Below are 230,686 nucleotides of genomic sequence, written 5' to 3' on the forward strand. Positions count from 1 at the left end.
GGGAAATAGAAAGAATTACTAATGGGGTTTGTATAGCTAGTGATGCCGCCTATGAATTTGATTATTTTAAAGGTTATCCTCCATTAGTTAATCACGAAAAAGAGGCTAAACTGGTTGTTGAAGCAAGTCAATCCATTGAGGAAATACATACGGTGGATAAGAATGTCAAACCATTTATGGCCGGTGAAGATTTTGCATATTACACAATGAAAAAACCAGGCGCATTTTTCTTTACCGGGGCACAAAAACAGGCGAATCCATACCCACATCACCATCCTAAATTTGATTTTGATGAGCGAGCAATGCCTATTGCAGCTAAAACACTTATTGGTGCGTACTTTGTATATCAAAATACAAGGGAAAGCTGCTCTCAAGAAAATGAGATGATGCGTAAATAATGCTATGGAAATACACTACGTATTATAAACAAAAAACGAAAAGTAGCCTAAAAAGAAGGGGAAGTCTCCCCTCTTTTTTTAGGCAAGTTTTGCTTTAACATAACCATGGATAAAGACTACACTAAATAAGATTCCTCCTACTAATGCAAGTATAAATCCTAAGTATTCTTGAGTAAGCACAAATAGTAATGCAAAAATTGCGGTTTGAAAAAAGCTTAACTGATATAGGATTTTTATCATGGATTGTTTTCTATCTCTTTGTTCAATCGGATAGAGGTCCAACCACATATTGGTACGATGATGATGGTATAATGCCATCATTTGAAACACACTTAAATAGATAAACAAGATGCTAAATACTACCTTTATCCACATGTTTGGAACCAAATAGATAAAAAGCCCACCCATGACTATTAATCGAAAATACATACCAATGTATTCCCCGCTACGAACAAAGGTAATACGATATAAATAATCGTAACTGTACTTTTTCTGATGAGGAATTCCTCTAGTAACCAAATTGACTAGCCATTGCCGTTTTTTTACACGAGCTTTTAAGTGGGGTACGTCTGCAAACATGTTAGCAAAACGATAAAAAGCTTGTAATCGATGTTGATCCTTTTCAATAAGAAGATCCCAATTAACTCCCACATATTTTTTGGAAACGGAATAATCGTAAAAGAAAATGAACACAAATAATAACGCGATAATTCCAGCAAACAGCACATCTCCTCTTACTAAGAAATAAAAAAAGGCAATGTTTAATAAAGAACGAGCAAGAATATCCATTTTTCGACTTTTTTTATCTCTAACCTTAAGCATCCACCAATTTGCAATAAGATTCCCTAATTTTAGAATGAGTAATAAGAGAAGTGTCAGTAAATATGTACTTCCAGACCTTTCCTCATACATAGAAAAATATAATGGACCTAATGCTGCTGCAAGTAAAAAAATTAAATATAGCTGTATAACAAAACTATAAGTAATGGAATGACGGAAATAAGCACCCATACGATCTTCTGCTACGATGATAAAAACGAGGTCTGGTTCCTTTAATAGAGTTCTTACAGGACTGTAACTAGCTACTAAACCGAACAAAAGACCAATAATAATAGCAGTCGGGAAGTGATCAGGCAATTGTTTTAACCATTGCTGGTAATACACTGCCAATGTGGATATTAAAAAGAAAATCACAATAAGCATGTGTCCATTTAAGATATAACGCAAATACCTCCCTAATTCTTTCATATGGGCAGATAAGCGTTGCTTATAAAAGGAATGAGAATCAAACATGGCTATCTTCCTTTGTTAGCTGTACATATAAATCATCTAATGTAGCATTAGACATATTAAAGGACTCGCGTAATTCGTCCAATGTCCCCATTACTCGTATTGTTCCTTCATGTAAAATCACAAAACGATCACAGTAGCGCTCAGCTGTTGCTAAAATGTGGGTGGACATTAAAACGCCAGAACCATTATTTTTCATTTCATTCATTAACTGCAAATATGATTGAATACCTAAAGGATCTAGTCCAACAAAAGGCTCGTCCACAATATATAAAGGTGGTTCAATTAAAAATGCACACATGATCATTACTTTTTGACGCATTCCTTTAGAAAAATGGACAGGAAACCAATTTAATTTTTTCTCTAAACGAAACTCTTTTAATAGTGGTGGAAGTCTTTTTTCAAAAACGTTTTCATCTATTCCATAAGCCATTGCAGTCAATCGTAAATGCTCATAAAGTGTGAGTTCATCATAGAGTATCGGCATTTCAGGGATATAGGCCATTTGATTGCGATAGGTTGTCGGATTTTCTTTAAATGTTTTTCCATTCACTTTAATCGTACCTTTTTTTGGTTGCATCAAACCTATAACATGCTTGATGGTTGTACTCTTCCCCGCCCCGTTTAAACCTATTAACCCAACAATTTCTTTGGGCCGAACGTCAAAAGAAATACCATGTAACACATTTTTATGAGTATATCCTCCATAAAGATTATCTATATGTAGCAATGAATCCAAGTCTATTCCTCCTCTACACTACCTTTGATTTTATCATTTTTACCTATCATTTCCAAAATAAACTGTCAGTCAAATATCGACAACTAGTAAATCATTTGCGTAACAGTATGTAGGCACCAATTCCGTAAAATATGGTATAAGAACCTAAAATACAGTTCATAATAGGTAGTGAAGAAACGGGGTGCAACAAACACTCTAGCGTGTGAATCACAAATGAGGTGTTAGTGATCGAGTTACTAATGTAATTTCGTGTTATTAATTAAACACAAATGAGGTGTTAGTGAACGATAACTAATCTAACGTTTTGTGAACCAATACCACACAAATGAGGTGTTCGTGTTGGCGTTCTAATGACTGAAAACCCTTTTGCCAGAACCCATCTCATCCCTGAGATGCTGACAAAAAGGTTTTTGTAAACAGAAGTTAAATTCAATTTAACGTAGTTTACGGTCCCCACTCATTAGTCTTACCACCTCGTTTCTTCATATGGAATAGACCCTTTCGCTTGGGAGGCGAATAGGGTTTATTCTTTTTTCTACATCATCCTTCCTTTTACTTAAAAATTATTGTATATGAACGTAATATCCGGTCCATAATACGTAGTGAAGAAACGGGGTGCAACAAACACTCTAACGTGTGAATCACAAATGAGGTGTTAGTGATCGAGTTACTAATGTAATTTCGTGTTATTAATTAAACACAAATGAGGTGTTAGTGAACGATAACTAATCTTATGTTTTGTGAACCAATACCACACAAATGAGGTGTTCGTGTTGGCGTTCTAATGACTGAAAACCCTTTTGCCAGAACCCATCTCACCCCTGAGATGCTGACAAAAAGGTTTTTGTAAACAAAAGTTAAATTCGATTTAACGTAAGTTTACAGGTCCCCGATCATTAGTTTTACCGACCTCGTTTCTTCATACAGAATAGACCCATTCGCTCGGAAGGCGGATAGGGTCTATTCTTCTGTTACAACAAATATTAAACTAATTACTTTACTTTCGGCCCTTAACCTATATAGAATAATGTTAATCAGACAAAGGAGTGTGTTAATTTATGGGTCATGAAGATTGCATTTTTTGTAAAATTATCAATGGTGACCTTCCTTCAGCAAAAGTTTACGAAGATGATTACGTGTATGCATTTTTGGATATTTCCCAGGTTACAAAGGGACATACACTAGTTATTCCAAAAACGCATACTAAAAACATCTTTGAAACACCAGCAGAAGTTTCAAAGGAGCTATTTGAACGAATTCCTAAAGTTGCTAACGCCATTAAAGAGGCCTATAACCCCCTCGGTATGAACTTATTGAATAATAACGGGGCAGACGCTGAACAATCCGTATTCCACTTACATATTCACTTAATTCCACGTTACGGTGAAGGTGATGGATATTCGCCAAATTGGACGACTCATACAGATGATTATACACCTGATAAACTACAAGAGATTGCTGCCGAGATTAATCAAAACATTAAATAATGTGTCATAACGGGGGAGTCTCCAATCTATTCAGCATATCAGAAATCAGAAGAGACTGAAATTTAAAATTAGGACTTTTTATTCAATGAAAATTCTGTTATAATATCAGTACATTCCGCAGCTGACAAATAGTGTACAGTTGGGAATAAATAGAAAAGAAAAGCAGAGACGAGGAGAGTTAAAAATGAATATTCGTATTTTAATTACGTTGTCCTTATTTGTAGGAATCGGTACCGTATTGCATGCGGTTGTACCAGGTTTTGTATTTGGAGTAAAACCAGATATGCTATTATCCATGATGTTTCTAGGTATTTTCTTATTTCCAAAAGCAAAATATGTTTTACTACTTGCACTAGTATCCGGAATAATATCAGCACTAACTACTCAAGCACCTGGAGGACAAATTGCTAACTTGATTGACAAATCCATTACTGCATTTGTTATTCTAGCATTGTTCTTACTCTTACAAAATAAAGTGAAGAATACGATTAATGCACCAGCACTAACTTTTATAGGGACACTAATTAGCGGATCTATTTTTGCAACGGTTGTAGCATTAATCGCTGGATTAGGCGAAGGTGGATTTATCGTGTTGTTTACAACGGCCATCTTACCAGCAGCACTAGTTAATACAGTCATTATGGTAGTTGTTTTTCCAATCGTTCAATCCATTATGAAACGAACAAAATTTGCTACAGCTATATAGGATTCAATTTATAGAAAAAAGATCCTCTGGCATAACCTGTCAGAGGTTTTTTACGCTAGACATATCAATAGTTTTTAACGTGTATACTCCTATACTTATTTACACACGATTGCTAGTAGTAAGGTGGAAGGAAATGGTATAATAAAATAGTTAGGAAAGGAGCGAATATACATGTCTAGAGCAAAATCACTTGTATTTGGGCTTATTGTTGGTGGAGCTGTCAGTGCTTCTGTTGCATTATTAACTACACCATCATCAGGGAGAGAGTTACGCAATCGAGTAAAAGATCAAAGTGTTGATTTACGAGAACTGTTTTATCATTTAAAAGAAGATGGATTACGTCTTAAAAATCAACTTACTGAAACCTCTAAGGAAAGTGCAGTCCTTATTAAAGATTTGACACAAGATATTAAACAGTCTGTTGAGGATTGGAAACAAACCGTTGAACCTCATCAAGAAAACATCCACACCTATCTCGAGCAAATTGAAAGCAGTTTAAAAGATTTAGAAGAAAAAGTTAAAAAACAAAATCAAGAAACAACTTAAGACAAAAGCTTTCTCATAACGAGAAAGCTTTTTGTATTCATAACTATTATTTTTTTCGATGCTCTCTCCATTTGTAATAATTTCAAATGCGACAGCAACACCTACCTAATGTTTTAACTTTTGCAGTTTCCCAAGACAAAAAAAGCTGATATAAAACATATCAGCTTTTATTAAAGTTCTATTTTATTATTTGATACCTTCTGTCCATTCAGCAACTTTATCTGGATTTGCTTCCACCCAGTCAGCAGCTGCATCAGCTGGATCCGCACCGTCTTGGATAGCTACCATTACTTCTTCCATATCAGCTGTTTCCCAATAGAAATTATCCAATACTTGGTATGCTTCTGGAGCATCTTCTTCTAATCCTTCACGAACCATTGTTTTAATCACTTCTGCTTCACCATACGTTCCTTTAGGATCTTCTAAATATTTAAGGTCATACTTACCAAATTTCCAGTGAGGAGACCAACCAGTTACAACAATTTCCTCTTCATTCTCATAAGCTTGACCTAAGGCTGTTGCCATCGCACCACTTGAAGAAGTTTTTAATTCCCAATCAGCTAAGTTTTCATATTCTTCTAAAGCTCGTTCAGTAGCAGCAACAACACCTGCACCAGGCTCAATACCTGTGATCGTTTGATCTGCTTCGTCCGTCAAATCAGCAATGGAATCTACATCCATGTATGATGGAACAACCATTCCAATTTTAGCACCTTCTAGGTTCGGTCCAAGATCAACCATTTGATCACCATATTCCTCGTATTGAGCAGCGTGTGTTCCTGGCATCCATGCAGCTACCATACCATCTACTTCCCCACTAGCTACTGCTTCCCACATAACCGCATTATCAAGTGGAGTTAATTCAACATCATAACCTAAGTCTTCCAGTACTTTTCCAATAACATTAGTCGATGCGATTTCTGTATCCCATTCTACATAAGTTAGTTCAAGTTCTTGACCGTCAATGGATGCTGATTCCTCTGTACCTTCCTCAGAACCTGTATCCGTTTCTTCTTCGGCAGCTCCACAGCCTGCTGCAAATAATGATAATGAAAGTCCGGCAGCAATACCAAGACGTTTCCAACCTAATTTAGCCATAACTAAATAACTCCCCTTCTTAAAATATTTCTTTTTATATGAGAACTTTTCCTAAAGAAAAGATACCATCACATTTAGTCTTCCTTCTTCTTATTCATATTTTGTGTAATACGGTCAATTATAATTGCTAATATAACAATACCAAGTCCTGCTACAAAACCTGTACCAACCTGTGCACGTTGTAATGAGGATAGTACTTCCCTACCTAGACCAGGTGCCCCAATCATGGATGCTATAACAACCATCGATAGTGCTAACATGACCGTCTGGTTTATACCTGCCATAATGGTTGATTTGGCCATCGGTAATTCAACTTTAAATAATTTTTGAGTTCCGGTACTACCGAAAGCATCTGCCGCTTCAACTAATTCTTCGGATACTTGTCGTATACCTAGGTTTGTAAAGCGGACTGTAGGTGGTGTTGCAAAGATTAACGAAGCAAACACACCTGGTACCATACCAATACCGAAAAACGCAACTGCCGGGATTAAATAAACGAATGCTGGCATCGTCTGCATAAAGTCCAATATCGGAGTAATGATTGCATTTGCAATTTTACTTTTCGACATTAATATACCAATCGGTACACCAATAATTACACATAATATACTTGCAAGTAACACTAACGTAACAGTGTTCATTAAGTCTTCCCAATGTCCTTGATTATAAATTAACCAAAGGCCGACAATAGAAAATGCAGGAAGTCCAAATCTTTTGCCTGAAACAAAGAAGGCAATTAGCGCGACAGCAATGATAAATATAACTGGAGGTATATTTATCAATACCTCTTCCGCAACAAATTCCATAAAATTGCCAAAATGGGTATTTATCGGATCAAATAGGAATGAAAAAATATCTGTTATTTTATCTGTAAACCACTCTGTCCCTTCAGCTATCGGGATCTCAGGAACAAAGTCTAATACGGTATTAAGCATTTTCTATGTTCACCTCACTCTCACCAGCAAGTGCTGCAATTACGGAGCCACGAACAATGATACCTACTAATTTTCCATCTTCTACAACCGTTACTGGTACTGATGAGTCATAAATAATGGTGAAAATATCATTCAATGCCGTATCTTTCTCGACAATTGGCATGTCTTTCTGAATAATATCATCTAGATTTTTAATTTCCTTTTTATGTGCCTCTGAAGCATCTTCAGCGGTGATATATCCTTTTAGGTTTCTTTTGCTATCGATAACGAAAATACTAGAAAGTCCTTCTTCACGCATGCGCTCTAATGCTACACGTGGTCCATGTTTTTCAATATTAATTGTTTCTGGACGTTTCATAATATGCTGAGCTGTTAATACTTTGGAGACATCAACATCCTCCACAAATTTCTCAACATAATCATTTGCTGGGTTGACCAATATTTCCTCCGGTGTACCAATTTGAACAATGGATCCATCTTTCATTAAGGCAATTCGATCCCCTAAACGTAATGCTTCATCTAAATCGTGGGTAATAAATAAAATTGTTTTTTGCATAGATGTTTGTAAATCCATTAATTCATCCTGCATTTCTTTTCGAATTAATGGGTCAAGGGCAGAAAAGGCTTCATCCATTAGTAAAACCTTTGGATCATTAGCAAGTGCTCGCGCAAGTCCCACTCGTTGCTGCATCCCACCTGATAGCTGTCCTGGTAATTGATGGATATAACCACCTAGTCCTACTAATTCAAGAGCTTCTTTAGCCTTTTTTTGACGTTCCTCTTTTGGAACATTTTGTACTTCTAGACCGTATTCTGCATTTTCTAGAATTGTTCGATGTGGAAACAAACCAAATTTCTGAAACACCATACTTAATTTTTCTCGTCGAACATTTCTCAAAGCAGATTTATCCATTTTAGATAAATCTTCTCCGTCTATTAAGATTGTGCCTGAAGTTGGCTCGATTAACCTATTAATTAACCGAACTAATGTAGATTTACCACTTCCTGATAAACCCATTATAACGAAAATTTCACCGGGTTCCACGGAGAATGAGGCTTGATTTACCCCTACCGTACTACCAGTTTCCTTTAATATTTCTTCTTTAGACTTTCCTTCATCTAAACGTTTTAAAGCTTGCTTTACATTTTTACCAAATACCTTAGTTAGTTTTTCTACTTCAATAATTGGCACATCTTTCACCTCTTTCCTTACAATTTAGATTGAACTTTCACAAATAAAATATGACTTACATGTTTTACCAAAGTTAAAGATGATCACCAAAAACAATTTCGAAACAGTAATTCGCTACTTTAATACTATATACCTAATTGTTCATTTTACACAAACATTAAATACCGTTATTTAAGTATATATTTTACGTACAGTTTAAACTGTACGTAAAATACGACATTTTTCCTTTAAATTCCTTAAAAATACTTAAAAATACTATGCAATGATACATTTTTCAATATCTGCTAATTGTTGTAGGGTTAATAGAGAGGGGAATGGTTGAATTTATGAGTATAACAGAAAATGAAAAAATCATGCAAAATATCATGATTGAATTCACGAAGACAGTGGAAATGTTCGGATTAAATCCGATGGAATCACGTTTATTTTCTTATTTATATCTTTCCGGGAATGCACTTACACTAGATGACATGGGGGAAGCTTTAGGAAAAAGTAAAACATCTATGAGTACAAATATTCGTAGTCTACTAGATTTAAATTTAGTTACACGCGTCTGGAAAAAAGGTGTACGAAAGGACTTATATAAAGCGAACTCACCTCTATATAAAAGCTTCATGGATTTTTATCTGAAAAAGTGGAAGGACGCTATGATTTATCAAAAAAGGTCACTTGAGGACATTCAACATCAGTTAGATGAGGGACCAATACAGCATTATCCATCAACCGAACTGCTACATACGGCAGAAAGGTTGAGGGAGATCATTGATTTCCATAAGGAATTGGAGGCATTATTTCAGCGCATTAATAAGGAATAGGGTTACTTTCTCCGATATTTGGACCAATCATTAATGATTCTGGTAAACTCAGACATTAAAGAAGGATAATATCCTTCTTTTTTTAATGCCAAGATTGTCTCATCGGGGTCTAACTTTTCATTAAGCATTCCTGCAAATTGAATAAGTAATGAAGTAAAATCAATAAGGCCTTCTTCTTTTTGTTGCTTATATGTTAAATTAAGGTCACTAAGAAATTCCATTAATTCTTCGTATTCTTCTTCTGTCATATTTTTTTCAATGATCATCTTAATAAATGGATACTGATCGATGTCTATAATTTTAGAAATTAATCGGATATGAAATGAAGAAGAATGATCCATCCTTATATTCTTCAACGCTAAAGACCCCCATTATTCTCTTTAATGTCCTGATATTTATGCTAAAAGTATGTATTCAAAAACCTCTTTAATTAAATCTTCTTCATGAATATATAAAATTCCTGCATGTCCATATTTCCCTACCGTACATAATTACATATTCCCTACTCATCCCCACCAAAAAGGGTTGGTTTTTCCTCCATTTTTGATGTGAGGGTATTACTGCCCCTTAACCTTTGATATAAATAAAATGTAAATCATATTTCACAATAAATAAATGAAAAACCTATTGATTTTTTATCCAAAACGTACTATTATTTCTGAAGTGTTATGGAGACGTGTAAACTATAAAAGCATGGGAGTGAATAAGCATGAACTGCTGGAAAACAATAAAACTAAGAAAAGAAATTGGATTGAATCGTATTATTCTCACATCTTTTTTTCTAAGCATACTAACTTTCATTATATTTTACGTTCCTTTTTCCATATATCATGGTCCCAATCGTTCCCATGAAGCAGGGTTTATACCATTTGTAATTTCCCTTTGCTTTTTACCGACGATACATTCCTTTATCCATATTTTACCATTAATCATGATGAAAAAAAGAGTTAAAATAAACTATAAACTAAAAATGAAATATGTACCTATTTTCACTTATTATACAAAATCGCATATGAATAAAAATATTCTCATTATTGTTCTTTTATCACCAACGGTATTCATAACAATGCCTGGGATGATAACTACTTATTTATATGCGGAATATTATCTGTATTCATTACTATTTACTTGTATTCATGTCGGTGTATCGTATATTGATTTTTGGTATCTAGTTCAAATTAAACGTGCACCTAAAAAGGCATTTATCCAAAATGCTAATGATGGATTAGATATTCTACTAAAAGCAAACTAACGAATCTGGACAGATCCCAGATTCGTTTTTTTATTTTGACTTGCTCCTGAAAGTTTGTTGCTAGACAAAATAAATAGTATATACAGTCGTTTATTTAATCAGGTTTTATGTAAATAATGCTTCGAAAACTAAAGAATCAGCATAAAAGCTATTTATTTTGTCAAAGCTTTCTCATTATAAATGTGGCATAATTAAGTGAATTTCACGGTAATTCTGGCTCTCACTATTATTTAGGTATACAAATGTGTTATATTTATCTTTGTAAAAAGAAGTTTGTACAGATTAGGAGTGTTTTTAAATGAAAAAATTTGCTGCTGCCCTAGCTTTATCTGCTAGTGTATTAACATTAACAGCTTGTAATTCAGAACCAGAAGTAGTGGTTGAAACTAGCGCTGGGGACGTTACAAAAGAGGAATTTTACGAAGAACTCAAAAACCGATACGGTGAAGGTGTCCTTCAAGAATTGGTAACCGTTAAGGTATTAGAAGATAAATACGAGGTAACTGAAGAAGATATTGATAAGGAAATTGAAAATATGAAGGAAATGTATGGTGATTCCTTTGATATGCTTGTTCAACAACAATTTGGTGGTGAAGAAGCACTTCGTAACATAATCAACATTTCTTTACTGCAGGAACAAGCAGCTTCTGAGGATATTGAGATTTCAGAAGAAGAAATCAAGGAACGTTATGAACGTCAAAAAGTTGAGATTGATGCACAGCATATTTTAGTAAAAGATGAAGAAACAGCCAAAGAAGTAAAACAAAAATTAGATGAAGGGGAAGACTTTGCAGATTTAGCTGCCGAATACTCAACAGATGGATCTGCACAAAACGGCGGTAATTTAGGTTATTTCTCTGCTGGCCAAATGGTACCTGCATTTGAAGATGCTGCTTATAGCATGGAACCTGGTGAAATTAGTGATCCGGTTGAATCAGAATTTGGATATCACATTATTAAGGTAAATGATGTGCGTGATGTTGAAAAAGAAATTGGCGAATACGAGGATGTAAAAGAGGATATTCGTCGTCAGCTTGTATCAGAAAAGGTTGACCAAGCTGCTTTACAAGAGAAAGTCAACACTATGATTCAAGATGCTGATGTGAACGTAAAAATAGATGAATTCAAGGATTTATTTAAAGAACAAGAACAAAAACAAGGTCAAAAGCAAGAGCAAGATCAAGAGCAAAATGAAAAATAGATTATATATAAAACGAGGTTGCCAATTAGACAACCTCGTTTTATTTTATGAAGATTGTTCTCTTCTTTTTTCTCTTTCTTCTTTTTCCTTTTGCATACGATCAATAAAAACCTTTCCTTCCCGCTCTGCATATTGTTGCTCTAATCTTTTCTCTGCAACCATTGCCCGAAATGACATATAGCCACTAAAGAAAATAAGTAAAATAACAGCCACAACCCACCATGGTACACCAGCTATCATGACTTAGCCTCCCTTGTCCACTACTATCTATCCAAATATATATGAGCATTGGACAAGAAATATTACTCCATAATATCGCTTTACCATCAAAACATAAGTAATCAGACTTAAATTAAGATACAATGTTCATAAAGAAAGATTCTACATAGAAAAATTGGCGAAAGCTAAGTTTTTCATATATATTACGGCAGGTTAAAACTTTAATCCAATGCCAATTCTTTCCTATTGGAGTGATTATATGACAAATACACAGTTCTATTTTTATAAGCAAGTACCAATAACCTATAACCTTTCCGAGGACGAAAGAGAAAAAATTTTACAACAGTTCCCTGTACCAGAACTTCCACAAGGAGATGAACAATTTAACTTAGAAAATGAAACACAAGGCAATCGAATACATGTACGTCTCCTTGTTAATGATTATCAGGTACAACTCACTAAAACAAACAAACAATTTTTGAAAATACGTTTTAGTAATAATGCAGGAATTATTAATGCTAAAGTCTGGGATAATCAAGGTGCAGTAGATCGACTTCTACCGGAATTAGAAAAGCATACTGTTTTTGATGTTTCTGGCAGAGTGGATGAATTTAATGGATTTAAGTCATTAACTGTAGATCAGCTAATCCCTTGTGAAGAAGATATCAATCCATTTTCTCTCTTGCCATATACCAAGCAGGATTTAGAATGGATTACCATTGAACTTTTTTCTTACCTATCTGAACTAGAGCAGCCATATCGTGACATCAGTTTTAGTGCCATGACTCGTTTTTGGAATCAATTCCGAATCCGTCCAGCAGCTATGGGATATCATCACAATTATCTAGGTGGATTATTAAAACATACTGTTGGGTTAATGCGTTTTGCAAGATATGTACTTAAATTTCAGGAAGATCCTTTTAAAGCTACCATGAAACTAATTCATATTGTAGAAAAAGCACACAAAAATGAATTGTGGGCACAAATTCAAAATGATGAAAACTCACAACCACTTGTTTGGAAAGACACAATCGATCATCTATATAAAATGTTTTATGGAATGATGCAGTACAAGGATACTACGCCTAACTATGATTTAATCATGACTAGTATTCTATTTCACGATATTGGTAAAATACTAGAATATGATCATGCAGGGAAAACTTTTGAAGCTTTTCAATTTCTATTCCCAACTGCGACAGAACTAAATTTCGAACACCGAAAACAAGCAGGAATTACAATGGATGAACTCGGCGTTATGGTCGGCCATATTCCATATGGTGTCTTATTCCTCACTAAAGTCATTGAAGCTGAAAATATTCAACTATCCTTGGAAATCATTCATCTAATGTCTCATTGTATTTTATGTCATCATGGTTTACCAGAATGGGGTTCTGCCGTTAGGTCTCCACAAACGATTGAAGGTTATATTATTCATATTGTGGACTACTTGGATAGTAGATACGAAAACACAGAAAGAATAAAATGATAAAAAAACTGGAAGGATGATCTTCCAGTTTTTTTATCCATATTATTATACAGACCATGTATCAAACATCATATGCAAACAAAGGGAGAAATTCCTCGGATTTAATCTTCAATCTCTAATTCTAATATATCTTCTGTAACGGCATCTATTGTCATTTCCACTTTGCCATCTTTTGTTTTAAGTTCAATATCATATTCATAACGATTATCGTCTTCATCCAATTCTATTTTCATTACCTTACCACTAAATTTATCTATCGCGATTTCCTTTGCCTCTTCTACTGAAATGATATTTTCTAATGCTTTGTTTTCTTCATGATTATCGTTATCATCAGAATCTACTTTTAATACCTCCCCAGTAAATGCTTCGATGTACATTTCATAATCCGCATCCCTGTTTTCAATTTCTACTTCATAATAAGAATACCCATCTTCATTTTCTAAATCGATACTATCGATATGGCCATCTTGTTCGGATAAAGCAATTTCCTTCGCCTTTTCCACTGAAAGAAAATATTTCGATGCCACATCTTTTGTTTTCACCGCTTCTTCCGATTTCATAGCCTCGTCTTTCATAATCACCTCATTATTACCATTCATAGATGCTCCAACTATTGTAGTACCACCCAATATAATTCCTGCTGAAACGATTCCAGTTATTAACATTTTTTTCATGTTTCTTCCTCCTTTTCATTTCTATATTTATACTATATCCATAGAAGTTTATAGAAAGGTGAGAGTAAGATTAAAATTTGATGAGAACGTAATATACATTTTTTACCTGAAGATAAATCGCCTTTCCCTTTTATGAACGAACATCTAATCCTGTTGCTTCCTGGACCACATCTACCTATTTATCTATAGCTAATGATAAAAATAGATGAGTACGAAAAGAATTTATTAAACTCGAGCTTATTCGTATATTGATGTCATCTAAATATGTAGGAATCACAATAGCTAAGGAAATCAATTTTACAGTAAACGTAAGAAAGTATACTGTCATAAACTAAAAATCAAACAATTAATAATGAAAATAATCCAAAAAAATGGTTCCAATCATCAAACAACGATGATTGGAACCATTTTTAAATTATTTTTAGGCTAGTTATTTCCTTGTTTATTTCCCTTTTCTAGGTATGTAATTAAATATCTCTCCAGATTCAACAACTCTAATGAATTCCATCAACCACAAGTAATAATCTTTGGCATCTTTTAGTTTTTCCAAATCATGTTCCAATTTTTCCCTTAATGCCATGTCTGCGGTTTCATTATACATCTTTTCTAAGATTTCTATCGTTTCGTCCGCCTCTTCAATATTGGTTTCAGTCTGTTTTCTCCAACGAATACCAAATAGAGAGGTAAAGGATTTATACCAATCTTCTTCAGATTGATATAGATCCTTTCTCACTCCTTTCCTAAATGTAGACTCCACCATTTTCATATCTGCTAACGCACGTACACCTGTAGACATACTTGTTTTACTCATTGATAAGGCATCACGCATATCATCTAAGGTCATTGGCTGATCATTAAAATACAAAACACCATATAGCCTACCTATGGAAGGTGTTATCCCGTACAAGTTCATATTTTTAGCAATGACTTGGATAAACTTTTCAATTGTTTCTTCATGTTTTTCCCAGTTTTTAATATCCCTATCTTCCGCCAATGAACGTCGCCTCCACCTACATAGAATTTGAAAATATTGTATCATTAATTGCTTATTTATGCGAATTCAGGTTTAAAGGTTCATGACCCAAGGTAAAATGCAAACTTTTGTGATCTTCTTTTCTTTCAACACCTTCCTTTCCTTTACATAAAAAAACACTGCTTCAGCAGTAATTCAACCTTACACCAGTTACAACATTTATTATTTCAACTGTTCCTGGGCTTGTGATAATCGCAATACATTCATAGAATCAACTGCATTTGTGACCTGATCCTTACACGTAAAAAGAATTACCTGCTGTCGTGTAGATATTTCTTCCATAATTTCTACCATTCGGGTAGTACGTATAGAGTCGAAATGAATAAAGGCATCATCTACAATAAATGGCAAACGATGATGTTCACTCATTGCTTCACTAATTGCTAATCTTAGCGAAATATATAATTGGTCTATAGTTCCTTTTGAAAGTTCATGAACCATATAGCGGACTCCATTTTCCGACTCAACTTGAAAATATTCTTTTTCAGCCGGGGCATATACACGGCTATATTTGTTACCGGTTAATTTACAAAAATATGTAGATGTCTTATCTACTACCCGCGATAAGTAGTTTTCTCTATAAGCACGTTTTGTTTTCAATAAGACCTCTTTTGCTGTTTTTAATACCGCCCATTCCTCCGCTAATTTATTTAGTTCATCTTGTTCCATTTCAAATTGATGCAAACTAGTAGAGTAGGAGTTCGACGATTCCAACAGGGAAAGGGATGCATGGCTATCTGCAAGTTGTTGATTCACTATGTCTAGTTCATTTTCCTTCTGCTGAATGTCTCTTTTTACCACATCAATTTCCCACTCTAGCGTCTTTTCATCTAATTCTTTTTCTATTAATTTCCTCCATTCCCCTTTAGGCAAAATTCTTTCCAACTGTAAAATTGTCCTTTCTAATGCTTCTTTCCATTCCCTTTCCTCTTCTTGACATTTTGCTTTTAAGTAGTATTCTTCTTCATTTGTTACATTTGCAATATGAAATAATCCTTTCATTTCATTTTCATACGCCCTAATTTTTTGGATTACTTCTTCCCGAGAATTGTGATTATCCGTTAATTCCTCAGTATATTGATACAAAGTTCTTTCTAACTCCTGTTGCTTCTTAACTTGGCTTTCCAATAATTCCAATTGTGCTTCAATTTGTTCTGGTACATCCCAACCCCTTTCTTTAAAGAATTGATTCAATTCCGTCTGGTAATGACCTATTTGTTGATGTAAATGTTCAACATTATGGATTACCTCAGAAATTTCTTGATGAAGCTCCAAAAGGTATTTAATTGCATGAAATAATTCCTGCCAATAAGTGATATCGACATTTCTTAAAAATGGATAGTTTTTCCTTTGTATTTCTACTTGTTCATGTAGTTTTTCCTTTTTTACGGCAATAGCTTTTGCACGATCATTATTATGTAATCGAATCTTATCATTATCCTTTAACCGTTCCTCAAGATTACTTAGTTCCGATAATAGTTGATTCTGATACGCAAGTTGTTCCTCTATTTTAGAGATTTCACTCTTTGAAACTATCCGCTCTGCATGAGAACCACTTTCCATACCAATCATGTGATCCATTTCTTTCAGGTGATATTTACCCCACATCCACTGTCCAAAACCGATAACTAAAATAATAACCATTAAATCGAAGAACAGAGAATTATCGGAAAAAATTGCAAGTCCTCCTGCTGCTGCAGCAATTAACATGGAGATAATTAGGAAAACAGTCATTTGTTTTTCCTTTTTTAATCGTTTTTCTCTCCATCCTTTTCGCTGAAGATTTGCCTCCGAATGTAGTTTCTCCAACAAGTATTGTTCTTGATGGTTGGATATTTCTGAGCGAAGCATCTGTACTTCATTTTCTGGCAATAATTGTTCTTCAAGTTCTTGTATCTCATTAAATATATAGTTTCTAGCTTGTTTTAACTGATTTTCTTCTGTCTTTATTTCTTCCCATTCCCTTTTTAGCTGATCCGATTTTTCTTTTAATTGTACCCATAATTTTTCTAAATGAAATGGAAATGACATTTGAGCTAAATGTTCCCTTTTTAACCCTACATTCAAGCGATTTATTTCCGATTCTAATTTGGCCTGTTTTTGGTTTAACGTCGCTTCTACCCGATCCAATTCGTTCTTATATTCTGTATACCGTAGTTTTAATTTTAAAAGTGCTTCTGCTTTTTCGTAAACAGGGCTTTCCATTTGCTGTTCTTTAATCTGTAGTATTTTTTGTTCATATTTTTCTTGATTTTCATTTAAAATAGCTAACTCACTTTTAAAGGGAATAAAGGACTGCTTCAGTTCCTCTAATCGATTCACACCGTTTTCTGGAAAAGTAGAGTCAACTTCATAATTATTTAAACGAGATTGATACATTTCATAATCTTGAAGGAATGGCAGTGCTTGTAGCTGCTTTTCAAGTTCTATCAAATGTTTTTTGTCTTTGGTTAAACTATCCTTTAAATTATTTAATTTGGAATCTAACGCTTCCTCTTCCTCTTTTTTTATGCGGTATGTTCCCTCATTTGCCTTAAACTCCTGCAATGAGGAAAAATGTTTATCTAGCTTTTCCAACTGTTGATTGATTACTGGTTTTCTCCCATAAGGTTTAAATAAATCCCCTAGACGTTGATCTAATTTTTTTTCCACTGCATGTATCTCTGTAGAACCGGATAGGCCAATTCCTAGGAGTATCTCGCCCAAATCCTCTTCCTTCATTTTCGTAATCGTATGTAAATCTAGTGCAGAAAACGAATAGATGGATTGATAGGATTCTATGGTCATACCTTTTAGGCGTTCTTTTAACCAAGATTCATCGTGCTCTGCGCCATCTGGAGTAAAACAACGTGCATTGCCATTCCGAATGGTATCCAAACGTTCAATTATAAAATCACCATCAACATCAGAAATCATTAACCTTCCACCAATCTGTGCTCCTGTTTTAGGTCGATAAAATTCTCGCTGTTTCGGTGGCATTCCAAATAACATGAAGAGGATAAATTGGTGAATGGTAGATTTTCCAGATTCATTTTCTCCATAGATACAAATACTATCTGAAAAATCTATCTCATCGTCAACCCACTTACCAAAACCATAGATAATAGCCCTGCTTAATTTCACTGGATTCCCCCCTTTAGTAAATCAGTTAATATCATTTCTTTTGCTTTTCGTTTGATTCGCTCCTCATCTTCTGGTGTCAATTGCTTCAAATATTTCCTTGCTTGCTTATGATGGTACAATTCCTGTGTAAATTCTTGTATAGTAGCATTATCCAATTGTCTAATCAACTCACCTGCAAAATGGTTACCTTTTTTTAATTCGGCATCGATGGACTTTCCATTTACCTCAACGGTAACACGAAATATGTATTTCCAGATTGGTTCAAATGTTTTTGTTTCATTAATTAACTCTATTAAGTCTGCCACTAGTTTTTCTTGCTCCCACTCTTTTAAAATAGAGTGGTTACTTGTTAAATAAAGGTCAATTAACTGCTTCTCATTTTCTTGTTCCTCTAGTGCTTCTTGAATAATTACCTCCACCTGATGCAAATTATCACATTCTGAAACATCCACTCTTAATCGGGAAATCATAAAAGAGTGTAAAGGAACAAACAACATCGATGTATGATTTTCCCTTAAAACGACATGGTAACAACCTTTTGGTCCGATTTCTTTTCGATTTCTTCCTTGTATATTTCCCGGATAAACAATTGGTGGATTTTCTTTCATGACTTCCCGTTTATGTATATGTCCCAATGCCCAGTAATGGAATGGCTCCCTCTCTAGGTCAGACAATTGAAATGGTGCATACACATCATGCTCTGTATTGCTACGAATGCTGCCGTGCAATGTTGCAATATGAAATGGTATCTCGGGATCTGTTACTCGATATTCTTTTGCTTTTTCTTCCAATACAGCACGATTTTCATAACTAAATCCATAAATATTTGCTAGCGATAGATTATCTTTCATAAATGTAAAATGTGATACATTTTCATCAGGAAAAATATAAACATTTTCTGGATATGTTACAGGAAGAATGTTTCCATTTATATAATCATGGTTTCCATATGAAAGATACACATTTATCCCTTGACGTCCTAATTCTTCAAATGCTCGTCGCAGCCGTATTTGTCCCTTCAAACTCTGCTTTTCATTGTCAAATAAGTCTCCAACCATAAGAACAAAATCTACTTCTTTTTGTATAGCTACTGTAACCAATTTATCCAATGCCAAAAACGTGCTCTCCCGTATTTCTTCAAAAATATGTTCTGGAGTATGTGCAAGCCCTTTAAATGGACTGTCTAAATGTAAGTCCGCTACGTGGATAAAGGATACTTCCTTTGTCATAATGACACCTACTTTTCACCTATTTGTTCGTATTACCCCAATTCTAGCAAATCTATAAACAGAATGCACGTTCTGTTATAAATTTTTCTATAGTAAAAAGAAAAGACCACAGGAGGACTTTTTTGGTAAATTCTACTTTACATATTTATGCATTTATTTTTCAAACAATTTGATTTATAGTAATTTTTAGAATACAATATTAAGTACTTATTAAAAGGAATATAGTTTACGAAAACAGCCGAATAAAAAAGATAAATCTATATTCTAAGGGAGGGGATTATCATGCCAAATTATGTATTAACGGTTTTTGATAAAAGTGGAAAAAAATTGATGGATGAAACATTTTCCGCTGATAATAATGAAGAAGCAAAAACAATAGGACAAAAACTACTAGACGAAAAAGGGTATAGTGAACATACACACCGTTGTGTGTCACCACAAGCAAAATTAGTATTATTCCACCGATAAAAACAAAAGCGACTTCACCATTAGGAAGTCGCCTTTATATGTAAGTATTTTTCTAATTTAGTTATTGTCTATTATCCGGATCGCCATATAATTCCTCTAATGGCTGCGTAATAATTTGACTAATATCATTAATTACTAAGTTTAAGCGTTGTTCCTCTTCCATTAACCTAGAAATTTCAGTATGTTGCTGAACTTGTTCAACAATAGAACGAGCTTTTTCAACCTCTTCTTCTGTAATATCTAAACCTTGCATTTGTTTCTCTTGTAATTGCATTTGTGTATCACGGAAACTGTCAAACATTTCTTTTGCTTGAGGATTATTCATTACTGCCTCATATGCAGATTTTAAGTTTTGGAACTCTTCACTTTCTCGTATTGCTTTCTCTAAATCGTATGCACTGTCATGAATATTGGCCACAACGTTACCTCCTTGATTTCTACTCTAGTCCACTATAACAGACGAGGATATTAATGTATACTAAAAAATGAAATGGATTTCATTTACACACAAAATGTGTATATAAGATGAAAAAGAGATTCATCGGTATAACCTGGTAAATAGATATGGAATGAATGAGAAGGTGTTTAACAATTGGCAAAATTACTATTAGAGAACATCAAAAAAGTCTATAACAAAAATGTTATCGCAGTTGATAAATTTAACCTACATATACAAGAAGGAGAGTTCATTGTATTAGTCGGACCTTCAGGATGCGGAAAATCTACTACATTACGGATGATCGCAGGACTGGAGGAAATTACCGATGGTGAATTATATATTGATGATGTAAGAATGAATCATGTTTCTGCTAAAGATCGTGACATTGCAATGGTTTTTCAAAATTATGCTTTATACCCTCATATGACTGTCTATGATAACCTCGCTTTTGGATTAAGACTAAGAAAAATAAGTCAGCATCAAATAGATCTACAGGTCCAACAAACCGCTGCCATCCTAAATATAGAATCACTTTTGAACCGAAAGCCCAAAGCTCTTTCTGGTGGACAACGTCAGCGTGTCGCTCTTGGTCGAGCCATTGTTCGAAATCCAAGGGTATATTTAATGGATGAGCCATTATCTAATTTAGATGCCAAATTACGCATTCAAATGCGTGCTGAAATTCAAAAACTACATGAACGTCTTCAAACAACCACTATTTACGTTACCCATGATCAAACAGAAGCGATGACCATGGCATCAAGGCTTGTAGTAATGAAAGACGGGGTTATTCAGCAAATCGGAAAACCAAAAGATGTTTATGATTATCCGGAGAATATCTTTGTTGCGGGATTTATTGGTTCTCCTTCCATGAACTTCATGAAGGGCAAAATTATGAATAATTTTTTCCAAACAAATCATGACCTCATAGAACTTCCTAGACCCATTATTCATTCCTTACATGAAAAAGGATATGGCAATAAGGAAGTTATTTTGGGTATACGCCCTGAAGATATCGTACAAAATATAGCGTCAACTGGTAATTCATACTCCACTACTATCAATAAAGTAGAATTATTGGGGGGATTTTCCAACATTTATTTTAAATTGGGGGACCAAGAATTTATTGCTATCATGGATTCTGCATTAAATAAAAGAGCTGGAGATAACATTAAATTAACCTTCAATATGGGTAAACTACATTTTTTTGATTCCAATACAAAATCACGTATTAAAATGAAATAAGGTTTCTTTTGAAAAATAGACTAAATCAGAGGGAAGCCTTTTAAGACTTCCCTCATATCCATCATTTATTTTATTGTTGTGTGCCATTTAATTGTTGTTGTGCTGTTCTTACTAATCGTTTTGTGATTTCCCCACCTACAGAACCGTTAGCACGAGAAGTTGTGTCTGCTCCTAAGTTCACACCGAATTCAGAAGCAATTTCTATTTTCATTTGATCTAGTGCTTGTGCCACTCCAGGAACTAGTAATTGATTGGAATTGTTACTATTATTATTTGCCATCATTTATTACCTCCTCTTTGTGGTATATTTCTATTGTTTATCGATACTCTCCATTTTATAAGCCTATTTCATAGGAAAATATTTCACCTATGGATAATTTTTCAATTAAGAATAAGTATTTTTTCTTACAAAACAATGTATTAAATACGAAAAAGTAGGCTACTCTTATAACGTATAATAAAAAGAGGGAAGTCCTATAAGACCTCCCTTGTAACCATCATTTATTTTATTGTTGTGTGCCATTTAATTGTTGTTGTGCTGTTCTTACTAATCGTTTTGTAATTTCTCCACCTACAGAACCGTTAGCACGGGAAGTTGTGTCTGCTCCTAAATTCACACCAAATTCAGATGCGATTTCTACCTTCATTTGATCTAGTGCTTGTGCTACACCAGGGACTAGTAATTGGTTGGAATTGTTACTATTATTGTTTGCCATTATTTATTACCTCCTTTTGTGGTGTATTCCTATTGTCTGTCGATATCGGAAATCCTATAACAAAATTTCATTTGTAAAATATATCATTTTTGGATATACTTTCTAATTACTTTTAATCAATAATGAGTCACTGAACAATGTACCATATTAAAAAGAGAGAAGCCTTTTGAGCTCCCCTCTTATCCATAGATTATATTATTGTTGTGTGCCGTTTAATTGTTGTTGCGCAGTACGTACTAATCGTTTTGTGATTTCCCCACCTACAGAACCGTTAGCACGAGAAGTTGTGTCTGCTCCTAAGTTTACACCAAATTCAGATGCGATTTCTACTTTCATTTGGTCTAAAGCTTGAGATACGCCAGGAACTAGCAATTGGTTTGAATTGTTGCTGTTGTTATTTGCCATGTTGTTTCACCTCCTTGTTGTGTTGTACTTCTATTGTCTGTTGATATCGTAAAACTTATAACAAAATTCTACTGGTAAAATGTAGATGTTGTCCCAATTCTTCCTAATTACAATGAAAACCCCGTCACACTAACGTGTAACGAGGTTTTTTGTTTTTTTATTTTAAGATTAAATGATCGCTTATTTCGGATAGGTCATTTCTTCCGGTTTCACATATTCATCAAATTCCTCAGCAGTTAGTAGACCTAATTCAACTGCTGTTTCTTTTAATGTCGAGTTATCAGCAAATGCTTTTTTCGCTATTTTCGCTGCATTTTCGTATCCGATATGTGGATTTAATGCTGTAACAAGCATTAATGAATCATTTAAGTTTTTCTCAATTTGCTCTTGATTAGGCTCAATACCCTTCGCACAGCGCTCATCAAAGGATAGGATACTATCCGCTAGTAATTGACAAGATTGTAGGAAGTTATAAGCAATAACTGGTTTAAATACGTTTAATTCAAAGTTACCTTGACTTGCCGCAAATCCAATTGTCGCATCATTCCCCATTACCTGAGCAGCAACCATTGTTACAGCTTCACTTTGAGTTGGGTTCACTTTACCTGGCATGATAGAACTTCCCGGTTCATTTGCTGGTATGGTAATTTCTCCAATTCCGCAACGTGGACCGCTTGCTAACCAACGAACATCATTAGCAATTTTCATTAAATCTGCTGCTAGTCCTTTTAAAGCACCATGAGCATAAACGGATTCATCATGACTCGTTAATGAATGAAATTTATTTGGCGCAGATACAAACTCTTTTCCAGTAAATTCACTAATTGCTTCACATACACGTTCAGAGAATTCCGGATGTGCATTTAATCCCGTCCCAACAGCGGTTCCACCAATTGCCAATTCTTTTACATGGTGTACACTTTCCTTAATCATTGTTTCTGATTTTTCTAGCATACGATGCCAGCCACTAATTTCTTGCCCTAAGGTTAATGGTGTCGCATCTTGGAGGTGAGTACGTCCGATTTTTACAATATCAGAAAACGCATCCATTTTTGTTTTTAATGTATTCTTCAACGTTTCCACTGAAGGTAAAACATAATCCTCTAATTTTAATACAAAAGCAATGTGCATAGCTGTTGGATATGTATCATTAGAGCTTTGAGATTTATTCACATCATCATTAGGATGAAGCTTTAAATCACTATTTTGTTCCTCCAAATATTGATTACCAACATAAGCAATTACTTCGTTCACATTCATATTAGACTGTGTACCACTACCTGTTTGCCATACAACAAGTGGAAAATGTTCATCTACTTTTCCTTCAATGATTTGATCCGCAGCAAATGCAATAGCTTCTGCTTTTTTGTTTTCTAGTAGCCCTAAATCACTATTTGCTTTAGCAGCGCTTTTCTTTAAAATAGCAAAAGCTTTGACAACTTCTTGTGGCATCAGTTCTTCGCCGATTGGAAAGTTTTGCTTACTTCTTTGAGTTTGTGCCCCCCAGTATTTATCTGCAGGTACATTGATTTCCCCTAATGTATCTCTTTCTACACGAAATTCCATCCTGATTTCCTCCCTATGTCATCATATTTACTCCTATATTGTAACAAATTTCATAAATAATAGAATACAAAATACTTATTCAAGAGGAAAATTCCTAAAAGAGATTGTTTTATAAAGTGAATCTTCAATCAGTCGGGGGGTCTTTCTTCCCACCCGAAACGATTCGTTTTACCTCCATTTTTGAGGTAGGGCTATGTTTGCCCCTTAACCTGCGATAAAAATAATTATTAAAATACCCAGTTTTGTTCAATTTAATTTCACCATTTCTCTTCGTATTTCCTATATAATAGATAGTAAAATAAAAAATAGGGCGGAAAACGGATTATAAATAATCTTGATAAGTACTTAGATTATTTTTTAATAAAGCAAGGGGGATTTCATTGTGCCTAATGTATGGACACATATACTTTTTTGCGAGGAAGTCGTGGATGCAGTAAATCAACCATTTCTAACAACTGAAAATGAATCCTTTTTAAAACTAGGTGCTCAAGGACCGGATCCTTTTTACTATATCAATTTTTGGCCTTGGAAAAAAAATAAAGCTTTAGCCGATGCAGGGAAAGTTATGCATACGGAAAAATGCGGAAACTTCCTCATGGACTTACTTACAGAGGCCAAAACCAAGAAGAGGTCTGTACAAGCATTCGTTGTAGGTTTTTTAACTCATCATATTTTAGACAGAAATACACATCCTTACATCCATTATCATGCTGGATATGAAGGTAGGAATCATCAAAAGTTAGAAGTCACTATTGATACTTTGATGATGGAAAAGTATCATCATATTAAAACATGGAAAACACAAGTATATAAAGAAATTGATATTGGTAGAAATTTAAATACTGAAATCCTAGAATTATTACACAAAACGATGAACAAACATTATCCAAGACTAAAAAGTACTACATATTACATTAATAAAGCATATAAAGATATGATGCTTGCTTTAAAGCTTTTATCTGATCCATATGGATGGAAACACATTGTTTTAAACTCCTTCGTTACACCATATTCACATCAACCTATTAAGGATGAGAAAGATTATTTAAATTTAAATCATCGAACATGGTATCATTCCGCAACGAAGGAATCTTCAAATTTAAGCTTTATTGACTTATACAATCAAAGTCGTATAGAGGCCATTGAAATATTAACCGAGCTTGGTCACTTTTGGGAAAATAATCATAACGAGGTATATGCCAAACAAAGGCTTGAAGAATTGATTGGCAATATTTCCTATGATACTGGCAAGCCACTATCCATTCATACCCAAAACCAATATTGTGATCCTATTGTTTAACATGTTTGTTTTGTGGTATAGAATGTATGCCATTTGGGGCGGGAAGACGAATCATCATTAATTCCCGCCTTTTTTTATTTTCCATGCCATTTAGTTCGTATTTCATTTTACAATGGAAGGAAAATGCGAAGGAACAGAATTTATTTATTAAATCTTAGCTTCCTGAATCCCTTTTTCAATATCCACATAGCGTAAAATAACCATTCCTGCGACGAAAAATACGATAAGGGATAATATACCGAACCTCCCATTTCCAGTCACTTGTCCAATAAACGCAAATGCAAATGGACCCATTACTGCTGCAAATTTGGATGATATGCCATAAAAACCAAAGAACTCAGCTTGTTTATTATCCGGTACCATACTACCAAAAATAGACCTACTTATTGCTTGTGCTCCACCTTGAACCATCCCTACACAAATAGCTAATATGAAAAAGTGAAGAGCAGAACTCATATAGTAGCCGATGATAACGATACCTAAATACGTAAATAACGTCACATAAAGGGCTTTTTTAGCAGTTATCTTTGTCGCTAACCACCCAAAGCAAAAAGTAAAAGGTATTCCTACAAATTGAGTAATAAGTAAAGCAACGATTAAATCATTACTATTAATTCCGATTGAACTTCCATATACCGTTGCCATCCTAATAATTGTTGAAATTCCATCATTATATAACCAGAATGCAAATAAAAAAATCATTAATTGTTTATAACGTCTTATATCTTTTATAGTATTTTTAATTCTTATAAAGCCAATTATTGCGTATGGTTTATCTCTTTTACCAACATTCTTTTTTTCTTCTTTTACATTTTTGATTAAAGGGATAGAAAAGATAAACCACCATAATCCAACTGTAACAAATGAAATTTGGGTTGCTATGGTTGTGCTAGCAATTCCAAACCATCCTGGATTTAAGATCAATACTATATTTATGAGAAGTAAAATTCCTCCACCGATATAACCGTAGGCAAACCCGCTAGATGACACTTTATCCATTTCATTTCTATCAGCGATTTCTGGTAAAATTGAATCATAAAAAACATTAGCACCGGAAAATCCGATTGAGCCAACAATAAATAAAACCGATGCCAATAAATAGTCACCCTCACCGACAAAAGCTAAAAAAATACTTGCAATGATTCCCATAAATGCAAAAAACTGAAGAAATTTCTTCTTTGCTGAAGTGAAATCACTAATTGCACCTAATAATGGAGCCAATACCGCAACAATTAATACGGCTATCGATTGTGAATAGCCCCAATAGCTTGTTGCTGTCGTCTCATCCAATCCTGCTGCCGCAACGGTAGAATAATACACGGGGAAAACGGCAGCCATGATGATGGTAGCAAATGCTGAATTCCCAAAATCATACAACATCCAGCTTCGTTGTATTTTCTTTTTCTCTTTATTGTTCAATCCTTCACCCCCATTCCACCATAGAGTATATCAAAAGCACCTGTTACTATTATGTATATTTAAAATTTTTTACAGAAAGTATAAAAACAATAAAATAAGCCTAAAATCTATAAAAGCTCCACCCATTAACAGGCGGAGCTTCATCTAAAATTTATGATTCCCATACATATTCTTGATAGCTTTGACTATAAGTAATAAAATCCTCTTTATTACCTTTTTCCAAAGAATAGTGGATATTATCTAATAATTTTTGTTTATTCCAATTAAAGCATATTTCATCTAAAATTAATTGAGCTTGGAAACTGAATTCATAAGGGATTTCTTTTCTTGCATAAAATGCTGTACCTTCATAACGACAAAAACGATAAACTACTTTATGTTTTTTCATATGAGATTTCCCCCTTTAGTTCCTTTTAACCATTATCCTAAATTTTCAAAAAAAACGCAACTCATTTGAACCTAAAATACTCTATGATTTTTATAAAGTTTTATAAACATTTACCCTTTTACGTTTTTCTAGACCTTATGATTTTTATTTGATAGACTATGATAGCTATACAGTTACTTTGCTATGATTGGGAAACTGGAGGATATTCAATGGATTATTCGGATAACTTGAAACAGGGTGAAAAAGGGGCTTGGATTAGCATTGTCTCCTATATTTCTTTATCCATAATCAAGCTTTTCATCGCCCATTATGGAAATTCGGATGCACTACATGCGGACGGACTTAATAATGTAACAGACGTCATTGCTTCAGTTGCCGTCTTGGTTGGGTTAAAGTTATCAAGAAAACCTCCTGATAAGGATCATCCTTATGGGCATTATCGTGTTGAGACAATCGCATCCTTATTTGCTGCATTTGTCATGATGTATATTGGTATACAGGTTATTTTAGATACCCTACAAAAGATAATGAATGCAGAAGCTTCCGAGCCTCCTGAGCTATTAACAGCTTGGACTGCGTTAGGTGCAGCAATTATTATGTTTTTTGTGTACCGTTACAATGTTAAACTAGCAAGAAAAATTGAAAGTAGTTCATTAAATGCTGCTGCACAAGATAATAAATCCGATGCTCTCGTAAGTATTGGCGCTTTCGTAGGTATAATCGGTGCACAATTTGGTCTATTTTGGTTAGATCCTTTAGCCGCCTTTATTGTAGGTATAATCATTTGTAAGACGGCATGGGATATCTTTAGAGATGCTACATTAACACTGACAGATGGATTTGAGGAATCTAAGCTATTAGAAATTAAATCAAGCATTGGAAAAGTTGATGAAGTGAAAAAGGTTGTTGACGTAAAAGGACGCGTACATGGGAACCAAGCCCTCCTTGAAGTAACTATTCTAGTAGACCCGCATTTGAATGTAGAACAAAGCCATCGGATTACAGAAAACATAGAGAAATATTTATATAACAAATATAGGATTAATCATGCACACATTCATATAGAGCCATTTAAAGATTAAAGTCTACAAAAAAGACAGCGAGCGTAATCATAAAAACTTTCGTTAGCTGTCTTTTTATTTTTTAAAGCAGGTTTCAGGTCTTAAGAGGATTATTTGTCTTCATAAGCACTATAAAGTGATTCTTCCACCAGTGAGGATTTTCTTTCTTCCCCACCTAAAATGATTCCTCCATTTTTGAGGTGGGGTATTACTGCCTCCTAACCTTCGATAAAAAAATCCCTAGGAAAATTTATTTACTAGTTATTATCCTTACTCTAAAAAACTCACAACGTCATCAGGTATACTGTAATAATTGCTCCAATTACGACTAAGACAACATTTAAACCGAATAACGCGAGTAAAATAGCGACAATTCCACCAATCAGCCCAACAATAGGTTGGTCTGGTACGACTGATAAAATTCCTGGGAAAATAAGTGCCCCTAATGCTGCATAGGGAATAGCGTTTAACCACCGATGCACCCAGGGCCAAAGCGGTAGCTTATCGACGACAAATGCAGGGATAATTCTCGGGATCATTGTTACTAAAGACATTCCTATTATAATAAGTAAAATGGTCATTTTTCATTCTCCTTCAACAAATAAACTCCTCCGAATCCTCCAAGAATAGTGCCGACAACAATTGCCCATCCTGAACTCAACCCAATCTGAACACATAAAAAATTAATTAACATTGCGACAACAGCAATTAATGCTACTTTTACATTTTTCTTTACGGACGGTATAAGTAATCCAATAAACATAGCATATAATGCAATTCCCATGCTTTGGCTCAATCTTTCTGGAATCACCTCGCCTAATACTCCACCCAACAAGGATCCTATTACCCATGAAAGATATGCTACTATAGTAATTCCTACATAATAATAGGCACCATTTTTTTGTTTTGCTTCACCACTGTGAATGGAAGAAACTGCAAACGTTTCATCCGTTAGACCAGAGGCAAGTGGTAACTTAAATTTAAAGGCAACCCCTCTTAATTGATTCATAAACGAAAGACTCATAACAAAATGACGAAAGTTCAATACAAAGGTTGCGATGACAATTTCCACTACACCTGCTCCAAGTGCAATCATATTTGCCCCCATAAATTGGGATGCACCAGCAAAAACTAGTATACTCATTAGGGTGAGTTCCCATATTGAAAGTCCTGCTTGTCTTGCAAGTACACCATATGTAAGTGCAACCGGGATATATCCAAGCATAATAGGAACACCAGTAATGATTCCTCGTTTAAACATATGTATACGCTGCGATTCATATTGCTCTAGCACCGGTTTTAGCCCCGCTCCAGTTCCCATATTATTCTCCCCTCTAACATTTTTTAAATTGCAATAATTATAACGGATATTCATATGTTTTAGAAGATATATTCTTTGGAAAAATCATCTATTGACAAAACATGAACGATAAATGTATATTCAATACTATCATACAATTACATAATATAAATCCAAGAATGAACAGTAGATTATATTCAAGCAGCAATTAGAGACAAAGTGATTGGTGAAAACTTTGGCAGTATATAATTGAAATACACATTCTATAGAAAAGCGGAACCAGACGGTTAGTAACATCCGCTTTATATGCAGGGATTATAACAATACAAGTGGATGGAAGTCATACTTTTATCAATCAGGGTGGTACCGCGGAGTGAAGCTTCGTCCCTTTTGGGGATGGGCTTTTTTTATTTATCTAGAAGTCGTACGTACCATATCTTCTAAGAAAAAACATCGGGGAGGTTCTTTTTATGTTTCCAATTCAACCAAAACATCTTCCATCATGGATGGAATCATTCTTCTTTTTTCTATTCATTATTAGTCTCATTAGTTTTTTTATTATCGTGATAGGAACGAAGCCACATATCCCCATTCTGATAGGGATTTTCTTACTTATTGCGTTTGGATTCCTCAAGAAGATCTCTTATAAGGATTTGGAAGAAGCAATGGTTGCTGGTGCAAAATCTGGTATGGGAGCAATTTTCTTATTTTTCCTTATTGGTATTTTAATTAGTAGTTGGATGATTAGTGGGACGATTCCCGCTTTGATTCATACAGGTTTCTTCTTAATAGGAGAATCATGGTTTTTTGCAATTGTTTTTGCTGTAACAGCAATTATTGGAGTGTCTCTGGGGAGTTCCTTGACCACTACCGCCACAATCGGTGTAGCTTTTATTGGAATGGCAAATGCCATGGACATATCATTAGCGATTACAGCTGGAGCAATCGTGTCCGGTGCCTTTTTTGGAGATAAAATGTCACCTTTATCAGATACAACAAACCTTTCTTCTACTATTGTTGGAGTGGACTTATTTGATCATATTAAACATATTAGTTTAACTACTGTACCAGCTTTTCTTCTCTCATTTATTATTTTTGTACTATTATCACCAGAAAAAACAGCTAATATGGCCAATATCCAAAATTACCAAGAAGCATTGGTTTCCTCCAATCTTATTTACTGGACATCCTGGATACCTCTAATCATTCTTATTTTCTGTACCGTTTTTCGGGTTCCAGCATTTATTGCCTTAACGATTAGTAGTTTAGTTGCAACATTCTTGGCATGGTTCATTAACTCCTTTACCTGGTCAGAAATCTGGTCTATTTGGTTTAATGGCTATACCGGTACAACGGGATTTGAACCTGTGAATGAACTACTGACGAAAGGTGGCATAAACAGTATGCTATTTACGATATCCTTAGTTATCTTAGCATTAAGCTTTGGTGGATTGTTGTTTGTAACTGGAATTATTCCAAGTTTACTTGGAGCTATTCAGGATAAAGTTAAGAGCATTCGAGCAACCATTGTTTCTACAGCTATTACCGCTATAGGGGTAAATGTTTCCATTGGGGAGCAGTATTTATCCATTTTATTAACTGGAGAAACTTTTAAGGGAATGTATCAAAAAGCAGGACTTTCCAAAAAGGCATTATCGAGAACATTAGAAGATGCTGGAACTGTTATCAATCCACTAGTCCCTTGGAGTGTTTGTGGTGTATTTATTGCTGATGTCCTTGGGGTTTCAGTATTAGCATATCTGCCATTTGCTTTCTTTTGCCTGCTTAGCCCAATTATAACTATTTTATTTGGCGGAAAATCCATTGGAGCAAAACAAAAATAATAAGACAAAAAAACGGCTTCACTAGCACTTACCGTGGAGAAAAAGACAAATCACATAACTAATAGCATACAATTATATTTAAATGCAAAGAGACTGGGACATTAGTATTTTCTCGGCAATATTCGAACATGATTAATGCATAAAACTACCTTGAAACATTGTTCGTTTTGGAGTTAAGCACTCAAGCTATGTCCCAGCACCTTTGTGATTTGAATTACGTCCTATGTTTATTGTTTCTTTTTGTTATCATTAATGCGGAGGATAACTTTCTCGATTCTAAAGTCTCCTACTTCTATAACTTCAAAATGAAAGTTTTTATAGTTTATAACTGGACGTTCTTCTTTGGTAGGTATATATCCAATTTGATCAATAAGAAATCCACTTACTGTGTCAAAGTCATCTGAAGGAAATTCTGTATCCAATGCATCTTCAAGCTTCCAAAGGTTAAATGTTCCGTCAATTTCATATTCGTTTGGTTTAATTTGTTTCATTTCTTCTTCATTCACTTCAGATTTAATGCTTTCACTAAAAATTTCTCCAACGATTTCTTCGATTACATCCTCAATAGTAACTAGCCCCTCCGTTCCACCATATTCATCTAAAACAATAGCAATATGAATGTTTTTTTGCTGCATATTCGTGAGTAATACATCGATACTAAACGTTTCCAAAACAAAATGCGGTTCACGAATAATATCTTTTAAATGAAAGGATTGTCGTTCATTTTTTATATAATGAAACATGTCTTTTACATGAAGGATACCAACAATGTTGTCCATATCACCTTCAAATACAGGGAACCTAGTATATCCAAATTCATTAACCATATTTAATGTCTCATCTAAACTAGCATCAATGGACAGGACTGACATATCTGTTCGATGTGTAATAATATCTGTTACATCTTTATCATTAAATTCAAATATGTTATTAATCATTAATTTCTCCGTATCCTTAATGTTTCCACGTTCTTCACCAATATCAATCATCATTCTAATTTCATCTTCAGTCGCTTCTTCATTCTGTGCATTTGGATCCACTCCAAACAAACGAACTACCGTGTTGGTAGAAAATGTTAGTAATTTAACGATTGGTAATGTTAATTTAAATAATAGTGTTAATGGTTTGACGGCAATATTAGCGATAAATTCAGCTTTCTGCAATGCAATCTGTTTTGGAACAAGTTCTCCAAACACTAATGTAAAATAGGATAAAGTGATGGTAATCACAATAACTGAGATGGTTTTCAACACATCAAGGGAAAGAGGAACCCCTAACTCATAGACGGCATTAGCAAGTGGTCCCGCAAAGAAGTCAGCAGCAAAAGCACTTGCTAAAAAACCGGCCAATGTTATACCAATTTGAATAGTACTTAAAAACCGACTGGGCTCTGATATCAAGTTATACAGCATTATCGCTTTTTTATCCCCGGTATCGGCCATTTTTTTAATTTTATTATCGTTGAGTCCGATTAATGCAATTTCAGATGCTGCAAAAAATGCATTAAGTATAATCAGGATGATTAGTATTAATATAGCAACTGTCAAAAATATTCCCTCCAAAATGGCTTCGCTAATATGAGGCTGGGATATAATTAATGTATGTAACTCAAAAGACGAACAATACACGGATTAAGTAGGCTCCTTTAAAAAAGGAAACCACTTTTTCTGCGTGTGTTTCGCTGTTAAAACGTTCCTATTCCTACGAGATACGAAGCCTAAGTGACACGTAGTGCAACGAAGGCTAAGAACGCCACGTCCTGGGACTGCGGTTACTCACCCATCGAAAACCTTTTTTGGTAACGCTTTCTCGGCCAACATCATAATCCTAAGTTGGTTCTACAGCCGCCCTATGCTGCGTAAAGTATATTTCCGAGACGGCTTTTCGCACCAACTTAGTTTTGTTTTGAAAAAATACTTTTGCCTCTGCCCCATCTTCTGTTATTTATAGTTTACCAAAATAATGAAATTATTTACGTTAGGAGGATTTATGGTGCATAAGTTAACTGCTAGCGGACCCTTCTAAAAAAGATTAGTCCATAGTAACACCCAAGCAAATTAATAGACCTATACTCAAAACAGTAAAGGTCTTGCTAAAACGATATCCTTGCAAGCAGAATCGGGAGTAAATACACTTCAAAATGAGATTCTACTGTACGGCTACTTCCCTTCAGGAGAATATTTATATATTAACTTACGTATAACCTGTCAACATCCAATTCGACAATTATTTTTATTCACTAAAGTAATAATTAATCTGGTAAAACCACTGGACAAAATCAATCATTTATTTAAAACAGCCGCTAATTTTTCTAGCCCCTCTAGTAGTCTTGGGGATGGTCGGCAGAAGAGGGACTCCTCTAACACATGAATGTTACCTTCTTGTATGGCCTTCATATTTTCCTTCCAGCCTGGGCGTTTTATCACTAATTCTGGATTCATCTTTTCTTCTTTTACCCCTACCCATACCATACATATATGATCCGGATTACGAGTTTTCACATCCTCCCAATCCGTTCGAAAGCTTGCAACCTCTTCAGATGCAAAGATGTTTTCTCCACCTGCTAGTTCGCTTATTTCCGTTAACCAATTGAGTCCTCCTGGTGTAAAAATAGGTTTTGGCCACCATTCCCAATATAAAGTTGGTTTATTGTTTATTCCTTGCGATTGTTGTCGATAATTTTTTACTTTAGATCGAAATTCGTCTGATTTAATTTGTCCTAGCTCTCTAAATCCAATTGCCTCCCCAACGATTTGAATATCATCAGCAATCTCTTCTAGTGAATTAGGATTTAAAACAATGTAAGGCAAATTCCTTTCTTTTAGTGCTTCGATATTCTTCTCCATCCCCGGAACACTTAACGAAGCAATAACGAGGTCTGGATTTAAATCTGCCACCTTATCCATATCAATGGATAAATCAGGTCCAACTCTAGGTAAATCTTTTACAGATAACGGCCAATCTGAATAGTTATCAACGCCAACTAATAAATCTGTTTTCCCTAAGTAACCAAGAACCTCCGTATTACTAGGACAAATTGAAACAACTCTCAAAAAACCTCTCTCCCCTCATATATGTAAATAATTGTAATTAAACTGTCTTATATGCTTAATTTTAAAATGCAAAATAACTTCACACGAAATTTGGAGCTTTCTACTGCAACGTGATTATATACATTACCCCTATTTAAAAATAACTAATTTTCAGTCGTCTATTACTATAATAAAGCTCTTAGAATTAACCCTAATTTGAATTTCTAAGAGCTTTGATTTTATTATTCTTTGTCTTGGTCAGTTATTATATGTGGGCCATCCTTGGTAATCACAAGGGTATGTTCATACTGAGCAGAACGTCCTTGGTCAACCGTTCTAGCTGTCCAGTTATTAGAGTCCATTTTACTTTGCCATGCTCCCTCATTAATCATCGGTTCAATCGTAATGACCATTCCCTCTTTCAAGCGTAACCCTTTATTGGGTAATCCAAAGTGGGGAATATGTGGATCTTCATGAAGGGTTGGTCCAATTCCATGTCCTGTAAAGTCACGAACAACAGAAAAGCCTTCTCCTTCTGCATAAGTCTGGATAGCATGACCAATATCCCCAATACGATTACCTACTTTAGCTTGCTCAATCCCCTTATAAAGGGATTCTTTAGTTACTTCCATTAATCGTTTCCCTTTTTCATCTACATTTCCTACAGCATAGGTCCAAGCAGAATCCGCGAGTCCGCCATCTAAATTTACGACCATATCAATGGTGACTATATCCCCATCCTGCAATTTCTCTTCACGTGGGAAACCATGGCAGATTTCATCATTAATCGAAGCACAAATAGCATAAGGATAGCCACTATATCCTTTCTGCTCTGGAGTTGCTCCATGCTTCACTAAAAAATCTTCCACAAATGAATCTATTTCCAATGTTGTTATACCTGGTTTGATCATTTTTGCAATTTCTTTGTGGGTTTGGACAAGCAGATCACCTGCTGCCTGCATTTTTTCAATCTCACGTTTACTTTTTCTAGTAATCAATAGCCTCTTCCTTTCTCTAGCTAAAAATGAATATTCTATATACAATACAGGTAATTATCTCGTAAAATAGTATTAACCTTATAAATTTTATCATATTCCATTCCATCCTGCAGTGCAATTGTTTTAAAGGGGAACGACAATCTTTAAAGGAGGTTTACAATGATTAACATACAGAATGTGTCTAAATTTTATTCGAACAAACGAGTTATCGATAACCTAAATCTTTCTATTCCAAAAGGGAAAATTATTGGTTTTATTGGGCCTAATGGTGCAGGTAAATCAACGACCATAAAAATGATGACCGGTATCCTCCCTATTGATGAAGGTAGCATAACACTAAATGGTTATGACATAGAGAAACAGCCAATAGAAGCCAAAAGATGTTTTGGACTTGTTCCAGATCGCCCTGATATGTTCCTGAGGCTAAAAGGAATCGAGTATCTAAACTTTATTGGGGATATCTTTAACATTCCATCTGAAATACGACAGGAACGCATTGAAAAAATAACGAAACAATTTTCCATATATGAAGCTTTACATGACTATATTCAAACCTATTCACATGGGATGAGGCAAAAAATTATTGTAACAGGTGTATTACTTCACGACCCTCCCATTTGGATATTGGATGAGCCGCTAACAGGACTTGACCCCAAATCATCATTTATTTTAAAAGAAATGATGCGCGAAAATAAACAAAGAGGTAACACTGTTTTCTTTTCCAGTCATGGTTTAGAGGTAGTTGAACAATTAGTAGATGAGATAGCTATCATTAACCATGGGGAATTATTATTTTACGGAAGTTTAAAAGAATTAAGTGAACAATACCCATCCTATGACTCTTTGGAAAAAGTATTTTTGGAGTTGACAAACGATGCTTAAAACAATGCTACTAGCTAAAACGATGTTAAAAATGCAATATCGGAACCCAGATCGTAAGGCTTCTCATACCATATTGTATATTATTGCCTTCTTATTCTTATTACCAATACTTATTATATACATGGATGTCTTACGTAGCCTAGTATACAGCCTATATACAACCTTTGAACCAATGGGGCAAGAATCAATTGTCTTGGGGTTGTTATTTTTAAGCTTACATTTTCTATTATTCTTTATAAGCATTATCACTGTCTTAGGTACATTTTATTTTGCAGAGGACATGGAATCATTTATTCCATTTCCTTTCCAGCCTTATCAACTATTAGTAAGTAAAGCGGTAAATCCTTTTATCTATCTTTATATCACAACAGGTGCTTTATACATACCCTTTTTCTATTTCTATGGGAACATAAGTGAAGCATCCTTCCTGTTTTATGTATATGGATGTATTAGTCTCCTATTTCTACCCATTGTTCCTTTTTCACTTGCTGCAGTGCTTGTTATGTTTATCATGCGATTTGTCAATATCGCTAAAAATAAAGACCGGTCAAAACTGATAGCTGGGATTTCAAGCTTTTTATTTATTATTGGGATAAATGTGTTTGTACGCATAAATACAGATAATGAAGCTATGATGGAAAACACGCTATCATTCGTTCAAGAACAAGATGGTTTATTAATGTGGTTGACGGGATTCTACCCACCTGCATATTTGAATACAAAAGTTCTTACTGAGGCCAGCTCCTGGGTAGGAATTCTCACCCTATTATTATACGTAATGGTTTGCTTCATAGCCTTCGCACTGTTTATTTGGCTTGGTCAACTACTTTATCTAAAAGGGGCATTAGGTATAAATACTGGCAATAAAAAATCAGTTTCAAATAAAAATATGAGTAAGAACCTGAAGCTAAAACCAATTTGGTTCACTTACATGAAAAAAGAATTACGAATTATATTTCGAACACCAACGTTTCTTATGCAATGTGTTATTCAAAGTTTATTTGGGCCGTTTTTTATCATGATTATTTTTATGCTTGATTTTGGTAGTACTTCCCTGTTTAGTTTATCGGAAAGTTTTACCGATAAACAAATTTTGCTTATTTTATTTCTTGCAACTATATTTAGTGTTGGAGCAAACCCAACATCCTATACTTCTATATCACGGGAAGGTAAAAATTGGTCAAGTAATTTATTTTTACCGCTACATCCAAGACAAATATTAACAAGTAAAATAGCTGTGTCCACTATTATTGACTTTCTGACAATAGGAATTTTAGCTATTATCATTATCTACCTAAATGTCTCTTTAGAAATTATTTTACTATGGTTGTTTCTCAGTATCACTGGTAGCTGGTATACAAGTACACTCGGTGTTTATTTGGATTTTATAGAACCCAAGTTAAACTGGACAGATGAACAGGAACTATTTAGAATGCGTTTGATAGGATTTCTGTCTCTTATATTTACTGCAGGAGTTTTCGGTATGATTGGTCTTATTCTCTGGAACATTCATTTCATTCAAGAAATCTATCTCCTTGCAGTAATATTGATACTCTGTATAGGAATAGCAACAGGTATTGTACAGGGCTTACTAGAAAGAAAGCAAAGAGAGAAGCATCAGCAGTATATTTAAGGGTGTTTTGTAAAGGATTGTTGTTATGCACAAAATAGATAGAATGCGGTAGTAATGTTGTTTACGTTGATTTCCGCTCCGGGTAGAGCGGTTATGCACGAAAATAGCGGAGGAAATATACGGAGACTCCAGTGGGAGCAGAGGCCTAGGTGAAACCCCGGAGTGCGTAGCACGAGGAGGGCTCAGCAGCCGCCCACGGAAAGCGCAGTGTATTTCCGCAGCGGTATTTTTGCTCAAATGACAGCTTATTGCACATCATCTTTCTACTGCGACACAAAATATATACCAAAACAGCCTAATTAAAAAAATGCAGTGGAGCTCTCCACTGCATTTTCCTTATTTACTAATATCCTCCATAACCGCCTGTGTATGCAGTACCAATGATAATTAATAAAATAAATAGTACGACTAACAGTGCAAAACCTGAGCCGTAACCTACTCCACCTTCTTTACCCATAACCTTCCCCCTCCTTATTTCAAGCTAATTTACTATATTCAAAAAGCTGGAAAATGGGAGGGTATTTACCTAAGTTTTTATAGAAAGTGTTTAAAAAGAAAGATAAAAAGAACGATCGGCTAAGGTCTACGCCCCGGGACTGCGATTACTCGTCCCACCGAAAACATTTGTAAAGAGCGCCGACACTAGCACATCCTTTGCGTCGAAAGTTCGGTGCGGCATAGCTTTGAGCACTGGAATGTACATGAATAGTACATGAGACGCGGAAAAGTAAGCCAACGAGTTTCCACAGGATATGGTGACTTCGGAGTCGTCACAGAACGTACGTTACTTAGTCGAAGGTCCCTTGATACGGGTGTCAATTTTTACCTGACTTTTTGAATAACCTCTTATAGATAATTTTTCACGTTATAGACCTTACCGTTACCAACATCCTCATCATTTAAAATATCAATCAACACACTTGCAACAGTTTTTGGTGGGTTTAGCTGACTGTTTTCTTTCAGATCTTGATAACGTTCTACATCGGAAAATTGCTCCTTCGTACTGGAACGAATGGTTTCCTGCATTTCTGTATCCATAACACCTGGATTAAAGGCAATAACCTTATTGCCTGTCTCTAACTCCTCTTGTTCCAATGCAACTGTTTTAGTATACATATTCATACTAGCTTTCGTAGAACAGTATGCACTCCATCCATAAATTGGACGCTCAGCTGCTCCTGAAGTAACCATTACAGCAATGGCGGGAACATCCATAGCATTTGCCTCATTTAAAAATAAGTTCGTTAACAACATAGGTGCAACCATGTTAATCTGAACATGACGAACAAGATCCTCGCTTTTTATATTCATCGCTTGATTAATTGGTTTAACTGCTGCAGCATTATTCACTAAAAAAACATTCGTTAATTCCTTTTCCGAGGCAATAAAATCCTTCATATTGTTAAACGTATTTTGTACTTCATTTGGGTCACTTAAATCGCAACGAAAATGTTTATAAAGCTGATTATTTTTTTCAGCAATAACTGGTAATTGATGGTTTTCACTTCTAGAAATACCTATAACACTCACACCTGATTCTAAAAACAATGTTGCAATTCCTTCACCAAGTCCCTTAGATTCACCTGTTACAATGGCGAATTTTGTCATTTCAAAAACTCCTTTTTTAGTTCTCACGTACCTTTTCCCAGTAATATACTAAAGTTTCCATCCCCTTATCAAAACTATCTAGTGGGAAACTTTCATTTGGTGAATGAAGACGGTCATCTGGCGTACCAAATCCTAATAAGACGATAGGTATATCATAAATTGCTTCTATCCACTCTACTACTGGTATCGATCCACCCATTCGTATGAATACCGTTTCTTTTCCAAATGCTTTTGTATAGCTTTCTGCAGCCTTTGTAATTAGTGGATGATTCGGTTCAACTTTATAGGCTTTTGCAGATAATTTTTCTTTCTTCACTTTAACTGTTACGCCTTTTGGAGCAACCTTCTGCACATGTTTTTCAAGTAATGCTTGAATTTTTTCCGGATCCTGACCAGGAACCAATCGACAAGTAATCTTTGCTGTTGCCGATGATGGAATAATTGTCTTTGTACCTTCTCCTTGATAACCACCATACATTCCATTGATTTCAAAGGTTGGTCTTGCCATAGTATGTTCCTGTGCCGTATATCCCTTCTCGGAAACGGTTTCTGGAATTCCAGTTGACGTTACATAGTCTTCACTAGGAACGTCTGCCATTCGTTTCCGTTCCTCTTTTGTTAAAGGTTCAACATCATCATAAAAGCCATCTACAGTAATGACTTCATCAATATTCTTCATAGAGGCCAAAATATGATTTAATGCCATAATTGGATTTCGAACAGCACCACCATACATTCCAGAATGTAAATCATGATCCGGTCCTGTTACAGTTATTTCAATTCCCGTAAAGCCTTTTAATCCATACAAAATAGTTGGCTGGTTTTTGGCCACCATTCCAGAATCAGAAATAACAGCAAAATCTGCTTGGAATTGTTCTTTTTTTGATTGTAATCTCTCATATAAGTTTTCGCTACCTATTTCTTCTTCTCCCTCAATACATACTTTAATGTTGAGAGGAAGTTTTCCTTCTGTTTTCATATAGGCTTCGAATACAGCAAGATGCATAAACACCTGTCCCTTATCATCACTGGATCCACGTGCATATAATCTTCCATCCCTAATCTCTGGTTTAAATGGATCACTATCCCATTGATCAATAGGGTCAACAGGTTGTACATCATAATGACCATAAAAAAGAACAGTTGGAGCCTCAAGTCCAGCCCCATTATATTCCGCATAAACGATAGGATGTCCGGCTGTATCCTGCTTCTCTACATTTTCAAATTGAATATCTTTTAAATATGTAACAAGAAAATCTGCTGCGTTATGGATATCCTCCTTATAAGCACTATCTGTACTAACACTTGGTATCGATAAAAAATCACTCAGTTTTGATACTAATCTCTCGCGATGTTCTTGTAAATATGCTAAAGCCTTCTCACTCATATCATTACCTCCAAATTCAATATCCAAAGTTATTTTAGCATAATACATGTAGAATCCTAAATAAATCGGAAAAACAAGAGTCTAGTTAGAAAAATACAACACCGTTGACATTCAAAACATCAACTGAAATAAACTTGTATTTTAAAAAAAGCGAGTGGCCCACTAAGAGTCACTCGCCTTGATTTTATCGATTTTGAGGGAAAATACGCTCAATCATGTTACCAAATTGATCAAAGAATCCTTCAACCGGCTCACCACGGTCTACATCATCTACATAGTTATTTGCTAAATCGAAGAAATCCGGATTGGTCGATATATATACATTATCAATATCATTATCCACAGATTTTACAATATCAGAAATCTTGCCTTTAACGTCATCCGATAATCGATCATCAAATCTGTTCTGATTGTTCCTCTCCGGATTTCGATTATTGTCATCATTTCTGTCTGTATCGAGTTCAGCAGCAACATAGGCATTATTATTCGTTGTTAAAACATAAACATTGTCAATTTCCTTCACTCGATCAGAAATGCGATCAGCTGCCTCTTCCGCTACATGATATCGGTTTTCATTACGATTGTCACGAACATGATTGGTATTATTATTATTGGTATCTGCATCGTTATCCATGCGATTATAAAAATTATTGTTCGTACGGTTCAAATCATCATTGGTTCGGTTATTAATATCTCGAAAATCACGGTTCTGTAGTCGATCAGCATCTCGTTCCATCGTGTAGTTACGGACATTCGTCATACCGTCTCCAGTATTCGTACCATAACGAGGATGATCAATACGATCAGCATTATTCGGGCTTGCCCCTTCATTTGCTCCTTGACAACCTGCCAATGCCAAGGATACGATAACTGCTCCAGTGATAAGTTGTTTCTTCAATTAATTAACCTCCTTTTAATTTGAACCTGCACATAGTATGTTTCATTAGATTTTAATTATGTCACTAGCCCTAAACCTAATTATGGTAAACACACCATTAAAGTTTTACACATGTAATAGTAAAAATGGGGACAATATAAAAGAACCCTTGAATGATTGATTAAGGAGGGGGAAAATGGTTCCAGATTATGACAAAGCACTATACTATACGCTTTGGGGACAATGGGATGATTTACTTGTTTTAATGGTTCGCACCAATGATGATTTACTTTCCAAGAAAATTCAACAATTTTTACATTCCTATAATTATTCACTGGACCAAAGAAAAATCATGGAGTCCCATGATAACCTTCTATATTATATCGACCATGCAATGAAACAAACTCCTGCATTTACCATGAATATTTAGAGGTAATAAAAAAAGGAAAAGTAGCTATTTTGCTGCTTTTCCTTTTTTATTGAGCATACCCACGGTGATTTCCGTTCGAGTTTCCATTATTGCCCTGATTGCCTGGCTTTTCGTTGCCATTATTACCTTTTCCATGATTGCCATGGTTGCCATTATTATGTGATTTTCCATGATTATGCTTCTTGTTTCTTTCATTAAGATTGCCGTTATTACTTTTATTCTTCCCATTCGAATTCAATTCCCCATTCTTTTTCTTTAGTTCGCTGGGATGTTTTTTTTCTTTTACTTTATTTGGTTCATTCGAATGACTTTTTCTCTTTTTTAGCTCACCTGAATTTCTTTCATCCTTATCCGTATCCGTATCTTTATTTTTTACTGTATTGGTAGAAGATTCATCGTTTGTCTTCTGCTTTTCTTGAATAGCTGAAATATTATCTGGTTCTGGTCTATCTATTTCCTCTTCATTTGTAGTATCATCATGATTCTCTACCTCAACTTTTTCCACATTTTTATCGACTTTTTCCGGTTTTAATTTTTTATCATCATTTTTTATAACTTCCTCTTCATTATCTATAATTTCTTCATCATTATCTTTTGTTTCTTCCTCTTTATTATAAAAGGCATGAATAATCTTTAATTCATTATCATCAAAGGCATGATATTCTTTGTTATGATTGGATTGATCACTCGTTACCGCCGAAACCATTAATTTATTCATCGATGTATTTTTTTCCAATGCCAATTTGCGAATATTATTTGGCACATAGAATGCTGCTATGTTCCAATCCGGTTCACTAGTTTGAAAAAGTTTTTCCATCTCTTGTATGACTTTCTTATCTTCGGCTAACTTTTCATCACTGGTAAAGCTAAAGCCTACAAGGACATTCTTATCCCTATTAATTAGTTCAAATTCTTCGCTTTGTTCCAAAACTTGTTGAATAACGATTTCCACTTTTTCACCTTGATAATCTCTAAGCTGTTCAATTATAACTTTTGCATCATCATTTAATGGCTGGATATCCCGGACCAAACAGTTTTTATCAATTTCGATTTCAACACTTGGGTTAATATCTACTGTCACATAAGCATATGCTTCCTTTGTACCTGGAATAAAGTAAAAAGGAAGCATTAATAAAATACATATACAAGCAAGTGTTATCATGCGAGGCACTATATGTTTTCCCTTCATGGGAAAGTGGGGAGTTTTCTTTTTCTCTTTTAGTGGTTCAAAGACAACCTCTTCCCCTATTTGCCTATCGTCCGTTACATATCCTTTAACAAACTCTCCATCCTTGGTTAAAAAAATAGTATAGTTCCGATGCTTTTCAAGTATGATTCCCTTTTTCACTGACCCACACCCTTAAGATAGTCCTTTAAATAAATAAACTCCTCACTCAGTACAATAAAAATAGCTAATATAAATTTTCGATTACGTTCTAACGTTTTTTTACTCACGTCTACCTTGTTAGCAAGATGCTTCATAGGGATTTTCTTCTTCTTAAAAACATATTCCCTTAGATTCTCTTCTTCATACAATACTCTCGCAACTCTTACCGCAGAATCACGGGCATCCCTATGTTTGGGAGAAACTTTTGTAAGCTCTTCAAAGCTTAATTTAAATTCTGACAGTTTCTGTTTGAAATCGAAAATTTCTTCGGTTAGTTTTAAAACATCCTGTCTTTCCCTATATTTTTCTTTTGCTATCCGTATCTCCATTGGATTTTCCATTTGAACATCATCATAGGTTTCATCTAATGATACTGCCTTGATTCCTCTTTGGTTTGCTCTGATATAATCAATAATTTTACGTTTAATCACTAGCTTCGCAAAAGGTAAAAATGAACTTCCCTTTTCCGGAGAGTAAGAGTTGATAGCCTCATTAAACGCGGATAATCCAATACTGAACTCATCATCTGTTCTAGGATTAATATATCGTTTACAAACCTCGGAGACACATTTTGCTATAAAAGGTTGGTAGGTTCGAAGTAAATGGTTAAGAACACTTATGTCGCCATTTTGTGCTGAGATAATCATTTCCTCTAGTGGTTTATCTTCTAACGAATTGATCATTCTATTAAATCCACCTGATCTATTATAGTTTTCGATTGATGACTCATCTTTTTGGGTGCAGTTTTAAATCTATTATTTTTTTTATATCTGTAAAATATTACTAACATGATGATTTCACCATCTTTGATTAGACTTTTTTCGTCATAATATATACTTTTTCAGCATAGTTCTATCATAACGCAACCTACTAAACTGTGGCTATCTCAATTGCATTACATTTTCTTTAAATAACTATTACTATATTTTTTTAATCCGTCATTTTTTTACATACTTGAAATATAAATCAATTGGTACAAATAACCCTACCTTCCCATGCTGGTCATGGTTTAAAGTTGCGAAGATTACACCAATAACATTGCCTTGTTCATTTATTATGGGGCTACCACTATTTCCGCGATAAACAGGTGCTTCAATCATGATAACCTGCTCTTCCCAGCCATCCAATTTAGTGGGTCCTATTATATTACCTTCATTTGCTATTCCATTAAATCGTAATGGATTTCCTATAAATTGAATCGCCTGATCCTGTTCAAATGCCGGACTTTCAGCCAAAGTTAAATGTGGTAGTTCCTCTCCATCGACTTGTAATACTGCTAAGTCAATAGATGGCTCAGATTTAACTACCTCTGCTTCAAATAAACCATGGTCAGGAAATGCAACGGTAAGGTTTCTTTTATCTTCAATAACATGATGATTGGTCAAAATGGCTCCATCACTAGAAATAGCAAAACCTGTCCCTTTACTATTTTCAGTCTCGACAACAACCACAGCTTGCTTATACGCTTGGATATCTTCATCTAACGTTAAGCTTGCCGATGTCTTTAAAAATTCAATTGCTGGTATGGAGTAGGTTTGTGGAATAAGTGCTAATACATTTATCACCATTGCAACTGCAATAATCCAAAAAATCCATTTCGGGAAAGGGCGTCTTGTAGGATTATTCTTGCGTTGCTCAGCCCTTTCGATAGCTTTTTTCTTTTCCTCTTGAACTAATTCATACAGTTCCTCTTCATCAAATTCTTCATATAAATCTTCATCAATAACATCTGGTTTATTATGCTCTCTTTTATCCATGCGTCACCTCATAAAAAAGGTTCTAAACAGTCACTTTCACTTTTCGTATATTTTGTTCCATTAATTGATTAATGTTCCGTCTATTCTTTTTCTTTTATTGTACCACGATTTAGGTTATTATAATGGAAGTTACAAACACACATAATTGTGTAAATATGATTACAAAACGTAAAGCTTCCGAATAGAATAGTTGCTTACGAAGCAAATTCTTTTAACACAACATATTTTTTATAACAGTGAGAATTCACTGAACTACTACAATTCAGTAAATTTATCTTAAAAAAACAAATTGACATATTGATAAGTTAGTCGCACAATAAGGTTAATATCTGAAAAATGGAACATGGATTGGAGTTGATTTAATGCATTTGGATGAAATGCTAGAATTTAACAAGCTGTTTGTAGAAAACAAAGAGTATGAAGCCTACAAAACAGATAAATATCCAAACAAACGTATGGTAGTATTTACCTGTATGGAATCTCGTCTGGTTGAGTTACTACATAGAGCACTTAATATTCAAAATGGTGATGTGAAAATGGTAAAAAATGCTGGTGCCATTATTCGTAAACCATTTGATAGCATCATGAAAAGTATATTGGTAGCCATTTACTCTTTAAAGGCTGAAGAAGTCATCGTTATCGGACACCATGATTGTGGAATGTCACAAGTTGATATTGATGCATTGACGGAAAACATGACTAATCGAGGGATAGACCAGGAAACCATAGACACATTAAAACATTCTGGAATCGACTTTCATGACGAATTCCATGGCTTTGAAACGGTAGAAGAATCTGTATCTCAAAGTGTTGACATTATTCGTAATCATCCGCTTTTACCAAAAGATATCAAGGTCCATGGACTGGTAATAGATCCTGGGACAGGAAAAGTGGATATTGTTACGAGAGATAAATAAACAAATATCATTAGAACAATAAAAGATTTACTAAAAAACGCTTGGATAAATAAAATCCAGGCGTTTTTTACCTAATTTTAATCATTTAGGTCACCCATTCGTTCCATATTACATGATAAAACAGTTAAAATATTGCACCTCACAAGGAATAGACAAGTTAATTATTCTGCAGCGCAACTAGTTTCATTTCATTCTTATCTATATACAATTTCTTTACAACCACGTTAGATGGCATGAAAGGATATTCTTGGATAACTTTTACCATATCTTGCATTTTAGCGTCTTGATTCCCTATTAACCAATTGATTAAACTCTTTCTTTTGTCATCCGCCATGTGAGTTGAATGAGTTGCCTCTATTTTCTCTTGTAATTCCTTATTAACCTTTTCACGTGTAAAACTATTACTATCCTCAACAATGTAAATAGTATCGATATTTTCTTGATAAACAGCAAACAATATATCTCTCATGAAGTCACCAAACGGCTGTAACATTTCCGCTTGATACCGTTGTAGAATGATGGCCTTTTCCAAATTAAAATGTTTCATTTCCCGTTCAATCAAATCTTTCATTTTGGGGTTCATTCCAGTTATAAATAATATCTTTTTTGACTTATTTGTATTCAACCATATCACCTCTTGTATGAATTAACGATGTAAAGTAGTTAGGATAACTTACTTTGTAGGTCCTCCGTTAACTTAAATATCATCATTCTCTCCCCTGAGTTTGTACTAATATCCGTATAAAAACTAGATACTTCCATTCCGGTAATGGTTAGTATCATTTCCTTTAATTGATCGACACCTGATTCTACGAGACTATTTCGATACCTTTTTATAGATAGCAACCCATCTTTATTGTCACATAATGAATGTTCAGCGGGAGTTAATATTCCTTTTAACGTGACAATAATTAGATCTCGTAATATATCCGATTTAACAGCAATCGATCCACGACCTAGAAAATTTTTCTCCCAATGTGTTAATGATTTACTAATTTCGGCTTCCAGGGCTCCTTTCGATTTACCCTTATCCATCAACTATCCCTTCTTTCATCTATTTTTTATTTAGTTGCTCAAAAATTTATTTTTAGGCAATTTTCCCAGAGATTGTTATTTGTTTAAAAAATATATAGAATGCATGAACCTCACACGCAATCGCCCTCAGTGGGAGTCTTAAGACCAACTTTCCCATTTTCCATTCGGGTCAAGGGAAGCTAGGCGAATCCATTCATTTTGTACTTTTTGATAAAATAAAGGATTTTCATCTAACAAACGTACGATATATGATCGTGGTGATTGAATCATTACTAACAAACGTATTGGTTCATGATAAGCTTCTGTATCAGATTGCATCACTGATTGCCATGGTAGACCGGTTAATAAATCACTTCCATTCCCTTGCATTACTCCTATTCCACCTGTTATAGTCTGCGTTGTTTTATTACCACTACCATAATAATGAGGAACTACAGTGGAAGCATAGTATTGGAGGTTAATCCATTGTGCAACTGTTACGGGGCCCTGAATAATGCTAGACAATATATCACCATTTCTATCTTGCTCCCAATTATAATTCTGAAGAAAGACTCTTCCATCCAAATTACAATTTTTTGTAAGCTCCCGTTTCCCGATGATAAAAGCGGCATTCCTTGCCAATCCCCATTCCGGCCGCACCTCACTCCAATCTGCACTTCGCCGCTTAGCCTCCGAGTTTTTATTTGATAACGACATATCTACCTTTGGTAATTTAGGGACACGTTCAGCACTCGCTTCATCACTAACTACCGGCAAAATGGTTTGGATCTGTTCAAAAGATTCTTTTGCACTCTCCGAAAGATCCGGAACGTAAAGCCAACGTAATTCATCCATGGATGTAATATGCTCTGCAGCAACAAACACCGTTTCGTTTGGGACCTGAATATCAAGATCTTTTAACCCCTCCCTAACTTGCGGAAGATTACATAAAGATGCCAAAACCCTTGCATTAAATTCACTTGAGGCACCTCCACAAGCACCACAGTCTAATGATGATGCATATGGATTATTGACACTACGACTGCCATGTCCACATATTACTACGAGGGGAGCAAAGTTATCTGTTAGTCCCATCGTTTTTAAAGCTTGATAAACATATGACACACGCTCTTCTTTCGTAAATCCAATAGGTAATTCCTCACTCTCCTTCATCGGATTATCTATGTGATTAAGTGTGAGCTTAACGTTAGGCTTACGTAAACCCTTTTCTTTAAACGTTCGCATGGCATTGTCAGTATAATTTGGCATAAAACTTTGTGCTAGTGTTTTTAACGTTAACCAAGGACCACTAATTTCAGGTAACATCAAGCTGGAAAGTAAATCTTGCTTCAGTACTTTAAAACTAGAACTTGGTAAACCAATAGCTTCTTTCCGTACGGTATATTGATTTAACTCAGAGTCCGCTATCGTTTCCTTTACCCTTACCTTGGGTTTATTCATAACCGGTAACGATTCATGAGTATGGTGACTTCCTAGTTCACAAGTTTCTATTGGTAAACCAAAAAATCCAGCTGTTCCAAATGTCTCAAAAGGTCCTGCTTTCTCCAATTCACGTCGAAAAGGCTCAGATCGTACATCAATACAAAATACAAATTGCGCTGAAATAGCCCTATCATTGTAACCCTTTTTATATTTAGATAATACCTTCTCTTTTAAATGCTTTTCATACGTTTTTTCCCACGCTTGGAGCCAAAGATTGCGTTGAACAATTAGATCAAACCTATTTGCTAATACTAACCTATCTTCTTGTTCCGAGGAAGATAGCTGTGACCATTCGTTTATTGGCATATTACCCCAATGTAGCCATGAAAGGATCAGGCTTTCAATGAGGTTATCTTCCTTCCTCATTGTAGGTAGAGGTAGATATGGCTTCACTAACACACTTTCTAATGTGATTCGAACAGCCAAATATTCCATTACTAACTCTTTAGCATTCGATTGTTGTTGTGAATACCAAAGCATCATTCCTGCCCATCCAGGTAATGCAAGTAAATGGGATTCTAGATACCCTTTAACATCATCTTGTGAAATATGAAGAGAATTCAATGCATCCGTCAACGCTTGTTCAGCATCTTGTGGAATCCCTTTAAATTGCTTACGAACTGAGGATTCAATCGTTGGATCATGTATAACTAGGCTTTTCCAGGCTTGGTAAAAACCTTCTTTACGAAAAGGCATGGACCATAGTGCCTGGGACTTGTCCAAGAAAAGCTTACACCACTTAATCATTTGATAGTTTAGTTCATTCTCTACTGTGCTATCTCCTAAATTGACTAACCATTGGCTATGGTTTTTTACAATAGAATCATCATGATTCAAGTTAAGAGAACTAAAACGTTTTACTGTATTTTCCAAATCTGACTTGTTATAAGATAGTTGCTGTTTCTCATTAAATAACCGGGACCAACAATATTTCTGTTGAACATCTTGCGGAATATGAAGAGATTCTTTATCTAACCATTCAAGAATACTTTCTCCAAGGAAATTTAAATCAATTTTCCCTTGGTTCCGTGCCAATTGAATGCTAGAATCGTCAGGTAACATATCGATACCACGTATTTCCTGTAAATAACGAGCAACCTCTTCAAATGGTTTATTTCCCATCCCATCCCACGGATTTCTTGCAGCAAACGTATCGATGGGACCATATGGAGCAATAACTTCACATGCTAAATCAACCATCTTTTTTAAATCAACTTGCGGACTTCTAACTAATGTTGCTTCCACTTCATTGGACCTCCTTTAGATAGTAATCGAGTCAAATAGTATGGATGACTTTCAATAGAGTTATAGTTAGGTTCGCCTAATCGTACCAACCAGAGGTAAATGATGGTGTATAATTTTGATGATTGGCGATACGTTAACCATATTCCCATTACACCGGCAAATAACAAAAGGATTACCATATAAATAATTGCTGCATTTGTAGGTTGATTTACCATATGTACACTTTCTGCCAACAAACTTCCAAATAGTTTATGGGTAATCATAAAAAATACACCGGCAAAGACTACCATTAAAACACCTATTAAACTACCAAATCGACCTTTAACTAGTAGGAGTTGATTCCAAGCAACTTTAAAAGACCAGCCAATGATAATGGCGCTTATTAGATGGTATCCTTGCCAAGAGGCAAACTTCCAGTATCCAACCCCTATTAAAATCCCCAAAGCCATACCGAGTATTGCCATATATCTATGAGAATTAGTATTTCTTTCAATATGTGGATGTTCATGATGGATAATGGTTCCAGATCTTAAGAATAAAGTAGATTTAAACATGCCATGTAAGACTGCATGTGTAATAGCTGCTACATAAGCTCCTAATGCACATTGAATCAACATAAATCCCATTTGTGCAATCGTTGAACCAACTAATTGGCGTTTATAATCAACTTGAACTAACATTATTCCCGTTCCTATTAGAACAGAAATACTAGCAATTATTAATAAAATAAATGGAGCAGCAGTACCTTTAAATAAAGGCGCAAAATTGGTTAATATAATTCCACCCGCATTCACAATCCCGGCATGCATTACTGCAGAGACTGGAGTAGGAGTTACCACAGTGCTTAACAGCCAATTGTGAAATGGCCATTGTGCTGCGGGAATAATAACCGATCCTATAAGGAGTAAACCGATTCCTGTCTTTTCCCATAAAGCAAGCTGTATTAGATTGTTTTCACTTAAAACAGTTGATAATTGCCAGTTACCAGTAGTTATGGATAACCATAGTATTGTAACAAAAAGAAATAACCAACTGAGTGCAAATACCTTCCCACTTAATTGTGCAGCCTTTCTAGCAACCTCCCAATCAGAATTTAATCGAATAAGATTAAACAAGACAACTAGTACAAGCCCCCATGAAACCAGTAGCATACGACCATCATTACTCAGCCACGCAACTGAACCGGACACTGTTAAAAGGGTTAATAACAAAAAATAATTTCGATATTTAGTATCACCGAGCAAATAATAAACTGCATAACGTTGTACAATCAGACCTATAATTTGAACAAAAAACACAACTAACCAAGATAATGTATTAAAGCTCAAGGGACCCATTAACAGTTCTTTATTATGGCTGAAAAATAGCGCAAATAAAGCTATTATCGGTGATAAAGCAATAACCCCTATATGTAACCGAACATATTTAAGCGGGACTTTTGGATTCAATAAAGATAAGCCGCTTACGGTAGACAGTGAGAACGAAATCAAAAGTAATATTGGAAACACTGTATATTCCAATGAACCTTGCATTACAAACCCCCTCCTAATTGATAGTGGAAAACATGGTTTTTCGCATTAACACTAGCTAAAATCGATGTACTTTCTAATTCTTGGTTCTAAGTCAAATGTTGGGGTGGGGCTATTAGCTCCTACCCCTTTAACCTATTGAATTGGCTACGGATTTAAATTGATGGTGTAATAATACCCTTAATCTCAATCGATCATATCTCTTGAATCCAAAGGCATTTCTCTTGATAACCTTTGTTTGATTATTCAATCCTTCAATAAACCCATTACTATACCCAAAGGCAAAGCTGTTCAATATTTCAGGTTGCCAATTTTGTAGCGTCTGTATCGCTTTTTCAAATTCCTCTAAACCCGCATCTTTTACTTGCGTATAAAACTGATACAGCCCTTCTTTAACCTCTTTCATATTATCTTTTCCTATTTTCTTTGCTTCTTCAAACCAAGTTCGATAAGATTCTTTTAACCCATAAGCTGTTCTCAAATCTTCTGATAACCCTAAATATCTTTCTAAGTACCAATGTTGTTTTGCGCTAAGGGCTTCATAATGCTTATAAAATACATGCTTCATTCGCTTGCACTTTTTACGATCATAAGGGTGGAATTCTTTTTGAACTCGTCTTCGCACACGTTCGAGTGCCCAATAAATATAACGACAGAAATGAAATCGATCCGCTATAATAATAGGATTCCCCAATGCTTGTTGAACAGCTGATTTAAAGCTATGACTCATATCCATAATGACTATTTCTACTTTTTCTCCCTTTTCCTGTAGATACTTTTTCACCGTTTTTACGGACCGATCAGGAAGAATATCCAAAGGCTCACCTGTCTCACCATTACCGATAATGGTTTGATATTTACCTTTATTTGTATCGCCCTTATATTCATCGATCGCTATTACCCGTGGCAGAGCTTTAACCTCACGTAATTTACCAGCTGATACGTTATCAAAACGTCGCATAGCTGTATTGGATGACGTATGAAATTGGGCAGCAGTATCCTTGAAATTCTTCCCCTTTATCACTCGAAAACCTAACGCCTGATTCCATTCCACCGTATGTCGCTGATAACGATAGACAATATTATTGTTTTCTACAAACCTCTTTCCACACTCACACCTATAACGACGCTTACGATAAAAAATATAGGTTCTACGTTCAAACAATTTTAAATGCTGAATTTTTTGCACTCGATAATCATGAATACGCTCTGTTATCTCCCCACAAGAAGGGCATTTATGAGGTTTTTTTGGCAACTGAACATGAATATGAAAGGATCCCTCTATCTCCTCTGTTTTCGTTATTTTCATTTCTTCTAATCCAGGTAATTTCATGTTAAAATACATATACACGCAACTCCTATCCACTTGTTTCTCGTCAATTCAAGTTTAAAGGATATAGGAGCTTGCGTGTTTTTTTATGCTTAAATTTTATTAAAACCCCAACATATATTTTAGAGCCTAATTCTTTAACTAGTTTGCTTTCTTAAGGAAAATAAAAAAACCGACAATTTTATAATTAATGGTTTTTCCCATTAACTAAGAAAATTGTCGGTTTACTTTTAACTAATAAAATATTTTTTAAAAGTCTACCATTATAAACTATATTAGCACGATGTAAATACAACTAGTTCAAATAGAATTACTTTTTCATAAACTCAAGATGAATTGAATTGATGCTAAAGAATACTATGACTAAAATTTATACCTATAAGAATAACTAATATTTAATAAAATGTCAAGCCACTAAAACGGAAAAATTTGAAACATTCCGTTATACAACAATTTAATATATTACTTCACTTACTTACTAACCTTTATCAATTAACATACCATACGTTCTAAGTCAAATGAAGATGTCTTATCATATTTTTGCTTATTCTTCGCATACTAAACCAATAACGCTTGACTATGCGGAGGATCTCATTATGAAAAGAAGTCAATTTAATAAAAATCGAAATATCTTCCCATTAAAAATAGAGGAATTTGAGAAAATATTAAAATCGGAATTTCCGAGTAATCCCGATCTTAGCATCTCCATATATGAAAAACAAAATAAAAAGGTGATTGTGTTTTATATTGCTTACCAAGTCGAAGGGGATAAAGTAGAGGAATTTTTATTAGAGCCATTACTAGATGAAAAGTTGGAATGGACAAATCAAAGTATTTTAAATAATATCCCTTTAGGTAGTGGTAAAACTGTTGAAAAGCTAAATGATATTCTGAAAAAACTTTTAATTGGCGGCGTATTTATCTATATTGAAGGAGAAAATACGGTCGTTGAGTACTTAATATCCAAAAAGGAAAAGCGTGCCTTACAACAATCCGAAACAGAATCGGTAGTACTAGGTCCAAAAATTGGTTTTACCGAATCCATGGTGACCAATCTAAATATTATTCGCTGGACCATTAGGTCAAAAGATCTTGTATTAGAGAAATACATGATTGGAGAGAGGGAGCCTCGTGAAGTCCGTCTTATTTACTTAAAATCCGTTGCCAATAAGACCGATATTAACACGTTTAGACAAAGGTTAGAGGAATTAGAAATTGATGTGGTAGATGATAGTTCTGTTTTATTACAGTATTTAGAGGATTCGTCCCTGACTATATTTCCACAGTTTTTGACAACCGAATTACCGGATCGGTTCAGCTATGATATTAACAGAGGAAGAATCGGGGTATTAGTGGAAAACAGTCCAACCGCACTCATTGCTCCGACTACTTTTTTTAGTTTTTTTGAATCTACGGAAGACCTGTACATGCGGTGGAATGTTGGTAGTTTTTTGAGACTTTTACGGTTTATCTCCTTTTTTCTCTCAACGGTTTTCACTCCACTTTATGTGGCTGCCGTTACATTTCATTATGAAATCATTCCAACTCCATTATTAATTAATCTAGGAGAGTCAAGGGCTGCTGTGCCATTTCCTCCTATACTCGAAGCTTTGTTCCTAGAGCTTATGATTGAATTATTACGAGAGTCTGGTGCAAGGTTACCAACTAAAATTGGTCAAACGATTGGTATTGTTGGTGGTGTTGTCGTTGGAACTGCTGCCGTGCAAGCAGGGATTACAAGTAATGTGCTAATTATATTTGTCGCCTTAAGTGCCTTAGCATCTTTTACTGCACCGAATTATTTAATGGGTACTACGGCAAGAGTCATCCGATTTCCTTTGATTATACTAGGAGGACTACTTGGTCTAGTCGGGCTCATATATGGAGTAAGTTTTCTCATTATCCATTTATTAAGGCTAACATCTCTTGGTAGACCCTATCTTTCCCCACTGTATCCAATTGTGTGGGAAGATTTTAATAAAGTTTTTTTCCGATTACCAGCCAGCTATCAAAACAAGCGCTTTAAGTCTTACCGTCCTAAAGATTTAATCCGTTACAGAAAAGAGAAGTCTACCAAGAAAAAAGATATTGATGAGTAGGTGGATGTATGGATATTAATGTGAAAATGAAGAAAAACCTACAAATACGTGCTTTTTATTTGTTTTTTGTTTTAAGTTCCATTCAACTAGGGGTAGGGATTATGGGATTTCCAAGAATCGTTTATCAAGAAGCCCTGCAAGATTCTTGGATTTCCATCCTCATTGCCTTCCTTTATATTGTTGCTGTTATTATCGTTATGCTAGCGATACTTAAACAATATAAAAATGCTGATATTTATGGTATTCAAGTGGATATTTTTGGAAAATGGTTAGGTAAGATTCTGGGTTCTGTTTATATCCTTTATTTTGGTTTAACCTTATTCTCTGTTCTCATCACGTATATGGAAGTTATAAGGGTCTTTATCTTTCCTACTATTAGTAATTTTTCGTTGGGGGTCCTACTCTTATCATTACTTATTTATAGTGTTAAAGGAGGAATTCGCGTCATTGTCGGAGTTTGTGTCCTTTTCTTTTTTANTAATTCTTTAACTAGTTTGCTTTCTTAAGGAAAATAAAAAAACCGACAATTTTATAATTAATGGTTTTTCCCATTAACTAAGAAAATTGTCGGTTTACTTTTAACTAATAAAATATTTTTTAAAAGTCTACCATTATAAACTATATTAGCACGATGTAAATACAACTAGTTCAAATAGAATTACTTTTTCATAAACTCAAGATGAATTGAATTGATGCTAAAGAATACTATGACTAAAATTTATACCTATAAGAATAACTAATATTTAATAAAATGTCAAGCCACTAAAACGGAAAAATTTGAAACATTCCGTTATACAACAATTTAATATATTACTTCACTTACTTACTAACCTTTATCAATTAACATACCATACGTTCTAAGTCAAATGAAGATGTCTTATCATATTTTTGCTTATTCTTCGCATACTAAACCAATAACGCTTGACTATGCGGAGGATCTCATTATGAAAAGAAGTCAATTTAATAAAAATCGAAATATCTTCCCATTAAAAATAGAGGAATTTGAGAAAATATTAAAATCGGAATTTCCGAGTAATCCCGATCTTAGCATCTCCATATATGAAAAACAAAATAAAAAGGTGATTGTGTTTTATATTGCTTACCAAGTCGAAGGGGATAAAGTAGAGGAATTTTTATTAGAGCCATTACTAGATGAAAAGTTGGAATGGACAAATCAAAGTATTTTAAATAATATCCCTTTAGGTAGTGGTAAAACTGTTGAAAAGCTAAATGATATTCTGAAAAAACTTTTAATTGGCGGCGTATTTATCTATATTGAAGGAGAAAATACGGTCGTTGAGTACTTAATATCCAAAAAGGAAAAGCGTGCCTTACAACAATCCGAAACAGAATCGGTAGTACTAGGTCCAAAAATTGGTTTTACCGAATCCATGGTGACCAATCTAAATATTATTCGCTGGACCATTAGGTCAAAAGATCTTGTATTAGAGAAATACATGATTGGAGAGAGGGAGCCTCGTGAAGTCCGTCTTATTTACTTAAAATCCGTTGCCAATAAGACCGATATTAACACGTTTAGACAAAGGTTAGAGGAATTAGAAATTGATGTGGTAGATGATAGTTCTGTTTTATTACAGTATTTAGAGGATTCGTCCCTGACTATATTTCCACAGTTTTTGACAACCGAATTACCGGATCGGTTCAGCTATGATATTAACAGAGGAAGAATCGGGGTATTAGTGGAAAACAGTCCAACCGCACTCATTGCTCCGACTACTTTTTTTAGTTTTTTTGAATCTACGGAAGACCTGTACATGCGGTGGAATGTTGGTAGTTTTTTGAGACTTTTACGGTTTATCTCCTTTTTTCTCTCAACGGTTTTCACTCCACTTTATGTGGCTGCCGTTACATTTCATTATGAAATCATTCCAACTCCATTATTAATTAATCTAGGAGAGTCAAGGGCTGCTGTGCCATTTCCTCCTATACTCGAAGCTTTGTTCCTAGAGCTTATGATTGAATTATTACGAGAGTCTGGTGCAAGGTTACCAACTAAAATTGGTCAAACGATTGGTATTGTTGGTGGTGTTGTCGTTGGAACTGCTGCCGTGCAAGCAGGGATTACAAGTAATGTGCTAATTATATTTGTCGCCTTAAGTGCCTTAGCATCTTTTACTGCACCGAATTATTTAATGGGTACTACGGCAAGAGTCATCCGATTTCCTTTGATTATACTAGGAGGACTACTTGGTCTAGTCGGGCTCATATATGGAGTAAGTTTTCTCATTATCCATTTATTAAGGCTAACATCTCTTGGTAGACCCTATCTTTCCCCACTGTATCCAATTGTGTGGGAAGATTTTAATAAAGTTTTTTTCCGATTACCAGCCAGCTATCAAAACAAGCGCTTTAAGTCTTACCGTCCTAAAGATTTAATCCGTTACAGAAAAGAGAAGTCTACCAAGAAAAAAGATATTGATGAGTAGGTGGATGTATGGATATTAATGTGAAAATGAAGAAAAACCTACAAATACGTGCTTTTTATTTGTTTTTTGTTTTAAGTTCCATTCAACTAGGGGTAGGGATTATGGGATTTCCAAGAATCGTTTATCAAGAAGCCCTGCAAGATTCTTGGATTTCCATCCTCATTGCCTTCCTTTATATTGTTGCTGTTATTATCGTTATGCTAGCGATACTTAAACAATATAAAAATGCTGATATTTATGGTATTCAAGTGGATATTTTTGGAAAATGGTTAGGTAAGATTCTGGGTTCTGTTTATATCCTTTATTTTGGTTTAACCTTATTCTCTGTTCTCATCACGTATATGGAAGTTATAAGGGTCTTTATCTTTCCTACTATTAGTAATTTTTCGTTGGGGGTCCTACTCTTATCATTACTTATTTATAGTGTTAAAGGAGGAATTCGCGTCATTGTCGGAGTTTGTGTCCTTTTCTTTTTTACCTCTCATTGGATTTTTTTCTTACTAATTCAACCTGCTTTGTATATAGATATTACTCATTTTCAACCAATGTTTGTATCTTCGTTTACCGAAATATTGAAAGGGGCTCAACTAAGCGCTTATACCTTTATGGGATTTGAAATCCTCCTAGTCATTTATCCATTTATTTCAAACAAGCAAAAATTAAAACTTCCAAGCTTTCTGGCTGTTGGGTGGACAACCTTCCTCGTTTTTTTAGTTACTATGTTAGTTATCGGATATTATAGTTATTACCAAATCTTAAGAAGAGAATGGGCTGTACTAGGTTTATTTAAAACGCAAAATTTGACATTTATCGAGCGATTTGATTATATCGTTGTTGCCGAATGGATGATGGTTGTGATCCCAAATATGATTCTACTCATGTGGGCTATGACCTATGGAATGAAACGACTTTATAATGTTCAACAAAAAACAACCTTATATATTGGTTCAGGTATTCTACTATTCGGATCTATTTTCGCTGATGAACATTTTCGTGTTCAAAAAATAATTGACCTATCCGCTCAATTTGGATTATGGATCGTCTATGTCTATCCATTTCTACTATTACCTATTGTATTGTTTAAAAAAAGATGGCACAGAAAAAAAGGGAGTAACAAACATGCGTAGTAAATACATTGGGATTTTATTTGTCCTTTCTTATTTATTAACAGGGTGTATACCAGAACAAACGATAGAAGAATTGGCAGTTATCAGTGGACGTGGAATAGACTTTACCGAAGATAACCGATTGGAGAAAACATTAAATGTAATCCGTTTTGATCCGCAATCTGATGATTTATATACAACGCTCACAGGAATTGGCGATACACTAAAGGGGGCCCGTGAAGAGGCATCATACAGAACAGCCTATGAACTTGTTGAGGGTCAGTTAAATATAGAGATATTTGGTAAGGAAGTGGCACAGCAAGGGATTGCCCCTTATTTAAGTTCATCCGTACGTGATGCTCTAGCATCCGATACCATGAAACTTTTGGTTAGTGAAACAACAGCGAAAGAAATATTTCATAGTGATTCTTCAAAATCAAAAACAATCGGGAACTACCTTGATACACTTATTAATAAGGAAGTGGAAGAAGGAAAAATGGTTCCCATTGTTGTACATGATTTTACAAGAAGGACGGAAACAATCGGTCAAGATGGGATATTACCAATTGTTGGTTTAAGAGAAAATGAACCTAGGATAGTAGGTATTGCTTTATTTCAAGGATACCGCTATGTTGCCGATATCACCTTACATCAAGGTACATTAATAAACCTTTTCCGAAACAAATTAGCTAACACCCCGATGCAAATTACATTACCTCGTGAGCCATTTAAGAAATATATTGTAGAATATGGAGGAAGAGATAAAGGAAACAGTAAAAACGATAATAATGATGAAATATCCTTCCATTTAAGGGTAGTAAAGGGAAATAGCAAAACCAAAGTAAAAGATGTTAAAAACCTAACATATCATACTGACATCCATTTGAAAGTAGACCTAATGGAGGCAACCGAAACGGTGAGTATTAAAAATTCGCATGTTGCAGATATCTTTGAAAGGGAAATGGAGAAGGAAGTAAAAGCTGAATATGAAGAACTTTTAAAACAAACACAAGATGCGAAATCCGACCCATTTGGTTATGGTAAACTATATCGCGCAAATACAAAAGATGGGAAATTGACCGAAAAAGAATGGCGGGAAAAATTTCCTAATATTCATGTTAACTTTCATGTTCATGTTGAATTGATGAATTATGGAACAATTAAATAATATGTGGGGATACTTGAAGAGAATGATCAAGCACAAGAGAATTGGATTCCCTTGTGCTTGCATTTTATAAAAGATATTTTACAGGCTAACTTCTTTTAAGATTTCAATGACTCTGTCACGTGATTTTTCACTATGATATTCTTTCATTTTATCTAACATGACTGGTGCATATTCCTTCAGGCGATTTAATTCCCGAACTAATTGCTCATTTGTTAAATTCTCTTCTTCCAATACACGTGCATAGTTTTTACTTGCAAAGGACTCTGCATTAATAATTTGGTCTCCCCTACTCGCTTCCCTAGATAAAGGAATTAATAGCATAGGGATTCGTAATGCTAAAAATTCAAAAATAGCATTAGAACCTGCGCGTGATAATACATAATCCGTTGCAGCAAAAATATCCTTTAATTCATCGTGGATATACTCAAATTGAACATACCCTTTTTTTTGGTAGGTGTCATCTAATTTACCTTTCCCACAAATATGAATGATTTGAAAGTTATTTAAAAGCTCTGATAGACTTTCTCTTACCGTGTCATTAATTTTTTGCGAGCCACCACTACCACCCATAATCAGTAACACAGGCTTTCCTTTGGATAACCCTGCATATGCTAAGCCTTTCTCTCTATCCCCTTGAAACAATTCCTCACGAATCACTGCTCCCACATATTCTGATTTTTCTTCTGGCAGATATTTCATGGTTTCAGGAAAGGTTGCAATGACCTTCCTTGCAAATGGAATAGATAATTTATTGGCAAGACCTGGCGTATAATCTGATTCGTGAATAACCGCGGGCACTCTTCTTAGTTTTGCCGCTGCTACTACAGGAACAGATACAAATCCGCCCTTCGAAAAGATGACAGAGGGCTTCCGTTTTCCAATAATGTTATAAGCCTGCATTGTTCCTTTCAACACTTTAAATGGATCCTTCATATTTTCTTTCGATAGGTACCTACGCAATTTACCAGTAGAAATAGGATGATATGTAACACCATACATTTGTCCGATTAAATCACGTTCAATCCCATTATATGATCCGATATAGTCAATCTCCCAACCTTTTTCTCGATAATAAGGAATAAGGGCGAGATTGACAATAACATGTCCTGCCGTTCCACCACCGGTAAATAAGATTCTTTTTCTATTCATTTATGTACGTCCTTCCTTCCCCAATTAGGTAATTAACGTTATAATATGCTTTATGCTCCCATTATTTTGGTTTTGCAGAATACACTAAAAGGAAGCGGTTTTTATGTATGAAACTACAACATTGCGTGAAAAACTGAAATTATTTGCTGTTATCTTGGTACCCATTCTTATAACACAAATCGGTATCTATTTAATGAATTTTTTTGATACCGTCATGTCTGGAAGAGCTAGTGCCGCAGATTTAGCTGGCGTTGCCATTGGATCAAGTCTTTGGGTACCCGTACTTACAGCAATAAATGGTATCCTTTTAGCAATTACTCCTATTATAGCCCATATTACAGGTGCCAAGGCAAATCATCTGGTTCCAAAAAAAATTCAGCAAAGCATCTATTTATCTATAGCACTTGGAATTATCGTCATGATTCTCGGTGGAATAGTGTTAGATCCTATTTTGCGATTAATGGATTTGGAATCAGAAGTTCAACATATTGCTAAATACTATCTTATTACCTTAGGGATAGGAATTATTCCATTGTTTATCTATAGTTCCCTTCGAAATTTTATAGATGCACTTGGGCAAACACGTATCTCAATGATGACTATTCTCATTTCATTACCAATTAATCTCTTTTTCAATTATATTTTTATCTTCGGAAAGCTTGGGATTCCGGCACTTGGAGGAATTGGTGCAGGTATTGCAACAGCGCTTACCTATTGGGTGGTTTGTTTAATTAGTCTATCCATCGTTCATAAACTGCAACCATTCCGTGAATATAAGATTTTCTCAAACTGGACAAAGCCACAATTTAAAAGCTGGTTGGAACAGTTAAAAATTGGGGCACCCATCGGTTTTGCGATGTTTTTTGAAACGAGTATATTTTCTGCTGTAACGATTTTAATGAGTGTATACACAACGTATACAATTGCAGCACATCAGGCTGCCATGAATTTTGCATCCTTACTGTACATGATTCCATTAAGTGTTGGTATGGCACTAACCATACCGATTGGCTTTGAAATTGGTGCCAATCGGTACAAAGAAGCTAGAACATATGCATATATAGGAATCAGTGGATCAATTTTTATCGCAATCTTAAATGGGTCGGTACTATATTTCTTAAGGGAACCTGTTGCTACTTTATATAATACAAACCCTGTAGTCATTGAATTAACAACACAGTTTATCATTTTTGCGATTTTTTACCAACTAGCAGATGCCTTTGGCGCACCAATTCAAGGTGCACTAAGAGGATATAAGGATGTAAACATCACACTTATCATTGCCCTTGTTTCCTACTGGCTTATCGGTCTCCCGTCAGGATGGTTGTTAGCAAATTATACATCACTTGAAGCGTTTGGCTACTGGGTTGGAATTACAGTTGGCTTAAGTACAGGAGCCATCGCCCTTTTATGGAGACTATTTGTATTACAAAATAGGTATAAGAAAAAAGAAACAGCTACACAATAACGAAACTCATCAGATGGATATGCTGATGAGTTTTTCTTATCTTCATGAATGGATGTATGCTAAAAACAACAACGTTAGAATGTTTCAATAGCTCCAAATATTATCAATATGATCTAGCTAATAAATAATCCGGCAAACGTTGCAGAAAGAATAGATGTTAGGATAGCATTAAATAATAATTTCATTCCAAATCCGGAAACAATAGATGCCTTTTCACTATCAATCCCCTTTACGGATCCCGCAATGATACCAATGGAAGAGAAGTTTGCAAAACTTGTTAAAAAGACCGTTACAACAGCAATCGTTTTTTCAGACATATACTCTAGCATAGGCTGAAATTCAAGCATAGCTACAAATTCATTGGTTACAATTTTTGTACCCATAATTGCACCCGCATCTACCACTTCGTTCATTGGAATCCCCATAAGAATCCCAAAAGGTGCAAAAATATAACCTAAAATTTCTTGTAAGGTTAAATCAGCAAATACTAATTGTACCAGCCAGTTAACCAATTCTAATGATGCAATAAATGTGATTAACATGGCAGCTACAATGAGTGCAATTTTTCCGCCTTCTAAAGCACCATTCCCCATCGCTTCAAAAACACTTTTATCATCTGATACATTTTTAATATCAACCTTATCCTTTTCTCTTGGAACTTTAACTGGTGCCATAATAGAAGATACAATTAGTGCGCTAAACATATTCAACGGCAATGCAACTAAAATATATTCCGCCGGTAACATTAAGATATAGGATCCAACAATGGAAGCGGAAACCGAGCTCATTGCTGAGGCACAAACGATAAATAATCGATTGGCATCTATATAGTGAAATTGCGATCGTATAGCAATAAGAGCCTCTGATTGACCAAAAAAGATACTATTTACTGCGTTAAATGATTCTATTCTTGGGACACCAGTAATTTTAGAAAGGAATCCACCAATATATTTAATGGTTAATGGTAAAATTCGTAAATAAGTAAGTACTTGGAGTAGTGTTGCAAAGAAAATGATTAACAGTAGTACATTAAAGAAGAATACACCACCTTCTTGTAATGTAAATCCTCCTAACACAAAATTTATACCCACCGTACCGAATTCGATTAGCTTATTAAACATCGCAGAAATCCAATTAATAATCGCTGCACCAATACCCGTATTTAACATAAACCAAGTTGTCAAAATTTGAAGCAGTAACATAACGCCAAGGCCTTTATAATTTATTTGCTTTTTATCATTTGAAAACAAGTATGCAAGCCCTAGTACTACGATGATTGCTATAATACCTAGAATAATATCCACAAATAATCCTCCCTATTTTGATGTAAGTTAACATTTTAGTTATACCCCATAATCTTATGTATTAATATAAATCTTGAACAGAATTTGGTGGACAACCAAAAATAGAGAATCTTCTCTCCGGTTGTTTCTTCTTGAATTAAAAACTGCCTCAAGTAAACAAATACAAATGGTATCTATTTACTGAGGCAAAAGTATCACAGTATCATCCAAATGGATAATTTCATTCTCACGAGCGCACATTAGTACCGTTCCTTTAATGCATTGGGAAAAATACCATTTGTATGAGGAAAATGAATCCAAACAAATAGATTATCCAATGGACGTCCTTCCCTTTTCCGCTTACTAATTTCAGTAATGGATAAGATATAAATCCAACAGCAATTCCTGTAGCAATACTTGATGTAAAAGGCATCATTAGGATAACCGCAAATGCTGGGAATGCTTCATCAAATTGTCTCCAATTTATTTTAGCTAATCCCTCCATCATAAAACTTCCAACAATAATTAGAATAGGAGCTGTGATTGCGGGAACTCCTGCAATCACTTCGATAATAGGAGTGAAGAAAATAGATACAATGAATAGTATTGCAACTACAACAGATGTCAAACCAGTTCTTCCACCCGCTGCAACTCCAGAACTTGACTCAATATATGCAGTAGAAGGGCTAGTGCCAAACATGGACCCAACTGTTGTTGCTGTTGCATCAGCTAACAACGCTTCTTTAGAACGTGGCATTTTACCATTCTTTATAAACCCTGCTTGCTCAGCAACACCAATCATCGTACCTGTCGTATCAAAAAGGGTTACTAATAAAAAGGCAAAAATAACAGCATAAAGACCGTTAGAAAACACTCCAGCAAGATCCAAATCGAAAAAAACCGGGGTCGGAGGTGTTGATACTACACCATCAAAATGTAGTTGACCAGTAAAAAATGCAATAATTCCAGTTAGAACCATTCCAAAAAATAATGCTCCTTGAACCTTTAAAATATACAGTACTAAGGTAATAAATAAACCAACAATAGACAGTATAATCATTGGGTCAGTTAAATCACCTAATCCGACTATATTAGCTTCATTGGGCACAACAATACCTGAATTTCTCAAACCGACAAATGCAATAAAAAGACCAATTCCCGAAGTAATCCCATATTTTAAGGTATCTGGAATGGCAAAGATTAATGTTTCCCTTAAATTCGTAAATGTTAATAATATAAATAAGAGACCTGCTAGAAAAACAGCACCAAAAACAACCTGATAAGATAATCCCTGAGTTGCTACAATACTTGCAAAATAAGCATTCAAGCCCATTCCTGGTGCAATTGCTATAGGATAATTAGCTAAAAAGCCCATTAATAATGTACCAACAACGGATGCTATAACGGTAGCCATAAATACTTGTTCAAAAGGAACACCTGCACCAGACAAAATCGCAGGATTCACAACTAGAATATATGCCATGGTAAGGAATGTTGTAATACCTGCCGTAAGCTCCGTTCGGATATTTGTGTGTTGCTGTCTTAATTTAAATAATTTCTCCATTACAAACACCTTACTTTCCGGATTTTTAACACAACGTTTACTATGATATTCGTTTTTTCACCTTTTTTCAATAATTTATTATTAAATTTTATAACAAAATATAAGATTTCATGACAAAACTCAAGTTTTTTCGATTATCCGTTAGTAAAAGCTATTAAATTTACTATGTATTCTCCTTAAAAGGGCTGTTTTCTAAACAATTGTTGTTTATGCACAAGTAGTATAGAATGTGCAGTAACCTGTCACAGATGACTGGTGTACTAATACTGCTACGGAAATACACTACGCTTTCCGTGGGTGCTGCTGAGCCTCCTCCGAGCTAACGCTCTCCAGAGACTCACCTAGGCTTTTCGTCCCACAGGAGTCTCCGTGTATTTCCTCCGCTATTTCTGCGCATTATTCTTCTATTATTATTCTAACTATAATAATGGTTATTGGAAGGAGGAGAAGTCTACTCCTTGAAAATAAAAATCAATTTTCTAACGAAGATGTAATACTGACCTGGTCTTCCTTGTCCTGTGGGAATAGCATGCGCCTAAACACTCCGAAGCGGTGGTCTTCCGCTATGGAGGTTCAAACCATGCCCATAGGTTCGCGACTGAATGTAGTGGAAACTAATGTCAATTAAAAAGCAGTCAGCTAAAAAATCGACCGAGTTAGTGTGCTTCATCTTTCTACTGCGTAATAAAAACCAACAAAGTGTACTAAAGAAACATTCAAAAAGACAAAATAAAAACCCCGTATTGACCGTTTGGTCTGATACGAGGTTTTTTATATGAACAATTTAACCTTCTAATAATAATGTTTCAGGATCTTCTAGCATTTCTTTAATACGAACTAGGAAACTTACTGCTTCCTTACCATCAACAATACGATGATCATAAGATACTGCTAAATACATCATTGGACGAACTTCAATGGAATCGTCTGGCATAACTACTGCACGTTTTTGAATGCTATGCATACCCAGGATACCAACTTGTGGCGCATTTAGAATTGGTGTGGACATCATGGAACCAAAAATACCACCATTTGTGATAGAGAATGTTCCACCTTGTAGGTCACTTAATCCTAGCTTATTATCACGTGCTTTTTTACCAAGATTAGCAATTTCTTGTTCGATTCCCGCAAACGTTAAGCGGTCCGCATCACGTACTACCGGTACCACTAATCCATCATCCGTTGATACAGCAATACCAATATCATAGAATTTTTTAATAACTAGCTCATTACCTTGAATTTCCGCATTAAGTAGTGGGAATTCTTTCAATGCGCCTACTACTGCCTTTGTAAAGAATGACATAAATCCAAGTTTCACGCCATGTTTTTCAAGGAATTTATCTTTTCTCTGTTTCCGTAAATTCATAATTGCTGACATATCTACTTCATTGAAAGTGGTTAACATGGCAGATTCTTGTTGAACGGAAACTAGGTTTTTCGCTATCGTTTGACGTCGACGTGTCATTTTCACACGCTCCACCGGTTTGTCAAATTCCTTTTTAGCTGGTGCTGGATTTTCTTTCTTAGCAGGCTTTTCTTGCTTTGGCGCAGATGCTGCCTGTGCTGCTGCCTCTACATCATCTGGACGAACACGACCTAATGGATCACGTGGACTTACTGCACTCAAATCGATATTTAACTCACGAGCACGTTTTCTTGCTGCAGGTGTTGCAATAACGTCTACATTAGTATTGTTTGATTCTTCCGTTTCAGTAGATTCTGGTTTCGATTCTTCTGCCCCAGCTTTAGCCTCATCTTTCTTAGGCGCTTCTTCTGCAGGTGCAACAGATCCGGCAGTACCATTTTCATCTATTTTACCGATGACGTCACCAACTGCCACGTCATCACCTTCATCTTGAAGAATTTCAGTAATAACGCCTGAAAAGTCGGAGTTCACCTCAACATTTACTTTATCTGTCTCTAATTCTACAATTGCATCTCCTTTTTCAACTTTATCACCTTTTTTTACTAGCCATTCTGCAATAGTACCTTCTGTGATGGATTCTGCGAGTTCTGGAATTTTAATTTCTTGCACTGGAATTTCCTCCTTCAGGGTTAATAGCTTGTTGTAAAATTTCATTTTGTTCATATTTATGAATACTAGGTAAACCAACTGCTGGTGCCGAGCGATCTGGACGGCCAATGTAACGTAATTTTTGTCCATCCTTCATAAGTTCTCTTAAGTAATCATCTACAAAATCCCATGCACCCATATTTTTTGGTTCTTCCTGAATCCAAACAATTTCCTCAAGTTCTGGAAGTTCTTTTAATATATTTTCTAATTCCTTTTTAGGGAATGGATAAATTTGTTCAAGTCGTAATACACGTAACCAATCAAAGTTTTCTTCAGAATTATCCATTGCTTCTTCTAAATCAACCATAATCTTTCCACTTCCGATTAGGAGACGTTTTGCTGTTTTATTAACTTTTAAATTTGGTTGATTTCTTAAAGTCTGGAAGCTAACATCTGTAAATTCTTCAGCAGTAGATGCCATTCTTGGATTACGAATCATGCTACTCTTCGGTGTCATTACAATAAGTGGTCTAGCTATATTATCTTCACCTAATTTCGCCTGTCTGCGCATTAAATGGAAGAATTGTGCAGATGATGACGGGTAAGCAATAATCCAGTTGTTTTCTGCCGCCATTTGTAAAAATCTTTCTAGGCGTGCACTAGAATGTTCTGGCCCCTGTCCTTCATAGCCATGTGGTAACAACATAGCTAGATTTGATTTGTCACCCCACTTGGCACGAGCAGAGGAGATAAATTGGTCAAACATTACCTGTGCAACATTGGCAAAATCTCCAAATTGAGCTTCCCAAATAACAAGTGTTTCCGGTGATTGAATGCTATATCCGTACTCAAATCCTAGCACTCCGACTTCTGAAAGTGGACTATTACGAATTTCAAAGGATGCATTTGCATCTTCAATACCATGTAATGGACAATATTTCTCACCAGTTTGCACATCGTTTAGCACCATGTGACGATGAGCGAATGTACCACGTTCTGTATCCTGACCAGTTATACGAATCGGAATACCTTCTTTTAGGATGGATGCATATGCTAAAGCTTCTCCTGTTCCCCAGTCAGCCTTATTGCCTTGTTCTAACGCATTCTCACGACGTTTTAGAACTCGTTCTGTTTTTTTAAATCCTTTAAATCCATCAGGTCGTTTTAATAAGTTTTTATTCAATGCTTTTAATGTATCTAAATCTACTGCAGTATCAAACTTATTTAATCCATTTTTTAAAATTTCCGGCATATATGGAGGTTCTAAATCTATATCTTCATTTTCAATCATTCCATTATAAATATCACGAAAACCCTTCTCCACTTTTTCTGTGATTTTTTTGAACTCACTTGATTCAATGTAACCATTTTTCTCAAGTGATTGAGCATAAACATTAGTCACAGAAGGATGTTGGTCAATATCTTGGTATAATCTCGGCTGTGTGGTCCTTGGTTCATCCATTTCATTATGACCATAGCGACGATATCCAACTAAGTCTATTAAGAAATCTTTATTGAATTTTTTACGATATTCATAAGCTATCTTCACAGCAGATACACAAGAAATAGGATCGTCTGCATTAACACGAATAATCGGAATTTCGAAACCTTTCGCCAAATCACTTGCATATCGTGTTGAACGACCATCTTCTCTGTCAGTTGTATAACCTAATAGGTTATTAGCTATAATATGAACAGTACCACCCGTATTATAGCCAGGCAATCCACTAAGGTTTAGCGTTTCAGCAACTACACCTTCTCCGATAAAGGCAGCATCCCCATGAATCAGAACACTGAATGCTTTATTCACATCACGTTTTGGTAACCCTTTTTCGTCACGACTATCTTGTGCGGCTCTTGTAAAACCTTCAACAATTGGGTTAACAAATTCTAAGTGAGAAGGATTATGTGCAAGTCTAACTCTAGTTATATCGCTTCCGTCTTTTACTTCTTTTTGTGCTCCGAAATGATATTTCACATCTCCAGTCCAACCATAATTAATCCCTCGTGAACCCTCAGATGGAATTAATTCTTTATTCGGTGAATAGTGAAACTCAGAAAAAATCTTATCGTATGGCTTTCCTAATACTTGCGCAAGAACAGCTAGACGACCTCTATGTGCCATTCCCATCATTATGTCTTCTACTTTATCTTCCTTACCATACTTAACAAGTTCTTCGAGCATCGGTACCATTACTTCTAACCCTTGAATAGAGAAACGCTTCTGACCAACAAATGTTTTGTGTAAGAACGTTTCAAAGCCTTCCACTTTCGCTAGGCTTTCTAGTAATTCTTTTCTTTCATCTTTAGATAATTCTAATCTAGCATTACCAGATTCAATTAATTCAAATAACCATTTTCTTTCATCATCATTATTAACATGATCATATTCATACGTCATTGTACCTGTATAATATTTTTTAAGTGTTTTAAATACATCTAATCCATTTTTCACATCAGCTGGAGCCTTATCCCAAATCCAAGAAGCAGGTAAATTCCTCAAGTCTTCTTCTGTTAATCCATAAGTTTCTGGATCAATTTCACTTGCTTTTGGGTTTCTATGTTGTCCTACTGGGTATATATTAGCTTCTAAATGACCGTAACGACGAATAGCCTCAACAAGTTTGAATGCTGAGGTAAGCTTTTGGACATCTAGATTTGGCGACACTACTGATGCCGCTGTTTTCTCATTATTTTCATTATCCTGAAATAGCCATTCAGGCGCACCATATTTATCGAAGATTCCTCTAATGGAAGGTTCGACAGTTTCTGGATCTTGTTTGTATAATTCGTATTGCTGTTCGACGTACCCCATATTAGGGCCATAAAACTGCTCCCAAAATCTCCTAGTGGACTCTTCCAATCCTACTACCACGATGATTACCCCCATAAAATACTTTACCCGTTTCATGTAAACGGTTAATGTTTTATATATTGCCCTTACCAAATAATATACCTCATTTTTAATGCATAAACAATATATATACCTGATATTTGTAAAGAAAATGAATTATCGTAATTACACCCTATATTCACGAAAACTTTAATATTTTTTCGATATTATATCAGAATTACCATTATTAGTTAACATAGAAACCATTTTGATTTATACTATAATGTAATAGGGGTGTCAATTGTATAATCAAAAGGAGGTATACATATGGGGTTAGCATTAATTTTAGGTGTAACTTTAGCTTTTCTTGTAGCAATCTTTTGCTCCGGATACGAATCAAAACCAGGAGTACCAAAGGATAACCAGTAAATAGGAAAGCGAAAGCGGCCGGTTAACGACGTACGAACTGGACTGAGCCGAAGGAGATAAAGCGAGTTGATGTTGACTTATCGTACGGAGGTGAAGGAAGTTACGCTAGTCGTTGGTCGCTTGAGCTAGATAAAAAAGCGAAAGCGAACGGTTAACGACCTACGTTAAACCAAAATAAACTAACTAAAAAACCGTCATGCTCTAACATGACGGTTTTTTATGTTAATTGTGGAAAGTTTTGCTGTCTTAGTGCCTCGTAAATAATTATCGCTGCTGTGTTTGATAAATTTAAAGAACGAACCTTATCGTTCATGTGGATACGCAAACAGTGATCTTCTTTGCCAACAAGCAAATCCTTTGGAATTCCATTTGTCTCTCTTCCAAATACAAAAAATATATCCTTATCTGTATTACTGAAATCATAATCTGTATAATGCTTTGTTCCAAAGTTCTCTATATAATAAAACTCGCCAGATGGATATCTTTCATATAGCTCTTCCATTGAGTTATACTCACGAACATCTACGTTTTTCCAATAATCCAATCCTGCACGACGAAGCATCTTATCATCAGTGGAAAAGCCTAGCGGATGAATCAAATGGAGGGTTGTATCTGTAGCTAAGCATGTTCTCCCAATATTTCCTGTATTTGCTGGAATCTCTGGTTGAAATAATACGACATGTAAACTCACTTTTTCATTCTCCTAACCATACTGGACGTGTTCAAGTTTATGTTTCACCTGAACACCTACATTTAATACAGTATTATTATATCACTTTTATTCACCGATTCGAAAAAATTTATATTGAATATCCGGTGTATATGCCGTTGAATCTTCATATGACCAATACCGATGCCTACTATTATCGGTATGGGCATTAACTAGGGGCATTCCATAACCATCCTTACTAACAACAATTGTATTATGATCCCATCTGCCATCACCTTGGAAATCATAACAAATTATATCCCCCGGTAATAAATCTTCGGGACTATCTACTTCTTTTCCCTTTAAACCTTCTGTCGATCCACTTAAATACCATCTTAGTGAATGGGCAACAGCCCAGCTAAAACTCCAGCTATCTCCGGAATACCACCAGCCACGTTCTCTTACCGGTGCACCTCGCATTGGCGCCCCACCAGCGTATAAGCATTGTGAGACATAATTCGTGCAATCCACGTCGAAGGTTCGAAATTCTGGATTATAACTATTCCACCATCGTTCTGCATACTGAACTGCTGCCCGACGATCATATGCGAAACGCTCTGAGTTACCATTACGAAGGTCATCCATATCTAGTATCCGCATTTCATCCCTTGAAAAATCCTTTTTTATTTCCTCATGCTCTACCACTTCTCCATCAACCATTCGAAATTGGTAAGGGACTACGGATTCCTCTAAATGAAAATGCTCCCCTTGTTTCACTAAGAAAGAGGTATGGAAGAAATACTTATAGTGTGTCTCTTGATCATACCGTACCTTTTGAAAAACTTCTCCTTTTCCTTGTGTACGTACAATCTCTCCATCTCTATTTTCCCACAGTTGTTTCTTTCGCGACCACCAATCATCTTCATTTCTTTCATTCTGAAAAAAATCAATCCACCATTGTTTTATTTTTTCCATAAAAAAATCCCTCCATGCAACATATATATGGAGAGAAGGCTTGGTTAACATCATTAAAGTAATAATAAAAAGGCTGCCGCTACTAAAGTAGGAAGTGCAAAAATACCTATCATCGTCATCACACTTCCCCGCCTATGATGGTCTTCTTTTGTTTCTGTATAAAAATTAACTCTATGCTCAGGTCCACTAAGTAATACACCACGAAACAGTACACGAATTATAACGGCAACTAGACCAATACCTAATAGAAAAATTACCATATAACGCATAGTTACTTAAAAATGAGCCCAGATATTAATAATATAATAGATAAAGCATAGCTAATAAGAATTGCCTTTTCATTCCTTAACATCGTTTCGATTATCATTATTTTCATGATTTAATAGAAATTCTTTCTTATCCAGTCCACCATTGTAACCTACCATCTGTCCATTAGCACCAATTACCCGATGACATGGTACAACGATAGATAATGGATTTTTATTAACTGCTCCTCCTACCGCTCGTACTGCCTTTGGATTGCCTATTTTATTAGCAATATCCTTATAGGACTTGGTCGTGCCATATGGTATGAAATTATATAAAGCCTGCCACACTGCCTTTTGAAAGGGAGTGCCATAGAATTCAAGCTCTATTGAAAAAGTTTGTATCTCGTGGTGAAAATAGCGATTTAATTCCGTCGTTGCCTGTAAAACAGATTCTGGACTTTTCATAAATGTTGGCTTATCAAAATATCGATATGCCCACTTATATACGGATTCCTCTATATCTTCCATTGCTCCAAAGTCAATCCGAATCGTTTTTTCTCCATTACCAATAATAGTAAGCATACCTAAAGAAGATTTTATTTCATCATAATAAAGTTCCATATTATCACCTAACATTAATGCGGATTTGTGGACTTTTCAAATTCTAGCCCTTTCTCCATTTCAAACAAAACCTGTTCATCCTTTTCGTTTTCCATCGCTTCTCGAATGGCAACAAACGCCTCTTCTGTACCTATTTTCCCTAATGACCATGCCGCTGTACCACGAATAACAGGACGGGGGTCATTTTTCATGACTTCTATTATTTCCTCTATAGCTGTTTTATCTTTATAATGTGCAAGAGCAATCAAAGCATTACGTTGTAGCGGCTTTTTCCCTCGCCATGAACCAGAAATTGTACCAAACTTCTCTTTAAATTCACGATTGGAGATTCGAAGCATTGGAATAAGCTTCGGTTTCGATACTTCAGGGTCTGGTTCAAATTCTGGATGCGTGTGAAAATCCATTCCTTTATTCTTCGGACAAACCTGCTGACATGTATCACAGCCATATACTCGGTTCCCAAGTTTAAACCGATATTCATCCTCTAAAAATCCCTTCGTTTGAGTTAGAAAAGCAATGCAACGCTGAGCATTTAATTGACCACCATCACCAACTAATGCTCCAGTTGGACAAGCATCTAAACATTTTCTACAATCACCACAGCTATCCTCTACAGGGGCATCCGGTATAAATGGAATATTAGTCATCATTTCACCAAGGTACACAAAAGACCCAAATTCAGGTGTAATAATGGATGTATTTTTACCACTAAAACCTATCCCAGCTCGCTCTGCAACTGCTCGGTCAGATAATTCTCCTGTATCAACCATGATTTTATTAATAGCATCTGGTACTCTTTCTTTAATAAATTCAGATAGCTTTGCTAACCGGTCACGCAATACATCGTGATAATCCAATCCCCATGATGCTCTAGCAAATAATCCGCGACGTTCTTCTTTCGTACTCCTTGGAGCATTTTTCATTCGGGAAGGATATGCGAGAGCAATCGATATGATGGATTGTGCTTCTGGAAGCAAACGTTTTGGCTCCGTACGTTCTTCATTTGTCCCTTTTTCAAATCCGGACTGATAATTTAATTCTTGTTGACGGCGTAAGCGTTCCTTAAGCTCGCTAAAAACATCTGCAGTTGCAAAACCAATCTTATCAATGCCAATTTCCTTCGCGTAGTCCCTAATTTCTTGTTGTAATTCTTCCGTACGCACTCCTATCCCCTCCTTCTTATTTACTCTTAACTTTTCCAGTACGCATCCGGTTAAATACAGCAGCAATTTCATATTTCCTTGGTCTAGCAAGGTCCCCTGGATGCTGATCATTAAATATCGTAAATGAAGCAAGACCATCTTTATCAAATTGCTCCTCAATTTTCTCCATTAAATCATTTAAAGAGATATTTCCTAAACTCTTTTTTCGATCTAAATACTGAATAATTTCTGCAATCATACGTGTTTGGGATGCATCAACAAGCTGTTCCGTATATTCAAAGGATATATCATTTTTTCCCATGATGATTTTATACAATCCTTTTGCTTGGGTTTTGCTACGTTTGCCTTTAGTAGTCTGTAAGGATTGTTGCTGAAAATAGCGATTGGTGATTTGCCCAAATCTTTCACTAATTACTTCATCACGCTCTAGAGGGTCTTTTTTCATAATCTGCATCGCTTTTTCTGTTACATTATGCGGAATGTATTCATCCATCATGATCACGGTATCCGCCACAGCAAAGTAATCGCCGGAACCACCCATTACAAGAATAGAAGATACATCTAGCTGTGTATACATTTGTTTTATCTTATCAATGAACGGTGTAATAGGTTCTTTTTCGCTTTTCACCAATTGTTGCATCCTGTGATCACGAATCATAAAATTGGTTGCACTTGTGTCTTCATCAATAAGTAATGTGGAGGCACCAATTTCCAATGCTTCCATCACATTTGCCGCTTGTGATGTACTTCCACTAGCATTGTCTGTAGTGAAAAAAGATGTTTCCTGCCCATGTGGCAAATTATTAATAAATGGTGAGATGTTCACACCACTTATTTTTCTTCCATCCTCTGCACGAATTTTCACAGCGTCCGGGTCTGTTAAAACAAACTCACGACCATCTCCTCTTGTATGAGAATAGACACCACGCTCAACCGCTTCAAGGAAAGTACTTTTCCCATGATATCCCCCGCCAACAATTAAGGTAATGCCTTTTTGGATTGCCATTCCTTTGATTGATTCTGATTGATGTGGCAAAGGAATCTCTACTTCATTTTCTGATGGACTATGGAAAGGTACCGCATTCTCTAATGGCCGATTACTAATCCCACTTTCTCTCGGTAAAATAGAACCATTTGCAATAAAAGCAATCCAATTATTTGCTTTCATTTCGTTACGAATGGCTTCCTGCTGGTCAGCCAACTTAAAAGCTTTTTCTAACTCATAATCACTTACCGTAAATACAGACTGCTTTACAATAGAAGGAATAGCTTTTGAAAAAAGTTTCTCTGCCTCTCTGCCATTAATTCTTCTTCCATTAGCAGGAAGCCCTACAGACATACATACCGTTATCGTTTCTGGAGTAATTTGAATCGCACTCCGCTCCAAAACTTCTTGTCCTGGACTATCAAAAAGAATTTGGCCACTTTTTCCAGATCCCTTAATAAAGGTATGATCCCTATCGATTGCCTGTCCCACCGCCCGTGCAAAAGCATCTTCAACTGCTACTTTTCGTTGCTTCGTTTTTAGCCACTCATCATGAATAGGCCGTTTTTTATTGAAAATCACAATCCGTATCTTGGAAGGCGTTGCAAACGGATCTCCTTGAACATAATCTATAAATAAGGAAAAATTAGGATATTGATACTTCCCTTGTATCCCTTTATATCCTTTATATCCTTTATTATCTAATTGTTTTAGTTGTTGAATAAGTTTGTTCATAAAATATCCCTCAAATTTCTTGTGGTTTATTCTATTAGAATACTACGGGGGAAATAGTAAATTCAAGTGAAGGAATATATTAGAAGTTTTATTGAAAAATAAAAACGCAACGCTTCGTAGCCAATTCTACAAAACACTGCGCTTGTGACTTATGTATGGAGCGGGTGAAGGGAATTGAACCCTCGACATCAGCTTGGAAGGCTGAGGTTTTACCACTAAACTACACCCGCATCAGAAATATAATTATTCAATTTACAATATCACGAACAACATGCCCCTCCATCTGCTAGCTTTTTCAAAGATGATTCGTGCTTCGGGGCAACTCGTAGCTTATTCGGTGGAAGTGACGCTCGTGGCTGAGGTTTTACCACTAAACTACACCCGCATGGGAAATATAATCATTTATTTTAAAATACCACGAACAACATGCCCCTCCATCTGCTAGCCTTTTCAGGGATGATTCGTGCTTCGGGGCAACTCGTAGCTTATTCGGTGGAAGTAACGCTCGTGGCTGAGGTTTTACCACTAAACTACACCCGCATAGGAAATATAATCATTCAATTTACAATATCACGAACAACATGCCCCTCCATCTGCTAGCTTTTTCAAAGATGGTTCGTGCTTCGGGGCAACTCGTAGCTTATTCGGTGGAAGTAACGCTCGTGGCTGAGGTTTTACCACTAAACTACACCCGCATAGGAAATATTAATTATATCACTACTTTATTTGGTAACAAAATTAATTATAGCAAGTAAGTTTTAATAATTCAAGGGGATTTTCTACATTTTTTTACACTTATTTTGTTTTATTTGCTTTTTGCTGTCGTTTTTATTTATTTAGAAATTTAGGAAAATACCATTTACAATGCTAGACAATCGATATACACTAGACTTATTCAGGGAGGGAAAAAAATGACTGTTTATCCTATTACTTTAACAGAATCTAAATTTATGCATAAAGACCTCTTAAAATATCCTTTTGAAGAACGTGGTCTACAATTTGGTGACGGTATATATGAAGTGATTCGTATTTATCAAGGAAGCTACTATTTATTCGAAGAGCATGTTGATCGTTTATTCCGATCAGCTGATGCTATTAAATTAGAACTTCCATATACGAAACAAGAAATGAAAGATTTATTGCTAGAATTACTAACCAAAAATGATATGAAAACAGATGGTAAACTATACATTCAAGCAACTCGTGGTTCAGCACCTCGTGACCACGCCTTTCCAGTGGGAGTAAAATCAAATATATACGCTTATTTAAATGATCTACCACGTAATTTAGATCACCTTACAAACGGTGTAAAAACCATTACTCAACGTGATGTTCGCTGGGAAAATTGTTTTATAAAAAGTTTAAACTTACTCCCAAACGTCTTGGCAAAGCAAGAAGCAAAAGAGAACGGTTGCTATGAAGCTATTTTACACAGAGAAGGAAAGGTTACAGAGTGCAGTAGTTCCAATGTATATTTAGTTAAAGATGGAAAAGTTTATACCCATCCAACTAAAAATAATATTCTTCATGGTTGTGTAAGGATGGCCGTTGAACGCTTTACGACGGACCTAAATATTCCGTTAATAGAGGAAGCATTTACCTTAGATGACATATCCAGTGCGGATGAAATGTTCCTAACGAGTAGTACATCAGAAGTTTTATCTGTTGTTCAAGTAGATAAAACAACCATTGGAAACGGAAGACCAGGTAACATCACAAAACAACTACTAGCAGCATATGAAAAGGATGCTAACATCAAAAACCCTATACAAGCCTAATAATGAAGAGTGACCATTTGGTATGGTTACTCTTTTTCTGGTTAACCTTGGTTCCCTAGTCATTGGTGACACTCCACTCCATCCTAATCTCAAACTACTACTTGTTTTCCTTTTTACTTATCGGCGGTCCTCCTGATTTAGCAGCATTCCTCTCTACTTTATAGACCCACTATCAAGACAAAAAACGAGGGCTCATCACCCTCGTATAAACTATATTATTACTTTTTGACTATCTAGATAAGCTTGTAAGGAAAGTGTGCGTTCTTCACTTTCTTCTTTGCTGTTATAGCAATCAAACATAGCTTGAAGTGTTTCCAAACTTGTAAAATATGGTGTTTGATAACGTACTGCTAATTCACGAATAAAAAAGCCGATTTTCTCTTTTTCTCTTCCCTGATTCGCTATATTTAATACAACATCCGGTGCATTACTTTGCCAATAATGGAGCAATTCATTCTTACTACGTAACGTTTGTTTTACCGAAATGTCTTTCGATTCTAGAAATTTAGCAGTTCCTTCTGTTGCTATAATGGTTGTACCTAACTCCATAAATTGACGAACAAGTGGCACACTCTCTTCCTTTAATCGGTCCGAAATAGAAACAAAGATCTGTTTTACTTGTTGTAAATTCCCCATATAAGATGATACTTTTCGTAATGCTTCATTTTCAGAGAAGCCTATTCCAATAATTTCTCCGGTAGATTTCATTTCTGGGCCTAGTACATGGTCGACTCCTTTTAACTTACTTGCAGAGAACACAGGTGCCTTCACTGTATAATAACTAGGTTCTGTCAGAAGATTAAATTCATCCGTTATCTGTTTTAATTCTTCCCCAAGTTGAGTCTTTACGGCCCATTCAATCATCGGAATACCTGTAGTCTTACTCATGATTGGGATTGTTCTCGATGATCTCGGATTAACTTCTAAAACGTAAATAGTATCATCATGAATGACAAACTGAATATTCATCATACCAACAATCGGAACGGTTTGGCTAATCTGACGAGCAATTTCTACCAATCTATCCTTTATTTCATCCGACAAGGATACCGGAGGAAATACACTCATACTGTCACCGGAATGGACCCCTGCTTTTTCAATATGCTCAAAAATTCCTGGAACCACGATATCCCTTCCATCACTGATGACATCAATCTCACATTCTATTCCTGGTAAGTATTGATCTATCAGCAATGGCCAGCAGTAATCATTGGTATCTTTCTGGATACGTGATACATAACCATATAATTCCTTTTCACTATTGCATATAAACATCGATTGCCCTCCAATTACATAAGAAGGACGTATTAAAACTGGAAATCCAAGTTCATATGCGGATTCAGAGAGTTCATCTAAAGAGTGTACAATATGGCCTTCAATGTGAGGTATATTTAATCGATTTAATACCTCATAAAACTGTTCCCTATCCTCCATCTGATCAATATGTTCAGGTAATGTACCAAAAACATGGATCCCTTCTTCTTTTAAATCATTTGCTAAATTAATTGCCGTTTGTCCACCAAACTGAATGAGCACACCCTCAACTTGCTCTTTTTCAATTACTGCAAGTACATCCTCAAGAGCCAATGGTTCAAAGTAGAGGCGGTCTGCAATCGAATAATCCGTACTAACGGTTTCGGGATTATTGTTCATTACCACAGCTTCATATCCCATTTCTTTCACTGCCCAGGTAGCATGTACAGAGCAATAATCAAATTCTACCCCTTGCCCTATTCGAATAGGACCTGAACCTAATACGAGAATTTTCTTGGACTCCTTATCCAATTCAACCTCGTCATTTCCATTCCAAGTGGAGTAATAATAAGGTGTAACTGCATCAAATTCTCCAGCACATGTATCTACTAATTTATACCCCGATTCTAAACCTATTTCCTTATAATGTTTACGTAAGGTTCTACTACTCGTTCCTACCAATTCAGCAATACGGTTATCACTTATGTTAAAGCGCTTCGCCATACGCAGTAAGTCATCAGGAACATTTGGCCAGTTATACGAATAAAGGTTTTTCTCACATTCTAGAATCCTTTCGATTTTTCGTAAAAACCAATAATTAATATTAGTAAGTTGAATGATTTTATCCAAACCTAATCCACGATTAAATGCTTCTGCAATAGCAAATAGACGTAAATCATTCGGAACAGACAGTAGCTCTATTATTTCATTGGTTGTTTTTTCATTCATTCCAGGCCAATTTAAACTATATACATTCATTTCTAAGGAGCGGATAGCTTTATTTAATGCCGCTTCGAAAGTACGATCAATCGCCATAACTTCCCCTGTTGCTTTCATTTGTGTACCGAGCGTCCTGTCTGCTTCCGTAAATTTATCAAATGGAAAGCGTGGAAGCTTGACAACGATATAGTCCACAACTGGCTCAAATGATGCATATGTATTACCAGTAATTGGATTTAAAATTTCATCTAAATGGTGGCCAATTGCACATTTGGCTGCTATCCTAGCAATGGGATAGCCTGTTGCTTTGGAGGCTAATGCGGAGGATCTACTAACCCTTGGGTTTACCTCAATAATGCAATATTCATTTGATTCTGGATGAAGAGCAAATTGGATATTACATCCGCCAACAACTTTTAATGCACGAATTACTTTTAATGAAGAGGTACGTAGCATTTGATATTCTGTATCAGAAAGGGTTTGTGCTGGTGCAACAACTATGGAATCTCCCGTATGTACTCCAACAGGATCCATATTTTCCATACTACATATAATGACACATGTGTCATTTTCATCACGCATCACTTCAAATTCTATTTCTTTCCAGCCTTTTATACTCTTTTCCACTAACACTTGATGTATTGGGCTTAGTTTTAATCCATTGTTTAATAGAGTAATAAATTCTTCTTCATTATAGGCAAAACCGCCACCTTCTCCACCTAATGTATAGGCAGGTCGTAGTATAACCGGATAGCCAATTTCTTTAATAAATTCTAGACCATCTTCCATCGATTCTACAATTTTAGATTCTGCGATTGGCTCATCAATATCAATCATAAGCTTACGGAATTTATCACGGTCTTCTCCTTTTTGAATAGAAGAAACCGAACTACCTAGAAGTTTCACACCATATTTGTCGAGAATTCCTTTTTCATGCAGCTGGACTGTCAAATTTAATCCTGTTTGCCCTCCAAGTGTTCCGATGAGCCCATCTGGTTTTTCCTTGGCTATTATTTTTGCCAAAGAAGGGACAGTAAGAGGCTCCATGTATACATGATCAGCAATGGATTCATCTGTCATAATCGTTGCAGGGTTATTGTTTACAAGTACGACTTCTATTCCCTCTTCTTTTAATGCAAGACAGGCTTGTGTACCTGCATAATCAAATTCTGCTGCTTGCCCGATAACGATTGGACCAGACCCGATTACTATAACCTTTTTTAATGGATTATGCTTCGACATATTTATTCCCTCCCGAAGTAATCACCTGATGAATAAAATCAATATAAATATATTCGGTATCAGTAGGTCCCGGGTGTGCTTCAGGATGAAATTGTACCGACAGAACAGGAAGTTGAATATGTTTCATTCCCTCGACAGATTGATCATTAACATTTTTATACAACACTTCAAATTCCTCCGTGTCTATACTATCCTCTACAACGACATATCCATGATTTTGTGAAGTCATACTTACTTTACCTGAATGTATATCTTTTACAGGGTGATTATCCCCACGATGACCAACAGATAGTCTTTTTGTTTTCGCTCCGTACGCTAGTGCAATCAATTGATGTCCAAGGCTGATTCCAAGTGTCGGATATTTTTCCGTTAATTGGCGTACTGTTGGGAGAAATTCCTCTAATTCCTTTGGATTTCCTGGACCATTACTAAGTAAAATTCCATCCGGATGAAGTAGTTCAATCTCAGCAAATGTTGTATGATAAGGAACAATGGTAACTTTACAATTTTCCTTTAATAATGCTTGTAGGATCGAGCTTTTATATCCAAAATCAACTAGCACTACATGGTAAGCACCATTTCCATACGTTTCCGACTTTTGAACCGATACTTCTTTAACTAGAGAAAGTGTATCTGCTTCCTTCCATTCACCAATGTTGTCCTTTACCTTGACAATTTTCCCCTTTACGGATTTATGCTTACGAATGGCTTTAACCAGAGATCTTGTATCTACATTCACTAAGCCTGAAACATTCTTCTCTTTTAGGACATCTCCTAATGTTGCAGTTGATTGATAATGACTTGACTCATCACAAAGGTCGTTTAAAATGACACCGGAAAGAGAAACTTTTTCACTTTCGTTTCCCGTTTCATTCACTCCATTGTTTCCAATAATAGGAAAACTAAATGTTAAAATTTGACCAGCATATGACGGATCAGTCAGCATCGCCTGATATCCAGTCATGCTCGTATTAAACACAACTTCACCCTCAGATTCTATTTCTGGCCCTAACCAATCCCCAGTGAACTTTTCTCCCGTCTCTAATACGAGATACCCCTTTGTCATGATGTCATCCCCTCCGTTTCACTTAATAGCCCTTGAAACACCTCTACAAAATACTCCAATTCATCTTTGGTTGTCGTTAATGGAGGTAAAACTCTAAGCACATTTGCACCGGCTGCAAGTACTAAAATACCTTGATTTCTCAGTCTATTAATCCATGTTCCCGCTTCTTCGCATAGCTGAATTCCAATTAAAAGACCTAGCCCTCTTACTTCCTCAATAACTTGATGTGACTGCTCGAGTTTTTCCAATTCTACTCTAAGCCATGCACTTTTTTCCTGAACCTCTGCTAGAAAATCGTTTTGTGTCAGGAACTCAACGGTAGCAACTCCTGCGCTAGTAGACATTGGATTTCCTCCAAACGTACTTCCATGTGTACCCGGTTGAAAGGATTGTGCGACAGATGCCTTTGCCAGCATAGCTCCAATTGGGAACCCCGAGCCAAGTCCTTTTGCCAGGGTTATAACATCTGGTTCAATTCCATATTGTTCATGAGCAAATAGCGTACCCGTTCTCCCCATACCAGTTTGAACTTCATCCAACATGAGAAGAATATCGTTTTCCTTACAAACTTTTTCTAGCTCTTTTATCCAATTTTTAGTCGCTGGGAAGACGCCTCCCTCCCCTTGAATAAGCTCCAACAGGACAGCAGTGGTTTTCCCATTGTTTACTTCTTTTAATGTAGCAACGTCATTATATGGAAGGTAACGAAATCCTGGAGTTAGTGGGGTAAATCCTTGATGTATTTTTTCCTGACCAGTTGCAGCCATCGTAATCCCTGTACGCCCATGAAAGGATTGTTTAAATGTAACTATTTCAACACGTTCGGGATTTCCTTGATCCTTAGCATATTTTTTTGCGATTTTAATTGCAGCTTCGTTTGCCTCTGCACCACTATTACAGAAAAATACTTGATCAAATAAACTATTTTTCGTCAATAGAGATGCAAGCTTTTCTTGATTTGGTATGTGATAGAGATTGGAACAATGCCAAAGTGATTCGAATTGTTCATTTATTTTCTCTTTTACCATAGAAGGAACATGCCCAAGATTACACGTTGCGATACCTGAGGAATAATCTAAATATTTTTTTCCTTCGTCATCCCACACGTTGCTTCCTTTTCCTCTAACAAGTGTTAGTGGGAATCGTTTGTATGTATTCATAATTTTGGTTTCATTCGTTTCTACTGTATTAGGCATGTTGCACCTCTCCCTTCACTATTTTCGTTCCGACCACTTTTCCATTTAAATATTCCTTCAAATCTTCAGGGGCTAAACCATTAATAATAACCGTTTCTTTAACACCACCTGACAGTGCGTTAATAGCTGAGCGAACTTTTGGAATCATCCCTCCATATATCACACCAGACTCAATCATCGAATCGATTTTGTCTTTCGTTAATTTCGAATGAATGACTTGTTTATCTTCTATTGTTTCCATCACGCCTGGGATATCACTAACAAAAATCAGCCTTCCCTTTGTAGCACTTGCCACAGCTGCCGCAGCCATATCACCGTTAATGTTATAGCGCACACCTGATCCATCAATCCCAATAGGAGATACAACTGGAATCCCATCATTATTCATAATTAGGTTAAGCCAGTTTTCATTCACCTTCTTCACCTTACCAACGAACCCTAATTTTCCTGAAGAATCAACTGGCTCAGCCTCCAGTAATGATCCATCGACACCACTCATACCAAAGGCTGTTCCTCCAGCTTTCGTAATTTTTGTAACAATTCTTTTATTAATCGTTCCACTCATTACCATCTCCGCAATTTTTAGAACTTCTTCCGTTGTCACTCGTAACCCTTCAACAAATGGACTTTCAACTTGGGCCTGTTTCAGAGCTTGATTGATTTCAGGTCCCCCGCCATGAACTATTATTGGATTACAAATTTCGGATTGCTTTAGTTCATAAATAGACTGGAAAAAGCTATCAGGCAACTTCTCCATGACACTTCCGCCAATTTTTAATACAACCGTATCCATTCTCCTCACCTCACGTACGATATGAAGCATTTATTTTTACGTAATCATAAGTCAAATCGCAGCCCCAAGCTGTTGCTTGATGACTACCATTTTTCAAGTCAATATGAATGACTACTGTCTCCTCTTGTAAGTATTCACTCGCTTCCGATTCATCAAAGTAGGCGACATGACCCTCCTTAACAACCTCGATATCTCCAATCGAAATACAAATTTTGTCCGTTTCAATAGGCTGTTCACTATATCCAACTGCACATACAATCCGTCCCCAATTTGGATCTGCACCGTATATGGCTGTTTTTACTAAGTTAGAAGAAATAACAGCTTTCGATACTTGTTTTGCTGCAATTTCAGATGGAGCACCAATTGTATTCACTTCAACCAACTTTGTTGCGCCTTCCCCATCTCTAGCTATTTTCTTTGCTAGCTCTTCACTAACTAATTTCAGTGCATTCACAAACTGATCCCATTGTGCATGGTTTTCATTTAAAAGATTGTTTTCTTGCTTGCCATTAGCTAATACAAGCACCATATCATTCGTACTAGAATCGCCATCCACTGTGATCATATTAAAAGATTGATCAGTAATTTCTCTTAGCGCGTGTTGCAGGCTATTGGGATCAACTGCAGCATCTGTTGTCATAAATCCAAGCATGGTAGCCATATTCGGATGAATCATTCCAGATCCCTTAGCAGCACCACCAATCGTAATCGTTTTCCCATCAATTTCTGTTTGTACCGCAACATGTTTCGTAACCATATCTGTTGTTAAAATCGCCTGTTCAAAGTTTTCGGCAGAATGTAATTTATCATTTCCCATGGATTGCATTCCTTTGTGGATCTTTTCCATAGGTAGCATTTCACCAATAATTCCTGTCGATGCAACAGCAACATGATCTGTGTGAACATTCATTTTTTCTGCTGCCATCTTTTGCATTTCCAGGGCGTCCTTTATCCCTTGTTCTCCAGTAAAGGAATTAGCATTTGCGGAATTAACAACAATGGTCTGAATTAAATGTTCTTTTTCTAAACTTTTTTTCGTTACTTGGAGTGGTGCGGCCTGGAATGCATTCAATGTATAAACACCTGCCGCAGCTGCTGGAACATCGGAATGAAGCCAGCCAAAATCTAATCTTCTTTTTCTTAATCCACAATGAACGCCACCTGCTGTAAATCCTTTTGGACTAGTAACATGCCCATTTTTGAGAAGTTGGGTTGTCTTTTCTTTTGTAATCATCAACTTGCTTCACCCTTCCATTATGGATAAATTGGGATTTGATAAAGCCCGTGTTCTTCATCCCAGCCATTCATAAGATTTGCATTCTGTATCGCCTGCCCTGCCGCTCCTTTTACTAAATTATCAATAGCAGACACAACGATTAATTGATTTGTTCTTTCATCAACATGTAAGCCTATATCACAAAAATTACTTCCATATACTTCCTTCGTTGTTGGAAAACTACCTGCTTCTACGATTCGAATAAATGGGTGTGATTCATAATAAAATTGGTACATATTAATCACTTCGGCTGTTGTCATCTCTTTTTCCAAACGTCCATACATCGTACAAATCAAGCCACGTGTCATTGGAATCAGATGGGTTGTAAATGTTGTAGTTACCGGTTTATTTGCAATACCAGATAAGTACTGATCAATCTCTGGGATATGCTGATGCATACCAATCTTATACGGTTTCACATTTTCGTTCGTTCCCGAATAATGAGTCATTGGAGATTGTTTTCCACCTGCACCGGAAACGCCCGTTTTCCCATCAATAATAATAGTTTCTGTCGATATGATACGATGTTCAACTGCTGGAATCATCCCAAGTAAAGCCGAAGTTGGGAAACACCCTGGGTTTGAGAGGATTTTTGCATTTTTAATTTGTTCTTTATAAATCTCCGACAATCCATAAACGGCTTCATCCAATGTTGCTTGAGGTGCAGCATCTTTTTTGTACCATTTTTCATATTGTTCTTGTGATGATAGTCGCAAATCACCGGACAAATCAATACATTGTAAATGTGATTCCTGAAATTTTGGTACCAAATCCTTCGCGACTCCGGCTGGAGTTGCTAAAAAAACAATATCCACTTCTTCTTTTAATCTCTCAATATCTAATTCTTCCATTGGATTGTTAAAAAATTTAGTTAAATGTGGATAAATAGTTGCAATTTGTTCACCGTGCTGAGAATGAGAAATAATTTGTTTTACATGCATAAATTCATGCGTTTGAAGTAACCGAATTAATTCAATAGCACCATAACCCGTTCCACCTATAATCGCTACATTCTTCAATGTTTTTACTTCCTTTCGATTTTTTGAATTATTCATTATTATAGATTTATATAACTATTTATGCAAGTATATTTATAAAAAAAAATTTATATTTATGCATTAAAATTCTAAAAAACGATTCTTTTGTTTCGATTGTTTAAATCAAAACAAAAGAATCGTCTGTTTACTGAACATATTTATTTAAAAAGCTAGTCAACTTATTCATATACATCTTAGGCTTAAGAACAATGGATTCACCATGACTCGCACCTTCTACAAGCAATAGCTCTGTTTCACTTTTCGTATGTTCCACTAATCTCTTTGTCATGGCTGTAGGAACAAATGTATCATCACTCCCGTGAATGTATAAAATAGGGACCTCTGCTTTTTTCACTTGTTTTAAAGCAGACGCTTCTTTGAAGTTATAACCTGCCTTCCAGTCAGTAACAAGCCCTGTTGTTGGCAAAATCGGAATTTCCGGCAGTTTAAACATCCGATTAAGTTGATAAGCAAATAAATCATAGACATTAGAATAGGGACTGTCCGCAACTATTGCTTTTACATTTGCTGGAAGTTCTTCTCCACTAGCCATTAACACTGTAGCTGCTCCCATCGATACACCGTGAAGAACAATTTCCGTATCTTCTCCCAGCTCATCAATGATACGATTGACCCAATCAATTAAATCTAAGCGATCATGCCATCCAAAACCAATATAATCTCCTTCACTTTCTCCATGACCTCTCATATCGGCAGTAAACATATTATATCCTAGGTCTTTATAATAGTATTGTCCAAATAACCCCATATCACTAGCACGTCCCAAATAACCATGAGCGAATACTACGGTTTTATTTGTCGGCTCTTTCGCTTCAAGGAAATAACCCTTTAAGGTAAGACCATCAAAAGATGTTAATTCCCATTCCTCAAAGTCTTGATTTCTCACCCAATCACGCCAGCTACCTGCAGTGAAAACTTCCATGGCCTCAGCTGACACTTCTAAATCTTTATTTCCATTTAAGAAATCTTTTACATTTCTTTCTATTGCTAAATCATATAAATAATAGCCAATAGCAAAATTAGCTACTGCTAAGATAATAATTAAACCAACAAAAATCCGCAACCATAATTTCTTCACTAATCAGTCCCCTTTCTCTTCCCACTCTCTAGTTCTATTATACTAGAATTAAAGTCTAGTAAAAGGCAATAACGGATGGTAGTTTATTACAATTCTACTCTTTCCTTTTTGTTCGTTTTACTTATAGTTGGAACCTTTGACTTTTTAGTACAACGAATTTTTAAATTTTATTATTATGTTTTTACTGTCCTAACGAAAAAAATACCTCAAAGCGTAGAAAACAGCTATGAGGTACAGTATTTTGCCTGTATTACGGTATGGCTGACCGCTTTCTACTTGATAATAAAGTACTTAAAGTAAAAATAACTACCTGACTTATTAATAGATAGATTCCGCCAGTTTTCTGCTCTTGGACCGGGTCAAAAGGTAATAAAGATTGATAGAATTCCGGTGTCAGGTATTCTGCATCTGGTAAACAGACAATGATGGACGACATGAAAAGGTCGATATCCGTATAAAGCGAATATAGCCCTACATTTGCTGCCAAGAGAATGGCACCATATGGTATGAATAGAATAATATGAACGAGTCCATATAGCCATCTGCGTTTACCAAATAGTCTATTCGGCCTTATTAATGGGATCCAGACTAAAATAGCAGCAATGAAAAGTACCAGCATGGCTAGGTAATTTAAAAATAGATCCAATCTTATAGAATTAAATACAAACGGGATGTGGTATACGTAAAATAGAACGTAAAATAAACTAACAGCTATTATAGGTTTTGTAATGATTGCAATGATTTTTTCAACAATAGCCTTTTTGCGTATTCGTTCGATAATTTCCATTTTAAATCCAATGATTAACAATGGTGGCGCAATCAATAACAAGAGGACGAGTTGTATTATATGAGTACTAAATTTGATTCTTCCAATGATGTTTAATGGACTACCCAAAGAAACATATACAGCAAGTATCCCTGCTAAAAATGCAATGATTCGCCATATGGAATGATGTTTCGATGACGGTAACAGAAAAAAGTAAATAATGACCGCAAATGCAGTGTAGATAAAAATGCCACCATTCCATAATGTTGAAGCATGAAATTCATCTAAAATAATTTCTAACATGTCCCCACCAACTTCCTAATCGTTAGAACTTCTTCATAAGCGTTATTCAAAAAAGGAGGTTCGAAAACGTACCTTTAGAACCATCTCTATTAAGTATACAAGATTAGAAAGCCGTGTATCGCACCCAGATATAACAATATATTGACAATATATTAGAAAATATTTGTTCCAATTAATTGGTGCATGTAATTTCCACTCCGACCAGTCACCTTTAGAACGCCCCCCATGCTCCAACATAGCAACAATAGATATATATCGCATTTTCTCTCCCATTTCCATATCAATTTAATGATGCATTTCAACCTACAATCATCTAGCTAACATCCATATACTTTAAAATAACACTCCAGGCCTCAACCTTTTCTGCAAAGCTTTTGTTATACCTTCCTGGGATAGGGCTTGTGGAGGGTAATTTTTTTACATGAACGTGAAGAAGTTCATGCATATCGAAATTTTTCCTAAATGTTTCATAGGATTTAGTTCCATTACATGCAATCAACCTTATGGAAGGATGCGCTTTGATTAAGCCAACAATATCATTCGGAACATCTTCTTTTATATCTGCATCCAAACTACCTTCTCGGAAACAAGCACCAATCGAATCCCAAAGCGCAATTTTATGTTTTTTAATAAATTCCACTTTCCTACCATAATCTTCAATAGGATCCTCTTGAAACAATTCAAATAGAATAGGCCAAAAATGATTTCGGGGATTTCCATAATACTGCTTTTTCTCAATTGATTGAACGCTTGGCATAGAACCAAGGATAAGGACTTTAGGAACATCAGGAAGCACAGGTGGAAAAGAATAGATTTTTTCACTCATCGTACTAATTCTCCTTCATATATTTATTCCCAACTTTAATTGCTACTTCTTAATAACTATTAATAATATGTATCTGTAAAATGAGTTTAAAGAAAATGTATTTTCAATAAAAATGTATAACAAAACGTGAAAAACAGACAGAAAAAAATAAATTTCTGTCTGTTTTATAAATATCCAATAAATTATTTACGAGATTTTCCATTATGATAAGTAAGCAAACTCTAATGACCGAACTTTTTCTTATAATAACATTCGCAAATATTTTTCGAAATGAATCCCTTCAATTGTAGGTATTTGCTCCAGGGAAGTATCATTGATAGCAGTTGTCAGAAATTCCTCTGCTAACCGGACAGATTTATCCAGGTCGTCTCCACGCAACAACCCCCCCATAATGATAGATGCAAATAAATCACCAGTACCAGAATAACTTTTTCCATTATAATCCATCGCATTAAAAAAGGTTTTATCACCGTCCAAATATATATTACCAATTAAATGCTTATCTGCATCCATTGACGTTGGATTCACTCCCGTAATAATCACTTTAGCTCCTGTTTTATGTTGCAAAGTATGTCCAGCCTCTTCCAACGCATGAAAATAATCTGTTTCGTTTGAATAGCTATGTAATTTTTCATAAGATAATCCGGTTAATAAACAACACTCCGTAACATTTGGAGTAATCACATCTGCACACTTCACCAATTCCTTCATTTGTTCTAGCAATGCACCGGTGAATATTTTATAGACTTCTCCATTATCTCCCATTACCGGATCAACCAGTAAAGTTGTTTCTTTTGTATAAAATTCATCTAAAAAATGAAAGATATTTTCAATTTGTTCTCGTCCCATAACGAAACCGGTTAGAATTCCATCAAAAGATTCTTGTTGTTTGCTCCATTCCTCCATGAAATATTTCATTTTTGATGTCAAATCTTCATAGTAAAAACTCGGATATTCGGTTTGCGCAGACAAAACCGCAGTAGGTAAAGGACATGCCTGCACACCCATTACCGACAAGACCGGAATCGCTGCAGTTAATGAACATTTTCCAAAAGATGATAAATCTTCTATGACAGCAACTTTTTTCATACTAACCTCCCATTAATCTATCCCCTTGAACTTTATCCATTTTACCACAAAAAAAAAAGGATGGTTAAAAGGATTATAGAAGGCTCACTCCTGCACAAAAAATCCATCTATGAATCGTCCGCCAACTGACCCCATTCTTTTTTATTAAATTGACACTTTTAATGGTATCAATCTTTTGATAAAGTCATTTATAAATTCAAATCGTTAGGAAGGTTTATAGATATGTCGAATACGCAAAGTTATTCCAAGCCACATCAAAAAACGTTTGATTTAATTCTTACATCTATGTTAATTGCACTAGTTTTCGTTTCTACCGTTTTTCTGAATATTAGGCTACCAATTGCAGCAAATGGTGGGTTAGTTCATCTGGGAACAGCCATGCTTTTTATTGCATCTATTTTATTCGGTCCTAAAAAGGGAGCACTTGCTGGTGCAATAGGAATGGGGTTATTTGATTTAATTGGAGGTTGGGTGTTATGGACACCAATAACTATAGTCTCCCGTGGGTTACAAGGATATATCGTCGGTAAAATCGCTTGGTCAAGCGGTCGCAAAGGTACTAGTATTGCTTTCAATTTAATCGCAACGATCATTTCGATTCCTTTTATGGTAGCTGTATATTACATTGGGGAAAGCATACTCTATGGTAATTGGATCATGCCCTTAGCTTCGATTCCTGGTGATCTTGTTCAAAACATATTAGGAATTATTATTGCCATACCGGCTTGTGTTGTTTTAAAAAGAGTATCTTATTTTAAATAGGAACCATAAGCGCTAAACTTAATAAGGGTATTTCTAACTATTTCTCATGAAAGAAAATAGAGTTCCAGAAACATATTCTGAAACTCTATCTTTCTAATTTTCTATTTTTCGAAACCATTTAAGCTTCCTGATCACTTTGTTTTTTAAATGGGAGCTTTCTCTTTATTATTTTCACCATTTCCCTATACTTTTCTTTAACGATATCTGTACGACTCTTTATATAGTTTGCTGTTTTATTCCAATGAGGTTGTATCTTTTCCCACATTTCTAGACACTTCTTATTAACAGGAGGATATCTATAAAGCTTCACTAATAAATCCGCCACTACTACAAAAAACCATGTGGCAATATATGCATAACCAATAATGAGTAAAACAGCAACCCAATCAGCTGCCGCAAATTGTGATTTCAAATAAGAAAACGCATTACCGCTTTCCCTCTGTGCCGTGTATACCAATGATACCAATGGCAATAAAAGTGGTAATATGATTGCCGGTGCAGCAAATCCACTAAATCTTCTAATCACCCAATATACAAGACCGCTTACTAAAATAAGTGCTAGTAAAACAATGAAGAAAATCAAAAAGCCTCCTGATAGACTTTCCAATTCCTATCCCCCCTCTCTAACAATTAAATTCAAATGATGTTTATATTATATATTTCGGTATAAAACACTATCATCCTTCTTTAAAATGAAATTTATCATATTTTTAAGACTTTTGAATTTGTTAAACCGCCCTTTATAAAAAGTTGTATTTGCTCGCTCTTTAGCGAATGTATTTCTTATACTTAGTACTTTAATTTTATGCTTTCCTAGCCTGATTAAAAACCAACTATCGGTAGTATATACTAAACATTATGCTTTTGAGCTTTGAAATATGTTAAACATGAAACCGAAAATATCGATAAAAGTGACAGCACTACACAGCCAGACGTATACTTTAGCAGCAGTAGTTACAGACAGATGAAATAAAAGTAAACTTGCAGGAGTTGAAGCGACCCAGTCGGTCTGGAGAGGTTATTTTTGCATGAATTGGTGAGATAATTTTCCTTAGCCTGCCAATGCCAAGTATATTATCTTTTATCGGAATGGCTTTAGTGATAGTAGGAATAGTATTGCATAGTGTTACGTCTTCTTTCGTAACCTAGGGAATAGCAATAGCGATGACGAAAGCATCTGGAGAAAACTACTAAACTATCTGTTATCCATACAAAAAGGCATCACCAATTAAAATGGTGATGCCTTTTTATTATGCTTCTTTTTCTTTTAAGACAACAATATCTTGATTCACTTTCTCTACTTTTCTTTCTGGTTTCATGTTAAAAACAATATTTAACACAATCGCTGTAACACTTCCTGCAACAATACCATTACTTGTTAAAATTTGTACACCTGAGGGTAAAATTGCAAATAATTCTGGTACAACAGTAACACCAAGCCCCATACCAACTGAACAAGCAACAATCAGAGAATTTGCTGAGGAATCATTTATAACTTTTCCAAGCATCTTAATTCCCTGTGAAATAACCATACCAAACATGGCAATCATTGCTCCTCCTAATACAGAAGTTGGAATAATAGTTGTTAGTGCAGCGATTTTAGGAACTAGCCCTAACCCTACTAAGATACCACCAGCTACCAAAATAACCTTACGAGATTTCACCCCTGTTAACTGAATAAGTCCCACATTTTGCGAAAAAGCAGTATATTGAAATGCGTTAAAAATTCCTCCTAAAAATACCGCAAGACCTTCTGCACGATATCCTTTAGATAAATCTTCTTCTGAAAGCTCTCTCTTTGTAATGTCACCCAATGCAAAATATACACCGGTTGATTCTACTAAGGAAACCATTGCTACTAAAATCATCGTTATAATGGCGGACCATTCAAAGGTTGGCATACCAAAGTAAAATGGTTGAACCATATGGAAATAAGAAGCATCTGCTACCACACTAAAATCAACCTTACCCATGAAAACTGCAACAATAGTACCAACAATTAATCCGAGTAAAATCGAGATAGAACGAGTAAAACCAGTGGTAAATCGATAGATCAAAATAATAAATAATAACGTTCCAAATCCAAGTAATAGATTGGCAGCAGAACCAAAATCGCTAGCACCTTGCCCGCCACCTAAATTATTAATGGCAACAGGAATAAGGGTAATCCCAATAATGGTGACAACACTACCTGTAACAATTGGTGGAAAAAAACGTACCATTTTGCCAAAAACTGTACTAATTAACATAACGAATAATCCTGAAACAATAATAGATCCATAGATAGCTGAAATGCCATATTGCCCACCGATTGCTATCATCGGACCAACCGCTGTAAATGTACATCCTAGTACAACAGGTAATCCTATTCCAAAATAGCGATTGCTGAGTACTTGAAGAATCGTGGCTACCCCACACATGAAAATATCAATGGCAACTAAATATGTTAATTGCTCAGATGTTAATCCTAATGCACCACCTACAATAAGTGGAACTAGTATGGCACCTGCATACATCGCGAGCACATGTTGGATTCCTAACGCTGTCGTTTTCATATTGTTGTCTTCTCCTCTCTGAACGTTACTTTTCCATTTTCTAATGACTCAATAATTACCAATGATTCTACTCGAATCCCTTCATTCCTCATAGAATCTCCACCGGATTGGAATCCTTTTTCAATGACAATTCCAACTCCAGCTAAATTTGCGCCTGCTTGATAAACAATATCAATCAATCCTTTAGCAGCCTCTCCATTAGCTAGAAAATCATCAATTACTAATACGGTGTCATCACTTGTTATATAATCCTTTGAAATGGAAATCTCATTTGTTTCATTTTTTGTAAAGGAATGGACTTTTGCTGAATATAAATCATCGATTAAAGTTAGGGATTTCCTCTTTCTCGCAAACACTGCCGGTACACCCAACCTTAATCCCGTCATCATTGAAGGAGCAATTCCTGAAGATTCTAATGTTAGTATTTTTGTAATCCCAGCATTCTCAAAGCGACTTGCAAACTCTTCCCCAATTTGCTGCATTAAAACTGGATCTATTTGATGATTTAAAAAGGAATCAACCTTTAATACCGATTCAGATAACACATTACCTTCTTGTATGATTTTATGTTTTAGTGCTTTCATCATAAACCCCTTTCCAATTAAATCTTAAAAACTGAAATTCATAGAAAAAAGCCCGAAAGATATGCTTCTACTATGAAGAAGCATATCTTTCGGGCTTTCACCAAGCCAAAATATAATGAAAGAAGCACAAAAGATACAATCTATCATTATCTGCTTTTCATAGTCGGTTTATTTACGGTAAACCGGTAGAAACTTGCAAGCCATATTCTTGCGATTATATGAAAACAGTATTCAATTAAGATGATGTCATTAGTATAACACGGATTTCCTAAATTACAACCCGAACATTAAATAAAAAAAATGTTTTATCATTCGTATATTGTATTGAAAACATTTTCGTTTATCTCCACATAAAATGATTTCCTCTATTTTTAAGGTGGGGGTATTACTGCCCCTTAATCTGCGAGAACACTATATTAATATTAAATTAAAAGACCAGCTTCTAACAAAGAAGCTGGTCTTGATTATAAACTATGTAGTACAGGCCACATTTGCCGTATTTATATAATAAAAAGTTTTAAACCACCACTTCACAAAGTGGGTGTTCGCAGAAATCTTCCTGCCTTCCGCTACTTTGACGGCCCGGCATTAGGATTCCGATGTAAAACTCCCTATTATCTACTTAGAGGTTAAAACTTAAATTAAATACGTACAATGCAGCTTGTACTTATATAGTACACTTTCTCATCTGATATTACAATAGTAAATTTCTACCAAGTGTTAAAATAACAGCTCGAAAATCTCCGTTAATTGTTGAACACGTTCATCATTTTGAACATTCTTAGCATAGTTTAACTCATTTTCAAGGACGTTATCTAAGTAAGTAATTTCGTCATCTTCAAGGTCCTCCACGAATTGCTCTTCACTTCCATATTGATTCTGCTCCATCTTTTTAACGATAATCTGACAAAGCTCATTTTCGCTATAATTGGACAAAGATTCACGCAGATATTTTAGAGTATTATCGATGTCAGCTCACCTCTTTGCATTCAAATCTTTGTATTTTTCTTTTTCGCACGTTGTTCTAATTGTGATTTAGGTTGCTGATCTGCTACATCCTCCGTCAATCCTTGGGGGTTAACACTTGAATTTACTCTTTTTTTACTTCGTTTTTTATCTGTCATATGAACACCTCCAATATTTAGTATTACTAAATCATTTTAATGTATGCTTAATTGATATAAGAAATATAAAAAGAGCGTAACCAAATATGGTTCGCCCCACTTATAATTTGTTATTTATCTTCACAGTAGAGAAATTAGGTGCAGTAATTTCGGCCACCCATGAAAGCACAGTGTAATTCCGTAGCAATATTTTTACGCACTAATTATCGTATAAAGTTTGTGAACATAAAAAAGACTATCTACCATAAAAAACGTATATAAAAACAGATTATTTGTTAGCTAATCCCTCATACTTATCTCTTAACGTCCGTTTCAATACTTTCCCGCTTGGATTTTTAGGTAATTGCTTTGTTATTTCATAATACTTAGGTATTTTAAATTTAGATAATTTCTGTTTACAAAAGTCACGAACATCTTTTATAGATATGTCATATCCGTCTTTTGGTACGATAATAGCGGTAATGGCCTCTATCCAATATGCATCAGGAATACCGATAACCGCAACCTCTGAAACTCCCGCCATTTCATAAATGGCTTCCTCAACTTCCCGACTTGAAACATTGACGCCGCCTGTATTAATCATATCCTTTTTCCGGTCAATAATTGTAATGTATCCTTCCTCATCCATCACCCCTAAATCTCCACTGTGAAACCAGCCATTACGAAAAACTTGCGCTGTTTTTTCTAAATCATGCAGATACCCTTTCATAGCATGTGGTGTACGATGAACAATCTCACCAATTTCTCCCCTAGCTACTTCATTATCGTTGTCATCAACAATTTTTGTTTGACAATTTAGAACAGGTAAGCCAGCAGACCCTAATTTTGTTAACTGTTCTTCTGGCTTAAGTACTGTTACAAGGGGGGCAACCTCTGTTTGCCCATAACAATTCCAAAGCCCAACTTGTGGCAAGCGTTCACTTAATTCTTTAATTATTTCACGTGGCATAATAGCTGCACCATAGTACCCTTTCCGTAAAGAAGATAAATCACGTTTATCAAAATCCGGATGTCTTAAAAGCCCAATCCAAACTGTTGGTGGACAGAATAGGGATGTTACTTTTTCTACTTCAATCGTCCTAAGTATGTCTTCTGGATTAGCTGAATCTAATATAACCCCACGTGAACCGACATAAACACTTGGTCCTAAAAACACATGTAATTGCGCACTATGATAAAACGGTAATGCATGGATAGCTACATCTCTTTCTTCTATGTTCGCATCTACAATCGTGCTAACATATTCGCTGATAATACTTTTATGTGTAAGCATAACTCCCTTAGGCCTTGACTCCGTACCACTTGTATATAAAACATGTGCCAAATCATCGTCTGCTATGTCAACATCGATAGTTTCAGTTGATTGTCCTTCACTAACCACTACGAGGGGCTTCCATGAAGATAGCTCTTTACTATTTGGTGCAGGAACATCCATTAGATATCGGAATGATATGTCTAGATCCCCTACAGCTTCATCTAAAACAGGAGCATATTCTGCTGAAGCAACTAGTCCATTCGCACCGGCATGCTCTAAAATATACTGTACATCTGCAACTGTTAACATATAATTAATCGGAATCATAACCGCTCCCACACGAGCTAAAGCAAAATTGGTAACAACAAAGTCTAAGCTATTTTTAGACATGACTGTTACCATATCTCCTTTTTTCATCCCATCTGATATAAATCCATGTGCCGTTTGATTGACTAGGTTATCCAATTCTTTATACGTTAATGTTCGACCATGGTATGTTATTGCAGCTTTATTCGAGTATCGATCCGTCGTACGAGATAAAAGGTCCCCAAGTGTGTTTCTCCTTACACGTTCTAACAACCTCTCTAGCTCCACATTTTCATTAATCTTCATCTCACCACTCCTTATCGAAAATGAATGTTTTATCCAGTTGAATATTCCTTATTTTATTTTAATTCAGAAAATATAACATAGCAACATTACATTAACGACTAATGGTTTAATTAGAAAAGAACTTTTATAAATTAGACTTGTTATATATTTCTTTAACAACTAACAAAATTTCGACCTTCCCCTGTTTTAGTATCATATTTAATCCAAGCCCCTTAGCGCTAGCTTTGTTTAACTTTTTTAATATCAACTTCTTCTCCCTTCTCTTCTATTATTCTCGTAAAGAATGTACCCGTAAAAATAACGGCACCATGTCTCTTAGATTCACTAACATTCATTGCATATACTAGACTAAGCGGTTGACCTAACCCCAAGCCTAGACCCAACAACACACTAATTATTAGAAGAACATAAATTTCAGAAAATAGTGGTATTAGTGTAAAACTTACTGCGCTTATAAGTAAAGTTACTGTAAGTACTTTTCCTCTGCCAAAACGGTGAACTAGTGGAAATTGTAGCAATCTAATAAACACTGCCGATGCAGCGCAGACTGATATAATAATTCCAATAGTACTTGGTCTTAATCCAATATTTGTACCCATCACGGGGAAATATGCCACAAATAAATCTTTGGAACTTAATACTAAACCAGAAATAATCATTGCTTTAAGTAAGTTTCTATTTTTGAGTAAAGAGAAAGTACTATCAACATCAACTGTTTTAGATGCCTCCAACTTCCCCCAAAAGGATTTTGGCAACATAATTACTATGCATATAACAAAAAGGAGCACTGCTACACTTACTCCAAATGCACTTTTAATCCCAAGTAATTCATAAATAAAACTAGATTGCATCGGTCCTATTAGTTCACCTACAGAGCCCATTAAGACAAATAATGCAATCAATTTATCACGATTACCATCCAAATTACCTATTGTTTTCTGCATAGATATCAAACAACAAATAACTGAGCATCCCATACCTAACTGTGTAAAAAGTAATGCGTAATAGGATGGAAAGAACATTGGAATGCTAACGGATATAATCATTCCAATTGTACCAAATGAAGTCAGCTTCTTTGCTCCAATCCTATCTAAAACTTTTCCTATTTTAATTGCTAATAACATTGGTAAAAAAGCATAGGCTGATACCAGTAATCCTATCTCTGCAATGGATGCCCTTAAACTGTGTTAAGGCTGGAAATATTATATATTACATTGTTAGTATTTTTCTTTAAAACAAAAAAGAGCACATCTTTTCATGTACTCTTACTTGATATATAACTTTCTCTTTTTCCTTGCTCGTTTCACTTTTGGTGGAACATATCCCCGTTCATAAATTTTTCCTTTTGCCATATGAAAATGTTCTAAAATGGTATCCACTGAGCTTGTTTCATATTTCTCGAATAATTTCATCATGATTCTTGCAGCCACTCGGGCATCCTCTAATGCATGATGGTGTTCTAATTCGAAACCGTGAAATGCCGCTAGAGTATTTAACTTATGATTCTCTAAATCAGGCCAAACTTTTTGTGATAGTTTAACAGTACAGAGGTAATCTAATTGCGGATATGAGAGCTGATAATGATCTAATGTGTTACGAATAACGCTCATATCAAAACTAGCATTATGAGCTATGACAAGCTCGCCCCAAATATATTCCCTTAATTTTGGCCATAACTCCGGAAATGTCGGAGCATCCATAACATCCTTTTCCTGTATACCATGAATATAGGTATTTAATGTGCTAAATGACGTCATCGGATTAATCAAACTATAAAACTCATCCACTATTTCCTTCTCATTAGCCACCACAATACCAATCGCACAAGGACTGTGACGCTTTTCATTCGCAGTTTCAAAATCGATAGAAATAAATTTCATCTAACTATAATTCCTCTTCTTTCTGTTTTATTCCATGAATTATTATGGTTTAACCTTCATAATATCCCAGTTAGTAATAATACCATCAAGTTTTTCAGTAGGTTCTCCATTCTTTGTTATTAGAAGCGCTTCAAGGCGTTGGCCATTTCCAATCTGCTCCTTAAACATTTCTAATGCCTCAAAGACAGAGCTATTACCGGAAATAAATTTATAATTATGAGGTTCTTCATATTCTAACACGGCTTCTAGTTTTGTTTCCATGATATTTTTATTATCCTCACTGGCTTGATTAGCTAACCAGTTCGTTATCCCCTTTTGTGTAATAAGCCCTTTAAATTCTCTCCCACGATAAATAGGAAACTTCGAAAAATCATTTATATATATAGCATTTAATAACTTTTTAATAGGTGCATCCAATTGAAAGGTACAAACGTTACGATAAAAAACTTGAAAAACACGTCTGGGATGAGTTAGTTCCTTTTCTATCTTTGCCATTTTTTCTACCACTTTTTCATGCGGTTCAGCAATAACATAGCTTGCATTTGTTCGGTCATGAATAATTGCATTTCTTAGTTCCGCAAATTCTAATAGATCGTCACTATACTGCTTTACAATAGGATTCGATTTTCTCAATATCTTTACAGCTCTTGAAAATCCAACATCTTTTTTATGTATAAGTAAGGATCTTAGCCCTTTTTCAATTCGATTAAAACTAGCAAGAAAAATATCTGAATTATGCATATCTAAACTCCTATAGCAATTTTTCCAATATATATCCATCACCTGACACCGTAGATGGTCATCCTATCCTAATTGGCAGATTTTAATATTTTATTGATATATTTCGCCGTATATTTATTTTTCTATAGCCAGAAAGTTAATTTCACCTTCCATGACACGTCGTTCAACATGACCGATATCTTCTAGGTAAATAAACCGGGTAATAATAGCCATAAATGCACTAATTTGATAATTCTCTCCATATATTTCTTCACATACTTGAGTAACTGTTTTCGGTTCATTTTCCACCATATGATAAATCTGTTCTAAACGATATTGATGCTTTTCTCTAATTTCCACCACTCGTTGCTGTAAATCAAAAATAGGTTCGCCATGTCCTGGTAAAGAAATTTTAGGTAAATAATTTTCTACTTTATCCAATGAACTAAAATAATCCTTTAGTGGGTTAAATTCTACCCCAGACCATAATCCAATAACAGGTGAGACCTCTTTCAATACATGGTCTCCCACAATCATGGTTCCTTTCTCTTGATTGTAAAAACAATACTGGTCTTCCGCATGACCAGGTGTCCAAATAGTTTCATACAGATAATCCCCAAGCTTGATGGGTTGAGTTTCTTCAAAAAGTTCGTCCGGAGTGAAGTCGAATATAGATATTTCTCCTCGTGAACCTTTAGATAATTCGTCACCACCGTATTTTTTAATCAGTTGGTTAAACTGCTCTAGAGAAAGGTTACGTCTTCTTTCCATCACCTCCAACCCTTCCTTTGATACAATAACAGGAACGCCTACTACTTCCTGAAACCATCTAGCTAACCCAATATGATCCTCATGTGTATGAGTTAGAACGACCTTTTCAACCTTTATGCCTGATTTTAATACTTCTTCCCAAATATCAATAGCTTCTTGTTGATTGGTCCCTGTATCAATAACTGTATAGCCATTCGTTCCCTCTATTAAATAACTATTAACATTACCCATCCCAAATGGAAATTGTACAACTAGTTTATAAATATCATCCGTCATTTTGGTAAACATAAATTGACCCCTTTAAAAGATTACTTTCTATTTATTATTCTAACTTTCCTTCATTCGTTTGCAACATAAATCATTTCTTTAAAAATTTTACTCTATTATATTGACAACCAACAATTTAGGATGTATAGTTATCTCTAAATTTAATATAACGTCAATGTTCTTATCAAGAGAGGTGGAGGGACTGGCCCTTAGAAGCCTCGGCAGCGGACTATTATAGTACTGTGCCAATTCCAGTAGCAACATGCTAGAAGATAAGAAGAGTAACTAGTCATTATAATTGTCTAACCCTCTTCTTATCTTAAGGAGAGGGTTTTCTAATTAAAAATTTTTGGAGGAGAATTTAAATGACTAAAACACTAGTAAAAGCGCCTTTTCGAGCTGATCATGTAGGAAGTTTATTACGCCCAGAAAGGATTCACAAAGCTAGAAAGGATTTTCAAGAAGGGAACATAACAGCATCAAAACTACATGAAATTGAAACAGAAGAAATCAAACGAATTGTTGACAAGCAAATTGAAGTAGGGCTTCAAGCCGTGACAGATGGGGAATTCAGACGCAGATTCTGGCATACTGATTTCTTAGAACATCTAAATGGAGTGGAGGGATATATACCGGAACACGGATTTGCTTTTAAAGGGGAAGAAACAGAAAGATATGATGTTCGTGTTATCGGGAAAATTTCCTTTAACCAAGATCATCCACATGTAAAGGATTTTATCGAATTTAAAAACATCGTTGGTGATCGCGCTATACCGAAGCAAACAATCCCAAGTCCTAACCAATTATTTAATGCAGGAATTCGCAACTTAGAAATTTATCCTGACATTGAAGAATATGCAAATGATATTATCCAAGCATATCGTGATGCTATCAAAGCTTTCTACGATGCTGGTTGTCGTTACCTACAATTAGATGATGTTTATATTGCTGGACTAAATGCACCAGAAATACCATTTAATGATAGTGGATATGCTCGTGAAGAGCTTATTGATTTAGCATTACGTGTCGCTAATGGTGTTTTAGAAGATAAACCTGAAGATTTAATTATAACCACCCACCTTTGCCGAGGTAACTACCGCTCAAAATGGGCATTTGAAGGAAGTTATGCCAAAATTGCTCCAACCTTATTTGCTAAGGAAAAAGTAAATGGATTCTTTCTAGAATATGATGATGATCGTTCAGGTAATTTCCAACCACTAGAACACATTCCAAATGGTGGCCCACAAGTTGTATTGGGCGTATTCACTTCTAAAAATGGAAAACTAGAGGATAAGGAAAACATTAAAGCGCGTGTCGAAGAAGCAACAAAATATGTGCCATTAGAACAGTTATGCATAAGCCCACAATGCGGATTTGCATCTACTCACCATGGGAATATTTTAACCGAGGAAGAGCAGTGGGAAAAATTGAAATATATTGTAGATATCTCAAAAGAAATTTGGGGATAAATAATAAGCGAGCAACTGCAGGGTTGCTCGCTTTTTTCAGATAATGTAGAATTTAGAAACCTTCAACCTAATCAAACTTATACACTTTAACCCATTCCGTATATCCATCCATCACTTCTTCATTTATCTCATAACCTATTCCTGGTTTGTCCGGTATTTTTATCACACCATGCTCTGTGATGACTTCCGGTTTAACAATGTCCCTTTCCCAATATTTGGAGGATCCCGCTGTATCGCCAGGCAACACAAACTGTGGCAATGTTGTTATGGCAATATTATGTGCTCGTCCGACACCAGCTTCCAACATACCGCCACACCATAGCGCTATACCATGTTCCCGACAAAAGTCATGAATACGCCTTGCCTCGGATAGCCCACCGACACGACCAATTTTTAGATTAATAATTTTACAACTTCCCAATTCATAAGCTTTTCTCACATCATCAAGAGAATGAATACTTTCATCTAAACATATTGCCGTATCGATTTCATTTTGAAGTTTCGCATGGTCAACAATATCATCATGTCCCAATGGTTGTTCAATCATCATTAAATTTAAATCATCTAACGCTTTTAATTGTTGCATATCGCCTAAAGTGTATGCAGAGTTCGCATCAGCCATAATCGGAGTGTCCGGAAATCTCTCCCGCACCTTCTGCAAAACATGGACATCTTCACCAGGCTTAATTTTTAATTTTATTCGTTTATATCCTTCTTTAAGGCTTTGTTCAATCGTGTGTATCAGACCCTTTATCGTGGGTTGTATCCCAATACTAATTCCAACATCAATTTCCTTTTTCTCTCCACCAAGCGCTTCCGCTAGTGATAATCCTTTTCGTTTGGCATATAAATCCCATATCGCTCCTTCTACAGCAGCCTTGGCCATATTGTTTCCTCGAATGGAGTGAAATAGGTCTGAGACATCATCTGGATGATCAATAACACTTTCTTTCAAAATGGGAATAAAAAAGTCTTCTATCATATGAAATGTTGTTTTTACTGTTTCTTCGGTATACCATGGGATGGAAAAAGCTACAGATTCTCCATACCCCTTATTGCCTTGTGAATCCATTGCTTCTATTATGAAAAATTCTTTGTCCTTCATTGTACCAAAACTTGTTTTAAAAGGATTTTTAAGACGCATACGAAGTTTTCTAACTACCATTCTGTTTAATGGAATTGTCACGACTATTGCCCCCTACCAATTATATGACCCTATTATAATGGAAATCATCCCATCTGACGAGGTGGTTAACAATACTTCACTCCCTTGTCATTTCCAAAATTACCTACATTACAGAACCTTTTTAATATGTTACTATTTAAGTTAGTATTATTATTTCATAGTTTAGGAGTGAAATGGAATGACTAAAAAAATGAACGTTGAAAGCTTTAATCTTGATCATACAAAAGTACAAGCTCCATATATTCGCCTAGCGGGAGTTACTGAAGGTGCAAATGGCGATATTATTCATAAATATGACCTACGCTTTAAACAGCCTAATAAATCACATATGGAAATGCCAGCTCTTCATTCCCTTGAACATTTAATGGCTGAATTAATTAGAAATCACCATAATACTGTTGTTGATCTAAGTCCGATGGGTTGCCAAACAGGTTTCTATTTAACTGTATTAAATCATGATAATTACGATGAAATTTTAGATACGGTTGAAAAAACTTTAGAGGATGTATTAAAAGCAGAAGAAGTACCTGCATGTAATGAAGTACAATGTGGTTGGGCAGCTAGCCATAGCTTAGAAGGTGCAAAAGAATTAGCAAACGAAATGCTTGCTAAAAAAGATGAATGGAAAGATGTTTTCGGAGAATAAAAACGAAAGCATAGGCGCCCCTACAGACATTCTGAAGGTCTGGTAAATAACGAAAAATCCGAGCAATGCTTTATAGCAAAGCCCGGATTTTTTTATAGTTTTTTCTCATCCGCCCCATTAAGGGAATAGCTCACTGTGATTTCTGCGTTTAATGAGTGAGAAACGGAGCAGTATTTATCCTTAGATAGGTTAATCGCTCGTTCCACCTTATCCTCCGGTAAATCACCATCTAATGCATAATGGATGTGTATTTTTGTGAAGCGCTTCGGGTGATCATCTGCTCGTTCACCTTTTACATCCATTTGAAATGCGGTCGGCTCCAAACGCATCTTTTTTAAAATAGAGATAATATCAATCCCAGTACACCCAGCAACAGCATTTAGTAAAAACTCTGTAGGCCTAGCACCAGAATTTTCTCCACCAATTGCCTCTGCTGCATCCATTTTTAGTTCATGGCCAGATGGCGTCATTCCAGAAAAAGCCATCTTTTCATTCCATTTAACAGTAAATTCCATCCAATCCATCCTTTTTACGAAATTTCATTTATGTTATTTTTCCCAAACTAAAACAATCATACACATCTTCTATACGAAAAGCTATAACCTAGAAGACTGTCTAGTTGGATCTAAGTGCATTAAATAAAAGGTAATTTGACAGCAAAAGCTACCACATAGTGATAGCTTTTTACTTAATCTCTTATTTGCCCATTTCCTTTGATAAAGAATTTGCTTGATGTTAGTACTGGTAATCCCATTGGTCCTCTAGCATGTAGTTTTTGTGTACTGATTCCGATTTCAGCACCATATCCGAACTCAAAGCCATCTGTGAATCTTGTTGAAACATTATGGTAAACCGCTGCTGCATCAACCCCTTGCTGGAACATAGCTGCATGCTTTTCATTCTCTGTAACGATTGCTTCCGAATGTCTTGTACCATATGTGTTAATATGCTTGATCGCTTCCTCAACACTGGAAATGACTTTTACACTGATAGTCAGTCCTAAATATTCAGTTGCCCAGTCTTCTTCCGTAGCTAATTCGGCTTGAGAAAACACAGACTTCACTTTCTCATCACCATAGACTTCAACCTTATTTTCATGGAGTTTCTCCAAGAGGTTGACGCCATTTTCATTAAACCAATCTTCATGTATCAATACGGACTCAATTGCATTACATACAGATGGACGCTGTAATTTCGCATTTAAAACAATCTGTTCAGCCATTTCATTTTCTGCCGATTCATCAATATACACATGGCAATTCCCAGCACCAGTTTCAATAACTGGGACTGTTGATTCTCTAATCACAGTATCGATTAAATTTTTTCCACCTCTTGGGATAAGAACATCTAAGTACTCGTTCAGGCGGAAGAGTTCTTTGGCTGTTTCACGATTCGTATCCTCTATTAACTGTACTGCATCCTTTGGTACGGAACTTTTTTCTAATGCTTGATGAATCGATTGAACAAGCGCCATATTCGAAAACCTGGCAGAAGAGCTTCCTCTTAAAATAACTGCATTTCCCGTTTTTAATGAAAGTGTTGCAGCATCGATTGTTACATTCGGTCTTGCTTCATAAATCATACCAACGACGCCAATCGGAACTCTTCTCTTTTCGACAAATAGCCCATTTTCTTTTTTTATTCTCTCTAGTACCTCTCCAATCGGATCCTCTAAGTTTATTACCTGTCTAATCCCCTCTGCCATCCCTTCAATACGGTCATGGTTTAAAAGAATACGATCCAAAATAGCTTCTGAAAGACCTTTTTCTTTTCCTTGTTCCAAATCCTTTTGATTTTCGGTTAGAATCATATCGGAATCTGCGACGATTTGCTCAGAAATCAGACGCAATGCATCATTCTTTTCTTCCGTAGTCAAAGCTGTCATTTGAAAACTAGCTTCTTGTGCCTTTTTCCCCTTTAATTGTACTTCACTCATTTGATTTCCTCCCCTATTTTTTGTGATTCCACCCAATCATCACGGTGGATTACTTCTATAGCTCGTTTAGATAACGTATGTTGTTCTATCTGATTGTTTAGTTCATGAGAAGAACATTTTACTTGTCCTTTTCCGAGGAACCCATTTGTACTTAAAACCTCAACTACATCACCTTTTTCAAACATTCCCTTTACTTTGAAAACCCCCGCCGAAAGTAGACTTCCTCCTTGATAGAGAATGGCTTCCTCTGCCCCCTGATCAACGAATATTTTTCCCGCAGTTTCAGAATGCAGGGCAATCCATTGCTTTTTGGTATTAACCCAGCTTAATCCTTGATTGGCAATATAGGTTCCGTTCCCTTTTCCATTTATAACTTCAAGTAGCTTATTTTTACCTTCTCCTTGACCTATAAATACAGGAACACCTAAGGATAATGCTGTTTTTGCAGCAAGCAATTTGGACTTCATTCCACCTGTTCCTACCTTCGATCCATTTGAATCTGCTGCAGCTAACATGGTTTCCGTAATGTTTTCTAGATAGTCAAATTTCTTCGCATTTGGATTGGTTCGAGGATTGCCATCATATATTCCATTAATATCTGTTAAAATTATTAAGCGGTCAGCATGGACAAATCCACCTACTAAAGCAGATAACATATCATTATCACCAAATGTTAATTCATCCACCGACACCGTATCATTTTCATTAATAATTGGTAATATTCCTCGATCAAGAAGTTCACTTAAGGTGGCAAAAGCATTTCGATATCTTTCCCGATCAGAAAAGTCTGAACGTGTTAGTAGAATCAAAGAAGCTGTTACATCATAAGCAAGAAACTTTTCTAAATAGGTTTGAATTAAAAGACTTTGCCCTACAGCGGCAGCTGCCTGTTTACCTTTAAGTGTAACCGGCCTTGATGAATAGCCCAATTTTTTAAATCCAGCAGCAACAGCACCTGACGAAACGAGAATTACTTCATGATTTTGTTGTTTTAAAGCAGAAATTGCACGTACATGATCATCCAGTTTTTCCTGATCAATTTCACCTTTGTCATTTGTTAATGAGCTACTACCGATTTTAACTACAATTCGTTCTTTTGCCATTTCACATTGCTCCTACATGATTTTTATTTTTTACGAAGTCTGATTTCTTTTTTTTCTATAAAAAAAAGCTCTTTCATCCTTCTACTAAAAGGACGAAAGAGCTTTGCTTCCGCGGTACCACCATTTTTGGATGTTGATCCATCCCACTTTTCTTCTGATAACGCTGAAGAGGCGCCTATGTTTTTAGCATAGGACTATTAAAGGTAGGTTCTGTAATTTGTACGTGACGGAATCTCCCAGCTCGCCAAATTCCGCTCTCTGACACTACAAGCAATCACATACTAGTCCTTCATTAAACGTTCCAATATTTCTATTGTATAATATTATGGATAGGATTATGAGATATGTCAATAGGGAAATGATGATTTTACTTTATTATCCTTCTCAATGGCTACTTTTATTAAGGATTTGTCACAAAAGCTATTTGTGTGCCGATGGGCTTTCCTTCCTCTTAAAAGATAAAATCTTTTCAAATATATTCTTTGTATAAACTAAATGGTCCCCGTATAATATGACAAAAGGGGAGGGAAAAGGATGTGCCTAATTAATTTTCATTTTCAAAGTCATCCAAAATATAAGCTAATTATTGCAGCTAATCGCGATGAATTTTATAAACGTCCAACTGCACCTGCTTCCTTTTGGAAGGACGAGCCTAACATACTTGCCGGTCGAGACCTGATGCAAATGGGAACTTGGTTTGGTGTCACAAGGGGAGGAAGATTTGCTGCATTAACCAATTACCGGGATCCTAGCCTTACTGAAAACAGAAAAATATCACGAGGGGAAATTGTACGTTATTACTTAGCTGAAAACACATCACCAAAAAGTTTTCTTAATTGCTTACAAAAAGAAAAAAAACAGTATGCTGGATTCAATATTATTGTTGGAAATGCTGAGCAATTATACCATTACAATAATATTTTAGACGAAATACAATCTATCTCTCCTGGTACCCATGGTCTAAGCAATCATACTCTAGACACTCCATGGCCTAAAGTAGTTAAAGGAAAACAAAAGCTTGAGGAGTATGTCAACCAACATAAAGAAATCAATCCAGATGCTTTGTTTAAGATTATTTCTGATTCAGAAAAAGCCCCAGATGATCAATTACCGGACACAGGAATAGGTATAGAAATGGAACGAATGTTATCACCACTCTTTATCCAATCCCCGGAATATGGAACAAGGTCATCAACAGTTCTTCTCATTGATCAGTCTAACCATGTTCAATTTTACGAACGTACATTTAAAAATGGGGAATTCTTAAGGGAAAAACAATTTACTTTTAATATGGATTAAAAATCTCCATTTCATCATTATATTTTCACCTTCATTGGATAAATTATCGATAGGAGGTGGAATAAGTGGCAAAGAAAAGTAATAAGAAAGCAAATGAAAAGATAAATGTAAAGCTTGGTGGTATGGGATTATACGGAACAACGTCCAATACAGAAATTGCTGGATATAAAACTTCTGGAGATATTGAGAATGCTGGACAGCTGGATAAAGGATTCGAACGAGTGGAAGAAGATGATCTTTCAGCAACAGCTTCTATAAAAGAAGGTAGCAAAGAGGATTACTAGTGAATAAATGACTAAAATAATTTGTTAATAAAATCCATAACATAAAAAAGCGAGGATAAGCTAAATAGCTAGCTTATCCTCGCTTTTATTGATGGGACATGTAGGAATCGAACCTACGACCCGCTGATTAAGAGTCAGCTGCTCTACCAACTGAGCTAATATCCCTCATCTCTACGACCATTTAATAATATCATATCTTATTACATAAAGGCAAGTATTTTTTATAAAAAATATAAATAAACTATTCCCAATCTGCTAAAATTCCCTGTAATGTTAGTAACTCTTCTTTTGTCAATGTAACACCTTTACCCATTTTATCCTTATTTGGAGCCCAATCTCGAAGATCATATTTTGGTTCTCTTCCATTCCAACTTATGAGATTTAATTCTTTTGTCCACCCCTTTGGTGATTCAGAAAGAACTGCAATTGTTTCGATAATATCATGTTTTACATCAGCCAACACTGTTTCCTCCATTTCATTGATACAATTCAAATAAAGTGAATCTCAATCAGTGGAGGGTTTTCTTTCATCCCCACTGATTGTTAGATGAACGAATCGGGCTTTTAGGGGCAGTTTATACCACAAGGGTATGACTCAAGGCCCTCCCCCACCTAAAATGATTAATGTTTTTCTCCATTTTTGAGGTGGGGGTATTACTGCCCCTTAACCTGCGATAAACCATACATCTTTTTGTTAGAATACCCACCGTTCCTAATTCTAAACCTTTGACGTATTGTTCACAATTAATCATTTTTTATGAATTACTGTGATGTACCTCACAGTCAATATATGAGAACATAGTAAACTTAAATTATAGAAAGGAGGATCATAAATGCGACAAATCCTTCTCATTATCCATATTACGTTAGGCGTGTTATGGGCAGGTGGCATCATGTTTATTGGTTGGGGTGTATTCCCTGCCTCTCTAAGTATATCACTAAATAATCAAAGGAAATTTCTCATTCAACTTATGAAGAGCACACACCACTTTTTTACACTTATCGGATTAGGTGTTATGCAAGCCTCTGCAAACTTATTTAATGATTATTTTGATTGACATCCCATTGATTATTCTATTTTATCTGTTGCAATTGTATATGCACTCCTAATCTCTACTATGGTATTTACAAACAATATTCGTAACATAAAAAAAGACATGAATTTTCGTAAGACCGTCGCGATTCGATTAGGAAGAAAGAAAGCGATACAAGCACTAACTATCCTACTCGTCATAGATTACATGTTTCTACTGTTTCTAATCATCTCCAGTTCTATTCCTGTAACCGCCATCATTGCATGGATTGCTTTTCCTATCGCCGTAAAACTACGCTGGTCATTAAGAAAGGACGCACCGCGAACAGATGAATTAAGTTCCATGGGTTGGGCTAGTAAACATCATTGGGCAATTGGGATTACTTTTTGCAATAGGTATTTGGATTGGGAATATCTAGATATTTATTTGATAACACCAAAGCTTCCCAATACCAAAAAAGAAGTAGTGGTCCATTCCCCCTGCTACTTCTTTTTAGTACGAGTTTTAAGAAAAAGATTCATAGGATACAATTTCTTCTCTCGGAATATGGTTTTTTGGTTCTAGTTTTTCATCTGGATAGCCTAATCCCAATACAGCAACAACTCTCCGGTTATTTGGGATATTTAATAGTTTCCGTACATGATTCTCTCGTTTTTGAGATTCTTCTTGATCTTCCGCGTGATAAACAGCACCGAATGCAGAGCCAAGTCCAACCTCCACCGCTTCAAGCCAAATAAACGCACAAGCGATGGATGCATCCTGAAGCCAATACTTACTTACTTCCGGATTTCCAGTAATAGCTATTGCTGCAGGTGCATCATATAACCACTTCATATATGGTGTAGTCTCTGCTAGCTGATTCAATGTATCCCTATTCTTCACAACAATTAAATTTTTAGAAGGCAGATTATTTCCTGTCGGTGCATAATAACCCGCATCCTCCACCTTTTTCAGGGTATCCTCTGGAATTTCTTTAGATAAGTATTTGGTAATCTCTCTTCTTTCTTTAATCGCTTGAAATACGTCCATATTATTAAGCCCTCCTCTTTTATCATATATACCAAATGAAATTTTGAAAAATTAGTCATCCTTTAATTCTAAAAAAATAAAACCAATATCTTGATTCTCCGGATTCCCTTCTTGTAATATCCTCTCTCGACTCCGTTTTAACCGCTCCCATCCTAATTCACTAATCGTCCGAAATCCTTCTTGGTATGCGACTGTTTTCTGATTAATTTCCTCGGGATGCTGCACAAGAATGAAGCGGTGATTTTTGTGAAATTCTTGATTCAATCGCCAAACTGATTCTCCTGTTGTCGCAGAACCGGAGAAAAAATCTAGGATAATAGCTTCCTCATCCTGATATAATAGTGATTGAATTAAACGACGAATTAACATTTCTGGCTTAGCATAATCAAATACCTTCTTTCCAAATAACTCGGTAATCTGTTTATCCGCATCTTCATATGTTGGAAAACCGTACCCAGGAATCGAAAATAAATTCTTCATCTTTTTTACTTCTCCGCCTTTTTTCACATGATTCGGACGAAAAGGTACCTTACTGATAACAATTTCCTCTCCATTTCTGATGATCTCATCGACTCTTTCCTGCGAATATCTCCATTCCCCTTTTAGTCGAAAAGCATTTTGATTTCTACCATTCTTTATTACGACATCATCCAAAAGCTCTGTAATAATCTTCCCAGCAGACATCTCCTGTTTTTGAACGATACCATCCGAAAGAGAAAATTTTACTGACCCTTCAGGAAATGTAAGAACACGTAAAGCATTTCCTGCATTGTTAATTGGGTACTTCTTTCCTATTGTTGTTTTTTCAATGGATAATGCCTGAGACTTTTCGTTGTTTTTAGAAAATGCTAAAATATATTCTGTGACACAACCGACATTACGATCTAGAAAAGAAGGCTTCTTTTTCTTCTCCCATATAAATGTCGATACAAAATTCTCTTCTCCAAAAATTTCATCACATATTTTTTTCAAATTATATAACTCTTTATCACTTATACTTATAAATATCATACCATCCTCGGTCAATAGCTTCCGTGCTAGCATGAGTCTCGGATACATAAAGTTCAACCAATTAGAATGAAGCCTTTCCGAAACGTGTTTAATAGGCTGAAGATCATTAAACGTATTAACACGTCCACGGAAATTATCATTATAAATAAATTCCATCCCTGTATTATACGGCGGATCAATGTAAATCATTTTTATTTTTCCTTCATGAGACTGTTGAAGAAGACGTAGCACTTCTAGATTCTCGCCTTCAATATAAAGATTATTGGTTGATTCCCAGTTCATGCTTTTCTCCAAGTTGGGTTGGAATATCTTCGTGGGGGGTTCCTCTATCAAGCGGATGGCTTCTGCTTTACCATACCAATTAAATTCATATTTCTCATTTGTTAAATCCGTTTCTTCTCCTACTAATTGTAATAATTTCTCCACAACAAGCTTATTTCCGATAAAAGCCTCAGGAAATATACCTTTTAGCTTGTCAAGATTTTTCTGTGTCCATTGTTTCTTTTCATCTGTTTTCTGCATAAATCGTCTCCTAATTCATCATGAATGATAGAAAGACTGACAAGGTGAAAGTTTCATGATACTATCCTTAAAATAACATAACTATCTGATTATTTACAATTATATAGAATAGACTACCCCTATATAATTTAAATATATCACCCTTTATATGATACTATTTCATTTCTCCTTAACATCGGTTTACCTTTTCATCTATCCTCTAGTTTGGTTGACACTCGATGATCTGTCCCTTGTTCATAGGAATAAACTAGTTCAATAAGAAGCGGTTCATGATATGCAGTTCCTGTAAATGTTATTCCAACCGGTTCCCCTTCACTCGTATAGCCTGCTGGAACGGTTATAGATGGATAACCTGGTTTATCTGGGATGATTGCACCATCATTATCCGGAAAAACAATGGCATCTAAATTATTTTCTTCAAGAACTGCATCAATTCCTTGATTGCAAGATGCATAGGTATCATGTAATAAACTCATTAGATAGTCTGGGTCAGTTAAATTTCCACTTGTTTTTTCTACCTGTAAAAATATTCTTTGGCCATATTTTAGTGCTCTTTCCCCAATTGCATTATTTTTATGTATAACATCTTTCAGTGTACGTACACCCAGAGTAGCATCGATGTAAATACATCATGACCACTTCTTTGGAAGATATCTCAAAAATTGCGAGCCTTTTTTGTATATCATCAATGCCTGCACCTATAAGCCAGTTAGATTCTAAATTTGGATTTTTCATTTATACCATCCTTTCTTCTAGGATATAAAACTTTAATGTAATTATTATTATTATGAATTATTGTAATAGACTGGTAAAGTATAAATGATATGTAACAGAATATAGTTAAAGGAGCTAATTTCTATCTTTTTACAGATTATATTCATATTTATAAAATAAAAAAGAGAAGTAGAATGATGGAGCCTCTACCTCTCTTTCTCTATCTAAACGGAAAACATAGATTGATCAATTACGGATTGAACATGTGTTAATTCCTTTGTTGCTTGCTTTAGTGCCTCTTCGTATAATACTGGATCTGATGCGTATTTTTGAATAGCTTGTGCAATTAATTCATTAGAATGTGTAACACTTCCCATCACCTCATTTAACCGATCAATAGTTCCATAATGTTTATCCATACTATCGCTCCTTTTTTTATTAGGATTAGCTAATTATAAAAAATATATAAGTAAGTCGAATAAGTGGCTCCTGAGTAATGGTATGACAACTACAATTTACCAATTAGGAAATATTCATTTAATTCACGCTATCATCTTTACACTAGTTTTAAAAAAGTATATAGTTTAAACATAAATGTTTCTATTTCATAGTTATTAACTATGATTTTATAGATGAGACAGTCTAAGGGGGAGTCAACATGACAATGAAGAAAACACTCACACTAGCAGGGTCTGATACAAGTGGCGGTGCAGGTATTGCTGCCGACCTTAAAACCTTCCAGGAGCATGATACTTATGGAATGACTGCTTTAACGAGTATCGTAACAATGGATCCAGAAGGCTGGCATCATAATGTATCAAGCATTGACGTAGAACTTGTTGAAAAGCAATTAGAAACTGCTCTGTCTGTTGGTATTGATGCAGCAAAATCTGGAATGCTTGGTACAGTGGATATCATTGAGCTTGGGGCAAAAAAATTCAAAGAGGCTAATTTAGATAGGTACGTGCTTGATCCTGTAATGGTTTGTAAAGGAGAAGATGAAGTATTACAACCTGAAAATACAGATGCAATGCGTGAATTACTTTTACCGCAAGCACTTGTAACAACTCCAAACCTTTTTGAGGCATGGCAATTAGCTGGATCAAGCGGTCCAATCAAAGATATTAACGGAATGAAAGAAGCGGCAGCTAAGATTCATGAATTAGGTGCAAAAAATGTCGTTATTAAAGGTGGCAAAGCATTAGATCACGAAAAAGCAATCGATCTTTTCTATGATGGAAAAGAATTCACTATCCTTGAAGGAGATAAAGTTGATACTACCTATAACCATGGTGCTGGATGCACATTTGCAGCTGCAGTTACAGCAAACCTAGCAAACGGAAAATCTGTTAAAGATTCGGTAGCTAATGCTAAAGCATTTGTTAATGCAGCAATTAAACATGGATGGAAACTAAATGAATATGTTGGACCAGTCATGCACGGTGCATATAACAAACACAATGTTGCAATAAATAGCTAAATCGCTAGAATGAGAAACCTTATGCGTTCATAAATCGCTTAAGGTTTCTTCTTTTTAATGATAAGATTAAACCCTGTCACAAAAGGAATAATAAAGCTTATAAAGAAATAAATGAGGTGTTTTCATTGGATTGGAAAGAAAAAACGATTGTGATCACAGGGGCAAGTAGTGGAATCGGTGAAGCAACGGCAGAGCGATTCTTAAAGGAAGGGGCAAATGTTGTCCTCGCAGCGAGAAGAACGGATCGTCTTGAAACAATTCAGGAACGTTTACAAACGTATGATGGAAATGTCAGAATGAAACCAACAGATGTTACCTCACAATCAGAGGTGAAAGATTTAATTGACTTTTCTATAAAGGAATTTAACCAGGTTGATGTGTTATTTAATAATGCTGGATTAATGCCGTTAAGCTTTATGAAAAATGGTAAGGTTCAAGAGTGGGAAAGAATGATTGATGTGAACATCAAAGGAGTATTATACGGAATTGATGCAGTACTCCCCCATATGCTTCAACGAAATGAAGGACATATTATTACAACGTCATCCGTTGCAGGTCATGAAGTTACCCCAGCGGAAACAGTCTATTCAGCAACGAAATTTGCTGCACGTATCATTATGGAAGGGCTAGGAAAAGAATTAGCAAAAACAAATATCCGTACAACTTCCATTTCACCAGGATTTACTGCTACTGAATTGGCTGAAACCATTACAGATCAGGAAGCAATCGATATGCTTACAAGTGGGCCACAAGTAACACCCTTAGAGAGCAAAGACGTTGCGGAATCTGTTTTTTATGCAGTAAATCAGCCGGAACATGTCAATGTGAATGAGGTTATTGTTCGGCCTACTGATGTTCCATAATTTTGATTTTCTTGGATGGTTAGATACGTTGTATTGAAAACCGATATCAATCGAAATACCATTTCCCCATAAATAAAAAAAGACGAGAATGGTCTAATCAATATAACCATTCTCGTCTTTTTTATCTTAGGTTAAGGGGCAGTAATACCCGCACCTCAAAAATAGGGGAGAACGAATCATTTTTAGGCAGGGGATGAAAGAACCCCCACGGATTGAAGATTCAAGATTCACTTTATCTTGTTTTTATTTTTACACCCTGGCTTGAGTTTCTGTCTCTAATAAAAAACGAAATAACTAAGGCAATAATAGCCAGTATACCGGAAAAAATAAAGGACATATTTACACCATGAATTAAGCCATTTACCCCATTCTCAGGAATAGCAGTAGTAGTCATAATCGTAATAGGCAGCGCTGTACCAATTGCACCTGAAACTTGACGGAAAGTATTATTAACTGCTGTTCCATGTGGAATTAAATCCATTGGCAAAACGTTTAATCCTGCCGTTGTCACAGGCATCATTGTCATGGCGATACCAAACATTCTTAATGCGTTTACCGTAGCAATATAGGTGAAAGATGTCTCATCCGTTAGGAAAGCAAGCATAAATGTTGTCACAACGAGTAGAGACAATCCGATAATCGCAAGCCATCTTGCCCCATATTTATCAAATAATCTTCCTGTTATAGGATTCATTAATCCCATAACGATAGCACCTGGTAATAGAACTAATCCTGATTCAAATGCTGTAAAACCAAGCATATTTTGCATATATAATGGTAGAACAAGCGCAGCGCCAATCATCGATAGAAAAGTTACCATACCAAGGATGGTAGTTATCGTAAAAATCTTATACTTGAAAACTTTAAATTCCAAAATCGGCTGTTCCAATTTTGACTGCCTTGTAATAAACCAAATTAAAGTGATTCCCCCCAAAATTAAGGTCATAACCACTTCTAAACTAGTCCAACCTGAACTTCCAGCTGCACTAAATCCGTACAAAATACCTCCAAATCCTAACGTTGATAAAATGATGGATAGAACATCAATTTTTGGATTCGTTTGCTTGGTTACGTTTTTAAGAATAAAATATGCAATTATTATATCGATAATAGCTATTGGCAAGATCATGTAAAACAAAGCTCGCCATGGCGCATGTTCTACAATATAACCGGATAAAGTTGGACCAATCGCAGGAGCAAAAGCAATAACTAGACCAAACATCCCCATGACCGACCCACGCTTTTCTACAGGAAATATAATGAGCATAATCGTTTGCATGAGCGGCATCATGATACCTGCTCCTGCTGCCTGAAAAATTCTACCGGTAAGTAAAACCGTAAAATTTGGAGCTATTGCACCAAACAACGTTCCTAAAGCAAACAAAAACATAGCTGTAAGGAACAAACGTCTTGTGGTAAATTTTCCAATTAAAAATGCTGTAACTGGAATCATGATCCCATTTACAAGCATAAAAATGGATTGGAGCCACTGTACTGTGTTTTCTTCTAGTTGTAAGTCTCTCATTATATGAGGCAATGCGGTCCCTAATAATGTTTGATTTAATATAGTAACAAATGCTCCGGAAATTAAAACAATCATTATCGGAACTTTATTTATCGTTTCTGGGGATGGTGTCTCAGAGGAGTTAACCATTTTTATTTCCTTCTTTCCTAAATAAATTCCTTCATTTACTTGTACCTTTTAGATGGTAACTTATCCATATTACCATGAAAAATGAATTCGTCCTAATTTAAAAGCATAACCTTAAAATTTCCTCGTGCCGATACATTTTTCTTTAGTTTCTTCTTTCCCAACATTAATATGTAATTTTACAAATTAGATTACCTAATGTAAAAAGCATGGATAAAAATCCATGCTAAACTTCCTTAATATCAAAGGAGTAAACCCTATCTGTATTTGGATTATAAACTACATTGCCCTGTACCTTTATTTTCTCTTGAGCTGATTGTAATACAAATTCATAGGTTTCCTTTATCTGAGATTCGGAAATTCTTGATTTTCCTACGGTGCGATATTCCGTTACGCGATAACTTGGATATGCCACTTGGGTTACTTCTAATAAATATTTTCCCCACCGTTCCTGTTCTAATTCTGGGGTTGGAGTGATTTCAACATTTAACACTCCAATATTCGGATTAACACCCAGAGCTTCAAATGCTCGTCGATGAATGTTTATCCGGTTCGGTGGATAACCCGCTACTTCATCAACAACGGTTACAATAACCTCTCTTCCATATGGCGCCGAAATATTCTTTATCTTAATGGAATCACCGCAACCATAAGGTGAATCCTCCCCAACAGCGGCCGTCATATATTCATTGAACGACCAAGGAATCTCACACTTCGTTAGTTCTCCGCCCTCCGTCCAAGTTACCTGTCCAGTAACTGGCTGCTGGCGATGGAAATAGTGGTTTTGATTACGCAGTCCGTAATACGATAAAAAATTTGGATGGATGTATGGTGTATATGGATAATATGAATAATATGGATACATTTGTATTCCCCCTATATATTCATGCTTCACTTGAAAAAATATTTAGTCATTGCAAACTAGCTTGACAAATTCCCCCTTCATACAATGCAAGGAGATAGCTACTGTTCTAATAAATGCTAAAATAATCTCTTCTTGATAATATATTATGAGAAAGGGCGGCTTGTGACTAGTTTTAATGTGGATGGCGTAAACCAGAATAATCGGCGTACCGTTTTAATGAACAGAAATTCTACCCACCGACAACTAAAGAGGGGTTATAGATTTTGTACATGAAATGGACAAACTTAAAATAACAAAGATTTTTCCATTCATGTTAAAATAAAGTTATAGGTATTGTATGCGGTTACAATATATAGAGAGAGTGTGTGTTTAATGAAAGTAAGAGACTTGATGATTATGAACGTTTTTACTGTAAAACCTTCCAATACGGTCAAGGAACTATTAACTATACTGAACACAAATCAAATTGGCGGTGTACCAGTTGTTGATGAAAAGAACCATCTAGTAGGTATCGTATCAGATGGAGATGTATTGCGTTATCTAGCTCCAAAACCTGTGGGTATCGCTGGACTTGTTTATATTATAGAAGATGGTGATATGGAAGAAGTATTAAAGGAAAAGTTAGACACACCAGTAAGAGAAATTATGACCAAAAGAAATATTCAATTCGTAACACCTGATGAAGAATTTGAAAAAACCATTCGTTTACTATCCCGTCATCGTTTCAAAAAACTCCCAGTAGTCAATAGAGTCGGCCGTGTCATAGGTGTTCTTAGTAGAGGAGATATTATACACAGTATTTTGAAAAATATTATTTCATCATAAGAACAAAAAAAGAAACGATCCATAAAAGTTAGTACACTTTTACCAATCGTCTCAGCCATTCGTTTTAGATTTAAGAAAAGATACTTTAAAATGAGGGAATATCCTCTTGTATCACTCAGGGCAACTTAACATTTTTATAAGGATTCTATTAGTTCCGCACAGGTTTCGTTGCTTTCACTGGTTCTGGTAATTTTTCCTTTACTTCAATCGGTTTTTTTACAAAGAAAGAACAAATTAAATTAAGTACTGAAATTCCTGTAATAAAGTAAAACGCATATTGAATTCCAGCTGCTAATACTTCTTGACTAGGTGCGTCATGAACGCCAGCTGCAAAACTACTTTGACCAGCCGTAAATACTGTTATTGCGATTGCTGTTCCTGCTGCACCTGCTACCTGGTTCAATGTATTCATAGCTGCAGAACCATCGGCATATAACTCTCTTGGTAACTGATTGAGTGCATTGGTTTGTGATGGCATTAATACCATTGTCAGACCAAAGAATAAAATCATAAATGCGACGATAATTTGCCAAGCAGGAGTTGTTGCGGAAATAACGGTCATAAACATCAAATTCCCAATAACTACGATTACCGAACCTGTAATAACAAATATACGTGCTCCCCACTTATCAAATAGTGATCCCACAATCGGCGACATAATGAAATTGACAGCATTACCGGGAAGTAATAATAAACCTGCTACCGCTGCACTAAATAATAATGCACCTTTTAAATATAGTGGTAATAAAATAGCTGTTGATAAAATAATTAAAATACCGAGGAACATCATCAATGTTCCTAATGTGAACATTGGATACTTAAAGACTCGTAAATTAACCATTGGTTGATCCATTCCAGATTGTCGAATACCGAATAAGATAAGAGCGACAATCCCTATGAGTAACGGTACCCATACTTTAGGAGATGAAAAAGCTTCTTCTGCCATCGTGCTTAAGGCATAGATTAATCCACCAAAACCGATAGTTGATAATAGTGCAGATAAGTAATCAATTTTAGGTTTCGTAATTTCCGAAACATTTGTAATCTTAGCCGCAGCAAAGAGTGTTAATAATACATACAAAATAGAACTTATCCAGAATATATATGGCCAACCTAACGTACTAATAATGACTCCAGAAAGCGTTGGTCCTAATGCTGGTGCTAATGTAATAACAAGACCCATAATCCCCATTACTACTCCACGTTTATAAACAGGGAAAATAATTAATAGAACCGTCGTCATAACCGGTAGTAAAAGACCTGTTCCAATCGCTTGTACTAAACGACCTGCTAACAAAATAGGAAAACTAGGAGACAATGCTGCTAAAATCGCCCCTAAAAGAGAAATAATAAGTCCTCCAATAACTAATTGCCTTGTCGTAAACCATTTCATTAATAATGCAGTGATTGGTACCAAAATCGCTAATACTAATAAATATCCTGTTGTCAACCACTGTGCAGTTGCAGCCGTTACTGAAAAATCCTCCATAATATTTGTTAAAGCCATATTTAAAGCTGTTTCTCCAAATAATCCAAGAAATGCACCCAACATTAAGATAAATGCCATTGTCCTTGGATATTTAACTTGTATTTGTTTACTCATTAAAATACTCCTTTTAATTAGACCAATCGAATCCTCCATTACTTTCTACGGACATCATTGGATCCCTTTTATTTTATCCGCTAACTTGGCTCAGCCAAATTTTCAATTATTAGCGATTAAAAAGTTCCGTCGTACACCTCCACAATCGACCGGTTTATTTACTATATCAAAATTTTTTTATAAAAGGCAAGACTTATTTTAAAATATTTACAATATAAAAAATATTGGGATCACATAAAAATAGAACTCGTTCGGACTTGTTAAGAACGAGTTCTGTAGATTACCTATTGTGTAAATGAAGTAGCTTGGGAAATCAATTCCTTGACTTTTGCTTGTATTTCTTCAGGTGATGTATCCAACGCCGAAGCTAATTCTTTGAATAGATTTTCTTGTATATTGGATAGTAACTTCTGATCTTGGTCATATAATCGCTTCTTATTTTGTTTAGCCTCATTATCTTTTTGTATTAATGTACGAGCAACCATGGCAATTTTCCTACGTTCTCCTGTTTTCACAAGACTAGAATATTGTTTATTTCGTTGTCTAACGTCATCAATCCATTCAACACCAGGTCGTTTAAATAATTGTAAAATATCCTCTGCTTCTTCTTTATTTAGCGTTTTTAGAATAATAGCCTTTTTACTTTCAACTGGAACACTAATTTTTAATTGTGAATCATTTGTCGGGTGTAAGACATAATAGGTTTTCGTCTCTCCATGAATAGTTCTTTCACAAATATCGTCAATTACACACAAACCATGCACAGAATATATAACTAAGTCACCAGTCTTAAACATCATCGTATTTGCTCCCATCACATAATCGTCAACTAAGTTTACAATGGTAATTATACTATATATTTATTTAATCGTCAATTTAGTTGACAATTTAAGCAACGTTTCTGTATAGTAAGGAGCGAATAGAAATGAGGAGTGAAATTCATGGAAAACGAATTACATAACTTAGATTTAATTGATAGTCTTAGTGAAAGACATGTTCAACTCCGCAAAATTGCAGAAAAATTATGGAATGATAGTAGTGACATTTACTTATCAAATTCCGAGTGGTTTATTATCGCTAGAACCTATAAAAAACAACCAACAATTTCCGAAATCTCAAAGAATGTAGATATATCTAGGCAAGCTACTCACAAATTTATTAAACAACTCGAGGCTAAAGGGATTGTTGAAATTAATAATGTAAAAAATAATAAAAAGCATAAATGCGTACGTCTAACCAGACTTGGTGAAGATTGTTACGAAAAAAATGAAGCATTAAAAGCAACTATCGAGGAAAAAGTATCCGACCAAATTGGTGCGGATAACGTAAGGGCGCTTAAGGATATGTTGAAAATGAATTGGGGATTATAAACGTTAGGAGGTATTAAACGTGAAAATTACTAAAGATCAAGAAACTTTTTTTCATCATCAAAACGATAAGAAATGGAAAGTCGGGGAAAAAGTTCGAATAAAAAAGTAAATGACGAGTTAAAACAAAAATTGGAAGCTGAGGATTACTTTTATTTAAAACGATTTGAAAATAAAGTCGGAAAAATTACGGAGCGTAAAGAAGCAAAATCAGGTATCTGTACATATCAAATTGAGTTTGATCAAAACCATTCTGGCTATTTTTATAACGAGGACATGGAAGAATAGTTTCTTCTTTAAAACTCTATTGTGTTAGATAGTATTCGCAGTAATTGGCATATTGGAGCCCAGTTGATTTCCGCTGGAGCAACCTCGGAAGAAGACTACTTCCTAGCAGACATGTTACCGCATTTTACTTCAAATGCGGAGCTAACTATACGTTTAAAAGCAGAAATATGGCATACAAAAAGACGCCTATATCAACTATAGACGTCTTTCGATTATTTGTGGCGAAAAATCTCCGTGTTCACATTCACGTTTTATCAATTTTTCGACTTACACAAATCAGCTCATCGCTCATTAAGAATATCACATAATTAGTTCCAAGGCTAATGGAAGTCATTAGTTCCTTAGTTAGGATAATACTTTGTGTAGAAATTCCTTTGTTCTCTCAGATTTTGGATTAGTGAAAATTTGCTCAGGATCCCCTTCTTCCATAATTATTCCCTCATCCATAAATAGGACACGATCCGCTACTTCTCGAGCAAATCCCATTTCATGTGTAACTACTACCATGGTCATCCCTTCATGAGCCAATTGTTTCATTACCCCTAATACTTCTCCTACTAATTCTGGATCGAGTGCAGAGGTTGGTTCATCAAATAACATTAATTTTGGTTCCATTGCTAATGCTCTCGCAATAGCCACACGTTGCTGCTGACCACCTGACAATTGAGCTGGAAATTGGTCAGCTTTTTCTGCTAAACCAACCTTCTCGAGTAGCTTTACGCCTCGATCACGTGCTTCATTTTTCGATATTTTACGAACCTTTTCCGGTGCTAACATGATATTTTCAATGACAGATTTGTGTGGGAATAAATTAAACTGCTGGAACACCATCCCTACTTCCGTTCGCACCATATTAATATCTGTTTTTGGATCCTTCAAATTAAAGCCATCCACTATAACATCACCACTAGTAATACTTTCTAGCATATTTAGGCAACGAAGGAAAGTACTTTTTCCAGATCCACTGGGACCAATCACACATACTACCTCTTGGGACTCTATTTCGCAATGTATTCCTTTTAAAACCTCATTATTCCCAAACTTTTTATGCAAATTTTCAACTCTTATCATTGAACATCCAACCTTCTTTCCATGATACGTAATACATAAGATAATGTTAAGGTAATAAATAAGTAGAAAATAGCAACTGTTGTATAGATTTCAACCGCATTAAAATGATTTGATGCAATCAATCTTCCTTGGAACATAAGCTCTGGAACGAGAATAACGGAAAGAAGTGATGTATCTTTAATACTGATAATAAACTGATTGCCTAACGGAGGAATCATTCGCTTGAATGCTTGAGGCCATACAATATAAAGCATGGTTTGATTGTGGGTTAATCCAAGTGATCTCCCTGCTTCCACCTGACCTTTGTCAATGGATTGAACCGCACCACGTACAATTTCGGCAATATATGCACCGGAATTGATGGCAATAACAACTATACCTGCCATCACAGATTCCATATTATATCCAGTTATTAATGGAAGGGCAAAGAAAATCCAAATAGCTTGTACCAACACAGGTGTCCCGCGCACCACTTCAATATAAACAGAAGAAATTCCATAAAAAAGTTTATTCTTGGATATTCTTCCTAGACCAAAAATGGCACCTAATATAAAACCAATTAAAAGACCTACCACAGAAATTAATAATGTATAATAAAGACCCGTCATGATTTGCGGTATAAATTCAACTACACCAGCCCAATTAAATCTCCCTATCATACTTTCACCTCGTAAAGTAAAATAAGAGACTGGGACAAAAGTATTTTCTCAATGCAAAACCCGAACATGATTGGTGCATAAAACCCTCCGGAAATATACTTCATTAAGTAGTGATTTGTTCGTTTTTTGAGTTAAACACTTACGTTATGTCCCAACCTCTTATTTGATTTATTTTTATCGAAGAATACCTCTTAAAGTCAATCTATAAAATTACGATTCTGAATCTGTACCAAACCATTTTTCATAGATCTCATCATATGTTCCATTTTCTCTTAATGTTGCTAGAGCATCATTAATTGCTGTCACTAATTCCTCATTACCTTTTGTAATGGCAATACCATAGTCCTCTGCTTGATAAAGATCACCAACTACCTTCAAACTGTCCTTACCTTCCGTTTGAATGTAATATTTCACATTTGGTGCATCATAAAGAACCGCATCCGCACTTCCATTTTCTACAGCTAAATATGCTTGATCGAGCTGTTCATATTCATTTGGTTCAGCACCTTCGATATTTTCTTTAATATATGCGGAACTAGTAGATCCTAGACGAGTTGCTATCGTTTTCCCCTCTAAATCTTCAATTCCTTTAATCTCGTCATTGTCTATAGGAACTCCAATTGCTAATCCAGATTCATAGTATGGATCACTATAATCAATAACCTTTTTCCTTTCCTCCGTTATACTGATACCTGCAATTGCAATATCAAATTGTCCTGTTTGTAGTCCTGGAATAATTCCATCAAAGTTAGTTGTTTCTAACTCGATTTCGAAACCGGCTTCCTCTGCAATTGCTTTAATTAATTCAATATCAAACCCAGTATATTCTCCGTTTTCATCTCGGAATTCAAAAGGTACAAATGATGTATCACTTACAACGGTGTATGTATCCTCTAATTGCCCTTCATTTGAACTTGCTTCCTCATCAGAGCTTGTTTCTTCTGTTGTCGTTCCTTCATTCTCTAAACTGGTTTCCTCACTAGTTCCACATGCAGCAAGTAAGAAAATAAGAGTCAGTGAGATAAACAGAAAGCCTACCTTCCATTTCTTTGTACCCATTAATTAGCCCCCTTGAAATTCTTATTTCTAAGAAAAAAGTCTAGTACAAGTTAATCATATCAGGTAATGTACTATTTAGAAAATTTAGTTTTTAGTTATATTTTTGAATATATCGTTATTTGTTTTCGTTTTGCACTGATTAATCGTGGAATACTTATATATAATAGGAATAACTATAAAATACTTCTGTTTCACCAAATAACGTCATGAAGTTAGACAAAATATGACAATCGTTTTGATTTATGGATTTTTTCAAGTAATATGCTTACTCATACGGTATATTAGCAGTAACCACGTTCTATTTTTCATTTCATGAGACAAAAAAACACACTGTTCTATTTTCAGTGTGTTTTCCCCCATCTTAAATGGCTGTATCTATAATATTTGTTACTCCGTAAATGTCGTCTTAATGTACTTCAGCTTCAAAAGGATATACTTTTTGTTCTTTCGCCTCCATATAATAATCCGTTACAATTCTATCTAAGATTTCCTCAGAATCTTTTCCGTCTGTATCGATTCCTAATTTTTCTGCCGACTGCATCACTTTAGTATCATGAATCTCTAATGCAAGATCTCGTAGTTTTTTTCCTTCCGAGTCAATCCCTAAAGCATCAGCCTCCATCTGAAGTTTTGTATTCATGATTTCTTTTTTTAATTCTTTCGTATCTTTACCTTCTGTTTCTATTCCTAAAGTACCTGCTTTTTGAATAAGTTTTGCCTGGAATACTTCCTCTTTTAAGGTTTTCAAATTTTTGTCTTCTGTTGTAATTCCAAGTTCATCTGCTTTATTCATTATTTTTGCTTTGTGTACTTCTTCCTTAAGTGCATGTATGTCTTTACCCTCTATATCAATTCCTAGATCTTTCGCTGCATTTTTAATCCATGCCTCATGAACCTCTTTTTTTAATGTCTCTATATCTTTTCCTTCTATTTCAATTCCTAGTTCCTTAGCATGTAATTTTACGATAGCATCACTTTTAAAATGATGTCCTTTATGATGACTTTCCTCTTCTTTCTCTTCTTTCTTTTCTTTAATGTCCCAGACCGGATTAAAGTCCATATTAGCTGATACACTTGGTGCTTGATTAACGACTCCTATCATAAAAACTGCCATCAAAATCATCCATAAAAATTTCCTCATTATATAACACCCTCCTATGTAGTTTTTTACATTTGGTAGCATTCCCATTTATATACAAAAAATGTAGATTATTGTTTTTGGTGTATAGTGAAAAGAAATTCTAAAATTTTTAGATTAGCACTTCTTCATGTTTATTGGTGTTCCTCCTGATTTTCTGGGATCCTACCTATAGCATGATGAGATCAATACCAACGCACGCAATAACGGAGAAATCTATATCAGTATTTTGAAAAACAACAATAAAAACAAACAAACCCACAACACTAATGGTTGTGAGTTTGTTTTAATCGTGGAATAATCAGGAAAAACATTGCAGCAATGACGATTAGAACGATAGCGAACAGCATAATCATTACACCTGAAAAATCGCTGGAAGATTGATTGTTTTCAGTCATCCTTTCTACCTGCTTTTCCTCGTGTGAAAATAATTGTAATTGTTCTGCTTTTGTAGCAATTGTATTGGTTTCTTCTTTTGTTGATAAGAATAATTTCTCTTCCAGCTGGTCTGAAGGGCTTTTATTTTTCTTTTCAAAGGTTAGGTTTTTTTGTTCTTCTGGAAGTGGTTGCTTCTCGCTTACCTCCTCCTGAAAATTCCGATTAAGCTCAATCCTATTTTCCTCGTAAATATTAGGCTCTACCTTTTTATTTGATTCCTCAGCATGGATAGGTGGAAGAACTAAAAATAGTATGATTAAGGTAATATTTAAGGTAATATTAAGAAGCTTTTTCGTCATGCTCATCCACCACTGCTTTATTTCGTATATTTTGGAGCATGTAAATAAATACAGATAAGAGTAGCACGATACCAATTAGAATCACCATCGTTAAAATGACCGGAGTATCTAAACCATATTGAATAGACAGATACGCATTTGACACTGGATTTGCAAAATTAAATTCTGGCAACACAATATTCAATAATGGTGAAATGAAAAACATAATGGTTGCTATACTTACCATCCATCCGATAAATGGACCAATAAATAAACCGGCTCGTACAACGTTTGAACAAACGAATAGCAATAGAATTGTGAAGATAGACCACTGAATTGCTTGAGCATTATCAAGACCATACATATTTAATCCGTAAATACTAATGATTAACCCAACTGCTAAATTCATCAATCCGAATAATGCACCCTGTATGAGATAGGAAACATTACGATAATAATGACTGATAAAGCCGATTAGTAATCCACTAACTAATATAATCACAAATAGCACAACTGGTGGTACTCGTTCTTCGGTTTGTGATAAGACCTTACCATTCATTTGTCCGGCCACCTGAACTGGGCTAGCTAAATGATTGTAAACCACAGGATTTTCCTGACCATCAATCAAGGTATTATCCAAAATTTCATAAATGTCTTCCCTAATCATACTAGTTGATGCAACATTCGTAGACCACCTATCATTTAGATTTTCTGATTCCTGTTGCACCCGATTTACCTGAGCTTGAAGATCCTCTGTAGCATTCGTAATATTGGTCTGACTTTCCTCTAGTGATGAGGTTAAATCAGCTAACTGCTCCAGACTAGAAGCACTAATCTGTTGCACATTAACCACTAATTGTCCATCTAAGTATTCTACTGATGAAGATTCTTCCCATTCAAAGGTTTCGGCATTTACTACCTGAAGTTGCTCGGTTATCTGACTTGCTGTAGAAGTTAATAAGTCAATATGTTTTAGAATCTTATTCTGTTCTTCTAAAATTTGGGAATTATACTCTTCTAAAAATTCGTTCGTGTCTTTAACCAACTTGTTAAATCGTTGTTCAAGTAATGTCATTTCCCCTATGTCTTCACCATCATCCAAAAGTACCGTAAACATGTCTTGAAGTTCCTTCGTGTACGGTGTATTAATATCTAGTAAATCATTAATCTCAGATTGCATTTCATCGTCGGCTAAAAGTTTCCGAACCAAAACAAGATTAATAGAATCTCTCCGATCAAGGGCTTGATCTAGAGCTGTTAATTCCTTGAAATAATCCATTAATAATGCAACATCTTTATCCTCAATCCTCTTCGCATCAAGGAAATGATTCGTTAATGCCTCTTTTTCACGAGGAGACAACGATTTACTATCGATGATGCTAACTTGTGTAGTAACAATTCGTTCGACAACAGATTCAAAGATTTGATCTTCAATGTTTGATAATTTATCATATGCGTTTTGTAGTTCCTCTGCATATTCTTTCTGTGACTCTGTATCTGGTAGGTCATTTACCGTTTCTTCTAATTGATCAAGGTCTTCTAAAACATCAGACCAATTTGGGTTTGTTGGCTTTTTAGACTGTTCAACATTACTTTCTGGATTCGATGTTTCTTCTAATTGTTCCTTGTCATCTGATTCACTTTCCGGTTTGGACGATTCTTCCTGCTTCTCCTCAGTAGGTTGAGCTACTACCGTCTCATTCTCCGCAGATTCTGGAGTGGATTCCGCTTCATTCAACTCATTTGACCCTTCTTTTTCTATTTCCGTATTCTCATCAGTTGAATTTGAATCAGATGGATTATTTTCTGTTATAGACTTTTCTTCATTAGTAGGTTTCTTCTCGTTATTTGACGGAGACTCCTGATTCACCGTTGTCTCCGTATCACTCACTACATTTTTTAAAGAATAAATCGATGTGCTTAATTCTTTCACATGATCCGTTAACTCATCCACATCTACTGTCTGCTCCTCTGGTAAGGAAGGATGGTCATCCTCTTCCGAAGGTTCTATATCATGAATTTTATTAGCTATTCTATATATGTCTGTCTTTGTTTCTTCAATAAGGGCATCATGATATGTTTGGAGAAGTACTTCATTCATTTTTAAAAGCTGACTACGAATTTCTGTTTCACCATTTTCTTGCCAATGAACAAAGCCATTTTTAAGATGTTCCCCGTTTTCGTCTGTACTACCGTATTTCGCTTCTAATAATTGATCAAAAACATTTTGGTAGCTTTTTTGAAATCCCTGAATATCTTTTTGGATAACCTCTTGTTGAAAATAAACTGGTGTTTGAAAGCCCTGGATTTGTTCCTTCGTTAAATTCGTACTTAATGCTAGGGCTTCCTGATATCGTTCGACACCAGTTTGAATTGCTTCCTGATTTTCTAATTGAAACTCATCTAGAAGGCCTTTTTGCTGTTGTTGCGTTTCTTTATAGTCCTCTAACGCCTTTACGAAGGTATTTATCTCTGCTTCTACTTCCTCCATACTACTGGAACCATTCGTTGAGATTTCATTTGCTTGCTCGGTACTACTCAAAATTCCTTCTAAATTATTTTTATGTTGGTTGATTTTTTCTGCTAATGATTCAGAAGCGTAGAAAGAAGACATTTCTTCTTGAAATTCAATCTCTTTCTCTAGGATTGTATCAAATTGCTCCTTCAAATGATTAATCTCTTGAGAAACATAGCTCCAATAATTCATCGACATTTCCTGATTAATAATATTCTTAGCATTAGCCATGATTCGATGAACATTTTCCCTATCCTTCGCCTCTAAATTCGGCTGTACAACATAATTTACTGCTGCTTTTTTCGGATTTTCCTCTGTGAAAGTTAAGACATTCTCAGAAAAATCGGACGGAACATACATTACAGCATTATATGTTTGATTACTGAGTCCTTGCTCTGCTGTACTTCGATTTACAACCGTCCATTCATAATCGTCCTGTTTGATTTGATCATTAAGAAGCATTGCAATGTCCTGCCCAAATGAAACCTTCTTTTCTTCAAGTTGATAACCAAGATCTTCATTGACAACAGCAATATCTTTTACTGTCGTTTGATTACCCTGGCTAAAACCACTTGTACCACCTGTAGCGGGCTGTACATCTACATAACGAAATAGCAGAAGAGGAAGTGCCAATACAACAAGTAACTTCAATATAATCCCTATTGGAAATTTCTTTTCTTCATTCATAGGCTAACCATCCTTTCTACTTCAAAGTGTGGAATTTGTATTTTCTTCGCCTTTCCATTTTCAACGTAATACCCAAAACCTACTTGTATTTCTTGCTCGTTTCGGGTATATGGTAAGGTTAATAAATTTTGGTCTGATTTTTTCATTAATAGAATAGCTTGCTTAATTTGTTTCATTTCATTAGTGAACGGATCAAATCCTTTGGTAAATTCATTAGCAGCTCCCGATGCAATAATATGGAAGCCTAGATGCTGAGAGTTTTTCACTAAATCAGCTAGTTTAGGTTGCATTAGTGTATCGACATTCTGCTGAAAATTCCCCATTCCATCTACCATAAGAACAATTGGAGAAAAGTTCAGTTCAGAAGCCTTCCTATTTCTAGATGCTTGTACATATTTCACTTTTCGTTTCGCTAATTCTTCCTCCACATTTCCAATCCAATCATTCAAATGTTCTTTTGTTTCTAAATAGGTTATTTTTTCATCATCTGCATATTCAACTAAGGATCGGTTAACGGAGTCAAATAAACCGATAGTTGCATCCGTATGTTCACTTAGGCCATGAATGAGTAGTTTCAAAATATTGGTTTTTCCTTTTTGCGCATCACCAACAATGAGCCAATGTTTATGTGTTCGCCAATCTATATAAATTGGTTGCACCGTATCCTCATCTAAACCAATAGCAAGTTTAGTTGGAGAGTTTTGAATGTGATAGTTTTGATAAAACATCATCCGATTAAGTCTCTTAGGAAGCATAGGTATAGCTGCTGGCTTCAATGAATCATGATATTTCTCTTTCAATTCTTGAACAGCAGCTTTTAAATTATCTAAGACTTCCACATCATTGTCGCCTGCTACTGGTAAATATATTTGAGCAAGGGAGGCATCTTCCTTTTTAATATAAACTCTTCCAGGAATCGCTTCCGTTTCATAGGATGTTCTGCCTACAACAGCGAATTTCTCGGACGTATCCATCAAATAATGAACAATTTTTGTTTTCAGGGTACTCATGAGAGCGTGCTTCACAGCATTGGTTCGAGTCGCAGTTAGAATCGTATAAATACCTAACGATTGTCCATCCCTAGCAATTTGTGTAAATCGATTCTCTATTTCTAGCATTTCTTCTTTCACTAAATCAAAGTTATCGATAGCAATAAAAATATAAGGCAGCTTCACTTTTGCAATACTATTATACATATTAATTGTGCTTACTTCCTGGTCACGGAATAACTCCTTCCGTTTCTCCATTTCCTCAGAAATAAAGCGAAGGAATTTTTCTATCTTTCTCCCATCGTCAGACCGGAAGTAATCACCGGTATGTGGTAGCTGCTGTAATGGTAGAAGTGCTCCATTACCAAAATCAAAAATATAATAATGGAAGGACCTTGGACTGTTTCTTCTAGCAAATTGCATGAGTAATGTTAGTAAGGTGGTTGATTTTCCGTATCCAGAGGAACCGAAAATACCAACATTGCCATCCTCCATCACTTCATAGTTATAAACCGTCTGACGCTGCTCCTCTGGCTCATCTACCAAGCCAATTGGGAATTGTTCTGGTAGATATTCTATAGTATTATCAACAATTATCCGCTCGGACAACGGTGGTAGCCATGGACTTGGAAGTTTCTCTATGCTCATTTTTTCCTGTACAGAATTAATTTCCTCCACAACTGCTTCAATTTCCGTTATTCGACCTTTTTTCTCGCTTCCCTCTGCTTCGACGTCAGATAGAGGTATTAATCCCAAATCTGTTACAAGAGCTACCTCATCCTCTGTAGCAAATGAGTCCTTTGCATATGGAGCACCACTCCAGGCAGATTGAAATAACTCATACACTTCGTTATTCCCTACCTGTAAATATCCACGACCTGTCACCGTAATTTTGGCTGCATCCGTATTTTTCAAAATTTCATTACTATCGGTAGCATCCTGAACTTTAAGTGCAACTTTAAATCTAGCATTACTCCAAATTTGGTCATCAATGACTCCACCTGGTTTCTGTGTTGCTAGAATTAAGTGAACACCTAAGCTTCTCCCGATTCTAGCTGCACTGACTAGTTCCCGAATAAAATCAGGTTCTTCACTCTTTAATTCAGCGAACTCATCCGAAATCAAGAATAAATGTGGAAGGGGTTGAGATGCCTCTCCTTCCTTAAATAGCTCAGTATAATCGTTAATATGATTGACTTCATGTTGATCAAATAAGCGCTGCCTACGTTTAAGCTCACTTTTAATCGAAGCAAGGGCTCGTTTACTAAAGTTTTTACTTCCTTCAATATTAGTAATTGTCCCTAATAAGTGTGGCAGCCCTTTAAATGGCTGTGCCATCCCTCCACCTTTATAGTCAATCAATAAGAAAGCTACCTCGTATGGATGAAAATGGACAGCAAGTGACAAAATTACTGTCTGTAAAAATTCACTTTTACCAGATCCAGTTGTCCCCGCTAACAAACCATGTGGTCCATGAGCTTTCTCATGTAGGTTAAGGTATACAAGATCCTCTCTTCCCTTAAATCCCACTGGTACCGCAAGCGATCTAGAGGATTGATTTTTCTGCCACTTGTCTTGAATATTTAAGTTTGCAACCTGATTGGTCTGAAACATTTCCATAAAGCTAACACTATCAGGGATTGAGTTACTCATTCCTAATTGATGGTCCAGTGATCTTAATGTACGAGCGAATCGCTCCTTCCCAACGTCTTCATGTTTATCTAGCTGAAAAGGCTTATGTACTGCCAATTGATTTTCTATTAAAATATCTCCCTGTGTTTCATCAATATAACGAACTAGTGTATGAATATTTTCCGACAAGCTTTCTTTCGTATCTGCTGCAAAAATAGTTGAAATTCCGATATTTGGGTGCTCGCCCTCTAAAAATTCTAATATAGCATGCTCCGAAATGAGCTGCCGATTTGTAATTATGAATACAAAATGCGGCGTGTATATCTTTTTAGCTCTTTCTTCATCCAAAGAACGTTCTTTTAATATTTCATAAATCGAGGAAAGTAGCTGATCCCTTGTCTGTTCATTATAAACAAACCCTCTTGCATATAGATGGGGTAGCTGGAAATGTGGCAGCCACTTCATCCATTCCCAGGATGAATACTCCTCTTCATCAAAAATCGCAACAAACCGAATATCATGATAGCTTTGGAAAAAACTAAGTTGGCCAACCATTTGTTGAATTTCTTTTTTTACAACAGATTCCTTTCCGACCATCCCCATGGTTCCCTTGGATAAATCAATAACCAATGGGGCATCTTTCACCTGTCTATAATAGGAAACAAGCTCCTGTGACTTTTCCAACAAATCATCAATCTCTTGATTGGACAAATCTCTACTTTGAACAGAAACCTCATAGCTTGAAGGAATATTCGCCCTCCCTACACGAAATTGAAGAAAGTCATTACTCATTCGAGTTCGTTCCCAAATTCGTTCACTTATTTCATTTACCAAATACTTCATTCGCTCAAAGGAAGGAAAATGATAGTATAGAATCTCACGCTGCCTCTGTGAAAGCTGCTGTAATTCTTCCCGTTTATCCTCTAAATATCTTGTATACAATCTTCTTCGCTTTTCTTTTCGTTGCTTCTGACCTTTACGTTCCTTAAAATACTGAACGGTGGACGTTATCAATGTCGTACCAAACATGGCAATCGATATGATGATAAAGATTCCCCGCGGTCTAATCATCGTGACAATCCCCATTACTATGAGCATCACTAATGGTGGTGCAATAATCAGCCATAAGCTTCTACCATAATCATCCGATTCTTCTGTAGGAAAAGAAAAGGATACCTTATCATCTGGCTGCTCATAAATCATTCGCGGTGTTCTACGATATTCTGGGTATTTTTCCTTCATGACGGATGTTGGTTTTTTTATCTCTATTAAATAAGAAATATCATCTCCATGGACAGAAACCATATCCTCCTCCGGTAACGTTACCGTAGAAAATGGATGGAAAATAACATCTCCCAGTTTAATTTCTGTTTTTCCGTTGATTCTTTCACCATTTAAAAAGATATCCTGATGCAATGGGTGGAGGAACCATTTGTCTTTCTGCTTCATCAATGAGAAAGCCTGTTTATCCGATTCATCAGGAAAATATATTTCCTGTTCATTACCTATGTAATAGATTTTCTCATCGTTAGATATAGAAGAATAATAGACGGTTAGTTTGTTGGTTCCAATATGGATATCAAGGGATTGTCCGTCTTTTATATGACCAATAGACGTACCTTCCTGATAAATCGTATAGCCATTCGCTTCGTGTTGAAATTCATAGCTAGGATCTACTGAAAATTGGTGAATGGTAATCGTATTACTTATCCTGTTACCAACAGAAATGGTTTCTCCTTCAGTCGTTTCATACGGTTGATATGTGTCTGCATAGAAGAAGTATAATTGACCCAAGTGAACACCTCCTTTTTTCTATTTCTCTTCTTGTTTATCCTTTGTCGAATTATCCTTTTGTGATTCCTCCGCCTCTTCTTCTCCTTGCTTATTTTTTTCCTCTGAAGAATGTTTTTCCTTTTGTTCCTTGTCCTCTTCATCTGCTTTCTCAACTTCTTCTCTTTGCTTATCGGAATTATTTGAGGCTGGTGCACTAGAGGTAGTTTGTTCTATTTCTTCTTCTGCTTGTTCTTGTGCCTTTTGTTCTTCCTCCATTTCCTCTACATACTCATCGATTTCCCGTTGAATTGATTCAAGTTCTTGTTCTCTTTCATCCCCACTTAAGCTTTCATCCGCTTTAACGGCTTCACGATTTTTTAATAAACCATAAATAATTAAATCTCTGTCTTCTAACAATCTAGCTGTGTCAATAGCTTCCTCATAATCACCTCGTCCAATATCAATCCAATAAAGAAAATAACGATCATCCGATTGTAGTGTAATCGTATTTTCAACATTGGTACGCTGTTCTTCTGTTAGCGATTCATTCATGACATAGGATGTTGCTAGTTGATATTGAACACTATATGGCATGTCCTCCTCATCATATCCTTGGAGGGTTTCGACAACAGAACTAAATTGATTTTGTAGAAAATGCCGATTACTCTCTACATAGGCCTCTGTCTCCGGAATTTTGAAGAAAAAACCATAAACTGTTAAAAATGCAGCAGGTATCAGCAAAATCCCCAATGCCAACAAACTATACCTTTGAATATTCCATTTCTTTTTTGGAACACCCATAATGGTTTGTTGAAATTCAGCATCTTTGTTGAGTTGGTCATTAATAATATCTATTAATTGATCAAAGGATTCTGCCTGCATGATTTCTTTTGTTACAGTTGATAGCTCTATCGTTTCAGAATGGGACAAATAAGAATCAAAGGTATTCGTTTGATCCACAATAGTAGCTATCGTAGCTTTTGTCTCATTCCATATCCGCTCCCCGTCATCCTCATATGGTGGAATACTTTCCTTTACTCCGTAATGAAGAAAATGTGGCATTAGACCTTGGTCATACATCAAGTTCTCTGGACTAATAAACAGCTTCAATCGTTTAGTAGAATGACTCCGTATCTTCTGAACTAAATTATAGACAAGTTGCCATTTTTCCTGATTACTTTTCTTATAGATTTGGTATAAGGATACATATGTATGTGGAGGAATCAGACGAATAATTAACTGATCATCTGTTACTATAATTTCTTTTCGGAATTCAGGATTCATCGAATTCAGTAAATGGATTTCTAATTCATCCACTAGCTTTACCTTTGCACGGTGAAAAATAATATCAATATATTCCTTCTCATGAACAAGCTTAGCCTCTAGCTTGGATTCTAGATAAGTCGTCTCACTCATTGTTTCCCCTCCTTCTGTTCCCTTGTACCCAGTAGAAATGACATTCGATGGTTCTCCTATTTTCAATATCTCAACCTATAAAATTTCCACACAATCTCCAGTGGTTATTCCACATTCTTCTAATGTCTTTGTTCCAGTGAAAACAGCATCCTTATTTTTTACCCGGATCCAATATCCTTCTTTAGGATTTTCGTTCATTTTTACCGTACGCCACGTAATATCGATGAGCTTTTTGATAGGATGCTGGTTCGATAGCCTTAACTCAATCGGAGGTCTCTTGTAGTTATTTAGTTCAACCGTTACTTGGATGTACATTAACTCCTTCCTCCTTCTTCTAGTCTAGATGTTGATATACAATTCTTTATTTTAAGCATTAATATTCGCTTACTATATATATTTGCCTATCATCATGCATCAAAAGTCATGCTATTGCTTCAAATAAAAAAGTGCCAGCAAGTTAATGAACTGCGGCACCATTTTACCGTTTCTTTGTTTATCCGCGGATTTGACTTGCAATATTCGCATCCGTTTCTCTTAGTGTTTGTGCTGTAGAAGCTAATTGTCTATTAATATCTTCTAGAAGTTCCACCATTCTCAAGAAGGATGGTCTTAGCTCTTCATACTGGCCGTGGAATGCTTCTTTGGCATTACCTTCCCATACTTGGTGTAATGTTTCCATAAGACCATCTAAATTTCCAACAATGTTCATTACGTTACCGCTTTCTACACCATAACGTTTGGCAATACTTTCTAGTTCTTCTGGACTTAATCTAATCATCCCAGACATGTAATATGACCTCCATAACTAATTATAAGTAAATCTTCATTGTTATTATAGATGAAATACTAGGCTATTTCTATATAGATACAGAATATTAAAAAAAATGAGCATTATATCCTAAGTATTTTTTACAATTACTAGGATAATAGACTATTTTATGGATAACCTCAATAGTCTAAAAGTCTATTATCTCCCCATTATAGTTCGGCAGGAATATTAAGCATATCCCATGATACATACAGGAATAGTTTCATGCCGATGGAGTATCTTCGTATGTAATCGTCATTTGCTGTGTTTTCATATCGTCTACCTGCGTATCCAGTTCATCCACAGCTCCATTGATTCGTGTTTCTAACTGTGACAAGATACCACGATTCCGAAACATATACAGAATGGTTTCTAGCCACATAGCATCCACAACTTCCCCTTTTTGATCTTCACCGATAATAATATTATTCACTAAATTATAAAGCGATTGATCCAATTCACCTAACCGATTCTTATATTTTAAAAGTATCGCCTTTTTATGGGTAAGATCCTTACTTTCTAAAATTTGTTCCGTTACGGTTATCGAATGGTAATCTCCCATGAATATCCTCCTAACTAAGTTTGGTCCGTACCAAATAATTGGTCTGCCAAATCAAACATAGTGGAAATACGTTCATCTTCATTAAATAATCCTTCAATGGCTTTACGGTACTTCTCCAGATACGTATAACCGAATGTTACACTTTCTTGTAAAGCTGTCAATTCTGTATGTAAATCTGCATTATGCAAAGGATAAAATTCCTCATGCACATTAATTCTGCGGATCGTTTTATTTAGTCGAGGAAAATACATATGATTTCTTAAAAATTGTCGATATGTTCCTGGATTTGCTTCTATGTCATTAATTTTACTAATGACTTCCAATTTTTCCTCATCAAAACAGCCCTCTATTTCACTTTCTGCTGCGTTAGCTAGTCTAGCAATCTCTTCTTGCTTCTCTTGTAGGATCAGCTTGCCTTCTGTATACATCCTTAAAGATGCAGACAAATTCACCCGAATGTCTTTTCCACCACTTGTTGTATGTAAGACCATATCTGTACCAACATAGGATTTATCTTTATCAGAAAGACCATGCAACATCTCTGGGATACCATGACTTTCTCCGATTATTTCAAGAATCTCAAGATATTCCTCTTTTCTAAGTACTTCAAAGTAAGAAAGAATAGCCTCATAATGGTTTTTAATTTTAAAATATCCTGCAGCATCTCCACCTATTTGCGCGAAGAAGTACCCATTCCCTCTTAGCCCTTCCATATGATCTATTGTCTCAACAATTCCGTTTAATTCATGCTCAATGTCACCAACTACTTCAACGAGCTCTTCTTTTTGTTCCTCAGTTATATATCCAGCATCCATTAATCTTCCAAAGATTACATCTGCATTGTTTGTGACCGTATGAACTTGTTCCATGATGCCGGGTAATTTTTTATTCACATTAGCAAGCATTTCATCTGCTTCTGTCATATAAAATCCTATATAGTCCGTAGCTCCATCTAATTCCTCTAACACCCCTACATCTACACCAAGCAATTCATGAAGTGCCGCATCCGTCCCTCCATTATTAGAAGCAATGGTAAATCGAATAGCCAAGTCTTGGAAATCCTTAATAACATCATCTGGGATATCATCCATAGCTTCCCGAAGACCAGGATAATCTGGATTGGTATCAATGTAATTTACTTCCCCGAGGGTAAAAAAGCCTCTTGTTCCACTTACGGCATATAATGGATCATCCCTTGATATTAATTGATGGATGTTTTCTGCCTTATCGCTATAATACTCTTCTGCAAAGGTTTGAAGTTTCTCAGGATTTAAGTCATGGACTGCCATGGAATTATACATTGAAATGGAAAATTCTTGACGTACAGCTTGTCTAAATTTGTCGTCAGCGTAAAAAAGCTGATAGTAATTCGTTTGGGCCCCATTGACACTGTAGACTTTATCAAAGGTATCATAGACTAATTCAGCTGTTGCATTATTATTATGTGCTAATGAGTGAGATAGGCCAATAACAGGAATATTTTCTGCATGGTCACCTTCTCGGTTTATTTGGAATTCTTCAAGAGCATCCTCGACGAATAAGTCAGTAGCTCTTGTCTGAGAATAATCTAGACCTGCAAACATAGCTTTCATATTGTATTGCCAATCCACCATATCCTGTGTTCCCTGGGAAATAATGTATACCTCATTAATTTCCTGCTCCTTAGATACAAATTGAATAGCTGTCCCATCATAGCCTGAATCATCACCTTTAAGTTCAGAAGACTCAGATGAATGAAATATATTAATTTCTGCTTCCAGTTCTTTTCCATACTCTTCCAAATAAATTCTTTCTATCTCTTGGGTCATTTCTTCTTTTGATAAATCCTTATACTCTAAATCGATAAGCCTTAAACGGAATTCATCAATGGTAGCAATTGTCTCACCCATTTCACATCATTCGCTTTCTTTCTCTTTTTTTTCAAAGTGGATAGATTTCATCCAAGCAACAACACTTGGCTTTTCTTGCTCTAGTTTTTCTTGACATTCCTTGTCGCTACCTGAACAAGCTAGTTTATAAAAAATTTGAATTCCTCCACTATTAGATAGGTTTTGGAGATATCCAGCATAGCCAATCTCTCCATATTCATTATTATCAAGTGGGGCAATATAAAGCGTTCGTCCATCTAATTCTATTTTTTCGAATTCCAATTGCTCACCTGAACGCTCTTCTAATTGCTCTAGATTACGTTTTTCCTTTCCTATCCTATTATAAGAATAATAACTCACATTAAGGAGGTACCCCTTATTTTCTTCCTCTTCTACACCAACTAGATAGCCTTCGAATCCTTGGCTATTAGAATAGCCTCTTTCATCGATTAACCCATTGGCAGGAAAATCCATAGTATAGGCACCTTTGCCAGAAAGGAAGGGGTAAAAGCCTGGTCTCGTTTCTTCGGTCGATTCTAGAAATTCCCTTGTAAATTCATCCTGAAACGCTTTGACATCTGGTAAATCTTCTGGATCCATTTCAGCTGGATGAGTCGTTGCATTCCCCATTGAACAGCCTCCTAGTAAAATAATAGATACGACGACGAATACGATATGTATCCAACTCTTCACCATTTAGCCTCCATTACTATATTTTAATAACCTTTTATAAAAATTTTCATTCAAATAAAGTATACTCTCGGTGATTCACAAAGACTAGATGAAGGAGGGAAAATGAGTCAAAGAAACCATGTTCACTTTAGGTCTAAAGTGTTGAAGTTGGGGGAGTTCTAGTTCTTATTTCACTCGTTTCATAGTGGGGATTCTATTGTGACATGCTGCGAGAAATACACTTTAGTATCTCTAAATTATACAAATAAAAAAACCGTTCCCATGTTAAAAGAACAAGTTTCTATTAATCTTATATTCTAAATCGATAAGCCTTAAACGGAATTCATGAGTGGTTGCTATTTTCTCACTCATTTCACATCATTCGCTTTCTTTCTCTTTTTTTTCGAATTGGATGGACTTTATCCAAGCAACTACACTTTCCCTCTCTTGTTGCATTTTTTCTTGGCACACCTTGTCTCCACCTGAACAATCTTGGGTATAAAAAATTTGAATGCCTCCACTATCGGATAGATTTTGAAGATATCCGGCATAACCAGTCGATTCATATTCATAATCAAGTTGTGCGATATATAGCGTTCGACCATCTAACTCTATTTTTTCAAAATCCAGTTCCTGTCCTGAACGTTCTTCTAATTGCTCGAGGTTTCGTTCTTCATTTCCTAACTTAGTATAAGAAATATAATTCATATCCAATAAATACCCCTTATTTTCTTCCACTTCTACACCAACTAAATAGCCTTCAAAACCTTGACTGTTAGAGTAGCTCCTTTCATCCATTAACCCATTGGCTGGAAAATCCATAGTATAGGCACCTTTGCCAGAAAGGAAGGGATAATAGCCTGGTCTCGTTTCTTCCGTCGATTGTAGGAATTCCCTTGTAAACTCATCCTGAAATGCTTTGACATCTGGTAAATCTTCTGGATTCATTTCAGCTGGATAAGTCGTTGCATTCCCCATTGAACAGCCTCCAAGAAGAATAATTGATACGACGACGAATACGATATGTATCCAACTCTTCACCATTTAGCCTCCATCACTATATTTTTAATAACAATTTATTAAAATTTTCATTCAAGTAAAGTATACTCTCGGTGAATCACAAAGACTAGATGATGGAGGAAAAACGAGTCTAAGAAACCATATTTACTTTAGGTCTAAAGTAGTGAATCAAGGTCCGAGCTAGATTTTCCGTACTATTTTATTTGGATGATTCTAAGGTGCCTTGTAAATAATGATGTTGTGAGAATTAGTCTTAGATCCGTGCAGTTGCTTTAGCTCGAGCAAATAAAAAACTCGCCCTCATTTTAAGAGAACGAGTTTGCTAATATATAATATTCCCAATTAATATGCACTTGCATAATTAACTGATTTTTCTACCCAGTTAACAAAATTATCCATTACGGAATCAATGAATTCCACTGTAGCTTCATCTGTTAGGTTTCCTTCTTCATCCACTTTTTCATGAACAGATCCAACATATACTTCATTTCCTGGTAATGTCATCGTTGACACATTAACTGCATTTAAAATCTGCCGTAATTGTAATTGAGCTTTTACTGTACCCAATGCACCCATTGATGCTCCAACAATCATCGCTGGTTTATTTACTAATACAGCCTCCACTCTAGAGAACCAATCAATCGCATTTTTCAATACAGCTGGGATAGATGCATTGTATTCTGGTGTAGCAAATAAAACTCCATCACTTTCTTTAATTTTTTCACGTAAGATATTTACGATTTCTGGTGGGTTTAACTCATCATCCTGATTGTAAAATGGTAGTTCATGAATTGGTAGAATCTCAATTTCTACTTTATCTGCATATCTATTTTGCATATATTTAGTCAACATCATGTTATAGGACTCTCTACGGTTACTCCCAACCATGGCAACAATTTTCATATCTCTATTCCTCCATATGTATCTAAGTTTCTATTTTCATTTCTTTCTCTATTATTTCAAATAAACCATTCTATATCAAGTGACGTTTGTTTCACATAATGGGTAAATTTACTAGTTTTCTTAGTAATTGGTACCTCCTTCTAGAAAGGCTATTTTTCGTTTGATGCACAATCTAGATAGAATGAAAGTTAAATCACTAACTCAACTATGTAAACGGATAGGCATGCAAAAATAGATACGGTAAATAAACTCCTACCAGAATAAGCAAGTATTACCGCAACAAGAAAACCAACCAATCCTGATACGGTTGATGCAGTGGAATCAAGAATTGCGGGAAATATCATCACGGCTAACGTTACATAAGGTACATAATATAGAAACGATCGAATGTACGTATTTTTTATTTCCTTGCGAATTAATGTTAGCGGCAATAACCGAACAAGATAGGTAACAACCGCCATCACAACTAAATAAAGATAAATACTACTCATGAGCATCCTCCCCTATCGGAAACAGTGCTGCCGCAATTCCAGCAATAATAAAGGTTAATAAAATAATTTTTACACCAGTTGAAATATTTTGTAGATATGGTACGACATCAACTAAAAAACTTCCTAGCATGGAAATAACAATTAGATTAAACAATATTTTGTTGCCTCTAGCAGGAGGTAGAATAACAGCTAACAACATCCCATAAAGTGCAATACTTAAGGCACTGGTGATGCTAGTAGGTAATACATCTCCTAAATACGCTCCCAAAAATGTACCTAATGTCCATCCAGGTAAAGCAACACTGATTATCCCATATGTATAAAAAGGATTTAATTTTCCTTTCACTGCCATCGATACCCCAAATACTTCATCAGTTATTCCGAAAGCCATAATCATTCGGTGTCTTAATGGAGTATTAGGGTCAATTTTCTGAGATAAAGCTGCGGACATAAGAAAATACCTAGAATTAATGATAAGTTGTGTTAGTGCCATTTCTACTAATAAAGCCGATGTTGCAATCAAAGTAAGACCAGCAAATTGCCCAGCAGATGTAAAATTTGTAAACGACATAATAACAGACTCTAAAATATGAAGCCCCGCTTGCTCAGCAATTATCCCGAAACTAAAGGAAACAGCTAGATAACCTAGTGCAATGGGTAGACCATTAAATATCCCTTTTCGCCATTCCACAAAATTTGATCCCATATACAAGTTTCCCCCTCTCTTGTAGCATTAAATTGAATTGATTTTAACAGACAAATTGACATTAGTAAAATTAATTTTTATGATACATATATTAGTATTTCTAATATTATGGAGGTACCTAATGAATCGATATGAAATCTTATTAAAGGTAATCGAAAAAGGAAGTTTTACAAAGGCTGCAGACGCATTAGGTTACACGCAATCTGCAGTAAGTCAAATGATACAAGCGATAGAAGAAGAACTATCGACCACATTAATTTCCCGTTCCCGTAAAGGGGTTCATTTGACATCTGATGGAGAGCAATTTCTTCCATACATTAAAAAAGTTTGTTATGCCTATAGAGAATTGATGAAGAAAAGTAAAGAAATGCAAGGTCTAGAAACGGGGAATATACGAATTGGTACCTTTTCTAGCGTATCAAGCAATTGGTTACCAGTACTAATCAAGGATTTTAAAAAAACCTACCCTTCTGTTCACTTTCAGCTACAGCAAGGAGAATATACGAGCATTATCCAATATATCAAAGAAGGTAGTGTTGATTTTGGTTTCGTCAATCCTGAAGCGGTATCCGATCTAGAAACAATACCTTTACAACAAGATGAAATGTTAGCAGTTATACCAAGCGAACATCCTCTCGCCCAAAAGGAAAGTGTTACATTAAAAGAATTATCGAATGAACCATTTATTTTACTTGATGAAGGAGAACTAAGTGAACCATTAGAATTTTTTAAAGAAAACCATGTATATCCAAATATCCAATACAAAATTCACGATGACTATACTATTATGGCAATGGTGGAAAATGGGTTAGGGATTTCCATATTACCTGAATTAGTATTAAACCGAATGAACTATCAATTAGTAACGAAAAAAATATCCCCACCGATTATGCGAACAATCGGTATTGCCTTTACAAATAATAAGACACTACCCATCTCCAGTAGATATTTTATAGATTTCCTTGTGGAGCGATTTAATCGTTTAAAATGAACTTACATAGAAGAAAAATACACAAAAACGTTCATCCCTTAAATAGGACTGAACGTTTTTACTATCTATAATTAAAAGTCATACTCCGCTTCTTTAGCTTCCCGGACTTTTGTGTATGTTTCTGTTAAGATAATCGTATCCTCAAGCAAACGTTCCATCCGGAATAATACATCATCATTAATAATTTCTTTTCGATGGAAATCTTGCCCCTCTATGAATACATAGGATTGAACAATTTGTGCTTTCATATATGATAAAATGGGTTTTAATTGCTGTTCAGGAATTAAATAATGCTTCGATGAACCAGCGGTGACAATGATACTAACCACTTTATTTCGAAATGCCTTTTCAGGAAGTAAATCAAAAACATTTTTCAATGTAGCTGGTATAGATGCTTGAAAAATAGGTGTACCAATTATAATAGCATCTGCCTCCATAAGGGATTGAGCTACATATTTGGTATCTCCCTCATATTCTAAATAATGACGTCCATCACTAAACTGGAAATCCAATTCTGCTAAATCGATGAAGGTTGCATCTACTTCGGGATATTTATCTGTAAGTACATTCTTCACAACATTCATTGCGGTTCTAGTCTTAGAGCCAACTATCGAACCAGACAATCCTACTAATTTCAAATTCTCCATCTCCTATTTTGCTGTATATTTCTTGATAGCGGGTAATATTTCAGATCCAATGATATCAATATTTCTCTTCAATCTATTATAGGATACACCACCAAAATCCATTTGCGCAATATAACGCTGATGACCAAATATTTCATGCTGATAGAGAATCTTTTCAATAATTTCTTGAGGGCTTCCGATATTCATCACATCTTTCGGATGAGCACCTTGGGCAAAATGCTGCTTTGGAAAGCCTTGTCCATTGGTTAGCTTCATACCCTCATTAATGTGGGAATATGTTTCTTTTTGCGCCTGTTGTGTTGTTTCTGCAGCATAGAAGAACCCTGCCGTTGCTACCGGTAATTGTTCTGGATCATTCCCGCTCTTCTTTGCCGCTTCACGATAGGCATCGATTGACCTTTTGAAACTTGTGGCTGGTCCACCTAACGTAGCTAAAAACATGGGAACGCCTGCAATACCTGCCTTAATCGCACTTGACGGATGTCCACCTACTGCTCGCCAAATGGGTAAGAATCCATTTTTGGGCCTAGGAAGTATTTTGGCATTTTTCAGTGGTGCACGAAACTGCCCCTCCCAATTAACGACTTGCTGCTTATTTATTTGTAATAATAAATCAAATTTCTCCTCATATAATTCCTCATAATCACGAATATCATAACCTAATAAATCAAAGAGACCAATTCTAGATGCACGTCCAGCAATAATTTCCGCCCGTCCTTTGGAAATTAAATCAATCGTAGCGAAATCCTCATACACGCGTACTGGATCCGATGTACTGATAATAGTAGAAGAACTAGCAATTTTAATTTTTTCCGTTGCTTGAGCAATAGCAGACAGGACAACCGAATGTGCTTGTGTTGTAAAATATTCCTGATGACTTTCCCCTACACTAAAAAAGTCTATACCTGCCTGCTCAGCAAGCTGGGCTAGCTCAATGATTTCATGTATGCGCTGTTCTGCAGAGATTCGCTCTCCAGTATGGGGGTCTGGTATATGATCTCCTAAGGTATATAGTCCAAACTCCAAACCTTTACTAGGATTGATCCGATATTTCTCCATTTATATCAACCTTTCTTTACCATTTACCATTTACCATGTCAATTACTTATTATTGTTTATTTTTATTATGGAATAAAAAAGGATGGAAAGAAACAAAAGACACATTCCCATTATATGGGTAGATGTGCCTTTTCCTTTATATCAATCACGAAGTTTTAGCAAATAATACAGGAAATCCTAAGTCATTAATCATTTCCTCAATTTGCTTCGCTTCAATTTTATTTTCATTGTATTGAGTTTCTACCATTTTAGAACTAAACGATACATTTGCGGAGTATATTCCTTCTGTATTGTTTAATGTATTTTCAATGGTTGAAACACAGGATGGACGTGCGAGCGGTTCTAATTCAAATACTGTTTTTATCATGTTAGTTGGCCTCCTAAATTTAATACCAAAACGATTTTAAACCATTTCTCGAAAAAAATCATCGCCTCATGATAGTTTTCATTATTTGTACACAATTAGGATAACCTTTTATCAAAAATGTTATAATCCCTGTCTCCATCCTTTTACACGAAATCATTTTCATTGGGGAAAATTACATGTAAAATGAAACTGGAGTGAAATAAAAGGATGGGAAAAATGAGGAAAATTTATAGTGACATTATTCAATTTCGCGGCAATCATTATGATTTCGGACACATGCAAGGAATGCAGTTAAAGGACTCCCTTATTGTTAAAAATCGAAAAAAGGCTTGGAAACTAAGAAGACCTCGCTTTTCAGTAAATGAACAGGAAACAAAATCAATGCTATTAAAATTTGCTCCCGGGATTTGGGAAGAGCTTCTCGGTTTACGTGACGCATTAAACGAGCCGATGGAGAATATCTTAAGGGATTATAGCGGATACCGTATTGAACCAGAAAAAAGTGGCTGTTCTATTTATACCAGTACAGATTTTATGGTTCGTAATTACGATTACCATCCCAAAACATATGAAGGAAGATTTAGCTTTTTCGGACCGAGTGATAGTGGTTATGCTGTAGTTGGACCACAACAGCGAATTACTGGAAGAATGGATGGTATGAATGAATGTGGCCTAGTAATGGGGTATAATTCCATTCATCGTAAAAAACCTAAGGACGGATTTATTTGCCATATGATAGGTAGAATTATCCTTGAAACCTGCGCAAATGTGGGTGAAGCTATTGATTTATTGAAAGAAATACCACACAGGCATTCATTCAGTTATGTCCTGTTAGATACAGATGGTGTAACGAAAATTGTTGAAGCAAGTCCAAGATCTGTCCAAGTGCGCGAGTCCAATATGTGCACCAATCATTTCGAACTTCAAAAAGACGAAAACAAACGGTATTTAAAGGATTCTGAAGATAGATTAGAGGCGATAATGACACAGCAAGAGGATGCAACAGATATCTATCGTGCATTCCGAATGATGAATGACACAGATAAAGGTGTGTTCTCCATGGAATATAAAAATTGGGCTGGAACTATTCACACTTCTGCCTACCTTCCAAAGGAAAAGAAAGTATGGTTTGCCCTTGGCGGTGACCAAGAACCGATTATTTTTAACTTTGAAAAATGGCTACAGGGGGATGACGAAACTACCAAACAAATCCATGGTCAAATAGATACTAATCTAAAGTTCGCACATCTTGATTAATTATATTAGGTGCCTCTTTTGAGGTGCCTATCATCCTAGCTAAACATCACACATCTACTCATCTCATCTCCCTTTTTCTTTTCATTGTAATAAACTCCATTTCTTTACTATAAAAACTAGCATCTTCCACAAATCCCAATTTTTTATAAAGACGAATAGCACGTTCATTAAATGTAGCTACTGTTAAACGAATGTCCTTATCTGGATGCTTTTCTTGTATAAAACGAAGAATCCGAGAAAAGAAGATATGTCCCTTTCCCTTTCCAGTCAGTCTTGGTTTCATACCAATTCCAACATCGATACAATCCTCTTTATATACTCCATTTAGTTCGCCGTCAGGAATTTGTGCCGGCCTGCCAATACAAAAATACCCTATCAAATCATTATACTTATCGAGCACAACAAAATATTTATACGTTAATAATTCCATAATGGCACCACTTGTCAGGACATTATTATAGAAATTATATGGCTTTTCATATTTCCAGCAGAGCACATCAACGGCATACTTTTCTGTCATTTTTTTAATTATCAGTTGCATTGCTTCTCCTCAATTCTAATCACCTATTTATATATTTATTTTACCAGATGAATAAGGACGGTTCTACTTCATCCAAGACAATGGAAACGATACATCATACCTATACAGAGATGTTTCATAAGATAGCTTGTAATGGTTTAAATGAGTTTTCCAAAAAAGCTCCAGTAGCAACTCTAAGGCCAAGCACTTTGACAAATGAGCAAGCAATGACAGAAATGAAAACCCAAATAAATAGAGACGGTCTCACGCTTCTTTTACATAAAATGGAAGCAAGAGAACCGTCCCTATTATACAATAATTAAATTCTGCACAGGTAGATCATGTTCATCAACTGGAACCTGCTCAACTAGTTGAAGCGTACTTACCAATGATACGGTAATATTTGGGAAATCTGCTAGAAACCGGTCATAATATCCTCCACCGAAGCCAATACGATAGCCTTTCCCATCAAAAACAATTCCAGGAACAACCAATAACCCGATATCATTTTTATCAACTATGTCTGTTTCCTCTGGTATTGGCTCCATTAAATTATGATAAACTGCCTCCAGTTGCCCAAAATTGTCCAATCGATAAAAATCCATTTTTCTTTCCTTTGGTATGCATTTAGGTACACAAATCGTTTTACCCTGTTTCCAGCCTTGTTCTATTATTGTCCTAGTCTCCCATTCAAATCCATGAGATACAGTAATTCCTATCGTTTGTGATTCCTTCCACCAATCTGATGCCGTTAAGTTCTTTATGAGATGACTTTCAATTTGCTCTTTTTCTTTCTTTGACAAAGCTTTTAAACTAGTAATAATAGTTTGACGCAGTTCTGATTTATTCAAATGAACCTCCCCCCATAACGAACATACTTACATTTTAATTAATGATAAAACTTCATTCCTAGACTTACTATTCGATCTGAAGGATCCCCGTACAGCACTCGTTACGGTGTTTGATCCTTGTTTTTTCACACCGCGAATACTCATGCACATATGCTCTGCTTCTAGTATGACCATCACACCGACAGGGTCTAACTCCTCCATCAGCAAATCTGCTACTGACTTTGTGATTCGCTCCTGCAACTGTGGCCTTTTACTAATATCATCCACAATTCTCGCCATTTTACTTAGACCGATAACTCGACCATTCTGTGGTATATAAGCAACATGGGCTTTTCCAATAAATGGAACTAAATGATGCTCACACATTGAGGAAAATGGAATATCCTTTACTAGCACCATTTCCTCATGCTGTTCTTCAAACACGGTTTTGCAATGTATTGCTGGATCCTTAGATAATCCAGCAAATACTTCCTCATACATCTTTGCAACCCGCTCAGGGGTATCTTCCAATCCTTGTCTATCTGGGTCATCTCCAATTGCTTCTAAAATCATTCTGACCGCTGATGCAATTTTTTCTTTATCCATCGTTCAATGCCTCATTTCTGTTTATAAAAAATTTCCCTGATGTTATTCTGCTTCGAATAGCACCGATATAGTAAAGGGATCCAAATGCACAAATCACATCATGGTTATTTACTTGTTTTATTGCCATTTGAATCGCTTGATCATAGGAATCACTAGCTATTGTCGGTACACCATATTCTTCTATATATCCCGCTAAATTACCAGCATCCATTGCTCTTGGATTATCCGGAGTTACCGTTATAAAGGAATCGATGACAGGTAACACCGCTTCCACCATTTGCCGGGCATCCTTATCTCTTAAGATACCAAGAATTGCAACGATTCTTCTGTTAGAAAAATGCTTTGTTAAATTATCTACTAATGCTCGAATACTGTCAATATTATGTGCACCATCAATTACAATGGTTGGTTGTTTACTAATTACTTCAAATCTCCCAGGCCACTTGGTTTCGGCTAGTCCATCTCGTAAAGCCTCTTCACTAACAGGAAAACGCAATTTATTCAATAGTTGAACAGCTTCAACCACTACAGCAGCATTTTTCAGTTGATGATGACCAAGTAAACGAATTTTTAGATTTTTATAGGTTTGATAATGGAAAACCTGACCATTTAAATCAGAAAGAACGGGAGTTAAAGAACGTAAATCTGGCTTAATCACTTCATTATTTTTTAAAAGAGCCGTTTGGACAATAACTTCCTCTGCCTCTTTATCCTGTGGATAAAGAACAGTCGTACTACCTTCCTTAATAATGCCTGCTTTCTCTCCTGCAATTTCTGTTAATGTTTCTCCGAGAATTGCTTGATGATCATAGCCTATAGGTGTTATGACTGACATAAGCGGTGGACCAATAACATTCGTAGAATCCAATTTCCCCCCTAAGCCTACTTCTAGAACAACAATATCACAATCCATCTTATGAAAATAGGTTAATGCAATGGCTGTAATGATTTCAAATTCTGTTGGGGCCTCCCGCATAGACTCAACTTTTTCTTTTACTAGCTTTGTAATATTTCCAAGGGACTGATCCGGAATTTCCTCATGATTCACTTGAATTCTCTCATTAAATCGTTCAATATAAGGGGACGTGAATAATCCTGTTTTGTATCCAGCCTTTGTTAAAATATGACTAAGATAAGAGGCAACAGAACCTTTTCCATTCGTTCCGGCTATATGTATAAATTTCAACCTTTTTTGTGGATTTCCAAGTTTCGTCATCAGTTCACGTATATTATCCAGACCCAGCCTCATCCCATGATATTTTGGACTGTGAATATAATCTAATGCTTCATCATAATTCATGGTGTATACTCCTACCTTTAAAATTGTACAAAATTTGCGTTTACTTCTACTATTATAGAGTAATTAGGATAAAATGATAAGCAAACCTTTTAAAAATAAAAATAAAAATAAACAAAACGGATACAAAGTCAAAAACAGAAAAAAAGCCTGCCGAAAAAGCAGTGCTACTCCTTTATATTCCAAAACACACCTATGGTACCTTCTCCTCCATGAACAGCTAAAGAAGTACTAATCTCTCCTATCACTGTTTCGATTCCCGGAAGTTCCTTATTTATCCTTTTTTTTAATGACATTGCTTTTTCTCGTACATTCCCATGCACAATATTTATTCGTTTTACTGGATTCCTTTCGCACGATTCTTGGAGAAGACTTATTATTTTAGTAATCGCTTTCTTTTCTGAACGAATACGCTCCACTAAATTTAATTCACCATTTGAATCAATTGATAAAATAGGTTTTATATTAAGAAAATTACCGAGTAAAAAAGAAGTTCCTGACATCCTCCCACCTTTGTATAATTGCTCAAGACTACCTAAAACAATTAAATTCATAGAATTCTTCGCCAGAAGACGTAGTTCCTCAGCTATAAATCTAACCTCTTTTCCTTCATTCCTTAATTTTAATCCTTTCGCAATCAAATCTGTTATTGCAAACGATAGAGAATGAGAATCTATCACTTCTACATCAAATCCCGCTTGATCTTTACCAGCTATAGAACTAGAAATGGTACCACTTAATTTGGATGAGACATGAATAGCTATTGCATGGTCATAATCCCTTTTCAATTTCTCGTATAACTCATAGAATTTTCCGACATTTGGCTGAGATGTTTTCGGTACCTCTTTAACATTGCAGATGATTTCATATAGTTGTTTGCTTGTTAAATCCACCCCGTCCTCATACTGTTTTCCTTCAGAAATAACAACGATTGGAACCACATATACATCTGGATGAGAACGCATCTCCTCCGTTAAATAAGCAGTACTATCCGTCACAAAGGCTATTTTCTTATTCGTCAAATCTTAAACCACACTCCCTTATATATGAACCTTTCATGATGAAAGACCTTTCTCTATCTCTGTTGTTTAAAAATATGGCACTTCCCTCACCATACCATCTTTTACAACCATATAGTTAAAAGTTTGGGTACTTGATGTCTTTTCTTTCAAAAATTCTAATAGCTCAAAATAAGCTGAATGAAATATAAAACGAAGAACGTCATCAAACGATTGATAAAATAATGTGTAGCTGCTTTTCATCAACGGTAATTTACGGATATAGACTACCAATTGCTTCTGATGATTTAGCTTGTCGAATAAATAACCCTTCTCTTCTTCACAAATACACGAAAGAATATCTATTGCCTTTCGTGGCTCCTCGATTGGCCGAAAGATCAGAATATTACTTTGCCTCTTTCCCAAATAAATCCGAAACCCTCCTGATCTTTCGGTTAATAACATAAAGTCATCTTTTAATCCCGGTAGTTTCATTGTATGATTTCATCCTTATTTACAGAATTAAAATCTTTTTGTACGGATCCCACACATGGCGAAAAATTACGATTGGTCTTTTTAGTATGAACCAATTCAAGTTTTACTACACCTTAGAAACATATGGCAGTTCTTACCAATAGCGTACTTAACCGGGAGAATATATTTTAATCGATCATTGTTATTTATTCCTCTTTTTTTTAATTTTGTACTCGATTGCACTCCAGTATAAGGCTATGAAGACGGTTACTACAACGATAATGGTGAATAATAAACTATCTCTTGCTTCTGTGTTACTTAAGGCGATGATTAGGACAGAAAATAATATCGAACTAATCTGTAAGAATAACACTTTTCTCTTTAGCGTATCCATCATATCCCCCTTACTACAGCTACAAATGTATTCCTTATTTTAATATAGAGAAAATGGAAAAGTTTGTTCATATATTTCTTTTTTTCATTAATGTTTCTATTTCTAATACCTTATTTGTTAGTTTAACATGAAATCTTTTAAAGTCATGTGTTATTTTTCCAATATTCATAAATTATTTAAAAATAAATCATTTTCTATACTGAATGGTTGCAGGTTAGATGGGAAAAGTAAGTTGGAAAAATGGAAAGGAGAGAATGTACGATGAGTCGCGGTAAAGGATATAACCACAAAAGAAAAGGTCACCCGGGTAATTTCCCTAAAGATAATCTAGTGGAGGCAAAGGAACATAATCGTCAATTTGAGCAAGAAGAGGACATTGTAACACACGAAGCATTTAAAAACCGACCAAAAAATGATGAAATGCCATAAAAAGCGAAAAAGAGGCTGAGACATAACTAATGTGTCTAACTCAAAAAGCGAACAATGCACTAATTAGCGGAGAAAATATACGTAGATTCCTACGGGATGAGAGGCCTAGGTGAGACACCATAGTGCGTTAGCACGAAGGTGGCTCATCAGCCGCCCTAAGGTGCGCGAAGTATATTTCCGGAGTGGCTTTTCGCACCAACCGTTCGGGTTTTGTGTTTAAAAAATACTTTTGTCTCAGCCTCTATCCAATTAGTTATTTTAGTTCAATCGAAATAATATAGACCTGTTCATAGTCTGTTTGTTGCTTTAATGCCTCTTCCGTTGATAAGTCACTATATATGGAAATACCATTTTTATTAGAAAAAACAAGAGATGCAATGACCAGTTTTTCTCCAATGTATAGAGGAGTTGGCTCAGTAAGACCTCCCCAAGCGGATGAATTCAGCTCTTCCCTTCCCTCGAATTCCTTCATTTGCATTCCACTGCTTTGGCCATTTTCATCCATATGAGAACAAACCCATTTCTCCTCATTTTCGTTTAATTTTTGCCGTAGAAAAACAGTCCTTATTGAATTGTCATCATTAACATGAGACTCTAATTCTGCAAAAGTCCCCATAAGTTCTCCATTTTTGTAATAATCGATTGTTGTTTCTATTGCCCGAACTTCTTCATCATGAATGTTAACATCATAAGCAAAGTTTTCCATCGCCATAATTTGTGTAAGGTTCTTTTCATAGTTTGATAATTTTGCAGGTTGAATAGCTGCATCCCCTTCTTCTTCAAGGGGCTCTTTAGTCGAACACGCTGATAATACCAAGATTACACTTATCATCACCACTGCACATAAACGCTTCACTTTAACTCACCCATTTCGTTTACAAAACATCCTTTATTATTTCTCCTAGCAAAATTTGTAGCATCCTCATTGTAACACTCCGTTCCTCAATATTTAAGATGAAAATGCAGCATATTCTATTCTACAAAACCGGACATATTCCGGGGAGTTTTAGGTATCTTTAGGATATCGTTTTCAATAATGTGATAAAATCGTTGTTTTTCTTCGAGGAATGGACTATGGGCAGAGTTTTCGAAGGTATAGAAATGTTTACTTGGTGCTTTTACTTCATCTATGTATTTCTTGGCTTGGTTGTGTGTTGTTTCATAATCATACTTTCCTTGGAGAATGAATATAGGTACCTTCATTTCTGGTATGAGATGAATCAATTGTGACATTGCTAAATTTTGAATTAAGGGAAATGAATTCATGGCACCACGAAGAACGTTCAATCTTTCCTTCATCTTATATTCCTTACAGCGTAAATAATATTTCATAAGCTTTCCATTAGAAAAATTCTCCCGCATCATTCCTCCTCCAAATTGAATTAAATACTTGTCACGCAGCTTCCCATATGCCTGATTTTTATAATAAAATTGATCAACTTCAATATGCCGAATTTCCTCCATCGCTCGCTTATCTTCCCTATGTTGGGCCATTCTCCATAAGAAGTCTCTTGTTTCCTTTTCTGACTCCGTTTGATCTCCTACTTGACCAGTCCCAATATAAGCATGGAAAAATTCAGGGTGGCTACCCACAATAATACTTCCCAAAAAGGAACCCCATGAATGCCCCATGATATATATTTTTTCTTTATCAAATTTCTCTAGCAGATAATTTGTTAGAGCAAGCGTATCTGTCTTCAACTGTTCTAATGCAAGAGGCTGTTGGAGCGATGGTTTGTAATAGGACATACCCGTTCCGCGCTGATCCCAGTAACAAACAGTAAAATATTTATGTAAATTCAATTTTTCTCCCCTTACCAGTGGGTAGATAGGAAATCCTGGACCACCATGCAAAAATAATAGTACCGGATTTTTCCTATTTTCTCCTTCTATCATTAATCCCTGCTTCACACCATTAATCTCTAAGTATTCTTTCAAAAAGACCCCGTCCTCTTCTCGAAATGGGGATATATCGATAGACTCAATAAAACCATAGATCACCATCCTTCACCCCTCTTTAAAGTGGTCATTTTAAAAATTTATTCTTAGATAATCGAATTTATCACTTCTTTTTTCAGATAGACTGTTATTTTCTTGATTATTCACCTAAAAATTTACACAATTCATACTCATGAAATAATAGAAAAATTTTGCTAGTATAAAAGAAAGGGGGAATTGATAATGAGATTTGCGGTCATGACAGACATTCATGGTAATGCTTCTGCACTAAGAGCGGTACTCAATGATATTGATCAAAAGAAACTAGATCATCTCTTCTGTTTGGGAGATTTGATTGGGATTGGTTATAATACAAATGAAGTTTTAGAGTTATTATTTTCTAGAGACGATATTTCTATTATTTCCGGAAATCACGATGAGTCGGTACTAGCTATGTTGAAAGACGAGCCACACCCCAAAGCCCTTCAAGTAGTTCGTGAACATCATAAGTGGATTGGTGATCGATTAAATCCTAAATATATTCCACTATTAGAGCAATTGCCAAGAACCATTCATAAAACGATAAACGGACAACAATGCTTCTTTTCGCATTACTATATCGAACCACAAAAACTCAACCAACACATCAGTGCAAATCCATTTCATGAAATTGTTGAACCTAGTCTTCCTAACCTAGAGCAGCTATTTAATGGAGTGGATACCGACCTAATTTGCTTTGGTCATCATCATCCGCTTCATTTTTTTAAGGGAGAACGAACAACTTTCTTAAATCCAGGTGCTTTAGGATGTAATCACAAACCCATTGCACCTTATGCCGTCGTTACGTTAGAGGATAACGGCTCCATATCAGTTGATTTTGAGGAAATTTATTATGATAATAAAAACTTTCTGTTAGGTTATGAAAAATGGAATGTACCTGAGAGAGAATTTCTAATTAAAGCCTTCCATGGAAATCAGCTTTCTAAAAACTCATAACGAGTAAATATACATGGAGAGAAAAGCAATTTGCTTAGTATCTCCATGAAACTTAGGTCATATAGTGAGCTAACCTCCATCCCGCATTATGGAACTTTATTTTTTTCTTCGGATTTTTATTCTAATTTTCTTTTTTCCATCAAAAATTAAATTAGAACATGCAAGTATCAGCGATACAATTAACTCTGTTTCAACTGGAACCGTTATACGAACCATCATTTCGTCCACAATAAAAATCGCCAACCAAAGAAACAATGTCTCAAACATAATTTTCAAAGTTATTATTTTTTTCTTCTCTTTATAATAGGCTGTAGAAATAATAATACTTGCTTGAGCAAATAAGTTTGTAAAAAATCCTAGAATAAAAAAGAAGATTAGAAATAAAAATAAGGTTCCTAATGATTCATACTGCACATTAAACACATTAAAAACACCTACAAAACCAAAGAAATAGGCGGCAACAACAAGTAAAAATGCACCCATAACTAATAAACCTATTGATGTTACAACAACTAGCTTGCCACCAATTCTCATTTTTCGAAATGAATGATCTCTTTTTCGCATGAAAACATCCTAACTAATTATATTAATGCCAATATACTACTTTATTCACTCAAATAAAAGATTATGATCCTATGTTTCTATTTTCAGTACTTTCAAATTCGGAACCATGAACATGAAGTACCATTTTGATGGAATGAATGGGATATCCACCCAATTCATCTTCGTATTCATCTACCTCTTCGAATCCTTTTTTCTTGTAAAACCTCATCCCAATATGATTGTTCTTTTCTACATTTAATTGGATTTTCGTTGCACCAAGCTCTTCGACACCTTTCTGTAAAAAGTGAGATCCAATACCCATACCCTGATATTCCGGATAAATATAGATGGCACCGAGAATGGTTGAGCCATCTCTAGATACAGGGGAATAGTTAGCAAATCCAACTACTTTCCCTTCCACTTCTGCTACGAAAATAGTAGTATGTTTTAACCTTCGTTTCATCGTTTTACAGCTGTATGCATCCTTCAGAAAGTTATTCTGAATGTCTACCGGGATGATTCCTTCATATGTACTATTCCAGCTAATTTTGGCTACATGCTGTACCTCCGATATGTCTTTCTTTTTCATGAGACGAATGACGTATTCCACTTATATCATCCTTTTCTCTTCATGTGGTTTTATAATATTTTGTAATATTATACCATTATTTAATCCATGAAAAAAAGTTTCGGTTTACAAGTTAGGAAATACAAAAGTTATCTATGAAATTTTCTAATGAGCGTGCTCTCTTCGTATATTTCAGTAATATTCCATTCTCATTTTTAGGCACAATAGCCCTACCACCTTAATATACTGCATTAAGTGTGAGAGGAGGGTTATTTAGTTTATGAGAAGCTTATTCAAATTCACACTATATAGTATTGGAATTTTAATAGCTCTTTCGTTTCTCGTAATCTATGTCGAATATGCACAGATAAAAGACGATGATGCTGAACAAAAACAAGATACACCAACAGTAGAATCATCGGATAATAAAGAACAATCCGATTCTAGAGAAGAAGATAATCAGGATTCTGACTCATCCAATGAAGGTAAGGAAAATGAAAACAATGCTAGTGTAGAAAATAATAACGAAGAAAGTAATGAAAAAAAATCCGCAAATGAGGAAAATAAGGAAGAAAAAAATGGTGAGGATGCCAATCGAGAAGGGTCCCCATAAAAATTTTACTGGGAAGTCGATTCTGCAAATTATACAGATGAGAATCTTTACGGTTTGCAATACGGACTTGAGTCCGAAACATGTACCATCGACGCAAATTTATTTGCCAACGATATGATGGACTACCTATGGAATGAATAGGCTTCTACCTATTCATTCCTTTATTAATACCTGAAAATAATTATCTGCAAATAAACGAAGATGAAAGAAAAATCATTTTTAAAAGGATCCTATATGAAACCTATCTCTAAATCTAATAAATCTCCTTCTTTTTCCTATCCATTCTGGTCTTAAAAGCGAATGAACGAGTGCATCATGTGCTTTATAATTTTGATGTAAATACCCCCGAAGCGTCCCCTCTTGTTTAAAACCTAATTTTCTCAAAAGCTCATTAGAAGCTATGTTTTGTGGAAAGGTGAGAGCACCAATCCGGTATAAATCTAAGTCATGATAACCATAATCTAGTACCTTAATCACTGCCTCTAAAGTGATTCCTCTTCTCCAATACGTAGGATGTAATTCATAGCCAATTTCAGCTTTCTTATTCCAAAGATTCAAGTTGTTTAAGCCAACAGTTCCAAGGAATTGATTATTTTCCTTCCATATGATTCCCCATCTTATACTTCGTTTTTCATGAAAAAGTCGATAAAAATGGTCAATTAATTCTGAAGCTTCTTCAGTATCCACTAAATTATCTTTCCCGTAATACCTCGTAACTTCATCCATGGATAAAATTTCGAATAATTCATCCTTGTACCGATGATCAATTTGCACAAGATGAAGTCGCTTGGTTTGAAGTCTTGGAAACTCCCCCATGCAATTTCCTCCCCAATATGTTTTATTTTAAGTGATTCTTATGGAGGTTCAGCTTTTCTCTTATATAAAGTATTCGTTTTTCATGAGGCAAATCCCTTTTTAATAATTATAAATCACCTTTATTTTTGCCCTTATTTGAATTTGTCCGGATACAATCGGTGTCGTAAAACTTTCCGGTGTAGCTGCTAATACTTTATTAGTAACTGGGCTTTCATCTTGCACCAATTGTTCGGTAATCACAATTGGATCACTTTTTAGAGTAATTTCCATTGTATCAGCAATAGTATTAGCTTTTTCTCTTGCATTTTCCAACGCAAGCTTCAGCACTTGTTGGTAATACCGAGATCCTTGTTCTATATTAAACTGGATACTTGTTACCCGATTGATTCCCGCATCGACCGCTGTATCAATAACATTTCCGATTTCATTAATATTTTGAATTATAACAAGAATCTCATTTATCACTTCATATCCCCTGAAAATCTGAGATCCTTCTACATAGTCATATCTTGGGAGGATATTAAGAGTTGACGTCTGAATATTTTCTTTAGGAATACCAAGTGATTGGAGCGCAAGAAGAACTTGGTTCATACGATTAGCATTTTCCTGTTGAGCCTCTTGAAGCGATTCATTCTCTGTTATTACTGCAAGAAGAACACTTGCATAATCTGGTGAAACAGAAAGATTAGCTGTTCCTGTAACGGTCAATTCGCCCGGGTGGTTAGGATATTGCTGGCGGGAAAATGGAGTGATAGGGTAATGACCTTGTTTTAGATTCACCTGACTATTTAGATGTGGGCTAGGCTGCAGCATAGGCATTGTATAGACTGGAATAGAAGGTTGATTTGAATGAATACCAGAAAGGCCCGGATAATGACTCTGATGATTCTGACCAAGAGAAGGCCAAAAATATGGGTAATACATCATCATTCCACCTTTATTTTATGTTAGGGGTTGTTCAAAAAGTCCGGTAAAAATGACAAACCGATGTTTCTAGTTGACTTTTATCCTCCTTTTGAATACATACCGGTTAATAAAATATATGCAAAAATAGGCGGAATGATTATTACCTTGAACCAGTGTAGCTAAGATTTATTCTTCTAGTCCCAGTAATTTGGATTAGACATCCGTATTTCCTCAACAACATCTTCTAAATCAGTGGGGGTTATCACAACTATTTCATAGTTATCTACATTTTTTGCTGCCTGATAGAAGTATTTATTACTTCCAGGATTTTCCTCATCCATCAAAAGTAGGCATGCATCTGTTTTTTCGATAAGCCACATATTCTTAGCTCTAAACTGATAAGGTCCTTTATAATCTCCCTTATATAATGGTTGATAAAAATCAACAACAAAGCTGAGCTCCTGATATTTTTCCTTCAAGGAATCTGGCCAACGGCTTTCCTGGTTTTCAAAAGGAGGTATCATGGCAATATTAATATCATAGGTCTCTTTTAAATCTAAAACAATCTCTGCTGTCCATAATTCCACACCCATTTGTCCCGTAACAATAACCCACTCTAGTCCCTCTTCAATAAAACCAGTGAGCCGTTTTTCAATCGCAGCTTTTATAAAAGGTATTCGTGGGTCGTTTTCCTTGAAAATACTTAATTCCATTGGCTTGTATCCTGTTACCGTTAAGATTTTCATATGTATCCCTCTTTCTCCCCTTCATTATAAAACCGAAAAGAAAAGCTAGCAACTTATCATGTTGCTAGCTTTTCTTTCCTACCTATTATCTTCTTGGTCCTCTGTTCATATTCTGTGCACCAAATCCAGGGTTCATACCACCTTGCATTTGCCCAAATCCTTGTGCCATTCCCGGTCCCATTCCTCCTGGCATTTGTCCTGAACCTTGTGCCATTCCTGGTCCCATTCCTCCTGGCATTTGTCCTGAGCCTTGTGCCATTCCTGGTCCCATTCCTCCTGGCATTTGTCCTGAGCCTTGTGCCATTCCTGGTCCCATTCCTCCTGGCATTTGTCCTGAACCTTGTGTCATTCCTGGTCCCATTCCTCCTGGACCAAATCCTGGCCCCGGTCCTGGTACCTCAAATGGTTGCCCCATAATATCTACACTATTTGTTACATTTTGATAGGAAGTTGAATGTGGGAAAGTATGATAATTCTTCACCGTATGATGGTTTATTACATTAGTATGGGATGGGTGTACATGTTCTACACAGCTTTCTGAACAAGTGTGAACGTTATTAACCTTCGTTGGATACATACATTTCGGACATCCGCAATGTGGTCCGTGTCCATGACGACGACGTCTCATTAAAAGTCTCCTTTCTATATTTAGTACACTACTAACCTATGTCAGTTGTCATCACGATGTATAAGCAATTACCTAGTTTTACTAAAACAATAAAAGGAGACAGGTGTTTTAATAATGAAAATGACTACTTCTAAACGTGAATGCATCATCCAGACGGTGATTTATTTTTTAGATATTTTGTAGATGCGTTTCCTTAAATCCAGTAACGTATTGTAAACCAAAGCCAATCAAACGATCCATTTCGATATGAGCACCCCATATCGAATGAATTCATTAGTCAAAATACTTTTCTCCCCCCTACCGTTATCTTTATAGGATGATACGTACTAATTCAAAAGTAGTTCTATAATATTTCGGAACTTGATTTTTGTATTTGAATTACTTTTTTCATTGCTAAAAGATGAAACCTATCATACGATTAATACGTATGATAGGTATTAGGTTTTTCTAAGAAATGGTAACTTTTAACACGTAATCTATAAAATATTTTAAATAGGAGGTGAATACAGATGTTGTTGGAATTCATATACGAAATGATGAATGACCTTTCCCCGCTTTATATTTACCTCAGTTTGGCAGTGTCTATTTTATATTTAGATTCAATTCACATGAATGTGCAACCATATGAAAACCAGGTCTATATAAGAAGATGGCATGAAATTCAAATTCAGCTTTTGCCAAAACAGGACATCATTCCAAGGATTACCGAAATTAGAAGCTGGATAACAACAAAAACAAAACGAATAGATGCACCAGATGATGATACAGAAGCACATTCCTTCTCGAGCCTAATAAATCAAAACAATCGAGGAGGAAAACAATGGAATCAACATCTGTATTCACCTTTATTAAAAAATATAGCATTATTTTAGGGATGTTATTTTTACTAATACTTTCCGGGTGCCAAGGTACAACCATGGAACCAATTGACGCTAATTCAACAGGCTGGTTCGACCATTACTTTGTCTTTCCATTTTCCCAGCTGATTATATGGATTGCTGGAATATTTCATGACAATTATGGACTATCCATTATTGTCATTACGATTGCAATTCGTTTAGCATTAATGCCGTTTATGCTTAAACAGATGAAAAACAGTCATCATATGAAGGAAAAAATGAAGGTGATCAAACCAGAAATGGATGCATTACAGGAAAAATATAAAGATAATAAGGATACGGAATCGCGTACAAAAATGCAACAGGAAATGATGCAGCTCTATCAAAAGCATCATATGAATCCACTTGCAACACTCGGTGGTTGTTTACCAATCATTGTGCAGCTTCCAATCTTAATTGCATTTTATTACGCCATTCGTCGAACACCAGAAATCGCTACCCATTCTTTTCTGTGGTTTGATTTAGGACAAATGGATATCTTATTGACAATACTTGCTGTTATTATTTACTTTGTACAATTTAGAGTTTCCTTAAGAGGAATGGATCCGAAAACGAAACAACAAATGGCCATGATGGGATTAATCTCCCCAATCATGATTGGTGTCATATCCCTATCCGCCCCTTCAGCACTCCCTCTTTATTGGGCTGTTGGTGGGTTGTTTATGATTATCCAAACGTTCATTTCCCGGAAAATCTATCCGGTTATGTAATCCATAGAAAAACACTTCCACTTTTCATAATGGAAGTGTTTTTTATATACTATACTTGTTTAATCTCACTACATATCATGATGCGGATTATGCTTTTGTCTTGAATGGTTCGCATTTTTTACTTTCTTTGAACCGCTTAATGGTTCACCATGTGGTTGCTGTGGACTTTGTGGCAAACGAGGTCGTTCCTGTTGCTTCGGTCCTTTTGGTTTTCCTCCCATTTATAATGCCTCCTTTCGCCTATTTTAGTATTTGATATTAGGCATAGATTATACTTTATATAGAGAAGAGTAACTCCATCCTGAACTACAATAGTTATAGAAAAAATAAAGAACAAGGCGAAAACTGTAATCACGCAGTTTTCGCCTTGTTTTTGTAACTTGTTCTTTATTTTGTATATTCTTCTGTAAGTACTGGTACGATTTGCTTTTTACGAGAAACAACATCTTTTAATATAGTACGGTTATTTTCATCTAATGTTACGCCATACGCAGCATTTACTTTATCTTTTCCATTCCCGATTGCTAATACCTCAGAATCATTATTTAAAATGTCAGTTACAACGAATAGGAATAAATCTAAACCTTTTTCATCAATGATTTTATTAATTTCTGTTTCTAAATCCGCTTGAATTTCATAAACCTTTCCGGTATCCACAGCGTTTACCTGCGCAACTTCAACTTTGGCCGAACCCATACTAAATTCTTTTGCATCCATCGTTACAAGCTCAAGTGCAGATTTATCACTTAGGTCTGCGCCAGCTTGAAGCATTTCCAATCCATATTCATTTAAATCTACCCCAGCAATTTTAGCAAGTTCATTTGCTGCATTCACATCTTCTTGTGTGCATGTTGGTGATTTAAGTAAAAGAGAATCTGAAATAATCGCAGAAAGTAAAAGTCCTGCAATTTCTTTAGAAAGATCAACATTTTTTTCCTTATACATTTTATTCAAAATAGTCGCTGTACATCCAACTGGTTCAGCACGGAAGAATAATGGATCCTTCGTTTCAAAATTGGACACACGGTGATGATCAATAACCTCTTTAATCTTAGCATCCTTAATGTTATCCACACTTTGTTGAAATTCATTATGGTCAACTAAGATAACATTAGCTCCCTCATCTACTTTTTCAATGAATTGTGGAGCATCCACTTTGAAATAGTCTAAAGCAAATTGTGTTTCTTTATTCACTTCACCTAAACGAGCAGCTTCTGCTTCTTCACCGATTTTTTCTTTAAGATCTGCATAAGCTAATGCGGAGCAGATTGTATCGGTATCTGGATTTTTATGACCGAAAATAAGTGTCTTTGCCATGTTCCATTCTCCTTCTATGTATTTTTTATTTTATACAGAAATAATAATTACCATCTAAAAATTTTATCATAATGGGATTTTATCTTCAATATTAGGGATTACGAAAGGATGCCAATAGCTTGTTTACAACTTCCGTATTTCTAATCTCTTCTGCAACATCCCCTCGAACATCTACGACCTTTAATTCGGGCTGTAATGGCCCATCGAAATCCTGAACCTTAACAATGCAATATCCCTTACAACCTGAAGCACTAATCTCCAAGATGGCTTGATCAGAAAATAGTTCATTCACCTTTTCCTGATCCTTTAAATCAACTGTCCATGATTCATGAATTGGAATGTCTCCAACTGAATTGGAAAAGGGTACCGAAGTAGAACTTATTTCATCATTTGTTGACTCCGGTATATTTACCTGGATTTTTCTGTGATTTAATCCTTCTAATAGCTTTAGTAGTTCAGAAAAACCAATTAGAATGAAACCATGGAAAATATATTGAGTAATGGATGAAAAGAAAAAGCGCCATTCAAATATGGTTTCTTCTCCATAAGGACCAACATGATGAATACTTTCTGCATTGATATAAGAAGTAATACAACCAAGGATTATCACAACGATTCCACCATAAAATAAAACCATTCTTATTATATTTTTCTGTAAAATAACTTCTCTCCCCCTTTTGTATCTTGGCTCTTTTTAATATTTTGTTGTTTCGTACGCATTTATAAGAATTGTGCGTAATAACTTGTCTACACCGTTCCCTTAGAAAGCGACTGTCCGGTGCGGAAATCAATACGCACATCTGCATCAAGTTATTTCGCATTCTGTAAATTTATAAACAACAATTCTTTAAAAAATAGCCTTCCTCTCTTACCTATCATTTTACATTTCCTTTGATTATTTTTATAGTTATAATTGGAATTTATAAAGGATAAATACATACGGAAAAAGAGTGTGAGTAGTAATGAAAAAATATATCGTAATTGGAACGGGAATTTTAGGTGCTAGTACTTCTTACTATTTAGCAAAAAGCGGAGCAGAAGTCATTATTGTCGACCGTCATGAGGAAGGGCAAGCTACTGAAGCAGCAGCAGGAATGATTTGTCCATGGATTTCACAGCGTCGAAACAAAGCATGGTATCAGTTAGCCAAAGGGGGAGCTAAAATCTATCCTCAACTAGTAAAAGCACTTAGAGGAGACGGTGAAACAGACACAGGATATGCCCAGGTTGGTGCGATTAGTCTACATACAGATGAAAAAAAACTAATCGGTATGAAAGAACGTGCTATAAAACGCAGGGAGGATGCACCGGAAATCGGAGAAGTCTCTATTCTAGATGAAACAGAAACAAAAGAAATGTTCCCTCTTTTATCGAATGGATACCGCGCTGTTCATATTAGTGGTGGAGCTAGAGTAAATGGTAAAAAAATACGTAATGCTTTACTTCGTGGTGCCATGAAACATGGAGCAACACAAATTCATGGCAATGCTACACTCCTTCATAGTGGTGATTACATAACTGGTGTAAAAGTTGGAAAAGACATGTACGAAGCAGATCAAATTATTGCAACAACTGGCGCATGGATGAATGAGCTTCTTAAACCTTTGAATGTAGAATTTGATGTTATACCACAAAAAGGGCAAATTCTTCATGTTAAAATCCCTAATGTAGATACATCAAAATGGCCTGTGGTCATGCCACCCACTAATCAATATATTTTATCTTTTGATGATCATTTAGTTCTCGGAAGCACACACGAGGACAATGTCGGTTTCGACCATCGAAACACTGTGGGTGCAATGTATGACATCTTATCAAAGATTATAGATGTGGCACCTGGACTTCGCGATAGTAGCATTCTTGAAGCTAGAGTTGGTTTTAGACCATTCACACCAGGGTTTCTACCGGTAATTGGGGAACTTCCAGGGTTTAGCAACCTGCTATTAGCAAATGGACTTGGGTCATCCGGTTTAACCACTGGCCCATATGTTGGTCAACAATTAGCTAATCTTGCATTGGGAAAAGAGCTTGACATTAACTTAGAAGACTATCCTGTTGAAGGAGCCTTAAAATAAGGGCGGGCCTATGGGATTAATGGTGACCCTTAGGCTTTCTACATGGGTAGACAAAAAGACCATGAAATCCGATAAAGCTTTGCTCAATTCCGATAATCTCCCCCTCCTACATTATTTATAGATCAAAAAAAGACTGCCCAATGGAAGGACAGTCTTTCAACCATTAATGACCGGAAGCTTTTGTCAGCCCACCGATTTTGTTTTTCAGTTGTTTACTTTCCGCATTTAATCCACTATAACTAACATTTATACCATTCTGCTCAAATTTCATTTCAATTTTATCTAAAAAGCCTATAGCGGAATCATCCCATAAATGTGCTTCGGTTAAATCAATTTCAACCTCTTTCACCGTATCGGCAAAGTTGAATTTCTTAGGTAAATCATTTACAGATGCAAAGAATAGTTGACCTTCTATTTTGTAAATACGTTTTTGATTACGCATATCTAATGATTCTGTAACCTTTACCTTAGAAATCTTAGCCGCAAAAAAGATAGCACTTAGTAGTACACCTGCTAGTACGCCTTTAGATAAATCATTTGTTGCTAGCACGATAGCTACCGTTACAACCATAACAACCGCATCTGTACGTGGAATCTTGTGTAATGTTTTTATTGATGACCAATCAAATGTACTGATGGATACCATGAACATCACACCAACTAATGCTGCCATCGGAATTTGAACAACTAAATCACCTAAAACAACAATTAGGAACATTAAAAACACACCAGCCACTAACGCCGATAAACGTCCTCTTCCACCAGATTTCACGTTGATTACGGATTGACCAATCATTGCACATCCTGCCATACCTCCAAAGAATCCGGACACGATATTGGCAATTCCTTGTCCACGTGACTCTTTGTTTTTATCACTCTCTGTATCTGTCATATCATCTACAATATTTGCCGTTAATAATGATTCTAGTAAACCAACAATGGCAAGTGATAAAGAGTATGGAAAAATAATCATAAGAGTTTCCAAGTTTAATGGAATATCTGGAATCAAAAATACTGGTAATTGTTGTGTAATAGAACCTAGATCACCAACCGTTTTTACTCCAAGTCCACCAAAAATCGCAATTGCTGTAACTATGATTATCGCCACAAGTGTAGACGGTACAGCAGTAGTGATTTTGGGAAATAAATATATAATGACTAATGTTAATGCTACTAGAGCATACATTACCCATGTCTCACCAACAAAATGGGTAAGCTGGGCAGTAAAAATAACGACAGCTAATGCATTCACAAATCCAACCATCACTGAGCGCGGTACAAATTTGATTAAATTAGCTAATTTAAAGACACCGAATAATATTTGCAGAATACCTGCAAATATCGTTGCTGCTAATAAATACTGTAGACCATGATCTGCTACTAGTGTGACCATCAACATTGCCGTAGCTCCAGTTGCTGCAGAAATCATACCTGGTCGACCACCAACAAAGGCAATAACAACCGCGATACAAAATGATGCATACAAACCTACCATCGGATCGACACCAGCAATAATTGCAAAAGCAATGGCCTCAGGAATTAACGCTAACGCAACGACAAGACCTGCAAGTATGTCTCCTTTAACATTGCCAAACCACTCTTGCTTCAACTGTTCTGTTTTCAAATGCTTCCCTCTTTCTATTAGATTTTTTAAGCTGGCTATTAGCTTTTTCCGTCAAAGACCTACGCATCATATCATATCCATAGAAATTTGCAAGCATCAAGAAAACGCCAACAATTGAAATTTCCTCTTAATATCTTTCGTTTGCTTTATTTTTCAATACAAATATATAAAAAGACGATTATGAGGTAACTTTTCCATTACATTGCATGAAAATAATCCGTATTTTACCATTTGAAATAGACTGAATAACCTTTTCCACTTCTTGTTGGCGTTTTGAGGAAGATGAAATCATTTTATTCTTTCCATTTCCTGAAGTGTAATGTGAAGTAAGGATGGATATAGATGTGGATTAAATTGATAGTCTCTAGAGGATGCTTCCTGTTCAAAATAAGGAATAATGTTACGCGTAATTCTATTCGCCGATTCACTCGGCACTTGAATGAGACCGTTTAATGCCGTATATGTATGATTCCCTATCGGTAGCATCATCCCTGTAATTAAATCTCCATGTTTTAAGACTTGGCGATTTTTATGAAATAGGCAAACACATTTAGGATTCCCTTCAAAGATATCCCGAACAATCAAAACTTGGCCACGTAAGCTATCACTCTTTATAACAAGGTAGAATCCGGGATTTAAACACCGCCATTTGGCTAGAACAAGTTGAATCTCACTATTTTTCCGGCGAAGCTTTAACTTATTTCTAAGTAAATAATGCTGGTAAATGGTTATATTTTCTATTCCAAATGGACAGCAAAAAATGACCCAATATACGAGTTGTGAAAATGTTTGATTTTCTTGCTCTCTGTCACCTAAATCCATTTTCAAAATCATTTTTTCAACTTGTTGGACCATTTTTTTACGATAATAATGCGTTCCAAATTCAAAAATCTCATCTAAAATAACAAATAATTCTTTCTGTGTTTGACTAGGGATGTAAAGGATATCATCCATTTTTCTTCCTATCATCATTTTACCTCCTTCAATCGTTTTTATTATTCTAGCAAATTATTCCAAAACGTACCAGAATCCAAAAATTTTTTTTAGAGGTTCTCATATACCTAATAATTGAATTTTTCTTAATGATTTCTAGATTTTTGATGTGAGACACAAACTATATTTTATTTTCGATAAATATTATGTTAATTTTTTGATTGACCTCCATTGTCAAGATGGCCAAATTAAATAAAAAAATCACTTATAATGATTTCATAAGTGATTTTTTAAGCTATAAGCTATTTCTCTTGCTTATCCAATACACCTTCATCTTCAATCGTAGCTAGGATGACATCTGCCACTTCGGGTTGTCTTAATAATAGTTCTTTCATTTTATATTTGATGTCATCCGCTTCCGTTAAAGTAATCCCCTTCTTCAATTCAATGGAACCCTCCACATGATAAAGTCTACCTTCCTGTATCATTCGAATATGCTCAATATCCACCACTTCTTCCCGTTCAAGTAATAACTTTGTAATTTTATCTTTAACTTCCGCTGGAGCAGATACACCAATCAACCCAATCATGTTGTCATATCCTACACGAAAGGCAACAAATAGCATTAAAAGTCCAATAATAATAGATGCAACTCCATCTGCCCTTAAAACACCAAAAAACTGTGCTAATAGAATTCCAATAATGGCTAACACTGCACTGGATGTGGCAACTAAATCCTCATAAAAAACGAGACGTGTTGCTGGGGCTGCATTCTTCACATTGGTGAAAGCACTCTTAATAACCCCCTCAGATTTATCCGCACTAGTTTCTTTAGCGATTTCCTTCATGGCTTTTAATAAAATCGCACCATCAACTACAAATGCTGCAATTAAAACTATCATGTTCACCCAAAATCCTTCCGATTCTTTTGGTTCCACGAGCAAATGCCATCCTTCTTTTATCGTTTCATAGGCCATGATAGTAACAACGATTACAGCAACCATGCAGAAAATATTAATAACACGACCAAATCCGGTCGGGAATTTTTCAGAAGCTGGTCTTTCAGCTAGTACACTTCCAAAATAAACAAAACCCTGATTAACTGCATCTGCTAACGAGTGCATAGATGATGCAAACATCGTACCACTTCCACTAAACACAGCTGCAAGCCCTTTTCCCCCTGCTAGCGCGGTGTTTCCCAGTGCAGCCACACCTGAAGAGGTATTCCCTTTTTTTAATGCTTCGATAAAGCCCATACAATCATCCCTCCAAATCATTTTAATTATTCCCTAAAATGATTTGTTCTATTTATCTAAAAAAAACTCCAGCTACAGCTGGAGCAAACGAAAGCATAAGCGGCCGATTAAAACTTATGATACGGCGCGTTTCTCTAAATAATTTTTATCAATTTTTGAAATCATATTTCCGAATTTCAAATAAGACCATTGAAAGATTGGACTTTGAATAAACGTAAAAATAAATGTAACGACAAAGACTGGGCCACCAAGCAATAGTCCAATTACTAGAACAAGGCTTTCAGTGATAATACGTATTCGACCAATTGACTGACCAGTCTTATCGGAAATGGATAGCATAAAGCCATCCCTTGGTCCCGACCCAACTCCAGCCGCATTGTAAATACCACCGCCAACGCCCATAACGATAATACCAATTAGAATTACGACTACATCTGTCCAAGTATTAGTCGCTTTTGGCAGAAAATCTAGCCACATATAAACATCAACGAATACCCCAATTAAGACAGCATTAAAAAATGTGCCAATTTTAATATAACGTTTATCCAATATCCATGAAATAACAATTAAAAGACCAGAAATAATAATAGCCCATGACCCAATGGATAGACCAACCTTGTCATATAATGCAACATTCAAAACATCCCAAGGGTGTATTCCCAAATGCTGTACATTAATAGTCATTGTAATTCCCAGACTAAAAATCATAAGCCCAACAAAAAACACAATCCAATGTAGGACATACTTCAATGATTATCCCACCTTCCCTATTACATCCTAATTAACATCATAGCAGATTTTTATATAAATTGAAGATATTTTTAATTAGGACAAATATAGGAATCAATTAAAGGATATACCCATTGTAAAATGGCTTATATCAACCATACCATCAGGAAAAGTAAATGAGGATTACGAATAAAATACCACCTAATATCTTAAAAAGAGACTGGGATATAACTAAAATACTTAACTCAAAAGACGAACAACGCACTACTTAGCGGAGGAAATATACGTAGACTCCTCGAAAATAGAGTGCAATTTTCTTCGTGCGATGCTTTGCTGCAGTAGCGTTCCTTGTCCTGCGGGATGAGAGGCCTAGGTGAGACACCGTAGTGCGTTAGCACGTAGGGGGCTCATCAGCCGCCCTAAGGTGCGCGAAGTATATTCCGCAGCGGTTTTTATCCACCAATAACGTTCGGCTTTTGCTTAGAGAAAATACTTTTTTCCCAGCCTCTTTTCCACTTTAAACACCATGCAATATGAAATTTAGTAAGAATAAACCTGCGATCACATATAATGGTAATGAAACATGATTTGCTTTTCCAACTACTATTTTTACAATTGGATAAGCAATGAAACCAAATGCAATTCCATCTGCAATACTGTATGAGAATGGAATCATAATGATTATTAAAAATGCAGGAATTCCTTCTGATAAATCTTGGAGATTAATATTCCGTACATTTTGTAGCATTAATCCCCCAATGATAATTAAAATGGGTGCAATCGCACTTCCTGGTATAATTGTGACAAAAGGGATAAAGAAAATCGATACTAAAAATAGTAATCCACTTGTCAATGATGTTATACCAGTTCGACCGCCAGCTGTAATTCCTGCAGCCGTTTCTACAGTTGAAACCGTTGGACTGGATCCAAAAATACTACTGAAGATAGCCGAAATAGAGCTAACTCGGAAGGCTTTGCTATATTTTTCAGACTGATTTAATTCTGATAATTGACCACTAATTAAGCCAATATTTTCAAAAACTAACACCATTGTAAGAGAAAAAACAGCTGTCCAGAAAGTAAAGGAGGATATACTTTCAAAGGATAACCCCGCGAATAACGAATTGTAGGCCGCAGATGATTCAGTACCCGCACTTAATTGACTGAAGTCAACGAGCCCAAACATCCAAGCAATCCCTGTACCAGCAAAAATCGTAATTAAGAAATTCCCTGGTACATTTCGTACAAATAAAATAATTGCGAGTACGAATGTTAGTAAAAAGGCAAGAACTTCAAGACTACTTATATCACCTAGACTAATTAAGGAATGTTCCCCTTTGACAATCAGTTGGCTTTTTTCTAAACCAATTAAGGCTAAAAACAAACCTAAACCAACACTAATCGCATCCTTTAACGATCCTGGAATAGCAGTTGATAAAACCTTTGATAACCGAGTAAAAGCTATGATTGCAAAAAGGAGCCCAGAGATAAAAACGACAGCAAGTGCTTCCTGCCAACTTAGTCCCATTGAGTGAACGAATGTATACGTAAACATCGCATTTACACCCATGCCAGGAACAAGAATAAGGGGCAAGTTCCCCCAAAGCCCCATTAGCAACCCACCGGCAACTGAGGTTAAGATGGTTGCCCAAACTGCTGCTTCAATTGGCATTCCTGCATCTGCTAGGATGGTTGAATTAACAGCAATAATATAAACAATTGTAAAAAAGGATACACAACCTGCAAGAATTTCTTGCTTAATGGTTGAGCCTTTATCATAAACTCCTGTTAGTTGATTTATTTTTTCTTTAAACACGACATTTCCTTCTTCATTTAGTATCCCTCACCCACCCAGTCGTTCATAGACCAAAAACATATTATATAGTAATCCTATTCAAATAGCTATGGCAAGTTCTAGTAAGCACTATCCCCTGTTCCACCTGAAACGATGGCAACACCAGAACTAGCTCCAATGCGAGTTGCTCCTGCTTCAACCATAGCTAGCACTGTTTCACGATCTCTTACACCACCTGAGGCTTTCACACCGATATCCGGACCAACTGTTTTTCGCATAAGCTGTATATCTTGAACAGTTGCGCCGCCAGTGGAGAATCCTGTTGATGTTTTTACATAATCAGCTCCTACTTTAACGGATAGCTTACAGGCTGTTTCTTTTTCCTCATCCGTAAGTAAGCATGTTTCAATAATAACTTTGACAAGTGCTTTCCCTTTTGCAGCATCGACAACTGCCTGAATATCCTTTTCTACATAATCAAGGTCACCATCTTTTAGTTTACCGATATTGATGACCATATCCACTTCAGTAGCACCATTTTCAATGGCATCCGTTGTTTCTAAAGCTTTAACTTTCGATGTTGTAGCACCTAGCGGAAATCCAATTACAGTACACACTTCTACATCGGACCCCTGTAGCTGAATAGTTGCTTCACTGACCCAACCAGGATTAATACAAACAGAATAAAATCCGTGCTCCTTCGCTTCTTGGCAAAGTTTTGTAATTTGTTCTTTCGTTGTATCTGGTTTTAATGCAGTATGATCAATCATTTTTGCGATATTTTTATTTTCCATCTAAATCACCTTTCCTTCTTCCATTTCATCATTCATTTCAACTTTGTTCAAAGAATCATCTGATTACTTATCTAAATCCTCTGGAGTAAATGCACCTGGTAATAATGCTTCTGCAGTCGTTTCTAGTTGTTCATTTTTAGTATTCGTTAAGATAATTTTCATATCTTTCGGACATAATTCTGAAATTACCTGACGACAAGCTCCACAAGGGGGTACAGGACGATCTGTATCTGCTACGACAACTAGTAAATCAAAATCTTTATCCCCTTCTGAATATGCTTTAAATAATGCTGTCCTCTCCGCACAATTACACATGGAATAGGCTGCATTCTCAATATTACAGCCATGATAAACTTTCCCATCCTTCGTCCGTAATGCTGCCCCAACCTTAAATTTTGAATAGGGTACGTAAGCCAAATCTCTGGCTTTTAATGCTTCCTCAAACATATTAACATTTGTCATCTGTTTTCCCCCTTTGAAAAGTGGTTACTCTTTAGTTTTTCAACCTTCCAACAATTTCTTTTACTAAACTTAAAAAATCTTCTCTTGCTTTTTCCGTTGTTTCAATAACCTCTTCATGTGAGAGCGGTTGATCCAAGATACCAGCAGCCATATTGGTAATACACGATATACCAATAACATCCATCTCAGCATGCCTTGCAACAATAACCTCAGGGACCGTTGACATTCCCACCGCATCCCCACCTAACTTTTCTAACATGCGAATTTCAGCCGGTGTTTCGTAGCTAGGACCACTATTCCAAACGTAGACTCCCTCTTTTAAATCCATATTTAAATCTTTAGCAACCTCTCGCACAAGCTGCTGTAAAGAAGCAGTATAGGCTGTGGACATATCTGGAAATCTGACACCTATACGTTCATCATTGGGACCGATTAATGGGTTATCCCCAGCATTATTTATATGATCTGTAATTAACATTAAATCACCTGGTGTAAAGGTTTGATTCACTCCACCTGCAGCATTTGTTACAACAACGGTCTCAATCCCTAATTCTTTCATCACCCTAACAGGGAACGTTACTTTTTCTAGAGAATAGCCTTCATAGTAATGAAAGCGACCCTGTAATGCTAGTACTGTAATCCCTTTTAATTCACCAATTACAAGCTGTCCAGCATGGCCTTCTACCGTTGAAACCGGAAAACCGGGAATAGTTTCATATTTAATTTTTACAGGATCCTCGATTTCTTCCGCTAACACCCCTAACCCTGATCCTAAAATCAGACCAACCTGTGGCTTGACATTGAGTTTTTCGGAAATATATATAGCAGCCTCTTTGATTTGATTCACATTCATTTATCTTACTCCTTTATCACATAATTCACTCGCTGTAATTGAAAATTCACTTTATCTCGTTTAAAAAACTTTTTCCATTTTGTGGACTTTTCACATTAAAATTATCTGCTACTGTTTCACCAATATCACTAAATGTTGAACGTACAGATAATTCCACACCTTCCCTTATTCCTTTATGGTGAATGAGTAATGGAACATATTCTCTTGTATGGTCAGTGCCATGATGAACTGGGTCATTTCCATGATCTGCTGTAATAATAAGCAAGTCATCCTCTTTTAGTTTGGCAAAAACCTCTGGTAATCTTGCATCATATTCCTGTAAAGCTTCACCATACCCTTGTGGATCACGGCGATGACCATACTTCGCATCAAAGTCAACTAAATTTAAGAAACTTAATCCTGTAAAGTCCATATCCATTGTCTGTAGTAACTTATCCATTCCATCCATATTAGATACAGTTCTTAAAGATTTCGTTACTCCTTCTCCATCATAAATATCAGAAATTTTTCCAATAGCAAGGACATCGTAATCAGCATCCTTTAATTCGTTCATGACAGTACGTCCAAATGGTTTCAGTGCGTAATCATGACGGTTCGCTGTACGCTCAAATGCTCCTGGTTTCCCTATAAATGGTCGAGCAATAACACGTCCAACCATATATTTAGGGTCATTTAACAATTCTCGAGCATACTCACAAATACCGTAAAGTTCTTCTAATGGAACCACATCTTCATGCGCTGCAATTTGCAACACAGAATCTGCTGAAGTGTATACAATCAAACTTCCTGACTTCAGATGCTCATCGCCTAATTCATCGAGGATAACTGTTCCAGATGCTGGTTTGTTACCAATCACTTTTCGACCAGTCTTTTCTTCCAACTTATGAATGATTTTATCTGGAAATCCATCAGGAAAAGTTCGGAATGGTGTATCAATATGCAGCCCCATAATTTCCCAATGTCCTGTCATCGTATCCTTACCAGCTGAAGCTTCTCGCATTTTCGTATAGTGAGCAAGCGCCTTTTCTGCTGGCTTAATTCCTTTTATTTCTCGAATATTACTTAATCCAAGTGATCCCATATTTGGCATGTGTAAACCATTCATATGCTCTGCAATATGACCTAAAGTATCTGCACCTTTATCGCCAAATTTTTCTGCATCAGGGGATTCACCAATTCCAACAGAATCCATAACAATTAAAAATATTCGTTTAAACTTTTCGTTCATATTGTCGTTCCTCCTTGTAAAACTCTCTACCTATATTGTAAGACGTCCAACCTCTTAAGTCTAGAAAAACCTTTTTGTTTAAGGTATTTTTATTTCGTGTTTTATATAGAATGCGCAGTAACTTAATACGAAAAAGGTGCGGAAATACACTGCGCTTTCCGTGGGTGGCTGCTGAGCCCTTACTTTATTTATAGATACAAAAAAGGGTCTAAAAACTAGACCCCTCAATAGATAACATCATATACTAATGGATTTTGATCCACTTTCTCTGAAGAAATAGTATATGAATGATAAATTTTATCCACTACCTCTTGGACATCTTCTCGATTACTATGAATCGTAACAAGCGACTCGCCCTTTTGTACGGCTTCACCGACTTTTTTATTTAAAACTAATCCCACTGCAAGGTCAATTTCGGATTCTTTCGTAACACGTCCTGCTCCTAAAATACTTGCAGCAATCCCTATTTCATTTGCTGTGATTTCGGAAATATATCCACTTTGCTTTGCTTCTATTTCGAAGGTATAAGCAGCTTTTGGCAGTTTGTTTGGATCGTCAACCACAGAAACATCTCCACCCTGAGCATCAAGAAAGGTTTTAAATGTATCAATTGCTTTACCAGAATTCATCACATCGATTAATTTCTCTCTCGCTTCTTCAATAGATTCCGCTTGTTCTCCCAAATAAACCATTCGACTACCAAGTGTTAAACATAATTCTTGAAGATCTTTTGGACCTTTTCCTTGTAATGTGTCAATTGCTTCTTTCACCTCTAGTGCATTTCCAATAGCATATCCTAATGGCTGATTCATATCAGATATGACTGCAATTGTTTTCCTACCTGCACCATTTCCAATTTGTACCATTGCTTGTGCTAATTCTTTTGCTCCCTCAATATCTTTCATAAAGGCACCAGAACCTGTTTTTACATCTAATACAATGGCATCTGCACCAGAAGCAATTTTTTTACTCATAATAGAACTAGCAATAAGCGGTATAGAATCCACCGTTGCTGTTACATCACGAAGACCATATAATTTTTTATCTGCCGGGGTTAGGTTTCCACTTTGACCAACAACAGCGACTTTATTTTTATTTACTAATTCATTAAATGTTTTACTATCTAATTCTACTCGGAATCCTTTTATGGATTCTAATTTATCAACTGTACCACCAGTATGCCCTAGACCACGTCCCGACATTTTTGCTACCGGTACTCCAACTGATGCAACAAGTGGCGCTAAAATAAGGGTCGTCGTATCACCAACACCACCTGTACTATGCTTATCGACTTTTACTCCAGCTATACCCGATAAATCAATTTGATCTCCCGACTCAACCATAGCCAGAGTTAGATTAACACGTTCTTCCTGTGTCATATCTTGAAAATAAATTGCCATAGCAAAAGCGGACATCTGATAATCTGGAATCTCCCCATTTGTATAGCCTTGAATCACGAAATCAATTTCTTCTTTCGTTAATTCAAACCCATCACGCTTTTTCTCAATAATATCAATCATTCTCATCATACATCATCCTTTCTATTGCCTCGGAAATGCCTTTACCTATACCTAATAGTATATTAGTCTTAAATTATTTACTCTATTCTATCCACCAAAGCTCAATTAAAAGAACATTCCTGCAACGGAAGCACTTAGTAATGAAGCTAGCATCCCTGCTGCAACAGCCTTTAACCCAAGCCTAGCAATATCACTTCGGCGACTTGGAGCTAGTCCACCTAAACCACCAAGAAGAATTGCCATAGAGCTTAAGTTCGCAAATCCACATAATGCAAAACTTACCACCAGTACCGTTTTCTCTGATAAAACTTCAATTTCAGGCGCAAATGATGCATAGGCAACAAACTCATTTAATACAAGCTTTTGTCCTATATAACTTCCTGCTTGAATAGCTTCCTCCCATGGAACACCAACAGCAAATGCTATAGGTGCAAATACGTAACCTAGTATTTGTTCTAACGTAATACCTCCAAAAATTCCAAGAACACCATTAATCAAAGCAATTAAAGCAATAAATGCTAGTAGCATCGCACCAACATTTAGCGCTAATTTCAACCCGTCTGATGCTCCTTTTGCAGCTGCATCAATAACATTAACTGTTTCTTCGTCCTTTTCAAGCTTAATTTCATCGGAAACTTTACTTTCCTCGGTTTCTGGCATCATTACCTTGGCCATAATCAATCCAGCTGGTGCCGCCATAAAGCTTGCTGCTAATAAATATTCAAGCGGAACCCCTAATAAGGAATAACCAATTAAGACAGAACCTGCAACAGATGCTAGTCCACCAGTCATTACAGCAAATAATTCTGACTGCGTCATTTTATCTAAAAATGGTCGAACAACAAGTGGGGCCTCGGTTTGTCCAACAAAAATGTTAGCAGCTGCGGACATGGATTCGGTTTTACTCGTGCCTAGTAATTTAGCTAGCCCACCACCGATAATCTTGATAAACCATTGCATAATACCTAGATAATATAATACCGAAATCAAAGAGGAGAAGAAGATAATAACTGGTAGAACATGAAAAGCAAAAATAGAACCAAATTGATCACTATCTGCTAGAGAACCGAATAAAAAGCTAATCCCTTCATTCGCATAATTTATGATGTCCTGAACCCTTAATGTAAACCATTGTAAAGCTTCCTTTCCTGTCTCCCATTTCAACACAATGAATGCAAAAATGATTTGAATAGCTAATCCCCCGTAAACGGTTCTTAACTTAATCGCCTTCTTTTGACTCGAAAAAAGAAATGCAATCCCCAAAACTACGAAAATTCCAAATATCCCCCATAAGATATTCATGTCTATTCACTCTCACCTTTCGTGATTTATTCTGTATAAGTCCGAAAATACGAATGTGTGAAGGGAATTTATACGCCCAACCAGCATCTCCATTTTCGAAAAACTCACTCAAATTGATAGGACGTCCAACAACTATAACATGTTGTAACCCTTTTCAATTATTTACAACCTTATTCTAAGGTTAGACGTCCTACAAGTCAATACTTTTCTACAGAAATTGTGAACATCCTGAAATTTATGGGAGATCATATTGAATATTCTCAACTAACCATATATAGACAAATCTCTTCCGGCTTAAAGGGTTAGCTTTTATGCCGGAAGCCACACAGAAATTTATATTATTCTTTTTCGCATCACATGAAAAGATATTTGATCGGACTTAAAGAAGTTAATAGAATACAGTACGGGACGATTATTTAAATCATAGTGAATCTGGCGTAAAACAAGAAGAGGCGTATCTTTATCACAGTTCATGATTTCTGATATTTCCTCATGATAGCCAACTGTTTTAATTTCTGCTTCTGCATGACTAATCGTAATTCCGGCTTCCTCTAATGAAGACAATATCGATTCTTGATTAAGTTTGTACCCTTTTTCTAAAAGATTTGCAGGGATTTTATCAATACAATAGACTAACGGTTTCCCATCCGCAGTTCGAACCCGCTTCACTAGAAAAACTTGTTCCGCTTCATCCATATTCAATTCTTTAACATCGTCTCCATGTGGATCAACATAACCTGTAAATAACACTTCTGTTCCTGGCTTTTTCCCTTCTCTTTCAATCATATCTGTAATACTGAATAACTCCTCAATTCCACCTGTAAAAACAGGCTTCTGATTAACAAAGGTCCCTACCCCATGCTTTCTAATAATAATATTTTCCTCTTCTAATATCCGCAATGCTTCACGAAGTGTATTCCGAGAAACACCTAGTTCCTTTGCAAAGACAGTTTCAGAAGGTAAACGTTCTCCCGGTTCCAATTCACCATCTTTTATCTTCCCTTTAATCTGCTCTATCACAACTAAATAGCGTGGTGTCTGAAAATTATAATTCACTTACCGTCCCTCCTCTTATTCATCTTATTTTACATTTTCTCTTAATCGCTTTCAAGGACTACTAGGGACGGTGCTCATGCAACAAGATAATTTTTTTAAGAGAAGTGGGAAATATAATCATACTTACGAATTGGAGGGAATTTTACATGAATAAAAATGAAAGAGTAAATGAGGAAGCTACCCTAAATAATAATCTAGGGTCTTCAACATTACAAACTAATCGTGATATTGCGAAAAGACACGAAAAACCAAAAGTTGCTAAACCAGATAGGCAAGATAAAAAATAAAGGTATGCTATAAATGTAAGAATCAAACATTCTGTATCTAAAAACACCTATTTATTGGTGTTTTTAGATACAGGAAATTTTATTCCATAACAGGAGTTGCACCGATCCAAATGTAGTTTTGAAGCAACCTATAGTCACGTTTCAAGAGAACTATCCTTGGTATATATATCATCTGTACTTTCTCATTAATAAAAGAAGTTCTCATGGTACACTTTACTAGTGCTAGACATTGCTTCCCCATGTTTTTCCACTGTTAGCTTGTTGTTTATTCCATATAATACGATTGTTATACGATTGTTCTATATTATGGATAGGGGACGGTGTTTATCATGAATTGGCAAAAACAACTATTAACACTAATCAACAAATCAGAAAATGAAAAAATTGCTCTTGCAATAGATATATCAACCGATGAATACCCAATCGAAACCATACGTAATATTATTTCTTTGTTTGAGGAAATAAGAGAAAAAACCCCTTTGGTTCTAGCCGACTATAAAATCAGAGAAATTACAAATACAAAGTCGGCTAAAAACATAACGTTTCATACCCACGGAAGAGCTTCCTATACAGAGGCACTAGAATGGGGGCAAGAAAATGGCATTAAAAATCTTTTCTATATCACGGATGTTACGGGGCACTTTTGGGAAGAATTAAAAATCGACTATAAAGTCACTTGGCTTATACCGGATGACTTTAAACCTCATGTCCCATTTGGGAGAACTTTAAATTTGGTTTAACGGGGACGGTTCGTGATCTCAAGGAACCATTCTCCCCCACAAAATGCCAGTCTCCCATATTACCTAGAGACTGGCATTTTTTCTTTTGATTCACTTTCAACTGCTAAAATGGATTCGTCGCCCAAATTGCTGATGTTTTAATAAAGGATCGCTGTTCAAGTTTTAGAAGGCTTGTCATATACTCCGCTAAATCCTCTGCTTGGGTAAATCTTTCCGGATCACGTTCAGTAGAGCCTATTCCTCTAGTAAATTCTGTTTCAACAAGACTTGGTGTCAGCACACTAACGCGAATATTATTCCGGCGCACCTCCTGCATCAAAGATTCACTCAAACCTATAACTGCAAATTTGGATGCACTATATGCACTAGATCCTTCTGTTCCCTTTAAACCGGACATAGAGGAAATGTTTATAATATCCCCACGATTTCTTTCAATCATCCCTGGTAATATAGCTTTGGTTACATAAACGATGCCCATCACATTGACATCAAGAACCTCTTTCCATTTTTCATTGGGAATTTCTAGAAAAGGACCACGCACCCCTATTGCTGCATTATTAATAAGAATATCAATCGGTCCAAGCTGACTCTCTATATCTTGAACCGCTGCTTTCACCTGTATTTCATTCGACACATCCGCAGCGGCTGTTACAAAGGTTGCTCCTAATGTCGTTAATTCCTTCCGAATTGGATCGAAGCTTTTTTCGGACGTAGCTATTAAACCTAGTTCCACCCCTTCTTTAGCAAGCTCTAACACCGTAGCGCGTCCAATCCCCCTACTAGCACCAGTGATAAGTGCCTTTTTTCCTTTTAATGATTGCATACTCGATCACCCTTCCACTATAAGTATATTACAAACAGCATAGCATATCTGGGTGCTCTTGATGTATATAAAAACAGGTCCTTTATCTATTTTCATAGACAAAAAACCTGTTTTTGAATTCTTACCTTAATTCAACACCAATTCTTCTTCCTTATTAAGTGTTTCTAAGTCTTCTTTAAATTTCTTCACTAATTTTTCTGGCCAGTCCGATGTTGCTTCTAATTTTCCAATAAAGAAACGCATTACTTTCGGTTCATCAACAAAGCGTAATCCACCAATTAACTCTCGATTTTCATATAACCATGTGATTCGGTCTACCGCATATTCAACATGTGAAAGGGAGTAAACACGTCGTGGCATTGCAAGGCGCAATAGCTCCATATTAGATAATGTTTCATTTCCATCTTCGTCACGGTTCTCTGACAATGTTCCACGCTCCATACCTCTTACCCCACTAATAATGTAATATGCTGCTGCAAGAGCCCCTGAAGGATATTCAGTTTGAGGAATGTGGTCTACAAATTCCATAGCATTCACATGACATCCTAAACCGCCTGCTGGTGTAACTACTGGAACACCCCGTTTTTCTAGTTCACTCACCATATATTCAATAAACTTTGGTCCTTGGTTAATCATATCCTCATCCATCGTTTCATCCAGACCAACAACCATTGCTTCCATCTCTCTAACAGACATACCACCATAAGTAAGGAAACCTTCATATAGCGGAACTAGCTCACGCATTTTCGCATAAAGTTCTGCATTATTCGTACATATCCCGCCACCTCGTGCACAGCCAAGTTTACGTGCTGAGAAATAGAAAATATCTGTCAAATCAGCTACTGTTTTACTTATTTCCCTAATACTCATATCCTGGCATTTTTCTTCGCGTGTTTTGATAAAATGGAGATTGTCAGCTAATAAACTAGCATCATAAACAAGCATAAGGCCATACTCATCACAAACTTTACGGACTTCTTGCAAATTTTCAAGAGAGTGAGGTTGTCCGCCAATTAAATTGGTTCCTGCCTCTAAACGAACAAACGAAATGTTTTCTACCCCTTTTTCTTCAATAAAAGTACGGAGCTTATCAATATCTAAATTCCCCTTAAATGGATGACTGCTTTTTATCTCCATTGCCTCATCTAGATAAAGCTCCTCCACTTTTCCTCCATTAATTTCGATATGTGTTTTTGTCGTCGTAAAATGATAATTCATTGGTACGTATGTATTTTCCTGAACAAAGGCCTTTGAAATAATATTCTCACAAGCTCTTCCTTGGTGGGCAGGTAGAAAATAAGTGGAACCAAAAATTTCTTGAACCTTATTTTCTAATTTTGTAAATGTAGCTGAACCAGCATAACTATCATCTGCCTGTAACATTGCAGCTTGCTGTTTATCACTCATTGCATTAACACCACTGTCTGTTAACATATCTAAAAATACATCATCTGTTTTTAATAAAAAGGTATTAAAACCCGCTTCTTTAATCGCCTCTAAACGACGGTCAACAGGTTTGAGATTAATCTTCTGAACTATCCTTGCTTTATGCATTTCCAATGGTAACGATTCCCCGCTAAATAATTTCACATCTGACATTTTATCCCTTCCCTTTCCCCACTATTATTAGAACTTTCAAGTATCTTACTTAAATTATACGCTACAATATATCAGAAAACAACAAAATTCTTTATTACATGAACGCTTTTATGTATTAAAGCAAATCAGAGAGGGATAATACTAACGTATAGTAACCTTTTTCCAACATTAAAAAGAATGGAACATCAAAAAAATGCCAGTTCCCCACTCCTGAGGAAAACTGACATTACCTTAAAACACCTAGAACCTATATTAAATTACCCCTTGTTCAATCATAGCATCTGCTACTTTAACGAATCCTGCTATATTAGCACCTAATACAAGATTTTCTGACTCTCCATATTCTTCTGATGCTTCTGTAGTCTTACGATAAATATCTTTCATAATACTTTGTAATTTTTCATTAACCTCTTCTTTTGTCCATGCAACTCTTGAACTATTTTGCGCCATTTCAAGTGCAGAAACCGCAACTCCACCAGCATTTGCTGCTTTTGCAGGTGCGAATAAAACTTTATTTTCTAAGAAGGTATCAATTGCTTCCTGTGAAGAAGGCATGTTAGCCCCTTCACCAATGGCTTTAATTCCATTTGAAATTAATGTTTCTGCAGCTTCCTGGTCGATCTCGTTCTGTGTTGCACAAGGTAGAGCAATATCACAAGGAATAGACCAAATACCTGCACATCCTACTTCAAACCTAGCCTTTGGACGTTCTTTCACATATTCATAAATACGTTTATTCTCTTCTTCTTTTAATCGTTTGACTAAATCAAGATCTATTCCATTTGGATCAAATACATAACCACTGGAATCACTACATGCTATTACTTTTGCTCCTAGTTCCATCGCTTTTTCCATTGCGTAAATGGATACATTACCTGAACCTGAAACTACGACTGTACTATCCTTAAAGCTTAACCCTTTATCCTTAAGCATTTCTTCTACAAAATATACCGTACCATAACCTGTAGCTTCTTTTCTTCCTAAGCTTCCGCCATATCCGAGACCTTTTCCAGTTAAAACTCCTGCTTCATAGGCACCTTTTAATTTTTTATACTGTCCAAATAAATAGCCGATTTCTCTTGCCCCTACACCGATATCACCAGCTGGTACGTCCGTATCTGGTCCGATGTGCTTACTTAATTCTGTCATAAAGCTTTGACAGAAACGCATGATTTCCATATCTGATTTACCTTTAGGATCAAAATCAGATCCGCCTTTTCCGGCACCGATTGGCTGTCCGGTTAAGGAATTTTTAAAGATTTGCTCAAATCCTAAAAATTTAATAATGCTAGCATTTACAGAAGGATGGAAACGTAGTCCTCCTTTATATGGACCAATCGCACTATTAAATTGTACACGAAAACCACGGTTCACTTTCACGTTTCCTTCATCATCTACCCATGGCACTCTAAAGCTAATTAAACGTTCAGGCTCAATGATTCTTTCAACAACTGCCTGTTTTATATATGTTGGGTTTTTCACAAGGACAGGAATTAAAGAATCGAGCACCTCTTTTACTGCTTGTTGAAACTCCACTTCATTCGGATTACGTTCTACAACCTGCTCATAAAGGCTTTTCACATAATCCTGTGCACGCTCTGCTTGTGTTGCTTTCACTTCTTCAAGTGCTTTCATACTCTTATCATCCCCTAATATATTTTAAAAAATTATTAAAAATTTTTATAATTACTGTCTTTTGTCATGTTTTCATTTTATACTTTTCTTAATGATAGTTACAATATAAATAATCGATTAAATCAATGCTTTAAATGCATTAAACATAGGAGTGATACAAAAAATGGAAATTAGACAGATACAATACTTTATGGAAGCTGCAGAAAGAGAACATGTGACAGAAGCTGCTGATGCCCTTCATGTAGCACAATCTTCAGTTAGTAGACAGATTGGCAATTTAGAGGATGAATTAGGGGTCGAATTATTTATAAGAGAAGGAAGAAGGGTAAAATTAACCCCTCTTGGAAAAATCTTTTATGAACGAGTAAAGCAAGCAATCAATATCTTAGATGATGCAAAAAAAGAGGTTACAGAATATCTAGATCCAGAAAAGGGAACAATCCGAATTGCCTTTCCTAATAGTATGGCAGCACATACATTGCCTTCCATCATCTCTGCTTTCCGTGCAAGATATCCGGAGGCAAAATTTCAAATGACGAATGCCCTTCATCAAGACTTAATTAAAGGGGTTATTAATGGTGATTTCAACTTGGCCATGATATCACCAATGCCAAAAAAAGATAAGGAGAAGAAAATAAATGGAACGACTTTGTTCAGTGAAAATATTGTCGTACTACTACCACTTCAGCACCCATTAGCAAATAAACCCTCCATTCATCTTCAAGAACTAAAAGATGATCCATTCGTAGTATTAACGGAAGGACATAAATTCCGTGACCAGGTCGTTCGTTCATGTAATAAGGCTGGTTTTTCTCCAAAAATATCTTTTGAAGGAGAAAATATTGACGCATTAAAAGGATTGGTATCTGCAGAATTAGGTGTTGCCCTCATGCCAGAAATGACTTTAGTAGATAACACGCCTAGATCCACCGTTATGGTCCCACTAGCAGATACAAGTCTTACCCGTACCGTTGGAATCATCTATCCAGCCCACCGAGAACTACTACCAACCGAAAAAATATTTTACGACTTCTTAAAAGAGACATATGAAAGATTAAATGAATTTAGGATGTAGGCGGGAGTACTTCTGCCATTCTATCCACCCCATACAAAGGAAATTACTTTTACTCTAATTTCCTACATTATTATTTACTCAACATTGAACTAAATTATTTTTTACATTATATGTTTTTTAGTTTAAATAGAATTGGGTTGATATAGCAACCGACCTTAGGCATCATGTTCTTTTTCCATGGCTTCTGCTTTCGTATGATGAACAGTTCCAAATGGGTGTTCTGGAGGTGCATAGATGGTATACAATTTCAGTGGAGTGTTACCTGTGTTAGTTAGATTATGCCATTTTCCAGCTGGGACCATGATAGCATAGTCTTCGTATACACTCTCTTCAAAATCCAACTTATTTTTATTGTCACCCATTTGAACTAGCCCTTCCCCCTCTTCAATGCGTAGGAATTGGTCCACATCGGGATGTACTTCTAGTCCAATATCTTCTCCAACTCTTATACTCATGAGCGTTACTTGTAAATTATCCCCCGTCCATAAAGTGGTTCGGAATGTATCATTTTGCTCTGCTGCATCCTCTATATTAATAACAAATGGATGTCCTCCAAAATCCGTCATATTCATACCTTCTTGCCGCGAAAAAAATTGGTTTTCTATCCCCCATCCTTGTGGATGTGGCCAATACATTGGATAGTATCTCCCATAGTTGTACATAGATGGATTGCTCACGTAATAGGGATGTGGATACATATATGGTATATAGTACATGTTGCCTATTTCCCCCTTTCATGGTTTTACAACTACATCCTATGCAACAATTCAGAGAATGGTTCTTGGTTAAAACAATAGCGTAGTCGTGAGAGTATTCTCCAACAACTACGCTATTGTGAGTACTGAACCTAAACACCATTTATCTATTCTGTTTTTTACTCTAATTTAAATAAATGCCCTACGTTACTAATAATTGAAAAATATAAGGTGATTGAGTTGAATACGCTTTACTCTTTTTTAAGTATATCTGTAAAAGAATGCAAAAATCCGCCTGCCATTGATTACATCATACAAACCTCTTAAAGTTTCATTACGGAAAGTTAAGTTAAGTACAAATTACAAATTTCCCACCTAACGTTCTTTCAGTTCACGTATGCGAACATAAGCATTAATAATTAGTCACATCAGAACCGTCCCTAAATGCTCTTGTTTCTTCATGCTGGCAATTGGTGCAATAAAAATAGTGTAAGCATTGATGGTTTTCTAATGACTTGGTATCACCATCAACCATTTTCACCATATCAATATCTAGATAGGCACTATAGTCATCGAAATAATCCATGACTTTTCCATGATCATCCATGTTTGACTGACAGTTTGGACATGAAATCATAACCATCTCTATACCATTACATAAAGGACATAAATCCATGGTTTAGATCCCCCTTTTTCCCATATATATCTAGAATCTCTCAAAGATAAACGATTTATGTATGGAGGAGAATGGGTGATCTGAATGAAAACAGCTAATGGTCTAACTACTTTAAGTAGAAATTACCATCCAGCGTACAGTACCTTGAATGAAGCCATGGAAAGTTGTGAAAAAATTGATAGAAACCTATCCAGCTGCACATAAAGCAAAAGGTACCTTAACAGCCGTAAAAAAAGGCTTTAGATACCGTTAATCCGACATTAACTGGCGGCGTTTTTTTAGGTTGATGTCTTAAGCACCGTCACCATATTTATAAAAGTTTATAAAAGTATGTTATCCTATTAGGCAGTAATGAAGTCCACCAAAGGAGATTATAAAAAATGGATGTACCTATTCTCTATGAGGACAATCATTTGCTATTTGTAGAAAAGCCAGTGAATGTACCTGTCCAAGAGGATCAAACGAAAGATTTAGATTTACTCTCTTACTTGAAAAAGGATATAAAAATTCGTTACCAAAAACCCGGAAATGTTTATCTCGGGCTTGTTCACCGGTTGGATCGCCCGGTTGGTGGTGTTATGGTATTTGCCAAGACATCGAAAGCAGCCTCCCGTTTATCGGATGTTATACGGAGAAATAACATGGAGAAGAGATATCTAGCAGTAGTTCGGGGAAAACCAAAGAAAGAGCGCGATATTTTAGAAGACTATCTTATTAAGGATCGTAGCAAAAACACGGTGTACGTTGTAGAACCAACTCATGAAAAGGCAAAAAAAGCGCTATTGGAATATGAAGTTATTGGGGAAAAGAATGGATTAAGTTTATTATCCATCAAACTTCACACAGGTAGACCCCACCAAATTCGCGTCCAGTTATCTTCTCGCAACTGTCCGCTTTATGGGGATCAAAAATATGGACAAAACGTAAATAAGCCTGGACAACAAATTGCCTTATGGTCACAAACACTTGCATTCGAGCACCCAACCAAAAAAGAAGAAATTAGCGTGCAGTCGCAACCACCAAATGAATATCCTTGGAATCTATGGTATTAGGAGGATGGTTCTTAACCGACCATCCTCCCTTCCTTTTCATTAAGGTGCAAATGGAAAATAAGTAAAAGCGACAACGAATAAACCAATCCATCCACCCCATAAATAAACGAGACTAAATAGAATATCTAAACTTATTAAAAGCCACCTTTTCCATGATACGTTTTTTAACGCTACTTGAATCCAGCGATAATTGATCATCACTAAAAGGTAAAATCCTAAGACAATATACCATGGGACAACCCATTCTCCTACCTGTTGGGCCGATTCCGTTGTTCGACCTTCAAAAAAACCGGATTGAATTTTTATGATTTGACCACCAACAATAAATATAAAAACTAATATTCCGCCTATTCCGCCTAACCATTTCCTCTCTTGTCGCGTTGTCCCTATTAACAAACAAGAACCAATCACAACGAATAAGGAAAATAATATAAAGTCGATAGTGATTCTCCCCTTCCTAAAACCATATAACTACTGAATCTATTTTGAACGAACTAGACCGTGGCACAAGAACCATCTTATGAATCCCTATGAATCATGCCTTATTGGGACCGTTTCCACTTCACCATTGTTGATATCCATTCTATACAGGTGATAGTCGCTATCCCGACTTCCAAATTGTTTGTCTACCATAAAATAAATTACTTTCCCATCTGGTCCTAGGGTTGGATTGGAGGTATGCTCCTTCAAATCTGTTATCTGTTTCTCTTCTTCTGTCTCTCGATTATAATGAAAAAGCTCATACTGATAAATCCCGTTATCTCCCGTTTCATTTACCGCTTGAAAGATAAATCCATCCTCATTCGGTGTTAGGGTAAAATCATAAATATCCTTATTCCCTTCTTTTAAACTTGCAACTTGATAGCTATGGGGATTATCTAATGGAATTTCAAAAATACGCTGATGTGATGCAAAGATATCGTCTGCTGTTTCAGCATGTTCATCATCAAACATCGATACATATGCTTTATTTTCTGTGCTAGATACTTGTAAGGATTGCATCATATATTTTTTCAGGTTTGTATGTTTTGTTGTTTCGCCACTAGAAATCTGATAGCTGAACAAATCGAAATCATGCGGGCGTGCACTTGCGATTGGTGAATAATTTTCAAATGTTTGGGCCTTCAAATAATAAATGAAATCTTCATTTTTCGGATGGTATTCTATTTCTGTCACTAAAGCTTTCTCTGAAACCAACTCTTTCATTTTCGATGATTCTATATTTATAACTTTAATTACACTCTTTAAATCTATTTCCTTACTTTTATAAGCAACAACATAAGCAAGCTCTTTCTCATCTGCAGAAAAACTGATATCCAAGATTTCTTGCGTGTCTTCCAATTGTACGATAGGATTAGACTGGATTTTCGAATTATTTTCTAAATAAATGCCGGGCTTTCCCTTTTCATAAAACACATAGGCAATGCTTCCATCTGATGCTACATCATAAATAGAAGTAAACCCTTCTCTTTTTTCATATTCTTCCTGATCAAAAATGATTCCTAATCCAATTAACGTGATGGTTATTAATCCACTGATAGTTACAATGGAAACAATCCACTTTTTCTTCATCATATCCCCCTTTACAAACCAGTAAAAATGACTGAGAAATACCAAAGAATAATGAATATAATAGCAAGAGGAAAAATGGCTAGAATGAATGCTACTTTCTTTCTCCTTTTACGAATTAAATTCATTTGCATGATATAAAGAATAATCCATACAAGCAATGGGATAAGTGGAATAATCATGGAAGGTGATAACATACCAGTCATTACCAATATCCCCCATAGAAAGAATAAGACAAAGCCAATGACACCTACCCCAGCTGTCATATTAAGAATATGTAGCCATTTAGCATGTGTAGGTAACGGGTGATCACTTTCCATATAGTCATGAATGGTTGTTCTGTAAATCAAAATAATAGCCAGTAAAATAATGAAACTGGCAGTGATAAATAATGGTGTTGATAGGGCAGTGTCCATAATCCCAGTTGTCAACAGTAAACCGAACAAATAGATTGCGATATGTAAAACTAGTAGACTATTCATCCATAAACGCCGGTTCAAAAATGCAAATGATTGAATGGAAAAAATAAATAGAAACGTACTTACGACCATAGAGAGGACTAACCATAAAATATAGGCATCTCCTTCATCGAACAACTGAACCAAATAGATTGCTATAGAAAAAATAATCGAGACAGTGGCTAGAACTCTCATCATTTCTTTTCTTAAAGGAAACATAGCCTGTTGAATTTGTTCCCCCACCTCTACTTCATTCCCAAAGTGCTCCATTGCCTTCGCTTCCGCTTCTTTCTCGGAAAGCCCTTGCTCCATCCATTCATTCTTAGACATTTCTAAATGAACCATTAGTTCTTCATATAGGTCATCCTTTTCCTCTTGATTCCCTTCTATTTGTTGTACGGCTTTTTCCACAAATTTCTCGAACGCATTGGTCATATTAGTCCCTCCGAACTTTTATGCACCAGCGATTCAATCAGTTTCCAGTTCTCTTGCTTTCGTTTTAACTCTTTCCTACCTGATTCTGTTATATGGTAATATTTCCTTCTACCGTTTTCGGTGTTACTCCAATAGGACTCTATCCATTGTTTTCTTTCTAATCGCTTTAAAGCCGAGTATAATGTCCCCTCACTCATCTCATATGTTTCATTACTGAGCTTTTTTAAGATTTTCGTCATTTCATAGCCATATAAATCACGCTGAGAAATTAAAGACATCAGTAATAAATCAATACTTCCCTTCATCATTTCCTTATCCACCATCCAACTCACCTCCATTTATCTTCTATCAACAGTGTAATACGATGTACATCGTATTACAAGGGTGATGTAATTATTTTCATTGTATCCATTGTTATAATGTTTACTATTTTCAATGAGTCATTTTTTAATTGGATAGTAATGTACCAGTAGTTTCAATTATTATTAGTCTAATGATGGGTAGTTTACATATGCCATACTAATCAGAACGCCCCTCTAATCCGTTAGCACACCAAAACCGAACAAATTTCCTATGAAAATAGTATTATTTTAAAAAAAGATGGCAATAACTTTACTATAGTAAATGGAAAGGGTTAGATTCATGGATAAATTTAATTTACAAAGCTCTATTCGCACTGGCGACGATTCCATTGAAATAGGATTTTCTCGAAATGGAGCAATAAGTGGGGCCGCCATAGGTAGTTTTCTTGGAGGAAAAATCGCTGGTAACGTCGGTGCAGCTGCCGGTTATGTAGTAGGAGGAATGGTTGGAGCCTTTTTCGGCCCAGCGGATTCATAGAATAATAAAAGAATGATTCGTTAAGTAGAGTAGAAAATACAAAACGAGTCGTTCTTTTATTTCTACTAAAAGTCAAACATATATCTTCACTTGTTATGAGAAGATCACATAAAGTGAATCTTCATTCAGTTTGGGTTTTCTTTCACCCAACTGGAACAAAGGCTAAAATCACAACCGTTGCAACGCCTTCCGAGCCCTACATCCTGTAGGCCCCAACGAATCGGGCATTTAGGGGAAATTTATACCACAAAGGTATGACACAAGGCCCTCCCCCATCTAAAATGATTCATGTTTCTTCCATTTTTGGGGTAGGGGGATTACTGCCCCTAACCTGCGATAAATTTTTACTACATTCCCTCTCAGCATTATCTAAAAACAATGGATGGATACAATTAGTGTTTTTCCTTTATTTAAATGATACTAAGAATAAATCTAAAAACATACCAATGTATACAAATCAAGCATTAGTGCAATTTAAAAAATGAAATAGTATTCTATAAATCAGAAATGTGAGGAATAAAATGAAACAGAATCATTCATCCCAAAAGCCTGTAATTTTACTTAATATTGATTCGTTAATGCCTCTGGCGCTTGAGATTGCAACCCAAACAGGTCGTGCTCCGGCCCTCCAGTTTTTGATGGAAAACGGTACATACTTTTCTGATATGGTTACCTCTTTTCCAACCATGTCTGTAACGATTGACAGTACTTTACTAACTGGGACGTATCCGGATCAGCATCAGATTCCTGGCCTACATTGGTTTGACACAAGGACTAAACAATTTATCAACTATGGGACAGGTTTAAGAGAGACGTTCCGAATCGGTTGGAAAAATTCTATTCATAATATGTTGTATCGTCTAAACCACGAACATATGAGTAAAGACGTCTCTACCATTTATGAAGACCTAGCAGAAAACGGAATTTCCTCCGCATCCATCAACTCATTTGTGTATCGCGGAAACAAGGTCCAGCGATTAAAGACACCTAAAATATTAAGTTCCCTCACTCATTTTGAGAATGGCGAGTGGTTAGCTAGCGTACCATCCACATTTTCACTAGGGGCATTTTCGAAATTGCGCGCTAGTGGTATGCCAACTCAAATCGCAGCAGGTAACTATAAGTATACTGCCAAGGAACTGCGTTATCTAATTCGCAAAAAAAAGCTACCAGGATTTACTTTTTGTATATTCCAAGATATGGATGCAAGAATTCATTTTAAAGGGCCAACAGATATAAAACTAATTAAAAAAATTGATCAAGAAATACAAAAAATACTCAATATGTATTCAAGCTGGGAAGAGGCACTTCGTCATAATGTGTGGATGGTCATTGGTGATAATGGCCATGGAGCAACTGGTACAAGCTATCGAAAAAACTTAATTGATTTACGTAAAATCTTTAAAAAATATCGGATTTCCCGTATTCATAAAAAAGTTACGGAAAAAGACCAGCTTGCCCTATGTGTCAACCAACGTATGGCTTATATTTACCTTCTTCATACAAAAACTCCGTTCAGTAAACTTGTTAAACAGCTTAGAAAAGATTCTAGAATAGATGTGATAGCGTGGAAGGAGGAGCAAAATATTCATGTTGCTTCAGGTGTGAAAGGAGGATTATTAACATTCCGACCTGATGGAGCTTATACAGATGTTTATAACCAATCTTGGACAGTGGAAGGTAATTTAGACATCTTAGATTTACAGTTAACAAAAAATCAATTTCTAACCTATGGTGATTATCCGGATGCTTTAGCTAGGATTTTTGGTTCTTTAAACTCCCATGAAGGTCGGTTTATTGTAGCTAATGCAAAACCAGGCTGTGAATTCAAAGCACAGTCTACACCTTTTCACTTAAGTGGAGCAGCCCACGGTTCCTTGCATCGACAGGAATCAAATGTACCATTAATCATTGCAGGCACAAATGAAAAACCAGAATTCTCCCGGCTGGTAGACTTAAAGAAATTTATTTTACCTCTCGTTAAGTAACAATACAAGTAGGGGCTTAGGATGTTTTCCTTGTCCCTACTGAATACGCTAATCCAATAGAACCCGCAATGAATGCAATATATATTAGGAACATATAAATTAGTAACATCCAAGGTTATTAATAAAATCTCTCCACATAATACACCAATTGAAGCAAATTTGTACGTTAGAGCTTTCCCCTTCCCAATTTTATATTAAGAATTCTTTCCTTTGTTAATTTTGTAGTCGCCATAACAAAATCAATGTCCCCATAATTTCTAGGCCTTTTTTCTCCCCTCTTCCTATTCCTCTTTCCTCTTTTTACCAATCCTTGCACTAAAACAACTGTGATGTCTTTAATTCTTTTGATTTTTGTTTACTATAGATAGTGGAGTCCTATTGTACAGTATAAAATAATGTAGTATATTTAAAAGTATTTCTAACCATCCCCCATTTAAATTTGATTTTAGAAAAATAACCCAATAGAAAATAAATCAAAAGAACCGTCCTAGGAGGAAAATTAATGAAAGAAAGATTTTCAATAAGCGTTTTTAAAAATCTAATTGAAAAGAAAATGAAGAAAAAAATCCTAGTGAAAGTTATGTGGAATGACAACGAAAAAATAACCCTATTTATAACCCCAAATATGAAAATTAATTCCTTTATCAATGACGATAAGGAAGGCTATTTTTTTTATGATAACGAAGGTAAGCTTGTAGAATATACGATTCCATGTATTCTTGCAGAAGAGAATTTAGTAAATGGTCAAGTCGTACTTGAAGGTGTAAACGGTAGAAAAATGAAAGTGAACAATCAATTATTATCGAAGGAAGATATCCAATTTTTAAAGCAACAATCAAACTAAAACTCTTCACAAAGTCATATACATTTTTCACGAATTTTAGCTCACACTAGACTTAAAAGGAGGTTTTACGTTGAGTACGAATAAAGGCAAAAAGAAAAAGAACAAGAATAAACAAGAATTAAACGAAATGAAAGGTAAGGAAAGACATCGTCGCAATAGATCATAAAAGAGGATAGGGGTTGCTGAATGTCTACCCCTATCCTCTTTAAAATTTACGAATTAAGAAAATTTAAAATCAAAACTCTTATCTGACCTTTGAATTATCTGCACACTTAAGCCTATTTCTTCATTTAAATGTTTATATAAATAATTACGTTTCAAGGTTGGTATTAAGGCTAACATTTCTACTGGTTCTTCCGTTCGTTCATTAAGCATAAAAGCTAAGAAATTCTTATTACCATCTCCAATAAAAGCAGCAAAAACCTCCTGCGTCTCACCTCTTACTGGCTTATAATTATCTTCTAACCCTGGTAACTTTAATATCGTTTCAGCCACAATCATATCCCTTCCCTTTCACAGATAATTTTTAATTATTTTATCCAGAAGCTGGGAAGTTAAACAGGAATAGGGAACATTATATTGTTACTAAATCTACAAAATTATACCAGATTATTTTTCCGTTGATTCCCATTTTCAAACATAATATTTACTCCAGTAATCAAGACATTAAATTAAAGCGATATGATGCTTATTTAACCTACGTTTTAGCCGAGAATTAATAGGTAGGCAAAAAATATAACCATAACTACCAAACCAAATGGTGCCCCAATTTTCGCCCATTCTTTACTAGAAATTCCAAGCTTGTTTGCTGATATGATATTTGGAATATTTCCTGGGATGAGCATTCCACCACTGATGATAAGACCTAATAATAAAAATCGAAGGGTATCTGTATCCATTGCCGGACTAATTTCTGCAGCAGCTAATGTCGCATTATCTAATATAGCAGAAATCATATTAATCCAGTACAATATCCCTGGCTGTAAATCAAGTAAATATTCATTAACAAGTGGCTCATAACCCGCTCCTAGCAATGTTAACCCCATTACAAATAGATAGATTTTAAAGGAGCGAATAACGATTTCTGAGTAGCTCTCCGCCTCATTGTTATTCCCTAGGCTACGGTCACCTTGTTTTGGTTTTAATGTAAAGTAAGCTAATACGCCAATAACAATAACGGAAACAATGACCTCAAGTCCAATTAATTCAAATAGATAAGAAAATTCTTCATTCAATTTATTCGTTGTAATCGTTGCTAAAGGCTCACCAATCGGGGTAAGAACGGCACCTAAACCAATTGCAAAACATGCTAAAATAACGGTTTGAATTTCTGTTTTTCTATCTAAATTCAAGATACTTACGACAGATACTAGGATAATTGCTGCAATAATAGCAGTTATTATACTAGAAAGTAATCCTAAGATAATAATGATTATTGCAAGAAATAAACGAGTATCCACACGATTGCTAATTTTTAATACTCCACGTTCGATCGGATTTTTCAACCTCTTAAATAATAACCCTGTAATAAGTACAGCCAACGTGATAAATATAGGAGCCTCTAATGCATGAAAATATAATTGTTTATTAAGTACGCCACTTACAACCGCCGTAATTAAACCCATTAAAAATAAAAAGGTTTCTAGATTTCGTTCGATAGATTGAACAACAAATGGTAAAAGTAAAACCATTAGTAAAATAAAAATAAGAACAACATCCATATAATAGGCCTCCACAACTTAATAATTTTTAATAAGCTTACCATCACCTTTAATGGGTAAAAGGAAATAAGTGATACTCTTAGTGATTAGCATGTACCATTGATTAACTGTATTCTTAAATTTATTAAATATGATATTCAATTGAAAGAAATCGTCCTATTGCCATACTATTAATCTCCTTCCACCACTTCCACTATATTGTCGGTACGTGTACAATGAAAATAATTAAACCTTTCAAATTAGGATGTTCATTACCTCGTTTCCCTTTAAATACAGACACATCCATGTACAAATATCTCCTTCCATAGTTGGAAAAAAATAACATGAATGAATTATCCAAATCATATTAGGACCGTCTTCAACAATAATTTTATTAACTATTCTGGACATTATCGTTAAAGTAAATAAAGTATTATCACTTAGATATACGCAGTATTCTGGTGATATAGTGGAATTATTACAGTTTAATGACAACTCTTGACCTTATACACTACTTGATTAATCGACATTTAATTGCTATAGTTATAAACAGTCACGCTTTAAAAGCTAATATTCGCTTAGCGGTCGTAAATTAATCGACCCACCATGTGAAATCTTACACAGAAGGAGTTGTTCTACGTATGGAGGCTATTGAACGCAAAGAAAATACGACCTCAAATTCTTCCTCTGAGGATACAGGGGATGATTATTCATTAGGCAGAGTACCACGTGACAAGAGAAACATGGGTTGGCTGAGTATTACTAATATTACCTTTGGTATTGCTACAGCTATTTTTTATTTTCAAATGGGAAGTGTTATGGCACTTCAATTCGGAGCCATGAATGCTATCATTTCTGCCGTATATGCTATTATTGTTGCCGGAATATTAGGTACATTCATTGCATACCTTTCCGCCAAATCAGGAATGAACGTTAACCTATTATCTAGGGGGGGCGGATTTGGTTATATTGGTGCATCGTTAACATCATTTATTTATGCTACTAATTTTATTATGTATTGTGCACTGGAAGGTATGATATTAGTTTCCGCTGTTCATGAATTTTTACCTAACATTCCGGAATGGATCTGGATTCTTATCTTTGGTACGCTTGTTATTCCACTAAACTGGTTCGGAATTAAACAGTTAGATAAGTTACAAAAATGGTCCCTTCCATTATTTTTTGTATTTCTAATTGCTGCTATTATTATGGCTGCAACGACACCTTCCCTTTATGAAGGAAGCTTTTGGTCATTTATGCCAGAAGAAGCTCAAGTTGGAGGAACAGCATTATTGCTTTGTATTGGTATGCAGCACGGAATTATGGGATTAACCCCATTACTAGCATCCGATTATGCTCGTTTCTTGAAACCAAAAGATATGAAAATTGGTATTTTTGCAATCGGATTTATTCCACAGATTTTCTGTTTTGGTATTATGGGTGGTTTAGGAATCTGGTTTGGTGTCCGCTTAGGTGAACCGAATCCAGGAGTATATATCGTGTTACTTCTTGGTGTTTGGGGAGCTTTATTCACACTGTTAACCCAGATCAGAATTAACGTAACGAACATTTATAGTGGTTCCTTATCCTTATCATCCTTTTTTGAAAATGTCTTTAAGTTTACGCCAGGTCGACGTTTTTGGGTAGTGGTAACTGGCGTGGCAGCAATAGCACTTATGCTTGGTGGAATTGTCAACCACCTCGAATTGGCTATGACTTTCCAAGGGGTCTTTCTGATGACATGGGCAACTATTTTAGTAGTAGATGCTATTATTGTTAAGAAAATATTAAAAATTGGACCAGGATATTATGAAGCAAGACAAGAAAATCTTTACAAATGGAATCCAGTTGGTGTAGTTTCGCTAATCACTGCAAGTGTGTTAGGAACCATTGCTGCATTAGGATTTATGGGAGAATTTCTGCAAAGCACCGCAGCATTCTTCGCATCATTATTAGCTGCAATCCTAACCATCGTATTAGCAATTTCTACAAAAGGAAAATTCTATGTAACAAAAGAAGTAAACGATATAGAGAAAGAAGATTATATTGCATAACTATTTTAGCTCTCTGTCATAAAATGATAGAGAGCTTTTTTGATTTATCATTTCCTAAGTGTTCCATATTTCTTTTACGCATCTTATGTTAAAACGTTCCATATCTATAAAGAGACAAAAGTCTTCAAGTAATACCGGTATCTTTACTTCTAATAAAACGATGGGGTCCTCTTTTTTAAACTACTGGCATTTTTAAATTCTAAAGTCTATCGAATATCATCTATCTCATTTTCTTATATTTATGAAGCGGAATCTTTTCATGCTGTATCTAAATGAACATCTCTCTCCCCACTTTTTATACACTTTTTCCAATATGTTGTATAAACAACATATTCAATGAGCTATTGGTACCGATAATCTTCTTTATGTACTACTATACATTTATAGGGAACATGTAGATCCTTCCAAATAGATTACTAGGAAAGGGAGAATGTAAAATGACGAGTAATAAAAACATGAGTTGTGATTTAGAAACAGGTGTATGTGGTATAACTGAAGAGAATGAAATGGAGATGATTGATTTCAATCAACCAAAAAAAGCCATTGATTTATACTATGTAACAGACCCTATCTGCTCGCATTGCTGGGCACTTGAACCTACTCTTCTCCGTTTGAAGGAGCAGTACGGCCATTATTTCAACTTCCATGCCGTGATGGGTGGTTTATTAGAAAAGTGGCATGATGGTCCAATTGATCCGGCAAACGGAATTTATAAACCCGCGGATGTTGCTGGTCACTGGAGGGAAGTCGGAGAACATTCACGTATGCCGATTGATGGTTCACTGATGATAGACAATCCCATTCAGTCTTCTTTCCCGCCATCTCGTGTCTATAAGGTGATTCAAAAAAATCACGGGGATGAAAAAGCATTTGAATATTTACGCCGTGCAAGAGAAGCTCTTTTTGCATTTAATGAAAATATTGGCGAGAAATCCATTTTAGTAGATATCCTAAATAAACTCGGACTTGATGGAGAAGCCATTGTAAAAGAATCCGAAAAACAAATAGGACATCAATTATTAAATAAGGATTTTGCCCTTGCAGCAAAATTAGGAGCTAGAGGGTTCCCTACCATTGTTATGATCAATGAAGAAAATAAAGGAGTGAAAATGGTTGGAAGTCGACCATTGGAATACTATGTTACTGGATTATCTCAAATTCTCAATGGAGAAGAACCGAAAGCAAAAGAACAACCTTCTTTATCAAACTTACTAGGGAAAGAAAAACTTCTGTTCGCGAAAGAAATCGAAGTAATGTATGATGTAGAGGAAAGCGACCTTCCAGCCTTTATAGAAGAACAACTAGCGAACGAAACATATGAAGAAAAAGAGCTACTCGGTGAAAAATATTTTATAAGAAAGTAAAGTGAATCTTCAATCAGTTGTTTTTTCTCTCATCCCCCACTGAGGAACAAAGGCTAAAGCCACAACATCCGTTGCAACGCCTCCTGTGACCTACGTCCTGTAGGCCCGAATAAATCGGGCTTTTAGAGGCAGTTTATACCACAAGAGTATGACACTAGGCCCTCCCCCTCCTAAAATGATTCGTTTTTCATTCATTTTTGAGGTGGGAGGTATTACTGCCCATTAATTTGCGATAAAATTAAATTTCTAGGAGGTAAAATATGATCTATTTATTACAGGTTGATTTTAAAATGGATGGACCTTTTGGCGAAGAAATGGCCAATGCATTTATGGAACTAGCCAAAAGCATCAATGAAGAACCAGGATTTATTCGAAAAATTTGGACAGAAAATGCAGAAGATAACGAAGCTGGAGGAATCTACTTATTTGAAACCAAAGAAGATGCTAAAAATTACTTAACGATGCACTCGGAACGCTTAAAAAGCTTTGGTATCCAAGACATCCGCGCCAAGATTTTTGAAATAAACGAAACATTGACTTCTATCACTAAGGGGCTAACTAAATAATTGGTAACCAAGAGGACGGTTTTTATGATTCGGTATCAAAAGAACCGTCCCTTTTAATTACTACTGGTATAAAATCGTCTGGGCAACCCCAATAAAATACTCTGACTCCACAATAATGTGGTTTAAAACTACTTTGGCTGTTGGATTGGAGCTGATTGGATTGCTATCTTCCATAATTCTGCGGCAAAACGTAATAAACGCTTCACTCTGTTCTAAGCAAAAAGTAACAAGCTGCAAAATATCTTGGTAGAGTGTTTGAGAAACATGTCCATTTGAACGTTTTACTGTCTGTATATACCGTAATACTCGTTGATGCGCATTAGCAAATTCCTCTTCCCAATCCTTTAAAGCTTTCACATATTCCTGCTCTAGATTTCCTACAAGTTCTCGAATAACAACCGTATGCTCCTCTTCTTGGTGTTTCCAAAACTCCGCCTCATCTAAAACACGTAAAGGCATCTGATTCCCATAATAATATTGCATAAGTAACCTCCAATATATTTTACCTTAATAAAAATATATTCAGTGTTAATGGAATCAGAACTTAAGGAAAAATTAAAGGGACAGTTCTTCCTGCACTATGTTCTGTGCAAAATAGAATCGTCCCTCGAACACCAATAAAGCCTACTGGTGTATTCGTTATTCCAAATGTTCTATCATATCACCTATCTCGGGCGAAGTATCAATTAACCCCGCATCTAAGAGCCAGTCTCTGACTTCTTCCCATGTTTCTTCATCTTGTGAACCAAATGCTTGGCCCTCATCTTCCATTTTTGGCAATAATACGTCGAGACTTTGTTTTTCTACTTCCTCATCTAATGGAAAGTTAGCTTCATCCTGATTATTTAATAATATTTCCAATGCTTCTTCCGGATTTTCTTTCATAAAGTGAAAGCCCTTTTCAGCGGCCTTCCAAAAAGATTCGATTGCTTCCTGTTCTTTTTTCCATGTTTCATCACTTGTAATAAGAACAATTTCATTATATTCAGGTACCCCATAATCAACTGGATTAAAATAATCTACATCATACCCTTTTTGTTCTAATACTGGTACCTCATGGTTGATAAAAGCCCCAATCACTGCATCGGTATTTTCCGCAATAATCGCTGAATTAAGTTCAAATCCGACATCTATCATTTCTACTTTGCTAAAGTCACCGCCATCATGTTCTACGATAGTTTGAAGTAATGCCTCATTCAATTGAATTCCTGGATAACCCACTGTTTTTCCTTCTAAATCTTTTGGTGTTTCTAGTCCCTTTTCTTTCATGAAAACCGTATAATTTAACGGAGCGCGAACGATGGATGCTAAAGACTTAACTGGTACATCCTCATTGGCACGAGCCATAATGACATCCGGTTGGTAATATAAACCTAATGTCACCTTGTTAGCTGCAACCAAATTCAATGGATCCGTGGAATTTGTCGGAAACTGAATATCAACTTTAATTCCTTCTTCCTCAAAATACCCCTTTTCCTGCGCTACATATAAATAACTATGTACAGCATTCGGAAACCAATCCAACATAATACTTACCTCTTTTAGTTCCCCGCTTTTCACTTCCTCATTGCCATCCGTACTACCTCCATCATTACTACAAGCAACTAAAAACATTAAAAAGACCAAACCAATTATCATACTAATACGTTTATTCATGCTCTGTTCCTCCATTTTAAAAAGTACCGTTCTAAGCTAGTTACCAATAAAAATAATAAAATTCCTACCATCGATAATAGAACAATTGGTGCAAAGACTGCTGCACCATCAAACTGGGTCATCATTCGTCGGCTAAAGTAACCAAGTCCTGCCTGTGCTCCAAGCCACTCTCCAATCGCAGCACCAATGACGGAAAATGTAACAGCAACCTTTAAACCGGATAAAAAGGATGGTAAGGCAGTTGGAATATCCAATTTAAAGAATATATCCCTTTTCGATGCACCCATCGTCAAAAGCAATTCTCTTACGTTCTTATCCGAAGAACGTAATCCATCAAACGTGCTAACCGTAATCGGAAAGAATGTAATTAATACTGTCACAAGTACCTTACTCCAAATCGTATAACCAAACCATAAAACAAAAATAGGTGCTAATGCGATAATTGGAATCGTCTGTGACGCAATAATAATCGGATAAAATGTTTTCTCAGCAAGTGGACTCCTATTCATCCAAATGGCTAAACCAACCCCAACGAAAAGAGAGATTGCAAGACCAATCACCATAATCATGAATGTTGCTGGGAGATGCTCAAACACTAAAATCCCCTTTAATTCCCATAATTTAAAGAGAATATCTGTTGGCGCCGGTAATATGAAAGCTTTGTTATAGATTTGTGCGCTAATCTCCCAAACGATAAGCAAGAGCAAAACAAAGGAAATCGAAAATAAATAATTCCTCATGTTCTCACCTTCAAACGCAACATATCAATTAAATCGCTTTTCATTTTTACCACTTCCGGGCTTGATAAATCATGAACATTTCGGGGCCGGTCTAATGGAACGTTAACCTCTCTAATAGAAGCATTTGGTGTTGGTTCCAGGATGAAAATCCGATCGGACAGAAAGAGGGCTTCTTCTACATCATGGGTAATAAATAGAATGGTTTTCTTCCACTTCTCCCATTGACCAAGTAACCATTCTTGCATGTTTAAGCGGGTAATTGCATCCAATGCACTGAAAGGTTCGTCCAATAATAAAATGTTCGAGCCGCTTAACACACTGCGCAAAAAGGAAACCCTCTGTTTCATGCCACCGGATAAATGACCTGGAAAGGTATCCTCGACACCTTCTAAGCCAAATTCCCCTAACAACTTTCTTACTTTTTCTATCGCCTCTTCCTTATTGATTCCTTTAATTTCTAAAGGTAATAACGCATTCTCCATTACTGTCCTCCAGGGCATCAACAAATCCTGCTGGGGCATATAGCCAACCTGTCCTAATCGATTAGACATCTTTTTTCCATTCACATAAATTTCCCCATTCGTTTGTTGCTCAAGACCCGTAATCAAGCGAAATATCGTACTTTTACCGGATCCACTTGGACCAATAATACTCACGAATTCTCCATCAGCTACCTGAAAGTGGATATCCTCGAGAACTGGATGTCCTTTTAAAGAACCCCCACTCGGGTAGTGAAACGTGACATTTTGAAAGGATAGTACTGGTCTATTCATCTGTCGGCCACATCGCTTGGTTATATGCCATGTCCCAAAACATATATTCATATCGGGTTGTATTAAGAAAAATCTCCTCCAACCTTTGCTGTTCCTTTTCCGATTTATCAGCTGCCAATTTATCTAGTAGGTCAATACACCACTGGGCATGCTTGCCGAAATCATCCGAACTGTACATCGTAATCCATTCTCCATAAAACGCATGATCAGCAGCACCAGGGATTTTCTTTAATTCCTTTCCTATTTCCCAATAACTCCACGCACATGGAAGCAAAGCTGCAACTAAATCTGCTAGTGTCCCATTTTGTGCGGCATGCAGCATATAGTGTGTATATGCTAGTGTAATAGGTGACGGTTCTGCCTGTTCTAGCTCTTCCTCGGTAATCCCAAATCGAGCAGCATATTGTCGATGAAGCTCCATCTCCCCATTTATTGTAGAATCTAGTAAAGCAGAAAATTTCCCCATATCCTCCATGTTGTCCGCTTTTACTGCCCCCAAAGCAAATAACTTGGAATAATCTATTAAATATAAATAATCCTGAATCATATAGTAACGAAACTTTTCTTTATCTAAGGTCCCTTCCCCCATTTCCTTAACAAAAGGGTGAGCATGATTTTTACGCCATATCGGTTGTAATTTTTCATATAACTGTTCTGAAAATTTCATTTCCATTCCTCCATTCTAATTTGATTCTTTTTTCGAATGACACCACGTGTAAATAAATCTTAGTAGAACCTTCGTGTATATGACCAATTCGTTAATAGATAATTGTTCATTAACGGCATGGGCATGCTGAAGCTTACCAGGACCATAAATAGCAGCTGGAATCCCCGCATTCCCAAACCAGCCACCATCTGTTACAGTAGGGGAAACATCCATAACCGCCTCTTTTTGTAACAGCTTTTCATGCGAAGTCGCTAATATACGTACTGCTCTGTTATCCGGGTCTACTTCTAAAGAAGGGAAAATTTCACCTCGGTCTTCAATCATAGATGTACCTCCCCACTCAAAAATCGGTGGGTTCTCTTTTAACCACGGATCTGCTTTCGCTATATTTAGAACATGTTCTTCAACCTCCTTAACCACTTGAGCGTGTGATTCATTGGGATAAAAATGAACAGTAATCCATAATCGGCATTCATCCGCAATAAACGCAGCATGTCTCCCCCCTTCAATAACAGCTGGATTAATTGTATTGGACCCCGGTGGAGAACCGGGATATCCTTTCATAACGGCCCAGTGGTTTTCAAGCTCTTGTAATCCTTGTATAATTTTCATCATCTTTTCTATCGCACTTGCCCCAAATTGCTTTCCACCAGCATGAATCATATTCCTTCGCGTTCCATCATGAAATGTTTTATTACTTTTTACGGTAATCCAGCCAGTAATAACACCTCCCTGGCCTTGTATATGTAAATTACTTGTATCCACTACCAGTGCAAAGTCCGCATAATAATTTCGTTTACAGCATTCGAGTGTTCCCGCTTCACCGACTTCCTCGCCAATGACTGACTGAAATGTCAAATCACCTGGTAAACGAATTCCATTTTCATGTAATAATTGGATAGCAAATAGTGCACCTGCTAATCCACCTTTCATATCCGCTGCTCCTCTTCCAATGATAGTTCCATCCTTTACAATGGGTATAAAAGGATTGGTTATCCATTCCTCCTCTTCATCTACCTCTGCAACATCTATATGACCATTTATGATTAAACTACTATATTGATCAGAATGAGATCCTTTAAGAACACCAACAACATTGGGATCACCTGGGTAAACATCCCATTTATCGATTTTGAAATCTTTTTCTTTTAAAAATGACGCAATAAATTCTTGTGCTTCTTCTGTATTTCTAGCGGGCGGTGCGGGTGTTTTGAATAAGATCAATTTTTCTAGTAAATGAACTAATTCTTCTTTTCTCTCTTCCACTTCCATCATCAACGGATGTAATATATCTTCCATTTTCCCCTCCTAAATAAAAAACCACTTCTTTAAATCAGAAGTGGTTACATATTTTATATATACGCCATAGAATATGGCAAATCCATATTTACAAGAATCATAGATTTATGTAACACTTCCCTTCGCTAGTATTATCTAGTGCAGGTTCTAGGGTTAAGACAACCGTCTCTCTCAGCTTAATAGCACCCCTAGTGTTATTTTATTAAGTTTTTACCTATCCTCATAGTCGCATAATTATACAATTAAATCAATACTTTAATCGGGACGGTTCCAGCAGCAACATCAAAACCGCCCTTTTGCTTCTTTATCGCAGGTTAAGGAGCAGTAATACCTCCCTAAAAAACGAGTCATTTTAGGCGGAGGATGAAAGAGCCCAACTGATTGAATTGTATTTGCTTTATACCACCACTATCTCTGTAAGTCCGGATATAATTTAATCATTGCTTCTGATATCATGTCGGCCATCTCTCTTGCTTGTTTTTCAATTTCATCATAGATAGCTATATCCTTTTGATAATCCTTGTTTATCATTGTTATAGCTTCTTGTTTGGTTAAATTTAAATGAGTATAGAACATATCCCTCACTTTTTCTTCTTGCAAATATGGATTTATATTGCTAAGAAATTCCGCAATCTTATCCGCATTATGGTACCACAATTCTTCAGCTTCTGTTGCAGCTTGGCTGTCTCCTGCGATAGCGGCCTTTACTAGATCCGCTGCCACAAGAAGATGTTCCTTGATTAAGTCTGCATAAGTGCTTGCCGCAGCATCCCCATATATCGGACGAAACATGTCTCCCATATGGGTAGCATTTTGCAATAAGCGAGCAATTACAAAATCAACATCTGGTAAATTAAACGTTAAGCTAATTATAGCCATTCGTGTCCACGCAACATGTTCTTCCCATAAACTCCGTTCATCTCTCATTAGCTCTACTTCTCTTGGAGTTATACATTCCTTTTGTCGATGGAAGTTTTGACTAAATCTGGAAGACGGAATGAATAATGGCTGACCCACATTCAAAAAATAAGGATTGACTCCTGGATTCACAGCATAAAGATTTTCTGGAGTTACCGAGAAGCGATTTGCCAACATCGAATACGTATCTCCAGGCTGAACCGTGTAAGTAAATCCTTCATTAAAGTAATAATTCAAGACCTTCCCTCCCCCTATACAAACATTGTAGTAACAGTGTATTCTGTTTTGCAAATTTAGGTGATTATATAAGGGCAAAAGCCTGTCACTGTGCGCCAGTTATAAATCCGTTAATTCAACTCCTTCTTCCGTTGAAAAAATCCAAATTTTATCCTATGCAAAGACAATCTAGCAAATCATATCTTCGCCTTATACAAAAGGATGCTTGTTTCCAAAACAATCTAATACTTTAGTTATATGTATTTGAATAATGGTTACTTTTGAAAAAGAACGTTTCCAACTAGCTCCGGTCCAGTGAAAAAGGTGTCTCTCCTAAGTGGAGGCGACACCTTTTTTTAAGGTAACAAACTTTATTTACTTCTCCCTTTCCCAGCTTCATTTGCTAGTTGTTCAAATGATTTTACTTTACCATGTGGATTTTTTGCATTCTTACGTGCCCGCCATTGACGCTCTTTTTGACTTTTTGAACTGGTCATCGCATTTCTCTCCTTTATAACTAAATTAGACAGAAGTTTGCCGTGCTATATTTCCCAATGATCCGCTCTCGCTTGTTTTGCTTTTTCTTTATGTGCCTTATTCGCCTTGGCACTTCCACTAATTTCCTTAGAAAACTCTGTATCCTGCTTACTAGAGTCAAACCCTTGCTTGTTTTTTTGCTGTGGATCATTCTTCTTTGTACGTTTAGCCATGTGTAATCCCTCCTTTCCTTTTATTATGAGAAGAGAGAATGGAAATATGCGTTAACTGATTGAAGAGGAATAGTTTCCTCTCAACACACACATAAGGCAAAAAACTCACCACCATGTTAGGTAATGAGCCAATTTAAGAGAGATTTTCAATTAGAGATTTATATCAGCGGTAAAAAAGGTAAAGAAGTACCCTTCCCCACTCGACTTTTCCCTCCTCAAACATCTCGCCCTTCTGCTCCTGGATTACTATTGGAAACCTTCTTATTATTTGTTTTGGGATCTAAATCCTTTCCATGATTGTTATCTCCAGGATAGTTTCTTCTTTCCTTTTTTTGATACTTACTAAGTTTATCGAAGTCCTCGTTAACCATAATAAAATCGCCTCCCATGTTTAAAATGCCCAGAAGAATGTTTCTCATGAATCAAAATTAGGAGTCTATTTCTGTATCCTAAACAAAAAAACCTGCAAAACCTTACACACAAGGTTTTACAGATTTTTCAAGCAAAACTAGATATCCCTAGCTTCGATAACGGTCATATGGCATTGGATTCCATGTCCGATAGTCGAGATCTTTTTCACGTAATGGCGACGGAATATCATCGAAAATTTTATTCGCGACCTCTAATTCACGCTCGGCTTCCCCTCTATCTTGATACATATACTCATCCGAGGCTTTCTCTGGCGCCTGTTTCACTTTTTCCTCCAAATACTCAACAACCATTTCCTGCTGTTTATGCATAGACTCTCGAGCATCGGCTACCCAATCTGGCTGTGCGGAACGAAGGGTATCCGTTACATAACTAAATTCATTGAAGATTTCCTTATAAATTCGATCAGCATTCGACCGAGCATCCATAACCGCTGTCTCTAAATCCTCAATCGTTAGTTCCTCTACCTGAAGAGCTTCATTTCGTTCAGGTCCCCCTAAACGAGAACGATGTAAGTAGTATGGGAAAATACTTTTTATCGTTTTTCCAACCGGTCTAACTGCTTGATTATACTCATCTACCCCTTTTGGTTGTACACCTTGCATCGCAATTCGTGCTGATTCTGGTCGAACAATTTCCTTCGGTGGTAGAACACCATAACGCAAAAGCTCCCGAATTCCTGTACCAGAAATATTAATTCGATACCGATCATCATGTGGGCAGGTTTGATCTGTTGCCGGGCTATCACACCGCGTACAATAAAATACCTCATGGAAAAGCCGTATATCAATGCCTAACTCATCCGCTGTAAATTCATCAAAAATAGAATGTGCTGCATATTTATCATAAAAATCGCCAATTCCTGCGTGATCTCGGCCAATCAGGGCATGGGTACAGCCATAGTTTTTCATAATTAGGGCATGTAGAACCGCCTCACGAGGCCCTGCAAAAATATATGTCACCCGTAATGGCGCGAGCATGGTTCTATCTTTCGGGTAATAGGTATCTAACACACTACGGTAGGATAGCATACGGAACTCATGTCTTGTGTATTCCCGTTTTGCCATTTCCACAAGAGGCTGAACAAACAAACCATCCATTTCTTCTAAGGCATTTCGGTGAATATACTCATGTCCCCTGTGTAAAGGGTTTGCACCTGTAATAAATCCGCCAACCGAATGGAATTTCTTCTCCTCATAAAATAACTTCCACGTATCTTTCGGTTCCATTCTTATATTTTCAAACGGACCCCAATGTACTCGGCGAAGCAATTGAATCGGACCACCTAATGCCGTATCCCCCATCCTCCGGTAAATTGAATCGACACCAGGGTGGCTGCGGTCTGTCGTGCCGAAAAGATTAGAAGCACGAAAATCCCGATCATAATGAAAAATATCATCTAATTTAAGGATGGCAACAGGCTCTTTTGTCTCATCTGCAAGGGCTACTTCATCACCGACAGATAAGGTTTTAATAATCTCCTTGTTGCGGTCACCAATTGGCGCAAAGCTCAGTGGAACAGGCCAAACGACTCCATTTTTTAAACGACCTTCCGTAAGAACGGACTTATAATCCTCCTCCACCATAAAACCTTCATTCGGAGACAACACACCAGTAGCGATCATCTCCAGCGTAATGACAGCCTCCAAATCCACCATGATCATTGGCAGCTTCTTCGCTCTTTCCATCGCCTCTTCGCATTCTTCCCCTGTAAGAACACGATTCACTAATTTCCCACCATGTGGCTGTTGTGGATAGCTTACGAAATTTTCTTCATTTAGTACAAATTCTTTAGTCATTTATTCTCCTCCCCCAGTTTTAAAAATCTATTCCTTACATAATCTATGAAAAAATCTGGATGTTCATTAAACGAAATTTTCAGAAACCATTTCTAACATATATATATGTAAAAATAGGTACTACTATAACTGGGATTGTTATTTAATAGTGTCTTTTATGGTCGAACTTAGCCTATGCCACAGTAACCATTTCTTTATATCTTTATTAACCACTAGTTTTCCAGTATGAAAGTCTTCCGTGATTCTTGGAATATTCAAATGAAAGATACCCGTACACGAAATAGTTCAGATTCGAAGTCATCACTTCTTATAAAGCGGCTCCTTCTGACATTCGAATAAGAAGAAACTTGAATAATGTGTGTACATAATCAATCAGTTTTTAATAGACTTTGACAGGTAATTCAACTTTCTATCATAATTTTTTATCGATGGCTTTTCCGCTTTTCTACCCTTCCTTTTGCAATCTTTACAAAGATGCTGACGATGACCTTTCCACTAAACTTTTCATTTGGACGAAATCTCCCACATGCTTTACAGTAATGACCTCGCTTCTTTTTTCCCATTAATACATCTCCTTGATTTGACATTGCAAAAATCCGATCCCTAGACACCCACTACATTAAATGTTAAACTAATAGCTTAAAATAACAGTTACCTAGAGTAACTATTTTAAGGAGAGAATTCCTATGCTGACCGCTCAAAAGTTCTTTCACCAGCTTATATTGCTATATCGTCCTTTTGAAAATCAACTAAATGCACAGTTAAAAAAGCATCAATTACACCGAGCTCAATGGACGATTTTATATTCCCTATATAACCATGGACCTGCAACACCTGTAGAAATTTCTCATTATCAGGGGGTAGAAAAACCCACTATAACAAGGACGGTTCACCGCCTTGAAGAATTAGAGTATGTAGAGCGTGTTTCTGGTAAGGATAAGCGAGAAAAACGAATTCAGCTGACGCAAAAGGGCAAGAAAATCTATGAAAGTGTACGTGTCTCCATTAATCAATTAGAAAGAGAGATTTTAAAAGGAATCTCTAAAGAAGAACAGCTAGAGACCATTTGTATTATGGAAAAAATAAGAAATAATATTTTAGAGTAAGGTGATGTATACGTGAATCAATCAAAACCGAAATTGTGGACGAAGGATTTTATTATCATATCGTCTGCCAATTTTTTCTTATACTTAGTCTTTTATTTATTACTCGTAACGATGGCTGTCTATGCAGTAGAGCAATTTAATGCTTCTGAGAGCCAAGGCGGACTTATTACCGGTATTTTTATTATCGGAACATTAATCGGACGACTATTTTTAGGACGATTGATTACCACTATCGGTAACAAAAAAATGCTCTATTTTGGACTCATTTTTTTCATTCTAACTACTGCTTTCTATTTTATCGATACTGGAATCACTGTTCTACTTATTACCCGTTTCTTACACGGTATCGCATTAGGTATGGCAAGTACGGCAACAGGAACAATTGTAGCCGGGGTAATACCTGAGAGTCGCAAAGGGGAAGGTATCGGGTTCTTTAGTATGAGCGTGACCCTTGCAACAGCCATTGGTCCATTTGTCGGAATTTATTTAAGTCAGCATACCAGCTATCAAAGCATTTTTGGATTTTGTCTTGCATTAGGAATCATTAGCTTGATCATTTCATTTTTTATTCATGTACCCGTTGTGAAAAAGCCTGAAAAAAGCCCGGAATCAAAAAAACTTAAACTATCTCATTTTATCGAACCAAGGGCACTGCCAGTTGGAATCGTAGTCGTGATTGTATCTATCTGCTATTCTAGTGTTCTATCATTTATTAATTTTTATGCCATTGAGATTAATTTGGTCGATGCAGCAAGTTTCTTTTTTGCAGTCTACGCCGTAGCCATATTGGTGTCACGACCTTTTACAGGACGATTAATGGATGTAAAAGGCGCAAACTGGGTCATGTATCCAGCCTTTCTTCTATTTGGGGCAGGGCTACTACTTTTAAGTATGACAGAAACCAGCACCCTTCTATTATTAGCCGGTGCCTTAATGGGATTCGGTTTCGGTAATATGCAATCAACCACACAGGCAATTTCGGTTAAGGTAACACCACCACATCGTGTGGGATTAGCAACGTCAACATACTTTATCGCCCTTGATGCTGGACTTGGCTTTGGACCATATCTCCTTGGATTCATCATTCCATTAACTGGATATCGAAATCTTTATATAATCATGGGGGTACTGGTACTCGTTACAATGATCCTTTATTACCTGTTATATGGTAGGAAGGAGTATGCTAGTTTGAGAGAAGCTGATGTAGCTTCGTGATGAATATATAGGGTAAACAAGAAATAGCCACCGCCTTTTTTATTGAGGGAGGGCTATTTCTTATAAACAACCTATTCTTTCACATAAAAAACCTCCGTAGCCGTTACCATAAGCTCAACAATTTGCTTGGACATATATTCAGGAGATGTTGAAAAGTCTTCTTCAATCCAACGTATAATTAACCCTGCAACACCGTGGGCACGGTAAATGTATAGCCATTTCGGATTAAGCTGTGTCCCCTCCTCTAATTCATATCGATACTCCGTGATGAACAAATCTTCAATCGCCCTTGCCATTTGATGGCGAAAGTCTACACGAATGTGGTTACTTAATAACAGTTTGAAAAGATTCCCATTTTCCTTGAAGTATCCAAACAAGGTAATATCTTCTATATCCATTTCTTTTAAATTCACTTTATTAATCGCTTTATAAGGATTGCGTATTTGCTCAATCATTTCAGTTAATACATCCTGAATTACTTCATTTAGCAAATTTTCCTTCGATTTAAAATTGGCATAAAATGTTCCTCGATTATAATTTGCTTCTCTTACAATTTCGGATATTGTTATGTCTTCGAAGTATTTTTGATAAAGCAATGTTAAAAAAGCCTGTTTAATGTCTGACTGAGAACGTTGAACTCGCTTATCGAGAAACTGTTTCAATTCCTTACTCACCTCATCCTCAGTATCATTGATTCGACAAAATCCTTCAACTTTAACGTACAAAATGTATTTATTTGTACAAAAACGAACAAAATAACATTTGTTGATTATTGAGTTTGGAAAACGGATAGGTATATAGTGAAGATGAAGAAACATTAATTTAGGGGGTAAACGAAATGACATTTCCAATTTTAGAGGATAAAGTTGCCATTGTTACAGGTGCTGCAATGGGTATGGGGAAAGAAACAGCGAAACTATTTGCTGAAGCAAAAGCAAAAGTTGTAATAGCTGATTTTAATGAAGAAAAAGGGAATGAAACCGTAAATGAAATTAAAGAAGCTGGTGGAGAAGCAGCTTTTGTTAAAGTAGATGTTTCTAAATCCGAACAAGTACAAGCTATGGTGAAATTCGCAGCAGATACGTATGGAAAATTAGACGTAGCTGTCAATAACGCCGCACTGACTCCAGATGACAAACCGGCTGCCGAATTTGATGAAGATTATTGGGATCGTTTAATCTCTGTTGATTTAACAGGTACAGCTCTCTGTCTAAAATATGAATTACAGCAGATGGAAAAACAAGGTAATGGTGGATCCATTATTAATATTTCTTCTGTAAGTGGCTTCCGTCCACAACCAAAAAACATTGCTTATGTTGCTGCCAAACATGGTGTCGTTGGAATGACAAAAGTCGCTGCATTAGAATATGGCTCACAAAATATTCGCGTGAACTCTGTGGCTCCAGGCGCTATTGATACACCTATGTTACGTGGTGCATTAGAACAGTTTAATTTAACAGAAGAAGAATATGCTCCACAACTAAGCTTACTAAACCGTTTCGGTCAACCAAGAGAAATTGCACAAGCAAGTCTTTGGCTAGCATCCGATGCATCTTCCTACGTGACAGGTACAACCATTCATGCAGATGCTGGTTATACTTCTCGTTAAGGGACGGTTCTATAGGGTTTATTATACAAAAGTGCGTAGTAATTTCTCTTTACTCCGCACTTTTTGTATATTATTTATCAATCTTTTACCTTTCAATCAGCAAAAAACAATCATTTATTTAGAAGTTGGCTAGATTGATAATTCGATAACAGCCACTCCACAACATCTAATTTATTTTCTTCACCTATTTCATGTTCCGTTTCATAGGTTTTATATAGGACGTAGGCACCCTCTTCTTTAAAAAACTCGTAATTTTGCTGGCCAACCTTTGGTGGAAAAATAGGATCAAGCTCACCATCTGTTAAGAAAACAGACAAATATGTGACCGGCTTCACTTGATATCTCTCTTTCATAAACGATGGAACATAGCCATTCATGGAAACAATTCCCCGGAGCATGGGATATTCCTTAACTTCCGTTCGATTTTCAGGCATTTTTACTTCATAGTAAAATGTTTTATGGACAAGCTCTCACCCTTCACTCTTACTTTAAATCTTTAAGTTAAACTTATTTTTACTGATAGAACCATTGTAAACTTCCCTATTACAATATCTAGTCTTCACTAGACATAGAATATACCTAACGGGGTTAGAGTAATCAATAATTTCATTTACCTTAAAAGATTAGAACCACTTTAATATTGAAGAAGGTTTTAAACCTTTTAGTATTTCTTGGAGATTTTTTGGTCTATTTTCATTATATATCTTCATAGAATTTAGCTTATCATTTATGATATTATGGTATCCTTATTTTTAGAATTACATAAAATTATTAATAAGGGGAAAGGTAACCTTTCTAAGAGATCCGGAGGTTATTATGAAAAAAAATATTCACGTAGTAGGGGCAATAATTATTGAAAGAGGTAAAATATTATGTGCACAACGAGGGCCTAATAAGACACTACCATATATGTGGGAATTCCCTGGAGGAAAAATAGAAAAGGGAGAAACTGCTGAGCAAGCATTAAAGCGAGAAATAAAGGAAGAAATAAAATGTAAAGTTGATGTTAGGGAAAAATTTGCATACACCATACACGAATATGAGTTTGGGATTGTTCATCTAATCACATATATATGCAAACTAATAACGGGAGAACCCGAGTTAACCGAACATTTACAGACAAAGTGGTTAAAAAAAGAAGAACTTTCATCATTAGATTGGGCACCAGCGGACATTCCTACTATCGAAAAATTAATTAATAAGTATTAAGTGTTAGAAAGAGGTGCGACTATCTTGAAAGAGGGCATCTATGAGGAAATAATTAATATAAAGATGAAAGAAAAGTTGGATTTATTTGATATAAAAGATTTCCAGTTAGAAAAGGAAACTTTAGATGTAGAAGAAGCTCGTAAGTTTTTGTCTTCTTATATCTCTAATGTAACAAGAAAAGCCCTTCAATACCTAAGAGACAAAGAAACTAACGACAAAGAGGCTTTATTAAAACAAATAAAAGCGTGTAATGAATTAATTATTACTTTAAGCCAACAATTAGATGAAGAAGAATTTGAACGGTTACAGATTGATGATAAAGGAGAAGTTCTCCATTCCATTTATTCCAAAATAAATTCAGTTAAAGGGATAAAAAAAGAGAAACCGATTCGGCCTGTTACCCCTATATCAGAAAGCACTCTTTTTACCGGTTCTAAAAGTGAGCCTGATATGCTTAGTGAGTTAAAAAAAGAAATATTATCATCTGATCAGCTTGATTTTCTAGTTTCATTTGTAAAGTGGAGTGGTATTCGCTGTATTATAGAAGAATTAAAAGCATTTACAGAAAACGGGGGAAAACTTAGGGTTATTACGACTTCCTATATGGAAGCAACGGATTATAAGGCAATCATCGAACTAAGTAAATTGAAAAACACAGAGATAAAGATATCATATGATATAGATCGTACCCGCCTTCATGCAAAAGCATATATGTTTAAACGGGAAACAGGTTTTACGACAGCATACATAGGGTCATCCAATCTCTCAAATCCCGCCTTAACCTCTGGACTAGAATGGAATATGAAGGTCACAGAAAAGGATTCCCCGGATATCATTAGAAAATTTGAAGCGACTTTTGAAAGTTATTGGAATGATGGTGAATTTAAAGATTTTAAAGGTGACGAGGAAGCAAGTAAAAGAAAATTAAAACACGCATTAAGCAGGAAAAAACAACTAGTAGAAAACGACATCCACTTCAAATTAGACATACAGCCCTATCACTACCAAAAAGAAATGTTAGACAATTTACAAGCTGAAAGGGAAGTCTTTGGAAGAAATAGAAATTTACTAGTTGCAGCTACCGGTGTAGGAAAAACCGTTATCTCAGCCTTCGACTATAAAAAGTTCATACAAAAAAACACAAATAATACGAAATTACTTTTCGTTGCACATCGAGAGGAAATATTAAAGCAAAGTAGAGATACATTTAGAGCTATTCTAAAAGACTTTAATTTTGGTGATTTATTGGTAGGAGGTAGCACTCCTAATTCACTTGATCACTTATTTGTTAGTATACAATCCTTTAATAGTATGAATTTACATGAGAAGGTAACAGATGATTTTTATGACTTTATTATAGTAGACGAATTCCATCATGCTGCAGCGAATTCATATCAAACTTTATTAAGCTATTTCAAACCTAAAATACTGTTGGGTTTAACAGCAACTCCTGAAAGAATGGATGGACAAGATATTACAAAGTATTTCGACGGGAAGATTGCTTCTGAAATGAGGCTAACGGAAGCTATTGACAGAAAGCTTTTAAGTCCATTTCAGTACTTTGGAGTTAGTGACACAGTTGATTTGTCTTCACTTAAATGGAGCAGAAAAGGCTATGACTTGAAAGAATTAGAAAATGTATATACGAATAATAGAATTCGTAGTAATCAAATAATTAATAGTTTATATAAGTACGTCACAGATATAGATGATGTCAAAGGACTCGGATTCTGTGCTGGAATAGAACATGCTAAATACATGGCGCAAGTTTTTAATGAGAGAAATATCCCTGCCGTAGCGTTACATGGGGATTCAGACAAAGAAGTAAGGAGAAGTTCACAACGTAAATTATCAGCAGGAAAGATAAGTTTTATCTTCGTCGCTGACCTCTATAATGAGGGTGTTGATATACCAGACGTCAACACTATTCTATTCTTACGTCCTACTAATAGTCTAACTGTCTTTCTTCAACAACTAGGGAGAGGATTAAGACTAGCTGAGGGAAAAGAATGTCTTACTGTTTTAGACTTTATTGGACAAGCCCATAAGAAATATAATTTTGAAGAAAAGTTCCGCACACTAGTTGGGAAAACAAAACATTCCATAGAGTATTATGTTGATAATGGATTTTCAGATTTACCAAGAGGAAGTTTTATCTTACTGGAAAAACAGGCAAAGGAATATGTTCTTAGGAATATTAAGGCATCTAAAAATACAAAACAAAATTTAATTAACAAAATGAAAACTTTTGAACAAGACACTGGATTAGAACTTACTTTATTTAATTTTCTAAATCACAACAACTTATCTCTATATGACTTTTATGGAAGAAACGGTAATCGTTCATTCCAACGCATGATGGTTGAAGCTGGTTTAAGTCAAGATTTTTTCTGTGAAAACGAAGATAAAATAGTTAAAAGGTTTCACAAATTATTTCCATTAAATTCAAAAAAAATTCTAGACTTCTTCATTAAATATGTTCAAACAGCTGGAGAATATCATATAAAAAATAAAGAAGAAAAATTAATGGAAAATATGTTATATTATTCTTTTTATAAAAAAGAGCCATCGAAAGAAGGTTTGGCTACAATTAATGACGGTTTAAAGAGAATTTTCGAAAATAAACATATTCAAATGGAAATCCTTCAGATACTAGAATTTAGTTACTATTCAATTAAAACAATAGAAATTGAAAATGAGTTTGATTTCATCACACCTTTAACTGTCCACTCTACTTATACCAAGGAACAAATAATGGCGGCGTTAGGATATTTTAATGAAGAAAAGTGCCCTGCATTTAGGGAAGGGGTTAAACATTTCAAAGATAAGAAATTAGACATATTTTTTACTACGCTAAACAAGTCAGAGAAAGATTTTTCACCATCAACATTATACGAAGATTACGCAATAAATGAGGAATTATTTCATTGGCAAACACAGAGTACATTAACGGAGTCAAGTAGAACAGCACAAAGGTATATTAATCATAAGTCATTAGACCATAAAATAGCCTTATTTGTTAGGGAATATAAACAAGAAAATGGATACACAGCACCATTTACATTTTTAGGAACGTGCGACTATGTAAGCCATTCAGGAGAAAAACCTATTAGTTTTATATGGAGACTAAAAAATCAATTACCACCAGAACTACTGCCTAAGGCCAATAAAAGTATTATCTAGATGAAATGATAATGGTAGAAAACAGGTGTCTCCCCTACAACTTTATAGAATAGCTAGAATAGAGGATGTGGCACCAGTTTTCTTTTTCACTATAATTTATGATTTACATGGCTGCGAACATATTAATTTATAATAATATTTTGTGGTATCTTTAATATTTCTTTAATTAATTGAATAGTTTGGCCTACTTCTTGCCTTATTAATCACATTATAAGTAGCCTCTACTTAATCATGGATTATTAATAGGGATGGATAAACGCTCCATCCCTATATCAAGAGTTTACGAGTCTCTTTTTTATCTAACCTCAGCCATCCCCATCACCCATGCTCTTTCACCATCCTCCTATACCTTATTCGGTCTGCTATCCCCGACCCTAGGATAACCCCAGTTACAATGAAAACAAACCCTAAGAAATGGGCGATTGTTATTTTTTCACCTAAAAATAAAAACGAGCCTATCAATGCGAAAAATGGTGTTAGATTCATAAAGATGGATGATTTTCCCGGACCAATATATTGAATCGCATGATTGTAAAGGAATTGGCCAACTGCTGTTGCAAGTATAGCGGAACCAAGAAATACACTCCAGCCAAGGGCAGTTCCATCCTTCAAGCTAGAAAGGCCATTTGGCTCCATAATCATACTTAGTAAAAATAATAAAAAAGATCCTAACATTAACGTATATCCTGTTACAAGTCTTGCTCCCATGGTTTCTGTAGCCTTTTTTATATAAATGAAGCTGATTGCTTGTGTAAGTACAGCTAGAAAAATATAAATATCTCCGAGGTTAAACGTGAAACTAGCACCATTTCCAACAAGAATAACTAATGAAACCCCGAAAAGACCAAAAAATATACCTACCATTCGCATTATCGAAAGACGTTCCTTTAACAGGATACTTGCCAGAATGGAGGTAAACAGTGGTACTAACCCTAAAATCAAACCCGAACTAGATGCCGTTGTTTGTGTCAATCCGACTGATAGGAAGAAATGATGTCCTAAAACCCCTGTTATCGAAATTAGGGAGATATATAGAAGTTCCTTTTTCTTCGGTAGACGAATCTGTTTTTTCAAGCCTAAAATTAAAACTACAACCGTTGCAGCTAAAAATATGCGGAAGGACGTAATGGTAACTGCAGCAAATTCTCCTACAATCACTTTAATGGCAATTACATTAAATCCCCACATAACCATGACCAACATAAGCTGCCCATAAATCAGAGACTTCCCCAATGAATTCCCTTCTTTCCTGTAATATTCTTATTTTCTAAACCTACTCAAATGGTAACAGATAAAGAAAGAAATTGCCCTAGAATGGTCTTATCGAAACGAACTAATTAGAGATAATTTGCTTTTTGTAGATACCTTTAAAAGGTATGTCGTATTCTGATTTTCATTCCAGATATACTTGAACTTAAAGAAACTTTAAAAGAACATACGATTCACCGCACTTCCCGAATTTTGCCGAATCATTTTATCCCGCGAAAAAGCCTTAGCATAGTAGGAATATCTACTTATCCTAAGGCTAGTTTCTATTCTAAATTGGCATGTCTACCATACATCGTATCTGATGTTAACCCTTTTTCAGACATCAACTTTAAAATGACCGCATCATAAAATAATAGAAGAGATTGTTCAAATAATGACCCCATCGGTTGTATCGATTTTTGACTGTCACCATTATCTTTTGCTTGCGCATTAATTTTGACGCTGAAATCAGCTAAATGACCAATTGGCGATTCGGGGTTAATCGTTATTAAAGCAACTTTTGCCCCAATGCTTTTCGCTTTTTCAGCCATGACAGCAAGTGTTTTCGTGCCACCTGAACCACTACCAACGATAAGTAAATCGTCTTCTTCCAAATTAGGTGTCACGGTCTCTCCAACCACATAGGCTTCCAAACCAATATGCATCATGCGCATCGCAAATGCCTTTGCCATTAAACCAGAGCGACCTGCGCCAGCCACAAATACTTTCTTTGCTTGTAAGATTTCATCCGCTAATTCTTCCAATTCTTCATCATTTATGGTGAGAAGTGACTTTTCAAGCTCCTTTAATATCGTACCTGTATAAGAAGTTTCTACTTCCATATTAAACAGTAACCCCTTGTTCCATCTGTTCTTTCATGCTTTTAGCTACTTCATTTTTATTTTCCTGATTAGCAATTCCACCACCAACGATAATTAAATCCGGTTGTGCATTAATTGCCTCTTGTAGGGTTTCTTGTTTGATTCCACCTGCTATTGCTGTTTTAGCATTTTTAACCACTTCTTTAATCTTACGAAGGTCCGCAAATGAGTCTTTCCCCTCCGCTTGCAAGTCATAACCTGTATGGACACAAATATAATCAGCTCCAAGCTTGTCTAATTCTTCTGCACGAGACTGGATATCTTTTACCCCAATCATATCTACTAAAACTTCTATTCCCTGTTTTTTCGCTTCTTCTATGGCGCCTTTAATAGAAGTATCTTCCGCTTGAGCTAGGATTGTTACAATATCTGCCCCAGCTTCTGCCGCACCAGCAACTTCATAAGCTGCTGCATCCATGATTTTTTCATCTGCCAACACTTCAAGCTCAGGAAATGCTGCCTTCATTTCTTTTACTGCACGAAGACCTTCTCTATTAATAACAGGTGTACCAAGTTCGACTATATCAATATGATCTTTTACCTCTTTTACTAACTCAATTGCTTCCTCTGTATTAACAAGATCTAATGCTAATTGTAATTTCATTCATCTTTCCCCTTCCTGGAATTTGATTATATATTCACTATAAACCTAACTCTTCCATTATGTAAGTACGCACTTTAAACTCATATAGTGATAAATAGTATACTGTGTAAAAAAATAAAGCTGTTTCTGAAGGGGGTTAGTCTTTAAGCAATATATTTAGAATGAGAATAAGCAGTATCATACTATCTTGATTTTTAGAGTTACTGCACATTTTCCTTCAACAGCGAGCTAAAAAGCAACAATATATACGAAAAAAGCCAAAAAAATAAGTATAGTGCACCTTCGCACTATACCTATTTACTAGCACTTTCTTTTATCACAATGTCATGCGTTAACGATTCTTCTAAATAATCTTTATAAGACCTTCCCCAGTCATACATCTGTTCAAGGATAGGCATCAACGTTTTCCCTTGAGGCGTTAAGGAATATTCCACTTTGGGTGGGACGACAGGATAGACTTCCCTATGAACGATCAAATCAGATTCCAGTTCACGGAGTTGTGTAACAAGCATCCTTTGGGTAATCCCTGGTATCATTCTTTTTAGTTGATTAAACCGTATAGTACCTTCCTTCCCCAAATGCCAAAGGATGATCATTTTCCATTTACCGCCAATCACCTCTAATGTAAGTTCTTTTTCACAATTGTACTGCTTCTCACATACATGACCCAATCTATCTGCTCCCCCTCTTATAGTATACTTTTTGATACTATATACTTAATAAACATCTACTAATAACTAGTATACCAAAACAAAGCCAATATCCCAAATAAACAACCGCCCTATGAGCCATCACCCTGCTTATCACTTAACAGCCACTACATCAACCAATACTTCCTTCACTGCCTGAATAATATCTTCTACCTGTGGCACGGCAGCTTTCTCTAAATCCGGACTAAATGGAACAGGAACAGCTTCTCCACCTAGGCGTTTTATGGGCGCAGCCAGGTGATAAAATGCTTCACTTTCAGCAACCATGCTAGCAATTTCTCCACCAAATCCTCCTCGTTTTACTGCTTCATGAACCACGACAAGGTGACGGGTTTTCATCACTGATTGAATGATGGTTTCTTCGTCCAACGGTACAAGTGTTCTTGGATCAATTACTTCGACATGAATACCTTCTTTTTCTAATTCAGCTGCAGCGTCTAATGCTCGATGTACCATTATTGCGGTAGCAACGATCGTTACATCCATACCTTTGTGTTTGATATCTGCTTTACCTAATGGAATACAATAGGGCTTTTCTGGCACTTCGCTCTTTGTTTTATACAATAGCTTATGCTCGTAAAAAATCACCGGATTGTCATCATCTATCGCTGCCTTTAATAATCCTTTTGCATCATAGGCTGTAGAAGGCTGCACCACTTTTAATCCCGGAATATGAGCAACCCATGCTTCTAAACTTTGCGAATGCTGGGCAGCTGCTCCAGTTCCAGATCCACTAGGCGTTCTTAAGAGCAATGGAACCTTCCCTTTTCCACCATACATATACCGTATTTTAGCAGCTTGGTTCACCAGTTGATCCATGGCAATCGTGATAAAGTCAGAGAATTGCAGTTCTATAATGGGACGCATTCCGGTAAGAGCGGAACCCACCGCTACTCCAGCAATTGCCACCTCACTAATTGGAGTATTACGCACACGTTCTGGACCGAACTCTTCTATCATTCCCTTTGTGACACCGAAGCCACCACCATATACGCCAATATCTTCTCCCATTAAAAATACATCATCATTTTTTCGCATTTCTTGACTCATTGTTTCTCTCACTGCTTCAAGATAAGTTAGTTCTCTCAAAAGTGCTCCCCCCTATGCATAAACATCTGTTAGCAGCTCATCTTTGGGTGGCATCGGACTATTCTTCGCAAACTCTACGGCAGCATCAATCTCTTGATTTGCTTCTAGTACGAGTGCTTTTGCCTTTTTCTTTGTTAAAATTCCTTCCTCCACTAACACCTTTTCAAATCGGATGATAGGATCTTTTTTACGCCATTCCCTTTCTTCTTCATGCGTACGATATTTCAAGCCATCACTCTTTGAATGTCCCTTCCATCGATACGTTTTAGCCTCTATCAAAGTAGGCCCTCCTCCTTTACGCGCTCGTTCAGTTGCTTTATAAGTTTCATTCATTACCTCGATTAGGTCATTCCCATCTACTATGACACTTGGAATTCCGTAAGCAAGCGCCCGTTCTGCAATATGTTCAATATTTACCATTTCAGATATTGAACTAGACATCCCATATTGATTATTCTCACAGAAAAACACAACGGGTAAATCCCATATCGACGCCAGATTAACTGCCTCATGAAAACTCCCTTCATTCGTAGCACCATCACCAAAAAAACAGACCGTAACATAGTTAAGTTTCTTCATATGAGCAGTAAGGGCTGCTCCAACGGCTAACGGTATTCCACCACCAACAATTCCATTCGCGCCTAAATTTCCACGATCTAAGTCAGCAATATGCATTGATCCTCCTTTCCCCTTACAGTAGCCTGTTATTTTTCCAAACATCTCAGCCATCATCTTATCCACGTAGGCCCCTTTAGCAATGGAATGACCATGACCTCGGTGGGTACTCGTTATTTTATCCGCATCTTTTAATACAGCACATGCTCCCACAGCGGTAGCTTCCTGCCCAACCGATAAATGGGTAGTACCATGCATAAGGCCTTTAGCAAAAAATTGTTCTAACCTTTCATCAAAAAGCCGAATAAGCCACATTTGCTTGTAAAGATGTATGAGTTTTTCGCTTGATATATCCGGAATGAGTTTCATCCGTTTAACCTCCTATTCGAATAGATTCTCTCTTTCACTCAAATAACCCCAGCCCAACTGTTCAAACATACAGCATAGGACTGGGGATAGATAACCTAAGACAGTTATAAAGTGATTATTCTTTTATTCGGCATAAAATTGCAAAAATCGATTATACGTCGATCGAGCTACCTTGGTATCATTCGTACCATGAACAATAGCACGCCCGTCTTTGAAGAAAACCATCCGATAATCCTCAAACTCACAAGATAGTAAAAATGGATTGATAACCGGTTTGGTAGCCGTACCTTTTAAGCCCTCTAAAAAGATAGAAAGTTCAAATGTCCGTGTTGTAGCAGGTCGAATCTGTACCGCGTCCCTCCCGCATAACACATCGGATTTTGTTTGATTCTCAAATTGCAGGTACGGATAGGTTCGCTCCTTTCCACAGGTTGGACAATCTTCATTTTTTAAACGCATCACATTGATTTCTGCTTTTTCATCCTTCCAAATATCCAGTGACTTAAGCAACGGTTTAACAGGTTCTCCTGATAAGATTTTTAAAACTTGGGTTACTTGTGTTGCGGCAACCATTTGAACGATGGGGCTAATCACACCAACAGTTTCACAGGTCATCCCATCGATTGGTAAATGGTTTAATAAACAATGGAGACAGGGTGTTTGTTCTGGAATAACTGGAAACATGGTACCATAACTCGCAACACAGGCCCCCATAATAAAGGGAATACCAAGTTTGACAGCTGCATCATTCACGATTAGTCTCGTTTCAAAATTATCTGTAGCATCAACAATAACATCATGCCCTTTTATCATTTGTTCGATATTTAAACCATGGACATCGCTAACAAGACTATGTATGGTTATTTCACTATTAATCTGTTGCAGCCTATTTTTGGCTGCAACTGCTTTAGGCAGCTTATTTCTAGCATCTTCCTCACTGTAAAGCTGTTGCCTTTGTAAATTACTCCATTCCACATAGTCACGGTCCACAATGGTCAGTTCTCCAACACCAGCCCTTGCTAGCATTTCCGCACTACTGGAACCGAGGGCACCTGCCCCCATGATGAACGCGCTGCCATCCTGTACTCTTTTTTGTGATTCTTTTCCAATAAATAGTTCCTGTCGTGAGTAACGACTGTTCACGATCCTACCATCCCTGTTGTTGGACTGCTCGCAACTGCATAGTCTTTTTCTTCAATACGCCCTGCCTCATATCCTAACCTACCAGCTTCTAACGCAAGTTTAACAGCTCTAGCCATTTTAACAGGATCATTAGCACCAGAAACCGCCGTATTAAGGAGAATACCATCTGCCCCCAGTTCCATCGCATAGGTAACATCCTTAGGAGAACCGATTCCCGCATCCACAATCACAGGAACCTTGGTTTGTTCGATAATAAATTGTAAATTTAATGGATTAATAATCCCTTTTCCTGAACCAATCGGGCTTGCACCTGGCATAATCGCATGGGAACCAAGCTCTTCCAAACGTTTGGCCAGCACGACATCATCTGAAGTATATGGAAGTACAATAAACCCTTCTTCAAGTAACATTTCCGTCGCTTTTAATGTTTCAACCGGATCAGGTAAAAGGGTTCGGTTGTCTCCAATCACCTCTACCTTAATCATGTCACATAAACCGGATGCCTTTGCCAGTTTTGCGATTCGAACAGCTTCCTCCGCTGTTTTTGCCCCTGCTGTATTTGGAAGCAGGGTATAGTTACTTAAGTCTAGTTGTTCTAGAAAATTGGGTTGACCTTCCTCAAAAATATCCATTCTTCTAACCGCAAACGTTAAAATTTCTGTTTCCGATACAGCAACAGCCTCTTTTTGAATATCAAATGAGGGATATTTTCCTGTCCCTAATAAAAGGCGTGACTGAAAGGTTTGATTAGCAATCTTTAACATATTTATCCTCCTCCTACAAAATGAACAATTTCAACGACATCACCATTCGAGAGTTTCTTAGATTCATAATCTTCTTTTATAACAATATCCTGATTTACCTCTACCACAGCAATACGAGATTGTAAGTTATAATGGCCCAAAAGTTTTCCTACTGAATCAACTTCTTTTGGAAGTTCTACTTGTTTTCCGTTTAACTGAAGATTCAACCCTTTCACCTCCTAAACCATCGTGCGCTGCCTGCGATTCAAACGAAATGCCTCCACCCAATCGGGATTAACTTCCTTCCCAACAATGAGATCACGAATCATTTCACCAGTTGCCGGAGCAAGTAATATTCCATTGCGATAATGACCGCAAGCAACGAAAATTCGATCCTCTTCTGGATGCCTCCCAATTAAAGGATCTCCATCAAAAGTTCTTGGCCTTAACCCCGCCGTAACACCGGATATTTTCAACTCCGGCACGGTCGTGAGCAAGGCCTTTGCTTTGTCAATTAAAAAATTTACCCCCTGAAGGCTTACCGTATCACTCCAATCATTCTCCACCATCGTTGCACCAATAATCAGCTCTCCATTATTTCTAGGAACGATGTAACAACTATCATGAAACAGCGTATGTCTTAAAACTGGCTTTTCATAGCGGACAATGATACTTTCCCCTTTCACCGGTGTAAGCTCTTCTGCTATTCCTAGGTTTTTAAATAATCCATTGCTAAAAACCCCAGTAGCAACAACTACATGCCTCGCTTCGACATCCCCCTGCGTTGTTTGAACAATATAGTTGCCATCTTTCTTCTCGATACCATAGACGTAATGGTTTTCAAATAGGGATGCACCAAGGATCTGTGCACTTTTGGCAAAACTCTCACATGCATTTGTAGGGATAACGCTAACATCATCCTTCATGTAAGCTGCACCTAACACATTGGGGGATACAGTCGGTTCCATTTTCTTTACTTCTCTATTATCCAGCCAATCTACTGACGGCAGCTCTAGAAGGGAATGGAGACCATGTTTATCCTCTTCTGAAAAAGTTAGCTTTAAAATCCCCCCCTTTCTATATCCTAAGTCAACACCACTATATTCATATAACTCATCCTTTAACTTGGTATATTCCTTTTGACTAGACCTTGCGAATGGAAAAAAGCTAGGAGAATCGTCATTGCTTTCTGAATGTGCTCCAAGCATTCCGGCAGCAGCACTCGTTGTTTTCTCTCCTATTCTTTCCCCTTCCAATACGGCAACATCAACCTTTTCCTTCGCTAAATAGTAAGCAACCGAGCAGCCAATGATTCCTCCACCGATTACCACTACTTCATATCTTTGCTTCATTATGAATCGCCTCACTGAATTTTTTACTTACCAAATTGGGAGTGTCTGATTGAAAAATACTAGACATTACTGCAATCCCATCTGTTTTCACCTGCTTCATTAACGGAATTTTGTCTAACGTTATACCACCAATTGCATAGACAGGAATCTTCAGTTCCTTTTTCATTTGTAAAATCGGTTCGATTCCATTAGGCGGTATTCCCTTTTTGCTATTGGTTTCAAAACAGTGCCCGTATAACACATAATCCGCCCCATCCCTTTCTGCAGCCTTTGCCTTCTCAAACGAATGAACACTGGAACCTACCCGTATTTGTGTGTAACGTTGTTTTACTATTTTCACCGGTAGACCATGCTCCGGTAAATGGAGATTCGGTATGTCCTTAAGAAGTGCCACATCTAATCGATCATTGATGATGATTTTCTCTTTCTTCACACCACCGGTATGTAAAAAATCCAGTAAAGTCACAATTTCTCGAATAGATTTCGACTTTTCACGAATTTGTACAAAGTCTACCTTATCTTTTATAGCAATAATCGTTTCAGCAAGCCTCTCTATAGAATGTTTATCATCGGTAACAGCGATTAGTTTCATGTAATCCCCCCTAATGGACTTCACGTGTCACGTAGGTTTGCTTTCCTTCACTCTTATCAGCTTTCCACTTTAGCCAGAATAAGTGATTGAATATTGGTAATTTTCCAATTACAACTCAACAAGAAATAATGGGTCACCGTTTAAATAAAAGCCAACTATAACCATTTTTTCGCATAAAAAAACCACTCTCCCATAGGAAAGTGGTTTTGTATTTATATAACATCTCAAAAATACATTGTCGTGCTTACCACTTCCCTACGCAGGTACAATCCTGTTCAGGTTAGAAGGGTTTCAAAGTAAACTACTTTTTTCTCAGCCCTTATCAAGGGTTCCCCTAGTGAAACGATAATCATATTTAATTTTCATAATAAACATAACATAAAAGTTAACACTTTGGAAGGGTAAATTTGGAAGAATATTCTGCTACACTACTTAATATAGGCATCTTACAACCTCAACAAGGAGGACAGCCAGTTTAACACATGCTAAATTCATTTCCTCGCCCAAATCATCCCTCTTACAACCTCTGGGTTAGGTCCACCAGTAATATTTCTTCGTTCTACAAAACAGGTCGGGTCTACAATCTTAGTCCAATCTTCATAAGATAATTTTACATCACCTAGCCATTCATTAACCTGGTTAACCGGAATATCATATAATTGTTTTCCCTCAGCATCTGCATTTTTCGCTATCACACTAGCCTTGGAGTGAGCCTTACGGAAAGAGACACCATAATCACGAGCTAGAACGTCTGCCAGTTCGGTGATAGTAATCATATTCTCTCTTGCTTGCTGATAAGCTCGGTCCTTATTAAATTCCATCGTAAGTATTACCGCCCGCATCAAGCGTAATACACGCGTTGCTTTTTGATAGCCTGCATAAAGATGTGGTTGCATGTCATCTTCGGTATCATTGATATCGCCATAAGGTGTATTATGTACCATATGGATAACAGCAAGCCCCTCCGCTGCAGCACTACTACTAATAGCACGAGAATGTTCCAATGAAACAGGGTTCCTTTTTTGTGGCATGATGCTGCTAATTTGTACATAAGCATCTGATACTTTAATTAACCCAACTTCTTTGGATGCCATTCGTAAAAATTCCTGAATCCATCTTCCCATATTGATCATCAAACTAACCAATACTTGTGCCGCTTCCACTAAATAATCTCCTGTGGCAATGGCATCATAAGAATTTTCAACAAGACCATCAAATCCTAAGAGCTCTGCAACTCGTTCTCGGTTAATGGGAAAACCTGTCGTTGTAATCGCTGCTGCTCCCATTGGAGATTGATTAACAATTCGATAAGCTTCTTTTAACCGATGAATATCTCGTTGTACATTATCAAATATAGCAACAAGATAATGGCCGAAAGTTGTTGGCTGTGCGGGTTGAGTATGCGTATGCGCTGGCATAATAGTGTCTACATGCTGTTCAGCCTGATAAAGAATGGCTTCCCCTAGTTTTTCAGCATTTGCTATCGTCTGTTTCAGATAATCTCGGATAACAATTCGATACATTGACTCACCCATATCATTTCTGCTTTTGGCAATATGCATTTTGCCTGCCAACTCTTCCCCAATAATTTCCCCAATCTTAGACTCTACTAAGAAAAATAGGTCCTCATACTGAGATGAATATTCCAATTCCTCTCGATCCATCGATTCTACTTGTTTCACACCAGCTAAAATTTTCTCCGCTTCTTCTTTGGTTAAAATCCCCTGCTCCTGAAGCATTGTCGTATGGGCTTTATGAATCAGAAACATCGAATCAAAGAGATGTTCTTTTTGGTCATAAAATACAGGTCTCAATAATTCTTCCGCATAAGTTTTCCCAGGGAAGATCTTCCCCTCTACCGATTCAAATTCTTCTTTAGTTGTCACCATAACTTAGCACCTCCATTTTAATATAGACTGTTTTATAAAGGGTTGTTGATTTGTCGCAAAATCTATAGATGCGCAGTAACTTCACCTGAAATCTGGAGCTTAAATACCGCTGCGGAAATACACTACGCTTTCCGTGGGAGCTGCTGAGCCTCCTCCGAGCTAACGCTCTCCGTAGTCTCACCTAGGCTTTTCATCCCACTGGAGTCTTCGTGTATTTCCTTCGCTGGTTGGTGCTAAACATCACACACCTTCTATTTATGTCAAAAATTTATTCACATATTGAATAGTGAATTGGAATGGAGTGCAGTTGCCTCCTTGAAAATACTATCCGCTTTTCTAACGAAGATGTCATGCTCACGAAGCCTTCCTTGTCCTGTGAATAGCACGTCTATAATGTATTTACGTATCGGTATTATTTATACTATATTGATTTTTAAAGTTACTGCGCATTTTCTTTCAATTACGAGATAATATACAACAAAGCTCAATCCAAATATTATTTACAATGCATTATCTGCTTTTACTTTAAAGAACTTACTCGAAATAATCATGACAATTGCTATTAATCCAACCTGAATCATTCCATAGGCAGCTGCTTGCCCCATATTAAACATCCGTAATTGGTTCATGATTTCAATGGATATCGGTCGGTTTCCTAATGTATAGAGTAGTACGGATGTTGGGAACTCACCGACCGCTTGCACGAAAGCTAGTAATGTACCACTTAACACACCAGGTAAAATGATAGGAATAACAACTCTTCTAAATGTATAGAACCATTTGGCACCCAAGTTCTGTGCGGCTTCCTCAATCGAATCATCCATTTGCTCTAATACTGCAGTTGTCGAACGAACAACTAATGGAATAAACCTAATAAAGTATGCCAGTGGCAGAATCCAAAAGGTACCTACTAATACTTGACCAAATGAAAATACAGATGGTTCATTAAATGCCAACACCATATTCATCCCGACTACCGTTGCAGGTAATACCCACGGGATCATCACAAGAATATCCAATAGGTTTTTCCCGACAAACTTACGCTTAACCAATGCATAGGAGGTAATAATTCCAAATACAAATACACCAATACAAGCAATGAAGGACATAATTAAACTATTTCTAACAGGATCCCAGATGTTTGGATCTTCAAACAGTAAACGATAGTTTTCTAGATTGAACACCTGCGGATACGTTTGCCATGTCCATCCACCTTCTGGAACAAGGGATAAAATAAGTAAGGTTGCGTGTGGCAATAACAGTACAATCATAGCTAAGATTCCAATTGTCACCATCACCCATTTTAATAATGGGTTACTAACTTCACTACGATGGGCACCTATTCCCTTACTTGCCATACGATAATCTTTTCGATTTTGATACCAACGCATAAATAGTAAGAAGGAAATAGAAACCATCGTTAGGACGACAGATTGGGTTGCTGCCATTTCTAAGTCACCATTAATTTTAGAAAAATAGATTTGCAAACTTAAAACACGAAATCCCCCGGCTAATAAAAATGGTGCACTAAATGATGCCATCGATACCATGAAAACAAGTAAAGATGCAGCAACGATACCGGGAGTTAACAATGGAAAAGTAACCTTCCTAAACACCCTAAATCGGTTTGCACCGAGATTATATGCAGACTCCTCCAAGGAAGGATCGATATTATTTAATGCCGAAGATGTCGTCATATAAAAATAAGGGTACATCGTATAGGCATGAACAATGAGAATGCCAGAAATTCCGCCAATGCTAAAGGGTACCTCAGATAAGTTAAATAAGTCCTTCATGATATTCGGAACTAAACCAGCTTCTCCATATAAATACATAAAAGCCATGACACCTACTAGGGATGGCAAAACAATAGGCATAATCGCAATCTGTGAGAAAAATATCCTCCCAGGAAAATCATACCGGTTAAAAATGTAGGCTAGTGGAATACCGATTAACGCACTAAAAAATACGGATAATAGAGATATCCAAACCGAATTCCATAATGCTTCTAAATTGGCTTCTGCTTTTTCTCCAAAAAAGTCTTGATAATTCTGTAAGCTAAAGGTTCCCTCTTTTTTAAAACTTTCAATCATGGTTTCAATAGACGGATATAAGACATATCCGACTAGAACAAGAATAATAGGGATTAATAGTAGAATGGTTTTTCTTTTTTCAGCATTTAACATGTGATCACGTCCTTGCCTTTGGAATCACGCGTATTTGATCAGCTGGAAGCCGTACAGTAACCTT

General features: G+C 36.0%; 231 protein-coding genes, 2 tRNA genes, 1 other RNA gene, 1 pseudogene, 4 riboswitches and 1 other annotated feature (2 of these 240 only partly in view). Of the genes and pseudogenes, 61 read left to right on the forward strand and 174 right to left on the reverse strand.

The annotated features are described in order from the left end of the window. Positions 1–398 carry the end of a M20 family metallopeptidase gene (locus CAO17_RS10900; protein WP_085992785.1) on the forward strand. Its footprint begins 814 nt before the window's first position, so 398 of the gene's 1,212 nt are visible here — the last part of the coding sequence; its start codon lies beyond the left edge, outside the window; its stop codon occupies positions 396–398. Positions 399–476: 78 nt separating this feature from the next. Here CAO17_RS10900 and CAO17_RS10905 read toward each other — a convergent pair whose 3' ends face one another. Together CAO17_RS10905 and CAO17_RS10910 are read right to left on the reverse strand one after the other, a co-directional pair. Then, positions 477–1,691: an ABC transporter permease gene (locus CAO17_RS10905; protein WP_085992786.1), complete on the reverse strand. Its 1,215-nt coding sequence runs from the start codon at positions 1,689–1,691 to the stop codon at positions 477–479. After that, positions 1,684–2,427, reverse strand: coding sequence for an ABC transporter ATP-binding protein (locus CAO17_RS10910; protein WP_085992787.1), 744 nt, complete (start codon positions 2,425–2,427; stop codon positions 1,684–1,686). The genes CAO17_RS10905 and CAO17_RS10910 overlap by 8 nt, the downstream gene beginning before the upstream one ends. A gap of 1,058 nt (positions 2,428–3,485) precedes the next feature. On the opposite strand from CAO17_RS10910, the gene CAO17_RS10915 reads away from it, so the two are divergent. From CAO17_RS10915 to CAO17_RS10925, 3 genes are all read left to right on the forward strand, one after another. Continuing rightward, complete coding sequence (locus CAO17_RS10915; RefSeq protein WP_085992788.1) at positions 3,486–3,914, forward strand: HIT family protein; 429 nt, start codon at positions 3,486–3,488, stop codon at positions 3,912–3,914. 184 nt (positions 3,915–4,098) lie between these two features. Further along, on the forward strand, positions 4,099–4,620 hold the full coding sequence (locus tag CAO17_RS10920; RefSeq protein WP_085992789.1) for a tryptophan transporter: 522 nt from the start codon (positions 4,099–4,101) through the stop codon (positions 4,618–4,620). Positions 4,621–4,791: 171 nt separating this feature from the next. Then, positions 4,792–5,166, forward strand: a complete 375-nt coding sequence (locus CAO17_RS10925; protein ID WP_085992790.1) for a YtxH domain-containing protein — start codon at positions 4,792–4,794, stop codon at positions 5,164–5,166. 186 nt (positions 5,167–5,352) lie between these two features. Here CAO17_RS10925 and CAO17_RS10930 read toward each other — a convergent pair whose 3' ends face one another. The 3 genes from CAO17_RS10930 to CAO17_RS10940 form a co-directional block, all read right to left on the reverse strand. After that, a complete protein-coding gene (locus CAO17_RS10930; RefSeq protein ID WP_085992791.1) occupies positions 5,353–6,264 on the reverse strand; it encodes a glycine betaine ABC transporter substrate-binding protein in 912 nt (303 codons plus the stop codon). A gap of 74 nt (positions 6,265–6,338) precedes the next feature. Next, complete coding sequence (locus tag CAO17_RS10935) at positions 6,339–7,199, reverse strand: ABC transporter permease (RefSeq protein ID WP_085992792.1); 861 nt, start codon at positions 7,197–7,199, stop codon at positions 6,339–6,341. After that, on the reverse strand, positions 7,192–8,391 hold the full coding sequence (locus CAO17_RS10940) for a quaternary amine ABC transporter ATP-binding protein (RefSeq protein WP_085992793.1): 1,200 nt from the start codon (positions 8,389–8,391) through the stop codon (positions 7,192–7,194). The genes CAO17_RS10935 and CAO17_RS10940 overlap by 8 nt, the downstream gene beginning before the upstream one ends. Positions 8,392–8,717: 326 nt before the next feature. Here CAO17_RS10940 and CAO17_RS10945 point away from each other — a divergent pair, with 326 nt between their 5' ends. Further along, positions 8,718–9,206: a GbsR/MarR family transcriptional regulator gene (locus CAO17_RS10945; RefSeq protein WP_085992794.1), complete on the forward strand. Its 489-nt coding sequence runs from the start codon at positions 8,718–8,720 to the stop codon at positions 9,204–9,206. A gap of 2 nt (positions 9,207–9,208) precedes the next feature. On the opposite strand, the gene CAO17_RS10950 is transcribed toward CAO17_RS10945, so the two are convergent. Continuing rightward, the gene (locus CAO17_RS10950; RefSeq protein WP_085992795.1) at positions 9,209–9,562 is read right to left on the reverse strand and encodes a DUF1878 family protein; all 354 of its coding nucleotides are present in this window, start codon (positions 9,560–9,562) and stop codon (positions 9,209–9,211) included. A gap of 353 nt (positions 9,563–9,915) precedes the next feature. On the opposite strand from CAO17_RS10950, the gene CAO17_RS10955 reads away from it, so the two are divergent. Both CAO17_RS10955 and CAO17_RS10960 read left to right on the forward strand, forming a co-directional pair. Next, the gene (locus CAO17_RS10955; RefSeq protein WP_085992796.1) at positions 9,916–10,458 is read left to right on the forward strand and encodes a DUF3267 domain-containing protein; all 543 of its coding nucleotides are present in this window, start codon (positions 9,916–9,918) and stop codon (positions 10,456–10,458) included. Positions 10,459–10,756: 298 nt separating this feature from the next. Continuing rightward, complete coding sequence (locus CAO17_RS10960; protein ID WP_085992797.1) at positions 10,757–11,659, forward strand: peptidylprolyl isomerase; 903 nt, start codon at positions 10,757–10,759, stop codon at positions 11,657–11,659. A 45-nt stretch (positions 11,660–11,704) separates the two neighbouring features. Here the strand turns inward: CAO17_RS10960 and CAO17_RS10965 are convergent, their stop codons facing one another. Beyond that, entirely contained in the window at positions 11,705–11,899 is a 195-nt protein-coding gene (locus tag CAO17_RS10965) for a sporulation YhaL family protein (protein WP_085992798.1), read from the reverse strand. 238 nt (positions 11,900–12,137) lie between these two features. On the opposite strand from CAO17_RS10965, the gene CAO17_RS10970 reads away from it, so the two are divergent. Then, positions 12,138–13,367, forward strand: coding sequence for an HD domain-containing protein (locus tag CAO17_RS10970; protein ID WP_085992799.1), 1,230 nt, complete (start codon positions 12,138–12,140; stop codon positions 13,365–13,367). A gap of 101 nt (positions 13,368–13,468) precedes the next feature. Here CAO17_RS10970 and CAO17_RS10975 read toward each other — a convergent pair whose 3' ends face one another. The 4 genes from CAO17_RS10975 to CAO17_RS10990 all read right to left on the reverse strand — a co-directional run bounded on the left by CAO17_RS10975 (position 13,469) and on the right by CAO17_RS10990 (position 19,426). After that, complete coding sequence (locus CAO17_RS10975) at positions 13,469–14,041, reverse strand: PepSY domain-containing protein (RefSeq protein WP_085992800.1); 573 nt, start codon at positions 14,039–14,041, stop codon at positions 13,469–13,471. Between the two features lie 442 nt (positions 14,042–14,483). Further along, the gene (locus tag CAO17_RS10980) at positions 14,484–15,035 is read right to left on the reverse strand and encodes a GbsR/MarR family transcriptional regulator (protein ID WP_085992801.1); all 552 of its coding nucleotides are present in this window, start codon (positions 15,033–15,035) and stop codon (positions 14,484–14,486) included. Between the two features lie 201 nt (positions 15,036–15,236). Next, positions 15,237–18,197 (reverse strand): ATP-binding protein, encoded by a 2,961-nt coding sequence (locus CAO17_RS10985; RefSeq protein WP_085992802.1) that lies wholly within the window; start codon positions 18,195–18,197, stop codon positions 15,237–15,239. Further along, positions 18,194–19,426 (reverse strand): metallophosphoesterase family protein, encoded by a 1,233-nt coding sequence (locus tag CAO17_RS10990; protein ID WP_085992803.1) that lies wholly within the window; start codon positions 19,424–19,426, stop codon positions 18,194–18,196. Before CAO17_RS10990 ends, CAO17_RS10985 begins: the two co-directional genes overlap by 4 nt. 282 nt (positions 19,427–19,708) lie before the next feature. Here CAO17_RS10990 and CAO17_RS10995 point away from each other — a divergent pair, with 282 nt between their 5' ends. Next, on the forward strand, positions 19,709–19,894 hold the full coding sequence (locus tag CAO17_RS10995) for a YhzD family protein (RefSeq protein ID WP_085992804.1): 186 nt from the start codon (positions 19,709–19,711) through the stop codon (positions 19,892–19,894). 61 nt (positions 19,895–19,955) lie between these two features. Here the strand turns inward: CAO17_RS10995 and CAO17_RS11000 are convergent, their stop codons facing one another. Further along, positions 19,956–20,312 carry a YlbF/YmcA family competence regulator gene (locus CAO17_RS11000; protein WP_085992805.1) on the reverse strand — a complete coding sequence of 119 codons (357 nt, stop codon included), beginning with the start codon at positions 20,310–20,312 and terminating at the stop codon, positions 19,956–19,958. Between the two features lie 174 nt (positions 20,313–20,486). Here CAO17_RS11000 and CAO17_RS11005 point away from each other — a divergent pair, with 174 nt between their 5' ends. Then, a complete protein-coding gene (locus CAO17_RS11005) occupies positions 20,487–21,578 on the forward strand; it encodes an ABC transporter ATP-binding protein (protein WP_085992806.1) in 1,092 nt (363 codons plus the stop codon). Between the two features lie 70 nt (positions 21,579–21,648). Here the strand turns inward: CAO17_RS11005 and CAO17_RS11010 are convergent, their stop codons facing one another. The 4 genes from CAO17_RS11010 to fumC form a co-directional block, all read right to left on the reverse strand. Then, positions 21,649–21,858: an alpha/beta-type small acid-soluble spore protein gene (locus CAO17_RS11010; protein WP_085994463.1), complete on the reverse strand. Its 210-nt coding sequence runs from the start codon at positions 21,856–21,858 to the stop codon at positions 21,649–21,651. 226 nt (positions 21,859–22,084) lie between these two features. Then, positions 22,085–22,294, reverse strand: coding sequence for an alpha/beta-type small acid-soluble spore protein (locus CAO17_RS11015; RefSeq protein WP_085992807.1), 210 nt, complete (start codon positions 22,292–22,294; stop codon positions 22,085–22,087). A 195-nt stretch (positions 22,295–22,489) separates the two neighbouring features. Further along, positions 22,490–22,699, reverse strand: a complete 210-nt coding sequence (locus tag CAO17_RS11020; RefSeq protein WP_085992808.1) for an alpha/beta-type small acid-soluble spore protein — start codon at positions 22,697–22,699, stop codon at positions 22,490–22,492. A gap of 180 nt (positions 22,700–22,879) precedes the next feature. Next, a complete protein-coding gene (gene fumC / locus CAO17_RS11025) occupies positions 22,880–24,265 on the reverse strand; it encodes a class II fumarate hydratase (protein ID WP_085992809.1) in 1,386 nt (461 codons plus the stop codon). Between the two features lie 382 nt (positions 24,266–24,647). Here fumC and CAO17_RS11030 point away from each other — a divergent pair, with 382 nt between their 5' ends. Next, positions 24,648–25,565, forward strand: coding sequence for a zinc dependent phospholipase C family protein (locus tag CAO17_RS11030; RefSeq protein ID WP_085992810.1), 918 nt, complete (start codon positions 24,648–24,650; stop codon positions 25,563–25,565). Between the two features lie 147 nt (positions 25,566–25,712). Here CAO17_RS11030 and CAO17_RS11035 read toward each other — a convergent pair whose 3' ends face one another. Further along, the gene (locus CAO17_RS11035) at positions 25,713–26,945 is read right to left on the reverse strand and encodes an MFS transporter (RefSeq protein WP_483869932.1); all 1,233 of its coding nucleotides are present in this window, start codon (positions 26,943–26,945) and stop codon (positions 25,713–25,715) included. Positions 26,946–27,135: 190 nt separating this feature from the next. Further along, on the reverse strand, positions 27,136–27,372 hold the full coding sequence (locus CAO17_RS11040; protein ID WP_085992812.1) for a hypothetical protein: 237 nt from the start codon (positions 27,370–27,372) through the stop codon (positions 27,136–27,138). A gap of 209 nt (positions 27,373–27,581) precedes the next feature. On the opposite strand from CAO17_RS11040, the gene CAO17_RS11045 reads away from it, so the two are divergent. Next, the gene (locus tag CAO17_RS11045; RefSeq protein ID WP_085992813.1) at positions 27,582–28,454 is read left to right on the forward strand and encodes a cation diffusion facilitator family transporter; all 873 of its coding nucleotides are present in this window, start codon (positions 27,582–27,584) and stop codon (positions 28,452–28,454) included. A gap of 263 nt (positions 28,455–28,717) precedes the next feature. Here the strand turns inward: CAO17_RS11045 and CAO17_RS11050 are convergent, their stop codons facing one another. Further along, positions 28,718–29,014 carry an AzlD domain-containing protein gene (locus tag CAO17_RS11050; protein WP_085992814.1) on the reverse strand — a complete coding sequence of 99 codons (297 nt, stop codon included), beginning with the start codon at positions 29,012–29,014 and terminating at the stop codon, positions 28,718–28,720. Further along, complete coding sequence (locus tag CAO17_RS11055) at positions 29,011–29,754, reverse strand: AzlC family ABC transporter permease (RefSeq protein ID WP_085992815.1); 744 nt, start codon at positions 29,752–29,754, stop codon at positions 29,011–29,013. The genes CAO17_RS11050 and CAO17_RS11055 overlap by 4 nt, the downstream gene beginning before the upstream one ends. A 141-nt stretch (positions 29,755–29,895) precedes the next feature. Continuing rightward, positions 29,896–30,125, forward strand: a binding site (T-box leader). 78 nt (positions 30,126–30,203) lie between these two features. On the opposite strand from CAO17_RS11055, the gene nhaC reads away from it, so the two are divergent. Then, a complete protein-coding gene (nhaC, locus tag CAO17_RS11060; RefSeq protein ID WP_085992816.1) occupies positions 30,204–31,577 on the forward strand; it encodes a Na+/H+ antiporter NhaC in 1,374 nt (457 codons plus the stop codon). 227 nt (positions 31,578–31,804) lie between these two features. Here nhaC and CAO17_RS11065 read toward each other — a convergent pair whose 3' ends face one another. From CAO17_RS11065 to map, 3 genes are all read right to left on the reverse strand, one after another. After that, entirely contained in the window at positions 31,805–33,124 is a 1,320-nt protein-coding gene (locus CAO17_RS11065) for a hemolysin family protein (protein WP_085992817.1), read from the reverse strand. A 735-nt stretch (positions 33,125–33,859) separates the two neighbouring features. Next, positions 33,860–34,630, reverse strand: a complete 771-nt coding sequence (locus tag CAO17_RS11070) for a cobalamin-binding protein (RefSeq protein ID WP_085992818.1) — start codon at positions 34,628–34,630, stop codon at positions 33,860–33,862. Positions 34,631–34,851: 221 nt separating this feature from the next. Beyond that, the gene (gene map / locus CAO17_RS11075; RefSeq protein ID WP_085992819.1) at positions 34,852–35,607 is read right to left on the reverse strand and encodes a type I methionyl aminopeptidase; all 756 of its coding nucleotides are present in this window, start codon (positions 35,605–35,607) and stop codon (positions 34,852–34,854) included. Between the two features lie 159 nt (positions 35,608–35,766). Here map and CAO17_RS11080 point away from each other — a divergent pair, with 159 nt between their 5' ends. Together CAO17_RS11080 and CAO17_RS11085 are read left to right on the forward strand one after the other, a co-directional pair. Beyond that, positions 35,767–36,489: an ABC transporter ATP-binding protein gene (locus tag CAO17_RS11080; protein ID WP_085992820.1), complete on the forward strand. Its 723-nt coding sequence runs from the start codon at positions 35,767–35,769 to the stop codon at positions 36,487–36,489. Next, positions 36,482–38,122: a putative ABC transporter permease subunit gene (locus CAO17_RS11085; protein WP_085992821.1), complete on the forward strand. Its 1,641-nt coding sequence runs from the start codon at positions 36,482–36,484 to the stop codon at positions 38,120–38,122. The genes CAO17_RS11080 and CAO17_RS11085 overlap by 8 nt, the downstream gene beginning before the upstream one ends. 343 nt (positions 38,123–38,465) lie before the next feature. Here the strand turns inward: CAO17_RS11085 and CAO17_RS11090 are convergent, their stop codons facing one another. The 4 genes from CAO17_RS11090 to CAO17_RS11105 form a co-directional block, all read right to left on the reverse strand. Beyond that, on the reverse strand, positions 38,466–38,579 hold the full coding sequence (locus CAO17_RS11090) for a YjcZ family sporulation protein (protein ID WP_085992822.1): 114 nt from the start codon (positions 38,577–38,579) through the stop codon (positions 38,466–38,468). A 389-nt stretch (positions 38,580–38,968) separates the two neighbouring features. Next, on the reverse strand, positions 38,969–39,730 hold the full coding sequence (locus CAO17_RS11095; RefSeq protein WP_085992823.1) for a (S)-benzoin forming benzil reductase: 762 nt from the start codon (positions 39,728–39,730) through the stop codon (positions 38,969–38,971). Positions 39,731–39,746: 16 nt separating this feature from the next. Beyond that, positions 39,747–41,117: a dipeptidase gene (locus CAO17_RS11100; protein ID WP_085992824.1), complete on the reverse strand. Its 1,371-nt coding sequence runs from the start codon at positions 41,115–41,117 to the stop codon at positions 39,747–39,749. Between the two features lie 184 nt (positions 41,118–41,301). Beyond that, on the reverse strand, positions 41,302–42,015 hold the full coding sequence (locus tag CAO17_RS11105) for a YhcN/YlaJ family sporulation lipoprotein (RefSeq protein ID WP_085992825.1): 714 nt from the start codon (positions 42,013–42,015) through the stop codon (positions 41,302–41,304). A 175-nt stretch (positions 42,016–42,190) separates the two neighbouring features. Between CAO17_RS11105 and CAO17_RS11110 the strand changes: the two genes are divergently transcribed. Beyond that, positions 42,191–42,424, forward strand: coding sequence for a YhdB family protein (locus CAO17_RS11110; protein ID WP_085992826.1), 234 nt, complete (start codon positions 42,191–42,193; stop codon positions 42,422–42,424). A 46-nt stretch (positions 42,425–42,470) separates the two neighbouring features. Here the strand turns inward: CAO17_RS11110 and CAO17_RS11115 are convergent, their stop codons facing one another. The 3 genes from CAO17_RS11115 to CAO17_RS11125 form a co-directional block, all read right to left on the reverse strand. Further along, positions 42,471–43,772, reverse strand: a complete 1,302-nt coding sequence (locus tag CAO17_RS11115; RefSeq protein ID WP_085992827.1) for an anti-sigma factor domain-containing protein — start codon at positions 43,770–43,772, stop codon at positions 42,471–42,473. Next, complete coding sequence (gene sigI, locus CAO17_RS11120; RefSeq protein ID WP_085992828.1) at positions 43,769–44,494, reverse strand: RNA polymerase sigma factor SigI; 726 nt, start codon at positions 44,492–44,494, stop codon at positions 43,769–43,771. Before sigI ends, CAO17_RS11115 begins: the two co-directional genes overlap by 4 nt. 255 nt (positions 44,495–44,749) lie before the next feature. Then, entirely contained in the window at positions 44,750–45,568 is an 819-nt protein-coding gene (locus tag CAO17_RS11125; RefSeq protein WP_085992829.1) for a S1C family serine protease, read from the reverse strand. Between the two features lie 362 nt (positions 45,569–45,930). Here CAO17_RS11125 and CAO17_RS11130 point away from each other — a divergent pair, with 362 nt between their 5' ends. After that, on the forward strand, positions 45,931–46,485 hold the full coding sequence (locus CAO17_RS11130; RefSeq protein WP_085992830.1) for a beta-class carbonic anhydrase: 555 nt from the start codon (positions 45,931–45,933) through the stop codon (positions 46,483–46,485). 157 nt (positions 46,486–46,642) lie between these two features. Here CAO17_RS11130 and CAO17_RS11135 read toward each other — a convergent pair whose 3' ends face one another. The 5 genes from CAO17_RS11135 to CAO17_RS11155 form a co-directional block, all read right to left on the reverse strand. Further along, the gene (locus CAO17_RS11135) at positions 46,643–47,110 is read right to left on the reverse strand and encodes a hypothetical protein (RefSeq protein WP_085992831.1); all 468 of its coding nucleotides are present in this window, start codon (positions 47,108–47,110) and stop codon (positions 46,643–46,645) included. Between the two features lie 38 nt (positions 47,111–47,148). Next, positions 47,149–47,520, reverse strand: a complete 372-nt coding sequence (locus CAO17_RS11140) for a Na-translocating system protein MpsC family protein (RefSeq protein ID WP_085992832.1) — start codon at positions 47,518–47,520, stop codon at positions 47,149–47,151. Between the two features lie 138 nt (positions 47,521–47,658). Next, on the reverse strand, positions 47,659–50,247 hold the full coding sequence (locus CAO17_RS11145; protein WP_245831824.1) for a DUF2309 domain-containing protein: 2,589 nt from the start codon (positions 50,245–50,247) through the stop codon (positions 47,659–47,661). Next, entirely contained in the window at positions 50,232–51,779 is a 1,548-nt protein-coding gene (locus CAO17_RS11150) for an NADH dehydrogenase subunit 5 (RefSeq protein ID WP_085992833.1), read from the reverse strand. The genes CAO17_RS11145 and CAO17_RS11150 overlap by 16 nt, the downstream gene beginning before the upstream one ends. Before the next feature lie 127 nt (positions 51,780–51,906). Then, on the reverse strand, positions 51,907–53,127 hold the full coding sequence (locus CAO17_RS11155) for an ISL3 family transposase (protein ID WP_085991018.1): 1,221 nt from the start codon (positions 53,125–53,127) through the stop codon (positions 51,907–51,909). A 575-nt stretch (positions 53,128–53,702) separates the two neighbouring features. Between CAO17_RS11155 and CAO17_RS11160 the strand changes: the two genes are divergently transcribed. The 5 genes from CAO17_RS11160 to CAO17_RS11180 all read left to right on the forward strand — a co-directional run bounded on the left by CAO17_RS11160 (position 53,703) and on the right by CAO17_RS11180 (position 59,926). Further along, complete coding sequence (locus CAO17_RS11160; protein WP_085992834.1) at positions 53,703–55,205, forward strand: spore germination protein; 1,503 nt, start codon at positions 53,703–53,705, stop codon at positions 55,203–55,205. Between the two features lie 26 nt (positions 55,206–55,231). Beyond that, on the forward strand, positions 55,232–55,711 hold the full coding sequence (locus CAO17_RS11165; RefSeq protein ID WP_245831825.1) for a GerAB/ArcD/ProY family transporter: 480 nt from the start codon (positions 55,232–55,234) through the stop codon (positions 55,709–55,711). A 438-nt stretch (positions 55,712–56,149) separates the two neighbouring features. Further along, on the forward strand, positions 56,150–57,652 hold the full coding sequence (locus tag CAO17_RS11170; RefSeq protein WP_085992834.1) for a spore germination protein: 1,503 nt from the start codon (positions 56,150–56,152) through the stop codon (positions 57,650–57,652). A 26-nt stretch (positions 57,653–57,678) separates the two neighbouring features. Continuing rightward, on the forward strand, positions 57,679–58,779 hold the full coding sequence (locus CAO17_RS11175; protein ID WP_245831826.1) for a GerAB/ArcD/ProY family transporter: 1,101 nt from the start codon (positions 57,679–57,681) through the stop codon (positions 58,777–58,779). Beyond that, positions 58,772–59,926 carry a Ger(x)C family spore germination protein gene (locus CAO17_RS11180; protein WP_179151938.1) on the forward strand — a complete coding sequence of 385 codons (1,155 nt, stop codon included), beginning with the start codon at positions 58,772–58,774 and terminating at the stop codon, positions 59,924–59,926. Before CAO17_RS11175 ends, CAO17_RS11180 begins: the two co-directional genes overlap by 8 nt. Positions 59,927–60,004: 78 nt before the next feature. Here the strand turns inward: CAO17_RS11180 and CAO17_RS11185 are convergent, their stop codons facing one another. Next, positions 60,005–61,075 (reverse strand): undecaprenyldiphospho-muramoylpentapeptide beta-N-acetylglucosaminyltransferase, encoded by a 1,071-nt coding sequence (locus tag CAO17_RS11185; protein WP_085992838.1) that lies wholly within the window; start codon positions 61,073–61,075, stop codon positions 60,005–60,007. 103 nt (positions 61,076–61,178) lie between these two features. On the opposite strand from CAO17_RS11185, the gene CAO17_RS11190 reads away from it, so the two are divergent. Further along, a complete protein-coding gene (locus CAO17_RS11190) occupies positions 61,179–62,543 on the forward strand; it encodes an MATE family efflux transporter (RefSeq protein ID WP_085992839.1) in 1,365 nt (454 codons plus the stop codon). A gap of 113 nt (positions 62,544–62,656) precedes the next feature. Here CAO17_RS11190 and CAO17_RS11195 read toward each other — a convergent pair whose 3' ends face one another. The 11 genes from CAO17_RS11195 to CAO17_RS11245 all read right to left on the reverse strand — a co-directional run bounded on the left by CAO17_RS11195 (position 62,657) and on the right by CAO17_RS11245 (position 76,272). Continuing rightward, the gene (locus CAO17_RS11195) at positions 62,657–63,847 is read right to left on the reverse strand and encodes a NupC/NupG family nucleoside CNT transporter (RefSeq protein ID WP_085992840.1); all 1,191 of its coding nucleotides are present in this window, start codon (positions 63,845–63,847) and stop codon (positions 62,657–62,659) included. A 253-nt stretch (positions 63,848–64,100) separates the two neighbouring features. After that, positions 64,101–65,390 (reverse strand): NCS2 family permease, encoded by a 1,290-nt coding sequence (locus CAO17_RS11200; protein WP_085992841.1) that lies wholly within the window; start codon positions 65,388–65,390, stop codon positions 64,101–64,103. Positions 65,391–66,174: 784 nt separating this feature from the next. Beyond that, complete coding sequence (gene odhB / locus CAO17_RS11205) at positions 66,175–67,425, reverse strand: 2-oxoglutarate dehydrogenase complex dihydrolipoyllysine-residue succinyltransferase (protein ID WP_085992842.1); 1,251 nt, start codon at positions 67,423–67,425, stop codon at positions 66,175–66,177. Then, entirely contained in the window at positions 67,412–70,294 is a 2,883-nt protein-coding gene (locus tag CAO17_RS11210) for a 2-oxoglutarate dehydrogenase E1 component (RefSeq protein ID WP_085994465.1), read from the reverse strand. The genes odhB and CAO17_RS11210 overlap by 14 nt, the downstream gene beginning before the upstream one ends. Positions 70,295–70,883: 589 nt before the next feature. Then, positions 70,884–71,357, reverse strand: a complete 474-nt coding sequence (gene trmL / locus CAO17_RS11215; RefSeq protein WP_085992843.1) for a tRNA (uridine(34)/cytosine(34)/5-carboxymethylaminomethyluridine(34)-2'-O)-methyltransferase TrmL — start codon at positions 71,355–71,357, stop codon at positions 70,884–70,886. 87 nt (positions 71,358–71,444) lie between these two features. Next, on the reverse strand, positions 71,445–72,290 hold the full coding sequence (locus tag CAO17_RS11220; RefSeq protein ID WP_085992844.1) for an amidase domain-containing protein: 846 nt from the start codon (positions 72,288–72,290) through the stop codon (positions 71,445–71,447). A gap of 53 nt (positions 72,291–72,343) precedes the next feature. After that, entirely contained in the window at positions 72,344–72,550 is a 207-nt protein-coding gene (locus CAO17_RS11225) for a DUF5316 family protein (protein WP_085992845.1), read from the reverse strand. A gap of 78 nt (positions 72,551–72,628) precedes the next feature. Next, positions 72,629–73,174, reverse strand: coding sequence for a methylated-DNA--[protein]-cysteine S-methyltransferase (locus tag CAO17_RS11230; protein WP_245831827.1), 546 nt, complete (start codon positions 73,172–73,174; stop codon positions 72,629–72,631). Next, entirely contained in the window at positions 73,174–74,322 is a 1,149-nt protein-coding gene (gene queG, locus CAO17_RS11235; RefSeq protein WP_143833747.1) for a tRNA epoxyqueuosine(34) reductase QueG, read from the reverse strand. Before queG ends, CAO17_RS11230 begins: the two co-directional genes overlap by 1 nt. Positions 74,323–74,338: 16 nt before the next feature. Continuing rightward, positions 74,339–76,042 (reverse strand): ABC-ATPase domain-containing protein, encoded by a 1,704-nt coding sequence (locus tag CAO17_RS11240; RefSeq protein WP_085992848.1) that lies wholly within the window; start codon positions 76,040–76,042, stop codon positions 74,339–74,341. Between the two features lie 156 nt (positions 76,043–76,198). After that, positions 76,199–76,272: transfer RNA gene (locus CAO17_RS11245), tRNA-Gly, on the reverse strand. Between the two features lie 681 nt (positions 76,273–76,953). Between CAO17_RS11245 and dat the strand changes: the two genes are divergently transcribed. Beyond that, entirely contained in the window at positions 76,954–77,820 is an 867-nt protein-coding gene (gene dat, locus CAO17_RS11250; protein ID WP_085992849.1) for a D-amino-acid transaminase, read from the forward strand. 210 nt (positions 77,821–78,030) lie between these two features. Here the strand turns inward: dat and carB are convergent, their stop codons facing one another. The 10 genes from carB to CAO17_RS11300 all read right to left on the reverse strand — a co-directional run bounded on the left by carB (position 78,031) and on the right by CAO17_RS11300 (position 90,706). Beyond that, positions 78,031–81,255 (reverse strand): carbamoyl-phosphate synthase (glutamine-hydrolyzing) large subunit, encoded by a 3,225-nt coding sequence (gene carB, locus CAO17_RS11255; protein ID WP_085992850.1) that lies wholly within the window; start codon positions 81,253–81,255, stop codon positions 78,031–78,033. Further along, on the reverse strand, positions 81,242–82,321 hold the full coding sequence (locus CAO17_RS11260) for a carbamoyl phosphate synthase small subunit (RefSeq protein WP_085992851.1): 1,080 nt from the start codon (positions 82,319–82,321) through the stop codon (positions 81,242–81,244). The genes carB and CAO17_RS11260 overlap by 14 nt, the downstream gene beginning before the upstream one ends. Then, complete coding sequence (locus CAO17_RS11265) at positions 82,318–83,517, reverse strand: acetylornithine transaminase (protein ID WP_085992852.1); 1,200 nt, start codon at positions 83,515–83,517, stop codon at positions 82,318–82,320. Before CAO17_RS11265 ends, CAO17_RS11260 begins: the two co-directional genes overlap by 4 nt. Continuing rightward, positions 83,510–84,310 (reverse strand): acetylglutamate kinase, encoded by an 801-nt coding sequence (gene argB, locus CAO17_RS11270; protein ID WP_085992853.1) that lies wholly within the window; start codon positions 84,308–84,310, stop codon positions 83,510–83,512. The genes CAO17_RS11265 and argB overlap by 8 nt, the downstream gene beginning before the upstream one ends. Positions 84,311–84,320: 10 nt before the next feature. Beyond that, positions 84,321–85,547 (reverse strand): bifunctional ornithine acetyltransferase/N-acetylglutamate synthase, encoded by a 1,227-nt coding sequence (gene argJ / locus CAO17_RS11275; protein ID WP_425435880.1) that lies wholly within the window; start codon positions 85,545–85,547, stop codon positions 84,321–84,323. 17 nt (positions 85,548–85,564) lie between these two features. Beyond that, the gene (argC, locus tag CAO17_RS11280) at positions 85,565–86,641 is read right to left on the reverse strand and encodes an N-acetyl-gamma-glutamyl-phosphate reductase (RefSeq protein WP_245831828.1); all 1,077 of its coding nucleotides are present in this window, start codon (positions 86,639–86,641) and stop codon (positions 85,565–85,567) included. Between the two features lie 127 nt (positions 86,642–86,768). Then, positions 86,769–87,722 (reverse strand): alpha/beta hydrolase, encoded by a 954-nt coding sequence (locus tag CAO17_RS11285; protein ID WP_085992856.1) that lies wholly within the window; start codon positions 87,720–87,722, stop codon positions 86,769–86,771. Between the two features lie 250 nt (positions 87,723–87,972). Next, positions 87,973–88,791, reverse strand: coding sequence for a cytochrome c oxidase assembly protein (locus CAO17_RS11290; protein WP_085992857.1), 819 nt, complete (start codon positions 88,789–88,791; stop codon positions 87,973–87,975). Between the two features lie 313 nt (positions 88,792–89,104). Then, complete coding sequence (locus CAO17_RS11295) at positions 89,105–89,617, reverse strand: DNA-deoxyinosine glycosylase (RefSeq protein WP_085992858.1); 513 nt, start codon at positions 89,615–89,617, stop codon at positions 89,105–89,107. Positions 89,618–89,857: 240 nt separating this feature from the next. After that, complete coding sequence (locus CAO17_RS11300) at positions 89,858–90,706, reverse strand: pyridoxamine kinase (RefSeq protein WP_085992859.1); 849 nt, start codon at positions 90,704–90,706, stop codon at positions 89,858–89,860. Positions 90,707–90,928: 222 nt separating this feature from the next. On the opposite strand from CAO17_RS11300, the gene CAO17_RS11305 reads away from it, so the two are divergent. Then, on the forward strand, positions 90,929–91,468 hold the full coding sequence (locus CAO17_RS11305) for an ECF transporter S component (RefSeq protein WP_085992860.1): 540 nt from the start codon (positions 90,929–90,931) through the stop codon (positions 91,466–91,468). Between the two features lie 118 nt (positions 91,469–91,586). On the opposite strand, the gene CAO17_RS11310 is transcribed toward CAO17_RS11305, so the two are convergent. From CAO17_RS11310 to CAO17_RS11360, 11 genes and pseudogenes are all read right to left on the reverse strand, one after another. After that, on the reverse strand, positions 91,587–92,075 hold the full coding sequence (locus CAO17_RS11310) for a hypothetical protein (RefSeq protein ID WP_085992861.1): 489 nt from the start codon (positions 92,073–92,075) through the stop codon (positions 91,587–91,589). A gap of 643 nt (positions 92,076–92,718) precedes the next feature. Next, complete coding sequence (locus CAO17_RS11315) at positions 92,719–94,023, reverse strand: nucleobase:cation symporter-2 family protein (protein WP_085992862.1); 1,305 nt, start codon at positions 94,021–94,023, stop codon at positions 92,719–92,721. After that, positions 94,020–94,607 (reverse strand): xanthine phosphoribosyltransferase, encoded by a 588-nt coding sequence (locus tag CAO17_RS11320; RefSeq protein ID WP_085992863.1) that lies wholly within the window; start codon positions 94,605–94,607, stop codon positions 94,020–94,022. The genes CAO17_RS11315 and CAO17_RS11320 overlap by 4 nt, the downstream gene beginning before the upstream one ends. 140 nt (positions 94,608–94,747) lie before the next feature. Beyond that, positions 94,748–94,849: riboswitch (purine riboswitch) on the reverse strand. A 236-nt stretch (positions 94,850–95,085) separates the two neighbouring features. After that, positions 95,086–95,273, reverse strand: a non-coding RNA gene (gene ssrS / locus CAO17_RS11325) — 6S RNA. A 54-nt stretch (positions 95,274–95,327) separates the two neighbouring features. After that, complete coding sequence (locus CAO17_RS11330) at positions 95,328–95,576, reverse strand: sporulation protein (RefSeq protein WP_085992864.1); 249 nt, start codon at positions 95,574–95,576, stop codon at positions 95,328–95,330. Between the two features lie 20 nt (positions 95,577–95,596). Next, on the reverse strand, positions 95,597–95,731 hold the full coding sequence (sspL, locus tag CAO17_RS11335; protein ID WP_085992865.1) for a small, acid-soluble spore protein L: 135 nt from the start codon (positions 95,729–95,731) through the stop codon (positions 95,597–95,599). 268 nt (positions 95,732–95,999) lie between these two features. Further along, positions 96,000–97,598, reverse strand: a complete 1,599-nt coding sequence (locus CAO17_RS11340; protein WP_179151939.1) for a fatty acyl-CoA synthetase — start codon at positions 97,596–97,598, stop codon at positions 96,000–96,002. A gap of 218 nt (positions 97,599–97,816) precedes the next feature. Further along, a pseudogene (locus CAO17_RS11345) lies at positions 97,817–98,770 on the reverse strand (MFS transporter); the annotation flags it as partial. Positions 98,771–98,863: 93 nt separating this feature from the next. After that, positions 98,864–99,478, reverse strand: a complete 615-nt coding sequence (locus CAO17_RS11350; RefSeq protein WP_085992867.1) for a 3'-5' exonuclease — start codon at positions 99,476–99,478, stop codon at positions 98,864–98,866. Positions 99,479–99,520: 42 nt separating this feature from the next. Beyond that, a complete protein-coding gene (locus CAO17_RS11355; protein ID WP_085992868.1) occupies positions 99,521–100,219 on the reverse strand; it encodes a CBS domain-containing protein in 699 nt (232 codons plus the stop codon). 114 nt (positions 100,220–100,333) lie between these two features. Beyond that, positions 100,334–101,257 carry an MBL fold metallo-hydrolase gene (locus tag CAO17_RS11360; protein WP_085992869.1) on the reverse strand — a complete coding sequence of 308 codons (924 nt, stop codon included), beginning with the start codon at positions 101,255–101,257 and terminating at the stop codon, positions 100,334–100,336. A 157-nt stretch (positions 101,258–101,414) separates the two neighbouring features. Beyond that, a riboswitch (SAM riboswitch) is annotated at positions 101,415–101,515 on the forward strand. Between the two features lie 86 nt (positions 101,516–101,601). Between CAO17_RS11360 and CAO17_RS11365 the strand changes: the two genes are divergently transcribed. After that, positions 101,602–102,705 carry a 5-methyltetrahydropteroyltriglutamate--homocysteine S-methyltransferase gene (locus CAO17_RS11365; protein WP_085992870.1) on the forward strand — a complete coding sequence of 368 codons (1,104 nt, stop codon included), beginning with the start codon at positions 101,602–101,604 and terminating at the stop codon, positions 102,703–102,705. A 67-nt stretch (positions 102,706–102,772) separates the two neighbouring features. On the opposite strand, the gene menC is transcribed toward CAO17_RS11365, so the two are convergent. Beyond that, entirely contained in the window at positions 102,773–103,891 is a 1,119-nt protein-coding gene (gene menC / locus CAO17_RS11370; RefSeq protein ID WP_245831830.1) for an o-succinylbenzoate synthase, read from the reverse strand. A gap of 178 nt (positions 103,892–104,069) precedes the next feature. On the opposite strand from menC, the gene CAO17_RS11375 reads away from it, so the two are divergent. Next, complete coding sequence (locus CAO17_RS11375) at positions 104,070–104,537, forward strand: S-ribosylhomocysteine lyase (RefSeq protein ID WP_085992871.1); 468 nt, start codon at positions 104,070–104,072, stop codon at positions 104,535–104,537. A 92-nt stretch (positions 104,538–104,629) separates the two neighbouring features. On the opposite strand, the gene CAO17_RS11380 is transcribed toward CAO17_RS11375, so the two are convergent. The 3 genes from CAO17_RS11380 to proB form a co-directional block, all read right to left on the reverse strand. After that, positions 104,630–105,052, reverse strand: a complete 423-nt coding sequence (locus CAO17_RS11380; protein ID WP_085992872.1) for an OsmC family protein — start codon at positions 105,050–105,052, stop codon at positions 104,630–104,632. Between the two features lie 173 nt (positions 105,053–105,225). Further along, complete coding sequence (locus CAO17_RS11385) at positions 105,226–106,473, reverse strand: glutamate-5-semialdehyde dehydrogenase (protein WP_085992873.1); 1,248 nt, start codon at positions 106,471–106,473, stop codon at positions 105,226–105,228. Further along, a complete protein-coding gene (gene proB, locus CAO17_RS11390; protein WP_085992874.1) occupies positions 106,470–107,576 on the reverse strand; it encodes a glutamate 5-kinase in 1,107 nt (368 codons plus the stop codon). The genes CAO17_RS11385 and proB overlap by 4 nt, the downstream gene beginning before the upstream one ends. Positions 107,577–108,110: 534 nt before the next feature. On the opposite strand from proB, the gene CAO17_RS11395 reads away from it, so the two are divergent. Both CAO17_RS11395 and CAO17_RS11400 read left to right on the forward strand, forming a co-directional pair. Continuing rightward, on the forward strand, positions 108,111–108,875 hold the full coding sequence (locus tag CAO17_RS11395) for an NRDE family protein (RefSeq protein WP_085992875.1): 765 nt from the start codon (positions 108,111–108,113) through the stop codon (positions 108,873–108,875). A 65-nt stretch (positions 108,876–108,940) separates the two neighbouring features. After that, positions 108,941–109,159 carry a hypothetical protein gene (locus CAO17_RS11400; RefSeq protein WP_085992876.1) on the forward strand — a complete coding sequence of 73 codons (219 nt, stop codon included), beginning with the start codon at positions 108,941–108,943 and terminating at the stop codon, positions 109,157–109,159. A 92-nt stretch (positions 109,160–109,251) separates the two neighbouring features. On the opposite strand, the gene CAO17_RS11405 is transcribed toward CAO17_RS11400, so the two are convergent. Together CAO17_RS11405 and CAO17_RS11410 are read right to left on the reverse strand one after the other, a co-directional pair. After that, positions 109,252–109,324, reverse strand: a tRNA-Lys gene (locus CAO17_RS11405). 76 nt (positions 109,325–109,400) lie between these two features. After that, the gene (locus CAO17_RS11410; RefSeq protein WP_085992877.1) at positions 109,401–109,619 is read right to left on the reverse strand and encodes a YdbC family protein; all 219 of its coding nucleotides are present in this window, start codon (positions 109,617–109,619) and stop codon (positions 109,401–109,403) included. Positions 109,620–109,992: 373 nt separating this feature from the next. On the opposite strand from CAO17_RS11410, the gene CAO17_RS11415 reads away from it, so the two are divergent. Continuing rightward, positions 109,993–110,217 carry a hypothetical protein gene (locus CAO17_RS11415; protein WP_085992878.1) on the forward strand — a complete coding sequence of 75 codons (225 nt, stop codon included), beginning with the start codon at positions 109,993–109,995 and terminating at the stop codon, positions 110,215–110,217. Between the two features lie 179 nt (positions 110,218–110,396). Here CAO17_RS11415 and CAO17_RS21390 read toward each other — a convergent pair whose 3' ends face one another. The 6 genes from CAO17_RS21390 to CAO17_RS11435 form a co-directional block, all read right to left on the reverse strand. Beyond that, the gene (locus CAO17_RS21390; protein ID WP_218775558.1) at positions 110,397–110,537 is read right to left on the reverse strand and encodes a hypothetical protein; all 141 of its coding nucleotides are present in this window, start codon (positions 110,535–110,537) and stop codon (positions 110,397–110,399) included. A gap of 160 nt (positions 110,538–110,697) precedes the next feature. After that, the gene (locus CAO17_RS11420) at positions 110,698–111,222 is read right to left on the reverse strand and encodes a nitroreductase family protein (protein WP_085992879.1); all 525 of its coding nucleotides are present in this window, start codon (positions 111,220–111,222) and stop codon (positions 110,698–110,700) included. 51 nt (positions 111,223–111,273) lie between these two features. Continuing rightward, positions 111,274–112,755, reverse strand: coding sequence for a site-specific DNA-methyltransferase (locus CAO17_RS11425; RefSeq protein ID WP_085992880.1), 1,482 nt, complete (start codon positions 112,753–112,755; stop codon positions 111,274–111,276). A gap of 188 nt (positions 112,756–112,943) precedes the next feature. Beyond that, the gene (locus CAO17_RS11430; protein ID WP_085992881.1) at positions 112,944–113,231 is read right to left on the reverse strand and encodes an amidase family protein; all 288 of its coding nucleotides are present in this window, start codon (positions 113,229–113,231) and stop codon (positions 112,944–112,946) included. Between the two features lie 97 nt (positions 113,232–113,328). Continuing rightward, positions 113,329–113,490: a hypothetical protein gene (locus CAO17_RS21060; protein ID WP_179151940.1), complete on the reverse strand. Its 162-nt coding sequence runs from the start codon at positions 113,488–113,490 to the stop codon at positions 113,329–113,331. A gap of 203 nt (positions 113,491–113,693) precedes the next feature. Then, positions 113,694–113,888: a hypothetical protein gene (locus tag CAO17_RS11435; protein WP_085992882.1), complete on the reverse strand. Its 195-nt coding sequence runs from the start codon at positions 113,886–113,888 to the stop codon at positions 113,694–113,696. Positions 113,889–114,127: 239 nt separating this feature from the next. On the opposite strand from CAO17_RS11435, the gene pdxK reads away from it, so the two are divergent. Beyond that, the gene (pdxK, locus tag CAO17_RS11440; protein WP_085992883.1) at positions 114,128–114,949 is read left to right on the forward strand and encodes a pyridoxine/pyridoxal/pyridoxamine kinase; all 822 of its coding nucleotides are present in this window, start codon (positions 114,128–114,130) and stop codon (positions 114,947–114,949) included. Positions 114,950–115,074: 125 nt separating this feature from the next. Then, positions 115,075–115,812 carry an SDR family oxidoreductase gene (locus tag CAO17_RS11445; RefSeq protein WP_085992884.1) on the forward strand — a complete coding sequence of 246 codons (738 nt, stop codon included), beginning with the start codon at positions 115,075–115,077 and terminating at the stop codon, positions 115,810–115,812. A 232-nt stretch (positions 115,813–116,044) separates the two neighbouring features. Here the strand turns inward: CAO17_RS11445 and CAO17_RS11450 are convergent, their stop codons facing one another. Both CAO17_RS11450 and CAO17_RS11455 read right to left on the reverse strand, forming a co-directional pair. Then, on the reverse strand, positions 116,045–117,466 hold the full coding sequence (locus tag CAO17_RS11450; RefSeq protein ID WP_085992885.1) for an MDR family MFS transporter: 1,422 nt from the start codon (positions 117,464–117,466) through the stop codon (positions 116,045–116,047). 223 nt (positions 117,467–117,689) lie between these two features. Next, the gene (locus tag CAO17_RS11455) at positions 117,690–118,328 is read right to left on the reverse strand and encodes a DUF3889 domain-containing protein (RefSeq protein ID WP_085992886.1); all 639 of its coding nucleotides are present in this window, start codon (positions 118,326–118,328) and stop codon (positions 117,690–117,692) included. Between the two features lie 372 nt (positions 118,329–118,700). On the opposite strand from CAO17_RS11455, the gene CAO17_RS11460 reads away from it, so the two are divergent. Further along, positions 118,701–119,153 carry a CBS domain-containing protein gene (locus tag CAO17_RS11460; protein WP_085992887.1) on the forward strand — a complete coding sequence of 151 codons (453 nt, stop codon included), beginning with the start codon at positions 118,701–118,703 and terminating at the stop codon, positions 119,151–119,153. Between the two features lie 148 nt (positions 119,154–119,301). On the opposite strand, the gene CAO17_RS11465 is transcribed toward CAO17_RS11460, so the two are convergent. Then, positions 119,302–120,756 (reverse strand): MDR family MFS transporter, encoded by a 1,455-nt coding sequence (locus CAO17_RS11465; protein WP_085992888.1) that lies wholly within the window; start codon positions 120,754–120,756, stop codon positions 119,302–119,304. Positions 120,757–121,040: 284 nt separating this feature from the next. After that, a complete protein-coding gene (locus CAO17_RS11470; RefSeq protein WP_245831831.1) occupies positions 121,041–121,556 on the reverse strand; it encodes a CarD family transcriptional regulator in 516 nt (171 codons plus the stop codon). Positions 121,557–121,697: 141 nt separating this feature from the next. On the opposite strand from CAO17_RS11470, the gene CAO17_RS11475 reads away from it, so the two are divergent. From CAO17_RS11475 to CAO17_RS21395, 3 genes are all read left to right on the forward strand, one after another. Next, positions 121,698–122,126: a winged helix-turn-helix transcriptional regulator gene (locus tag CAO17_RS11475; protein WP_085992889.1), complete on the forward strand. Its 429-nt coding sequence runs from the start codon at positions 121,698–121,700 to the stop codon at positions 122,124–122,126. Positions 122,127–122,198: 72 nt separating this feature from the next. Then, the gene (locus CAO17_RS20730; protein WP_143833748.1) at positions 122,199–122,411 is read left to right on the forward strand and encodes a hypothetical protein; all 213 of its coding nucleotides are present in this window, start codon (positions 122,199–122,201) and stop codon (positions 122,409–122,411) included. A gap of 21 nt (positions 122,412–122,432) precedes the next feature. Further along, positions 122,433–122,612 carry a hypothetical protein gene (locus CAO17_RS21395; RefSeq protein ID WP_218775559.1) on the forward strand — a complete coding sequence of 60 codons (180 nt, stop codon included), beginning with the start codon at positions 122,433–122,435 and terminating at the stop codon, positions 122,610–122,612. Positions 122,613–122,756: 144 nt separating this feature from the next. Here the strand turns inward: CAO17_RS21395 and CAO17_RS11480 are convergent, their stop codons facing one another. From CAO17_RS11480 to CAO17_RS11560, 17 genes are all read right to left on the reverse strand, one after another. After that, positions 122,757–123,482 (reverse strand): amino acid ABC transporter ATP-binding protein, encoded by a 726-nt coding sequence (locus tag CAO17_RS11480; RefSeq protein ID WP_085992890.1) that lies wholly within the window; start codon positions 123,480–123,482, stop codon positions 122,757–122,759. Continuing rightward, on the reverse strand, positions 123,479–124,141 hold the full coding sequence (locus CAO17_RS11485; RefSeq protein ID WP_085992891.1) for an amino acid ABC transporter permease: 663 nt from the start codon (positions 124,139–124,141) through the stop codon (positions 123,479–123,481). The genes CAO17_RS11480 and CAO17_RS11485 overlap by 4 nt, the downstream gene beginning before the upstream one ends. Positions 124,142–124,351: 210 nt before the next feature. After that, positions 124,352–125,200: a glutamine ABC transporter substrate-binding protein gene (locus CAO17_RS11490; RefSeq protein WP_085992892.1), complete on the reverse strand. Its 849-nt coding sequence runs from the start codon at positions 125,198–125,200 to the stop codon at positions 124,352–124,354. Positions 125,201–125,606: 406 nt separating this feature from the next. Then, positions 125,607–126,341: a hypothetical protein gene (locus CAO17_RS11495; RefSeq protein WP_085992893.1), complete on the reverse strand. Its 735-nt coding sequence runs from the start codon at positions 126,339–126,341 to the stop codon at positions 125,607–125,609. Positions 126,342–126,604: 263 nt separating this feature from the next. Next, on the reverse strand, positions 126,605–127,075 hold the full coding sequence (gene essA, locus CAO17_RS11500; protein WP_179151941.1) for a type VII secretion protein EssA: 471 nt from the start codon (positions 127,073–127,075) through the stop codon (positions 126,605–126,607). Then, positions 127,056–130,256, reverse strand: a complete 3,201-nt coding sequence (gene esaA / locus CAO17_RS11505; protein WP_085992895.1) for a type VII secretion protein EsaA — start codon at positions 130,254–130,256, stop codon at positions 127,056–127,058. Before esaA ends, essA begins: the two co-directional genes overlap by 20 nt. Next, on the reverse strand, positions 130,253–134,671 hold the full coding sequence (essC, locus tag CAO17_RS11510; RefSeq protein WP_085992896.1) for a type VII secretion protein EssC: 4,419 nt from the start codon (positions 134,669–134,671) through the stop codon (positions 130,253–130,255). Before essC ends, esaA begins: the two co-directional genes overlap by 4 nt. 18 nt (positions 134,672–134,689) lie before the next feature. Continuing rightward, the gene (gene essB, locus CAO17_RS11515; protein ID WP_085992897.1) at positions 134,690–136,066 is read right to left on the reverse strand and encodes a type VII secretion protein EssB; all 1,377 of its coding nucleotides are present in this window, start codon (positions 136,064–136,066) and stop codon (positions 134,690–134,692) included. A 75-nt stretch (positions 136,067–136,141) separates the two neighbouring features. Beyond that, complete coding sequence (gene yukD / locus CAO17_RS11520) at positions 136,142–136,381, reverse strand: ESX secretion system protein YukD (protein ID WP_085992898.1); 240 nt, start codon at positions 136,379–136,381, stop codon at positions 136,142–136,144. A gap of 178 nt (positions 136,382–136,559) precedes the next feature. Continuing rightward, positions 136,560–136,853: a WXG100 family type VII secretion target gene (locus CAO17_RS11525; protein WP_085992899.1), complete on the reverse strand. Its 294-nt coding sequence runs from the start codon at positions 136,851–136,853 to the stop codon at positions 136,560–136,562. Between the two features lie 244 nt (positions 136,854–137,097). After that, a complete protein-coding gene (locus tag CAO17_RS11530) occupies positions 137,098–137,436 on the reverse strand; it encodes a hypothetical protein (protein ID WP_085992900.1) in 339 nt (112 codons plus the stop codon). Between the two features lie 14 nt (positions 137,437–137,450). Then, positions 137,451–139,325, reverse strand: a complete 1,875-nt coding sequence (locus CAO17_RS11535; protein WP_085992901.1) for a DUF6792 domain-containing protein — start codon at positions 139,323–139,325, stop codon at positions 137,451–137,453. A 6-nt stretch (positions 139,326–139,331) separates the two neighbouring features. Next, positions 139,332–139,934 (reverse strand): hypothetical protein, encoded by a 603-nt coding sequence (locus CAO17_RS11540; RefSeq protein WP_085992902.1) that lies wholly within the window; start codon positions 139,932–139,934, stop codon positions 139,332–139,334. 420 nt (positions 139,935–140,354) lie between these two features. Continuing rightward, a complete protein-coding gene (locus tag CAO17_RS11545; RefSeq protein WP_085992903.1) occupies positions 140,355–140,954 on the reverse strand; it encodes a hypothetical protein in 600 nt (199 codons plus the stop codon). Positions 140,955–141,338: 384 nt separating this feature from the next. After that, a complete protein-coding gene (locus CAO17_RS11550) occupies positions 141,339–141,899 on the reverse strand; it encodes an NADPH-dependent FMN reductase (RefSeq protein ID WP_085992904.1) in 561 nt (186 codons plus the stop codon). Positions 141,900–142,087: 188 nt separating this feature from the next. Further along, complete coding sequence (locus CAO17_RS11555) at positions 142,088–142,390, reverse strand: AzlD domain-containing protein (protein ID WP_245831832.1); 303 nt, start codon at positions 142,388–142,390, stop codon at positions 142,088–142,090. Continuing rightward, positions 142,383–143,096, reverse strand: a complete 714-nt coding sequence (locus tag CAO17_RS11560; RefSeq protein ID WP_085992906.1) for an AzlC family ABC transporter permease — start codon at positions 143,094–143,096, stop codon at positions 142,383–142,385. The genes CAO17_RS11555 and CAO17_RS11560 overlap by 8 nt, the downstream gene beginning before the upstream one ends. A gap of 121 nt (positions 143,097–143,217) precedes the next feature. Between CAO17_RS11560 and CAO17_RS11565 the strand changes: the two genes are divergently transcribed. Then, the gene (locus tag CAO17_RS11565) at positions 143,218–144,087 is read left to right on the forward strand and encodes a LysR family transcriptional regulator (protein ID WP_085992907.1); all 870 of its coding nucleotides are present in this window, start codon (positions 143,218–143,220) and stop codon (positions 144,085–144,087) included. Positions 144,088–144,158: 71 nt separating this feature from the next. Here the strand turns inward: CAO17_RS11565 and CAO17_RS11570 are convergent, their stop codons facing one another. From CAO17_RS11570 to CAO17_RS11580, 3 genes are all read right to left on the reverse strand, one after another. Continuing rightward, on the reverse strand, positions 144,159–144,725 hold the full coding sequence (locus tag CAO17_RS11570; RefSeq protein WP_085992908.1) for an NADPH-dependent FMN reductase: 567 nt from the start codon (positions 144,723–144,725) through the stop codon (positions 144,159–144,161). A 12-nt stretch (positions 144,726–144,737) separates the two neighbouring features. Next, positions 144,738–145,793: an LLM class flavin-dependent oxidoreductase gene (locus CAO17_RS11575; protein WP_085992909.1), complete on the reverse strand. Its 1,056-nt coding sequence runs from the start codon at positions 145,791–145,793 to the stop codon at positions 144,738–144,740. A gap of 145 nt (positions 145,794–145,938) precedes the next feature. Further along, positions 145,939–146,160, reverse strand: a complete 222-nt coding sequence (locus tag CAO17_RS11580) for a heavy-metal-associated domain-containing protein (RefSeq protein WP_085992910.1) — start codon at positions 146,158–146,160, stop codon at positions 145,939–145,941. 216 nt (positions 146,161–146,376) lie between these two features. Here CAO17_RS11580 and CAO17_RS11585 point away from each other — a divergent pair, with 216 nt between their 5' ends. Beyond that, positions 146,377–147,417 (forward strand): C45 family autoproteolytic acyltransferase/hydrolase, encoded by a 1,041-nt coding sequence (locus CAO17_RS11585; protein WP_085994469.1) that lies wholly within the window; start codon positions 146,377–146,379, stop codon positions 147,415–147,417. Between the two features lie 58 nt (positions 147,418–147,475). Here CAO17_RS11585 and CAO17_RS11590 read toward each other — a convergent pair whose 3' ends face one another. Further along, positions 147,476–147,958, reverse strand: coding sequence for a GNAT family N-acetyltransferase (locus CAO17_RS11590; protein ID WP_085992911.1), 483 nt, complete (start codon positions 147,956–147,958; stop codon positions 147,476–147,478). Between the two features lie 80 nt (positions 147,959–148,038). Here CAO17_RS11590 and CAO17_RS21400 point away from each other — a divergent pair, with 80 nt between their 5' ends. Beyond that, on the forward strand, positions 148,039–148,260 hold the full coding sequence (locus tag CAO17_RS21400) for a hypothetical protein (protein ID WP_085992912.1): 222 nt from the start codon (positions 148,039–148,041) through the stop codon (positions 148,258–148,260). On the opposite strand, the gene CAO17_RS11600 is transcribed toward CAO17_RS21400, so the two are convergent. The 6 genes from CAO17_RS11600 to CAO17_RS11625 all read right to left on the reverse strand — a co-directional run bounded on the left by CAO17_RS11600 (position 148,246) and on the right by CAO17_RS11625 (position 152,536). Next, positions 148,246–148,788, reverse strand: coding sequence for a 5-formyltetrahydrofolate cyclo-ligase (locus tag CAO17_RS11600; RefSeq protein ID WP_085992913.1), 543 nt, complete (start codon positions 148,786–148,788; stop codon positions 148,246–148,248). The genes CAO17_RS21400 and CAO17_RS11600 overlap by 15 nt on opposite strands. Before the next feature lie 27 nt (positions 148,789–148,815). Next, positions 148,816–149,373 (reverse strand): GTP cyclohydrolase I FolE, encoded by a 558-nt coding sequence (folE, locus tag CAO17_RS11605; RefSeq protein WP_085992914.1) that lies wholly within the window; start codon positions 149,371–149,373, stop codon positions 148,816–148,818. Beyond that, on the reverse strand, positions 149,366–150,673 hold the full coding sequence (locus tag CAO17_RS11610) for a bifunctional folylpolyglutamate synthase/dihydrofolate synthase (RefSeq protein ID WP_085992915.1): 1,308 nt from the start codon (positions 150,671–150,673) through the stop codon (positions 149,366–149,368). The genes folE and CAO17_RS11610 overlap by 8 nt, the downstream gene beginning before the upstream one ends. Before the next feature lie 164 nt (positions 150,674–150,837). Further along, positions 150,838–151,692 (reverse strand): DegV family protein, encoded by an 855-nt coding sequence (locus tag CAO17_RS11615; RefSeq protein WP_085992916.1) that lies wholly within the window; start codon positions 151,690–151,692, stop codon positions 150,838–150,840. A gap of 66 nt (positions 151,693–151,758) precedes the next feature. Beyond that, entirely contained in the window at positions 151,759–152,163 is a 405-nt protein-coding gene (locus CAO17_RS11620) for a hypothetical protein (RefSeq protein ID WP_085992917.1), read from the reverse strand. A gap of 181 nt (positions 152,164–152,344) precedes the next feature. Continuing rightward, entirely contained in the window at positions 152,345–152,536 is a 192-nt protein-coding gene (locus tag CAO17_RS11625) for a hypothetical protein (RefSeq protein WP_085992918.1), read from the reverse strand. A gap of 261 nt (positions 152,537–152,797) precedes the next feature. Between CAO17_RS11625 and CAO17_RS21065 the strand changes: the two genes are divergently transcribed. Beyond that, the gene (locus tag CAO17_RS21065) at positions 152,798–152,965 is read left to right on the forward strand and encodes a hypothetical protein (protein WP_179151942.1); all 168 of its coding nucleotides are present in this window, start codon (positions 152,798–152,800) and stop codon (positions 152,963–152,965) included. Positions 152,966–153,218: 253 nt separating this feature from the next. Here the strand turns inward: CAO17_RS21065 and CAO17_RS11630 are convergent, their stop codons facing one another. Together CAO17_RS11630 and CAO17_RS11635 are read right to left on the reverse strand one after the other, a co-directional pair. Beyond that, positions 153,219–153,821, reverse strand: a complete 603-nt coding sequence (locus tag CAO17_RS11630; RefSeq protein WP_085992919.1) for a hypothetical protein — start codon at positions 153,819–153,821, stop codon at positions 153,219–153,221. A gap of 116 nt (positions 153,822–153,937) precedes the next feature. Beyond that, a complete protein-coding gene (locus CAO17_RS11635) occupies positions 153,938–154,969 on the reverse strand; it encodes an alpha/beta fold hydrolase (protein WP_085992920.1) in 1,032 nt (343 codons plus the stop codon). 177 nt (positions 154,970–155,146) lie between these two features. Here CAO17_RS11635 and CAO17_RS11640 point away from each other — a divergent pair, with 177 nt between their 5' ends. Then, positions 155,147–155,899 (forward strand): metallophosphoesterase family protein, encoded by a 753-nt coding sequence (locus CAO17_RS11640; protein ID WP_085992921.1) that lies wholly within the window; start codon positions 155,147–155,149, stop codon positions 155,897–155,899. Positions 155,900–155,995: 96 nt separating this feature from the next. Here the strand turns inward: CAO17_RS11640 and CAO17_RS11645 are convergent, their stop codons facing one another. Both CAO17_RS11645 and CAO17_RS11650 read right to left on the reverse strand, forming a co-directional pair. Next, positions 155,996–156,463 (reverse strand): YrvL family regulatory protein, encoded by a 468-nt coding sequence (locus tag CAO17_RS11645; protein ID WP_085992922.1) that lies wholly within the window; start codon positions 156,461–156,463, stop codon positions 155,996–155,998. A gap of 61 nt (positions 156,464–156,524) precedes the next feature. Then, the gene (locus CAO17_RS11650; RefSeq protein ID WP_425435881.1) at positions 156,525–157,031 is read right to left on the reverse strand and encodes a GNAT family N-acetyltransferase; all 507 of its coding nucleotides are present in this window, start codon (positions 157,029–157,031) and stop codon (positions 156,525–156,527) included. Between the two features lie 259 nt (positions 157,032–157,290). Between CAO17_RS11650 and CAO17_RS11655 the strand changes: the two genes are divergently transcribed. Next, positions 157,291–157,623, forward strand: coding sequence for a hypothetical protein (locus CAO17_RS11655; protein ID WP_085992924.1), 333 nt, complete (start codon positions 157,291–157,293; stop codon positions 157,621–157,623). Positions 157,624–157,842: 219 nt separating this feature from the next. Here CAO17_RS11655 and CAO17_RS11660 read toward each other — a convergent pair whose 3' ends face one another. From CAO17_RS11660 to CAO17_RS22110, 5 genes are all read right to left on the reverse strand, one after another. Next, positions 157,843–158,439, reverse strand: coding sequence for a GNAT family N-acetyltransferase (locus CAO17_RS11660; protein WP_085992925.1), 597 nt, complete (start codon positions 158,437–158,439; stop codon positions 157,843–157,845). Between the two features lie 99 nt (positions 158,440–158,538). Beyond that, on the reverse strand, positions 158,539–159,363 hold the full coding sequence (locus CAO17_RS11665) for an SIMPL domain-containing protein (protein ID WP_179151943.1): 825 nt from the start codon (positions 159,361–159,363) through the stop codon (positions 158,539–158,541). 176 nt (positions 159,364–159,539) lie between these two features. Further along, on the reverse strand, positions 159,540–160,091 hold the full coding sequence (locus tag CAO17_RS11670; protein ID WP_085992927.1) for an SLOG family protein: 552 nt from the start codon (positions 160,089–160,091) through the stop codon (positions 159,540–159,542). A gap of 85 nt (positions 160,092–160,176) precedes the next feature. Next, on the reverse strand, positions 160,177–160,719 hold the full coding sequence (locus CAO17_RS11675; protein WP_085992928.1) for a CotD family spore coat protein: 543 nt from the start codon (positions 160,717–160,719) through the stop codon (positions 160,177–160,179). Between the two features lie 168 nt (positions 160,720–160,887). After that, positions 160,888–160,989, reverse strand: coding sequence for a DUF4260 family protein (locus CAO17_RS22110; RefSeq protein ID WP_425435911.1), 102 nt, complete (start codon positions 160,987–160,989; stop codon positions 160,888–160,890). Between the two features lie 239 nt (positions 160,990–161,228). Here CAO17_RS22110 and CAO17_RS11685 point away from each other — a divergent pair, with 239 nt between their 5' ends. Together CAO17_RS11685 and yidC are read left to right on the forward strand one after the other, a co-directional pair. Continuing rightward, positions 161,229–161,591 carry a hypothetical protein gene (locus CAO17_RS11685; RefSeq protein ID WP_085992929.1) on the forward strand — a complete coding sequence of 121 codons (363 nt, stop codon included), beginning with the start codon at positions 161,229–161,231 and terminating at the stop codon, positions 161,589–161,591. After that, positions 161,540–162,328, forward strand: coding sequence for a membrane protein insertase YidC (gene yidC, locus CAO17_RS11690; protein WP_085992930.1), 789 nt, complete (start codon positions 161,540–161,542; stop codon positions 162,326–162,328). The genes CAO17_RS11685 and yidC overlap by 52 nt, the downstream gene beginning before the upstream one ends. Positions 162,329–162,396: 68 nt before the next feature. Here the strand turns inward: yidC and CAO17_RS11695 are convergent, their stop codons facing one another. The 3 genes from CAO17_RS11695 to CAO17_RS11705 all read right to left on the reverse strand — a co-directional run bounded on the left by CAO17_RS11695 (position 162,397) and on the right by CAO17_RS11705 (position 164,282). Beyond that, positions 162,397–162,549 carry a small acid-soluble spore protein P gene (locus tag CAO17_RS11695; protein ID WP_085992931.1) on the reverse strand — a complete coding sequence of 51 codons (153 nt, stop codon included), beginning with the start codon at positions 162,547–162,549 and terminating at the stop codon, positions 162,397–162,399. Between the two features lie 166 nt (positions 162,550–162,715). Continuing rightward, positions 162,716–163,645 (reverse strand): manganese-dependent inorganic pyrophosphatase, encoded by a 930-nt coding sequence (locus CAO17_RS11700; RefSeq protein WP_085992932.1) that lies wholly within the window; start codon positions 163,643–163,645, stop codon positions 162,716–162,718. A gap of 91 nt (positions 163,646–163,736) precedes the next feature. Next, positions 163,737–164,282: a hypothetical protein gene (locus CAO17_RS11705; protein ID WP_085992933.1), complete on the reverse strand. Its 546-nt coding sequence runs from the start codon at positions 164,280–164,282 to the stop codon at positions 163,737–163,739. Between the two features lie 325 nt (positions 164,283–164,607). Between CAO17_RS11705 and CAO17_RS11710 the strand changes: the two genes are divergently transcribed. Then, complete coding sequence (locus CAO17_RS11710; RefSeq protein WP_085992934.1) at positions 164,608–165,720, forward strand: NAD(P)/FAD-dependent oxidoreductase; 1,113 nt, start codon at positions 164,608–164,610, stop codon at positions 165,718–165,720. A gap of 163 nt (positions 165,721–165,883) precedes the next feature. Here the strand turns inward: CAO17_RS11710 and CAO17_RS11715 are convergent, their stop codons facing one another. From CAO17_RS11715 to CAO17_RS11770, 12 genes are all read right to left on the reverse strand, one after another. Next, a complete protein-coding gene (locus CAO17_RS11715) occupies positions 165,884–167,344 on the reverse strand; it encodes a SulP family inorganic anion transporter (RefSeq protein WP_085992935.1) in 1,461 nt (486 codons plus the stop codon). Between the two features lie 288 nt (positions 167,345–167,632). After that, positions 167,633–168,313: a hypothetical protein gene (locus CAO17_RS11720; RefSeq protein ID WP_085992936.1), complete on the reverse strand. Its 681-nt coding sequence runs from the start codon at positions 168,311–168,313 to the stop codon at positions 167,633–167,635. A 266-nt stretch (positions 168,314–168,579) separates the two neighbouring features. Further along, positions 168,580–169,533, reverse strand: a complete 954-nt coding sequence (locus CAO17_RS11725; RefSeq protein WP_143833750.1) for a cation diffusion facilitator family transporter — start codon at positions 169,531–169,533, stop codon at positions 168,580–168,582. A gap of 114 nt (positions 169,534–169,647) precedes the next feature. Then, positions 169,648–170,283: a YczE/YyaS/YitT family protein gene (locus CAO17_RS11730; protein ID WP_143833751.1), complete on the reverse strand. Its 636-nt coding sequence runs from the start codon at positions 170,281–170,283 to the stop codon at positions 169,648–169,650. 496 nt (positions 170,284–170,779) lie between these two features. After that, the gene (locus tag CAO17_RS11735; protein ID WP_245831833.1) at positions 170,780–172,078 is read right to left on the reverse strand and encodes an NCS2 family permease; all 1,299 of its coding nucleotides are present in this window, start codon (positions 172,076–172,078) and stop codon (positions 170,780–170,782) included. 98 nt (positions 172,079–172,176) lie between these two features. After that, positions 172,177–172,851: a deoxyribose-phosphate aldolase gene (gene deoC / locus CAO17_RS11740; protein ID WP_085992938.1), complete on the reverse strand. Its 675-nt coding sequence runs from the start codon at positions 172,849–172,851 to the stop codon at positions 172,177–172,179. Between the two features lie 63 nt (positions 172,852–172,914). Beyond that, the gene (locus tag CAO17_RS11745) at positions 172,915–173,313 is read right to left on the reverse strand and encodes a cytidine deaminase (RefSeq protein WP_085992939.1); all 399 of its coding nucleotides are present in this window, start codon (positions 173,311–173,313) and stop codon (positions 172,915–172,917) included. A gap of 31 nt (positions 173,314–173,344) precedes the next feature. Further along, positions 173,345–174,166 carry a purine-nucleoside phosphorylase gene (locus CAO17_RS11750; RefSeq protein WP_085992940.1) on the reverse strand — a complete coding sequence of 274 codons (822 nt, stop codon included), beginning with the start codon at positions 174,164–174,166 and terminating at the stop codon, positions 173,345–173,347. 46 nt (positions 174,167–174,212) lie between these two features. Beyond that, the gene (deoB, locus tag CAO17_RS11755; RefSeq protein ID WP_085992941.1) at positions 174,213–175,394 is read right to left on the reverse strand and encodes a phosphopentomutase; all 1,182 of its coding nucleotides are present in this window, start codon (positions 175,392–175,394) and stop codon (positions 174,213–174,215) included. A 224-nt stretch (positions 175,395–175,618) separates the two neighbouring features. After that, positions 175,619–176,920: a pyrimidine-nucleoside phosphorylase gene (locus tag CAO17_RS11760; RefSeq protein ID WP_085992942.1), complete on the reverse strand. Its 1,302-nt coding sequence runs from the start codon at positions 176,918–176,920 to the stop codon at positions 175,619–175,621. A 99-nt stretch (positions 176,921–177,019) separates the two neighbouring features. Further along, the gene (locus tag CAO17_RS11765; RefSeq protein WP_085992943.1) at positions 177,020–178,216 is read right to left on the reverse strand and encodes a NupC/NupG family nucleoside CNT transporter; all 1,197 of its coding nucleotides are present in this window, start codon (positions 178,214–178,216) and stop codon (positions 177,020–177,022) included. Between the two features lie 333 nt (positions 178,217–178,549). Then, the gene (locus CAO17_RS11770; RefSeq protein ID WP_085992944.1) at positions 178,550–179,272 is read right to left on the reverse strand and encodes a GntR family transcriptional regulator; all 723 of its coding nucleotides are present in this window, start codon (positions 179,270–179,272) and stop codon (positions 178,550–178,552) included. 146 nt (positions 179,273–179,418) lie between these two features. Here CAO17_RS11770 and CAO17_RS21070 point away from each other — a divergent pair, with 146 nt between their 5' ends. Further along, entirely contained in the window at positions 179,419–179,559 is a 141-nt protein-coding gene (locus tag CAO17_RS21070; RefSeq protein ID WP_179151944.1) for a hypothetical protein, read from the forward strand. A gap of 329 nt (positions 179,560–179,888) precedes the next feature. Next, positions 179,889–180,299, forward strand: a complete 411-nt coding sequence (locus CAO17_RS11775; RefSeq protein ID WP_085992945.1) for a VWA-like domain-containing protein — start codon at positions 179,889–179,891, stop codon at positions 180,297–180,299. A gap of 103 nt (positions 180,300–180,402) precedes the next feature. On the opposite strand, the gene CAO17_RS11780 is transcribed toward CAO17_RS11775, so the two are convergent. The 3 genes from CAO17_RS11780 to gdhA all read right to left on the reverse strand — a co-directional run bounded on the left by CAO17_RS11780 (position 180,403) and on the right by gdhA (position 184,356). Beyond that, positions 180,403–181,122 carry a 3-ketoacyl-ACP reductase gene (locus CAO17_RS11780; RefSeq protein ID WP_085992946.1) on the reverse strand — a complete coding sequence of 240 codons (720 nt, stop codon included), beginning with the start codon at positions 181,120–181,122 and terminating at the stop codon, positions 180,403–180,405. A gap of 126 nt (positions 181,123–181,248) precedes the next feature. Continuing rightward, positions 181,249–182,721: a tryptophanase gene (locus tag CAO17_RS11785; RefSeq protein ID WP_085992947.1), complete on the reverse strand. Its 1,473-nt coding sequence runs from the start codon at positions 182,719–182,721 to the stop codon at positions 181,249–181,251. 252 nt (positions 182,722–182,973) lie between these two features. Then, positions 182,974–184,356: an NADP-specific glutamate dehydrogenase gene (gdhA, locus tag CAO17_RS11790; protein WP_085992948.1), complete on the reverse strand. Its 1,383-nt coding sequence runs from the start codon at positions 184,354–184,356 to the stop codon at positions 182,974–182,976. 163 nt (positions 184,357–184,519) lie between these two features. Between gdhA and gltC the strand changes: the two genes are divergently transcribed. Continuing rightward, positions 184,520–185,431, forward strand: a complete 912-nt coding sequence (gene gltC, locus CAO17_RS11795; protein ID WP_085992949.1) for a glutamate biosynthesis transcriptional regulator GltC — start codon at positions 184,520–184,522, stop codon at positions 185,429–185,431. A gap of 155 nt (positions 185,432–185,586) precedes the next feature. Here gltC and CAO17_RS11800 read toward each other — a convergent pair whose 3' ends face one another. Together CAO17_RS11800 and CAO17_RS11805 are read right to left on the reverse strand one after the other, a co-directional pair. After that, positions 185,587–186,147, reverse strand: coding sequence for a cupin domain-containing protein (locus CAO17_RS11800; protein ID WP_085992950.1), 561 nt, complete (start codon positions 186,145–186,147; stop codon positions 185,587–185,589). A gap of 391 nt (positions 186,148–186,538) precedes the next feature. Further along, a complete protein-coding gene (locus CAO17_RS11805; protein ID WP_085992951.1) occupies positions 186,539–186,802 on the reverse strand; it encodes a hypothetical protein in 264 nt (87 codons plus the stop codon). 380 nt (positions 186,803–187,182) lie between these two features. Between CAO17_RS11805 and CAO17_RS11810 the strand changes: the two genes are divergently transcribed. Further along, positions 187,183–187,854 (forward strand): RluA family pseudouridine synthase, encoded by a 672-nt coding sequence (locus tag CAO17_RS11810; protein ID WP_085992952.1) that lies wholly within the window; start codon positions 187,183–187,185, stop codon positions 187,852–187,854. 39 nt (positions 187,855–187,893) lie between these two features. Here CAO17_RS11810 and CAO17_RS11815 read toward each other — a convergent pair whose 3' ends face one another. From CAO17_RS11815 to CAO17_RS11830, 4 genes are all read right to left on the reverse strand, one after another. Further along, a complete protein-coding gene (locus CAO17_RS11815) occupies positions 187,894–188,265 on the reverse strand; it encodes a hypothetical protein (RefSeq protein WP_218775560.1) in 372 nt (123 codons plus the stop codon). A 117-nt stretch (positions 188,266–188,382) separates the two neighbouring features. Beyond that, positions 188,383–189,426, reverse strand: coding sequence for a TolB-like translocation protein (locus CAO17_RS11820; protein ID WP_085992954.1), 1,044 nt, complete (start codon positions 189,424–189,426; stop codon positions 188,383–188,385). A gap of 11 nt (positions 189,427–189,437) precedes the next feature. Further along, a complete protein-coding gene (locus tag CAO17_RS11825; protein WP_085992955.1) occupies positions 189,438–190,316 on the reverse strand; it encodes a permease prefix domain 1-containing protein in 879 nt (292 codons plus the stop codon). Next, positions 190,313–190,636 carry a PadR family transcriptional regulator gene (locus CAO17_RS11830; protein WP_085994473.1) on the reverse strand — a complete coding sequence of 108 codons (324 nt, stop codon included), beginning with the start codon at positions 190,634–190,636 and terminating at the stop codon, positions 190,313–190,315. The genes CAO17_RS11825 and CAO17_RS11830 overlap by 4 nt, the downstream gene beginning before the upstream one ends. A 39-nt stretch (positions 190,637–190,675) precedes the next feature. On the opposite strand from CAO17_RS11830, the gene CAO17_RS22115 reads away from it, so the two are divergent. The 4 genes from CAO17_RS22115 to CAO17_RS11850 all read left to right on the forward strand — a co-directional run bounded on the left by CAO17_RS22115 (position 190,676) and on the right by CAO17_RS11850 (position 193,988). After that, a complete protein-coding gene (locus CAO17_RS22115) occupies positions 190,676–190,789 on the forward strand; it encodes a DUF2651 family protein (protein ID WP_425435912.1) in 114 nt (37 codons plus the stop codon). 169 nt (positions 190,790–190,958) lie between these two features. Then, on the forward strand, positions 190,959–191,156 hold the full coding sequence (locus tag CAO17_RS11835; protein ID WP_085992956.1) for a hypothetical protein: 198 nt from the start codon (positions 190,959–190,961) through the stop codon (positions 191,154–191,156). A gap of 521 nt (positions 191,157–191,677) precedes the next feature. After that, positions 191,678–193,144 carry an alkaline phosphatase family protein gene (locus CAO17_RS11845; RefSeq protein WP_085992958.1) on the forward strand — a complete coding sequence of 489 codons (1,467 nt, stop codon included), beginning with the start codon at positions 191,678–191,680 and terminating at the stop codon, positions 193,142–193,144. Between the two features lie 502 nt (positions 193,145–193,646). Further along, the gene (locus CAO17_RS11850) at positions 193,647–193,988 is read left to right on the forward strand and encodes a hypothetical protein (RefSeq protein ID WP_085992959.1); all 342 of its coding nucleotides are present in this window, start codon (positions 193,647–193,649) and stop codon (positions 193,986–193,988) included. Positions 193,989–194,207: 219 nt separating this feature from the next. On the opposite strand, the gene CAO17_RS11855 is transcribed toward CAO17_RS11850, so the two are convergent. Both CAO17_RS11855 and CAO17_RS11860 read right to left on the reverse strand, forming a co-directional pair. Further along, positions 194,208–194,483 (reverse strand): hypothetical protein, encoded by a 276-nt coding sequence (locus CAO17_RS11855; protein WP_143833753.1) that lies wholly within the window; start codon positions 194,481–194,483, stop codon positions 194,208–194,210. 209 nt (positions 194,484–194,692) lie between these two features. Then, positions 194,693–195,709, reverse strand: a complete 1,017-nt coding sequence (locus CAO17_RS11860) for a DUF1646 family protein (RefSeq protein WP_085992961.1) — start codon at positions 195,707–195,709, stop codon at positions 194,693–194,695. A gap of 620 nt (positions 195,710–196,329) precedes the next feature. Between CAO17_RS11860 and CAO17_RS11865 the strand changes: the two genes are divergently transcribed. From CAO17_RS11865 to CAO17_RS11875, 3 genes are all read left to right on the forward strand, one after another. Continuing rightward, positions 196,330–197,742, forward strand: coding sequence for a purine-cytosine permease family protein (locus tag CAO17_RS11865; RefSeq protein WP_085992962.1), 1,413 nt, complete (start codon positions 196,330–196,332; stop codon positions 197,740–197,742). Positions 197,743–198,179: 437 nt separating this feature from the next. Further along, on the forward strand, positions 198,180–199,106 hold the full coding sequence (locus CAO17_RS11870; RefSeq protein ID WP_085992963.1) for a DsbA family protein: 927 nt from the start codon (positions 198,180–198,182) through the stop codon (positions 199,104–199,106). A gap of 260 nt (positions 199,107–199,366) precedes the next feature. Further along, a complete protein-coding gene (locus tag CAO17_RS11875) occupies positions 199,367–199,672 on the forward strand; it encodes a monooxygenase (RefSeq protein WP_085992964.1) in 306 nt (101 codons plus the stop codon). 60 nt (positions 199,673–199,732) lie between these two features. On the opposite strand, the gene CAO17_RS11880 is transcribed toward CAO17_RS11875, so the two are convergent. The 12 genes from CAO17_RS11880 to CAO17_RS21085 form a co-directional block, all read right to left on the reverse strand. Next, positions 199,733–200,155: a DUF2935 domain-containing protein gene (locus tag CAO17_RS11880; RefSeq protein WP_085992965.1), complete on the reverse strand. Its 423-nt coding sequence runs from the start codon at positions 200,153–200,155 to the stop codon at positions 199,733–199,735. A 156-nt stretch (positions 200,156–200,311) separates the two neighbouring features. Beyond that, positions 200,312–201,328, reverse strand: coding sequence for an ABC transporter substrate-binding protein (locus tag CAO17_RS11885; RefSeq protein WP_085992966.1), 1,017 nt, complete (start codon positions 201,326–201,328; stop codon positions 200,312–200,314). Further along, positions 201,325–202,068, reverse strand: a complete 744-nt coding sequence (locus tag CAO17_RS11890; RefSeq protein WP_085992967.1) for an ABC transporter permease — start codon at positions 202,066–202,068, stop codon at positions 201,325–201,327. Before CAO17_RS11890 ends, CAO17_RS11885 begins: the two co-directional genes overlap by 4 nt. Next, positions 202,065–202,841 (reverse strand): ABC transporter ATP-binding protein, encoded by a 777-nt coding sequence (locus tag CAO17_RS11895; RefSeq protein ID WP_085992968.1) that lies wholly within the window; start codon positions 202,839–202,841, stop codon positions 202,065–202,067. The genes CAO17_RS11890 and CAO17_RS11895 overlap by 4 nt, the downstream gene beginning before the upstream one ends. Beyond that, positions 202,834–203,508: a thiaminase II gene (gene tenA, locus CAO17_RS11900; RefSeq protein WP_085992969.1), complete on the reverse strand. Its 675-nt coding sequence runs from the start codon at positions 203,506–203,508 to the stop codon at positions 202,834–202,836. The genes CAO17_RS11895 and tenA overlap by 8 nt, the downstream gene beginning before the upstream one ends. A 15-nt stretch (positions 203,509–203,523) precedes the next feature. Next, on the reverse strand, positions 203,524–204,807 hold the full coding sequence (locus CAO17_RS11905; protein ID WP_085992970.1) for an acetylornithine deacetylase: 1,284 nt from the start codon (positions 204,805–204,807) through the stop codon (positions 203,524–203,526). 100 nt (positions 204,808–204,907) lie between these two features. Beyond that, a riboswitch (TPP riboswitch) is annotated at positions 204,908–205,007 on the reverse strand. 208 nt (positions 205,008–205,215) lie between these two features. Continuing rightward, positions 205,216–205,902: a LysM peptidoglycan-binding domain-containing protein gene (locus CAO17_RS11910; RefSeq protein ID WP_425435913.1), complete on the reverse strand. Its 687-nt coding sequence runs from the start codon at positions 205,900–205,902 to the stop codon at positions 205,216–205,218. A 410-nt stretch (positions 205,903–206,312) separates the two neighbouring features. After that, a complete protein-coding gene (locus CAO17_RS21680; protein ID WP_245831834.1) occupies positions 206,313–206,438 on the reverse strand; it encodes a DUF6254 family protein in 126 nt (41 codons plus the stop codon). Between the two features lie 45 nt (positions 206,439–206,483). After that, positions 206,484–206,651, reverse strand: coding sequence for a hypothetical protein (locus CAO17_RS21075; protein WP_179151945.1), 168 nt, complete (start codon positions 206,649–206,651; stop codon positions 206,484–206,486). Between the two features lie 215 nt (positions 206,652–206,866). Further along, complete coding sequence (locus tag CAO17_RS21080; protein ID WP_179151946.1) at positions 206,867–207,022, reverse strand: hypothetical protein; 156 nt, start codon at positions 207,020–207,022, stop codon at positions 206,867–206,869. A gap of 147 nt (positions 207,023–207,169) precedes the next feature. Beyond that, complete coding sequence (locus tag CAO17_RS11915; protein WP_085992972.1) at positions 207,170–208,879, reverse strand: sulfate adenylyltransferase; 1,710 nt, start codon at positions 208,877–208,879, stop codon at positions 207,170–207,172. A gap of 422 nt (positions 208,880–209,301) precedes the next feature. Next, on the reverse strand, positions 209,302–209,466 hold the full coding sequence (locus CAO17_RS21085) for a hypothetical protein (protein ID WP_218775561.1): 165 nt from the start codon (positions 209,464–209,466) through the stop codon (positions 209,302–209,304). 99 nt (positions 209,467–209,565) lie between these two features. Here CAO17_RS21085 and CAO17_RS11920 point away from each other — a divergent pair, with 99 nt between their 5' ends. Both CAO17_RS11920 and CAO17_RS11925 read left to right on the forward strand, forming a co-directional pair. After that, positions 209,566–209,985, forward strand: coding sequence for a MarR family winged helix-turn-helix transcriptional regulator (locus CAO17_RS11920; RefSeq protein ID WP_085992973.1), 420 nt, complete (start codon positions 209,566–209,568; stop codon positions 209,983–209,985). 12 nt (positions 209,986–209,997) lie between these two features. Beyond that, positions 209,998–211,200, forward strand: coding sequence for an MFS transporter (locus tag CAO17_RS11925; protein WP_085992974.1), 1,203 nt, complete (start codon positions 209,998–210,000; stop codon positions 211,198–211,200). A 71-nt stretch (positions 211,201–211,271) separates the two neighbouring features. On the opposite strand, the gene CAO17_RS11930 is transcribed toward CAO17_RS11925, so the two are convergent. Beyond that, a complete protein-coding gene (locus tag CAO17_RS11930; RefSeq protein ID WP_085992975.1) occupies positions 211,272–211,862 on the reverse strand; it encodes a TetR/AcrR family transcriptional regulator in 591 nt (196 codons plus the stop codon). 176 nt (positions 211,863–212,038) lie between these two features. Here CAO17_RS11930 and CAO17_RS11935 point away from each other — a divergent pair, with 176 nt between their 5' ends. Beyond that, a complete protein-coding gene (locus CAO17_RS11935) occupies positions 212,039–212,809 on the forward strand; it encodes an SDR family NAD(P)-dependent oxidoreductase (RefSeq protein WP_085992976.1) in 771 nt (256 codons plus the stop codon). 110 nt (positions 212,810–212,919) lie between these two features. On the opposite strand, the gene CAO17_RS11940 is transcribed toward CAO17_RS11935, so the two are convergent. Beyond that, positions 212,920–213,243 (reverse strand): alpha/beta hydrolase, encoded by a 324-nt coding sequence (locus tag CAO17_RS11940; RefSeq protein ID WP_085992977.1) that lies wholly within the window; start codon positions 213,241–213,243, stop codon positions 212,920–212,922. A 382-nt stretch (positions 213,244–213,625) separates the two neighbouring features. On the opposite strand from CAO17_RS11940, the gene CAO17_RS11945 reads away from it, so the two are divergent. Next, positions 213,626–214,018 carry a (deoxy)nucleoside triphosphate pyrophosphohydrolase gene (locus tag CAO17_RS11945; RefSeq protein ID WP_085992978.1) on the forward strand — a complete coding sequence of 131 codons (393 nt, stop codon included), beginning with the start codon at positions 213,626–213,628 and terminating at the stop codon, positions 214,016–214,018. Positions 214,019–214,039: 21 nt separating this feature from the next. Continuing rightward, complete coding sequence (locus CAO17_RS11950; RefSeq protein ID WP_218775598.1) at positions 214,040–217,201, forward strand: DEAD/DEAH box helicase; 3,162 nt, start codon at positions 214,040–214,042, stop codon at positions 217,199–217,201. A 318-nt stretch (positions 217,202–217,519) separates the two neighbouring features. On the opposite strand, the gene CAO17_RS11955 is transcribed toward CAO17_RS11950, so the two are convergent. The 14 genes from CAO17_RS11955 to CAO17_RS12020 form a co-directional block, all read right to left on the reverse strand. After that, the gene (locus CAO17_RS11955; protein WP_085992980.1) at positions 217,520–218,434 is read right to left on the reverse strand and encodes a DMT family transporter; all 915 of its coding nucleotides are present in this window, start codon (positions 218,432–218,434) and stop codon (positions 217,520–217,522) included. Positions 218,435–218,733: 299 nt separating this feature from the next. Continuing rightward, the gene (gene hxlB, locus CAO17_RS11960; RefSeq protein WP_085992981.1) at positions 218,734–219,291 is read right to left on the reverse strand and encodes a 6-phospho-3-hexuloisomerase; all 558 of its coding nucleotides are present in this window, start codon (positions 219,289–219,291) and stop codon (positions 218,734–218,736) included. 1 nt (position 219,292) lies between these two features. After that, positions 219,293–219,934, reverse strand: a complete 642-nt coding sequence (gene hxlA / locus CAO17_RS11965) for a 3-hexulose-6-phosphate synthase (protein ID WP_085992982.1) — start codon at positions 219,932–219,934, stop codon at positions 219,293–219,295. 293 nt (positions 219,935–220,227) lie between these two features. Next, positions 220,228–220,605 (reverse strand): winged helix-turn-helix transcriptional regulator, encoded by a 378-nt coding sequence (locus CAO17_RS11970; RefSeq protein ID WP_085992983.1) that lies wholly within the window; start codon positions 220,603–220,605, stop codon positions 220,228–220,230. Positions 220,606–220,737: 132 nt separating this feature from the next. Next, on the reverse strand, positions 220,738–221,733 hold the full coding sequence (locus CAO17_RS11975; RefSeq protein WP_085992984.1) for an alpha-ketoacid dehydrogenase subunit beta: 996 nt from the start codon (positions 221,731–221,733) through the stop codon (positions 220,738–220,740). A gap of 12 nt (positions 221,734–221,745) precedes the next feature. Continuing rightward, positions 221,746–222,717 (reverse strand): thiamine pyrophosphate-dependent dehydrogenase E1 component subunit alpha, encoded by a 972-nt coding sequence (locus tag CAO17_RS11980; RefSeq protein ID WP_085992985.1) that lies wholly within the window; start codon positions 222,715–222,717, stop codon positions 221,746–221,748. 123 nt (positions 222,718–222,840) lie between these two features. Then, complete coding sequence (locus CAO17_RS11985; RefSeq protein WP_085992986.1) at positions 222,841–223,860, reverse strand: ThiF family adenylyltransferase; 1,020 nt, start codon at positions 223,858–223,860, stop codon at positions 222,841–222,843. Then, on the reverse strand, positions 223,857–224,624 hold the full coding sequence (locus CAO17_RS11990) for a thiazole synthase (protein ID WP_085992987.1): 768 nt from the start codon (positions 224,622–224,624) through the stop codon (positions 223,857–223,859). The genes CAO17_RS11985 and CAO17_RS11990 overlap by 4 nt, the downstream gene beginning before the upstream one ends. Before the next feature lie 2 nt (positions 224,625–224,626). Then, a complete protein-coding gene (gene thiS / locus CAO17_RS11995; protein WP_085992988.1) occupies positions 224,627–224,830 on the reverse strand; it encodes a sulfur carrier protein ThiS in 204 nt (67 codons plus the stop codon). 12 nt (positions 224,831–224,842) lie between these two features. Next, positions 224,843–225,955, reverse strand: coding sequence for a glycine oxidase ThiO (gene thiO, locus CAO17_RS12000; protein WP_085992989.1), 1,113 nt, complete (start codon positions 225,953–225,955; stop codon positions 224,843–224,845). Continuing rightward, complete coding sequence (locus CAO17_RS12005; RefSeq protein ID WP_085992990.1) at positions 225,939–226,547, reverse strand: thiamine phosphate synthase; 609 nt, start codon at positions 226,545–226,547, stop codon at positions 225,939–225,941. Before CAO17_RS12005 ends, thiO begins: the two co-directional genes overlap by 17 nt. 235 nt (positions 226,548–226,782) lie before the next feature. After that, positions 226,783–226,893, reverse strand: a riboswitch (TPP riboswitch). Between the two features lie 145 nt (positions 226,894–227,038). Then, positions 227,039–228,436: an argininosuccinate lyase gene (gene argH / locus CAO17_RS12010; RefSeq protein ID WP_085992991.1), complete on the reverse strand. Its 1,398-nt coding sequence runs from the start codon at positions 228,434–228,436 to the stop codon at positions 227,039–227,041. Between the two features lie 500 nt (positions 228,437–228,936). Continuing rightward, on the reverse strand, positions 228,937–230,622 hold the full coding sequence (locus tag CAO17_RS12015; protein ID WP_085992383.1) for an ABC transporter permease: 1,686 nt from the start codon (positions 230,620–230,622) through the stop codon (positions 228,937–228,939). Between the two features lie 4 nt (positions 230,623–230,626). After that, positions 230,627–230,686, reverse strand: partial view of an ABC transporter ATP-binding protein gene (locus CAO17_RS12020; protein WP_085992992.1) — the end only. Its footprint extends 972 nt past the window's final position; the window shows 60 of its 1,032 coding nt (coding positions 973–1,032); its start codon lies off the right edge, out of view; it ends in the stop codon at positions 230,627–230,629.

The organism is Oceanobacillus senegalensis (genome assembly GCF_900176885.1).
Lineage (GTDB): Bacteria > Bacillota > Bacilli > Bacillales > Amphibacillaceae > Oceanobacillus > Oceanobacillus senegalensis.

What these genes read in the sequence shown, in the direction of transcription:
- CAO17_RS10905 (WP_085992786.1), bottom strand. Translation starts at nt 1,691, where the DNA reads ATGTTTGATTCTCATTCCTTTTATAAGCAACGCTTATCTGCCCATATG.
- CAO17_RS10915 (WP_085992788.1), top strand. Translation starts at nt 3,486, where the DNA reads ATGGGTCATGAAGATTGCATTTTTTGTAAAATTATCAATGGTGACCTT.
- CAO17_RS10920 (WP_085992789.1), top strand. Translation starts at nt 4,099, where the DNA reads ATGAATATTCGTATTTTAATTACGTTGTCCTTATTTGTAGGAATCGGT.
- CAO17_RS10925 (WP_085992790.1), top strand. Translation starts at nt 4,792, where the DNA reads ATGTCTAGAGCAAAATCACTTGTATTTGGGCTTATTGTTGGTGGAGCT.
- CAO17_RS10930 (WP_085992791.1), bottom strand. Translation starts at nt 6,264, where the DNA reads ATGGCTAAATTAGGTTGGAAACGTCTTGGTATTGCTGCCGGACTTTCA.
- CAO17_RS10935 (WP_085992792.1), bottom strand. Translation starts at nt 7,199, where the DNA reads ATGCTTAATACCGTATTAGACTTTGTTCCTGAGATCCCGATAGCTGAA.
- CAO17_RS10945 (WP_085992794.1), top strand. Translation starts at nt 8,718, where the DNA reads ATGAGTATAACAGAAAATGAAAAAATCATGCAAAATATCATGATTGAA.
- CAO17_RS10955 (WP_085992796.1), top strand. Translation starts at nt 9,916, where the DNA reads ATGAACTGCTGGAAAACAATAAAACTAAGAAAAGAAATTGGATTGAAT.
- CAO17_RS10960 (WP_085992797.1), top strand. Translation starts at nt 10,757, where the DNA reads ATGAAAAAATTTGCTGCTGCCCTAGCTTTATCTGCTAGTGTATTAACA.
- CAO17_RS10965 (WP_085992798.1), bottom strand. Translation starts at nt 11,899, where the DNA reads ATGATAGCTGGTGTACCATGGTGGGTTGTGGCTGTTATTTTACTTATT.
- CAO17_RS10970 (WP_085992799.1), top strand. Translation starts at nt 12,138, where the DNA reads ATGACAAATACACAGTTCTATTTTTATAAGCAAGTACCAATAACCTAT.
- CAO17_RS10975 (WP_085992800.1), bottom strand. Translation starts at nt 14,041, where the DNA reads ATGAAAAAAATGTTAATAACTGGAATCGTTTCAGCAGGAATTATATTG.
- CAO17_RS10990 (WP_085992803.1), bottom strand. Translation starts at nt 19,426, where the DNA reads ATGACAAAGGAAGTATCCTTTATCCACGTAGCGGACTTACATTTAGAC.
- CAO17_RS10995 (WP_085992804.1), top strand. Translation starts at nt 19,709, where the DNA reads ATGCCAAATTATGTATTAACGGTTTTTGATAAAAGTGGAAAAAAATTG.
- CAO17_RS11010 (WP_085994463.1), bottom strand. Translation starts at nt 21,858, where the DNA reads ATGGCAAATAATAATAGTAACAATTCCAATCAATTACTAGTTCCTGGA.
- CAO17_RS11015 (WP_085992807.1), bottom strand. Translation starts at nt 22,294, where the DNA reads ATGGCAAACAATAATAGTAACAATTCCAACCAATTACTAGTCCCTGGT.
- CAO17_RS11020 (WP_085992808.1), bottom strand. Translation starts at nt 22,699, where the DNA reads ATGGCAAATAACAACAGCAACAATTCAAACCAATTGCTAGTTCCTGGC.
- fumC (WP_085992809.1), bottom strand. Translation starts at nt 24,265, where the DNA reads ATGGAATTTCGTGTAGAAAGAGATACATTAGGGGAAATCAATGTACCT.
- CAO17_RS11035 (WP_483869932.1), bottom strand. Translation starts at nt 26,945, where the DNA reads ATGTTGTATGATTTTGGGAATTCAGCATTTGCTACCATCATCATGGCT.
- CAO17_RS11040 (WP_085992812.1), bottom strand. Translation starts at nt 27,372, where the DNA reads ATGAAAAAACATAAAGTAGTTTATCGTTTTTGTCGTTATGAAGGTACA.
- CAO17_RS11045 (WP_085992813.1), top strand. Translation starts at nt 27,582, where the DNA reads ATGGATTATTCGGATAACTTGAAACAGGGTGAAAAAGGGGCTTGGATT.
- CAO17_RS11050 (WP_085992814.1), bottom strand. Translation starts at nt 29,014, where the DNA reads ATGACCATTTTACTTATTATAATAGGAATGTCTTTAGTAACAATGATC.
- CAO17_RS11055 (WP_085992815.1), bottom strand. Translation starts at nt 29,754, where the DNA reads ATGGGAACTGGAGCGGGGCTAAAACCGGTGCTAGAGCAATATGAATCG.
- nhaC (WP_085992816.1), top strand. Translation starts at nt 30,204, where the DNA reads ATGTTTCCAATTCAACCAAAACATCTTCCATCATGGATGGAATCATTC.
- CAO17_RS11080 (WP_085992820.1), top strand. Translation starts at nt 35,767, where the DNA reads ATGATTAACATACAGAATGTGTCTAAATTTTATTCGAACAAACGAGTT.
- CAO17_RS11085 (WP_085992821.1), top strand. Translation starts at nt 36,482, where the DNA reads ATGCTTAAAACAATGCTACTAGCTAAAACGATGTTAAAAATGCAATAT.
- CAO17_RS11090 (WP_085992822.1), bottom strand. Translation starts at nt 38,579, where the DNA reads ATGGGTAAAGAAGGTGGAGTAGGTTACGGCTCAGGTTTTGCACTGTTA.
- CAO17_RS11095 (WP_085992823.1), bottom strand. Translation starts at nt 39,730, where the DNA reads ATGACAAAATTCGCCATTGTAACAGGTGAATCTAAGGGACTTGGTGAA.
- CAO17_RS11100 (WP_085992824.1), bottom strand. Translation starts at nt 41,117, where the DNA reads ATGAGTGAGAAGGCTTTAGCATATTTACAAGAACATCGCGAGAGATTA.
- CAO17_RS11110 (WP_085992826.1), top strand. Translation starts at nt 42,191, where the DNA reads ATGGTTCCAGATTATGACAAAGCACTATACTATACGCTTTGGGGACAA.
- sigI (WP_085992828.1), bottom strand. Translation starts at nt 44,494, where the DNA reads ATGATCAATTCGTTAGAAGATAAACCACTAGAGGAAATGATTATCTCA.
- CAO17_RS11125 (WP_085992829.1), bottom strand. Translation starts at nt 45,568, where the DNA reads ATGGATAAAAGAGAGCATAATAAACCAGATGTTATTGATGAAGATTTA.
- CAO17_RS11130 (WP_085992830.1), top strand. Translation starts at nt 45,931, where the DNA reads ATGCATTTGGATGAAATGCTAGAATTTAACAAGCTGTTTGTAGAAAAC.
- CAO17_RS11140 (WP_085992832.1), bottom strand. Translation starts at nt 47,520, where the DNA reads ATGGATAAGGGTAAATCGAAAGGAGCCCTGGAAGCCGAAATTAGTAAA.
- CAO17_RS11150 (WP_085992833.1), bottom strand. Translation starts at nt 51,779, where the DNA reads ATGCAAGGTTCATTGGAATATACAGTGTTTCCAATATTACTTTTGATT.
- CAO17_RS11160 (WP_085992834.1), top strand. Translation starts at nt 53,703, where the DNA reads ATGAAAAGAAGTCAATTTAATAAAAATCGAAATATCTTCCCATTAAAA.
- CAO17_RS11170 (WP_085992834.1), top strand. Translation starts at nt 56,150, where the DNA reads ATGAAAAGAAGTCAATTTAATAAAAATCGAAATATCTTCCCATTAAAA.
- CAO17_RS11175 (WP_245831826.1), top strand. Translation starts at nt 57,679, where the DNA reads ATGAAGAAAAACCTACAAATACGTGCTTTTTATTTGTTTTTTGTTTTA.
- CAO17_RS11180 (WP_179151938.1), top strand. Translation starts at nt 58,772, where the DNA reads ATGCGTAGTAAATACATTGGGATTTTATTTGTCCTTTCTTATTTATTA.
- CAO17_RS11185 (WP_085992838.1), bottom strand. Translation starts at nt 61,075, where the DNA reads ATGAATAGAAAAAGAATCTTATTTACCGGTGGTGGAACGGCAGGACAT.
- CAO17_RS11190 (WP_085992839.1), top strand. Translation starts at nt 61,179, where the DNA reads ATGTATGAAACTACAACATTGCGTGAAAAACTGAAATTATTTGCTGTT.
- CAO17_RS11200 (WP_085992841.1), bottom strand. Translation starts at nt 65,390, where the DNA reads ATGGAGAAATTATTTAAATTAAGACAGCAACACACAAATATCCGAACG.
- CAO17_RS11210 (WP_085994465.1), bottom strand. Translation starts at nt 70,294, where the DNA reads ATGGGGGTAATCATCGTGGTAGTAGGATTGGAAGAGTCCACTAGGAGA.
- CAO17_RS11220 (WP_085992844.1), bottom strand. Translation starts at nt 72,290, where the DNA reads ATGGAAAAAATAAAACAATGGTGGATTGATTTTTTTCAGAATGAAAGA.
- CAO17_RS11225 (WP_085992845.1), bottom strand. Translation starts at nt 72,550, where the DNA reads ATGGTAATTTTTCTATTAGGTATTGGTCTAGTTGCCGTTATAATTCGT.
- CAO17_RS11230 (WP_245831827.1), bottom strand. Translation starts at nt 73,174, where the DNA reads ATGTTAGGTGATAATATGGAACTTTATTATGATGAAATAAAATCTTCT.
- CAO17_RS11240 (WP_085992848.1), bottom strand. Translation starts at nt 76,042, where the DNA reads ATGAACAAACTTATTCAACAACTAAAACAATTAGATAATAAAGGATAT.
- dat (WP_085992849.1), top strand. Translation starts at nt 76,954, where the DNA reads ATGACTGTTTATCCTATTACTTTAACAGAATCTAAATTTATGCATAAA.
- carB (WP_085992850.1), bottom strand. Translation starts at nt 81,255, where the DNA reads ATGTCGAAGCATAATCCATTAAAAAAGGTTATAGTAATCGGGTCTGGT.
- CAO17_RS11260 (WP_085992851.1), bottom strand. Translation starts at nt 82,321, where the DNA reads ATGACAAAGGGGTATCTCGTATTAGAGACGGGAGAAAAGTTCACTGGG.
- CAO17_RS11265 (WP_085992852.1), bottom strand. Translation starts at nt 83,517, where the DNA reads ATGCCTAATACAGTAGAAACGAATGAAACCAAAATTATGAATACATAC.
- argB (WP_085992853.1), bottom strand. Translation starts at nt 84,310, where the DNA reads ATGGATACGGTTGTATTAAAAATTGGCGGAAGTGTCATGGAGAAGTTG.
- argC (WP_245831828.1), bottom strand. Translation starts at nt 86,641, where the DNA reads ATGAATAATTCAAAAAATCGAAAGGAAGTAAAAACATTGAAGAATGTA.
- CAO17_RS11290 (WP_085992857.1), bottom strand. Translation starts at nt 88,791, where the DNA reads ATGTTAGAAATTATTTTAGATGAATTTCATGCTTCAACATTATGGAAT.
- CAO17_RS11295 (WP_085992858.1), bottom strand. Translation starts at nt 89,617, where the DNA reads ATGAGTGAAAAAATCTATTCTTTTCCACCTGTGCTTCCTGATGTTCCT.
- CAO17_RS11300 (WP_085992859.1), bottom strand. Translation starts at nt 90,706, where the DNA reads ATGAAAAAAGTTGCTGTCATAGAAGATTTATCATCTTTTGGAAAATGT.
- CAO17_RS11305 (WP_085992860.1), top strand. Translation starts at nt 90,929, where the DNA reads ATGTCGAATACGCAAAGTTATTCCAAGCCACATCAAAAAACGTTTGAT.
- CAO17_RS11315 (WP_085992862.1), bottom strand. Translation starts at nt 94,023, where the DNA reads ATGAAAACGACAGCGTTAGGAATCCAACATGTGCTCGCGATGTATGCA.
- CAO17_RS11320 (WP_085992863.1), bottom strand. Translation starts at nt 94,607, where the DNA reads ATGAAAGCACTAAAACATAAAATCATACAAGAAGGTAATGTGTTATCT.
- sspL (WP_085992865.1), bottom strand. Translation starts at nt 95,731, where the DNA reads ATGACAGATAAAAAACGAAGTAAAAAAAGAGTAAATTCAAGTGTTAAC.
- CAO17_RS11340 (WP_179151939.1), bottom strand. Translation starts at nt 97,598, where the DNA reads ATGAAGATTAATGAAAATGTGGAGCTAGAGAGGTTGTTAGAACGTGTA.
- CAO17_RS11350 (WP_085992867.1), bottom strand. Translation starts at nt 99,478, where the DNA reads ATGAAATTTATTTCTATCGATTTTGAAACTGCGAATGAAAAGCGTCAC.
- CAO17_RS11355 (WP_085992868.1), bottom strand. Translation starts at nt 100,219, where the DNA reads ATGCATAATTCAGATATTTTTCTTGCTAGTTTTAATCGAATTGAAAAA.
- CAO17_RS11360 (WP_085992869.1), bottom strand. Translation starts at nt 101,257, where the DNA reads ATGTTTACCAAAATGACGGATGATATTTATAAACTAGTTGTACAATTT.
- CAO17_RS11365 (WP_085992870.1), top strand. Translation starts at nt 101,602, where the DNA reads ATGACTAAAACACTAGTAAAAGCGCCTTTTCGAGCTGATCATGTAGGA.
- CAO17_RS11375 (WP_085992871.1), top strand. Translation starts at nt 104,070, where the DNA reads ATGACTAAAAAAATGAACGTTGAAAGCTTTAATCTTGATCATACAAAA.
- CAO17_RS11380 (WP_085992872.1), bottom strand. Translation starts at nt 105,052, where the DNA reads ATGGAATTTACTGTTAAATGGAATGAAAAGATGGCTTTTTCTGGAATG.
- CAO17_RS11385 (WP_085992873.1), bottom strand. Translation starts at nt 106,473, where the DNA reads ATGAGTGAAGTACAATTAAAGGGGAAAAAGGCACAAGAAGCTAGTTTT.
- proB (WP_085992874.1), bottom strand. Translation starts at nt 107,576, where the DNA reads ATGGCAAAAGAACGAATTGTAGTTAAAATCGGTAGTAGCTCATTAACA.
- CAO17_RS11395 (WP_085992875.1), top strand. Translation starts at nt 108,111, where the DNA reads ATGTGCCTAATTAATTTTCATTTTCAAAGTCATCCAAAATATAAGCTA.
- CAO17_RS11415 (WP_085992878.1), top strand. Translation starts at nt 109,993, where the DNA reads ATGCGACAAATCCTTCTCATTATCCATATTACGTTAGGCGTGTTATGG.
- CAO17_RS21390 (WP_218775558.1), bottom strand. Translation starts at nt 110,537, where the DNA reads ATGGAACTTAATTCATCTGTTCGCGGTGCGTCCTTTCTTAATGACCAG.
- CAO17_RS11420 (WP_085992879.1), bottom strand. Translation starts at nt 111,222, where the DNA reads ATGGACGTATTTCAAGCGATTAAAGAAAGAAGAGAGATTACCAAATAC.
- CAO17_RS11425 (WP_085992880.1), bottom strand. Translation starts at nt 112,755, where the DNA reads ATGCAGAAAACAGATGAAAAGAAACAATGGACACAGAAAAATCTTGAC.
- CAO17_RS11430 (WP_085992881.1), bottom strand. Translation starts at nt 113,231, where the DNA reads ATGAGTTTATTACATGATACCTATGCATCTTGCAATCAAGGAATTGAT.
- CAO17_RS21060 (WP_179151940.1), bottom strand. Translation starts at nt 113,490, where the DNA reads ATGAAAAATCCAAATTTAGAATCTAACTGGCTTATAGGTGCAGGCATT.
- CAO17_RS11435 (WP_085992882.1), bottom strand. Translation starts at nt 113,888, where the DNA reads ATGGATAAACATTATGGAACTATTGATCGGTTAAATGAGGTGATGGGA.
- pdxK (WP_085992883.1), top strand. Translation starts at nt 114,128, where the DNA reads ATGACAATGAAGAAAACACTCACACTAGCAGGGTCTGATACAAGTGGC.
- CAO17_RS11450 (WP_085992885.1), bottom strand. Translation starts at nt 117,466, where the DNA reads ATGGTTAACTCCTCTGAGACACCATCCCCAGAAACGATAAATAAAGTT.
- CAO17_RS11455 (WP_085992886.1), bottom strand. Translation starts at nt 118,328, where the DNA reads ATGTATCCATATTATTCATATTATCCATATACACCATACATCCATCCA.
- CAO17_RS11460 (WP_085992887.1), top strand. Translation starts at nt 118,701, where the DNA reads ATGAAAGTAAGAGACTTGATGATTATGAACGTTTTTACTGTAAAACCT.
- CAO17_RS11465 (WP_085992888.1), bottom strand. Translation starts at nt 120,756, where the DNA reads ATGAGTAAACAAATACAAGTTAAATATCCAAGGACAATGGCATTTATC.
- CAO17_RS11470 (WP_245831831.1), bottom strand. Translation starts at nt 121,556, where the DNA reads ATGATGTTTAAGACTGGTGACTTAGTTATATATTCTGTGCATGGTTTG.
- CAO17_RS11475 (WP_085992889.1), top strand. Translation starts at nt 121,698, where the DNA reads ATGGAAAACGAATTACATAACTTAGATTTAATTGATAGTCTTAGTGAA.
- CAO17_RS20730 (WP_143833748.1), top strand. Translation starts at nt 122,199, where the DNA reads ATGGAAAGTCGGGGAAAAAGTTCGAATAAAAAAGTAAATGACGAGTTA.
- CAO17_RS11480 (WP_085992890.1), bottom strand. Translation starts at nt 123,482, where the DNA reads ATGATAAGAGTTGAAAATTTGCATAAAAAGTTTGGGAATAATGAGGTT.
- CAO17_RS11485 (WP_085992891.1), bottom strand. Translation starts at nt 124,141, where the DNA reads ATGATAGGGAGATTTAATTGGGCTGGTGTAGTTGAATTTATACCGCAA.
- CAO17_RS11490 (WP_085992892.1), bottom strand. Translation starts at nt 125,200, where the DNA reads ATGGGTACAAAGAAATGGAAGGTAGGCTTTCTGTTTATCTCACTGACT.
- CAO17_RS11495 (WP_085992893.1), bottom strand. Translation starts at nt 126,341, where the DNA reads ATGAGGAAATTTTTATGGATGATTTTGATGGCAGTTTTTATGATAGGA.
- essA (WP_179151941.1), bottom strand. Translation starts at nt 127,075, where the DNA reads ATGACGAAAAAGCTTCTTAATATTACCTTAAATATTACCTTAATCATA.
- esaA (WP_085992895.1), bottom strand. Translation starts at nt 130,256, where the DNA reads ATGAATGAAGAAAAGAAATTTCCAATAGGGATTATATTGAAGTTACTT.
- essB (WP_085992897.1), bottom strand. Translation starts at nt 136,066, where the DNA reads ATGAGTGAGACGACTTATCTAGAATCCAAGCTAGAGGCTAAGCTTGTT.
- yukD (WP_085992898.1), bottom strand. Translation starts at nt 136,381, where the DNA reads ATGTACATCCAAGTAACGGTTGAACTAAATAACTACAAGAGACCTCCG.
- CAO17_RS11525 (WP_085992899.1), bottom strand. Translation starts at nt 136,853, where the DNA reads ATGTCTGGGATGATTAGATTAAGTCCAGAAGAACTAGAAAGTATTGCC.
- CAO17_RS11530 (WP_085992900.1), bottom strand. Translation starts at nt 137,436, where the DNA reads ATGGGAGATTACCATTCGATAACCGTAACGGAACAAATTTTAGAAAGT.
- CAO17_RS11535 (WP_085992901.1), bottom strand. Translation starts at nt 139,325, where the DNA reads ATGGGTGAGACAATTGCTACCATTGATGAATTCCGTTTAAGGCTTATC.
- CAO17_RS11540 (WP_085992902.1), bottom strand. Translation starts at nt 139,934, where the DNA reads ATGGGGAATGCAACGACTCATCCAGCTGAAATGGATCCAGAAGATTTA.
- CAO17_RS11545 (WP_085992903.1), bottom strand. Translation starts at nt 140,954, where the DNA reads ATGGGGAATGCAACGACTTATCCAGCTGAAATGAATCCAGAAGATTTA.
- CAO17_RS11550 (WP_085992904.1), bottom strand. Translation starts at nt 141,899, where the DNA reads ATGAAAATTGTTGCCATGGTTGGGAGTAACCGTAGAGAGTCCTATAAC.
- CAO17_RS11555 (WP_245831832.1), bottom strand. Translation starts at nt 142,390, where the DNA reads ATGAGTAGTATTTATCTTTATTTAGTTGTGATGGCGGTTGTTACCTAT.
- CAO17_RS11560 (WP_085992906.1), bottom strand. Translation starts at nt 143,096, where the DNA reads ATGGGATCAAATTTTGTGGAATGGCGAAAAGGGATATTTAATGGTCTA.
- CAO17_RS11565 (WP_085992907.1), top strand. Translation starts at nt 143,218, where the DNA reads ATGAATCGATATGAAATCTTATTAAAGGTAATCGAAAAAGGAAGTTTT.
- CAO17_RS11575 (WP_085992909.1), bottom strand. Translation starts at nt 145,793, where the DNA reads ATGGAGAAATATCGGATCAATCCTAGTAAAGGTTTGGAGTTTGGACTA.
- CAO17_RS11580 (WP_085992910.1), bottom strand. Translation starts at nt 146,160, where the DNA reads ATGATAAAAACAGTATTTGAATTAGAACCGCTCGCACGTCCATCCTGT.
- CAO17_RS11585 (WP_085994469.1), top strand. Translation starts at nt 146,377, where the DNA reads ATGAGGAAAATTTATAGTGACATTATTCAATTTCGCGGCAATCATTAT.
- CAO17_RS11590 (WP_085992911.1), bottom strand. Translation starts at nt 147,958, where the DNA reads ATGCAACTGATAATTAAAAAAATGACAGAAAAGTATGCCGTTGATGTG.
- CAO17_RS21400 (WP_085992912.1), top strand. Translation starts at nt 148,039, where the DNA reads ATGGAAACGATACATCATACCTATACAGAGATGTTTCATAAGATAGCT.
- folE (WP_085992914.1), bottom strand. Translation starts at nt 149,373, where the DNA reads ATGGATAAAGAAAAAATTGCATCAGCGGTCAGAATGATTTTAGAAGCA.
- CAO17_RS11610 (WP_085992915.1), bottom strand. Translation starts at nt 150,673, where the DNA reads ATGAATTATGATGAAGCATTAGATTATATTCACAGTCCAAAATATCAT.
- CAO17_RS11620 (WP_085992917.1), bottom strand. Translation starts at nt 152,163, where the DNA reads ATGAAACTACCGGGATTAAAAGATGACTTTATGTTATTAACCGAAAGA.
- CAO17_RS11625 (WP_085992918.1), bottom strand. Translation starts at nt 152,536, where the DNA reads ATGGATACGCTAAAGAGAAAAGTGTTATTCTTACAGATTAGTTCGATA.
- CAO17_RS21065 (WP_179151942.1), top strand. Translation starts at nt 152,798, where the DNA reads ATGAGTCGCGGTAAAGGATATAACCACAAAAGAAAAGGTCACCCGGGT.
- CAO17_RS11635 (WP_085992920.1), bottom strand. Translation starts at nt 154,969, where the DNA reads ATGGTGATCTATGGTTTTATTGAGTCTATCGATATATCCCCATTTCGA.
- CAO17_RS11640 (WP_085992921.1), top strand. Translation starts at nt 155,147, where the DNA reads ATGAGATTTGCGGTCATGACAGACATTCATGGTAATGCTTCTGCACTA.
- CAO17_RS11645 (WP_085992922.1), bottom strand. Translation starts at nt 156,463, where the DNA reads ATGCGAAAAAGAGATCATTCATTTCGAAAAATGAGAATTGGTGGCAAG.
- CAO17_RS11650 (WP_425435881.1), bottom strand. Translation starts at nt 157,031, where the DNA reads ATGAAAAAGAAAGACATATCGGAGGTACAGCATGTAGCCAAAATTAGC.
- CAO17_RS11655 (WP_085992924.1), top strand. Translation starts at nt 157,291, where the DNA reads ATGAGAAGCTTATTCAAATTCACACTATATAGTATTGGAATTTTAATA.
- CAO17_RS11660 (WP_085992925.1), bottom strand. Translation starts at nt 158,439, where the DNA reads ATGGGGGAGTTTCCAAGACTTCAAACCAAGCGACTTCATCTTGTGCAA.
- CAO17_RS11665 (WP_179151943.1), bottom strand. Translation starts at nt 159,363, where the DNA reads ATGTATTACCCATATTTTTGGCCTTCTCTTGGTCAGAATCATCAGAGT.
- CAO17_RS11670 (WP_085992927.1), bottom strand. Translation starts at nt 160,091, where the DNA reads ATGAAAATCTTAACGGTAACAGGATACAAGCCAATGGAATTAAGTATT.
- CAO17_RS11675 (WP_085992928.1), bottom strand. Translation starts at nt 160,719, where the DNA reads ATGAGACGTCGTCGTCATGGACACGGACCACATTGCGGATGTCCGAAA.
- CAO17_RS11685 (WP_085992929.1), top strand. Translation starts at nt 161,229, where the DNA reads ATGTTGTTGGAATTCATATACGAAATGATGAATGACCTTTCCCCGCTT.
- yidC (WP_085992930.1), top strand. Translation starts at nt 161,540, where the DNA reads ATGGAATCAACATCTGTATTCACCTTTATTAAAAAATATAGCATTATT.
- CAO17_RS11695 (WP_085992931.1), bottom strand. Translation starts at nt 162,549, where the DNA reads ATGGGAGGAAAACCAAAAGGACCGAAGCAACAGGAACGACCTCGTTTG.
- CAO17_RS11700 (WP_085992932.1), bottom strand. Translation starts at nt 163,645, where the DNA reads ATGGCAAAGACACTTATTTTCGGTCATAAAAATCCAGATACCGATACA.
- CAO17_RS11705 (WP_085992933.1), bottom strand. Translation starts at nt 164,282, where the DNA reads ATGGTTTTATTTTATGGTGGAATCGTTGTGATAATCCTTGGTTGTATT.
- CAO17_RS11710 (WP_085992934.1), top strand. Translation starts at nt 164,608, where the DNA reads ATGAAAAAATATATCGTAATTGGAACGGGAATTTTAGGTGCTAGTACT.
- CAO17_RS11720 (WP_085992936.1), bottom strand. Translation starts at nt 168,313, where the DNA reads ATGATAGGAAGAAAAATGGATGATATCCTTTACATCCCTAGTCAAACA.
- CAO17_RS11725 (WP_143833750.1), bottom strand. Translation starts at nt 169,533, where the DNA reads ATGGGCTTTATCGAAGCATTAAAAAAAGGGAATACCTCTTCAGGTGTG.
- deoC (WP_085992938.1), bottom strand. Translation starts at nt 172,851, where the DNA reads ATGGAAAATAAAAATATCGCAAAAATGATTGATCATACTGCATTAAAA.
- CAO17_RS11745 (WP_085992939.1), bottom strand. Translation starts at nt 173,313, where the DNA reads ATGACAAATGTTAATATGTTTGAGGAAGCATTAAAAGCCAGAGATTTG.
- CAO17_RS11750 (WP_085992940.1), bottom strand. Translation starts at nt 174,166, where the DNA reads ATGAATGTGAATCAAATCAAAGAGGCTGCTATATATATTTCCGAAAAA.
- deoB (WP_085992941.1), bottom strand. Translation starts at nt 175,394, where the DNA reads ATGAACGAAAAGTTTAAACGAATATTTTTAATTGTTATGGATTCTGTT.
- CAO17_RS11760 (WP_085992942.1), bottom strand. Translation starts at nt 176,920, where the DNA reads ATGAGAATGATTGATATTATTGAGAAAAAGCGTGATGGGTTTGAATTA.
- CAO17_RS11765 (WP_085992943.1), bottom strand. Translation starts at nt 178,216, where the DNA reads ATGAATATCTTATGGGGGATATTTGGAATTTTCGTAGTTTTGGGGATT.
- CAO17_RS21070 (WP_179151944.1), top strand. Translation starts at nt 179,419, where the DNA reads ATGAATAAAAATGAAAGAGTAAATGAGGAAGCTACCCTAAATAATAAT.
- CAO17_RS11775 (WP_085992945.1), top strand. Translation starts at nt 179,889, where the DNA reads ATGAATTGGCAAAAACAACTATTAACACTAATCAACAAATCAGAAAAT.
- CAO17_RS11780 (WP_085992946.1), bottom strand. Translation starts at nt 181,122, where the DNA reads ATGCAATCATTAAAAGGAAAAAAGGCACTTATCACTGGTGCTAGTAGG.
- CAO17_RS11785 (WP_085992947.1), bottom strand. Translation starts at nt 182,721, where the DNA reads ATGTCAGATGTGAAATTATTTAGCGGGGAATCGTTACCATTGGAAATG.
- gdhA (WP_085992948.1), bottom strand. Translation starts at nt 184,356, where the DNA reads ATGAAAGCACTTGAAGAAGTGAAAGCAACACAAGCAGAGCGTGCACAG.
- gltC (WP_085992949.1), top strand. Translation starts at nt 184,520, where the DNA reads ATGGAAATTAGACAGATACAATACTTTATGGAAGCTGCAGAAAGAGAA.
- CAO17_RS11800 (WP_085992950.1), bottom strand. Translation starts at nt 186,147, where the DNA reads ATGTACTATATACCATATATGTATCCACATCCCTATTACGTGAGCAAT.
- CAO17_RS11805 (WP_085992951.1), bottom strand. Translation starts at nt 186,802, where the DNA reads ATGGATTTATGTCCTTTATGTAATGGTATAGAGATGGTTATGATTTCA.
- CAO17_RS11810 (WP_085992952.1), top strand. Translation starts at nt 187,183, where the DNA reads ATGGATGTACCTATTCTCTATGAGGACAATCATTTGCTATTTGTAGAA.
- CAO17_RS11820 (WP_085992954.1), bottom strand. Translation starts at nt 189,426, where the DNA reads ATGAAGAAAAAGTGGATTGTTTCCATTGTAACTATCAGTGGATTAATA.
- CAO17_RS11825 (WP_085992955.1), bottom strand. Translation starts at nt 190,316, where the DNA reads ATGACCAATGCGTTCGAGAAATTTGTGGAAAAAGCCGTACAACAAATA.
- CAO17_RS11835 (WP_085992956.1), top strand. Translation starts at nt 190,959, where the DNA reads ATGGATAAATTTAATTTACAAAGCTCTATTCGCACTGGCGACGATTCC.
- CAO17_RS11845 (WP_085992958.1), top strand. Translation starts at nt 191,678, where the DNA reads ATGAAACAGAATCATTCATCCCAAAAGCCTGTAATTTTACTTAATATT.
- CAO17_RS11850 (WP_085992959.1), top strand. Translation starts at nt 193,647, where the DNA reads ATGAAAGAAAGATTTTCAATAAGCGTTTTTAAAAATCTAATTGAAAAG.
- CAO17_RS11860 (WP_085992961.1), bottom strand. Translation starts at nt 195,709, where the DNA reads ATGGATGTTGTTCTTATTTTTATTTTACTAATGGTTTTACTTTTACCA.
- CAO17_RS11865 (WP_085992962.1), top strand. Translation starts at nt 196,330, where the DNA reads ATGGAGGCTATTGAACGCAAAGAAAATACGACCTCAAATTCTTCCTCT.
- CAO17_RS11870 (WP_085992963.1), top strand. Translation starts at nt 198,180, where the DNA reads ATGACGAGTAATAAAAACATGAGTTGTGATTTAGAAACAGGTGTATGT.
- CAO17_RS11875 (WP_085992964.1), top strand. Translation starts at nt 199,367, where the DNA reads ATGATCTATTTATTACAGGTTGATTTTAAAATGGATGGACCTTTTGGC.
- CAO17_RS11880 (WP_085992965.1), bottom strand. Translation starts at nt 200,155, where the DNA reads ATGCAATATTATTATGGGAATCAGATGCCTTTACGTGTTTTAGATGAG.
- CAO17_RS11885 (WP_085992966.1), bottom strand. Translation starts at nt 201,328, where the DNA reads ATGAATAAACGTATTAGTATGATAATTGGTTTGGTCTTTTTAATGTTT.
- CAO17_RS11890 (WP_085992967.1), bottom strand. Translation starts at nt 202,068, where the DNA reads ATGAGGAATTATTTATTTTCGATTTCCTTTGTTTTGCTCTTGCTTATC.
- CAO17_RS11895 (WP_085992968.1), bottom strand. Translation starts at nt 202,841, where the DNA reads ATGAATAGACCAGTACTATCCTTTCAAAATGTCACGTTTCACTACCCG.
- tenA (WP_085992969.1), bottom strand. Translation starts at nt 203,508, where the DNA reads ATGAAATTTTCAGAACAGTTATATGAAAAATTACAACCGATATGGCGT.
- CAO17_RS11905 (WP_085992970.1), bottom strand. Translation starts at nt 204,807, where the DNA reads ATGGAAGATATATTACATCCGTTGATGATGGAAGTGGAAGAGAGAAAA.
- CAO17_RS11910 (WP_425435913.1), bottom strand. Translation starts at nt 205,902, where the DNA reads ATGTTGGCAAATCGCTTCTCGGTAACTCCAGAAAATCTTTATGCTGTG.
- CAO17_RS21680 (WP_245831834.1), bottom strand. Translation starts at nt 206,438, where the DNA reads ATGACCAGTTCAAAAAGTCAAAAAGAGCGTCAATGGCGGGCACGTAAG.
- CAO17_RS21075 (WP_179151945.1), bottom strand. Translation starts at nt 206,651, where the DNA reads ATGGCTAAACGTACAAAGAAGAATGATCCACAGCAAAAAAACAAGCAA.
- CAO17_RS21080 (WP_179151946.1), bottom strand. Translation starts at nt 207,022, where the DNA reads ATGGTTAACGAGGACTTCGATAAACTTAGTAAGTATCAAAAAAAGGAA.
- CAO17_RS11915 (WP_085992972.1), bottom strand. Translation starts at nt 208,879, where the DNA reads ATGACTAAAGAATTTGTACTAAATGAAGAAAATTTCGTAAGCTATCCA.
- CAO17_RS21085 (WP_218775561.1), bottom strand. Translation starts at nt 209,466, where the DNA reads ATGTCAAATCAAGGAGATGTATTAATGGGAAAAAAGAAGCGAGGTCAT.
- CAO17_RS11920 (WP_085992973.1), top strand. Translation starts at nt 209,566, where the DNA reads ATGCTGACCGCTCAAAAGTTCTTTCACCAGCTTATATTGCTATATCGT.
- CAO17_RS11935 (WP_085992976.1), top strand. Translation starts at nt 212,039, where the DNA reads ATGACATTTCCAATTTTAGAGGATAAAGTTGCCATTGTTACAGGTGCT.
- CAO17_RS11940 (WP_085992977.1), bottom strand. Translation starts at nt 213,243, where the DNA reads ATGCCTGAAAATCGAACGGAAGTTAAGGAATATCCCATGCTCCGGGGA.
- CAO17_RS11945 (WP_085992978.1), top strand. Translation starts at nt 213,626, where the DNA reads ATGAAAAAAAATATTCACGTAGTAGGGGCAATAATTATTGAAAGAGGT.
- hxlB (WP_085992981.1), bottom strand. Translation starts at nt 219,291, where the DNA reads ATGGAAGTAGAAACTTCTTATACAGGTACGATATTAAAGGAGCTTGAA.
- hxlA (WP_085992982.1), bottom strand. Translation starts at nt 219,934, where the DNA reads ATGAAATTACAATTAGCATTAGATCTTGTTAATACAGAGGAAGCAATT.
- CAO17_RS11980 (WP_085992985.1), bottom strand. Translation starts at nt 222,717, where the DNA reads ATGAAACTCATTCCGGATATATCAAGCGAAAAACTCATACATCTTTAC.
- CAO17_RS11990 (WP_085992987.1), bottom strand. Translation starts at nt 224,624, where the DNA reads ATGTTAAAGATTGCTAATCAAACCTTTCAGTCACGCCTTTTATTAGGG.
- thiO (WP_085992989.1), bottom strand. Translation starts at nt 225,955, where the DNA reads ATGAAGCAAAGATATGAAGTAGTGGTAATCGGTGGAGGAATCATTGGC.
- CAO17_RS12005 (WP_085992990.1), bottom strand. Translation starts at nt 226,547, where the DNA reads ATGAAACTAATCGCTGTTACCGATGATAAACATTCTATAGAGAGGCTT.
- argH (WP_085992991.1), bottom strand. Translation starts at nt 228,436, where the DNA reads ATGGTGACAACTAAAGAAGAATTTGAATCGGTAGAGGGGAAGATCTTC.
- CAO17_RS12015 (WP_085992383.1), bottom strand. Translation starts at nt 230,622, where the DNA reads ATGTTAAATGCTGAAAAAAGAAAAACCATTCTACTATTAATCCCTATT.